At 65.8% G+C, this 226,230-nt stretch carries 214 protein-coding genes, 6 tRNA genes and 1 pseudogene (2 of these 221 cut by a window edge); 92 read left to right on the top strand and 129 right to left on the bottom strand.

The window, feature by feature from the left end:
- The 10 genes in view from BT115_RS01765 to BT115_RS01720 are tightly spaced (at most 26 nt apart) and all read left to right on the top strand, a layout consistent with a single transcriptional unit that may run on beyond the window.
- Positions 1-2,359 carry the end of a non-ribosomal peptide synthetase gene (locus tag BT115_RS01765; protein WP_072320834.1) on the top strand. It extends 3,992 nt beyond the left edge of the window, so the window shows 2,359 of its 6,351 coding nt (coding positions 3,993-6,351); the start codon falls outside the window, past its left edge; it ends in the stop codon at positions 2,357-2,359.
- Between the two features lie 26 nt (positions 2,360-2,385).
- On the top strand, positions 2,386-3,516 hold the full coding sequence (locus BT115_RS01760) for a glycosyltransferase family 2 protein (RefSeq protein WP_072320833.1): 1,131 nt from the start codon (positions 2,386-2,388) through the stop codon (positions 3,514-3,516).
- Positions 3,510-4,619: a polysaccharide deacetylase family protein gene (locus BT115_RS01755; protein WP_072320832.1), complete on the top strand. Its 1,110-nt coding sequence runs from the start codon at positions 3,510-3,512 to the stop codon at positions 4,617-4,619. The genes BT115_RS01760 and BT115_RS01755 overlap by 7 nt, the downstream gene beginning before the upstream one ends.
- Complete coding sequence (locus tag BT115_RS01750; RefSeq protein ID WP_072320831.1) at positions 4,607-5,869, top strand: O-antigen ligase family protein; 1,263 nt, start codon at positions 4,607-4,609, stop codon at positions 5,867-5,869. The genes BT115_RS01755 and BT115_RS01750 overlap by 13 nt, the downstream gene beginning before the upstream one ends.
- Positions 5,866-7,218 (top strand): phenylacetate--CoA ligase family protein, encoded by a 1,353-nt coding sequence (locus BT115_RS01745; RefSeq protein ID WP_072320830.1) that lies wholly within the window; start codon positions 5,866-5,868, stop codon positions 7,216-7,218. The genes BT115_RS01750 and BT115_RS01745 overlap by 4 nt, the downstream gene beginning before the upstream one ends.
- Positions 7,215-8,333, top strand: a complete 1,119-nt coding sequence (locus tag BT115_RS01740) for a glycosyltransferase (RefSeq protein WP_072320829.1) — start codon at positions 7,215-7,217, stop codon at positions 8,331-8,333. Before BT115_RS01745 ends, BT115_RS01740 begins: the two co-directional genes overlap by 4 nt.
- Positions 8,330-9,544 (top strand): glycosyltransferase, encoded by a 1,215-nt coding sequence (locus BT115_RS01735; RefSeq protein ID WP_072320828.1) that lies wholly within the window; start codon positions 8,330-8,332, stop codon positions 9,542-9,544. Before BT115_RS01740 ends, BT115_RS01735 begins: the two co-directional genes overlap by 4 nt.
- Positions 9,541-10,179, top strand: a complete 639-nt coding sequence (locus BT115_RS01730; protein ID WP_072320827.1) for a polysaccharide deacetylase family protein — start codon at positions 9,541-9,543, stop codon at positions 10,177-10,179. The genes BT115_RS01735 and BT115_RS01730 overlap by 4 nt, the downstream gene beginning before the upstream one ends.
- Positions 10,176-11,342, top strand: coding sequence for a glycosyltransferase family 4 protein (locus BT115_RS01725; protein WP_072320826.1), 1,167 nt, complete (start codon positions 10,176-10,178; stop codon positions 11,340-11,342). The genes BT115_RS01730 and BT115_RS01725 overlap by 4 nt, the downstream gene beginning before the upstream one ends.
- Positions 11,339-12,526 carry a hypothetical protein gene (locus tag BT115_RS01720; protein ID WP_072320825.1) on the top strand — a complete coding sequence of 396 codons (1,188 nt, stop codon included), beginning with the start codon at positions 11,339-11,341 and terminating at the stop codon, positions 12,524-12,526. Before BT115_RS01725 ends, BT115_RS01720 begins: the two co-directional genes overlap by 4 nt.
- Positions 12,527-12,751: 225 nt before the next feature.
- On the opposite strand, the gene BT115_RS01715 is transcribed toward BT115_RS01720, so the two are convergent.
- The 4 genes from BT115_RS01715 to orn all read right to left on the bottom strand — a co-directional run bounded on the left by BT115_RS01715 (position 12,752) and on the right by orn (position 16,692).
- Positions 12,752-13,687: an isopenicillin N synthase family dioxygenase gene (locus BT115_RS01715; protein WP_072320824.1), complete on the bottom strand. Its 936-nt coding sequence runs from the start codon at positions 13,685-13,687 to the stop codon at positions 12,752-12,754.
- A 69-nt stretch (positions 13,688-13,756) separates the two neighbouring features.
- The gene (gene glmM / locus BT115_RS01710; protein ID WP_072320823.1) at positions 13,757-15,151 is read right to left on the bottom strand and encodes a phosphoglucosamine mutase; all 1,395 of its coding nucleotides are present in this window, start codon (positions 15,149-15,151) and stop codon (positions 13,757-13,759) included.
- 64 nt (positions 15,152-15,215) lie between these two features.
- Positions 15,216-16,121 (bottom strand): dihydropteroate synthase, encoded by a 906-nt coding sequence (folP, locus tag BT115_RS01705; protein ID WP_072320822.1) that lies wholly within the window; start codon positions 16,119-16,121, stop codon positions 15,216-15,218.
- Positions 16,122-16,125: 4 nt separating this feature from the next.
- Complete coding sequence (orn, locus tag BT115_RS01700) at positions 16,126-16,692, bottom strand: oligoribonuclease (protein ID WP_072320821.1); 567 nt, start codon at positions 16,690-16,692, stop codon at positions 16,126-16,128.
- A gap of 104 nt (positions 16,693-16,796) precedes the next feature.
- On the opposite strand from orn, the gene sbcB reads away from it, so the two are divergent.
- Both sbcB and BT115_RS01690 read left to right on the top strand, forming a co-directional pair.
- The gene (gene sbcB / locus BT115_RS01695; RefSeq protein ID WP_072320820.1) at positions 16,797-18,221 is read left to right on the top strand and encodes an exodeoxyribonuclease I; all 1,425 of its coding nucleotides are present in this window, start codon (positions 16,797-16,799) and stop codon (positions 18,219-18,221) included.
- Positions 18,222-18,229: 8 nt separating this feature from the next.
- Positions 18,230-18,919, top strand: coding sequence for a DUF2461 domain-containing protein (locus BT115_RS01690; RefSeq protein ID WP_072320819.1), 690 nt, complete (start codon positions 18,230-18,232; stop codon positions 18,917-18,919).
- A gap of 261 nt (positions 18,920-19,180) precedes the next feature.
- Here the strand turns inward: BT115_RS01690 and BT115_RS01685 are convergent, their stop codons facing one another.
- The 3 genes from BT115_RS01685 to ligA are packed head-to-tail and all read right to left on the bottom strand — an operon-like array spanning position 19,181 to position 22,919.
- Complete coding sequence (locus BT115_RS01685; RefSeq protein ID WP_177257348.1) at positions 19,181-19,576, bottom strand: SMU1112c/YaeR family gloxylase I-like metalloprotein; 396 nt, start codon at positions 19,574-19,576, stop codon at positions 19,181-19,183.
- A gap of 5 nt (positions 19,577-19,581) precedes the next feature.
- A complete protein-coding gene (epmA, locus tag BT115_RS01680) occupies positions 19,582-20,532 on the bottom strand; it encodes an EF-P lysine aminoacylase EpmA (protein WP_072320818.1) in 951 nt (316 codons plus the stop codon).
- Complete coding sequence (gene ligA / locus BT115_RS01675) at positions 20,529-22,919, bottom strand: NAD-dependent DNA ligase LigA (protein ID WP_072320817.1); 2,391 nt, start codon at positions 22,917-22,919, stop codon at positions 20,529-20,531. Before ligA ends, epmA begins: the two co-directional genes overlap by 4 nt.
- Positions 22,920-23,018: 99 nt before the next feature.
- Here ligA and BT115_RS01670 point away from each other — a divergent pair, with 99 nt between their 5' ends.
- Complete coding sequence (locus BT115_RS01670; RefSeq protein ID WP_083527240.1) at positions 23,019-24,482, top strand: MFS transporter; 1,464 nt, start codon at positions 23,019-23,021, stop codon at positions 24,480-24,482.
- Positions 24,483-24,612: 130 nt separating this feature from the next.
- Here BT115_RS01670 and BT115_RS01665 read toward each other — a convergent pair whose 3' ends face one another.
- A complete protein-coding gene (locus BT115_RS01665) occupies positions 24,613-26,049 on the bottom strand; it encodes a cryptochrome/photolyase family protein (protein ID WP_072320816.1) in 1,437 nt (478 codons plus the stop codon).
- 113 nt (positions 26,050-26,162) lie between these two features.
- On the opposite strand from BT115_RS01665, the gene BT115_RS19020 reads away from it, so the two are divergent.
- Positions 26,163-26,612, top strand: coding sequence for a glycine zipper 2TM domain-containing protein (locus BT115_RS19020; protein WP_143144430.1), 450 nt, complete (start codon positions 26,163-26,165; stop codon positions 26,610-26,612).
- A gap of 54 nt (positions 26,613-26,666) precedes the next feature.
- Here the strand turns inward: BT115_RS19020 and lpxK are convergent, their stop codons facing one another.
- The 9 genes from lpxK to BT115_RS01615 all read right to left on the bottom strand — a co-directional run bounded on the left by lpxK (position 26,667) and on the right by BT115_RS01615 (position 38,885).
- Entirely contained in the window at positions 26,667-27,653 is a 987-nt protein-coding gene (gene lpxK / locus BT115_RS01655; protein WP_072320815.1) for a tetraacyldisaccharide 4'-kinase, read from the bottom strand.
- Between the two features lie 4 nt (positions 27,654-27,657).
- A complete protein-coding gene (msbA, locus tag BT115_RS01650) occupies positions 27,658-29,433 on the bottom strand; it encodes a lipid A export permease/ATP-binding protein MsbA (RefSeq protein ID WP_072320814.1) in 1,776 nt (591 codons plus the stop codon).
- Positions 29,430-29,858, bottom strand: a complete 429-nt coding sequence (locus BT115_RS01645; RefSeq protein ID WP_072320813.1) for an ExbD/TolR family protein — start codon at positions 29,856-29,858, stop codon at positions 29,430-29,432. The genes msbA and BT115_RS01645 overlap by 4 nt, the downstream gene beginning before the upstream one ends.
- Positions 29,859-29,862: 4 nt before the next feature.
- Entirely contained in the window at positions 29,863-30,504 is a 642-nt protein-coding gene (locus BT115_RS01640) for a MotA/TolQ/ExbB proton channel family protein (RefSeq protein WP_072322188.1), read from the bottom strand.
- 106 nt (positions 30,505-30,610) lie between these two features.
- The gene (locus BT115_RS01635) at positions 30,611-33,958 is read right to left on the bottom strand and encodes a GH92 family glycosyl hydrolase (protein WP_255369335.1); all 3,348 of its coding nucleotides are present in this window, start codon (positions 33,956-33,958) and stop codon (positions 30,611-30,613) included.
- A gap of 128 nt (positions 33,959-34,086) precedes the next feature.
- Positions 34,087-36,393 (bottom strand): DNA internalization-related competence protein ComEC/Rec2, encoded by a 2,307-nt coding sequence (locus BT115_RS01630; RefSeq protein ID WP_072320811.1) that lies wholly within the window; start codon positions 36,391-36,393, stop codon positions 34,087-34,089.
- Between the two features lie 153 nt (positions 36,394-36,546).
- Entirely contained in the window at positions 36,547-37,116 is a 570-nt protein-coding gene (locus tag BT115_RS01625) for a hypothetical protein (protein WP_072320810.1), read from the bottom strand.
- A gap of 108 nt (positions 37,117-37,224) precedes the next feature.
- Positions 37,225-38,112: a histone H1-like repetitive region-containing protein gene (locus tag BT115_RS01620; protein ID WP_072320809.1), complete on the bottom strand. Its 888-nt coding sequence runs from the start codon at positions 38,110-38,112 to the stop codon at positions 37,225-37,227.
- 167 nt (positions 38,113-38,279) lie between these two features.
- Positions 38,280-38,885, bottom strand: coding sequence for a rhomboid family intramembrane serine protease (locus BT115_RS01615; protein ID WP_072320808.1), 606 nt, complete (start codon positions 38,883-38,885; stop codon positions 38,280-38,282).
- A 143-nt stretch (positions 38,886-39,028) separates the two neighbouring features.
- Here BT115_RS01615 and BT115_RS01610 point away from each other — a divergent pair, with 143 nt between their 5' ends.
- Both BT115_RS01610 and BT115_RS01605 read left to right on the top strand, forming a co-directional pair.
- The gene (locus BT115_RS01610) at positions 39,029-39,916 is read left to right on the top strand and encodes a PhzF family phenazine biosynthesis protein (protein ID WP_072322187.1); all 888 of its coding nucleotides are present in this window, start codon (positions 39,029-39,031) and stop codon (positions 39,914-39,916) included.
- Positions 39,913-40,383, top strand: a complete 471-nt coding sequence (locus BT115_RS01605) for a YaiI/YqxD family protein (RefSeq protein ID WP_083527237.1) — start codon at positions 39,913-39,915, stop codon at positions 40,381-40,383. The genes BT115_RS01610 and BT115_RS01605 overlap by 4 nt, the downstream gene beginning before the upstream one ends.
- Before the next feature lie 15 nt (positions 40,384-40,398).
- Here BT115_RS01605 and BT115_RS01600 read toward each other — a convergent pair whose 3' ends face one another.
- The 3 genes from BT115_RS01600 to BT115_RS01590 form a co-directional block, all read right to left on the bottom strand.
- Positions 40,399-40,680, bottom strand: coding sequence for a hypothetical protein (locus BT115_RS01600; RefSeq protein WP_072320807.1), 282 nt, complete (start codon positions 40,678-40,680; stop codon positions 40,399-40,401).
- A gap of 96 nt (positions 40,681-40,776) precedes the next feature.
- The gene (locus BT115_RS01595; protein ID WP_072320806.1) at positions 40,777-41,667 is read right to left on the bottom strand and encodes an NAD(P)-dependent oxidoreductase; all 891 of its coding nucleotides are present in this window, start codon (positions 41,665-41,667) and stop codon (positions 40,777-40,779) included.
- Between the two features lie 14 nt (positions 41,668-41,681).
- Positions 41,682-42,857, bottom strand: coding sequence for an NAD(P)/FAD-dependent oxidoreductase (locus BT115_RS01590; protein WP_072320805.1), 1,176 nt, complete (start codon positions 42,855-42,857; stop codon positions 41,682-41,684).
- A gap of 83 nt (positions 42,858-42,940) precedes the next feature.
- Between BT115_RS01590 and BT115_RS01585 the strand changes: the two genes are divergently transcribed.
- Positions 42,941-43,423: a YajQ family cyclic di-GMP-binding protein gene (locus tag BT115_RS01585; RefSeq protein ID WP_072320804.1), complete on the top strand. Its 483-nt coding sequence runs from the start codon at positions 42,941-42,943 to the stop codon at positions 43,421-43,423.
- 430 nt (positions 43,424-43,853) lie between these two features.
- Here BT115_RS01585 and BT115_RS01580 read toward each other — a convergent pair whose 3' ends face one another.
- The 4 genes from BT115_RS01580 to BT115_RS01565 form a co-directional block, all read right to left on the bottom strand.
- Positions 43,854-46,949, bottom strand: a complete 3,096-nt coding sequence (locus BT115_RS01580; protein WP_083527236.1) for a ligand-binding sensor domain-containing protein — start codon at positions 46,947-46,949, stop codon at positions 43,854-43,856.
- Entirely contained in the window at positions 46,939-48,489 is a 1,551-nt protein-coding gene (locus BT115_RS19015) for a putative bifunctional diguanylate cyclase/phosphodiesterase (RefSeq protein WP_083527235.1), read from the bottom strand. Before BT115_RS19015 ends, BT115_RS01580 begins: the two co-directional genes overlap by 11 nt.
- Before the next feature lie 231 nt (positions 48,490-48,720).
- Positions 48,721-50,772, bottom strand: a complete 2,052-nt coding sequence (locus BT115_RS01570) for an alpha/beta hydrolase family protein (protein ID WP_072320801.1) — start codon at positions 50,770-50,772, stop codon at positions 48,721-48,723.
- A gap of 87 nt (positions 50,773-50,859) precedes the next feature.
- Positions 50,860-51,150 carry a GNAT family N-acetyltransferase gene (locus tag BT115_RS01565; RefSeq protein WP_072320800.1) on the bottom strand — a complete coding sequence of 97 codons (291 nt, stop codon included), beginning with the start codon at positions 51,148-51,150 and terminating at the stop codon, positions 50,860-50,862.
- Between the two features lie 184 nt (positions 51,151-51,334).
- Here BT115_RS01565 and BT115_RS01560 point away from each other — a divergent pair, with 184 nt between their 5' ends.
- Both BT115_RS01560 and BT115_RS01555 read left to right on the top strand, forming a co-directional pair.
- The gene (locus tag BT115_RS01560; RefSeq protein WP_177257346.1) at positions 51,335-52,294 is read left to right on the top strand and encodes a CorA family divalent cation transporter; all 960 of its coding nucleotides are present in this window, start codon (positions 51,335-51,337) and stop codon (positions 52,292-52,294) included.
- Between the two features lie 246 nt (positions 52,295-52,540).
- Positions 52,541-53,611, top strand: coding sequence for a GGDEF domain-containing protein (locus BT115_RS01555; protein ID WP_072320798.1), 1,071 nt, complete (start codon positions 52,541-52,543; stop codon positions 53,609-53,611).
- On the opposite strand, the gene BT115_RS01550 is transcribed toward BT115_RS01555, so the two are convergent.
- From BT115_RS01550 to BT115_RS01525, 6 genes are all read right to left on the bottom strand, one after another.
- On the bottom strand, positions 53,608-54,225 hold the full coding sequence (locus BT115_RS01550) for an alpha-ketoglutarate-dependent dioxygenase AlkB family protein (protein ID WP_072320797.1): 618 nt from the start codon (positions 54,223-54,225) through the stop codon (positions 53,608-53,610). The two genes, BT115_RS01555 and BT115_RS01550, sit on opposite strands and share 4 nt — an antisense overlap.
- Before the next feature lie 7 nt (positions 54,226-54,232).
- Entirely contained in the window at positions 54,233-54,760 is a 528-nt protein-coding gene (gene sodC, locus BT115_RS01545) for a superoxide dismutase family protein (protein WP_072320796.1), read from the bottom strand.
- Positions 54,761-54,848: 88 nt separating this feature from the next.
- Positions 54,849-55,565, bottom strand: a complete 717-nt coding sequence (locus BT115_RS01540) for a pseudouridine synthase (RefSeq protein ID WP_072320795.1) — start codon at positions 55,563-55,565, stop codon at positions 54,849-54,851.
- Positions 55,562-56,620 carry a class I SAM-dependent methyltransferase gene (locus BT115_RS01535; RefSeq protein WP_072320794.1) on the bottom strand — a complete coding sequence of 353 codons (1,059 nt, stop codon included), beginning with the start codon at positions 56,618-56,620 and terminating at the stop codon, positions 55,562-55,564. Before BT115_RS01535 ends, BT115_RS01540 begins: the two co-directional genes overlap by 4 nt.
- A gap of 54 nt (positions 56,621-56,674) precedes the next feature.
- Complete coding sequence (locus tag BT115_RS01530; protein WP_072320793.1) at positions 56,675-58,099, bottom strand: DHA2 family efflux MFS transporter permease subunit; 1,425 nt, start codon at positions 58,097-58,099, stop codon at positions 56,675-56,677.
- Between the two features lie 40 nt (positions 58,100-58,139).
- Entirely contained in the window at positions 58,140-59,003 is an 864-nt protein-coding gene (locus BT115_RS01525; protein WP_072320792.1) for a pseudouridine synthase, read from the bottom strand.
- Between the two features lie 97 nt (positions 59,004-59,100).
- Here BT115_RS01525 and BT115_RS01520 point away from each other — a divergent pair, with 97 nt between their 5' ends.
- A complete protein-coding gene (locus BT115_RS01520; RefSeq protein WP_177257345.1) occupies positions 59,101-60,141 on the top strand; it encodes an HDOD domain-containing protein in 1,041 nt (346 codons plus the stop codon).
- A 30-nt stretch (positions 60,142-60,171) separates the two neighbouring features.
- Here the strand turns inward: BT115_RS01520 and BT115_RS01515 are convergent, their stop codons facing one another.
- A complete protein-coding gene (locus BT115_RS01515; RefSeq protein ID WP_177257344.1) occupies positions 60,172-60,705 on the bottom strand; it encodes a hypothetical protein in 534 nt (177 codons plus the stop codon).
- A 122-nt stretch (positions 60,706-60,827) separates the two neighbouring features.
- On the opposite strand from BT115_RS01515, the gene BT115_RS01510 reads away from it, so the two are divergent.
- The 3 genes from BT115_RS01510 (at position 60,828) to BT115_RS01500 (ending at position 65,197) form a co-directional block, all read left to right on the top strand.
- Complete coding sequence (locus BT115_RS01510) at positions 60,828-61,718, top strand: restriction endonuclease (protein ID WP_083527231.1); 891 nt, start codon at positions 60,828-60,830, stop codon at positions 61,716-61,718.
- An 84-nt stretch (positions 61,719-61,802) separates the two neighbouring features.
- Positions 61,803-64,169 carry a phosphoketolase family protein gene (locus tag BT115_RS01505; RefSeq protein ID WP_072320789.1) on the top strand — a complete coding sequence of 789 codons (2,367 nt, stop codon included), beginning with the start codon at positions 61,803-61,805 and terminating at the stop codon, positions 64,167-64,169.
- Positions 64,170-64,174: 5 nt separating this feature from the next.
- Positions 64,175-65,197, top strand: coding sequence for an acetate/propionate family kinase (locus BT115_RS01500; protein WP_072322182.1), 1,023 nt, complete (start codon positions 64,175-64,177; stop codon positions 65,195-65,197).
- Positions 65,198-65,493: 296 nt separating this feature from the next.
- On the opposite strand, the gene BT115_RS01495 is transcribed toward BT115_RS01500, so the two are convergent.
- Positions 65,494-67,011 (bottom strand): fumarate hydratase, encoded by a 1,518-nt coding sequence (locus BT115_RS01495; protein WP_072320788.1) that lies wholly within the window; start codon positions 67,009-67,011, stop codon positions 65,494-65,496.
- A gap of 117 nt (positions 67,012-67,128) precedes the next feature.
- Here BT115_RS01495 and BT115_RS01490 point away from each other — a divergent pair, with 117 nt between their 5' ends.
- The 5 genes from BT115_RS01490 to BT115_RS01470 all read left to right on the top strand — a co-directional run bounded on the left by BT115_RS01490 (position 67,129) and on the right by BT115_RS01470 (position 72,902).
- Positions 67,129-68,103 carry a thioredoxin family protein gene (locus tag BT115_RS01490; RefSeq protein WP_072320787.1) on the top strand — a complete coding sequence of 325 codons (975 nt, stop codon included), beginning with the start codon at positions 67,129-67,131 and terminating at the stop codon, positions 68,101-68,103.
- 280 nt (positions 68,104-68,383) lie between these two features.
- Positions 68,384-68,989, top strand: a complete 606-nt coding sequence (locus BT115_RS01485) for a PadR family transcriptional regulator (RefSeq protein ID WP_177257343.1) — start codon at positions 68,384-68,386, stop codon at positions 68,987-68,989.
- Positions 68,986-69,735, top strand: coding sequence for a siderophore-interacting protein (locus BT115_RS01480; RefSeq protein ID WP_072320786.1), 750 nt, complete (start codon positions 68,986-68,988; stop codon positions 69,733-69,735). The genes BT115_RS01485 and BT115_RS01480 overlap by 4 nt, the downstream gene beginning before the upstream one ends.
- Positions 69,736-69,797: 62 nt before the next feature.
- Positions 69,798-71,930 (top strand): AsmA family protein, encoded by a 2,133-nt coding sequence (locus BT115_RS01475; RefSeq protein WP_072320785.1) that lies wholly within the window; start codon positions 69,798-69,800, stop codon positions 71,928-71,930.
- A gap of 69 nt (positions 71,931-71,999) precedes the next feature.
- Positions 72,000-72,902 (top strand): DMT family transporter, encoded by a 903-nt coding sequence (locus BT115_RS01470; RefSeq protein WP_072320784.1) that lies wholly within the window; start codon positions 72,000-72,002, stop codon positions 72,900-72,902.
- A gap of 4 nt (positions 72,903-72,906) precedes the next feature.
- On the opposite strand, the gene BT115_RS01465 is transcribed toward BT115_RS01470, so the two are convergent.
- From BT115_RS01465 to BT115_RS01415, 11 genes are all read right to left on the bottom strand, one after another.
- Entirely contained in the window at positions 72,907-73,743 is an 837-nt protein-coding gene (locus tag BT115_RS01465; RefSeq protein ID WP_072320783.1) for a TIGR04325 family methyltransferase, read from the bottom strand.
- Positions 73,744-73,841: 98 nt separating this feature from the next.
- Positions 73,842-74,981: a GNAT family N-acetyltransferase gene (locus tag BT115_RS01460; RefSeq protein ID WP_072320782.1), complete on the bottom strand. Its 1,140-nt coding sequence runs from the start codon at positions 74,979-74,981 to the stop codon at positions 73,842-73,844.
- Positions 74,978-76,525 (bottom strand): oligosaccharide flippase family protein, encoded by a 1,548-nt coding sequence (locus BT115_RS01455; protein ID WP_072320781.1) that lies wholly within the window; start codon positions 76,523-76,525, stop codon positions 74,978-74,980. The genes BT115_RS01460 and BT115_RS01455 overlap by 4 nt, the downstream gene beginning before the upstream one ends.
- The gene (locus BT115_RS01450) at positions 76,522-78,207 is read right to left on the bottom strand and encodes a hypothetical protein (RefSeq protein WP_143144428.1); all 1,686 of its coding nucleotides are present in this window, start codon (positions 78,205-78,207) and stop codon (positions 76,522-76,524) included. Before BT115_RS01450 ends, BT115_RS01455 begins: the two co-directional genes overlap by 4 nt.
- An 8-nt stretch (positions 78,208-78,215) precedes the next feature.
- Positions 78,216-79,220, bottom strand: a complete 1,005-nt coding sequence (galE, locus tag BT115_RS01445) for a UDP-glucose 4-epimerase GalE (protein WP_072320779.1) — start codon at positions 79,218-79,220, stop codon at positions 78,216-78,218.
- Complete coding sequence (locus BT115_RS01440; RefSeq protein WP_072320778.1) at positions 79,217-80,053, bottom strand: alpha/beta hydrolase; 837 nt, start codon at positions 80,051-80,053, stop codon at positions 79,217-79,219. The genes galE and BT115_RS01440 overlap by 4 nt, the downstream gene beginning before the upstream one ends.
- Positions 80,053-80,829: a serine aminopeptidase domain-containing protein gene (locus BT115_RS01435; protein WP_072320777.1), complete on the bottom strand. Its 777-nt coding sequence runs from the start codon at positions 80,827-80,829 to the stop codon at positions 80,053-80,055. The genes BT115_RS01440 and BT115_RS01435 overlap by 1 nt, the downstream gene beginning before the upstream one ends.
- 2 nt (positions 80,830-80,831) lie before the next feature.
- Complete coding sequence (locus BT115_RS18335; RefSeq protein WP_072320776.1) at positions 80,832-82,193, bottom strand: outer membrane beta-barrel protein; 1,362 nt, start codon at positions 82,191-82,193, stop codon at positions 80,832-80,834.
- A gap of 59 nt (positions 82,194-82,252) precedes the next feature.
- On the bottom strand, positions 82,253-83,017 hold the full coding sequence (locus BT115_RS01425; protein WP_083527228.1) for a polysaccharide biosynthesis protein: 765 nt from the start codon (positions 83,015-83,017) through the stop codon (positions 82,253-82,255).
- Positions 83,018-83,019: 2 nt separating this feature from the next.
- The gene (locus BT115_RS01420) at positions 83,020-84,552 is read right to left on the bottom strand and encodes an XrtA system polysaccharide chain length determinant (RefSeq protein WP_072320774.1); all 1,533 of its coding nucleotides are present in this window, start codon (positions 84,550-84,552) and stop codon (positions 83,020-83,022) included.
- A 36-nt stretch (positions 84,553-84,588) separates the two neighbouring features.
- Positions 84,589-85,212, bottom strand: a complete 624-nt coding sequence (locus BT115_RS01415; protein WP_072322180.1) for an XrtA/PEP-CTERM system exopolysaccharide export protein — start codon at positions 85,210-85,212, stop codon at positions 84,589-84,591.
- 129 nt (positions 85,213-85,341) lie between these two features.
- Between BT115_RS01415 and BT115_RS01410 the strand changes: the two genes are divergently transcribed.
- Positions 85,342-86,052: a YdcF family protein gene (locus tag BT115_RS01410; protein ID WP_143144427.1), complete on the top strand. Its 711-nt coding sequence runs from the start codon at positions 85,342-85,344 to the stop codon at positions 86,050-86,052.
- A 130-nt stretch (positions 86,053-86,182) separates the two neighbouring features.
- Here the strand turns inward: BT115_RS01410 and BT115_RS01405 are convergent, their stop codons facing one another.
- Entirely contained in the window at positions 86,183-86,497 is a 315-nt protein-coding gene (locus BT115_RS01405; RefSeq protein ID WP_072320772.1) for a hypothetical protein, read from the bottom strand.
- A 121-nt stretch (positions 86,498-86,618) separates the two neighbouring features.
- Between BT115_RS01405 and BT115_RS01400 the strand changes: the two genes are divergently transcribed.
- Complete coding sequence (locus tag BT115_RS01400; protein WP_072320771.1) at positions 86,619-88,154, top strand: cation:proton antiporter; 1,536 nt, start codon at positions 86,619-86,621, stop codon at positions 88,152-88,154.
- 22 nt (positions 88,155-88,176) lie between these two features.
- Here BT115_RS01400 and BT115_RS18330 read toward each other — a convergent pair whose 3' ends face one another.
- The 3 genes from BT115_RS18330 to ispG form a co-directional block, all read right to left on the bottom strand.
- Positions 88,177-88,515: a hypothetical protein gene (locus BT115_RS18330; RefSeq protein WP_143144426.1), complete on the bottom strand. Its 339-nt coding sequence runs from the start codon at positions 88,513-88,515 to the stop codon at positions 88,177-88,179.
- Between the two features lie 79 nt (positions 88,516-88,594).
- Positions 88,595-89,425, bottom strand: coding sequence for an aldo/keto reductase (locus tag BT115_RS01390; RefSeq protein WP_072320769.1), 831 nt, complete (start codon positions 89,423-89,425; stop codon positions 88,595-88,597).
- A 67-nt stretch (positions 89,426-89,492) separates the two neighbouring features.
- Positions 89,493-90,752, bottom strand: a complete 1,260-nt coding sequence (gene ispG / locus BT115_RS01385) for a flavodoxin-dependent (E)-4-hydroxy-3-methylbut-2-enyl-diphosphate synthase (protein ID WP_072320768.1) — start codon at positions 90,750-90,752, stop codon at positions 89,493-89,495.
- A 110-nt stretch (positions 90,753-90,862) separates the two neighbouring features.
- Here ispG and BT115_RS01380 point away from each other — a divergent pair, with 110 nt between their 5' ends.
- Positions 90,863-92,344 (top strand): phospholipase D-like domain-containing protein, encoded by a 1,482-nt coding sequence (locus BT115_RS01380; RefSeq protein ID WP_072320767.1) that lies wholly within the window; start codon positions 90,863-90,865, stop codon positions 92,342-92,344.
- Here BT115_RS01380 and BT115_RS01375 read toward each other — a convergent pair.
- From BT115_RS01375 to BT115_RS01365, 3 genes are read right to left on the bottom strand one after another with little or no spacing between them, the layout of a single operon-like run.
- Complete coding sequence (locus tag BT115_RS01375) at positions 92,341-92,637, bottom strand: DUF6587 family protein (protein WP_072320766.1); 297 nt, start codon at positions 92,635-92,637, stop codon at positions 92,341-92,343. The two genes, BT115_RS01380 and BT115_RS01375, sit on opposite strands and share 4 nt — an antisense overlap.
- Positions 92,634-94,481 (bottom strand): ferrous iron transport protein B, encoded by a 1,848-nt coding sequence (gene feoB / locus BT115_RS01370; protein ID WP_072320765.1) that lies wholly within the window; start codon positions 94,479-94,481, stop codon positions 92,634-92,636. The genes BT115_RS01375 and feoB overlap by 4 nt, the downstream gene beginning before the upstream one ends.
- Entirely contained in the window at positions 94,478-94,723 is a 246-nt protein-coding gene (locus tag BT115_RS01365) for a FeoA family protein (protein ID WP_072320764.1), read from the bottom strand. The genes feoB and BT115_RS01365 overlap by 4 nt, the downstream gene beginning before the upstream one ends.
- A gap of 371 nt (positions 94,724-95,094) precedes the next feature.
- Here BT115_RS01365 and BT115_RS01360 point away from each other — a divergent pair, with 371 nt between their 5' ends.
- Positions 95,095-95,880 (top strand): enoyl-CoA hydratase-related protein, encoded by a 786-nt coding sequence (locus BT115_RS01360; protein WP_072320763.1) that lies wholly within the window; start codon positions 95,095-95,097, stop codon positions 95,878-95,880.
- A 7-nt stretch (positions 95,881-95,887) separates the two neighbouring features.
- Here the strand turns inward: BT115_RS01360 and BT115_RS01355 are convergent, their stop codons facing one another.
- Positions 95,888-96,370: a glutathione peroxidase gene (locus tag BT115_RS01355; RefSeq protein WP_072320762.1), complete on the bottom strand. Its 483-nt coding sequence runs from the start codon at positions 96,368-96,370 to the stop codon at positions 95,888-95,890.
- Positions 96,371-96,487: 117 nt separating this feature from the next.
- Between BT115_RS01355 and BT115_RS01350 the strand changes: the two genes are divergently transcribed.
- The 3 genes from BT115_RS01350 (at position 96,488) to BT115_RS01340 (ending at position 99,052) form a co-directional block, all read left to right on the top strand.
- On the top strand, positions 96,488-97,492 hold the full coding sequence (locus tag BT115_RS01350; RefSeq protein ID WP_072320761.1) for a methionine ABC transporter ATP-binding protein: 1,005 nt from the start codon (positions 96,488-96,490) through the stop codon (positions 97,490-97,492).
- Positions 97,489-98,163 (top strand): methionine ABC transporter permease, encoded by a 675-nt coding sequence (locus tag BT115_RS01345; protein WP_072320760.1) that lies wholly within the window; start codon positions 97,489-97,491, stop codon positions 98,161-98,163. The genes BT115_RS01350 and BT115_RS01345 overlap by 4 nt, the downstream gene beginning before the upstream one ends.
- A 76-nt stretch (positions 98,164-98,239) precedes the next feature.
- Positions 98,240-99,052 (top strand): MetQ/NlpA family ABC transporter substrate-binding protein, encoded by an 813-nt coding sequence (locus tag BT115_RS01340; RefSeq protein ID WP_072322179.1) that lies wholly within the window; start codon positions 98,240-98,242, stop codon positions 99,050-99,052.
- Positions 99,053-99,068: 16 nt separating this feature from the next.
- Here BT115_RS01340 and pncB read toward each other — a convergent pair whose 3' ends face one another.
- Complete coding sequence (gene pncB, locus BT115_RS01335) at positions 99,069-100,250, bottom strand: nicotinate phosphoribosyltransferase (protein ID WP_072320759.1); 1,182 nt, start codon at positions 100,248-100,250, stop codon at positions 99,069-99,071.
- Complete coding sequence (locus BT115_RS01330; protein WP_072320758.1) at positions 100,247-100,630, bottom strand: thioredoxin family protein; 384 nt, start codon at positions 100,628-100,630, stop codon at positions 100,247-100,249. The genes pncB and BT115_RS01330 overlap by 4 nt, the downstream gene beginning before the upstream one ends.
- 113 nt (positions 100,631-100,743) lie before the next feature.
- On the opposite strand from BT115_RS01330, the gene BT115_RS01325 reads away from it, so the two are divergent.
- The gene (locus BT115_RS01325) at positions 100,744-101,583 is read left to right on the top strand and encodes a cytochrome c (protein ID WP_177257342.1); all 840 of its coding nucleotides are present in this window, start codon (positions 100,744-100,746) and stop codon (positions 101,581-101,583) included.
- Positions 101,584-101,637: 54 nt separating this feature from the next.
- Here BT115_RS01325 and BT115_RS01320 read toward each other — a convergent pair whose 3' ends face one another.
- From BT115_RS01320 to BT115_RS01310, 3 genes are read right to left on the bottom strand one after another with little or no spacing between them, the layout of a single operon-like run.
- A complete protein-coding gene (locus BT115_RS01320) occupies positions 101,638-102,693 on the bottom strand; it encodes an aminopeptidase (protein WP_083527227.1) in 1,056 nt (351 codons plus the stop codon).
- A gap of 28 nt (positions 102,694-102,721) precedes the next feature.
- The gene (locus BT115_RS01315) at positions 102,722-103,264 is read right to left on the bottom strand and encodes a cytochrome b (protein WP_072320756.1); all 543 of its coding nucleotides are present in this window, start codon (positions 103,262-103,264) and stop codon (positions 102,722-102,724) included.
- Positions 103,261-104,340 (bottom strand): catalase family peroxidase, encoded by a 1,080-nt coding sequence (locus BT115_RS01310; RefSeq protein ID WP_072320755.1) that lies wholly within the window; start codon positions 104,338-104,340, stop codon positions 103,261-103,263. Before BT115_RS01310 ends, BT115_RS01315 begins: the two co-directional genes overlap by 4 nt.
- 131 nt (positions 104,341-104,471) lie before the next feature.
- Here BT115_RS01310 and BT115_RS01305 point away from each other — a divergent pair, with 131 nt between their 5' ends.
- Positions 104,472-104,984, top strand: coding sequence for a sigma-70 family RNA polymerase sigma factor (locus tag BT115_RS01305; RefSeq protein ID WP_072320754.1), 513 nt, complete (start codon positions 104,472-104,474; stop codon positions 104,982-104,984).
- A complete protein-coding gene (locus tag BT115_RS01300) occupies positions 104,981-105,727 on the top strand; it encodes an anti-sigma factor family protein (protein WP_072320753.1) in 747 nt (248 codons plus the stop codon). Before BT115_RS01305 ends, BT115_RS01300 begins: the two co-directional genes overlap by 4 nt.
- 35 nt (positions 105,728-105,762) lie before the next feature.
- Here the strand turns inward: BT115_RS01300 and lolD are convergent, their stop codons facing one another.
- The 8 genes from lolD to sdhC all read right to left on the bottom strand — a co-directional run bounded on the left by lolD (position 105,763) and on the right by sdhC (position 112,020).
- Complete coding sequence (gene lolD, locus BT115_RS01295) at positions 105,763-106,455, bottom strand: lipoprotein-releasing ABC transporter ATP-binding protein LolD (RefSeq protein WP_072320752.1); 693 nt, start codon at positions 106,453-106,455, stop codon at positions 105,763-105,765.
- A complete protein-coding gene (locus tag BT115_RS01290; RefSeq protein WP_072320751.1) occupies positions 106,448-107,689 on the bottom strand; it encodes a lipoprotein-releasing ABC transporter permease subunit in 1,242 nt (413 codons plus the stop codon). Before BT115_RS01290 ends, lolD begins: the two co-directional genes overlap by 8 nt.
- 133 nt (positions 107,690-107,822) lie before the next feature.
- Positions 107,823-108,290: a hypothetical protein gene (locus BT115_RS01285; RefSeq protein WP_072320750.1), complete on the bottom strand. Its 468-nt coding sequence runs from the start codon at positions 108,288-108,290 to the stop codon at positions 107,823-107,825.
- Positions 108,262-108,510, bottom strand: coding sequence for an FAD assembly factor SdhE (locus BT115_RS01280; protein ID WP_072320749.1), 249 nt, complete (start codon positions 108,508-108,510; stop codon positions 108,262-108,264). The genes BT115_RS01285 and BT115_RS01280 overlap by 29 nt, the downstream gene beginning before the upstream one ends.
- A gap of 139 nt (positions 108,511-108,649) precedes the next feature.
- Positions 108,650-109,435, bottom strand: a complete 786-nt coding sequence (locus BT115_RS01275; RefSeq protein WP_072320748.1) for a succinate dehydrogenase iron-sulfur subunit — start codon at positions 109,433-109,435, stop codon at positions 108,650-108,652.
- Between the two features lie 21 nt (positions 109,436-109,456).
- Positions 109,457-111,241, bottom strand: coding sequence for a succinate dehydrogenase flavoprotein subunit (sdhA, locus tag BT115_RS01270; protein ID WP_072320747.1), 1,785 nt, complete (start codon positions 111,239-111,241; stop codon positions 109,457-109,459).
- A gap of 3 nt (positions 111,242-111,244) precedes the next feature.
- The gene (gene sdhD / locus BT115_RS01265) at positions 111,245-111,631 is read right to left on the bottom strand and encodes a succinate dehydrogenase, hydrophobic membrane anchor protein (protein WP_072320746.1); all 387 of its coding nucleotides are present in this window, start codon (positions 111,629-111,631) and stop codon (positions 111,245-111,247) included.
- Positions 111,628-112,020, bottom strand: coding sequence for a succinate dehydrogenase, cytochrome b556 subunit (gene sdhC / locus BT115_RS01260; RefSeq protein ID WP_072320745.1), 393 nt, complete (start codon positions 112,018-112,020; stop codon positions 111,628-111,630). Before sdhC ends, sdhD begins: the two co-directional genes overlap by 4 nt.
- A gap of 354 nt (positions 112,021-112,374) precedes the next feature.
- On the opposite strand from sdhC, the gene BT115_RS01250 reads away from it, so the two are divergent.
- Both BT115_RS01250 and BT115_RS01245 read left to right on the top strand, forming a co-directional pair.
- Positions 112,375-113,157, top strand: coding sequence for a CAF17-like 4Fe-4S cluster assembly/insertion protein YgfZ (locus BT115_RS01250; protein WP_072320743.1), 783 nt, complete (start codon positions 112,375-112,377; stop codon positions 113,155-113,157).
- Between the two features lie 495 nt (positions 113,158-113,652).
- Positions 113,653-114,087, top strand: a complete 435-nt coding sequence (locus tag BT115_RS01245; protein ID WP_072320742.1) for a cell wall hydrolase — start codon at positions 113,653-113,655, stop codon at positions 114,085-114,087.
- 176 nt (positions 114,088-114,263) lie between these two features.
- Here BT115_RS01245 and BT115_RS19010 read toward each other — a convergent pair whose 3' ends face one another.
- A complete protein-coding gene (locus tag BT115_RS19010; protein WP_072320741.1) occupies positions 114,264-114,731 on the bottom strand; it encodes a glycine zipper 2TM domain-containing protein in 468 nt (155 codons plus the stop codon).
- 27 nt (positions 114,732-114,758) lie between these two features.
- The gene (locus BT115_RS01235; protein ID WP_072320740.1) at positions 114,759-115,349 is read right to left on the bottom strand and encodes a glycine zipper 2TM domain-containing protein; all 591 of its coding nucleotides are present in this window, start codon (positions 115,347-115,349) and stop codon (positions 114,759-114,761) included.
- 141 nt (positions 115,350-115,490) lie between these two features.
- Between BT115_RS01235 and BT115_RS01230 the strand changes: the two genes are divergently transcribed.
- From BT115_RS01230 to BT115_RS01130, 21 genes are all read left to right on the top strand, one after another.
- Complete coding sequence (locus BT115_RS01230; RefSeq protein WP_072320739.1) at positions 115,491-116,270, top strand: TatD family hydrolase; 780 nt, start codon at positions 115,491-115,493, stop codon at positions 116,268-116,270.
- A gap of 72 nt (positions 116,271-116,342) precedes the next feature.
- Positions 116,343-116,870 carry a MarR family winged helix-turn-helix transcriptional regulator gene (locus BT115_RS01225; protein ID WP_072320738.1) on the top strand — a complete coding sequence of 176 codons (528 nt, stop codon included), beginning with the start codon at positions 116,343-116,345 and terminating at the stop codon, positions 116,868-116,870.
- A 38-nt stretch (positions 116,871-116,908) separates the two neighbouring features.
- Positions 116,909-118,327, top strand: coding sequence for an efflux transporter outer membrane subunit (locus BT115_RS01220; protein ID WP_072320737.1), 1,419 nt, complete (start codon positions 116,909-116,911; stop codon positions 118,325-118,327).
- Positions 118,324-119,523 (top strand): HlyD family secretion protein, encoded by a 1,200-nt coding sequence (locus BT115_RS01215; RefSeq protein ID WP_072320736.1) that lies wholly within the window; start codon positions 118,324-118,326, stop codon positions 119,521-119,523. The genes BT115_RS01220 and BT115_RS01215 overlap by 4 nt, the downstream gene beginning before the upstream one ends.
- A complete protein-coding gene (locus BT115_RS01210; RefSeq protein ID WP_072320735.1) occupies positions 119,520-121,088 on the top strand; it encodes a DHA2 family efflux MFS transporter permease subunit in 1,569 nt (522 codons plus the stop codon). Before BT115_RS01215 ends, BT115_RS01210 begins: the two co-directional genes overlap by 4 nt.
- Before the next feature lie 108 nt (positions 121,089-121,196).
- Positions 121,197-121,697: a polyhydroxyalkanoate synthesis repressor PhaR gene (phaR, locus tag BT115_RS01205; protein WP_072322177.1), complete on the top strand. Its 501-nt coding sequence runs from the start codon at positions 121,197-121,199 to the stop codon at positions 121,695-121,697.
- Positions 121,698-121,785: 88 nt separating this feature from the next.
- Positions 121,786-123,153 (top strand): FAD-dependent oxidoreductase, encoded by a 1,368-nt coding sequence (locus BT115_RS01200; protein WP_083527225.1) that lies wholly within the window; start codon positions 121,786-121,788, stop codon positions 123,151-123,153.
- Positions 123,154-123,346: 193 nt separating this feature from the next.
- Positions 123,347-123,982, top strand: a complete 636-nt coding sequence (gene ccmA / locus BT115_RS01195; protein ID WP_072322175.1) for a cytochrome c biogenesis heme-transporting ATPase CcmA — start codon at positions 123,347-123,349, stop codon at positions 123,980-123,982.
- Positions 123,979-124,665 carry a heme exporter protein CcmB gene (gene ccmB, locus BT115_RS01190; protein WP_072320733.1) on the top strand — a complete coding sequence of 229 codons (687 nt, stop codon included), beginning with the start codon at positions 123,979-123,981 and terminating at the stop codon, positions 124,663-124,665. The genes ccmA and ccmB overlap by 4 nt, the downstream gene beginning before the upstream one ends.
- Before the next feature lie 63 nt (positions 124,666-124,728).
- The gene (locus BT115_RS01185; RefSeq protein ID WP_072320732.1) at positions 124,729-125,493 is read left to right on the top strand and encodes a heme ABC transporter permease; all 765 of its coding nucleotides are present in this window, start codon (positions 124,729-124,731) and stop codon (positions 125,491-125,493) included.
- Positions 125,490-125,690, top strand: a complete 201-nt coding sequence (gene ccmD / locus BT115_RS01180; RefSeq protein ID WP_072320731.1) for a heme exporter protein CcmD — start codon at positions 125,490-125,492, stop codon at positions 125,688-125,690. Before BT115_RS01185 ends, ccmD begins: the two co-directional genes overlap by 4 nt.
- Positions 125,674-126,156: a cytochrome c maturation protein CcmE gene (ccmE, locus tag BT115_RS01175; RefSeq protein WP_072320730.1), complete on the top strand. Its 483-nt coding sequence runs from the start codon at positions 125,674-125,676 to the stop codon at positions 126,154-126,156. The genes ccmD and ccmE overlap by 17 nt, the downstream gene beginning before the upstream one ends.
- Positions 126,153-128,132, top strand: a complete 1,980-nt coding sequence (locus BT115_RS01170; protein WP_072320729.1) for a heme lyase CcmF/NrfE family subunit — start codon at positions 126,153-126,155, stop codon at positions 128,130-128,132. The genes ccmE and BT115_RS01170 overlap by 4 nt, the downstream gene beginning before the upstream one ends.
- Entirely contained in the window at positions 128,129-128,671 is a 543-nt protein-coding gene (locus BT115_RS01165; RefSeq protein WP_072320728.1) for a DsbE family thiol:disulfide interchange protein, read from the top strand. The genes BT115_RS01170 and BT115_RS01165 overlap by 4 nt, the downstream gene beginning before the upstream one ends.
- A complete protein-coding gene (locus tag BT115_RS01160) occupies positions 128,668-129,108 on the top strand; it encodes a cytochrome c-type biogenesis protein (RefSeq protein ID WP_083527224.1) in 441 nt (146 codons plus the stop codon). The genes BT115_RS01165 and BT115_RS01160 overlap by 4 nt, the downstream gene beginning before the upstream one ends.
- Complete coding sequence (locus tag BT115_RS01155; RefSeq protein ID WP_072320727.1) at positions 129,105-129,806, top strand: tetratricopeptide repeat protein; 702 nt, start codon at positions 129,105-129,107, stop codon at positions 129,804-129,806. The genes BT115_RS01160 and BT115_RS01155 overlap by 4 nt, the downstream gene beginning before the upstream one ends.
- A 10-nt stretch (positions 129,807-129,816) precedes the next feature.
- Positions 129,817-130,920, top strand: coding sequence for a homoserine O-acetyltransferase MetX (locus BT115_RS01150; protein ID WP_072320726.1), 1,104 nt, complete (start codon positions 129,817-129,819; stop codon positions 130,918-130,920).
- A gap of 90 nt (positions 130,921-131,010) precedes the next feature.
- Positions 131,011-131,589 (top strand): cysteine dioxygenase family protein, encoded by a 579-nt coding sequence (locus BT115_RS01145; RefSeq protein WP_072320725.1) that lies wholly within the window; start codon positions 131,011-131,013, stop codon positions 131,587-131,589.
- Positions 131,590-131,612: 23 nt separating this feature from the next.
- A tRNA-Leu gene (locus tag BT115_RS01140) sits at positions 131,613-131,699 on the top strand.
- Between the two features lie 392 nt (positions 131,700-132,091).
- Positions 132,092-132,487, top strand: coding sequence for a hypothetical protein (locus tag BT115_RS01135; RefSeq protein WP_218184703.1), 396 nt, complete (start codon positions 132,092-132,094; stop codon positions 132,485-132,487).
- A gap of 329 nt (positions 132,488-132,816) precedes the next feature.
- Positions 132,817-134,061 (top strand): hypothetical protein, encoded by a 1,245-nt coding sequence (locus BT115_RS01130; protein ID WP_072320724.1) that lies wholly within the window; start codon positions 132,817-132,819, stop codon positions 134,059-134,061.
- 127 nt (positions 134,062-134,188) lie between these two features.
- Here BT115_RS01130 and BT115_RS01125 read toward each other — a convergent pair whose 3' ends face one another.
- On the bottom strand, positions 134,189-134,656 hold the full coding sequence (locus BT115_RS01125; RefSeq protein WP_072320723.1) for a DUF1203 domain-containing protein: 468 nt from the start codon (positions 134,654-134,656) through the stop codon (positions 134,189-134,191).
- 92 nt (positions 134,657-134,748) lie between these two features.
- The gene (locus BT115_RS01120) at positions 134,749-136,704 is read right to left on the bottom strand and encodes a formylglycine-generating enzyme family protein (protein ID WP_072320722.1); all 1,956 of its coding nucleotides are present in this window, start codon (positions 136,702-136,704) and stop codon (positions 134,749-134,751) included.
- A gap of 109 nt (positions 136,705-136,813) precedes the next feature.
- Between BT115_RS01120 and BT115_RS01115 the strand changes: the two genes are divergently transcribed.
- Together BT115_RS01115 and BT115_RS01110 are read left to right on the top strand one after the other, a co-directional pair.
- Positions 136,814-137,932, top strand: a complete 1,119-nt coding sequence (locus BT115_RS01115; protein ID WP_072320721.1) for a ribonuclease D — start codon at positions 136,814-136,816, stop codon at positions 137,930-137,932.
- A gap of 72 nt (positions 137,933-138,004) precedes the next feature.
- Positions 138,005-138,080: transfer RNA gene (locus BT115_RS01110), tRNA-Ala, on the top strand.
- Positions 138,081-138,135: 55 nt separating this feature from the next.
- Here BT115_RS01110 and BT115_RS01105 read toward each other — a convergent pair.
- Positions 138,136-138,699 carry a hypothetical protein gene (locus BT115_RS01105; protein WP_177257341.1) on the bottom strand — a complete coding sequence of 188 codons (564 nt, stop codon included), beginning with the start codon at positions 138,697-138,699 and terminating at the stop codon, positions 138,136-138,138.
- Between BT115_RS01105 and BT115_RS18605 the strand changes: the two genes are divergently transcribed.
- Together BT115_RS18605 and BT115_RS01095 are read left to right on the top strand one after the other, a co-directional pair.
- Positions 138,698-139,312, top strand: a complete 615-nt coding sequence (locus tag BT115_RS18605; RefSeq protein WP_177257340.1) for a hypothetical protein — start codon at positions 138,698-138,700, stop codon at positions 139,310-139,312. The genes BT115_RS01105 and BT115_RS18605 overlap by 2 nt on opposite strands.
- A 152-nt stretch (positions 139,313-139,464) precedes the next feature.
- The gene (locus BT115_RS01095; protein WP_072320718.1) at positions 139,465-139,656 is read left to right on the top strand and encodes a hypothetical protein; all 192 of its coding nucleotides are present in this window, start codon (positions 139,465-139,467) and stop codon (positions 139,654-139,656) included.
- A gap of 12 nt (positions 139,657-139,668) precedes the next feature.
- Here the strand turns inward: BT115_RS01095 and egtB are convergent, their stop codons facing one another.
- Both egtB and BT115_RS01085 read right to left on the bottom strand, forming a co-directional pair.
- The gene (egtB, locus tag BT115_RS19070; protein ID WP_072322172.1) at positions 139,669-141,834 is read right to left on the bottom strand and encodes an ergothioneine biosynthesis protein EgtB; all 2,166 of its coding nucleotides are present in this window, start codon (positions 141,832-141,834) and stop codon (positions 139,669-139,671) included.
- 20 nt (positions 141,835-141,854) lie between these two features.
- Positions 141,855-142,232 carry a DUF427 domain-containing protein gene (locus BT115_RS01085; RefSeq protein WP_072320717.1) on the bottom strand — a complete coding sequence of 126 codons (378 nt, stop codon included), beginning with the start codon at positions 142,230-142,232 and terminating at the stop codon, positions 141,855-141,857.
- Positions 142,233-142,531: 299 nt separating this feature from the next.
- Here BT115_RS01085 and BT115_RS01080 point away from each other — a divergent pair, with 299 nt between their 5' ends.
- From BT115_RS01080 to pdeM, 10 genes are all read left to right on the top strand, one after another.
- The gene (locus BT115_RS01080) at positions 142,532-144,043 is read left to right on the top strand and encodes a GGDEF domain-containing protein (RefSeq protein WP_072320716.1); all 1,512 of its coding nucleotides are present in this window, start codon (positions 142,532-142,534) and stop codon (positions 144,041-144,043) included.
- 58 nt (positions 144,044-144,101) lie between these two features.
- Positions 144,102-145,853, top strand: a complete 1,752-nt coding sequence (locus tag BT115_RS01075; protein WP_072320715.1) for a vWA domain-containing protein — start codon at positions 144,102-144,104, stop codon at positions 145,851-145,853.
- Between the two features lie 51 nt (positions 145,854-145,904).
- Positions 145,905-146,459: an RNA polymerase sigma factor gene (locus BT115_RS01070; RefSeq protein ID WP_072322171.1), complete on the top strand. Its 555-nt coding sequence runs from the start codon at positions 145,905-145,907 to the stop codon at positions 146,457-146,459.
- 1 nt (position 146,460) lies between these two features.
- Positions 146,461-147,288: a hypothetical protein gene (locus tag BT115_RS18325; protein WP_072320714.1), complete on the top strand. Its 828-nt coding sequence runs from the start codon at positions 146,461-146,463 to the stop codon at positions 147,286-147,288.
- A gap of 3 nt (positions 147,289-147,291) precedes the next feature.
- Positions 147,292-147,885: an IMPACT family protein gene (locus tag BT115_RS01060; protein WP_072320713.1), complete on the top strand. Its 594-nt coding sequence runs from the start codon at positions 147,292-147,294 to the stop codon at positions 147,883-147,885.
- A gap of 78 nt (positions 147,886-147,963) precedes the next feature.
- The gene (locus BT115_RS01055) at positions 147,964-149,727 is read left to right on the top strand and encodes an ABC transporter transmembrane domain-containing protein (RefSeq protein ID WP_072320712.1); all 1,764 of its coding nucleotides are present in this window, start codon (positions 147,964-147,966) and stop codon (positions 149,725-149,727) included.
- Between the two features lie 769 nt (positions 149,728-150,496).
- Positions 150,497-151,519, top strand: a complete 1,023-nt coding sequence (locus BT115_RS01050; RefSeq protein WP_072320711.1) for a ligase-associated DNA damage response exonuclease — start codon at positions 150,497-150,499, stop codon at positions 151,517-151,519.
- Positions 151,519-153,114, top strand: coding sequence for an ATP-dependent DNA ligase (locus BT115_RS01045; RefSeq protein ID WP_072320710.1), 1,596 nt, complete (start codon positions 151,519-151,521; stop codon positions 153,112-153,114). The genes BT115_RS01050 and BT115_RS01045 overlap by 1 nt, the downstream gene beginning before the upstream one ends.
- A complete protein-coding gene (locus tag BT115_RS01040) occupies positions 153,071-155,509 on the top strand; it encodes a ligase-associated DNA damage response DEXH box helicase (RefSeq protein ID WP_072320709.1) in 2,439 nt (812 codons plus the stop codon). Before BT115_RS01045 ends, BT115_RS01040 begins: the two co-directional genes overlap by 44 nt.
- The gene (gene pdeM, locus BT115_RS01035) at positions 155,506-156,156 is read left to right on the top strand and encodes a ligase-associated DNA damage response endonuclease PdeM (RefSeq protein ID WP_072320708.1); all 651 of its coding nucleotides are present in this window, start codon (positions 155,506-155,508) and stop codon (positions 156,154-156,156) included. The genes BT115_RS01040 and pdeM overlap by 4 nt, the downstream gene beginning before the upstream one ends.
- 20 nt (positions 156,157-156,176) lie before the next feature.
- On the opposite strand, the gene BT115_RS01030 is transcribed toward pdeM, so the two are convergent.
- The 13 genes from BT115_RS01030 to BT115_RS00970 all read right to left on the bottom strand — a co-directional run bounded on the left by BT115_RS01030 (position 156,177) and on the right by BT115_RS00970 (position 166,978).
- Positions 156,177-156,896, bottom strand: coding sequence for a copper homeostasis protein CutC (locus tag BT115_RS01030; RefSeq protein ID WP_072320707.1), 720 nt, complete (start codon positions 156,894-156,896; stop codon positions 156,177-156,179).
- A 2-nt stretch (positions 156,897-156,898) separates the two neighbouring features.
- The gene (locus BT115_RS01025) at positions 156,899-157,921 is read right to left on the bottom strand and encodes a N(4)-(beta-N-acetylglucosaminyl)-L-asparaginase (RefSeq protein WP_072320706.1); all 1,023 of its coding nucleotides are present in this window, start codon (positions 157,919-157,921) and stop codon (positions 156,899-156,901) included.
- Positions 157,830-158,147 (bottom strand): hypothetical protein, encoded by a 318-nt coding sequence (locus tag BT115_RS01020; RefSeq protein WP_072320705.1) that lies wholly within the window; start codon positions 158,145-158,147, stop codon positions 157,830-157,832. The genes BT115_RS01025 and BT115_RS01020 overlap by 92 nt, the downstream gene beginning before the upstream one ends.
- Positions 158,137-158,715 (bottom strand): PilW family protein, encoded by a 579-nt coding sequence (locus BT115_RS18600; protein WP_072320704.1) that lies wholly within the window; start codon positions 158,713-158,715, stop codon positions 158,137-158,139. Before BT115_RS18600 ends, BT115_RS01020 begins: the two co-directional genes overlap by 11 nt.
- Positions 158,712-159,182, bottom strand: coding sequence for a prepilin-type N-terminal cleavage/methylation domain-containing protein (locus BT115_RS18595; protein WP_072320703.1), 471 nt, complete (start codon positions 159,180-159,182; stop codon positions 158,712-158,714). The genes BT115_RS18600 and BT115_RS18595 overlap by 4 nt, the downstream gene beginning before the upstream one ends.
- A gap of 568 nt (positions 159,183-159,750) precedes the next feature.
- Positions 159,751-159,957, bottom strand: coding sequence for a cold-shock protein (locus tag BT115_RS01005; protein WP_072320702.1), 207 nt, complete (start codon positions 159,955-159,957; stop codon positions 159,751-159,753).
- A 137-nt stretch (positions 159,958-160,094) separates the two neighbouring features.
- Positions 160,095-160,841 (bottom strand): S-methyl-5'-thioinosine phosphorylase, encoded by a 747-nt coding sequence (locus BT115_RS01000; protein WP_072320701.1) that lies wholly within the window; start codon positions 160,839-160,841, stop codon positions 160,095-160,097.
- A gap of 5 nt (positions 160,842-160,846) precedes the next feature.
- Positions 160,847-161,392 (bottom strand): hypoxanthine-guanine phosphoribosyltransferase, encoded by a 546-nt coding sequence (locus BT115_RS00995; protein WP_072320700.1) that lies wholly within the window; start codon positions 161,390-161,392, stop codon positions 160,847-160,849.
- Positions 161,393-161,399: 7 nt separating this feature from the next.
- Entirely contained in the window at positions 161,400-162,401 is a 1,002-nt protein-coding gene (gene nagZ, locus BT115_RS00990) for a beta-N-acetylhexosaminidase (RefSeq protein WP_072320699.1), read from the bottom strand.
- Entirely contained in the window at positions 162,395-162,916 is a 522-nt protein-coding gene (locus BT115_RS00985) for a CYTH domain-containing protein (RefSeq protein ID WP_072320698.1), read from the bottom strand. The genes nagZ and BT115_RS00985 overlap by 7 nt, the downstream gene beginning before the upstream one ends.
- A gap of 12 nt (positions 162,917-162,928) precedes the next feature.
- Positions 162,929-164,230: a 23S rRNA (uracil(1939)-C(5))-methyltransferase RlmD gene (gene rlmD / locus BT115_RS00980; RefSeq protein WP_072320697.1), complete on the bottom strand. Its 1,302-nt coding sequence runs from the start codon at positions 164,228-164,230 to the stop codon at positions 162,929-162,931.
- Positions 164,231-164,326: 96 nt separating this feature from the next.
- Positions 164,327-164,929, bottom strand: coding sequence for a YdbL family protein (locus tag BT115_RS00975; protein WP_072320696.1), 603 nt, complete (start codon positions 164,927-164,929; stop codon positions 164,327-164,329).
- Between the two features lie 24 nt (positions 164,930-164,953).
- Complete coding sequence (locus BT115_RS00970; protein ID WP_072320695.1) at positions 164,954-166,978, bottom strand: hypothetical protein; 2,025 nt, start codon at positions 166,976-166,978, stop codon at positions 164,954-164,956.
- A gap of 45 nt (positions 166,979-167,023) precedes the next feature.
- Between BT115_RS00970 and BT115_RS00965 the strand changes: the two genes are divergently transcribed.
- On the top strand, positions 167,024-167,758 hold the full coding sequence (locus BT115_RS00965) for a response regulator (protein WP_072322170.1): 735 nt from the start codon (positions 167,024-167,026) through the stop codon (positions 167,756-167,758).
- 6 nt (positions 167,759-167,764) lie between these two features.
- On the opposite strand, the gene recO is transcribed toward BT115_RS00965, so the two are convergent.
- The 11 genes from recO to BT115_RS00910 form a co-directional block, all read right to left on the bottom strand.
- Positions 167,765-168,457, bottom strand: coding sequence for a DNA repair protein RecO (gene recO / locus BT115_RS00960; RefSeq protein WP_072320694.1), 693 nt, complete (start codon positions 168,455-168,457; stop codon positions 167,765-167,767).
- 14 nt (positions 168,458-168,471) lie between these two features.
- On the bottom strand, positions 168,472-169,404 hold the full coding sequence (gene era / locus BT115_RS00955; protein WP_072320693.1) for a GTPase Era: 933 nt from the start codon (positions 169,402-169,404) through the stop codon (positions 168,472-168,474).
- A gap of 10 nt (positions 169,405-169,414) precedes the next feature.
- Entirely contained in the window at positions 169,415-170,065 is a 651-nt protein-coding gene (gene rnc, locus BT115_RS00950) for a ribonuclease III (RefSeq protein WP_072320692.1), read from the bottom strand.
- A 9-nt stretch (positions 170,066-170,074) separates the two neighbouring features.
- Complete coding sequence (locus tag BT115_RS00945; RefSeq protein WP_072320691.1) at positions 170,075-170,449, bottom strand: DUF4845 domain-containing protein; 375 nt, start codon at positions 170,447-170,449, stop codon at positions 170,075-170,077.
- A 139-nt stretch (positions 170,450-170,588) separates the two neighbouring features.
- The gene (gene lepB, locus BT115_RS00940; protein ID WP_072320690.1) at positions 170,589-171,491 is read right to left on the bottom strand and encodes a signal peptidase I; all 903 of its coding nucleotides are present in this window, start codon (positions 171,489-171,491) and stop codon (positions 170,589-170,591) included.
- A gap of 97 nt (positions 171,492-171,588) precedes the next feature.
- The gene (lepA, locus tag BT115_RS00935; RefSeq protein ID WP_072320689.1) at positions 171,589-173,379 is read right to left on the bottom strand and encodes a translation elongation factor 4; all 1,791 of its coding nucleotides are present in this window, start codon (positions 173,377-173,379) and stop codon (positions 171,589-171,591) included.
- A gap of 126 nt (positions 173,380-173,505) precedes the next feature.
- Positions 173,506-174,930 carry a DegQ family serine endoprotease gene (locus BT115_RS00930; RefSeq protein WP_177257339.1) on the bottom strand — a complete coding sequence of 475 codons (1,425 nt, stop codon included), beginning with the start codon at positions 174,928-174,930 and terminating at the stop codon, positions 173,506-173,508.
- Positions 174,931-175,041: 111 nt separating this feature from the next.
- A complete protein-coding gene (locus tag BT115_RS00925; protein ID WP_072320688.1) occupies positions 175,042-175,707 on the bottom strand; it encodes a sigma-E factor negative regulatory protein in 666 nt (221 codons plus the stop codon).
- Positions 175,704-176,300: an RNA polymerase sigma factor RpoE gene (rpoE, locus tag BT115_RS00920; protein WP_072320687.1), complete on the bottom strand. Its 597-nt coding sequence runs from the start codon at positions 176,298-176,300 to the stop codon at positions 175,704-175,706. Before rpoE ends, BT115_RS00925 begins: the two co-directional genes overlap by 4 nt.
- 159 nt (positions 176,301-176,459) lie before the next feature.
- On the bottom strand, positions 176,460-178,982 hold the full coding sequence (locus BT115_RS00915; RefSeq protein ID WP_072320686.1) for a putative bifunctional diguanylate cyclase/phosphodiesterase: 2,523 nt from the start codon (positions 178,980-178,982) through the stop codon (positions 176,460-176,462).
- 11 nt (positions 178,983-178,993) lie between these two features.
- Positions 178,994-179,470 carry a hypothetical protein gene (locus BT115_RS00910; RefSeq protein WP_072320685.1) on the bottom strand — a complete coding sequence of 159 codons (477 nt, stop codon included), beginning with the start codon at positions 179,468-179,470 and terminating at the stop codon, positions 178,994-178,996.
- Positions 179,471-179,631: 161 nt separating this feature from the next.
- On the opposite strand from BT115_RS00910, the gene BT115_RS00905 reads away from it, so the two are divergent.
- Entirely contained in the window at positions 179,632-181,689 is a 2,058-nt protein-coding gene (locus BT115_RS00905; RefSeq protein ID WP_072320684.1) for a 3-hydroxyacyl-CoA dehydrogenase NAD-binding domain-containing protein, read from the top strand.
- Between the two features lie 207 nt (positions 181,690-181,896).
- Here the strand turns inward: BT115_RS00905 and BT115_RS00900 are convergent, their stop codons facing one another.
- The 5 genes from BT115_RS00900 to BT115_RS00880 all read right to left on the bottom strand — a co-directional run bounded on the left by BT115_RS00900 (position 181,897) and on the right by BT115_RS00880 (position 187,092).
- Complete coding sequence (locus tag BT115_RS00900; RefSeq protein ID WP_072320683.1) at positions 181,897-182,544, bottom strand: DUF2058 family protein; 648 nt, start codon at positions 182,542-182,544, stop codon at positions 181,897-181,899.
- Between the two features lie 25 nt (positions 182,545-182,569).
- Positions 182,570-182,782: a SlyX family protein gene (locus BT115_RS00895; protein ID WP_072320682.1), complete on the bottom strand. Its 213-nt coding sequence runs from the start codon at positions 182,780-182,782 to the stop codon at positions 182,570-182,572.
- Entirely contained in the window at positions 182,775-184,124 is a 1,350-nt protein-coding gene (locus BT115_RS00890) for a UDP-glucose dehydrogenase family protein (protein ID WP_072320681.1), read from the bottom strand. Before BT115_RS00890 ends, BT115_RS00895 begins: the two co-directional genes overlap by 8 nt.
- 268 nt (positions 184,125-184,392) lie before the next feature.
- Positions 184,393-185,166 carry an FKBP-type peptidyl-prolyl cis-trans isomerase gene (locus tag BT115_RS00885; protein ID WP_072320680.1) on the bottom strand — a complete coding sequence of 258 codons (774 nt, stop codon included), beginning with the start codon at positions 185,164-185,166 and terminating at the stop codon, positions 184,393-184,395.
- Positions 185,167-185,331: 165 nt separating this feature from the next.
- Positions 185,332-187,092 carry a cation:proton antiporter gene (locus tag BT115_RS00880; RefSeq protein ID WP_072320679.1) on the bottom strand — a complete coding sequence of 587 codons (1,761 nt, stop codon included), beginning with the start codon at positions 187,090-187,092 and terminating at the stop codon, positions 185,332-185,334.
- 205 nt (positions 187,093-187,297) lie between these two features.
- Between BT115_RS00880 and BT115_RS00875 the strand changes: the two genes are divergently transcribed.
- From BT115_RS00875 to BT115_RS00865, 3 genes are all read left to right on the top strand, one after another.
- Positions 187,298-187,373: transfer RNA gene (locus tag BT115_RS00875), tRNA-Ala, on the top strand.
- A gap of 11 nt (positions 187,374-187,384) precedes the next feature.
- Positions 187,385-187,460 (top strand) — tRNA-Glu (locus BT115_RS00870).
- 71 nt (positions 187,461-187,531) lie between these two features.
- A tRNA-Asp gene (locus tag BT115_RS00865) sits at positions 187,532-187,608 on the top strand.
- Between the two features lie 215 nt (positions 187,609-187,823).
- Here the strand turns inward: BT115_RS00865 and BT115_RS00860 are convergent.
- Positions 187,824-188,288 carry a DUF1249 domain-containing protein gene (locus BT115_RS00860; protein ID WP_072320678.1) on the bottom strand — a complete coding sequence of 155 codons (465 nt, stop codon included), beginning with the start codon at positions 188,286-188,288 and terminating at the stop codon, positions 187,824-187,826.
- A 31-nt stretch (positions 188,289-188,319) separates the two neighbouring features.
- On the bottom strand, positions 188,320-189,135 hold the full coding sequence (locus BT115_RS00855) for a posphoenolpyruvate synthetase regulatory kinase/phosphorylase PpsR (protein ID WP_072320677.1): 816 nt from the start codon (positions 189,133-189,135) through the stop codon (positions 188,320-188,322).
- Between the two features lie 190 nt (positions 189,136-189,325).
- On the opposite strand from BT115_RS00855, the gene ppsA reads away from it, so the two are divergent.
- The gene (gene ppsA, locus BT115_RS00850) at positions 189,326-191,698 is read left to right on the top strand and encodes a phosphoenolpyruvate synthase (protein ID WP_072320676.1); all 2,373 of its coding nucleotides are present in this window, start codon (positions 189,326-189,328) and stop codon (positions 191,696-191,698) included.
- Positions 191,699-191,846: 148 nt separating this feature from the next.
- Here the strand turns inward: ppsA and BT115_RS00845 are convergent, their stop codons facing one another.
- The 3 genes from BT115_RS00845 to BT115_RS00835 are packed head-to-tail and all read right to left on the bottom strand — an operon-like array spanning position 191,847 to position 194,372.
- Entirely contained in the window at positions 191,847-192,617 is a 771-nt protein-coding gene (locus BT115_RS00845) for a DeoR/GlpR family DNA-binding transcription regulator (RefSeq protein ID WP_072320675.1), read from the bottom strand.
- Positions 192,614-193,234: an HAD family hydrolase gene (locus BT115_RS00840; RefSeq protein ID WP_072320674.1), complete on the bottom strand. Its 621-nt coding sequence runs from the start codon at positions 193,232-193,234 to the stop codon at positions 192,614-192,616. The genes BT115_RS00845 and BT115_RS00840 overlap by 4 nt, the downstream gene beginning before the upstream one ends.
- A gap of 19 nt (positions 193,235-193,253) precedes the next feature.
- Positions 193,254-194,372, bottom strand: a complete 1,119-nt coding sequence (locus BT115_RS00835; protein WP_083527219.1) for an MFS transporter — start codon at positions 194,370-194,372, stop codon at positions 193,254-193,256.
- 107 nt (positions 194,373-194,479) lie between these two features.
- Between BT115_RS00835 and lexA the strand changes: the two genes are divergently transcribed.
- The 5 genes from lexA to BT115_RS00810 all read left to right on the top strand — a co-directional run bounded on the left by lexA (position 194,480) and on the right by BT115_RS00810 (position 200,851).
- On the top strand, positions 194,480-195,103 hold the full coding sequence (lexA, locus tag BT115_RS00830; RefSeq protein WP_072322167.1) for a transcriptional repressor LexA: 624 nt from the start codon (positions 194,480-194,482) through the stop codon (positions 195,101-195,103).
- Between the two features lie 2 nt (positions 195,104-195,105).
- Positions 195,106-195,735, top strand: coding sequence for a translesion DNA synthesis-associated protein ImuA (imuA, locus tag BT115_RS00825; RefSeq protein WP_072320672.1), 630 nt, complete (start codon positions 195,106-195,108; stop codon positions 195,733-195,735).
- 73 nt (positions 195,736-195,808) lie between these two features.
- The gene (locus BT115_RS00820; RefSeq protein WP_072320671.1) at positions 195,809-197,218 is read left to right on the top strand and encodes a Y-family DNA polymerase; all 1,410 of its coding nucleotides are present in this window, start codon (positions 195,809-195,811) and stop codon (positions 197,216-197,218) included.
- Between the two features lie 13 nt (positions 197,219-197,231).
- Positions 197,232-200,378 (top strand): error-prone DNA polymerase, encoded by a 3,147-nt coding sequence (locus BT115_RS00815; RefSeq protein ID WP_343124035.1) that lies wholly within the window; start codon positions 197,232-197,234, stop codon positions 200,376-200,378.
- 203 nt (positions 200,379-200,581) lie between these two features.
- The gene (locus BT115_RS00810) at positions 200,582-200,851 is read left to right on the top strand and encodes a hypothetical protein (RefSeq protein WP_072320670.1); all 270 of its coding nucleotides are present in this window, start codon (positions 200,582-200,584) and stop codon (positions 200,849-200,851) included.
- A gap of 80 nt (positions 200,852-200,931) precedes the next feature.
- On the opposite strand, the gene BT115_RS00805 is transcribed toward BT115_RS00810, so the two are convergent.
- The 4 genes from BT115_RS00805 to BT115_RS00790 form a co-directional block, all read right to left on the bottom strand.
- Positions 200,932-201,156 (bottom strand): RNA-binding S4 domain-containing protein, encoded by a 225-nt coding sequence (locus tag BT115_RS00805; RefSeq protein ID WP_072320669.1) that lies wholly within the window; start codon positions 201,154-201,156, stop codon positions 200,932-200,934.
- Between the two features lie 29 nt (positions 201,157-201,185).
- Positions 201,186-202,172 (bottom strand): MBL fold metallo-hydrolase, encoded by a 987-nt coding sequence (locus BT115_RS00800; protein ID WP_072320668.1) that lies wholly within the window; start codon positions 202,170-202,172, stop codon positions 201,186-201,188.
- Between the two features lie 62 nt (positions 202,173-202,234).
- A complete protein-coding gene (locus tag BT115_RS00795; protein WP_072320667.1) occupies positions 202,235-202,651 on the bottom strand; it encodes a ketosteroid isomerase-related protein in 417 nt (138 codons plus the stop codon).
- Between the two features lie 8 nt (positions 202,652-202,659).
- A complete protein-coding gene (locus BT115_RS00790) occupies positions 202,660-203,772 on the bottom strand; it encodes an S-(hydroxymethyl)glutathione dehydrogenase/class III alcohol dehydrogenase (protein ID WP_072320666.1) in 1,113 nt (370 codons plus the stop codon).
- Positions 203,773-204,300: 528 nt separating this feature from the next.
- Between BT115_RS00790 and BT115_RS18590 the strand changes: the two genes are divergently transcribed.
- Complete coding sequence (locus tag BT115_RS18590) at positions 204,301-204,462, top strand: hypothetical protein (protein WP_177257338.1); 162 nt, start codon at positions 204,301-204,303, stop codon at positions 204,460-204,462.
- 251 nt (positions 204,463-204,713) lie between these two features.
- Here the strand turns inward: BT115_RS18590 and BT115_RS18795 are convergent.
- Positions 204,714-205,211: pseudogene (locus BT115_RS18795) on the bottom strand (DNA-binding protein); the annotation flags it as partial.
- 24 nt (positions 205,212-205,235) lie between these two features.
- A complete protein-coding gene (locus BT115_RS18790) occupies positions 205,236-205,439 on the bottom strand; it encodes a hypothetical protein (protein WP_143144423.1) in 204 nt (67 codons plus the stop codon).
- Positions 205,440-205,667: 228 nt separating this feature from the next.
- Between BT115_RS18790 and BT115_RS00780 the strand changes: the two genes are divergently transcribed.
- On the top strand, positions 205,668-205,853 hold the full coding sequence (locus BT115_RS00780; RefSeq protein ID WP_072320664.1) for a CsbD family protein: 186 nt from the start codon (positions 205,668-205,670) through the stop codon (positions 205,851-205,853).
- 55 nt (positions 205,854-205,908) lie between these two features.
- Here the strand turns inward: BT115_RS00780 and BT115_RS00775 are convergent, their stop codons facing one another.
- Both BT115_RS00775 and BT115_RS18785 read right to left on the bottom strand, forming a co-directional pair.
- Positions 205,909-207,045: an acyltransferase family protein gene (locus tag BT115_RS00775; RefSeq protein ID WP_072320663.1), complete on the bottom strand. Its 1,137-nt coding sequence runs from the start codon at positions 207,043-207,045 to the stop codon at positions 205,909-205,911.
- Between the two features lie 263 nt (positions 207,046-207,308).
- Complete coding sequence (locus BT115_RS18785; RefSeq protein ID WP_255369334.1) at positions 207,309-207,437, bottom strand: hypothetical protein; 129 nt, start codon at positions 207,435-207,437, stop codon at positions 207,309-207,311.
- A gap of 163 nt (positions 207,438-207,600) precedes the next feature.
- Between BT115_RS18785 and BT115_RS18580 the strand changes: the two genes are divergently transcribed.
- Positions 207,601-207,750, top strand: a complete 150-nt coding sequence (locus BT115_RS18580) for a hypothetical protein (protein WP_177257336.1) — start codon at positions 207,601-207,603, stop codon at positions 207,748-207,750.
- Here BT115_RS18580 and BT115_RS18575 read toward each other — a convergent pair.
- The 8 genes from BT115_RS18575 to BT115_RS00740 form a co-directional block, all read right to left on the bottom strand.
- Complete coding sequence (locus BT115_RS18575; RefSeq protein ID WP_177257335.1) at positions 207,747-207,917, bottom strand: hypothetical protein; 171 nt, start codon at positions 207,915-207,917, stop codon at positions 207,747-207,749. The two genes, BT115_RS18580 and BT115_RS18575, sit on opposite strands and share 4 nt — an antisense overlap.
- Before the next feature lie 147 nt (positions 207,918-208,064).
- Complete coding sequence (locus tag BT115_RS00770) at positions 208,065-210,878, bottom strand: TonB-dependent receptor plug domain-containing protein (RefSeq protein WP_072320662.1); 2,814 nt, start codon at positions 210,876-210,878, stop codon at positions 208,065-208,067.
- A gap of 229 nt (positions 210,879-211,107) precedes the next feature.
- A complete protein-coding gene (locus BT115_RS00765; RefSeq protein ID WP_072320661.1) occupies positions 211,108-211,344 on the bottom strand; it encodes a hypothetical protein in 237 nt (78 codons plus the stop codon).
- Positions 211,345-211,419: 75 nt separating this feature from the next.
- Positions 211,420-211,665, bottom strand: a complete 246-nt coding sequence (locus tag BT115_RS00760; RefSeq protein ID WP_072320660.1) for a DUF2188 domain-containing protein — start codon at positions 211,663-211,665, stop codon at positions 211,420-211,422.
- A 137-nt stretch (positions 211,666-211,802) separates the two neighbouring features.
- A complete protein-coding gene (locus BT115_RS00755) occupies positions 211,803-212,804 on the bottom strand; it encodes an Lnb N-terminal periplasmic domain-containing protein (protein ID WP_083527217.1) in 1,002 nt (333 codons plus the stop codon).
- Between the two features lie 248 nt (positions 212,805-213,052).
- Complete coding sequence (locus BT115_RS00750; RefSeq protein ID WP_177257334.1) at positions 213,053-213,397, bottom strand: response regulator; 345 nt, start codon at positions 213,395-213,397, stop codon at positions 213,053-213,055.
- A 189-nt stretch (positions 213,398-213,586) separates the two neighbouring features.
- A complete protein-coding gene (locus tag BT115_RS00745) occupies positions 213,587-215,302 on the bottom strand; it encodes a patatin-like phospholipase family protein (protein WP_072320657.1) in 1,716 nt (571 codons plus the stop codon).
- Positions 215,303-215,391: 89 nt separating this feature from the next.
- Positions 215,392-215,751, bottom strand: coding sequence for a DUF1304 domain-containing protein (locus tag BT115_RS00740; RefSeq protein WP_072320656.1), 360 nt, complete (start codon positions 215,749-215,751; stop codon positions 215,392-215,394).
- A gap of 138 nt (positions 215,752-215,889) precedes the next feature.
- Between BT115_RS00740 and BT115_RS00735 the strand changes: the two genes are divergently transcribed.
- Together BT115_RS00735 and BT115_RS00730 are read left to right on the top strand one after the other, a co-directional pair.
- Positions 215,890-216,177 (top strand): hypothetical protein, encoded by a 288-nt coding sequence (locus BT115_RS00735; protein WP_072320655.1) that lies wholly within the window; start codon positions 215,890-215,892, stop codon positions 216,175-216,177.
- 18 nt (positions 216,178-216,195) lie between these two features.
- A complete protein-coding gene (locus tag BT115_RS00730) occupies positions 216,196-216,564 on the top strand; it encodes a UBP-type zinc finger domain-containing protein (protein WP_072320654.1) in 369 nt (122 codons plus the stop codon).
- A 15-nt stretch (positions 216,565-216,579) separates the two neighbouring features.
- On the opposite strand, the gene BT115_RS00725 is transcribed toward BT115_RS00730, so the two are convergent.
- The 4 genes from BT115_RS00725 to tpiA all read right to left on the bottom strand — a co-directional run bounded on the left by BT115_RS00725 (position 216,580) and on the right by tpiA (position 218,786).
- Positions 216,580-217,026 carry a hypothetical protein gene (locus BT115_RS00725; RefSeq protein ID WP_072320653.1) on the bottom strand — a complete coding sequence of 149 codons (447 nt, stop codon included), beginning with the start codon at positions 217,024-217,026 and terminating at the stop codon, positions 216,580-216,582.
- A 418-nt stretch (positions 217,027-217,444) separates the two neighbouring features.
- Positions 217,445-217,529: transfer RNA gene (locus BT115_RS00720), tRNA-Leu, on the bottom strand.
- A 24-nt stretch (positions 217,530-217,553) separates the two neighbouring features.
- Entirely contained in the window at positions 217,554-218,006 is a 453-nt protein-coding gene (gene secG / locus BT115_RS00715) for a preprotein translocase subunit SecG (protein ID WP_072320652.1), read from the bottom strand.
- A 27-nt stretch (positions 218,007-218,033) separates the two neighbouring features.
- Positions 218,034-218,786: a triose-phosphate isomerase gene (gene tpiA, locus BT115_RS00710; protein WP_072320651.1), complete on the bottom strand. Its 753-nt coding sequence runs from the start codon at positions 218,784-218,786 to the stop codon at positions 218,034-218,036.
- A gap of 161 nt (positions 218,787-218,947) precedes the next feature.
- Between tpiA and BT115_RS00705 the strand changes: the two genes are divergently transcribed.
- A complete protein-coding gene (locus BT115_RS00705; protein ID WP_143144422.1) occupies positions 218,948-221,368 on the top strand; it encodes a DUF3772 domain-containing protein in 2,421 nt (806 codons plus the stop codon).
- A 46-nt stretch (positions 221,369-221,414) separates the two neighbouring features.
- Here BT115_RS00705 and BT115_RS00700 read toward each other — a convergent pair whose 3' ends face one another.
- The 4 genes from BT115_RS00700 to BT115_RS00685 all read right to left on the bottom strand — a co-directional run.
- Complete coding sequence (locus tag BT115_RS00700) at positions 221,415-223,043, bottom strand: serine hydrolase (RefSeq protein ID WP_072320649.1); 1,629 nt, start codon at positions 223,041-223,043, stop codon at positions 221,415-221,417.
- Positions 223,044-223,110: 67 nt separating this feature from the next.
- Entirely contained in the window at positions 223,111-224,010 is a 900-nt protein-coding gene (locus BT115_RS00695; RefSeq protein WP_072322165.1) for a DMT family transporter, read from the bottom strand.
- A gap of 243 nt (positions 224,011-224,253) precedes the next feature.
- Positions 224,254-226,083, bottom strand: a complete 1,830-nt coding sequence (locus BT115_RS00690; protein ID WP_143144499.1) for an ABC transporter ATP-binding protein — start codon at positions 226,081-226,083, stop codon at positions 224,254-224,256.
- Between the two features lie 48 nt (positions 226,084-226,131).
- Positions 226,132-226,230: the final stretch of a Pr6Pr family membrane protein gene (locus BT115_RS00685; protein WP_072320648.1), read on the bottom strand. 543 nt of this gene lie beyond the right edge of the window; only the last 99 of its 642 coding nucleotides appear in the window; its start codon lies beyond the right edge, outside the window; the stop codon is at positions 226,132-226,134.

Here is a 226,230-nt window from a genome sequence, read left to right as displayed (position 1 = left end):
CAATATGACATTGCTGGCGCTGTACTTCGCCATGCTGTCGAGCGCCGCCGGTCAGCGCGACCTCGTCGTCGGTACGCCGGTGCGCGGACGCAACCAGACCGAGGTCGAATCGGTCATGGGCTACTTCAATAACTTGCTGCCGCTGCATGTGAGCGTGGACCCCGGTCTGTCGTTCCTCGAATTCGTCCGCCACGTGAAGCGCGTGGCGATCGAGGCATTCGGTCATCCGGACGTGCCGCTCGAATACCTGCAGCGGGAGCTTCGCGTCGGTCACGGTGCGGGCGCCACGCTCTACCAGGCCTTGTTCTCGTTTCAGGATGCACGGCAGCGCGTGGTCGACTGGGGTGGCCTGGCGCACGAGCAGATCCTTCTGTTCCAGAGCGGCGCCACCGAAGACCTCGGGCTGTGGTTCCTCGAAGGTCACGCAGGCATGGTCGGTGGCGTCACCTACAACGCCGACCTGCTCCAGGCAGACACCGCGCGCGGCATGCGCGAACGCTACCTCGACATGATGCATCGCGTGGCGGCCGATCCCGCCATCGCCGTGGGTACGCTGACCGCCGCGACCCGTGCCGAGTGCGAGCGCATGCGCGGCTGGAACGATACCCTGCAACCCACGCAACTGCCGGCGGACCTGCAGGCGCTGCTGACCCGCGCCGTGCCCGACGCCATTGCCGTGGTGGACGGCACACGGCAAGTGACCCACGCCGAGCTGCGTCAGCGTGCCGCGCGGATGGCCGTGCTGCTGCACGACCGTGGAGCGATGCGTGGCAGCGTCGTCGGACTCTGCGTCGATCCGGGTGCGGACCGCCTCGCCGGCCTGCTCGCCATTGCGATGACCGGCGGCACCGCCTTGCTGCTCGACCGCGCGGATCCAGCGGCACGTCTGCGCGATCTCGTCGCGGACGCGCGCATGACCGTGCTGCTGGGCGACGCGGCGCTGGAAGACATTCTCGACTGGCCCTGCGCATGCGCGCTGTGGGTGGATCAGGATCGCGGCGATATCGATGGCGTCACCACCGAGCTTGGCGACTACGCCACGCCGGAGCCGGACGCGGCAGCCATCGCGTTTCACGTCGCCGGCACGGACGGCAAGCCGCGGGGTATCTCCCTGTCGCATCGGGCGCTCGCTGCCATCGTCGAAGGACTGGCAGGCGCGCTCGACGTGCGCGAGGGCGAAGGTGTCGCAGGCGACGCACTGCCTTCGGACCCCATGTCGGTGATCGAGCCCCTGGTCGCGCTGACACATGGCGCGCACTGGCACGTCGATGCAATGCATGGCACCCCGGCAGGTCAAAACCTTTGGTTCGCCACGCCGGATACCTGGCAGACGCTGCTCGATCGCGAATGGTCTGCCCATGATGGCTTGCGCGCAGTTGTAACCGGTGGCGTACCGAGCGCCGATCTCGCCGCACGCATCGCCTCGCGCACGCAAGGGCTGTGGACCGTGTTCGGCGATGCCGGCACGGCGCCGGTCGTGACCTGCGGACGCGTGGAACACGTGGCCGACGCGCTGCACGAGGGCCGCCCGATCGCACACGCGCAGGTATGGATGCTCGACGAGCAGGGCGAACCCTGCCCCATCGGCGCAACCGGCTATATCGCCGTCACCGGCACCGGGCTTACCGAGTCCTTCGGACAACGCGCAAACGCCGAGCGCCAACCCTGCGAGGAACGGGTGCGACGCACCGGTTACCGTGGCCGCTGGCTGCCAGGGGGCACGCTTCAGGTGCTCGACCGCGATGACCGACGCGTCCGCAAGCTGGGCATGGACGTGGAGCCTGTCGCCATCGAATCGCTGCTGCTCGCACAGCCGCGCGTGGTTCGCGCGCTCGCGCTCTCGCGTATCGGTGTCAACGGTCTCCCGCACATCGATGCCTATGTCGTCGGCGCACCCGGCACGCCGCTGGATACGGACGGCCTGTCCGCCGCACTGGCGGCGGAGTTGCCGGTGTGGTCGATGCCAGCGCACGTGATCGTCCTCGATGCCCTGCCGCTGCTGCCGACCGGCGAGCCGGATCTCGCGGCGTTGCCGATCCCGGCGGAGCCACGCGCGGGAACGGTGGACACCAACGAGCCGCACAGCGACAGCGAACAGCTGCTTGCGGGCGTGTGGAAGGAACTGCTCGGCATGCCGAAGGTACGCACCAGCGACAACTTCTTCGACGTCGGCGGCCACTCGCTGCTTGCCGTGGATATGGCCATGCGCGTGCAGGCGCTGACCGGCGTGCAGCTCAATCTGCTCGACATTGCCAACGGCACGCTCGGCACGCTGGCCGCGGAACTGGCTGCGGCGCCGCCCACCACGAACGCCGCGCCCAAACGCGGCCTGTTCCGTCGCCTGCTCGGGCGCGGTTGATCCAGGCGCCCGGGGGGAACGCCGCCATGACACCTATCGCCTGGTTCGTCTGCTGGAGCTCGGCCGCGCTGCTGCTCCACGTGTTCGTCGGATACCCCGTGCTGGTCTGGCTGCAGGCCCGCGTGCGTCCGAGGCCGGTGGCCCGGCGCGCGATCCTGCCCACGCTGAGCATCGTGATTGCCGTGCACGATGGCGAGCGCTTCGTCCGCGCGAAGCTCGCCAACCTGCGCCAGCTCGACTATCCGACGGAACTGATCGACATCGTGCTCGTCTGCGACGGTTGTCACGACGCCACCGTGACGATCGCACGGCGCTCCACCGACCCGCGCCTGACCGTGCTCGATCATCCCAATCGTCGCGGCAAGGCGGCGTGTCTCAACGACGCCGTGGCGCTCACGCGTGGCGAGGTGTTGCTCTTCACCGACGTGCGCCAGCGCCTCTCGCCCATGGCGGTGAAGGAGCTGGTCGCCAACCTCGGCGATCCCGAGGTCGGCGCAGTGACCGGTGAGCTGCACATGGAGAACGTGCGCAGCGGCTTTGCCCAGGGCGTGGATTTCTATTGGCGCTACGAAAAGGGTATCCGCCATGCCGAGAGTCTCTCGGGCTCCACCATCGGGGTTACCGGCGCGCTGTACGCGATGCGTCGCTCGTTGTTCCGACCTCTGCCGCCGGGCACCGTGCTCGACGACGTACTCGTACCCATGCGCGTCGCGGCGCTCGGCAAGCGCGTCGTCTTCGAGCCGAAGGCGATGGCCTGGGATCAACCGTCGCAGCAACCGGCGGAAGAGCGCCGCCGCAAAATCCGCACACTCGCGGGCAACTATCAGTTGATCCAGATGGCGCCATGGCTGCTGGTGCCCTGGTCGAATCCGCTGTGGTTCCGCTTCGTGAGCCACAAGCTCCTGCGCCTGCTGGCACCGTGGTTGATCGTGGCACTCACGATCAGCAGCGGGCTGCTGGTCACTCGTCATGCCATGTATGCCACGGCGTTCGGTGCCCTCGTGACCGGCATGCTGATGGTCGGGCTTGCCCTGCTGCCGTCGCGACTCGGACGGTTGCCGCCCCTGCGCATCGCCCTCGCGTTCTTCTACCTCAACCTCTTCGCGGCCCAGGCGCTGGTGGCCTTCGCGCGCAATCGCAGGCTCCACCTATGGTGAACTTCACGACCGTGCGCGGCGCGCCCGGCATCCGCGGCCGACTTGGCGAAATGTGCTACGCCAGCGGCCTGCTGCATCCGCTGCAGCGCGTGCGTGCCTGGTGGCAACGCGACCTGCGCATCCTCGCTTATCACCGCGTGATGCCGCTGCCGGACCCGGACACCTACGAGTTCGACCTGGAACTCATCAGCACGACGCCTGACGATTTTCGCGAACAGATGCTGCGGCTGAAGAGGCACTTCCGACCGATGCGCCTTACCGACATCGTTGCAGCACTCGACGCGGGCGAGGCGTTGCCACCCGACACGGTCGCGGTGACGTTCGACGACGGCTACGACGACAACTACCACATCGCTGCCCCGATCCTGGACGAGGTGGGCGTGCCCGCCACCTTCTTCGTGTCCACCGGCCACGTGGACACCGGCAGGCCGTACGCCTACGACTGGCTCGTCCATATGATCCTGCTGACGACAGCGACGCGGCTGGTGCTGCCCGAGCTCTCGATCGACGTGGCGTTGCCGGCCGAGCGCAGCCTGCGCCGGCGCATCGCCGCCACTGTGCTCCTGCGCATGAAGTGGCTCGACGCGCGCGACCAAAGTGCCATGACCGAACGGCTGGAGGCGGAGTGGAACATGCCGTCGTTCAACGCACGGCCGGTCGATTGCCATCCGATGACCTGGAACCAGGCGCGCGAGATGGAAGCAGCCGGTTTCGAGTTCGGCTCGCACGGCGTGCATCACCGCATGCTCGCCCGCCTGCCCCGTGACGAGATGGAGCGCGAGGTCCGTGAATCGAAGGCCACGCTGGACCGTGAACTGCGCCATCCAGCCATCCTCATGTCGTATCCCGTCGGCGGTGACCGCGCATACAACGACGATGTGATCGCGGCGACGCGCAACGCCGGGTTCCAACTCGCATGTAGCTACATCTGCGGCACGAATCCGGAGCCGAGCGAGAACCGTTACGCCCTCTACCGCTTGCCGGTGGAAAGCAACATGGGGCCGGGCTGGTTCGCCGCCATGCTCGCCCTGCCGCAGCTGATGAGCTATCCCACGGCCGCGCATGCGGCGACCGGCCCGTCGGAGCGACCATGTTCCCCCTGATCCTGCTCTATGTCGCGCTCACCATTCTCCGGCCGCAGGACTACCTGCCGGGCATGGAGAACGTACCCGTGCTTCCTGCCGTGCTCGCCCTGGCATTCGTCGCCTGGCTGATCTCGAACGCCAAGAACTTCGAGGCGCCGCAGTTCGTGATCCTGCCGGCCTTCCTGCTGGTCCTTATGGCTTCGCAGGTCGTCAATGGCTGGACCGGCGGTGCGATGGACGAACTGGCGCGCTTCGGCCCCGTCGTGGCGGCGTTCTTCGTGCTCGCCTCGGCCTGCCACACCCAGCGCCGGGTGACCGTCGCCATGGGCGTGTTTGTCGCCTGCGCGGCGATCCTGGCGCTGCACGGCGTGGAACAGGCGCGTACCGGCACAGGTTGGACCGGCATCCCCTTGAGCGAAGGCGGCCGCATCCAGTACGTGGGCATCTTCAACGATCCCAACGATCTCGGCCTGCTGTTTGCCGCGACGCTGCCCATGGCCGTGTTCCTCGGCCGGCGCGGCGCGGGGGCCATGCGCCCGGTATGGCTGGGCGCCGCGTTGCTGCTTCTCTATGGCACCTATCTCACCAACTCGCGCGGTGCATTGCTCGCCGTGTTGCTGGTGGCAGGTTGCTATCTCTGGTATCGCAAGGGCATCGCGATCGCGGGCGTTCTCGGCGTGGCGGGGCTGGCCGCGATGAAACTGCTGTCCTCGCGCATGAGCGAACTCGACGCGGGCGAGGAATCGGCCGCGGGGCGCGTCGATGCCTGGTACTCGGGCCTGGAGATGTTCCGCGATCATCCGGCACTGGGTGTCGGCGCCGGCAACTTCACCGAATACCACGAACTCACCGCGCATAACTCGTTCGTACTCGTGCTCGCGGAAACCGGTTTCATCGGCTTCGTGCTCTGGCTGGCCTTCGTCTGCTACGGCTTTCTGATGATGCTCGCCATCGTGCGCCATGAGCGCACGCCGAGCGGCGACGCAGCAACGGAAGCGGCATGGGCCACGGAGCGACAGATCGGCCTGACACTGCTGCTATCGCAATGCGGCCTGTTCGCCGCAGCCTTTTTCCTCAGCCGCAGTTACATGGTGGTGCTCTACCTCATCGCCGCGCTGGTCGCCGGCCATTACCTCGGCGCGCGTCGACGCTGGCCCGAGCTGCGGATGTTCCGCCTGTCCGACGGCGGTTGGCGCTGGGTGCCTGCCGGTGCCGGCGGTGTCTTCGTTCTCTTCGTCCTCGTTGCCGTGCTGCTGCGAACCACATGAAAGCCTACGAGACCTTGTTTCGACACGTGCTCTGGCCCGCCTACGAAGGCGGGCTGCGCCGTCGCGATACGCCTCGCTACATGCGCCGCTACGAGCGCGACCAGTGGCTGGCTCCCGAAGAAATCCAGGCGCTGCAGTTCCAGCGTCTGACCCGTCTGCTGGACTGGTGCTATCGCGAGGTGCCGTACTACCGCCGCCGCTGGGATGCGCTCGGCATCGTGCCGCGCGACATCCGCAGCATGGCGGACTTCGCCGCCCTCCCGGTGCTGACCAAGGCCGACATCCGCGACAACGCGGATGAACTGAAGGCCACCTCGCTGAAGGATTCGCTGCAGTACAAGGCCACGGGCGGTTCGACGGGGGAGCCGCTGCGCTTCGGCTTCACCCGCGAAAGCAACGACCGGCGCGTCGCGGTGATGTGGCGCGGCTACGGCTGGGCCGGCTCGCGCATGGGTCGGCGGACGCTGTTTCTGTGGGGCGGCGCAGTCGGTCATCCCAGCGCGGTGCATCGCATGAAGGACCGCATCTACAACGCCGTATTTGCGCGACGGATGCTCGATAGCTTCCACATGAGCGAGGGCAACATGGCGAGCTATGCCGACGCCATCGATGCTACGCGCCCTGAGGTGATCGTCGGTTACGTCGGACCGCTGGTCCGTCTGGCCGAATGGCTGATCGCGCGGGGGCGGGAGGTGGCGAGACCGGCCTCCGTCATCGGCGCGGCCGAAGCGCTGCACCCGTTCCAGCGCGATCTCATCGAGCGGGCGTTTCGCGCACCGGCCTACAACACCTATGGCTGCCGCGAATTCATGTTGATCGCATCGGAATGCGAACAACGCCATGGCCTGCACGTGAATGCCGATCACCTTGTGGTGGAGACGCTGCACGAGGGCGTGCCGACGCATACGGGCAGCGGTGAGGTCGCGGTCACGGACCTGTTCAACTACGGCATGCCGTTCATCCGCTACGTCAACGGTGACATGGCCACGCAGGCCACGTCGCGCTGCACGTGTGGACGCGGGCTGCCGATGCTCGCGTCCGTGGATGGCCGCAAGCTGGACGCCATCCGCACCCCTGCCGGTCATCTGCTGCCAGGCGAATTCTTCCCGCACATGCTGAAGGACGTGCCGGGCCTAGCCCGCTTCCAGCTCGTGCAGCGCCGCCTGGATCGTCTCGATCTGTCGATCGTGCGCGGCAGGGATTTCGAGGATGCCTCGCTCGACTACATCCGTGCCGAGGTGGCAAAGGTGCTCGGCGACAGCGCCGAACTGCACTGCCATTTCGTCGATGACATCCCTCTTACCCGCAGCGGCAAGCTGCGCGTCACCGTATCGGAGCTTGCGTCGTGAACATCACCCACGTCGTGGAAAATTTGAATCGCGGCGGTCTCGAGCGCATGGTGCTCGATCTGGTCAAGGAACAGCGGCGCCAGGGCCACCAGGTGCAGGTCCTCTGCCTATTCGAACGTGGTGCGCTCGCTGGTGAACTGGAGGTGCTCGGCATCCCCGTCGTCGCCTGCGGCAAGCGCAAGGGCTTCGACCTGCGCGCCCTCGGTCGCCTGCGCCGCGCACTGGCCGACCAGCACACCGACGTCATGCACACGCACAACGCCGTGGCGCACTACCAGGCTGTGCTCGCCAGTATGGGCATGGGTCTCCGCCAGGTGGTGAATACGCGGCACGGCATGGGCGCGCAGCAGAAGCCCGGCCGGCGCGAATGGTTGTTCCGCCGCGCACTCAAGGCGACCGATGCCGTCGTCGCCGTGTGCGAGGCCGCGCGGCGCGATGCCGTGCGCCGCGGCATCGTACCGGCCGCCAAGACCTGCGTGGTGCCCAACGGCATCGTGCTCGAAGGCTTCGACGTGGCTTCCGATGCGATGCACGAGCGGCTCGCTCGCCTCATCCGTGTGCCGCGGGGTACGCGGATCATCGGCAGCGTCGGCCGCCTCAACTGGACCAAGGACCAGGCCGGCCTGATCCGCGCCTTCCGCATCGTGCGCCATGCCATGCCCGATACGGCACTGGTGCTGGTAGGCGACGGCGAACTGCGCGAGACGCTGCGTGCCTGCGCATTCGATGAGGGCATTGCGGGGTGCGTCCACTTCCTGGGCGATCGCGACGACGTGCGCGATCTGCTGCAAGGCTTCGATCTGTTTGCGCTCTCGTCGGTGACGGAGGGCTATTCGATGGCCTTGCTGGAAGCCTGTGCGGCCGGCTTGCCGATCGTCGCTACGGACGTGGGCGGCAACGCCGAGATCGTGCGCGACGAGGCCACCGGTCGCCTGGTGCCGCCGTGCGATCCGCCGGCCATGGCCGCAGCGATACTCGACCTGCTACGCGCGTCGCAGCGCGCATCGCGGCTCGGCACGGCCGCACGGACCTGGGTCGAGACGCACGGCTCCCTGCAAGCCATGGCGGCGAGCTACGGGCGGCTCTACTTCGGCGACATGGATCAGGCCCGATGAAGGTTCTTGTCGTCACCAACCTGTTTCCCACGCCTTGGGATCCGCGCCGCGGCACCTTCAACCGGCAGCAGTTCCAGCGGCTCGCCGAGCGTCACGAGGTGGACGTGCTCACGGCCGTGGATTTCCGCGAACGCATGGGCGAGCGGCGCGGTAGCGTCGAGGTGCCGGGCGTGCGCGCCGACTACTTCACCTTCTATCACCCACCGGGTATCGGGCGGTTCCTCAATGCACTGTGTTTCTTTGCGTGCATTTTGTGGCAGCGCGGTGCCGAACTGCGCCGCGCGCGCTACGACGTGATTCTGGCGAGCTGGGCCTATCCGGACGCGGCCGGCGTCGCGTGGGTCGCGCGCCTGCTCGGCATTCCCTACGTGGTGAAAGTGCACGGCAGCGATCTCAACGTCCAAGCGGCATCGCGCCTGCGTCGCCCGCAGATCCGCGCTGCGCTGCGCGGGGCAGCGGCTGTGGTCGCCGTCAGCGAGGCCCTGGCACGCAAGGCCATGGAGCTCGGCGCGCGCGACGATACGGTGCACACGGTCTACAACGGCGTGGATGGGCATCTGTTCCAGCGTGGCGACAGGACCGAGGCACGCCGTCGGCTGGGGCTGCCGCCGGAGACGCCGGTAGTTCTGTACGTCGGCAACCTCAAGGTGAGCAAGGGCTGCCATGACCTCGTGCAGGCTTTCCCGACCCTGGTATCCCGGCACCACGACGCGCGCCTGATCTACGTCGGCGACGGTCCCGATCGCGCCAGCCTCGAAGATCGCGCGGCATCGCTCTGCTGTGCACCCGCGGTGCGCTTCGAAGGCGCCGTCGAGCATGCCGCGCTGGCGGACTGGTTCCGCGCCGCCGACGTGCTCTGCCTGCCGAGCCACAACGAGGGCGTGCCGAACGTGGTGCTGGAAGCCATGGCCTGCGGTACGCCCATTGTCGCCACCGCCGTTGGCGGCATTCCGGAGGTGGTACCCGAGTACGCAGGGATCCTCGTACCGCCGCGACAGCCGCATGAACTGGGCGTGGCACTCGTGGAAGCGTTCGAACGCCACTTCGATCCCGTGGCCATCGCCGAACATGCGGCGACGTTCCGCTGGGACGACAACATCGACCGGCTCGAACGCATCCTCGCCCGCGCCGCTGAGCGCCTGCCTGCGCACAGCGGCCGCCCTTCCCCTCGCTCTCTCGCCAGTCGCCCCGGGCATCGATACCACCCATGAACTGGAAACCCAAGAAACACGACCTGCTCGGCCTGCTGCCCGGCCACCTGGTGCTCACACGCACGCGCGAAGAGGCCGTTCGTTACCTCAGCTTCGACGACGGCCCTGAGCCCGCGCATACGCCGAAGCTGCTGGACACCCTGGCGAAGCATGGTGTGAAAGCCAGCTTCTTCCTTGTCGGCGAAAAGATCGAGCGCCACCCCGAGATCGTGCAGCGTCTGGTGGATGAAGGGCATATGATCGGCAACCACTCGTACAGCCACTGGTCGTTTCGCAACATGAACCTGGCGAAGCAGCTCGACGAGGTCTACCGCACCGATGCGCTCCTGAATCGCTTCGACGAGCGTCCGCATCACCGCATGCGTCCGCCGCATGGGTACGTGGGCGCGCAGCTCCTCGCCCATTTCGCGCGGCAGCGGCGCAGCCTCGTGTACTGGTCCTATGACAGCCTGGACTATCAGGATCGCCCCGTGGAAACGCTGATCTCCCGGCTACGCGACGACCCGCCCGCCGCGGGCGACATCGTGCTCATGCACGACGACAGCGACAAGGCCGCCGAGGCGCTCGACGTGTTGTTGCCCGAATGGCTGGCCCAGGGCATGCGCTTCGCCGCCTTGCCGGGCAACGCGTCATGAGGATTCTCTACCACCACCGCACGCGCGGCCGTCACGTGGAGGGCGTGCACATCCGCGGCATCGTCGGCGCCCTGCGCGAACTGGGGCACGACGTCAGCGTGATGTCCTTTCCCGGCGCCGATCCGGAACGCGATGCCGAAAGCCCCGCCGCGACCGGTAAGAGCCGTCTTGCCGCACTGGTAACACGCCTGCCCGGCGTCGTTTTCGAGTGGTTCGAGCTGCTGTACAACGCGGTCACGCTCGTACGCATGCAGCGCGCGTGGCGCACGTCGCCGCCACAGCTGATCTACGAGCGCTATTCGCTGTTCCTGTTCGCCACGATCTGGCTGGCCCGGCGCCGCGGCATTCCGCTGGTGCTGGAAATCAACGATTCCGCGCTCGTCGACCGCGTACGCCCGCTGGGCATGCGCGGATTGGCGCGTCGCATCGAAGGCTGGTGCTTTCGCGAAGCGACGGGGCTGGTTTTCATCTCTACCTATTTCCGCGATGTCGCCACACGCGCCTACGGCAGCATCGCCCCTTCCGTGGTCTCGCCAAATGCGGTGGATCTTCCCCGTTTCGATCCAGCGCGTTTCGACCGCGAACGCCTGCGTGCCGAACGAGGGCTCACGGGCCGCACGGTCTGCGGCCATATCGGCGCATTTGCCCACTGGCACGGCGTCGACGGCTTCGTCGAGGCCATCGCCCACCGGCTGGAAAGCGTGCCCGACCTCGCCCTCGTCTTCGTCGGCGACGGCAAGACCTTGCCTGCCGTACGCGAACTGATCGCCGCTCGCGGACTTGCCGATCGGGTCCTGTTGCCGGGCCGCGTGCCGCACGACGAAGTCGCAAGCTGGATCGCATGCATGGACTACGCCGTGCTGCCGAACTCCAACCACTACGGCTCACCGATGAAACTCTTCGAGTTCATGGGCATGGGCGTGGCGGTGGTCGCACCGGATTATGAGCCGGTGGCGGAGGTGATTGCCGACGGCCGTACCGGCTGGTTGTTTCCGCACGGTGATGCAGCCGCCTGCGTGGAACGCGTGCTCGAACTTGCCCAACGTGCGGACGAGCGTCGGCGTGTGGGCGAGGCCGCCCGCGACTACATTGCCAGCGAACGGCAATGGCGCAACAACGCCGAACAACTGCTGACGCTGGTCCCCACCGGAGCCGCCGCATGATCGCCGCCGTTCTCTTCGCCCTGGTGCTTGCCGCCGCGGCCGCCCTGACGTTCGCCATCCGCGCGCGCAACATGCAGTACTGGCTGCGGGGCTACCTCACCCGTCGTCGACCGCCGCGTCCCGAAGGGACGGTACATGTGCTGTTCTGCTTCGTGGATCACTTCGAGCCGAACTGGGGACGCGTGGACATGGACACGCAGCGCCATCGCGTGGATCGCTGGTGCAACGAGTACCGCGCCATGGCCTCGCGCCACCGCGATGCCGACGGCTGCATGCCGCAACACAGCTTCTTCTATCCCGAAGAAGAGTACGTCGAAGAGCACCTGGACAAGCTCGCGGCGCTCTGTGCGGACGGCTACGGCGAGATCGAGATCCATCTGCACCACGACAACGACACGCCCGAGAACTTCGTTGCCACGATGGACCGCTTCAACCGACTGTTGCACGAGAAGCACGGTGCACTGCCGCGCGATCCCGTCACCGGGCAGTTGCGCTTCGCCTTCATCCACGGCAACTGGTGCTTGGACAATTCGCGTGCCGACGGGCGCTGGTGCGGCATCGACAACGAACTGATCCTGCTGCGCGAACTCGGTTGCTATGCCGACTTCACCCTGCCCTCGGCTCCGAGCGACACACAGACCCGTCTGTCCAATGCGATCTACTACGCCACCGACGATCCGCATGCGCCCAAGTCGCACGACACGGGCGTGCCGATGCGCGTGGGCGGCACACCGAGCGGCGATCTGCTGATCATCCAGGGTCCGCTGGGCCTCAACTGGAAGGAACGCCGCTTCGGCATCGTGCCGCGTATCGAGAATTCGGACGTGCGCCGCGGTTGCCCCCCGAGCCACTCGCGCGTGGATCAATGGGTGCGCACCGGCATCCACGTCGAAGGTCGGCCGGAATGGGTGTTCGTGAAGGTACACACGCACGGCACCCAGGAACGCGACATGGACACCCTGCTCGGCAAGCCGGTGGACGACATGCACACGTATCTCGAATCGACCTACAACGACGGCCGCGATTACGCCCTGCACTACGTGACGGCGCGCGAGATGTACAACATCGCCAAAGCCGCCGAAGCGGGCATGACGGGCAATCCGGGGCTTTATCGTGACTACGAACTGCCCCGACCCGGCGTTACCCGCGTGCCCGAATCAGCGGAAGCGCGGGCTGTTTCCTAGGGCGACGACAAGCTCATAGCGCATTGCCAGGGATCAAGCGCGCCCACGAGCGCGCATGGTCCGCTGGCGGCGTGCCCGTTGGGCCGGCGAGCGGTTGCTGGTTTTCTTGCGGGATGGATAAGGCGTTCGCGCAGGCGCGGGGGTCGGTTTCACGGGATGCTCCGAGAGCGGTACCGGGAGGGCCGATGCTCCGGCCCGCCCGGTGAAGACCCCGCTAAGAGCGCGTCAGATCAGCTTGATCTCACGAAGGCGCTGCTGCAGGTATTCATGCGCCGTGATCGGCTCGGGATAGCGCTTGGGGTTGTCCGGCGTGACGCAGGACGGCAGCACGTCGAGGACCACGTCCGGATTCGGATGCAGGAAGAACGGCACCGAATAACGCGGCTTGCGCGCGTTCTCGTTCTGCGGGTTGGTCACCCGGTGCGTGGTGGACGGATACACGTGGTTGGTCAGGCGCTGCAGCATGTCGCCGATGTTGACCACGATGGCATCGCCCTCGGTCGTGATCGGCAGCCAGTTGCCCTCGCGCGTGAGGACTTCCAGCCCTTCCGCGCTGGCGCCCACCAGCAGCGTGATGAAATTGATGTCCTCGTGCGCACCGGCACGCACGTTCGGCACGTCGGCCTGCTCGATCGGCGGATAGTGGATCGGACGCAGGATGGAATTGCCCGAATCGATCTTGTCGTCGAAGAAGTGTTCCGGTAGATCGATGTGCAAGGCCAGCGCGCGCAGTACGCGGGCGCCGAGCTGGTCGAGCGCTTCGTAGATGCCGTAGCCCTTGTCCTTGAAGTCCGGCACTTCCGCCGGCCACACATTCGGCGGCATGACGTCGGCAAAACGGGAGTCGCGCGGGATCTCGCGGCCGATGTGCCAGAACTCCTTGAGGTCGGCGAACTTGCTGTCCTTGGCCGTTTCCACCTTGAACGGCGTATAGCCGCGCGCGCCGCCACCGCCGGGGATGTGGTACTTGCGCTTGGTCTCGTCCGGCAGCGCGAAGAAGCGCTTGAAGGCGTCGTACGCACCGTCGATGGCCTCCTTCGGGATGCCATGGCCGCTGATGCAGCAGAAACCGAATTCGCGGTACGCGGCGCCCAGCTCGGCCACGAAGGCCTCGCGGTCGGTGTCGTAGCGGCGGATATCGAGGGTGGGAACCTTCTTCATGAAGTGGCCTGCGTTTCGGTCGTGACGAACCCGGCGCACGTTGCGCCGTCCGCCAGCGGAGGGAATGGGTCAGGCCGTGGCCTGGGCCGCCGATTTTACGGCGTCGGCCAGTTGCCCCGCCAGCCGTTCCACTTCGGCGGCATCGGCGGCCTCGATGGTCACCCGGACCAGCGGTTCGGTGCCGGAGGCGCGCAGCACGACCCGGCCGCGGCCCTCCAGCGCGGCCTCTACCTCGGCCAGCGCCTGTTTCACCGAGTCCTTCGCCAGGGCCGCCTTGGCGCCCTCGACGCGCACGTTGACCATGGTCTGCGGCAACTTGACCAGGCCCGCGCGCGCTTCGGCGAAGGTCTCCCCGGCCTCGGCGAGGGTCTCCAGCAGGGCCAGCGCGGCGACGATGCCGTCGCCCGTGGTGAAACGATCGAGGCAAAGCACGTGGCCCGAGGTCTCGCCGCCCAGGATGCCACCGTGCTCCTTGAGCTGCTGCAGCACGTAGCGGTCGCCGACGTTGGCCCGGACGAAGGGGATGTCCATGGCCTTCAGCGCACGCTGCAGGCCATAGTTGCTCATGAGCGTGCCGACGACCGGCCCGGGCAGTGCCCCGCGACGTTTCCAGTGGCGGGCGATCACGTAGAGCATGTCGTCGCCGTCCGTGACCGTGCCGTCCGCATCCACCACGCGCACGCGGTCGCCGTCGCCGTCGAAGGCGATGCCGAGGTCCGCACCCCGCTCCATCACCTTCGCCGCCAGGGCGGCCGGGTCGGTCGAGCCCACGCCGCGATTGATATTGAGGCCGTCCGGCTCGGCACCGATGGTGAACACCTCCGCGCCGAGTTCGCGGAACACCTTGGGCGCCACCTGATAGGTCGCGCCGTGCGCGCAATCGAGCACGAGACTCATGCCACGCAACGAGAAGTCGTCCGACACCGTGGATTTGCAGAACTCGGCGTAGCGGGTGACCGCGTCGTCGATGCGGCTGGCCTTGCCCAATGCCTCGGAGGCCACGGTGACGAATTCGGCCTCGATTTCTGCCTCGATCTCGGCTTCCAGCGCGTCGTCCAGTTTTTCGCCGTGGCCGGAGAAGAACTTGATGCCGTTGTCCTGGTGCGGGTTGTGCGACGCGCTGATGACGATGCCCGCGTCAGCGCGCAGCGAACGGGTGAGAAAGGCCACGGCGGGCGTCGGCATCGGGCCGAGCAGGCGCACGTCGGCGCCAGAGGCCACGAGACCGGCTTCGAGCGCGGCTTCGAACATGTAGCCCGAAACGCGGGTGTCCTTGCCGATCACCACCGTGACGCGGCGGCCCTGATCGCGCCGGTCGGTGGTGGTTTGCTGGCTGGCCGCGCGGCGCCTGGCGAGCACTGCGCCAGCGGCACGGCCCAGGCGCAGGATGAAATCGGCACTGATCGGATAGGTACCGACCCGGCCACGGATGCCGTCGGTACCGAAATACTTGCGTTCGTTCATGGGTGTTCGTCCTTCCAGGATCGGCCGAGGATACTCCGGCAGCGCAGAGCTGCCGCGGCTCGGTTCAGTCGTCGTCCGGCCAGCGCGGCATGGCCGGCTTGTCCTGGCGTGGCGCGGTATCCCCCGCCTTGATGGCGGCCCACACGGCGAGGGCATCGACCATGGCGGCCACGTCGTGAGTGCGCACCATGATGGCGCCCCGTTGCACGGCCACCAGCGCCGCCGCCACGGAGCCATGCACGCGTGCCGCGGGTTCCCGGCGGTCGGTGAGCTGCCCGATCATGCCCTTGCGCGATACGCCGATATAGGCGCCCGCCCCCAGCTCCGCGAAGCGCGCGGTGGCGCGCAGCAGGGCGAGATTGTGTTCTAGCGTCTTGCCGAAGCCGAAACCCGGATCGACGAGAACGCGACGGCGCTCGATGCCGGCCAGCTCGCATGCGAACAGCCGGTCGGTCAGAAAACGGTGAACCTCGCCGACCACGTCGTCGTAGGCCGGCGCGTCCTGCATCGTCCGCGGCTCGCCCTGCATGTGCATCAGGCACACCGGCACGCGCAGGTCGGCCGCGGCGTCCAGCGCGCCCTCGCGGCGCAGCGCATAGACGTCGTTGATCATGCCCGCGCCCGCGCCGATGGCCGCGCGCATGACCTCGGGCTTGGAGGTGTCCACGGAAATCGGCAGCGTGGTCGCCGCCGCCAGCCGCTCGATCAGCGGCACGACGCGACGGATTTCTTCCTCGACCGTGACGTCGTCGGCGCCGGGGCGGGTGGACTCGCCGCCAACGTCGAGCATGTCGGCGCCCTCTTCCGCCAGGCGCATCGCATGGGCGTAGGCCTCGTCGAGCGAGGCATGCTGGCCGCCGTCGGAGAACGAGTCGGGTGTGACGTTGACGATGCCGACGACACGCGGCCGATCGAGCACCAGGGCGCGACCATTGCAATCGAGGACCGGAGCGAACGGATCGAAGCTCATGCCGTCAGCCCGGTTGCTGGCCGCCCAGCGGGCCCATGAAACGGCGGTAATAGCGCAACTCGTCGATCGAGTCGCGGATGTCGGACAGCGCGGTATGCGCGGACTCCTTGGCGAAGCCGCGGGAAATCTCCATCGACCAGCGCCGCGACAGCTCCTTCAAGGTGGAGACGTCGAGGTTGCGGTAATGGAAATAGCGCTCCAGCTTCGGCATTTCGCGGTGCAGGAAACGGCGATCCTGGCAGATCGAGTTGCCGCACATCGGCGATTTGCCCGCAGGCACCCACTGGCGCAGGAAGGCGATCGTCGCTTCTTCGGCCTGCTCGGGCGTGGTGTCGGATTCCACCGCGCGGCCCCAGAGGCCGGAGCGCATGTGCTGATTGCGGTTCCAGGCGTCCATCTTCTGCAGACGGACATCGGCGTGCGAGATCGCAAAGACCGGTCCTTCGGCAAGCACGTTCAGATCCTTGTCCGTCACGATGGTGGCAATTTCGAGGATGGAGTCGTTGTCCGTGTCCAGACCCGTCATCTCCAGGTCGATCCAGATGAGGTTGTCGTCGTGTACCGGTGTCATGAGGTCTCCTTCGGTGCCGCTGAGTCTAACCTGCCGAGGGCGCGCGTAGGTGCGCATGCGAGTTCCGGACCGACGATGTCGACGGAACGTGAGATCATCGCGGCATGGCCGAACCGACCTTCTACTGGCACGACTACGAGACCTTCGGCGCCGATCCGCGACGCGACCGCCCCAGCCAGTTCGCCGGCATCCGCACGGACGCCAACCTGGAGGTGGTGGGCGAGCCGCTGATGATCTACTGCAAGCCGCCGCGCGACATGCCGCCGCAGCCGGTCGCCTGTCTCATTACCGGGATCACGCCGCAGCACGCCGAGCGCGAGGGACTGAAGGAAGCCGACTTTGCCGCGGCGATCCACGAGCAGATTGCCCTGCCCGGCACCTGCACCGTCGGCTACAACTCGCTGCGCTTCGACGACGAGTTCACCCGGCATCTCCTGTACCGCAACTTCTACGATCCGTATGGGCGCGAATGGGAGAACGGCAACTCGCGCTGGGATCTCATCGATCTGGTACGCATGTGCCAGGCGCTGCGGCCGGAAGGCATCGTGTGGCCGACGCGGGATGACGGCACACCCAGCTTCAAGCTCGAGCACCTCGCGACCGCCAATGGGCTGAAACAGGATCGCGCGCATGACGCGCTGTCCGATGTGGAAGCGCTGATCGCCCTGGCCCGTCTGATCCGGCAGAAGCAACCGCGTCTGTGGGAATGGTACTTCGCCCTGCGCCGCAAGCAGCGCGTATTCGAGCTGCTGGACGTGGCGGCGATGACGCCGGTCGTGCACGTGTCGTCGCGCTATCCGGCCAGCCGCCAGTGCCTCGCCGTGATCGCACCGCTGGCCGCCCATCCCGCACGGCCGGGCGAGATCATCGTCTACGATCTCGCCGCCGATCCCACTGACCTGCTTCGGCTCGACGACGGCGACATCGCCGACCGCGTGTTCACTTCGCGCGCCGATCTGCCCGAAGGCGTGGAGCGGATCGCCCTGCGCACCGTGCGCGCGAACCATGCGCCGGCCCTGGCCCCGTTGTCGGTGCTCAAGGGCGCCGACCATGCACGGCTCGGCGTGGACATGGCGGCGATAGAGCGCCACCTGGACGCGCTGCGCACCGCCACCGGCCTGGCCGAGAAGCTGCGTCGCGTCTACGCGCATGCGGGCGACCTGCCGCTCGCCGCCGATCCCGAGCTGGGCCTCTACGGCGGGTTCCTGCCCGATGCCGACCGTCGTCTGCTGGCCGAGGTGCGCGCTACGCCGCCGGAGCGGCTGGGCGGCCATTCGTTCCCTTTCCGCGATCCGCGCTACCCCGAGTTGCTGTTCCGTTATCGCGCGCGCAACTGGCCGCATACCTTGAGCCTGGACGAACAGCAGCGCTGGGAGGCCTTCCGCCATGATCGCCTCACCCGTAACGGCCCGCTGACGACGCTCACGCTCGACGACTACACTCGCGAACTGGCCGCCCTGCGCGCCCTGCCCGACGCCCCGCTGCCCCTGCTCGACGCGCTCGATGCATGGGGTCGCGAACTGCTCTGACCGATACGATGCCGAAAAAAGCCTACTTCACGCCCGCCACCTTCCGCTTCTTCAACGCGCTGGCGCGCCACAACAACCGCGAATGGTTCCACGAACACAAGGACGACTACGAGCGCCACGTGCGCGAGCCGTTCATTGCGCTGATCGGCGATCTCGCGGCGCCGCTGCATGCGATCAGCCCGCACTTCCGCGCGGACCCGCGCAAGGTCGGCGGCAGCCTGTATCGCATCCACCGCGACACGCGCTTCGCCAATGACAAGCAGCCGTACAAGAACTGGCAGGGCTCGAGGTTCTTCCACGAGCGTCGCCACGAGATCCCCGCACCCGGCTTCTACCTGCACATCCAGCCCGGCGAATGTTTCGTCGGCGCCGGCATGTGGCATCCGGAGGCGCCGGTGCTGAAGAAGCTGCGCGAGTTTCTCGCGGACAATCCCGGTGCGTGGAAGCGCGCCACGCAGACCAAGGCGTTCCGCGAGCGTTTCAGCTTCTGGGGCGAGAGCCTGTCGCGGCCACCGCGAGGGTTCGATGCGAACCACGAGCTGATCGAGGACTTGAAGCGAAAGAACTTCGCCGCGGGCCGCGATTTCGACGAAGCGATGGCCTGCTCGCCCGACCTCCTGCCGTTCGTTGTGGACCACTTCAAGCGGCTCGCGCCGATGGTGGATTATCTCTGCGCGGCGCAGGAGCTGGAGTTCTAGGAAGAAACCCTGCGGGTGGGAGAAAACTTGCAGGTAGGTGACAACTTGCAGGTAGGTGACAACTTGCAGGTAGGTGACAACTTGCAGGTAGGTGACAACTTGCAGGTAGGTGACAACTTGCAGGTAGGTGGCAACTTGCAGGTACGTGGCAACTTGCAGGTGGGAGCCAGCCTGCTGGCGATGGGAGCTTGCCTCGCCGCTACACCACTCCGTTGGCTTATCGCCACCAGGGTGGCTCCCACCAGCACTTCGGATCGTCGGTCAGGCAGGCTCGATCGCTTCGTAAAGCTCGATCGGCAGGTCGTCGGGGTCGGCGAAGAAGGTGAAGCGACGGCCCGTGTATTCGTCCACGCGGATGGGCTCGCAGGTGACGCCGCGGTCGCGCAGCGTCGCTACAGCGCCGTCGATGTCGCGCACGCTGAAGGCGAGATGCCGCAAGCCCTGCGCTTCCGGACGTGACGGCCGCTTCGGCGGCGAAGGAAACGAGAACAGTTCCAACTGCACACCGGGGCTTACCTCGAGATCGAGCTTCCACGAATCGCGTGCCTCGCGGTACGCCTCGTGGAGGACCTTCAGGCCCAGGACTTCGGTGTAGAAGGCCTTCGAGCGCGCGTAATCGGAGCAGATAAGCGCCACGTGATGGATGGCTTCGAGCATCGGAGTCAGGCCTCGGCGAAGGGAAACGCCAGCACGTCGGCAATGGCATCGGTTCCCGCCAGTACCATCAGCAGACGTTCGACGCCCAGCGCAACGCCTGCGCAATCCGGCAAGCGATCGAGCACGCCGAGCAGGTTCTCGTCGAGCGGCACCTCGTCGAGCCCGCGCTCGCGGCGCCGCGCATTGTCGCGCTCGAAGCGGCGGCGTTGTTCGCCCGCGTCGTTCAGCTCGTGATAGCCATTGGCGACCTCGTACGGACCGACATACGCCTCGAAGCGCTTCGCCACGGGCGGATCGTCGTCGCGGATGCGTGCGAGTGCGCATTGGCTGGCGGGGTAGTCGGAAATGACGGTGATCCGGTCGCGCGGAAACGCTGGCTGGATGCGATGGGTCATCAACAGGTCCAGCCAGTCGTCGCGCTCCAGTCCAGCGGGATCGATGCCCGCGTCGGCGAGCGGCGCCTGCAACCGATCGATGGGATCGACCAGCGGATCGACGCCCAACACGTCGCGGTAGAGTGCGCGGTAAGTCGTTTCCACGACGTCGACCGTGCGACCGGCGTGCAGCAGAAGAACTTCCAACAGGTCGATGACTTCGCGAGCGAGCCGTGCCTCGTCCCAGCCGACACGGTACCACTCGAGCATCGTGAATTCAGGGTTGTGCCGACCACCGGCCTCGCCATCGCGAAACACGCGGCCGAGCTCGTAACAGTCGCCCACGCCTGCCGCGAGCAGGCGCTTCAACGGAAATTCCGGCGAGGTGCGCAGCCAGCGCACGCGGGCGCCGGCATCGACGTGTCCGTGGAAGCGCGTGCTGAAACTCTGGATGTTGGGATCGGTGTTGCCGGCGGCGGAGAGGATGGGCGTCTCCACTTCCAGCACGCCACGCGCCGCGAAGAAGGCACGGATGCGCCCATAAGTGTCGGCACGCAGCCGCAGGGAGCCCAGGTCGTTCAAGGGGCCACTCCGTGTTGCGTGAGCAAGGCGACGAGGTCGGCTTCCGTGTGAACCGGCACGCCGAGTTCTTTGGCCTTGTCGAGCTTCGAACCGGCCGCCTCGCCAGCGAACACGCCGGTCGTTTTCTTCGACACCGATCCCGCGACTTTCGCGCCAAGCGATTCGAGGCGTTCAGTGGCGTCGTCGCGCTTGAGCGTTTCCATGGTGCCGGTGATGACGTAGGTCATGCCTTCGAGCGGCAAGGCCGACGCGGCTTTTGCCGGCAACGCTGCCGCGAGCCGGCGCATCGCGGTATCCGCGTCGCGCAGCGCGGCGAGGTGCTCGGCGTCGGCCAGATAGGTGGCGAGGTTCGTCGCGGCGGCCTGCGGCACGCCTGCGACGATCCACTGGTGTTCGCCCGCTTTCACCAGGGCATCCAGGCTGTCGTAGTGCTTCGCGAGCGTCGCCGTACTCTTGGGGCCCAGCTTCGGCACCTTGGCGGCGTCGAGCAGCACGTCGAGGCCGAGTCGATCGCGCAGCTTCGGCGAAGGAGCGCCCTCGTCGGCGAAGACCACGCCAGCGGCCAGCAGCTTATCGACCACCGCCTGGTTGCCTTCCTGCTCGAAGAACGCGGCGATCGACGTGGCAACCTCGTCGCCGATATCAGGCAAGACGCGCAACACCGGCGCCGGTGTGTGGCGGACGTGTTCCAGCGAGCCCAACCACGTCGCCAACGTCTTTGCGGTGCTTTCGCCGATGTGCATGATGCCCAGCGCAAACAGGAAGCGCGGCAGCGTGGAGCGCTTGCTCGCCTCGATCGAGGCGACGAGGTTTTCCGCCCACTTGGTAGCGATGCGGCCCTGCTTCACCGTCTCCGGTATGGAGCCGTCGCGCTCGTCCGCCAGCGCCTTCATGCGCACGAAGCTTTCCACGGTGAGCGCGTAGAGATCGGCCGGCGTATGCACCATGTCGAATTCGACCAGCGCATCCACGAAGCGGTCGCCGAGCCCGTCGATGTCCATCGCGCGGCGCGAGGCGAAGTGAATCAGGGCTTCCTTGCGCTGCGCGGCGCAGATCAGACCGCCCGAACAGCGATACGCGGCAGCGCCTTCCTCGCGAAGCAGCTCCGAACCGCACACGGGACACGTGGACGGCATCTTCCACGGTACGGTGTTCGCTGGGCGGCGCTCCATCACCACGCGTGCCACTTCGGGAATCACATCGCCCGCGCGGCGCACGATGACGCTGTCGCCGATGCGCACATCGAGACGCGCTACCTGATCGGCGTTGTGCAGCGTAGCGTTGGTGACAGTAACGCCGCCGACCTGCACGGGAGTGAGCCGCGCCACGGGCGTGGCAGCGCCGGTTCGGCCGATCTGGATCTCGATGGCCTCGACCTTGGTCGTCTGTTCCTGCGCAGGGTACTTATGCGCAATCGCCCAGCGCGGCGCGCGGGAGACGAAGCCCATTTCCTGCTGTCCCGCGTAGTCGTCCAGCTTGTAGACCACGCCGTCGATGTCATACGGCAGGCTGTTGCGCTTTTCGCCAATGCGGCGGAAATAGGCGATGAGGCCGTCGAAACCGGTCGCCGTGTCGACCTCGGGCGACACCGGAAAACCCCAGTCGCGCAGCTTCGCCAGCGTGGCGGAATGGGTATCCGGCAGTTCGCCGCCTTCGACCCGCCCCACCGCATAGGCGAAGAACGCGAGCGGTCGCTTGGCCGTGACGGCGGGATCGAGCTGACGCAGCGAACCGGCGGCGCCGTTGCGGGGATTCGCAAGCGGCTTCTCGCCCGCCGCCCGGGCGCGCTCGTTGAACACCTCGAACGCGGCACGCGGCATGATGACTTCGCCGCGCACTTCGAGCACGCGCGGCCAGCCCGTGCCGCGCAGACGAAGCGGAATGGCCTTTACCGTGCGCAGGTTCGCCGTGACGTCTTCGCCCACGGCACCGTCGCCACGCGTCGCGCCCTGCACGAAGACGCCATCTTCGTAGCGCAGGCTGATCGCCAGACCGTCGAGCTTGGGCTCCACCGAGAACACCGGTGCCTTGCGGTCAAGCGTCTGTTCGATGCGCCGTTCAAAATCCGCTACCTCGCGATATTTTTCCCGATCGGTATCGCCGTCCTGCTCGAAAGCATTACCGAGCGACAGCATGGGGACGGCATGCACGACCTCCGCGAAACCGCCCGTCGCACGCGCACCCACGCGACGCGTGGGCGAGTCGTCGCTGGCGAGATCCGTGTACTGCGCTTCCAGCGCCTCCAGTTCCCGCATCAGGCGGTCGTAGTCGGCATCGGCGATGTCCGGCTCGTCCAGCACGTGGTAGCGATAATTCGCATCCTCGATGCGGCGGCGCAAGATTTCGGCGCGCTCGACGGCTTCGGGAGGGGCGATGGGTTGAGGCATGTGCAGGGTCCGTGATGGTGCGCTTGACCGACGCGACCCTGAACTGTCGGACGAAGGCGCGGCAAAAGCAAGGATGCCATCCGCTATAATTGTGGGGCCATGCCCCTTAATGACGTCATCGACAGACCCGCTCCGACCGACGTCCACCCCCTGCCAACCGACCGCCCCGCCCTCGCCCCGGCTGCCCCCACCAGCAAGGCGCGCTATCGCGGTCTGATCTGGCTGGTGTCCGCCGCCTTCTTCATGCAGGCGCTGGACTCGACGATCGTCAACACCGCCGTGCCCGCCATTTCGGGGGCGCTCGGCGTCACGCCGCTCAGCATGCGTACGGCGCTCACCAGCTATGTGCTAACGCTGGCGATCTTCATACCCATGAGCCCGTGGCTGTGCGACCGGTTCGGCACGCGGCGCGTGTTCGGCGGCGCCATTCTCGTGTTCTCTCTGGGCTCGCTACTCTGCGGGCTGGCACAGAGCCTGCCGCAACTGGTGCTCTCCCGGATCATCCAGGGCCTGGGCGGCGCAGCGCTGATGCCGGTGGGCCGCTACGTGATGGTGCGCAGCATCGACCGCCGCGAGTTCGTCAGCGCCATGACCACGGTCGCCACCTTCGGCCTGCTCGGCTCGGTGTTCGGGCCGTTGCTCGGCGGTGCGTTGGTGGAATTCACGAACTGGCGGTTGATCTTCCTCATCAACGTGCCCGTCGGCATCGCCGGTTTCCTGCTCAACCGCCGCGAGATGCCCGACTATCGCCTCGACCGCGCGCACCGCTTCGACATCGCTGGATTTCTGTTGTTTGCCGGCACCTCAGCGCTCTGTCTGATGGCCGCCGAAACCGCGGGCGGCGACGGTCATTGGTTCTCGGTGGCGATCTACGCTCTCGGCGCGCTGGCGCTGGGCGTGACCTATGTGTGGCATAGCCGGCGTACGGCCTATCCCGTCACCGATCTGTCGCTGCTGAAGGTGCGCAGCGTGTGGGTGTCGCTGGCCGGCAACCTGTTCACGCGGTTGGGCGTATCGGGCATGTACCTGCTGCTGGTGCTGTTCCTGCAGATCGGCTGCGGCTGGTCGCCACTGGCGGCGGGCCTGATGATGGTGCCGCAGGCCATTGGCTCGATCTCGGTGAAGCCGTTCATCGATCGCCTTCTCACGCACTTCGGCTACCGCCGTCTGTTGCTGGGCAACACCATTGCGGTGTCGGTGGTGCTGTGTTCCTTCGCCCTGCTGTCGCCCCAGGCGCCCCCGTGGCTTGTCGTGGTATTCGTGTACATCTACGGTGCCGTGATGTCGTTGCAGTACACGTCGATGAACACCTTGACCTATGTCGATCTCGACGTGAAATACGCCTCCATGGCATCGTCGATGGCATCGACCGCTCAATACCTTTCGATGAGCTTTGGCATCGCGTTCGCGTCGCTGCTGATGGCCGGCTTCCTCGAAACACGCGACGCCGAAGGCTACGTGCTTGCGTTCCACTGGTCCGTGGTCGTGCTCGGCCTGATCACGCTCGCGGCCAGTTGGATCTTCAGCCGCCTGCGCGATCCGCGTGCAGCGGCAGAAGCGTAAGTCCGTCCCGGCGAGGTGCCGCCATGGCGGCGGGGGAACTTGTCTGTGGGAGCCGCTATAGCGGCGAGAAGCCAACAGCGCGATGAAGCGATGAGGCTAGGTTTCCTCGCCGCCATGGCGGCTCCCACAGTTAGTTTCTCGCTGCGTCACGCTTTTCGCGCAGCGCCTGGTACGCGCCAAGCGCCGCTTCGCGTGAGGTTTTCAGGTCCACCATCGGCCGCGGGTAGCCGCTGCGCGCGAGGAAGGTCTCGTCTTCCCACGGCGCATGCACCAGTCGCCCCGGTGCATCGGCGAGTTCGGGTACCCAGCGACGGATATAGGCGCCTTCCGGGTCGAACTTCTCCGACTGGGTCACCGGATTGAAGATGCGGAAATACGGTGCCGCGTCCGCGCCGGAACCCGCGACCCACTGCCACCCCATGGCGTTGTTCGCGAGATCGGCGTCGACCAGGGTGTCCCAGAACCACTTCTCGCCGAGCACCCAGTGCTGGCGCAGATTTTTCGTAAGCAGGCTCGCCACCAGCATGCGTACGCGGTTGTGCATCCAGCCGGTGGCCCACAGTTCGCGCATGCCGGCGTCCACGATCGGGATGCCCGTGCGGCCCTGCTTCCAACGACGCAGGGCGTGCGCGTCCCGTTCGGCCCACTGAAAGCCGTTGAACGCCGGATTGAAACTTTCCGTCGGCGTCTTCGGAAAATGGTAGAGAAGGTGGTGGCCGAACTCCCGCCAACCCAACTGTCTGAGATAGGGCTCGATGTCTGCCGCATTCCGCTGCCGTGCGGCCTGCTCGCGCAGGTACGCGGCGACCTGTACCGGCGATATCTCACCCCAGTGCAGGTGCGGCGAGAGCCGCGAGGTGCCATGTCGCGCCGGAAGGTCCCTGCTCTCGGCGTAATGGGCCAGGGCATCGTCGGCGAACAGGCTCAGCATCTCCCATGCACCGGCTTCGCCGGGATGCCAGATGGAGAAACCGCGCGCCCAATCGCGCGTCGGCAGCAGGCTCAGATCATCGATCGCGTCGCTCGCGCCGCCGGCACCCACGTCCGCAAAGCTCAGACGGGAGGGCACGGGCAATGGCTCGGCGCCATCGATCCGTGTGCGCAGGTGCCGCCAGAAAGGGGTGAAGACCTTATACGGGCCGCCTTGTTTCGTTTCGACGTCCCAGGGCTCGCACCACAAGGCCGCGTTGAATGACGCCACGGCCACGCCGTCCTGCTCCAGTGCCCGGCGCACCACCTTGTCTCGGCGGACGATGCGAGGTTCGTAGAGGCGATTGAAATAGACGGCGGTGGCGCCGCTGGCGCCGATCAGATCACGCAGGGAGGCCAGGGTAGGACCAGCGACGACATGGAGATGTCCCCCATGCTTGACGAGCGATGCCTCCAGCGCCATGAGCGAGTGATGCAGCCACCAGCGACTCGCCGCGCCCGGCGTCCATGCGCCCTCTTCCTCCGGCGCGTGCACGTACGCGGCAATCACGCGATCGTGCGCGCGGACGGCGGCCTCCAAGGCGGGGTTATCGGCAAGACGGAGATCGCGGCGGAACCATACGATGGCAGTACTCATCGGCGTAGTATCCATCAACATGCCATGTAAGCATCGTGCTCGATCTTCATTCAGTCGGCATGCTTAGACTGTATCGCCGACGCCCCACTCCCGGTCGTCCACAAGGAGATACCATGAACATCAAGACCGTCCTCGGCCTTCCCCTGGCCGCCTTGCTCGCCACGGCCGCTGTCGCTCCCGCATCGGCCGCCGTGCTGACGCGCAGCGACGGCATCTACGTGCGCTGCGACCAGTGCGGCGTGGTGCAGAGCATCGAACACAACGTCACCGCCGGCCGTGAACACGGCACGGCTGGCGCCGTCATCGGCGCCATCGCCGGCGGCGTGCTCGGCAACCAGGTCGGCAAGGGTAAGGGCCGCACCCTCGCCACGGTAGGCGGCGCCGTCGGCGGCGGCTTTGCCGGCAATGCCATCGGCAAGGGCGGTGGCAGCGACAGCTACACGTTGCGTCTCAAGATGGGCACCGGTGGCTACACCAACGTGCAGGTCAAGGACGCTTCGGCCATTCGCGAAGGCGACATCGTCGTGGTGGACGAGCAAGGCAACGTGCAGCGCGTGCAGTAAGCGCGTCGCAGGCACGCCATCCATCGCCGCGTCCCAGCACGCGGCGGTGGTGATTCAGCGCGGTTTCGCTTCCGCGATGCGAGCCGCCACGGCGTCGTAGAACGACGGTGGAAGCACGGCGCGCACCGGCACGCGCCACCAGTTCGGCCGCGCAAAGCGGCGACATTTGACGGCGTCCTTGTCGGTCATGAGGACGGGACAGCCATCCGCAAAGGTGAAATCGTCCCGCGTGAAGGCATGGTGGTCTGCGAACGGATGCCCATCCACCGCGATGCCCTGCGCCGCAAGGCTTGCGAAGAACCGCGCCGGATTCCCGATACCCGCTACCGCATGCGCGGGGCGCCCTGCGAAATCCGCCAGCGGCGTGGTCTTCATCGGGTCGTGCATGTTCACGGCAACGCCGCCTTCCAGCGTCATCCGTATCTCGCCCTCACCGGGTACCCCGCCATTGACGACCACGAAGTCGACGTCAGCGAGCCGGCTCGCTGGTTCGCGCAGGGGGCCGGCAGGCAGGAGGTGTCCATTGCCGAGGCGGCGCTCGCCATCGATGACGCAGATCTCCACGTCGCGCCCCAGACGGTGATGCTGCAGGCCGTCGTCCGCGAGGATGAGGTCGCAGCCGGCCTCCACAAGCAGCTGTGCCGCCTCCGGCCGCTGGCGGCCGATGGCGACGGGAATGCCGCTCTGGCGGATCAGGCTCGGTTCGTCGCCGACCCTGGCCGGGTCGTCCTCGCCAGTCAGCAAATAGGGGCCGCGTTCGCTGCCGCCATAACCGCGGCTGACGACGCCGGGCTTGAATCCACGCTCTGCCATGGCCGCAGCGAGCGCGGCGATCAGCGGTGTCTTGCCGGTGCCGCCGAGCGTGATGTTGCCGACCACGATGACTGGTACGGGCAGGCGAACCACAGCGGCAGGATCGTTACGGTAACGATCCGCACGACGTCGTACGGCGAAGCGATACAGCGCTTCCAGCGGACGCGTCCACCACGGTGGCGGTGAATCGCCATACCAACGCCGTTGCAACGACGCGCCGAGGGCCACGCGCTCAGCCCGCCGATGCCTGCTCGTGGAACTGCATGCGATGCAGCGCCGCGTACTGGCCACCGCGTTCGATCAAGTCACGATGCGTACCCAGTTCGATGATCCTGCCCTGCTCCATCACCGCGATCTGGTCTGCGTGCTCGATGGTGGACAGACGATGTGCGATGACCAGCGTGGTGCGATCGCGCATCAGGCGGGTCAACGCGTCCTGGATCAGGCGTTCCGACTCGGTATCGAGGGCGCTGGTGGCCTCGTCGAGCACGAGGATGGGTGCGTTCTTCAGAATGGCGCGCGCAATGGCGATGCGCTGACGCTGACCGCCGGAGAGCGAATTGCCGCCCTGCCCGATCGGCGTCTGCAGACCCTGCGGCAGGCGCTCGATGAATTCCATCGCGTTCGCGGCCTGTGCGGCAGCGACGATGTCGGCTTCCGACGCGCCGGCCATCTCGCCGTAGGCGATGTTGGCGGCCACGGTGTCGTCGAACAGGATCACGCTCTGGCCGACCCAGGCGATCTGCCGACGCAACGACGCCAGCGTGTACTGAGCATAGTCGCGGCCGTCGATCAGGATGCGGCCTTCGGTCGGTTCGTAGAAACGCGGGAGCAGGCTTACGAGACTCGACTTGCCACTGCCCGACCGGCCCACCAGCGCCGTGACCGTACCCGGCGCACAGACGAGGTCGACGCCACGCAGGGCTGTGTGGTTGTTGCGCTCGTAGACCAGCTTGACGTTCTCGAAACGGATGTCGCCCTTCGTGCGGACGAGTTCTTCGGTACCGTTATCGACTTCGGGCGGTTCGTCGATGATGGCGAAGAGATCTTCCGCCGCGCTCACGCCCTTTTGCAGGTTGGACTGGATGCCGGCAAGACGCTTGAGCGACGGCAGCATGCCGCCCATGGCCGTGAGCACGGCGGTGAATACGCCAGGGGTGATCGTCTCGATGACGCCGGGGCGCGTGCCCAGGTAGACCAAGGTGGCGAGCGCCATCGCGCCGACCGTCTGGATCGTGGCGCTGGACGCGGCGCTGGTGGCAGACACCTTGAGGTTGAGCCGGCGCTGGCGGTCGGCGATCTGTCCGAAGCGGTCGCCTTCGCGGGTCTGTCCGCCGTAGATACGCACCTCGCGGTTGGCCGCGACGGCTTCTTCTACCGCGCTGGTCACGGTACCCATATTGCCCTGGATGCGCTTGCTGATCTTGCGGTAGCGGCGGCTGATGATGGTGACGATGACCACCACGCACGGCACGAGCACGAGCAACGCCATCGCGAGATAGGCGCTCTGGTAGAGCATGACCGCCAGCAGGCCGACGACGGTCAGCCCTTCGGTCACGGCTACTTTCAGAGAATCCGACGACGCCGCGGCGACCTGCTCGCTCGTATACGTGATGCGCGAGATCTGCTGCCCCGACGGCTCCTTGGCGAAGAACGTGGACGGCAGGCGCAGATAGGCCGCGAATACGTCGATGCGGATCGCCTGGACGACGTTGCGGCCGACGTAGGCAATGCCGTAGTCGGTGCAATACGAGGCGACGCCGCGCACCGCGAAGATGCCGATGATCCAGATCGGCATCCAGAAGATCGTGTACGGATCGCGCGCGATGAACAGGTTGTCGATCAGCGGCTGCAGCAGGTTGGTGAACAGCGACAGGCAGGCCGGGTCGATGATCATGCCGATGATGGCGATGATGCCGGCCGTGCGGAACCGCTTCGTATAGCTGAGCAGGCGCTTGTACGTCTGCCAGGTGCGGACGTCCCACACCGAGACTTTCTGCGTACTCACCGGCTGGCCGCCGCGTCGCTCGGCGTGGTGGCGATGGAGAGCCGCGTGAAGCCGAGTTGGCCCAGTGCGTCCATCGCCCGCACCACGTTCTGGTGCGCGGTATTGGCGTCGGCACGGATGACCACAAGACGCCCGCGATCGGGACCGGCCACGCGCTCGATCGTGGCCTTCAGCGCATCGATGCCTTCACCCTGCACCTCGTCGCTACCCACGGCGTAGTGGCCGTCGCGATCGACGACCAGGGTCAGCGCATTGTCGGTGGCCTCGCGTGCCTCGGCGCCCGCCTTGGGCAGATCGACCTTGAGCCGCGAGTGCTCGATGAAGGTGGTGCTGAGCACGAAGAACATCAGCAAGGTAAGCAGGACGTCGATCAGCGAGATCACATTGATCTCGAAGTCGTCCTCGCGACGGGAGCCGATACGCATGGGATCAATCGGCCTGCGCGGCAGTTTCCGGCGCGGCGGCGCGGCGGCGCGGCGCGGGCCGCGGGGCCGAGAGGTCGTCCAGCAGCGCGGTGGCTTCCTTTTCCATCTGGACGACGTAGCCGCCGACCTTGGAGCGGAAGTAGCGGTGCAGCACATACGCGGGAATGGATACCACGAGGCCGAACGCCGTGCAGATCAGCGCCTCGCCGATGCCGCCGGCCATCTTCGTGGGGTCGCCGATGCCGCCGGCCATCACGTTCAGGAACATGCGAATGAGGCCGATGACGGTGCCGAGCAGGCCGAGCAACGGGCCGATCAGCGCGATCGTGCCAAGCGTGTTGAGGTAGCGCTCCATGCGGTGGACGACATGGCGGCCGGTGTCCTCGATGCGCTCCTTGATGATCTCGCGCGGACGATCGCGCACAGCGAGCGCGCCGGCAAACAGTTCGCCCAGCGGCGAGCCCTTCTCCAGGGCGGCGAGATGGGCGGCGTCGAGCTTGGCCGACCGGGCCCATTCGCGGACCTCGGCACCCAGCCCCGGCGGCAGCACGGCCGCGCGGCGCAAGGCCCAAAAACGTTCCAGCACGATCGCCAGCGCCACGAGCGAACAGATGAGGATCGGCAGCAATGCCCAGCCGCCAGCCAGAAGGATCTCGAGCACGTGAACCCCGGATTACCGAATGCGAGCGCGCATGATAGCAGGGCCCGCGATTCGGACTGAGGACGCATTCACATTGGGCGCGGCGCCATCGTCAGCGTGCCAGGAGTTCCACCTCCGCCACTTTGGCCGTCGCGCTGCCCGCGAACGTGAGGCGGTACTGGCGGAACGCCTGCGGGTTCGCGACCGCAAAGGCCCGCGTCTGGCGGTTCCACGGGAACGTCTCGTTCTTGCGCTCGTCGAGCACCGCCCACTGTTTGCCGTCGGCCGAGCCTTCGAGCTTCCAGCCCGAGGGGGCCTCCGCCGCCTTGGCCGGCGAGGTGATCGTATACAGCGAGACGACGGCTGGCGACGACAGCCGATCGTGCAGGACCGTGCCGGCACGCAGCGCCAACTCCGTGCTGCTGTCGTTGTCGACGGCCGCCTTTGGCGAACCCTTACCCGCGCCCTCGATGCTGACGTCATCGCCGCGTAGCACGTCGTGCAACGGCGCGGGCTTCTGCCCTTCGGCGCTCAGCGACGGCGGAAGAGCCGCCGCCCCGGTGCCCCAGCGGGAGGGTTCAGGCCCCATGGCGAAGGTCAGCGTGGCGCCCTTGGCGAGCAGCGCATGCGGAAGACTCAGGTTGTCCCACGGCTGCCCGTTGACCTTGAGCGACTGAACATAGCGGTTGACGTCGCTGACGCCAGGCGCACGGATGTCGATGCGCGCGCCGTTCTCCAGCGTGATGGTCATGCGCGGGAAGTGCGGCGCGCCGATGACGTAGTCGGGGCTGCCCATGCGCAGCGGATAGAAGCCTGCCGCGGCGAACAGCCACCATGCCGACATCTCGCCGTTGTCCTCGTCGCCCGGATAGCCCTGGCCGATCTCGCTGCCGACGTACAGCCGGGAAACGGCGTCGCGCAGCTTGTCCTGCGCCTTCCACGGCTGGCCTGCCTGGTCGTACATCCAGATGATGTGGTGCGACGGCTGGTTGGAGTGACCGTACTGGCCCATGCGCACGTCGCGGGCTTCCAGCATTTCATGGATCACGTCGCCATAGTCGCCCACGTCGAACGTGCCGGGCGTGGCGAAGAACTGGTCGAGCTTCGCGCCGAGGGCTTCGCGACCGCCGTAGAGCGCAGCGAGGCCGGCACCATCCTGCGGCGCATGGAAGGCCATGTTCCACGCATCGGTCTCGGTGTAGTCGCCGCCCCAGCGCGTGGGCTTGAAGTCCTTGGCATCCCAGCGCCACTTGCCTACGGGATCGCGCGCGACGAAGAAGCCCACGGCCGGATCGAACAGATTCGCGTAGCCGAGAGCCCGCGAGCGATACCACAGGGCGTCGCCCGCATAACCGCGATAGGCGTCACCGCGCGGTGCGGCCTTCGCGAGTTCCGCCGCGAGATTGCCGATGGCGAAATCGTTGATGTAGCCATCCATCGACCACGACAAGCCTTCGCTCACGGTGTCGTCGGTGTAGCCATTGAACAGCGAGCGCTCGATGCCCTTGCGCCCGGCGCCCTTCACGTCGCTCACGGTAGACGCGTTGCGGATGGCGGACTGATAGAACGAGGCGACGTCGAAATTGCGCACGCCCTTCAGCCAGGCATCGGCGAAGGCCACGTCGGAACTGGTGCCGACCATGAGATCGGCGTAACCCGGCGACGACCAGCGCGCGATCCAGCCGCCGTCACGGTACTGCTGCACGAAGCCGTCGATCATGCGGCCTGCTTCGGTCGGCGTCAGCAGCACATAGGCCGGCCACGCCGTGCGGTACGTATCCCAGAAGCCGTTATTGACGTACGGCTTCCCGTCGACGATGCGGGCGCCGGTATGCGTCGGCGTGTTCTCGCCCGCCGGCGCGGAGAACGGAGTGGCGTAGCGGTACACGGGGTGCTCCTTGCTGCCCGTGTTCTCGTACGCCTGGTTCGGATAGAGGAACAGGCGATAGAGATTCGAGTACAGGATGGTGCGTTCATCGGGTGTCGCGCCTTCCACGCTGACGATGCCCAGGCGCTTGTCCCAGGCGTCGCGCGCACGTGCATGCACGCTGTCGAAATCGTCGTTCGGCGCGATTTCCTGCGCAAGGTTGGCCTTGGCCTGCTCCACGCCGATGAGCGAGGTAGCGATGCGCATGGTGACGGCGCCGCCGCCCTTCGCCGTATCGAAACCGACCCACGCGGAGGCGTCGTCACGACCCTCACCGGTGAGGCGACCGCTCTCGCTGATCGGCCGATCGAACTCCGCGTAGAAGAACAGACGCGTCGCCCCGGTGGAAAGTCGGCTCTTCACGTCCGACCAACCCTGGATGGCGCGGCGTTCCGGATCGAGTGTGACCTCCGCGCGCCCGTCGAGGTTGTCGAACACCAACTGCGAACGTTTCCCTGTGAAGGTGAAACGGAACATCGCTGCGTGGTCGGTAGGGGTGATCTCGGTGGTGATGCCGTTGTCGAAGCGCACCCGGTAATAGTCGGGATGCGCCACTTCCGCGTCGTGCGAGAAGGCGAGCGCACGCGTCTCGCGCTTCAACGGCGGTGCGCCCGTCTCGGCGGCGGCCGGCATCACCTGGAAGGTCTGCCGCTCGCCCATCCACGGGCTCGGTTCGTGCGAAAGACTGAACGCCTCGATGCGCGGACGGTTATCGGCACCGTTGCGCTCCTGATACTGATAGATCCAGTTCGACCCGGCGTTGGTCGTCGGCGTCCAGAAATTGAAGCCGTGCGGCATCGCCACCGCGGGAAAGTTGTTGCCGCGGGAGAAGTTCGCGTTGGCATTCGAGCCACGACGCGTATCGACATAGTCGGTGGGATGCGTGCTGTCGATCGGCTTGACCTTGCCGATGCGCACGTCGTCGAGATAGCCCTCGAAGGTCTTGCCCGCCGGCGCATCGACGGCCAGTTCGATGGCACGCACGCGGCGACCCTTCGCCACGGCGCCCAGATCGACGCTCACGTAGTTCCATTGGTCGGGATAGAGCACGCGGCCTTCGCCCTGCCCCTTCGCCGTGACCGGCACCCCGTGCTGATCGTGCGCGCCGGTAGCGGAAAGTCGCGAACCGTCGTCGAACACCAGGTCCACACTGGCGTAGTTCGCCGGGTTGGTCAGGTCGTCCTTGTTGGAACGCGGAAAGACGAGCCAAGAGAGCACGGTGTCGTCGGAGACGCGCAGATCGGTATCGAACAGCTTCACGACAACCTTGCCGCTGGCCGTGCCGGCATAGCGCAGCGAATGCAGACCGGTGAAACCCACGTCGGGCTTCGCCGTAAGCACGGCATCGGCGGGCGGTCCGCCGACGATGCGAACATCGAGGCCGCTGGCCTGCGCGACGGCGAGCGTGGGATCGCCCGGCTCGAACGACGAATCGAACTGCCGGTCCGCCGCAATGGCGCCCACCGGTACCACGGCTGCAGCCGTCGCCAGGGCGAGCACCGCTCGCCCCCAAGCCTGCTTCGATCCCGTCACGCGGCGTCCCCTTGTATGCGGAAGCCCGCATTTAAATCGTTCTAAATTCGAGATGTCAAACCGCGGTGCAGCACGAGGCACTGGGTGGAGCGCGTTCACGGTCGTGCGCGGAGGCGGCGGTTCACTCCTCAATCGCGCCAGTAACGCCTCCCGGGACGACGCCATTCGCGTGTTATCCGGGGCGCTGCGTCGGCGGGGAAATCGATGTGGATTGCGCCGCTGCGTGCGGTCACGTAGACCGGGCTGCCGACCGCGGCATGCCGGTCCACGACATGGGGATGCGGGTGACCGAAGCGGTTCCGCCAACCCGCCGATGCGATCGCCAGCGTCGGCCGAACGGCGGCAAGCCATGACGCGGTCGAAGCATGCCGACTGCCGTGGTGCGCGATCGTCGTCACCGTAGGCAAGCGCGACGCGAGGCTGTCGCGCGACATGCGTTGCTCCGCGGCACGACCGATATCGCCGGTGAGCAAGAGCCGACCCGCCGCGCCTTCGACGGCAAGCACGCAGGAGCGATCGTTACCCGGGGTCTTTCCGTGGCTTGAACGAGGCACCTCGACAAAACGAAACACCACACCATCCCAGGACCATGCATCGCCGGCCTGACATGCCGCTGCCTCGAACGAAAGACGCTTCGGCTCTCCGGACGATCGCCGCGCCTGGGGATAGCGCTGGATCACCGACGCGGCACCACCGGCATGGTCGGCATCGCCATGACTCGCGACCAGATGATCGACTGGGCCGATGCCGAGCGCGGTGATGGCCGGCAGCACGACGCCGATCCCCGCATCGCGGCCACCCGCGTAAGCCGGACCGGCGTCGTAGACCAGGGTATGGGCGCGTGTCCGCACGAGCACGGCAAGGCCCTGCCCCACGTCCAGCACCCACACTTGGAACGCGCCGGGCGCGGGCAGATCGCGAGACGGCAACGCCAACGGCAGGAACAACAGCGCGCCGTAACCGCGCAAGGGTACGCCGCGCGGCGCGAACAACCACGCAGCGCCGAACGTCGCCAGGACCGTGATCGCGAGCGAGCTTTCCGCCACCGTGAGCCGGGCGGCTGGCCAGTCGGCCATCGCTTCGAGGAGGCGCCATTGCCAATCCATCAACCATGCCGCAGGCGTCAGCAACACATCGGCGATGGGAGGTACGGCGAGCCCGACGCAACCCAGCAACGTCAGCGGGACGATGGCGAAGCTCACCAGCGGCGCGGCGAGCAGGTTCGCCAGGAAGCCCACGAGCGACGCACTTCCGAACCACCACAGCGACATCGGCAGCAAGGCGACGCTCATCGCTGCCTGGGCACGCAGAAGCTCGCCGAACCAGCCTCGCCAGCCGGCGGAACGCGGCGCCACGCAGAACATGAGAAATCCCACGCCCGCGAAGGAAAGCCAGAAGCCCGGCGAAAGCACGGCGAGGGGGTCGGCCGCCAGCACGACCAGCAGCGCCACCGCCAACAACGACGCGCCGCCGGCTTTTCGCCGACCGAGGCCCGCCAGCATGACGACGGCGATCATCAGCAAGGTACGCACGGTCGGCAGGCCCATGCCGGCGAGCATGCCGTAGGCCGTGGAGACGGCCAGACCAAGCGCGGCTTGGGCAAGCGGCCGCGGTAGCCGCAAGGCGAGCCATGGCAGGCAGGCGTAGAACAGTCGCGCGAGCAGCACGCCGCCGCCGGCAGCCACGCCGACGTGGAAGCCGGAAATCGCGATGAGATGAGACACGCCGGTGGCACGTGCGACGTCCCAATCGGTGGGCGTCAGACCGCGCGTGTCACCCACCGCCAATGCCTTCAGCACCCGGGCATTGTGTTCGCCCAGCCGCGCATCAAGCGATGTGGCAAGCGCGTTGCGCCAGCCATCGATGCACGTACCCGACGACAACCTCGCGTTCGCCTTCGCCTCGCGCACGTAGCCCGTCGCCACGATCGCGCGCTGCAGCGCGCCGCGCTCGGCATCGGCACCGCCAGGATTGACGGGGCCGCGCGGACGACGCAGACGCACGGTCAAGCGCCATCGATCGCACGGCTGAGGCGCCGACGCGGCTCGATACCACGTCAGACGCAGACGACCGCGCGGCAGCGTGCGATCGCCGCGCGCGCGATCGGGATCGAACAGGAAGGCGACATCGGCGCCCACGCGGCGCGGTAGTTCGACGATGCGACCCACAACGATCACGTCCTCGCCGTCGCGCGCTGCCGGCCAGCGCGCTTCCATCGCAAGTGCCGCACGCAGCGCAGCCCACGCGGCGAAGAGCGCTACCACCGCGAACAGGCGCAGCCATGTCTGAGGTATACGCCACAGCGCAACGATCGCGGCAAGGAGCACGCAGGCCGACGACGTCGCGTAAGGCAGGGATGCCCACCCTTGCACGAGGACGCAGCCAAGTGCGGCAGCCGCGGCGACGGTAACGAGGGAAAAGGGAACACGAGACACGGCACGGTACGGGAGGCAACGGCGACGTCCAGCCTAGGCCCGAAAACCATATGCATGGGCCACGCGCCGCTGTGGGTGAAGGCGGGCATGTTTGCGTGTTACCGCGACACCGCTTCGTGGGCTTCTCGCCGCTATAGCGGCTCCCACAAAAATTCAGTGGTTTCCCGCGCCGCCACGCCAGGGGCCCGGCGGACGATCGCCGCCCTGCCCGCCATGTGTCGGTCGGTCGCCACCTTGCGAGCCGCCACGCGTCGGGCGATCGCCGCGCGGTGCTCCGCCAGGCGGACCGCGATCCGGGCGACCGTCGCCTCGTCCGCCACGCCAATCACCCGGGCGATTCCCAGCCTGCCATCCGCCTGGACGACCGTGGTCGCCGTCGCGGTCGCGCCATCCACCTGGACCGTGGTCGCCATCGCGATCGTGCCACCCACCACGCGGGGGCGGATGACCGTGCCAATCGCGATCGCCGCGATCGTAGCGACGCCTGCCGTCGCCGTCGTACCAGACGGTGCCGACCGTGATGTTCGAATAGCAGCAACCCGGACCATAGCCGTAGTAGCCGTAGCCAGGTGCATAACCGGGCGACACCACGGTCGTCTCCTCGCCGTAATACGTGTCGGCGCCGGAACCGTTACGGACGTAGCCGTAATCCGGATCGTAATAGCAGCCCGCCAGTGGCAGGCAAGCCGCCAAGGCAAGAAACAGCGAGTGCGCTCGACGCATGGAGGTTCTCCGAGTGGCGATGCCGACGTTGCGCTCGCTGGATTGAATGGCCGCTAAAAAAAGAAAGGGCCGCGCAGGCGGCCCTTTCCTTTCATTCAGCTTTCACGCTCACTCGTCGTCATCGTGCGCCGATGGCGTGGAGGACACGTGCGATCCGCTGCCTGGAACGACATCGGGCGTGCCGGCGGCATGGTGCTCATCCGTCGGCCAGTTGGGCGGCTGCCGGTCGCGCTCGCGCTTCGCATCGAGCAAGGCCTGGATGTGCGCCACGGCTTCTTCCTGACTCAGCTGCTGCGTCGGCGCCTCGTTGGATGCCGGCTTCGCAGCGGCCGGCTTCGGGCGCGGAGCCTTCTTCGGCGTCGGCGGCGTAGCGACCGGGGACGTCACCTTGGTCACCGGCGCTGCGCGCTTGCTCGGCGCGGCCTTCGCGACCGGGGACTTGCGTGCCGGCGCCTTCCGAACCGCCGGCGCGGGGGCGGCCTTGCGAGCCGTGGTCGCGGGGGCCTTCGTGGCAGCGGTGCGCTTCGATACTGCCTTCTTGGCTACGGCCCTTTTGGCTACGGCCTTCTTAGCGACTGCCTTCTTGGCGACTGCCTTCTTGGCGACTGCCTTCTTCGCTACAGCCTTCTTGGCAACGACGCGCTTGGCAACCGCCTTCTTCGCCGCTGTCTTCTTCGCAGGTGCCTTGCGAGCCGCGGTCTTTGTCGTGGAGCGCTTGGTCGTTGCCGCCTTGCGTGCCGAAGCCTTCTTTGCCGCCGCGCCGCGCGCCGTGGTCTTTTTCGCGGTGGCTTTCTTGGCGACGCCCGTGCGCGCGGTGCTCTTCTTCGCAGCCGAGCGCGTCGACTTGGCGGCGGTCTTTCTTGCGGTCTTCTTGGCAGCGGTCTTCGCTGCGCCGCGCGTAGCCGCCTTCTTGGCGGCGATCTTGCGGGTGGTTTTCTTCGTAGCCGTCTTGCGTGCCGCGGACTTCTTCGCGGCGGACTTTCGGGTCGTTGCCATGCGCTCGTTCCTCCTGCGGTAGTAGCCGACGCGAACCGCCCCCCCGGGGGGAACTCGCGTGCATGCCGGACGACAACAATCGGTCGGTCTTCGTTCCGGTCGAACGCATGATGTAACAGGCGTCGGCCGAAGTCACATGCATTCGGCAGAAAAGTTCAGGTTCGTCGTCAGAAAAGCCGGGGCTGCGTCAGTGTACCGATGAAGTTAAGCAACGCTTCCGGCCGCAGTGCAATGGTGAAGAGCACGCCGTAAAGGGCTCCCCAGAGGTGCGCGCTGTGATTGACATTGTCGCCCCCGCGCCGATCCATGTAGATCGAATACACGACGAACAACACGCCGTAGAGAATCGCCGGCATCGGGATCACGATGACGTAGATGCGCGACCACGGTGCCAGCAGGATGAAGGCGAAGAGGATGGCCGACACCGCACCCGAAGCGCCGAGGCTCCGGTATCCCGCATTGCGTCGATTGGCGAGGTAGGACGGCAGGATCGAGAAGACCAGTGCCCCGATATAGAAGGTGAGGAACCCAAGCGGGCCCATCGCGGCACTGAAGAACGCCTCCATGATCCGCCCGGCGAAGTACAGCGAGATCATGTTGAAGAACAAATGCGCGCCATCCGCATGCACGAGGCCATAGGTCACGAGCCGGTAGTACTCGCGGCTGCGGCTGAGCGCAGGGGGCCACAGGATGAGGTCGTCCAGCAGGCGCTGGTTGCGGAAAGCGACGATCGAGACCACCGAGGTCACGAGAATGATGAGCAGCGTGATCATGCGTTGATGCAACGTCCTACGCGTCGAGCCAGCGCGCATCTTGGCGGTAACGAGAGCCGATGTCGAATGCGCGCAGCCGCCCCGGTGCCGTCCGCGCCCTTCGCGCGGCTATCATGTCGCCTTCCCCGATCCCGGCCCTATTGATGTCTCCCATTCGCTACAAGCAGCTCGACGTCTTCGCCGCCCGCCACGGCGGCGGCAATCCACTGGGCGTGGTCGTCGACGCACAGGGCTGGTCCGATTCGCGCATGCAACGCTTCGCGCACTGGACCAACTTGGTCGAGACCACCTTTCTCATGCCGCCGCGCGTCGACGGTGCGGATTATCGGGCCCGTATCTACACGCCGACCAAGGAAATTCCCTTCGCCGGCCATCCCACGATCGGCAGCGCGCATGCCGCGCTCGACGCCGGGCTCGTCACACCGGACGCCGCCGGCATCGTTTGGCAGGAGTGCGGCGCGGGCGTGCTGCCCATTCGTGTCGAAGGTGACGGTCCCACGCGCGAATTGTTCGTGCAGTCACCGAAGGCCCGGATCGTGGGCGATGCGTCCCGCGGCGGCGAAACGCTCTCGGCCGTGCTTTACGGGGTGAAGCTCGGTGCGCTCGCCCCGGCCTGTGTCGAAGGCGGCCGGCGGTGGTGGGTCGCGGAGTTCGCGGATGAATCGGTGTTGCGCGGCTGGCGTCCGGATCACGCGGCGATCCGCGCGCTCGCCCTCGCTACCGATACGCTGGGGCTTTGCGTCTTCGCGCGTTCGGCCGAAGGCCTTGCGGTGCGGGCGTTCCCAGCAGGCGTCGGCATCGTCGAAGATCCGGCGTCGGGTGCTGCCAACGGCCTGATTGCCGCGTATGTGGCCGAACGCGACACCTCCGGCGCGCTGGCGAACGGCTACGTGGTAAGCCAGGGGCGCGAAGTGGGCCACGATGCCCGGATCATCATCCGCATCGACGGTGACGCCGTGTGGGTCGGCGGGCGGACCAACACCATCATCGATGGGCACGTGGATTGGCAGGAGTGGGAGCCCGCCGCGTGACCGCGGCCATCTGGGTCGACGCGGATGCCTGCCCGAACGTCATCAAGGACATTCTGTTTCGCGCCGCCGAGCGTGAACAGGTGGAGGTGACGCTGGTCGCGAACCAGTGGATACGCACACCCGCCTCGCGATTCATCCGTTCGATCCAGGTGCCCGGCGGCTTCGACGTCGCCGACGACGAGATCGTGCGCCGTGTGGCGCCCGGCGATCTCGTCGTGACCCAGGACATCCCGCTGGCAGCGTTCGCGATCGAGAAAGGCGCGCTGGCGTTGCATCCGCGGGGCGAAATGTTCACCCGGGACACCATTGCCGCCCGGCTGTCGATGCGCAATTTCATGGAGGAACTGCGCGGTGCGGGCGTGGACACGGGCGGCCCTGCCGCCATGCATCCGCGCGACCGCCAGGCCTTTGCGAACGAACTGGACAAGTGGCTGGCGCGTCGCCGCACCGATCGGCCATCGGCCTAGGGAGCCCCAGGCCGGTCAGCTCAGCTTGGCGCAGATCGTTTCGACGCTGTCCGCCGAGAAATGCAGTTCCATCAGGGCTTCCTTCAACGAGTCGCGCGAATTGACCTCGCTCTCGACCTGCTCGCCGACGCTGCTCGGGGACACGTGCACGAAGGTCTTGCCGTCCTGGTACGCGATGCCTTCCTCGTAGAAGGTCTGCTTGGTCAGCACCTTGAAGGTGCCGTCGTTGGACTCACGCACCGTGACCGAGCGCCCTTCGTGTTGTCCCTCGTATACCGTTTTCCAGCTAGCCGACATGAGATCTACCCTCGTCCGCACAAAGCGTGCGGATCGATTGTCGCGGACCCGTCGGCCTAGCGATTGTGAAGACGTGCGTAAAAACGATCTAACGATTCAATCCCGCGAATCGTCCAGGTTGGCCCGGCGCGCGGCCACGCGTGCCATCGCCGACCAGTCCAGTTCGCCATCGCCAGCCGCGAGGGCTTCGAGCAACGCGTCGTGGATCACGCTGGCGAACGGCATGGGTACCCGCTCCGCTTCAGCCGCTGCACGAGCCAAGCCGATGTCCTTGAACCCCAGGCTCATCTTGAAGCCCGCCGGCGAATAAGCTTCCTCCGCAATCAAGCCGCCATACACCTGATAGATCGGCGAGGCAAACAGCGAACCGGACATCACGGCGAGGAAATCCTTCGCCGAGACGCCGTGCGCGCGGGTCAGCGTCGTCGCCTCGGCCATGCTCTCGATGGCGGCGCCGATGAGGAAATTGCCACCGATCTTCACGATCGTGGCACGCACGGGATCGTCGCCCATCGGCCACACCTTGCGCGCCAGCAGCTCGAGCAGGCCCTGCACCTTCGCCACGGCGTCCGGCTTGCCGGAGACCACGAGGTTCAGCTCGCCTGCCGCCGCCACCGTGGGACGCCCGAACACCGGCGCCGCGACGTAGCCGATGCCGCGGCGCTCATGCGCGTCGGCGAGCTCACGCGCCAGCGCCACCGACACCGTGGCGTGGTTCACGTGCACGGCTCCCTGCGGCAGCGTGTCCAGCACGCCGCCTTCCAGGATCACCTGACGCACGGCGGCGTCGTTGGCAAGCATGCTGTGCAGCGCGTCGGCACCTGCCGCGGCCTCCGCGGCGGTCGCGGCCACCTTGGCCCCCTGCTCCGCCAGCGGCTTCGCCGCATCCGCAGAGCGATTCCATACCGTCAGCGCGTGGCCACCCTTGATGAGGTTGCCGGCCATGCCGACGCCCATGCTACCCAGACCGATGAAACCGATGCGCATTGTTCTACTCCGTATCAGACGGCCAGGCCGGCGGCATGGCCGGAGGCCCAGGCCCATTGGAAGTTGTAGCCACCGAGGTGGCCGGTGACGTCGAGCACTTCGCCGACGAAGTAAAGATTCGGTTGGCGCCGGGACATCATCGTGGTGGACGAGACCTCGTCGGTATCCACGCCGCCCAGTGTGACTTCGGCCGTGCGGTAGCCTTCCGTGCCACTCGCCACCACCGGCCAGTCGGCCAACTGTGCGCCGATGGCGTTCAATTCGGCGTCACGATACTGGCGCATCGGCCGGTTGGGCAGCCAGACCTCGCAGAGGCGCTCCGCGAAGCGCCGCGGCAACAGGCTCGACAGCAGGGTCTTCAGTTCCACGCCAGGACGTTCGACACGACCCTCGCGCAGGGCCTGCGCCGCGTCCAGTCCGGGCAGAAGATCCAGACGCAAATCGGCGCCCGCTTCCCAGTACGACGACACCTGCAGGATCGCAGGACCGCTCAAGCCACGGTGAGTGAAAAGCATGGCGTCGTGAAAGCTCGCTCCCGGCACACGCGCTTCGACTGGCAAGGCTACCCCGGCAAGACCGTCGTAGCGTTCCTGGTGCTTGCCACTCAGCGTCAGCGGAACCAAGCCCGCGCGCAGCGGCAGAATGCTGTGACCGAACTGTTCCGCGAGTGCGTACCCGAATCCGGAGGCGCCGAGGCTGGGAATGGACAATCCGCCCGTCGCCACCACGAGCGATGCGGCTCGCACCTGCCCCAAAGGGGTTTCGCCGACGAAACCGTCCGTGGTGGCGCGTACGTTCGAGAGAGGACAGCTGGTTTCCACCCGGACGCCCGCCGCGGCGCATTCGTCAAGCAACATGCGCACGATCTGCTTGGAGGAGTCGTCGCAGAAGAGCTGGCCGGGCGACTTTTCATGCCACGCGATACGGTGCCGATCCACCATGGCGATGAAATCCCACGGCGTGTAGCGTGCCAACGCCGACTTGCAGAAATGCGGGTTGGCGGAGAGAAAATGCCCTGGCGTCGTGCCGGTGTTGGTGAAATTGCAGCGGCCACCGCCGGACATCAGGATCTTTTTCCCGGGCCGGTTGGCGTGATCCACGACGAGAACGCGGCGCCCGCGGCCCCCGGCCACGATGGCTGTCATGAGACCTGCGGCACCGGCCCCGACGACGAGGACGTCGTATTCCATACTGGGCTTTTCCATGTGCAAACGCACATGATACCGCCCTCGCGTAAACTCGTCCGCCGCTCCCCTCGACAAGGAACCTGCCCATGCCCTCCTTCGACATCGTCTCGGAAGTCGACACCCACGAACTGACCAACGCGGTCGATCAGGCCAATCGCGAGGTCTCCACCCGCTTCGACCTGCGCGGCACGTCCGCGAAGTTCGAGCTGGAGGAAAACGTCATCACGCAGAAGGCCGACAACGACTTCCAGTTGAAGCAGATGCTCGACATCCTGCGCGGCCGCCTCTCAGCTCGCGGCATCGACGTGCGCGCCACCGAAGAAGGCAAGGTCGAAACCAACCTCGCCGAGGCCAGGCAAAAGATCACCATCAAGCAGGGCATCGAGCAGCCTGTAGCGAAGAAGATCGTCGCCAAGATCAAGGAAGCCAAGCTGAAGGTAGAAGCGCAGATCAACGGCGAAAAGGTCCGCGTGACCGGCAAGAAGCGTGACGACCTCCAGGCCGCCATGGCGATGCTGCGCAAGGCCGACATCGACGTCCCGCTGCAGTTCGAGAACTTCCGCGACTAATCTGTGGGAGCTGCGATGGCGGCGAGAGGCCAAAGCAGAGGCCACTCTAGTGGCGAAAAGCCAAAGGCACGGTGGGAGCCAGCCTGCTGGCGAAAAGCCAACGAAGCGGTGTAGCGGCGAGGCAAGTCTCCATCGCCAGCAGGCTGGCTCCCACCCACAAGCTTCCATCGCCAGCGGGCTGGCTCCCACCGGCAAGTTCCGGAGCGATGTTGTGGGAGCCGCCATGGCGGCGAGAAGCCAACGGAGCGGCGAAGCCGGAAACTTTCGGATACGCGAAGATGGAACGGTGAGGCCGATTGCCCTCGCCGCCATGGCGGCTCCCACAGATCATGCTTCAACCGGCGGCTCCCACAGATCACGCCTCAGCCGGCGGCTCCCACAGATCGAGGCAGGCACTCCGCAACCGGCGGCGCCGCAAGGCGCGGCGACGTTATAGCCCCGCAATACGGCTGCGATTGCGGCCTTCGTTCTTCGCCTGGTACAGCGCTTCGTCGGCGCGGCCCAGCAGCGAGTTGAGCGACTCGGGGGCGCGCCACATCGCCACGCCCGCGCTGACGGTGATGCGGATGCGGTAGTCGCCATGGGCGATCACCATGTCACCCAGTGCATGGCGCACGCGTTCGGTGATGTCCAGGGCATGTTCTGCAAGCGCGCCGGGCAGGCAGAGGATGAACTCCTCGCCGCCGAAACGGCCCGCGAGGTCGTCCGCGCGACACATGGAGGAAATCACTCGCATCGTCTCGCGGATCACCGTGTCGCCGGCCAGATGCCCGAAGGTATCGTTGACCACCTTGAAGTCGTCGATGTCGATCAGCACCACACTGAACGGAATGCCGTCACTGGCGGCGCCCTGGCGCACGCGTTCGGCCTGTTCGAGGAAGCGGCGACGGTTGAGCGAGCCGGTGAGTTCGTCGGTGCCAGCGAGATGGTCGAGGCGCTCGTTGGCCGCTTTCAGGTCTCGCGTACGTGCATCGACCTGCGCCTGCAGCAACTCCGCACGCCGACGCAGATAGAGCGTACGCAGATAGACCAGGCCGAAGAAAGCGACCACGCCAAGCACGATGCCGCCGAGCAGCGTCCACGGGCTTTCGTACCAGCGCGGCGTGACCTCCACGCGCAACGATGTCTCGACAGTACGGCCATCCAGGCCGCGCGTGGTCGCGCGCAGGCGCAGCGTATACGTGCCACTCGGCAGGTTGGTGTAGATGGCACTGGGAGGAATGCCGCGCGCGACCTCGTTCCAGCCGCGGTCCAGTTCGTCGATGCGATAGGCGTAGTGGGTTTCCAGCGGGGCGCGAAAATCCAGCAGGGCGAAGTCCACGCGCAGGTTACGTCCGTCGCCCGCGATGGATACCGCCTCGCCTTCCGCGGGCATCTGGCGCAGCGGCAGAGGCTTCTCGTTCACCGATACCTGGGTCACGGCAAGACGCACGGGGGCGGTCACCGGTGCCACCCAGTAAGGCCGGATGACGGTCAGCCCGCCCAGACCGCCGAACATGAGTTCGCCGCCCGGCGCTTCGGCGGCGGCGCGGTGGATGTAGCTGGGAATGCGCAGGCCGTCGCGGATGCCGAGGTCCGCTACCCGGTGGCTGGCTGCATCGACCATCGCGACGCCATTGGCCATCGACGCCCAGATGCGGTCGTCGTGATCTACCAGCAACGCGTTGATCTTGGTGTTCGACAGCCCTTCGCGTGCGCCGATGACCCCGAAATGGAAGGGGCCGCGCGGCTTGAAGTCGTCGAGGTAGGCGATCCCGCCAAACGTGCCGAGCCAGAGCCGGTGGTGTGAATCGAACGCCATCGATCCGGTGTAGTCCTGCGGCAGGCTGGTCGGGTCGGCGGGGTCGTGACGCAGGTTCACGAAGCCGCGCTCGCCATCGTAGGAAATGCTGATGCCGCTGATGGTGGCGTACCACCACGCGTCGGGCATGCGCACGATATAGCGCACCTGGTCGCCGACCAGGCTTTTCGGGTCCGCGTCGTCGTGACGCATCTGGTTCAGCGTGCCGCGCCGGGTGTCGTAGCGGAACAGACCGTCGTAGCCACCGATCAGGATGTCGTCGCCGTCGCGCTGCATGGACAGGATCAAGCGGCCATCCAGGCTCGGGATCATCGAACTCTTCAGTTCGAAGGTATCCGGATCGATCCGCGAGATGCCTTGTGCGCCGGCCCAGATCGAGCCGTCCGGTGCCACCACGAAGGCCTGTACGTCGCGCTCGGCCTGCTCGCCGCCCAGCTGCAGGTGGTGCATGGTGCCCTTGGATAGATCGAGCACATCGACCCGGCCCATGCCCAGACCGAGCCAGACGCGTCCGCGCGGATCGACGAACACCGCATGCACGTTGGCATTCGACAGCGTGTGCGTCTCCAGCGGCGACGGCAGCACCGAGAACACCTTGCGCCCGTGCGGGTCGTAATGCGCCGCGCCCAGCTCCGTCGCGACCCAGATGTTGCCTGCCGTATCCTGGAAGATGTCGCGGGTGATGTCGCCCGGCAAGGAGGACGGCATGGCCGCGTCGTGCGCCAGCGGGCGCAGGCGGCCGGTGGAGAAGTCGTAGGTGACGACGCCCGCACCATCGGTGGCCGCCCAGAGCACGCCCTGCGGCGTTTCATGCAGCGCGCGCACCGTGCGTCGACGCGCCAGGCCGTTCTTGCCGGAGAACCCCGGAACCAGGTGTCCCTTGCCCTCCGCGTCCAGGTAGATCACGCCGGATTGTCCCGTGCCGATCCAGATCCGTCCGCGGCTGTCCTGCAACAGTGCCCAGACCTGGTCGTGGAGGATTTCGTCCACGGCCGGCTCAGCCGATCGCATGCGCTCGAAATGGCCGCCGGGACGGCGCACGAACAAGCCGTTGTCCGCGCCGGCCCAGAGGTTGCCCGCCTTGTCCTCCATGACCACGAAGGTGCGCAACAGCATGTCCGTCGCGTCGCCTGCGCGCGGCGCGGCATGGGTGATCCGGCCACTGGCCAGGTCGAGGCGATCGACGCCCCCTTCGGTGGCGATCCAGAATACGCCGGGTTCGCGCGCTCGTGCGATCGAGAAGATCTTGCCGCTCGACGAACCGCCCGGGCCGACCGGATACACATGGAAACGCATCGTGCCCGGATCGAACCGGACCAGGCCGCCGGCGTTGGTCCCGATCAGCAGGCCGCCATCGTCCAGCGGTGCGATCGCACGCACGTAGGAGTCGGGCAGCACGGCGCCGGCGTAGGAGTCCGGCTCCTGCCCGAATACCTGCATGCGGTAGCCGTCGTAGCGCACCAGGCCGCCGAAGGTGCCGATCCAGATCAGTCCGCGCTTGTCCTGCACGATGGCGGTGGTGGTCGAATGCGGCAGGCCGTCGGCGACGCTGACGGTATCGAACCATGCCGATTCGTACACCGCCCACGGATCGACGGCACCGCTGGGAGCCATCTGCGCGCTGGCAGGCAACGTGCTCAGGCAGAGGAACCATCCCGCGACAACCCACCACCATGCTCGGAAACGCGGGAAACGAGCGGGCCGCGACGGGCGGTCAGCCTGCATAGGCCATCGTCGGATCGACGTATTGACTGAATGCATCGGCACTCATGGGGCGCGCGAAGAAGAAGCCCTGCCCGATGTCGCAGCCCATATCGCGCAACCATTCCGCCTGGGCCTCGGTTTCCACGCCTTCGGCGATCGTGCGCATGTTGAGCTTCTTGGCGAGCCCGACGATCGCTTCAGTAATCTCGCGATCGGCAAGATTGGACGAGCTGCCACGCACGAACGACTGGTCGATCTTGATCGTGCCGACGGGCAGCTCACGCAGGTGGCTCAGGTTCCAGTAGCCGGCACCGAAGTCGTCGATCAGGAGATCGAACCCATGCGAGCGCAACTTCACGAGCTGGCGCAACGTTTCCTCCGGCTGGCGCATGGCGGAGGATTCGGTCAGCTCGAAGCGGATGCGCGTGGGATCCACGCCGAACGAACGCACGGCGCGATGCAGGGTGTCGACGAACGCCGGGCGGGTCAGCTCGTGCATCGACAGGTTGATGGCCACGTATTCCACGACCGTACCCGCAGCGTCCCAGGCGCGCACCTGCCCGAGTACCGAGCGCAATACGTACTCGCCTAGCGCATGGATCAAACCGGAGCGTTCCGCGATCGCCACGAAGACCGACGGCGGCACGTCGCCGCGGACCGGATGCGGCCAGCGAGCCAGCGCCTCCACACCAGCCAGGGTGCCGTCGCGCAGGTTCCGTTTGGGCTGATATTCCACGGTCAGCTCCCCGGCCTGGAGCGCCTCGCGCAACTCCACGGTGAGGGCAAGGCGCTCGCGCGCCTGCTCCAGCATGCCTTCCTCATAGAAGCGGAAGTCGGCCTTGCCGGTTTCCTTGACCGCATACATCGCGGCGTCCGCATTGCGCAGCAGCGCCGCGGCGACGTTGCCGTCCTGCGGCGCCACGGCCACGCCGATGCTGGGGCTGACCGCAACAAACTGGCCGCTCACGTTCACCGGCTTGGACACCAGGTCGAGCACCTTGCGGCAGACCCGCACGAGGTTCTCCATGCCGCCGTAGGCCTGGACCACCACCACGAACTCGTCGCCGCCGAATCGCGACACCGTGTCGCGCGCGCGGACGCTGCTGCGAAGCGACGTGGCAACAGCGCGCAGGAAGGTGTCGCCCGCCTCGTGGCCCAACGTGTCGTTGATGGACTTGAAGCCGTCCAGGTCGATGAACATGACCGCCAGCGGCTCGTCGCGGGACGAGGCAAGCGCTTCTTCCAGCTCGCGCATGAGGTACGCGCGGTTGGGCAAACCGGTCAGGGTGTCGTGATAGGCGTGGAAGGCCAGCGCGCGGCTGGCCTGTTCACGCGGGTCTTCGAGCTTTGCGTGCAGCCGCCGCCGCTGGCCGATCAGCCAGGCAATGACCACCGCCGCGAGCGAACACACCACCGCCAGGGCGACCATCCACCCGAGGCTGGCGCCGACGGTGCCGAAGCGCGCGCAGCCCGGCATGCCGCCCGGCCCAAAAACGGACCAGCGTGCGCAATTCGATACGGCCCAATGCATGCCGCTCTCGACGTCACGATGTGTCAGCACACCACGCTCCGGCCTGCGAATCTGGCGACATGCTCAAGGGTGGCGCCACCGGACCGGGGGAAGGCCGGGGCGCGATGCCACTTATCCCTTGCGTTATCGGCCACCACAGCCCCTGACTTTAATGTTTCCATCGGCTCCCAGGCACGCGCCCGGTCGCCGGTCCTCCTCGCATGATGCTGCCTCGGCGAAAAAACGCAATCTCCGCGACGGCCCGCGACCGGGCCGTCGCCGTCAGTGGCCCGGTGCGCCGAGGTAGCGGTCGAACCAGGCCAGTGCCCGCGCCAGGACATCACGCCGGCTGGCGTCGCGGGCAAATCCGTGCCCTTCCCCGGGGTAGACCACCAAGGAAGTCGGCACGCCCTGGGCCCGCAGCGCATGCCAGAATTCGAACGACTGCGGAGCCGGCGTCTCGGCGTCCCGCTCGCCGACCACGATCAGGGTGGGCGTCTTCACCTGTTTGATGAACGAGATCGCAGAGCTCTTGGCATAGACGCCGGGGTCGTCATAGACCGAGGCGCCGAAGTACGGCTTCATCCACTGGTCGATCAGGTTCTGGCCGTAGTAGCTCTGCCAGTTCGAGATACCCGCGCCGGCCACCGCTGCGCGGAATCGCGTGGTCTGGGTCACGCCGAACATCGTCATGAAGCCGCCGTAGCTCCAGCCGGTCAGGCCAAGTCGCTGATCGTCCACGGGATGGGTCTTCTCGATGGCGTCCACGCCCGCCAGCACGTCCCGGAGGTCGCCATAGCCGAAGTCCTTGCGGTTGGCCTGGACGAAGGCCTCGCCCTGCCCGTAGCTGCCGCGCGGGTTGGGCATGAAGACGAAATAGCCCAGCGCGGAAAGCGGCGCGCCGCCGTAGCCCACGCCGGGCCAGCGCGGCGTAACCGCCGCGGCAGGACCACCGTGGATCGAGACGATCATGCCGTAGCGCTTGGCCGGGTCGTAGTTCGCCGGGTAGAGCAGCCAGCCCTGGACGTCGTGGCCTTCGTTCTTCCAGGCAATGGATTCGGCCTTGCCCCAGGAGGGCTTCAGCACGGCATTGAAGGTGGTGACGGCGTTCGGCGAGGTCTTGCCGTCCAGGTCGGCTACCGTCACCTCCGCGGCCTTGTCGAACGAACTCGCCACGAAGGCCGCTTTGGCGGCGTCGCCGCTGAGGGAGAGCGACATCGACAGGCGACCGTCGCCGATCGTCATCGGCACCTCGAACAGGGTCTGCGCCGTGGCCGGACCGTTCGCGGGCAATGCATAGCTCGACACGCGACTCGCGCCCGCGGCGTGTTCGCCGACGATGAGACGATCCGATGCGGCCCAGTCAAGCCACGCCGGCGTGGTCGTGATGCCGGGCGTGACGTCCACGGGGGCGGCACCGCCCGCCGCGGGAACGGTCCAGATATCGCCGCCCGTCGATCCCTGGTCGCTCATGAGGCCGCCGATGAAGGCGATCCGCGAGCCGTCCGGCGAGAAACGCGGCACCGCGACCTGCAGATCCTTCAGCGGACCCGACAGCGTCGCGGTGTCGACGACGGTCGTGGGCTTGGCGCCCGGGGTGACGGCCTGCACGTAGAGCTTTGCCACCCACCAGTTGTTGTCGCCCGGCGGCTCGGCCGCCACATAGGCGATGCGCCCACCGTCGTTGGAGAAGCTGAATTCGTAGACGTGTAGCCCGGCCGGCGTCAGCGTTCGCACTTCGCCGCCTTCGAGCCCTACCGTGGCGACCTGCTGCACCTCGATGCCCTCGACGCCGATCTCGCCAAGCTGCGGCTTGGCCGCTGCCGTCGCGCTCGCTCGACGCGTGGCGTTGGGCACATAGAGAAACCCGAGTGCCTTGCCATCCGGCCGCCACGCCAGTCCGTCCACGTAGCCCTTGAGGTGCGTGATCCGTCGCGGCGCGGCCTTCGTGGTGATGTCCACCACGTTGACGTCGTCCTGCTTGCCCTCGTCCACGCCGGACGCCTTGCCCGCGCAGTCGGAAAGGAAAGCCAGGTGCCGGGAGTCGGGTGCCCACAGGGCCGACGTCTCGCTGCATCCCTTCGTCGCCGTGACCCGATGAGCATTGCGGCCGTCGGCATCGGCGACTTCGAGCACGGTCTTGCCGGCGGTCTTCACCGTCCAGGCAAGATGCCGCGCGTCGGGCGACAGCGACACGGATTCGATGGTGCGAACCTTGCCGAGCGCATCGAGGATCGCGGCGATGCGCGGATCGTCCGCCGACTTCGAGGTGTCGGCATGGGCAGCGCCCGCGCAAGCGAGCGCGATGGCGGCGGCGATCCACTTCGTACGCATGGTTGGCCTTGTGAGCGTGGGAAAGGCAAAACCTTACACGCACATGAACACTCTGTGTAGGCGCGCGCCGCGTGCGGGTCCGGGCGATCAGGCCAGCAGGTGACCGTATTCCGGGTTGCGCTCGAACCAGACCTTCGCATACGAACACGCCGGCACGATCTTCCAGCCCCGGGCCTCGGCAGCCTGCACGGCGAAGCGAGTGAGCAGGTTCGCAATGCCACGACCGCCGACGGGCGACGGCACACCGGTATGGGTAATCGTCATCACGTTGCCGCGAAGCTGGTAGGCCAGCTCGCAGGTGTGGCCGTCCACGACGACCTGGAAGACTTCGTTCTTGCTGTCGTGGACGATGTCCAGCGGCTTGGCGTTGTCGCTCATGCGTGTTCTCCGAAGGAAGTGAGTGGGGGCCTGACGGATACGTCGCTTGCAAGCATGCGCGAGTTCTTGCGCATGCACCACCAAGATGGCGCGACACCCTGCACGTGCCGGCGACAACGGAAGCGTACACTGCCCGCGCCGCCGGCCGTGGCGGTACTTTCCGCCGCCCAAGGACACTCCGCACGTGCTGATCATCCACGAACACGGTAAGCCCCATCCGACCCAATGGACACCGGGCATGGGCAAGCCGGATGCGCCCCTCTGGATAGACCTGCTGGATCCCACCGAAGACGAACGCCGCTGTGCTGGTGAGAGCACCGGCCTGCGCGTGCCCGAGCGCAGCGACCTGACGAGTCTGGCGCTGTCGAGCCGCATCCGCACCGACGACGATGCGATGTATCTCTCGATTCCCTACTTCGCCGACACGACCCGCGCCCACCAACCGACGCCGGTCGGCATCGTGGTGACGAACCACATACTGCTGACCTTGCGCTTTGCGGATTCGCCCGCCTTCCAACTCGCCAACGACAGTTGCGCCGAACATCGCTGGGAATCCAGCGCCGATGCGCTCGCCACGTTGATCGAAGCGGTCGTGAATGTCGCCGCGAAGCGCATGGAAGACGTCTCGGCCGACCTCAAGAAGCTGTCGGATCGCATCTTTACGCCCGAACGCCTCGGCACGCCGGCCCTGCGCAACTGCATGCTCGAAGTGGGGCGGCTCGAAGGCGAGCAGGCGCGCAATCGCTCGTCGATGCTCGGCGTGCAGCGGATCGTGTCCTTCCTTCGCGCCAAGCAGCCGGACTGGATGTCCGATGACGTCGCCGTGCGCCTGCGCGTGGTAGAGCACGATCTGCGCACGTTGGACGAGTTCGACGACCAGCTCACCAACAAGCTGCAGTTCCTGCTCGACGCGAGCCTTGGCTTCATCAGCACGGACCAGAACCATGTCATGAAGGTGCTGACGGTGACTTCGGTCGCGACGATCCCCCCGGTGATCCTCGCCGGCATCTGGGGCATGAATTTCAAGGACATGCCCGAACTGACCTGGCCGCACGGTTATGCCATCGCCCTCGCCGCCATCCTGATCAGCATTGTGTTGCCGGTGCTGTTCTTCAAATGGAGGGGCTGGCTCGATGGCGACTGACCGGCCTACCTCAGCCTTTCATTATTGTGAAGGCCAGAAAACGTGCGCTGATTCACCTTTTGATACATCCAAGGCCTTCATACGCTAAAGTTATCGGCCAACCTGCCGTCACTCACCCCAACGGGTCGGTCGGCCCGCGGTAATCAAGACTAAAGGGGCGCCCTGCGTGCCCCGCTCGGGGGAGGAGTCGTCGGTGCCAGCCATGCGTGCATATAGCGATCGATGGGTCGCTCGGAAATTGCGGCCATGAAAGCCGCCTGGCACGCTCTTGCCGGCGTCCTGCCCGAGTCGCGTCTGCTCGCGTCCGTGGCGGAATTCACCCACCACCGCGATATCGACGCGCTGGACCACAGCATGGTGCTGTCGCTGGCCGAGTTGGTGGCCGTCAACAGCGTCACCCTGTGCAAGTGCGGAGAAGACCCCTCGCATCCGGTGGACTCCATTGTCGTCTGCTCGCGCAAGCCCGGTCCCGAGGGCGGCTTCGTCGTGGAGGCCGTCGATCCCGACCGAGACGGCGATGCGATCGACACCATCGTCTGCGCACTGGAAACCTCCGAGGCGATCAGCGACGTCACGGAGCACGGCGTCAATCGCCTGGTGATTCCGATCCAGCGCGAGCACGCAGCCATCGGCGCCCTGATGCTCGAGGCCGAGGAACCGCTCGACGAAGTGCGCTCGATGGTCGAAGGTTTCGCGCGCATCTATGGCAACTACATCGCCCTGCTCAACGAAAGCGAGCGCGACAAGCTCACCGGCCTGTACAACCGCCGGAGTTTCGAACAGCGACTGCAGCGGCTGCTCAAGCTGCACCGCCAGCGCAGCCGGCCCGCCCCGGGACGCGCCGAACAGCGGCATGCCCCCGAGACCCAGGCGCAGCTGTTTCTCGCCATCCTCGACATCGACCATTTCAAGCGGATCAACGACACCTACGGCCACGTCTACGGTGACGAGGTGATCCTCATGCTCGCCCAGCAGATGCGCGCGAGCTTCCGCCAGGGCGATGTGCTGTTCCGCTTCGGCGGCGAGGAGTTCGTGATTCTGCTGGCGGCGCCGGACGAAAGTGCGGCGAGGGCCGTGCTCGATCGCTTCCGCCAGCTCGTTGCGGAACACGCGTTCCCGCAGGTGGACCACGTGACCGTCAGCATCGGCTACGCGAGGATCAGCGAGAACGACTATCCCGAGATCGTGCTCGATCGCGCGGACAAGGCGCTCTACTTCGCCAAGCAGAACGGCCGCAACAGCGTGCACGGGTACGAGGCGCTTTCTGCACGCGGCGAACTCGCCCCGGTCGCCCTGGGCAGCATCGACCTGTTCTAACGGGCTTGGGGCGCGTAACGCCGGCCGGGCGCCTTCCCTGCGGGGCGCACCCGGAACGCCAGGCTGATTCTCGCCCCGACCTCGGTGCGCACTTTCGGTATGCCGTGGTCGTAGTGATGCTGCGTGGCGTAGCTCATCGTGAGCACGCTGCCAGCCTCGAGGTCGATATCGAAGTTGCGCTTCCTGCCGCCGCGCTCGCGCAGCGTCATGCGCCGCGTCGCGCCAAGCGACAGCAGCGCGATCGGCGCGCCTTCGGTCAGCTCGTCCAGATGGTCGTTGTGCGGCGCGACGCTGTCCCGGCCGTCCCGATACAGATTGAGGCCGACGGTGGTGAACGCGATACCCGTGACGTCGACGACCACGCGCCCCGCCTCGCCGAGCACACGCGGCAGCGACGGATCGTCGAGCGCGTAGTGCTGGGTAAGCCGCGGCACGTCCACGTCGCGGCCGTACATGGCGCGACGCTGAGCCTCCCACGGGATCTCCGCGAGCAGACTGGCAAACCAGGCGTTCGCACGTTCGGTCGCCACAGCGCCCGGCATATAGACGAACCGCCCGTGTTCGTCATCGACGAGCACGAGCGGTTCGGAAGCGAACAAGCCGCCCTGAGACATCGGTTCCTTACTTGACTATGCCGCAGGCGATCCGCGCCCCGCCGCCGCCCAGCGGCTGAGGCTCGTCGGCGTAGTTGTCGCCGCCAGCGTGAATCATGAGCGCGTGGCCCTTGAGCGTGGCGAGCGACTTCAGGCGCGGTGCCGTGACGGCGGTCGTATCGGTGCCGTCGGCAGCGACCGTGATCTTCGGCAGATCGCCTTCGTGGCCGGACGCATCGGGCCCTTCGTGCTTGCCGGTGCGACCCGGGTCGTAATGACCGCCGGCAGCGAGCGCCGCACCCTTCTTGCCGTCCTTCTCACCCGGATCGCAACTGGGTTTCTCGTGCAGGTGGAAGCCGTGCTCGCCCGGCGGCAAGCCCTTCAGTTCGGGGGTGAAGACGAGGCCGCCCGCGGTTTCCGTCACGGTGACCTTGCCGACGGATGCACCCGTACCGTCAGCCGTTACGAGATGCATGGGTACCGTCACGCTCTTATCGGCGGCCTGCGCGGCCGCGCAGCCGAGAAGACCGGCCACGGCCAGGGCGAGATGTTTCATCGTGCGCACTCCTTGGGTCGAGGGAACCTTTCGATACTGCACCCGCCGTGCAGGAAGCGTCCAGAGCCCCATGCCCGAGGCGCCGGCTTCACTCGGCAGAAGCGACCGTGCCGAAGAGACGAGCGACGTCGGAGGCGTCCAGCAAGCGCCATTCGCCCGACGGCAGGCCTTCGAGCGTGAGTCCGCCAAGCGCGACGCGCTCCAGCGTCACCACGTGATTGCCCACGGCGGCGAACATGCGGCGCGCCTGGTGGTAGCGACCTTCAGTCAATGTCAGGCGCGCACGGCGCGGTGCCAGCACCTCCAACGTTGCCGGTTCGAGCGGGTCGGTCTCGCCTTCGAGCATCAACGTGCCCGAGGCGAATTGATCGCCCTCATCGCCGCGCAGATCCTCGGCCAGCGTGGCCTCGTAGACCTTCGCCAACGCTGCCTTGGGCGAGATGATCCGATGCAGCAACTGCCCGTCGTCGGTGAACAGGAGCAGCCCCGAGGTGTCGCGATCCAGCCGACCGACCGTGGAAAGCACCGGATTGCGCAACGCGAACCGCGGCGGCAGCAGGTCGTAGACAAGGCGACCGACGTCCTTGCGCGAGCAGGTGTAGCCGACCGGCTTATGCAACATCAGCAGCATGCCCTGCGGCGGATCGAGCGGCTCGCCCTCGAAACGTATCTCGGCATGATCGACCTTGTCGTCGGCGTAGAGCACCTCGCCGGAGGCATCCGTCACGAGGCCCTCGCGGAACATGGCCGCGACCTGCTTGCGGCTACCGTAGCCAAGATTCGCCAACAGGCGCACGAGTTTCATCGGCGGGGATTCCTTGCTTCGAAGACCTTGAAGCCGCCCTGCTCGACCACCGTGCGGACGCTCGCGAAACAGGCGTCCAACGTGGCCTCGTAGGCAAGGTGGCGATTGGCGACCATCCAGAACGAACCCTGCGTGGCAAGCCCGCGCGCGGCCGCGGCGATGAAAGCACGACCCAGCGTGGGATCGTCCGCCCGGCCCTGGTGGAACGGCGGGTTGCTGACGATGACGTCGTAGCCTTGGTCGATGCCGTGGGTCACGTCGTGCCAGCGCACGTGCGTAGCAACGGCGCGGCCGGCGCGCGTGACGGCATCCGCGAGATTGCGTCGTGCCGGTTCCAGAGCGCGCGCTTCGGCTTCGTAGAGGTCCACGGACGTGATGCCTGCGCAGCGCTCGATGGCCGTACAGGCAAGGTAGCCGAAGCCGGCGCCAAGGTCCGCGACGCGACCGCGGAGGTCGTTGGGCAACACGCCGACCAGCAACGCGGACGCCGTATCGATCCGGTCCCAGGCAAACAGGCCGCGGCGGCTGACGAAGCGTCCCTCGGCCACCGGCAAGGGTTCGTCGAGGGTGAGCCACGCCGCCTGCAGCAAGGCATCGGCGACGGCGCCCGGCCGGGTCCAGAACACGCGGCACTTGTGCTTGGAGAGTGTCGTGACGTGCCCGGCAAGCTGCGCGAGATCCGCTTCCGCGGTCTTCGCACCTTCGGTATTCGCGACGCTGGCGACCACGATGCCGCCCTCGCCCACGTGCGCCATGGCTTGTGCGAACAAGGCACGCGATTCCTCGCGTTGCCGCGTCGGCAGCACCAGCACCACGCGGAAGCGACGCTCGGGGATATCCGCTGTGACCTGAAAGCCCGACGCGGCGAGTGCATCTGCCGCCGGCTTGAACGATTGCTGCATCAGCCAGCCGGCACGCTTGCGCTCGCGCAAAGGGAAGCCGTCGCGCGCGCGCAGGAACAGCAGGCTCTCGTCGGCCGGGAGAGTCAGTTCGCCCGTGGAGAACGGCACGAACAGCGCATCGAGCGCGGCGTCGGAAGCGGTACCGGCAGACAATGCGGTGGACCTCGAACAGGCGACAGGGAACCGCGGATTCTAGCCCACCGACTCTCAGCGCGCCCGATGCCCGCTCATTTCCGCGCCGGCGTTGCGCGGCAGGCGGGCACATACGGGCGCCGCGATCAGCGAGATCAGGGTCACGACGAGAAAGGCCGCACTGAAATCCGGCAACTGCGCATGTTCGCGGCCGTGCCAGGACACCGAGGCATGCAGTGCGGCGGCAGCGACACAGATGCCCAGCGAGAGCATCAATTGCTGGAAGGTGGTGTAGAAGCTCGTGGCGCTGGAGAAGCGCTCGCTGGGTACGTCGGCATAGGCCACGGTGTTGTACGCACTGAATTGGAGCGACTGGAAAAAGCCGCTCAGCAACAGCACGGTGTAGATGGTCCACAACGGCCAGTCGGGGCGGAACGCCGCACACAACGCTACGCACAGCATCGACAGCACGCCGTTCCACACCAGCGTGGCGCGAAAGCCCCACAGGCGCAGCACCGGTGCCGCCGTGGCCTTCATCAGCATGGCGCCGAGTGCGGACACGAACGTGACGACGCCGCTGTGCGCTGCCGACAGGCCGAAGCCCAACTGCATCATCAGCGGCAGCAGAAACGGCATGGCCCCCGCCGTGATGCGGGTGAGCGAACCCGCAATCACCGATAGCCGGAACGTGGTGAAGCGCATCAGCGAGAGATCGAGAATCGGATGCTCCACGCGGCGTGCGTGCGCGACGTACAGCGCGCCAACCACCAGGCCGACGACGATCAGCACCGTGGAACCGGCAACCGAGCTCGCGCCATGGCTGACCATTTCCAGGCCGAACACGAGGCAGGACAGCGACACGCCGGAGAGCACGAAGCCGAGCGTGTCGAAGCGCACCTTGTCGGGCAGTCGCACATCGGGGATGTATTTCGAGGCCAGCCAGATGCCGGCCACGCCGATCGGTACGTTGATGTAGAAGATCCAGCGCCAGGACACCCAGGTGACGATGAAGCCTCCCAGCGGCGGCCCGACCACCGGGCCGATCAACGCCGGCACGAGCAGCCAGGACATCGCGGACACGAGTTCTGACTTGGGCACGGAACGCAGCAGTACGAGCCGACCCACCGGCACCATCATGGCGCCGCCGATGCCTTGCAGGAGACGCGAAAGCACCAGCAGCGGCAGGTTGCCGGAGACGCCGCAGAGGATCGAGCCCAGCGTGAACAAGGCGATGGCGGCGCGGAAGACGTTGCGAGACCCGTAGCGATCCGCGATCGCCCCGCTGGCGGGAATGAAGACCGCCAGGCTCAGCATGTAGGACGTGAGCGCCACGCTCATGTGCAGCGGCGACACCCCGAACGATTCGGCCATCGCCGGCAACGCGGTGGCGAGGATGGTGCCATCCAGTTGTTCCATGAACATCGCGCTCGCGATGATCAGGGCAACGGTGCGGAAACCAGGGGCGGGAGTCATCCGGGGATGGGCGGCGGCGAGGCGCATAGTTTGCGCTCCGCGCCTGTAAAGGTCGAGTTCGGGCCGCTCACCCCAGCTCGCGCTCGCTGCAAAAGTGGCGATCCTGCCCGGTCAGCGGATCGACAAAGCGCAGCGCACGGGCAAGCAGGCGCAGGGGATCGGCAAACCCGCCAGGGTCCGCACGCAGTGCGGGATAGACGGTATCGCCGAGGATAGGCGCACCGAGCGCTGCCATGTGCACGCGCAACTGGTGCTTGCGACCGGTGACGGGTTCCAGCCGATAGCGCCAGTAACGCTCGCCACGTTCGAGCACGTCGATCCGCGTGATCGCGTTCGCCGGCCCCGCGGCTTCGCTCATGCGGAAGAACGGCTCACCCTTGACGATGCGGCTCTCGCGCAGCAGCGGAAACGCGACGCCTGGCAGCGGCGGTGCCAGGGCCTCGTAGGTCTTGGCGATCTCTCGCTCGCGGAACAGGCGTGTATAGGCGTCTCGACTGGACGGTCGCGCCGAGAACATCACCAGCCCCGCCGTGCCCCGATCCAAGCGATGCAGCGCCACCAGATCGGGGTTGCCGAGCCGGCGCACCAGCCGCATCAGCAGCGTTTCCTCCACGTGACGCCCCGCCGGCATCACCGGGAGAAAGTGCGGTTTGTCCGCCACCACGAGGTCGTCGTCGAGGTGAACGATGCGCTCCTCGAAAGGTATCCGCGGCTCGTCCGCCACTTCGCGGCGATAGGTCACCACGGCACCCGGCCGATAGGGCGCCAGGCGCGACGCGGGCGCGCCGTCCACGCGGACGACACCGCGAGCCATACGATCGAGCCATGCATCGCGGCCGACGGCGGGAAACCGCTCGCAGAGGAAATCGAGCACACTGGCCCAGCCGCCAGGCGGCAGCACGACACGGCTCGAGAGTGGCTGCAGGTCCATGCGCGCATTGTAGGAGATGGCCGGACGGCTGATGTCCGGCGTCCCGCCGCGGCATATACTTTGCCCATCGTCTCCATCCCCGACGGGAGCGTCTCTCGTGATTGGCCGGTTCTTCAGGAAGTGGTTCGGTGCCACCGGCTCGAACACGCGCAACGAGCGCGAGCGCCCGCCGCTTTCCATGCCTGTGGCATCCATTGAGCCGACCGCCGCGCCTCCGGCCGGCGCACTCGATCCGGACGAGGTCGAGGACCGCTTCTACCGGCTCGTCTTCGGCTTCGGTCCGTCACGCGAGGGCGGTCTGTCACCGGCCGAGCAGGCCACGCTGCGCCGCGTGCGCGACGCCTTCGGTGGCGAACGTTTCGACGTCGGTTCCCTGCCCCGCTTGCCCGCCGTGGTGCCGCAGCTCATGCGCTCGCTGCGCAGCGACGATGTCGACAGCCGTACGCTCGCCGAACAGATCGCCCGCGACACCGTGCTGGTCGGCGAAGTCATCCGTGCCGCGAACAGCGCCTACCTCAGCGCCGCCCGCCCCGTCTCCGGCCTGCCGCAGGCGATCACCCTGCTTGGCCACGATGGCCTGCGTCGCGTGGTCATGCAGATGGTGATGCGCCCGATCCTGCGCGCCGACGAGAACGAACTCACGCGCCAAGCCGGCGAGCGGCTCTGGGAGCATGCCGAGCGCTGCGCCCATGCCTGCATCTTCCTCAGTCAGGGCGTGTGCGATTCGTTCGAGGCGTTTCTTGCGGGCCTCGCCAGCCAGACGGGCGCCCAGGCGATCCTGCGCGAGGTGCTGCGTACCGGCTTGCCCGACACCCCCGACTACAGCGCACCGTTCGTCGCGGCACTGGGGCAGCAGGTCGAACGCCTGTCCTTGCACGCGGCCCGCCATTGGAGCTTCCCGTCGCGCGTCGTCCAGGCGCTCGCGGAACGTGCCGATCCGGCCGATGCCGGGGCACGCACACCGCTCGGCCGCGCCCTGCTGGCCTCGAGCCGCCTGGCGATGCTGGACGTGATGGTGGAGCGCGGCACGGTCGATGCTGACGCCGTGCTGCTTGCGACGCCGCCCCAGGGGTTCAGTCAGGAGCGGCTGCTCGCTTGCCGCGATGACCTGCGCGCCCGCGCCACGGCCGACGCTTGAGCCCGCCGCGTCAGCGACGGGCCGTGTAGTTCAGCGCTTGACGCCCGTCGCGACCACGTCGGTCCACAACTGGTCGGCGAGCTGGTTCGAAGCGCCCCGGATCAAGGCAGGCAGCAAGGTATCGAAGTGCGGTGCCGCCGGATCGATGGGCGACGACTGGCGCACGCGATACCCCTTCGAAACGACGAGCCCGCGCGCGACGATGCGGCAGCTCACCGAGAGGTCGAGGTTGGCGTTGGTGGTCGCCGCGTCGTCGTCGGTCTTCGCGGCAACACCCACTTCCAGGCTACGGCAGTTGATGATCAGGTCGGTGAAATACTTCGGCTGCAACGCGCTGCGCACCTGCGCCTGAACCACGGCATCCAGATCGGGCGCCACCTGCACCTTCGTCTTCGTGTCGAGCCCGGTCAGCGTGACGACGGTCTGCCCCGCGCCCTGCACCGTAAGCCATGGCGAGGCCGGACTGGCCGCTACCATGCCGCTCATGTCGCTCACCATCATCGTCTTGCCACCGCATCCCGACAGCATCGCTACCGCCAGCGCGGCACCTACCTTCTTGATCACCTGCACGACCCTGTTCCCCCGAAGCAATCGCCCAATGTAGCGGCAGGCCGGCCACGCGGCAATCGTCATGAAGGTGAACGGGACACCGTGCCGGCTCGGCTCGACGGCGCGGAGCGGTTATCATGCGTTTTTACCTTGGCAGGTACCTAGGACTGATGTTTTCGGCGCGACAGACGCCATCAGCGGGCACGGATGCACTGGCCCGGCTGAGCTGGCACGACTTCGAGCACCTGCTCGCCGAACACTATCGTGAGCAGGGCTGGCGCGTGGAGTACCACACGCCCCCCACGTCGCTGAAGCAACTCGGCGGCGGGTTCGATCTGCGTCTGCATCGCGGCAGCGAGGTCGTCATCGTCCAGTGCAAGCACTGGGATGCCGCCGAAGTACAGTTGGTCGACGTCAACGAATTGCTCAGCACCATGCTCAACGAGGCCGCCACGCGCGGTGTGCTCGTGACGCGCGGGCGTTTCAGCGCAGAGGCCCGCGCCGTGGCGCGACGCCAACCGCGCATGCAATTGGTCGATGCAGACGTGTTGCGCGTGATGCTCCGGTTGCCCGATCACCTCGACACGTCCGTTCAAGGCGTGACGTTGCCTGCAAGTGCGGTGGCCAAGAGCAGGCGCGTGCGCCGTGCGTCCGACGGCGACATGTCGCGCCTCGTCCCGATCATGCTGGTCGTCGTCATCCTGGCATTGCTGGGCATCTTCGTCTGGCGCGCGATGAATGCGCGTCGCGTGCCCGTGGTTCCGCCGCCGTCCGCCGATGCCGCCCCGGCAGCGTCCGCACCTGTCACTGCCCCTGCCAACGTACCTGCCCCGCCCGCAGCGACGCTGCCACCGCCCACCGCGACGTCGACCGCAGCGCAGTCCAGCGACCGCGTCGCCCGTGAACTGGCCGAGCGAGCGCGCCTGCGCGAAGCGGCCCGAGCGGCCGCACAGGACGCACACAAGCAGTCGGAAGACGCGATGAAGGTCATGGAGCGCAACACGCGCGAAGTGGGCGAGGCCAAGTAAGGCCAAGCGGGTGCGTCATTCTTTCACGAGACAGGAATCTGGGAACGCCTAGACTGTCGGGAGCCCCGTCGCCTGGAAGTCCCCATGACCGAGACGCTCTCGCCCGACCTTCTGCGCCGCATGCACGCCTACTGGCGCGCCGCCAATTACCTTTCCGTCGGGCAGATCTACCTGCGCGACAATCCCCTGCTCAGCGAGCCGCTGCGCAAGGAACACATCAAGCATCGCCTGCTCGGTCACTGGGGCACGACCACCGGCCTCAACTTCATCTACACCCATTTGAACCGGGCCATCGTCGAACGCGACCTGGACATGATCTACGTCATCGGCCCCGGCCATGGCGGCCCCGGCCTCGTCGCGCATACCTATCTGGAAGGCTCGTACACCGAGGTCTACCCGCACATCGACCGCAGCGCGGCAGGCATGCGCGAGCTGTTCCGTCAGTTCTCCTGGCCGTATGGCATTCCGAGCCACGTCGCGCCGGAAACGCCCGGATCCATCCATGAAGGCGGCGAACTCGGGTATTCCCTGTCGCATGCCTTCGGCGCCGCTTTCGACAATCCCGAGCTGATCGTGGCCTGCGTCGTCGGCGACGGCGAAGCGGAAACGGGGGCGCTCGCCACGAGCTGGCACTCGAACAAGTTCCTCAATCCCGCGCGCGACGGCGCCGTGTTGCCGATTCTGCACTTGAACGGCTTCAAGATCGCCAATCCCACCGTGTTGGCACGCATCGAACCCGAAGAACTGCGCGATCTCATGCGCGGATACGGCTACGAGCCGCACTTCGTGGAAGGCCACGAGTTCGAGCCGATGCACCAGGCCTTCGCAACGGCACTCGACCGGTGCCTCGACGAGATCCGGCGCATCCAGACGGAAGCACGCAGCGGCAGCGCGGACGAGGCGACGCGACCACGCTGGCCGATGATCGTCCTGCGCAGCCCCAAGGGCTGGACCGGTCCCAAGGAAGTGGACGGCAAGCCGGTGGAAGGTACCTGGCGTGCGCATCAGGTGCCGATCGCGAAGTTCGAGAACGACGAACACGTCGCCATCCTGGAGCGCTGGATGAAAAGCTACGCGCCCGAGGAACTGTTCGACGAACGCGGTCGCTTCCGCGAAGAGTTCGCCTCGCTGGCGCCGACCGGGCGCCGTCGCATGGGCATGAACCCGCATGCGAACGGCGGCCTGTTGCTGAAGCCGCTGCACATGCCCGACTTCCGCGAATTCGCGGAAAAGGTGAATACGCCCGGCGATCACAAGGCCGAGGCGACCCGCGTACTGGGACGCTTCCTGCGCGAGGTGATGCGCCAGAACATGCAGACCTTCCGCGTGTTCGGCCCGGACGAGAACGCATCGAACCGCCTCGAAGCGATATACGAGGCCAGCGGCAAGACGTGGATGGCCAGCACCGAAGCAGTGGACGAAAACCTCTCGCCCGCAGGCCGGGTGATGGAAATGCTCAGCGAACACCAGTGCCAGGGGTGGCTCGAAGGTTATCTGCTCACTGGCCGACACGGCTTCTTCTCGTGCTACGAGGCATTCATCCACATCATCGACTCGATGTTCAACCAGCATGCGAAGTGGTTGAAGGTGACGCGCAAGATGTCGTGGCGTCCGCCGATCGCTTCGCTGAACTACCTGCTGAGTTCGCACGTGTGGCACCAGGACCACAACGGGTTCTCGCACCAGGATCCCGGCTTCATCGATCACGTGGCGAACAAGAAGTCCGAGATCGTGCGCATCTACCTGCCACCGGATGCGAACTGTCTGCTATCGGTGAGCGACCACTGCCTGCGCAGCCGGCATTACGTGAACGTCATCGTGGCCGGCAAGCAACCCGATTGGCAGTGGCTCGACATGGAGACCGCGGTGCGTCATTGCACGGCCGGCGCCGGAATCTGGGAGTGGGCAGGCCGCGGCGGCGACGATCCCGATGTCGTGATGGCCTGCGCGGGCGATGCCCCGACGGTAGAGACGCTCGCGGCGGTGATGCTGCTGCGCGAGTACGTGCCGGACCTCCGCATCCGCGTGGTCAACGTGGTGGACCTCATGTCGCTGGAGACACCCGACGAACACCCGCACGGCATGGACGACGATCAGTTCGATGCGCTGTTCACGAAGAACAAGCCGGTGATCTTCGCCTTCCATGGCTACCCCGGCCTCATCCACAAGCTCACCTATCGCCGCCATAACCACGGCAACATCCACGTACGCGGCTACAAGGAAGAAGGCACCACCACCACGGCGCTCGACATGATGGTGTTGAACAACATGGATCGCTTCCAGCTCGCCCTCGACGTCATCAACCGCGTGCCGCGTCTCGCGGGCGAGCGCGCAAAGGCCGAGCAGCGCTACTGGGCGGACATCGAGCGGCACAAGCTGTACGTGAGCGAGCACGGCCAGGATCTTCCGGACGTACGCGATTGGCAGTGGAAGCCGGAGACCACCGCGTGAGCGGCATGGGGCATGTGCTGGCCCTCAACATGGGCTCGTCGTCCCTCAAATACGGTCTTTATCGGGTCGAGGGCGACACGTGCAAGCCCCTGCTGTCGGATCAAACGGAGGCGCCGGGTGCCGGCGCCGATCCCATTGACGCGATCGTGGACGCTTTGACCTCCCGCGGGCTGCCGGCACCGGATGCGGTGGGCCACCGGCTGGTGCATGGCGGACCTCGGATTCGCGCGCATGCGCGCATCGACGATGCGCTGATGGCGCATCTCGAAGACGCCCGGGCCTTTGCGCCATTGCACGTGCCTGCGGCGGTCGACATGGTCAAGCGTGCGCGCTCTGCGTTTCCCGACGCGCCGCAGGTCGCCTGTTTCGACACGGCTTTCCACGCCACGATGCCTGCGGTGGCGCGTACCCTGCCGTTGCCGGCCGATCTTCGCGAGGGCGGCATCGAACGCTACGGATTTCATGGGCTGTCGTACGAGTCGATCGTGCGCCAGCTCGGCGCGGCGATACCTTCCCGCGTCGTGGTCGCCCATCTGGGCAACGGTGCCAGTCTGTGCGCGGTACGCGACGGAAAATCCGTGGATACCACCATGGGACTGACGCCGACCGGTGGCATCGTCATGGGCACGCGTCCGGGCGATCTCGACCCGGGCGTGCTGCTCTATCTCATGCGCGAACGCGGCTACGACGCGCGACGGCTCGAACTGCTCGTCGATCGCGAGTCCGGATTGAAGGGCCTCTCCGGAGGCACCAGCGACATGCGCCAGTTGCATGCGTCGGATGATCCAGCGGCCGTGCTGGCGCGCGACGTGTTCGTGCATGTGGCACGCAAGCACGTGGCGGCCATGGTGGCGTCGCTCGGTGGCATCGATCTTCTGGTGTTCACCGGCGGCATCGGCGAGAACGACGCCGTGACGCGCGAGGCGATCGTCGAAGGGCTCGGCTGGATGGAACCGTTCGAGGTGCGCGTGATGCAGACCGAAGAGGACGAACAGATCGCGAGACACACCTGGCGCCTCGCTTCGTAGGATCGCCAGCAGGCTGGCTCCCACCCCACCAGGCAGGCTCTCCCCCCAAGGGCGGGAACCAGCAAGCACGCTCACCTTTCCAAGCCAAGAACCAGCAAGCTGGCTCTCCTTCCCAAGGATGAAAGCCAGCAGGCTGGCTCTCCTTCCCAAGGATGGAAGCCCGCAGGCTGACTCACCTTCCCAAGGATGGAAGCCCGCAGGCTGACTCACCTTCCCAAGGATGGAAGCCCGCAGGCTGACTCACCTTCCCAATGGTGGGAGCCAGCCTGCTGGCGATCCGCGCAGAGCGCGGCCCGTTACACCACGACGACCGGAATCTTGCCGATCTTCGAGCGCCATTCCTTCGGACCGGTCTCGTGCACGGAGGTACCGGCGCTGTCCACCGCGACCGTGACCGGCATGTCCTTGACCTCGAACTCGTAGATCGCCTCCATGCCGAGGTCTTCGAAGGCCAGCACACGCGATGCCTTGATCGCCTTGGAAACCAGATAGGCGGCGCCACCCACGGCCATGAGATACACGGCCTTGTTGTCGCGAATCGCCTCAATGGCCGTCGGGCCGCGCTCGGACTTGCCGACCATGCCGAGCAGGCCGGTGGTCTCCAGCATCTGCCGGGTGAACTTGTCCATGCGCGTCGCCGTGGTCGGACCGGCCGGACCCACCACTTCGTCGCGCACCGGATCGACCGGGCCTACGTAGTAGATGAAGCGGTTGGTGAAGTCCACCGGCAGGGTTTCGCCGCGGTTGAGCATGTCGATCATGCGCTTGTGCGCGGCGTCGCGGCCGGTGAGCAGCTTGCCGTTGAGCAGGATCGTCTCGCCCGGCTTCCAGCTCTGCACGTCTTCGCGGGTGATCGTGTCGAGATCGACGCGGCGCCCCTTGGAGGCGTCGTAGGTCAGCTTCGGCCAGTCGTCGAGCGACGGCGGATCGAGCGCGACCGGCCCCGAGCCATCGAGTACGAAGTGCGCATGGCGAGTCGCCGCGCAGTTCGGAATCATTGCCACGGGCAGGTTCGCCGCGTGGGTCGGATAGTCCTTGACCTTGATGTCGAGCACGGTCGTGAGCCCGCCCAGGCCCTGCGCGCCGATGCCGAGCGCGTTGACCTTCTCGTACAGCTCCAGGCGCAGTTCCTCGGCGCGATTGGACGGGCCGCGCGCGATGAGGTCCACGATGTCGATCGGCTCCATCAGCGCTTCCTTCGCCAGCAGCATCGCCTTCTCGGCGGTGCCGCCAATGCCGATGCCGAGCATGCCAGGCGGGCACCAGCCCGCACCCATCGTGGGCACGGTCTTCAGCACCCAGTCGACGATCGAGTCGGACGGATTGAGCATCGCGAACTTCGACTTCGCTTCCGAGCCACCGCCCTTGGCGGCCACGATCACGTCGACCTTGTCGCCCGGGACCACCGAGACGTTGACCACGGCCGGGGTGTTGTCGCGCGTGTTCATGCGCTTGCCCGCGGGGTCTGCCAGCACCGAGGCGCGCAGTTTGTTGTCGGGATGGTTATAGGCGCGACGCACGCCCTCGTTGACCATGTCCTCGACGCCCATGGTGGCGTCGTCCCAGCGCACGTTCATGCCGATCTTCAGAAAGACGGTGACGATGCCGGTGTCCTGGCAGATCGGCCGGTGGCCTTCCGCGCACATGCGCGAGTTGATGAGGATCTGGGCGATGGCGTCCTTGGCCGCCGGGGATGCCTCGCGCTCGTACGCCGCGGACAGGTTCCGGATGTAATCGACCGGGTGGTAGTACGAGATGTACTGAAGCGCGTCGGCGACGCTGGTGATGAGGTCTTGCTGCTTGATCGAGGTCATGGCGCTGCGGCTGGCTCGCGAGGCTGGCAAACGCACATTTTAGCGCACCCGCCCGGTGTAAGGTGCCGGGCGTCGGGCCGGTCTCTGTATCGGCACAACGTCATCCCTGGAGATTCCATGCGCCACCCGTTCCGCAACGTCCTTCTCGCCTGCGTCCTCGCCGCCACGGCGTTGGGCCTGGCCCGCCCGGCCGCCGCCGCGCAGACGGCCCCCGAGTTTGCCGGCATCGCCGCCTGGCAGAATTCCAAGCCCCTGACCATGCGCCAGTTGCGCGGCAAGGTGGTGCTGATCGATTTCTGGGCCTACTCGTGCATCAACTGCCTGCGCACCCTGCCCCACGTCACCCGCTGGTACGACCAGTACAAGGACAAGGGGCTGGTGGTCGTCGGCGTGCACTCGCCCGAGTTTCCCTTTGAAAAGCAGGAAGCCAATGTCCGCGACGCGATCGCCCGCTACGGCATCCACTATCCCGTGGCGCAGGACAACGACCTCGCCACCTGGGACGCGTGGGACAACCAGTACTGGCCGGCGGAATACCTGGTGGACCAGCGCGGCAACGTGATCGCCCATCACTTCGGCGAGGGCAACTACCTCGAGATGGAAAACGCCATCCGCACGTTGCTCGGCCTGCCGCCGCTTACCGACGACAAGGCGCCTGCCACCGATACCGACGCGCCCGACTTCACCCGGATCGGCTCGCCTGAGATGTACTTCGGCAGCGACCGCAGCCAGAACAACGCGAGTCCCGAGGGCGCGCGCACCGGCACGCGGGATTTCACTGCACCGTCGCGCCTGGATCTCAACCAGTTCGCCCTCGTCGGCCGCTGGGAGATCGGGCGGCAGAACGCCAGCCTGATCAGCGCGACCGGCGAGATCCGCCTGCACTTCAAGGCGAAGAAGGTCCACATCGTCGCCAGCGCCAACGACCCGGTGACCGTCGAGGTGCTCGTCGACGGCAAGCCGCAAGCCCCGGTCGTCGTGCAGAAATCGATGCTCTACACGCTCTACAACGGCGACGACTACAAGGACCACGTCCTGACCATTCGCATCCCCAAGGCGAACTTCCACGCCTTCACGTTCACCTTCGGCTGATCGAGGCTGTTCTGGGAGCTGCCATGGCGGCGAGGGAATCTTGCCGGTGGGAGCCAGCCTGCTGGCGATGGGAGCTTGCCTCGCGGCCACACCGCTTTGTTGGCCTTTCAAGTTGCCGTTGTGGGAGCCGCCATGGCGGCGAGAAGCCGATGAAGCGGTGTAGCCGTGAGCCGGTTCCCTCGCCGCCATGGCGGCTCCCACAAAACAGAAAAGGAGTTGCAAAGAGTGTTTCTTAAGATATATCGTACGACCACTACGTACGATATATCGGAGAAGCACCATGCACTTTTTCCATCACGCCAGGCACCACTTCATGGACTCCATGCAGGCCATCGGCCGGGGCGGGCGCTTCGGCGGGGGCGGTCCGTTCGGCTTCGACGACCGCGACGGCATGCGGGGTGGGCGCGGCGGCGGTCGTTTCGGCGGTCGCATGTTCGGTACGGGCGACCTGCGCCTGCTGTTGCTCGCCCTTATCGAAGAGCAACCGCGCCACGGCTATGAACTGATCCGGACGATCGAAGAAATGTTCGAGGGCCAGTACAGCCCAAGCCCCGGCGCCATCTACCCCACGCTGACCATGCTCGAAGAACTCGGCTATGCGCGCGTCGAAGCCGAGACCGGCGGCAAGAAGCTCTATGCCATCACTGACGAGGGTCGCGCGTTCCTTGCCGAGAACCGCGACACCCTGGAAGCGTTGACCGAACGGTTGCAGGTCATGTCCCGGCACATGCGCCGGATGAGCGTGCCGAACCCTGTGCGCGAAGCGATGCACGCGCTGAAGCACCAGCTCATGAATCACCACAAGAGCTGGGACGACGACGAGGCTCGTCGGGTGGCGAAGCTGATCGAAGCGACCGCGAAGGCGGTGGGGGAACGCCAGGGATGAGCGACCGGCATGCCATCGTGCGGGTGCGTCACCCGCTGAAGATGCGCCCGTTGCAGGTCGTTCGCGTGGTTCGGCTCACGCCACACATGGTGCGTGTGACCCTCGCGGGTGATGACCTGCACGACTTCGTATCCGCCTCGCCGGACGATCACGTGAAGCTGTTCTTTCCCGTGGCGGACGGCGCGCTGAACCTGCCGACGCTGGGCCCGGAGGGCCCGGTCTACCCCGAAGGCGTCGAACCGTCGCCGTCACGCGACTACACACCGCGCCGGTACGACGCAGCACGCCAGGAACTGGAGATCGACTTCGTCCTGCACGGCGAGGGCCCTGCTTCCACCTGGGCAGAGCACGCCGCCGTGGGCGACCGCCTGGGCGTGGGCGGCCCGCGCGGCTCGATGATCGTGCCGCGCGACTACGATCACTACGTGCTCGTCGGCGATGCCACCGCCCTGCCCGCTATCGGTCGCTGGTTGGAAGAATGGCCCGAAACGATCCCCATGACCGTGCTCGTCGAAGTGCCGTCGAACGAGGAACGCCAGGTGCTGCAGCGCGATGTCCGCTGGTTCGTCGCAGGCGAATCGCCCGGCCTCGACGAAGCACTGGCGTCGCTGCCCTTGCCTCCGGGCGACACCTTCTGGTGGGTCGCCACGGAATCCGGACGGGCCCGTGCCATGCGCTCCCTGCTGGTGGAAAGGCGCGGAATCGACAAGGACTTCGTCAAGGCAACCGGCTACTGGCAGGCATGAACACATAACCTTGGCGGCGCTCGGGTTACCCCTAAGGGCGATAGTGCTATGGGAGTAGCTTGATGCGGCGCGGCAGGAAAATCGTGGCTTGGGTGGTCGGGATACTCGTTCTGCTCATCGTGGCAGTGGTGTTGTTCATCGCCTTTTTCGACTGGAACCGGCTCAAGCCTACGATCAACGAAAAGGTCTCCGAGGCGATCGGGCGGCCTTTCGCCATCCGCGGCGACCTCTCGGCACACTGGTCGCGGGAGCCAGGCGAGAGCGGCCTGGTCGGATGGATCCCCTGGCCGCACTTCACGGCGCGCGACATCAGCGTGTCCAACCCCAGTTGGGCCAAGAACCGCCAGTTCGCGACGCTCGATACCGTAGAGTTCCGGCTTTCGCCGTTTCCGCTGATCGCGCACCGGATCGTCATTCCAGAAGTCCGACTCGGCCAGCCGCATGTCGCGCTGGAGCGCACGAAGAATGGCGACAACACCTGGACGTTCAAGTTGCCGGAGAGTGCCGGTCCGTCGGAGTGGCAGCTCGAGTTGAACGCCATTGCCTTCGACAAGGGCCATATCGACCTCACCGATGCCATGAACCGGATCACGATGGGCATCGACGTGACGCCGCTCGGCAAGGGCATTCCCTTCGACGAGATCATGGCGCAGCAGGAAACCGATGCACGCGCGCAGGCCAAGCGCACCACCGGCGCCAGTGCGAAAACCATGGCGAAGACCGACGCCGACGAGAAGGACCGGCAGGACACCACCAAGAAGAAGCAGGTCTATTACTTCGCCTGGGACGCCAAGGGCACCTACAAGCAAGCCACGCTCTCTGCCAAGGCGCGCACGGGTGGTGTGCTTGCGTTGCGCGATGCCGATAAGCCGTTCCCGGTACAGGCCGATGCGCGTTTCGGCGATACGCATATCGCCTTCGTCGGTACCCTCACCGATCCACTGAACATGGGCGCCCTCGACGTGCGCCTGTGGTTCTCGGGCACGAGCATGTCGCACCTGTACGACCTCACCGGCGTCACCTTGCCGGACACCCCGCCATTTGCCACGGAGGGACACCTGCGCGCGAACCTCAAGAAGGGCGCCAGCGTCTATACCTATGAGAACTTCAGCGGCCGCGTCGGTGGCAGCGATCTCGGCGGGAGTCTCGTTTACGACACGCGTGGGACGCGGCCCAAGCTCAGCGGCAGCCTCAAGTCCAACCAGTTGCTGTTCAGCGACCTCGCGCCGCTCATCGGCGGCGGCTCCGATAAGGAAAAAGCGGAACGCGGCGACACGGTCGCCCAGCCGGCCGACAAGGTGCTGCCGGTCGAGCCGTTCAAGACCGACCGCTGGAACGCCATGGATGCCGACGTGACCTTTACCGGCGTCAAGATCGTTCACGGCGAACGCCTGCCGATCGACAACCTGTCCACCCATCTGATCATGCAGGACGCCGTGCTGACGCTCGATCCACTGAAGTTCGGCGTGGCGGGCGGTACGGTCGGCAGCAACATCAAGCTCGACGGCTCGCGGACGCCGATGAAGGGTGGTTTCAACCTGGGCGCGCGCCATCTCAAGCTGAAACAGCTGTTCCCCTCGTTCGCCCCGATGCAGACCAGCTTCGGCGAGTTGAACGGCGACGCATCCCTCACGGCCACGGGCAATTCGCCCGCTGCCTTGCTGGGTACGCTAAATGGCGAGGTCAAGCTGCTGATCGATGACGGCGCCATCAGCAGTTCGCTGCTGGAGCTGGCGGGCCTCAATGTCGGCAGCTACGCGGTGAACAAGCTGTTCGGCGACGAGGTGGTGAAGATCAACTGCATGGCCGCCGATCTCGTCTCCACCGACGGCGTCATGGATTCGAAGCTGTTCGCCTTCGACACCGAAAAGGCGCTGATCAACGTCACCGGCAACGTCAACTTCCGTGACGAGAAGCTCGACCTCGACATCGTGCCGCACACCAAGGGGTTCCGGATTTTCTCTTTGCGCTCCCCGCTGTACGTGCACGGCACCTTCAAGAACCCGTCCCCCGGCGTGCATGCCGGCCCGCTGATCCTGCGTGGCGGCGGCGCCGTGGCCCTGGCCGTTTTCGCCGCCCCTGTGGCCGCGGTAGCCGCCCTGGCCGTTCCCGAAAGCGGCCAGGCGGATGCAACGCATTGCAAGCCGTTGCTGGACGACCTGCGCAAGGCGCCGCCCAAGGCGAACGCAAAATAGCGCCCGCCCTGCCCGATCGCTACGGCGCGGTGCTGTCCAAGCCCGCGCCGTTCGGGCAAGCTTCGCGGCATGTCGCCGTCCCGCAAAGCTCACCTGCAAATCCACTTCTGCGTCCTGCTCTGGGGCTTCACCGCCATCCTCGGCAAGTTGATCGTCCTGCCCGCGCTGCCGCTGGTCTGGTGGCGCATGCTCTTGGTGTCCGGCACGCTGCTGCTGGTACCACGAGTGTGGCGCGGACTGCGCGCGATGCCGCCACGCTTGCTGCTCTCCTATGCCGGCATCGGCGTGATCGTCGCCCTGCACTGGCTCACCTTCTATGGCGCGATCAAGCTGGCGAACGCTTCGGTCGCTGCGACCTGCATCGCGCTGTGCCCTGTGTTTCTCGCGCTGGTCGAACCCTGGGTGACCGGGCGCCGCTTCGACCCGCGGGAGCTGCTGGTCGGCGCTGCCGTGGTCCCCGGCGTGGCACTGGTCGCGGGAGGCCTTCCCGGCGACATGCGGCTGGGGCTTGCGGTGGGCGTGTTGTCGGCCGTGTTCGTGGCGTTCTTCAGCGCCTGGAACAAGCGGCTCATCGAGCATGCCGATGCGCTGACCGTCACCTTCGTGGAACTAGGCACGGGTGCGCTGTTCCTCACCGCACTGGCGCCCTTCTTCGTGGCACCTGCGTTTGTCGTGCCCGACCTGCACGACGGCGTGCTGCTTCTCGTGCTTGCCTTTGGCTGCACGCTGCTGCCTTTCGTGCTCGCCCTCACCGCGTTGCGCCACCTTTCGGCATTCGCCACGCAGATGGTCACCAATCTGGAGCCGGTGTACGCGATCGTGCTCGCCATTCCGCTGCTCGGCGAGCAACGCGAACTCGGTTGGAGCTTCTACATAGGCGTCGCCATCATTCTGGGCGCCGTGTTCGCCCATCCCTTGTTGCATCGCAAAGACAAGGCGAAGGCGGAGACCGGCGACCTCGTCGCGCCGTGAACGCCTAAGGGTGCGTCGCGTCGGCCGCGCGGAAGGCGAAACCGAAATACCGGTCGAGCGAGAGATCGGGATGGAACGGCACGGTGCAACTGCGCTGCGGATTCTCCCAGCGGTCCTGCAGCTCGTAGCCTAGCGCCGCAAGGCCACCCAGGAATTCCCGCTCGGCCGTCACCCGGTAGGGGCAGCAGGCGGTACCGATGTTCTGCACGGTGAAGTACGACTCCCGCATGTGGATCGGCACGGAATTCAGCAGAAGAAACCGGGGCCGGTGCGGCATACCCGCCAGCGCCTCCGCCAGCGCATAGCGCAGGTATTGCAGCGACCCGGCGGCAAACAACACGTCGGCGCCGGAGGCCTGGGCGACGTCCGCGGCGAAATCCAGGCGGCGCTGCGGATCGTGCTCGCGCGCCCATCGCTCGCCGGCTGCGTTCACCGCAGGCACATCCATGACCGTCCAACGCAGACCCTGCGGATACGCCACGTATTTCTGGTACGCGTAGTAGGCAATGCCGATATGTCCGCCGATGTCGAACACGCGACGCGCGCCCTCCCCGAACCAGCGACCGAGCCAGTACATCATCGGGTAATCGTTGATGAAGACCCGGCGCGTGCGCTCGCGATAAAGCTCGGCGGACTCGCTGTTGTCGTAGCCGACGGCATTGGCCTCCGGAATGCTCGCTTGCGCCTCGTCGAAGCTGCGGAACACACCGCGGTACAGATGATGCGTCAACGCGCGGTGGGCAAAGAACCGGCGCTTGTAGCGCGCTTCGAGCCACGAGCGCACCAACGGTAAGGTGGCCTTCGCATCCTGATACACAGGGGTCGCGACCTGGGTGTTCATGGCAAAGCTTTCCACAGACGACATGCGAGCCAGCTTGCTCCCGCATTTCCGCTGCGCCTATAGGACCGGAGCCTAGACCGTTCGGCCGAGGGTGGCCGCTACGAGGTCACGGGCCGCCGGTCGCGCAACTCCCGGCGCGCGCGATGCAGTGTGCGATAGAGCCAGCGCATCGGCGCGTACGCGTGGAACCCTGCCGTGACAGGCGTGGAGCGGATCACATACAGCGAACCGCACGGTTCGGCACGTGTCGAGAGCAGCCGCTTGTACTGGTTATCGCCGTAGCCGAAGCTGATGCGTTCGCCCGGAAAGCGGTCGATCAACTGGCGCACGGCCTGGAACACCGCCACCGAACCGATGCCCACCTTCGCCACGACCTCGTCGTAACCGAGGTCGTCCACGAGGTAGGTACCGCCGATACGGTAGCCATGCACGTAGGCCAACGGCCGCCCGTCGCGCACCACCACGTGACCGATCAGGTGGCCCGCGTCCGCGAGACGTCGGAACAGCGCCACACGCTCAGGCAGCTCCCAGTCGATCGGCAGATCGTCGTGGTGCCAGGTGCGTGCATACACCTCGTTCATCAGACGGCAATAACGTGCCATGTCCTCGCCGCGGTCGAAGACATGCAGCGCGGCATCCCCACCGAGCTTGCGATAGGCGCGACCGACACGCTGCAACTGATCGGCGCGCTTCTTCTTGTCCATGCCCGCAAGCCAGGCCTCCGAAGACGCCTGCGGGTCGATCGACCAGTGCACCTGATCGAGCAGATGCGCCGCAACGATACGAAAGCCAGCCTGCGCCGATAACGCCATCGCGAAGCGGTTTGGCAGGTCCGCCTCCTGCACGCGGACGACGCGGATCTCGCGGTTGGCCGCCAGTTGCCGCGCCACCGTTCGCTCGACCGTGGCGCGCTCCTCGTCGTTCGCCACCACGCCGGTACCGAGCAGCCGCAGTGCTGCCCCACGGTAAAGGCGAACCCGGCGACCGGCGATGTCCAGCCGCGCCGTGTGGTCGATGGCAAGCAACGGCAGATACCCGGCAACATGCCCGCGACCGTCATGCACCACCACCACATGGGGCACGGTGCCATCGTCCCGGCTGGTCACCTCGAACGCGATCCAGTCGGGATGCTGCACGATCCCGTTTGCGGCGCCCGGACACTCGGCCACGCGTGCGAGCTCGTCGCGCCATGCGTGCAGCGCGTCCAGGCTCTCGACGATCGAACAGACGTAACTCATGAGCTGGCCTTCGCGACCGGTGGATGGATGGCGTGCAGCACGCGCACGAGCGCACGGCCAGGCGGCCCCAGGCGGCGGCCAAGTCCGGTCATCAACTGGACGTCGTCCGTCGTCCAGTAACGGACGAGAAGGCTTCCGGGCACGTACAAGGCCATGAACGTGACCGCGCCGACGATGAAGCCGAGCCGCGACGGCGTGGCAGCGGTCGCCGCCCAGGCGGCCAGCGTGGCAACGAGACCCACCGCGAACAGCCGTGACATCGCTGCGACCGGCAACGCACCGCTCGTGGCCTTGCGCAGGTAATGGATGGCGAGCGCCATTTCAACGATGCGCGTACCGGCGTAGGTGAGCACGGCGCCGGCCAGCCCCAGCGGGGGTACCAGCGCGACGCCGAGCACGAGGTTCGCGACGAGTGCGACGACCGCGATGCGGATGCGGTCATCCTGGCGATCGACTACGGTCTGGAACGCGGCGATGCCGTTACCGATCAGCAGCAGACCACCGAGCACGAGGGTGGCCTCGATGGCGGGAATGGCATCGACGTACCGCGTGCCGTACATCAGTCGCACGATCTCCGGCGTGGTGACGACGCCCAGTCCCGCGATGGCGACGCCGACTGCCCAGTAGAAACGTGTGGCCTCGGAAAGGAAGCGCGCGGCGCGCGCGGTGCCGCTCTCACCGAAGGTCTTCGCCATGTAGGGAAGCAACGTCGAGGTCAGCCCCACCGAGAACAGCTGCACCGCGCCGCGCGTGAGCGTGCCGGCGATCGCGAAATAGCCCACCGCGACCGAACCGGTGAACGTGGTAAGCAGAAAGACCTCGATCGTGCCCGCACGAAACGAGCCCATGAGCACGAGGCCCGCCGTCAGGCGCAAATGGCGGTTCACCCGCTTCGCCACGGTCGGCGGGATGGCACCCGCCGCATAGGGGCGACAGTAGTGGCGGTAGGCGAGGCGGTTGATGACGTTGAGCAGAAGGCAGGCCAGCGTGAACAGGGCCACGAACGACACCAGACCCGCATGAACCAACATGGCCGCAAGCACCAACAGCATGCCAACGATACCGCCGACGACGGTCGCGATGGCCTCGGGCTCGAAGCGTTCCTGTCCCTTGCCGATGGCGACGAGCATGGCGTAGTTCGCCTTGGCCACCACCGCCACGACCACCAGTGCCATCACCGGCAACAGCGAGCCTTCCCATTCGGATGGGCGAACGACGCAGGCCACGGCGACGAACAAGGCGATGACGATGGCAGAACTGACCGTCTGGATGCGCGAGAAACGCGCAGCAAGATGCGAGCCGAGATTGGGGTCACCCATACCATCGGCCTCGGCGATGAACTTCGTCGACGAGGTCGTAAGCGCATGGTTGGAACAGACGATCAACCAGCCGCAAAGCCATATCGTGAACGCATAGCGGCCAAAGTCCGCGGGACCGAGGGAACGCGCGATCCACACGCTCATCAACAGCCCCAGCGCGTACTCGATGTACGTGGACACCGTGACGATACCGACACTGCGCAATACGGCGAGACGACGATTCATCGCGATACCCCCGCGACCGGATGCGCGCCGACACCCGCCGGCTGCGCCATCATCCACTGCGCCACCCCTGCTCCACGGTTGTTCCAGTTGAAGCGCCGCGCGGTGTCGGAGATGGCGGCGCACTCCGTGCTGTAGGAGGCCGCCAGTGCGGTGAAGCGGCGTTTGAGCGCCGCCGCCTGCGCGGGATCTTTCTCGAAGTACCACGCAGCGGCGATCGGCAGTCCGAGTTCCACGTCGTGGCCGTCGCTGTACCAGCCCTCGCTTTCCTGGATGGCGGCCAGGCTTTCGGTGCTCGCGTGTGCGGAAGACCAGTACCAGGCGATCAGTCCACGAGGTCCGGAGCATCCGTTGCGCCAGTCGTGCGGCGGCACCAGGAGCTTCGGGTCGATCCAGCCGTACGTGTCGAGATAGCGGCCGAAGCCCGTGATCATCGTAGGAATGCGCGGATCGCCCGTCACCAGCCATGCATGCCACAGACCGTCGATGATGTTCTCGCTCATCCAGGGCGAACTGCCGCGCACGTCACCGCTGCCGTTCGGATCGTTCTCGTGAACGTTCCAACTGTTGCGCCAGGAGCCGTCGTTGCCCAGGCCATCGGGATTCGCACCCTGGTGCTCGTACAACCAGCCCACGCGTGCGTCGATGCGTTCGCGGTAGCGCGGATCGCCCGTGAGTTCAAAGGCGGCCACGGTCTCTAGCAGACCCAGACCCGCCAGCCGTTCGGTGAAATAGTCCTTGGGATGGCGATACGGCCCGGGCGGCCCGTTCCAACCGCCGCTTTGCCAAAGGTCCGCCATCTTCGCAACCGTCACGGCATCGTGCATCGAGTCGTCGCCGGTCAGTGCCATGGCGAGCAGGATCGGTTCGATATAGACGTACTTCACGTCGCAGGGCTTTCCGTCGGGAAGCCAGCCGCCCCCGCAGGAAGGGCTCACAGGGAGACCATCACGCTTGATCCCGGCCATGTACCAGCGGTAGCTCACCTCGGCCGCTTCGAGATAGTCCGCACGGCCACTGCGCACGTACGCCTTGAACAGGGTCGACGGACGATCGAACAGCCATGCCGTGGGGTCATCCTTGGGCAAGGCTCGGGCCCAGCGGAACTGGGCGTCCACGTAGCGCGCATAGGCTTCGTCGCGCGAAGCGACCGACTGCGGACCGGCGATCAGCGATGCCGTCAGCCACGCTGGCGTGAGCGTGGCCAGCGCAGCCGGGCGACCATCGATCAGACCGTCGCCATAGGGCCACGCGTGCGTCTGCATCGTGCGCGGCGCATCGAACGCGAACCGATAGACGCCGGGCGGTCCATGAAACTGCACGCGCACCGCACGAATACCGCCAGGGCCCACGTGCCAAGCGAGGCTGGGGGTCACGGACGCCGCTACCTCGTAACCGTTCGCATCAAGGATGCGAACCTGCGCAGCGTCCCGAAGAAGGCCCGGCGGAAATGGGATCCCCACCGTCACCGGGAGATCGTCGCCCTTGCCCGCCAGTCGGTGGACTTCGAAGGTCGTATTCGCGGTCGTCTTCGTGGGCGACGCGTCGCCAAGGAGAGGAAACGCCGCAAAGGCCAGGCCAAGCAGGCAAGCCAGCACGACAAGCACGTGACGCGACGCGGTTGACGGCGCGACGTCGCCCGTCGCCATGACGTGGTAACGGCGACGACGGCCTCGCAAGGTCACGCTCGCGTTCATGCCACCGACGCAGCGCGAACGTCGCTGCCGGCCAGATGGTGTTCCCACGCGAGCGCGGTTCCCACGATCACGTCGAGATCGTCGTAGCGCGGTGTCCATCCGAGCACCTCGCGCAGGCGATCGCTGCGCGCGATGAGGCTGGGAATGTCGCCAGGGCGACGCGGCAGTTCCACCACATTGAGGCGATGGCCGGCCACGCGCGCGACCGCGTCCAGCACTTCGCGAACGCTGTAGCCATGCCCGTAGCCACAATTCAGCGTGAGCGAATCGCCACCGCCGCGCAGATAATCCAGCGCGCGCAGGTGTGCCGCGGCGAGGTCTTCCACGTGGATGAAGTCACGTACCCCCGTGCCGTCCGGCGTGTCGTAGTCCGTGCCGTAGATGGAGATGCAGGGCCGCTTGCCGACGGCGTGCTCGCAGGCCACCTTGACCAGCAGCGTTGCCTGCGGCGTGGAATGACCGATCCGGCCCGACGGGTCGCAGCCGGCCACGTTGAAATAGCGGAGGATCACATGACGCATCGCGCCCGTGGCACACCAGTCGCGCAGCATCGTCTCGGACATGAGCTTCGACGTGCCGTACGGATTGATCGGTCGTGTCACGGTGTTCTCGTCGGCGACACCGGCTTCGGTCGTTCCGTAGACGGCGGCCGTGGACGAAAAGATGAACTTGTCCACGCCAGCGCGTGCGCAACAGGCCAGGAGGTTACGTGTGTTGCAGGTGTTGTTGCCGTAATACTTCAGCGGATCGCTGACCGACTCCGGCACCACGGTATGCGCCGCGAAATGCAGCACGGCATCCACGCGATGCGCTTCCAGCACACGGGAGACGAGGTCCATGTCGCCGACGTCGCCTTCGATCAGGACCGCGCCTTGGACGGCCTCGCGGAAGCCCGTGGAGAGGTTGTCGAGCACCACGACGCGATCGCCGCGCCCGACCAGTTGCTGCACCGTATGGCTGCCGATGTAGCCGGCACCGCCTGTGACGAGGACCGAGTTCATGCGTGACTCCGGGCGAGTGCCGGTGGGAAGTGGCGCGTGAGCCAGCCGCCGACGCCATCGAGAAGACGTGCCCGGTCGCCGGTGAGGATGTAGGTGTGATCGGCCTCGGCGATGTAGCGCGTCGTCACGGCGGGATGCTTCATCACCCGTCCAAAGCATTCGCGGAATTGCCGGGCATGATTGAAGTAGGCGCTGATGCCGCCGGAATAGACCAGATAGAGCTTCATGCCCCGCGAGACCATGCCGGCAAAGTCGGCGATGACTTCCTCGCGCGGCGCCGGCGCCACCGCAAAGACGGGTTCGCTGGCCGGCTTGGCCTCGCGTTCGCTGTTGGCTGCGCCAGGTCGCAGCATACGCGCCCAACGTTCCGGGTCGGTAAGACGCGGCAGGTAATGGCGCAAACGATGACCGAGCGTGCGATACGCGTATCCATCGAGAAACACCGCCCCTGAGATGCGCGGGTCGGTCGCGGCGACGATGTGCGCGTTCTGCGCGCCGGAGCACAGGCCGAACAACACGAAGCGAGTGCAGCCGGCGCGCTCGGCGAGCAGCTTCATCGCGTCATCCACGTCCGCACACACCTGCTGCGTGCGGGTCTGTCCACCGCCCGTCGCGCTGCTGTCGCCGAGCGTCGAGAGATCGAAGCGGAGCGTCGGATAGCCGGCCGCGTTGAGTCGACGGGTCAGTTCCACATGCAGGCGGAACGGTCCGATGCGATGGACCAGCCCCGCATTGAGCACGATGACGCCCGTCTCGCCCGGGTCGGCATCGGGCAAACCAGCGATCCCAACCAGGTGACGGCCTCGACCGAAGCGATGGGCTTCTTCTCGCATTACGCCGTCTCCTTCAAGCGGCCGCTGACGGCCTGGATCAGGGGTTGGGAGAGAATGGCGGTCTCCAGTCGACGCAGGTCGTCCCACGGCGTGGGCGGCGACAGCGCGGCCACGCGACCGCGCGAGGCCACCAACGCGTCCCAGCGCCGTTCTGCCGGGACAGGTAAGGAATCGAGCACCATCGTCGGGACGTCCGCGGAGGCCACGCGCAACGCAGACAGCTGCTCGCGAAACGCGGCGCCGACATCGAAGCCGAGCCACTGCTCGGCCACGTCGGCGTGGCTACGCGGTCGAGTGAAGCGATCGGCGTCCTCGCGCAACGCCGCCTGCATGGCATCAAGCGCCGCGACGTAGGCGTCGCCGTCCAGCACGGGATCCCATGCGATCACTTCGGCAAAGCGCGCACGCGAGGCGGCACAAAGAGCGATGCTGCCGCCCAGCCGGGCGCCGAAGGCCACCACGCGTTCCACACCGGCGCGCCGACGCAGCTCGTCGGCCGCGACGACCGTGTCGGCGACACAACGGTCCCAATCGACGTGCAAGCTGTCGCCAGCGGAGTCGCCTGTACCGTGATAGTCGAAGCGCAGCACCGCGAGCCCCTGTGCCATCAACGCCTGCGCCAACTGCCGGTAGACGCGATGGCAACGGATCAGGTCCTGACCCAGTGGCGGGCACATCAGCACGGCACGTCGTGCGGGCAGCGTCGGCGCGTGATACATGCCGAACAGACCACCGTCGGCACCGAAGAAGAACGGCAATTCCGCGTCAGGATGCATGCTCATCTCCGGTAGACCACGCCGATGAAGAACCGCGTCTCGCGATAATCCTGTCCCACGGCGTCGCTGTTGCGACGCTCGCGGGCCACCGTGGCGTGCCAGCTCCAGTGCCGGTTCCATTGCTGGCCGAGATCGAGGCCGAGTCGCGCGGTCGTGTCCTTGCGATCGATGCGGTCGTACGTCAGCCGGTCCAGTGTGGCGAAGCCGGTCAAGGTGAGCGTCGGCTGCAAGCGATAACCGAGCCCCACGCTGAGGCCGTGATCGGTCTGGTCGAACGTCCGGTCGCCGATGTAGCGAAGCTTGCTGAAGCCCGGGGCGACGGTCAGCGTCAGGCGTTCCGAGCGCCAGTTCCACGTAGCGTCGAGGCGACGCTCCTTGTAGACCTGCGATCCGATGACCGCGCTGCCGACGCCGATGCCCGTGCCGTTGCCGCGCCCGAGCCCCGCGGTACCGGCAAACGGGTCGATCGGCTGCACACCGTCCGACGTGGTACCGACGCCGTAGACACCCGGGGCCGTAATGACGTCTTGCGCCGCATCGGCGTATTGATACACGCCGCTGACCGTGAAGGCATTGCGTGGCGTGGGCTGCCAGCCGATGCGCAAGCGCGCCAACGGCGCTGAAAGATCGCGGCCGCTGTCGAACGACAACCGCGTACCACCGACCAGCACGTCCGCGTCGAATCGCGCCAGCGTGCTGGTGTAGCGCACGAAGGCTTCCTTGCGATCGTAGTTGGCGTCGCTCGGCTGATTGCTGAAATCGATGCGCTGGAACTCGACGTTGGCCGAGATCTGTTCCAACGGCGACAGGTCACGATAGACCCGGAACGCCGCCAGCCCGCGCGACGAGTCGAAGTCGTCGGTCTTCGACGCATAGCTGTTGATGTAGCGCAGTTCGACCTGACCGCGGGCCGCCTCGCCGAAACGCATGCGCAGCGTCGGCCCCACCACCAGCACGTTGGTCTGCTGCTGGTTGCCGGGCGAGTTGCTGGCAAGCTGGTCCACCGGCTGCACGCCGGCATAGTCCTCGATCGACAGATCGAGCCGGTCGGGAGCGATGGTCCAGTTACCCTGCCCGGCCAGTTCGGTCTGCGCCTGGGACGAGAAGTGATTGTTGAGGTACTTGCGGTATTCGAAGGTGCCCAGCACGTTGGCCTGGAACGTCGAGCCGGTCTGCAGGTACTGGAAGGTCGCACCCGGCGTCAGCACGTTCTCGCTGAGGGGCTGATCGGACGACAGCGCGATATTGTTGCTGTGCTCGAGGCCGGCGTAGAGCGTGTAATCGAGTGTCCCTCCGAACGCCGCGACGGGTGCCGATGCGAGCCCGAGCACGATGGCGCGGGTGAGCCTGGACGATGCGGGCATGATCCTTCCCCTGTCCCTTCCCCATCGCGACCTGCCTGCCGCGAGGCGAAGTGCCGCGCTCACGGCGACTGGTTGAACACCACCCCGGCGAGCTTCGCGGGGTCGAAATTGGCGACGGCCTGGTTGATCGCGGCGGGCGTATCCCGGCCGTAGCCCGCAACCAGGACCACGAAGTCGGCGAGGTCCGAAAGAATGCGGGCATCCGGCGAGCCCTTGACCGGCGGCCCGTCGAGAAACAGATAACGGTCCGAATAACGGCAACGCAGTGAATCGAGTACGGCGCGCATGCGGAACGAGGAGAAGTATTCGCCGCTGTTCTCGCGCGACTTGCCGGCCGGAATCAGCCGCAGGCGCGGCACACCCGTGTGGTACATGATCGAGGCGATGCCACGCGACGGATGCTCGAGAAAATCGATCAACCCACCTGTGCGCGGCTCGACACCAAAGGCTTTGTGCTGATTCGGATAGCGCAGGTTGCAATCCACCAGCAGGCTGGTCTTCGATTCGTCGAAGGCGAACGCGGTGGCGAGATTGCGCGCGACGAAGCTACCGCCGGACCGCGGGCTGACCGCCACCACCAGCGTCACGAAATTGTTCTCCCCCGCCATTTCGAGCAGGCGAGTGCGGATGCCGCGAAACGCGTCGGATTGCTGGCGTACCGATTCCTCGCGGTGAATGAGCCGCTTGCGCTCGCAGTCGATCGGCGCCAGCGCGCCGCCCTCCTCGCGCATCCGCGCAATGGAATGGTTCGCGGTGTGCGGGTCGGCGTGATGCGGGGCGACCACGTCGCCGATTTCGATGTTGTCGGCAGCCATCTTGTTCATCGTCAGCCCTTCATTCGCAGCCAGAAGACCAGCAGGTACACCGCGCCGACGCCGGCCACGATCAGCACGAGCATCGTGTTGTGCAGTTGTTCGCGGCGACGGTCGCGCGGCGTGGGATAGAACGGCACGGTGGCGAGCACGGGGAAGCCGGTCGCGCGTTCCAGTTGGGTCACCGAGCGCACGCGCGGATCGAAGCGCGCCAGGGCGAACAGCAAGCCGAACGGAATCGCGAGCGAGAGGGCAAGACCGGCCAGCCCGAAGTGCATGAAACGCAGGCCCGACGGCACCAGCGGCATGACCGCAGGGTTCTGCACGAGGAAGGTCAGACCGCGCTGCTCCGCATCGAGGTTCATCGACACGCGCGCATTCTCGCGGCGCTTCAGCAGGTCCTGATACACGTCACGATTGACGGTGTAGTCGCGCGTCAGCTCCGCCGTGACGTTCTCGGAATTGGCGATGCGCTTGCTGCGTTCCAGTTCGGCTTGCAGCATCGCTTCACTGGCACCGACCCGTGCCGCGCTCGCCGCGGCGTCGCTGCGCACGGCGGCCAGTTGCAAGCGCATCTGCTGGTAGACCGGGTTCATCGTCACTGCGTGGTCGAGCGGCAAGGCGCCGCCGACCGGACGCTGCGCAGCCGCCGAGCTGGCCTGCTTGCGCAGATCTTCGATCTGGTGACGCAGCCGCACCACGTCCGGATAGTCCTCGGTGTAATTGAGCCGCAGCGTGTCGAGCTGGGCTTGCAGGTCGGCCTGCTGGGTCTGGTAGATCCCGCCCACGGTCTGCACCGCATTGACCTCGGATTCGCCGCTCAACTGCGACGACAGCGCTGCCGCCTGCGACTGCTTCTGCATGTAGTCCATGCGGTTGCTTTCGATCTGCGTGCGCAACTGGCTGATCCGCGCATTGGTGTCGATCTCGCTGCCGGGCCGCGCGTCGGGGTTGGCGTCGCGATAGGCTTTCAGCTTGTCCTCCGCGTCGGTGAGCTTGGTGCGGTATGCCTCGACCTGGCTGTTGATGAATTCGTACGCTTCGCGGCTCTCGCGCTGCTTCGAGGCCAGGCTCTCGCTGATGAAGAGCTGGCCGAACGCGCGGGTGACCTCGAAGGCACGCTTGGGGTCGGAGTCGAAATAGCTGATGGTGATGAGGTTGTCGCGGTTGTTGACGATGCGCGTCCGCGACTTGATGCCGTCGACGATCTTGTCCCTCTCCACCGGCGACGGATTGCCGGCGAGCCATCCGCCGGTCTGCAGGATCTCGTCGAGCACCTTGCGGCTGAAGATCACGTCACGCGCGATGCCGGCGCGGTTCTTGTTGCCCGTGGCTGCCGCGGCACCTTCCATCAACGGCGTGATGATGCTGGCTTCCTGGGCGAGGATCGTCGTCGATGCCTCGTACTTCTTGGGCCACACGCTGCCCACCGCGAGCGCCACCAAGGCGATTCCCGCAAACATCACACCCATCGCGACGCGCCGTCTGCGCGCCTCGCCGATCAGTGCGGGCAGCATGCCCGCGAAAGGAACGAGTTCCCCGCTCATCGAAATACCCCTTGCTCCCGCGGTACGCGGGATCGGTCAGAAAGCGCGTTGCGGCACCGTGATCACGTCGCCCGGCTGCACCGGGTAGTTGTTCGCGAGGTCGCCCTGCTGGAGGATCTTTTCCAGACGCACCGCATAGGACTGCGTCGATCCGCCGTTATTGCGGCGATACAGCTCGGTGCGGTCGGCCGCGGCGAATTCGGTGGTGCCGCCAGCGGCGAGCACCGCGTCGAGCACCGTCATGCCCTGTCGATAGGGAATGGAAATGGGACTGCGCACGGCGCCGGTCACGCGAACGCGCGACAGGTATTCGTGGCTGCGCAACGCAGTGAGGATCACGGCGACCTGCGGATCGCGAATGTACTGCGCAAGTTTTTGCTGGATCTCCGCCGCCACTTGCTCGGTGGTGCGACCACCCGCGGGCACGTCACCGACCAGCGGCACGGTGACCTTGCCGTCAGGCCGCACGGGCACGCTGACGCTCAGGTCCGGGTTGTGCCAGACGGTGACCTGCAACTGGTCGTCGACGCCGATGAGGTAGGCGTCCACGGCCTGACTGCCAGCATCCGGCTTGGGTGGGGGCAGCGTGCTTCCACCCGTGGCGCACGCGCCCAGGAGCACGGCGGCGGCCAACATGGCGATACGATTCCAACGGTTCATGATGACCATCCACCCCTGTGACTTCGTCGAGCGGTATCGTCATTTCTATGCACCGCGGCGTCCATTCGACAGCCCGCCTATGCCATTCGACCGACGGTACGAACACGCGCTTTGGCCCATGCTCCGCGCGTGGCCATCTTCGTGGACATCGTCTCCCGTCTTTTGCATCCCGCCGTGCAAGCCCTGCTACTGGGCGGGGTGTCGATGGCGTTCGTGCTGAGACGCAGGCCGCTCGCCGCGCTCGCGTTGGCCTGCGTAGCGCTCGGCTGGCTGTGGCTGGCATCTACGCCCGCCTTCGCGCTCTCGCTGAGGCGTCCGTTGGCGACGCCTGCTGCCTCGATCCGACCGGGCGCCGACGCGATCGTGGTGCTCGGCGGCGGCAAGCTTCCCGCGATCGACTGGTCGGCGTCGACGACGCGCGCGGGGACGGGGCTGGCCCTGTGGCGCGCCGGATTTGCGCCGCGCCTGCTCGTGTCAGGCAGCGATCAGGCGAGACAGCTGGCGGAGGGGTATACGTCGTCGGGCGTTCCCGAACGCGCCTTGCGCGTGGAAGCCGCCAGCACGAACACGCATGAAAACGCGACCTATTCGGCGGCCCTGCTTCGCGAGACGGGGGATACGAACGTACTGCTGGTGACCTCGTCCATCCATATGCGCCGCGCCGCGGGGGCTTTTCGCCATGAAGGTCTTCGGGTGTCGCCGGTGCCCGTCACGGAGATGGACGTAAGCCTGTTCGGCGCGCCGCGCTGGGTGCCGACCCGCGGCGCACTGACCCTCACGGCGCGGTGCCTGCGCGAGTACGTGGCGCTCTGGACGTACGGACAGCGGGGCTGGCTCTGACGGCGAGTGGCGAAAAGCCAAAAAAGCGCGCGTGTGGGAGCCGCCATGGCGGCGAGAAGCCGACGAAGCGGTATAGCCATGAGGCAGGTTCCCTCGCCGCCATGGCGGCTCCCACAAGAAAGGCGGCCGCCTAGGGATCGTCGGATTCGATCTGCAACGAGGTCTTGCCATCCCGACGGATCAGACCGGGGCCGAACTGGACCACTTTGCCGTCCTTCAGCACGACGGTGTAGTCCTTATGGGAGAAGGAGAAACGGCCCGGGCGGCGATCGAACCAGTTGAGCACCTCGTAACCGACGATGCTGCGATCGGAATCGGGCCGGCCCAAGCGGTCGATCACCTCGTCGCGCCCCGTACCGACGTCGAGCCGGGCGATCTTGGCCCCCATGCCCTGACACCCGGCAACCCCGGCCGCGAGGGCAACCACCACGATCGCTCGCTTCATCCTCATCCCCAGCGGTACGACATTCGCAGGATGGTAGCGCACCGTCGCAAAAGCGCGCGACCTTGCCGGCAAACTGACGCCGCCTGCGGTATGACATCGCTTTTGGACCAGGGAGACTATCGTGGCGTTGTTCGAGAGCATGCTCGTGCTGTCCCTGCTCGCGATCGTGCTGCTGCCGCTGTCGCGCAAGCTGTCGCTACCCTACCCGACGGTACTGGCGGCGGCAGGCCTGGCGGTCGCGGCGCTGCCATGGGCACCGAAGATCGAGATGGATCCCCAGCTCGCCCTGGCGCTGTTCATCGCGCCGGCTCTGCTGGATGCGGCCTACGACATGCCGCTGCGCACCCTGCGGCGTTTCTGGGTACCGACCGTGGCATTGGCCGCCGTGGCGGTGATCCTCACCGCGCTGGCCGTCGCCTGGCTCGGTGTCGCCTGGGCGGGCATGCCCTGGGCGGTGGCGCTGGCCCTGGGGGCGATCGTCGCGCCGCCCGACGCGGCCGCCGCTGCCGCGATGCTGTCGCGCCTCACCCTGCCACGTCGGACCGTGCAGGTGCTCACCGCGGAAAGCCTGCTCAACGACGCAGTGGCGCTGCTGATCTTCGGCGCGGCCGTCGCCACGGTCACCTCGGGCGACGGCTTCGCACGTACGTTGCCGTCACTGGCGCTGGCGGCACCCGGCGGTGTCGTGCTCGGCATCGTGATCGGACGGCTGTACGTCGTCGTGGCGCCACGCCTGCACGGAACGCTCGGCGCCACGCTGCTCGAATTCGTGGCGACCTTCGGCGTATGGGTGCTTGCTGAAGAACTGGATCTATCGCCGATCCTCTGCGTGGTGTCCTATGCCATGGTCATCGCGCACTTCTTGCCAGCCCGGCAACCGCCACGCGACCGCGTCCACTCGTACTCGGTGTGGGCCGCCATGGTCTTCTTCTCCAACGTCATCGCGTTTCTGCTGGTGGGTCTGCAGGCCCGCACCATCTTGAGCGGCATGCACGGCGCGGCCCTGACCGACGCACTCGCCTTCGCGGGTACTGCACTGGCGGTGACGATCGCGGTGCGCGTGGTATGGGTGATGCTCTACAACCGCTCGCTCCACTGGCTGTGGCCGCGTCGCGAGGCCAACCCCACGCTAAAGCAGGGCGTGGTCGCGTCATGGTGCGGCATGCGTGGGCTGGTCACACTGGCGACGGCGCTTGCATTGCCGGCGGACTTCCCCTCGCGCGACCTCATCGTGCTCACGGCATTCGCGGTAGTGCTCGGCACCCTCGTGTTCCAGGGCACTACCCTTGCGTTCCTTGTGCGGTGGCTGCGTTTCCCGCCCGATCGTTCCCTGGACGAAGAACTGAGCCGCGTGCGCCTCACCCTGCTCGATGCCGCCGAAGCGACGCTGAAAGATGAGAACGACGACGCGGCGGAGCACATGCGGCATGTCTATGACGACGCCCGACGCGCCGCCGAAGTCGGCGAACCGCTGCCAGGCGCCAAGCGCATCGTGACCTTGAAGCGGCGCGGCATCGATGCACGACGCGAAAAGCTTCACGCCATGCGGCATGCAGGCGAAGTGGAAGACGACGTCTTCCACGTGATCGAAAGCGAACTGGACTGGGCGCAGCTCGCGGCGTCGTCACCCGAGGAACTCGAAATCGAAGAAGGGTGAGGGCCCCGCGACTGGTCAGGGCCTAGCGCGTGGAGGCCGGTGCGGGCATCTGACCCACCGGCTGGCCGCGCGAGTCGAGCAGATGCCCTTGCGCGTCACGATCGTGGGCGTTCGCATCCTGCACCTCAGTGGTGACACCGGGTTTGCCCGGCATGACCGGCGGCAGACCACGCTCGGTGGCACCGGCATCCGAGGCGGGAGATAGCGGCGCCGCAGCCGGATGCTGCATGGACGAAGGTCTAGCCGGCGAAGGTGCGTTTTTCACCGGCGCATTGGCCGGTGGCGTGGCGGGGGCCACCTGTGCGACGACGGGCGTCGACAGTAACAGGGACAGCAGGATCACAGGTTTGCACGGACGCATGGCGGCTCCGAATGCGCCGCGAAGGCGACGCTTGCAGCACAAGGCTAGCGTCGCCTTCGTGAAGCCGGTGCGTCCGCGCTCAGTTGAACTGGTCGGGGTCGGGGCCCATGCGCTTGCCCGCATCCAGCTCGTCGATCGCCTTCATGTCGTCGGCCGTGAGTTCGAAGTCGAACACGTCGATGTTGGCGGCGATACGTTCCGGGGTCGCCGATTTGGGAATCACCATGTGTCCCCACTGCATATGCCAACGCAACACCACCTGGGCCGTGCTCTTGCCCAGACGCTTGGCGATGCGCTCCAGCACGGCATCCTTCAACAGGTCACCGCCCTGACCGAGCGGACTCCATGCCTCGGTGACGATGCCCCAGCGGGCGTGTGCTTTCACCAGTTCGCGCTGGGCGAAATACGGGTGCAGTTCGATCTGATTCACCACCGGCACCACGCCGCTTTCGTCGATCAGACGTTGCAGGTGATCCGGCTGGAAATTCGACACGCCGATCGAGCGAATACGGCCTTCCTTCTGCAACCGGACAAAGGCCTTCCACGTATCCATGTAGCGGTCGCGCTTGGGCGTCGGCCAATGGATGAGGTACATGTCGAGATAGTCGGTGCCGAGCCGCTGCATGCTTTCATCGAAGGCGCGCAGCGTCTCGTCGAAGCCTTGATGTGCATTCCACAGCTTGGTCGTAAGGAAGATGTCGCCACGCGCCACGCCGGAGCGCTGCATGCCGTCGCGCACGCCGCGTTCGTTGCCGTAGATCGATGCCGTATCGATGGAGCGATAGCCCGCGGCCAGCGCGGCCGCGACCGCATCGGCGGTCTCGCCATCGGGAATCTGGAAGACGCCGAAGCCGAGCTGCGGCGCCTTGTTGCCATCGTTGAGCGTGAGAAGCGGAACGTTCTCTGTCATGCATGATCTCCATTGCTAGGACCACCGATCATGATGACCGATCGTCCCGCATGCATGGCGTGATGGTTCAGTCGCCGCGCGCCGCATAGTGGGTTTCTACGTACTCGTCGAGGATCGCCACGAACTCCTCGGCGATGCGGTCGCCGCGCAGGGTCATCGCCTTCTCGCCGTCGATGAACACGGGTGCGGACGGAGCTTCGCCATTGCCGGGCAGCGAAATGCCGATGTTGGCGTGGCGCGACTCGCCCGGGCCATTCACGACGCAACCCATGACGGCGAGCGTGAGATTCTCTACGCCGTCGTACTTCACGCGCCACACGGGCATCTGTTCGCGCACATGGCCCTGGACGGTCTTCGCGAGCTCCTGGAAGAACTCGCTGGTAGTGCGCCCGCACCCGGGGCATGCCGTGACCAACGGCGTGAAGGCACGCAGGCCCATGGTCTGCAGGAGTTCCTGCGCGACGATGACCTCCGCGGTGCGCGACTGGCCAGGCTCCGGCGTGAGCGAGATGCGGATGGTGTCGCCGATGCCTTCCTGCAGCAGCACGGCCAGCGCAGCCGCCGATGCGGTGATCCCCTTGGAGCCCATACCCGCTTCGGTCAGGCCGAGGTGCAAAGCGTAGTCACCACGACGCGCCAGATCCCGGTAGACCGCGATGAGTTCCTGAACGCCCGAGACCTTGCAGGACAGGATGATCCGCTCGCGCGGCAGGCCGAGATCCTCCGCCCGTGCCGCGGAGTCGAGCGCGGAACGGATCAGCGCCTCACGGGCCACGTGGCCGGCATCCCACGGCACCGCACGACCGGCGTTCTCATCCATCAGCACGGCGACCATGGACTGGTCGAGCGAGCCCCAATTGGCGCCGATGCGAACCGGCTTGTCGTAGCGGATCGCCATCTCGATGATCGAGGCGAACTGGGCATCCTTCTTCTTGCCGAAGCCCACGTTGCCGGGGTTGATCCGGTACTTGGCCAGCGCCTCGGCGCAGGCCGGCTCGCCTTCCAGCAGCTGATGGCCGTTGTAGTGGAAATCGCCGATCAGCGGCACCGAGACGCCCATCATCTCCAGGCGTTCGCGAATGCGCGGCACCGCGGCAGCGGCGGCCGGCGTATTCACGGTAATCCGGACCATTTCCGAACCGGCACGGGCCAATTCGGCCACCTGCTTCGCGGTGGAGACGGGGTCTTCCGTATCGGTGTTGGTCATCGACTGGACGACGATGGGCGCACCACCACCGACCTGAACGCGGTCGATCGTGACACCCACGCTGGGGCGGCGTGCGCCGGCTTCCGCGGGACGCGGGCGGCTGGAGAGGTCTTCGGTCATAGGCCGCGATTTTAGCGCATCGGCATGACGGACCGCCGCACGCGAGTGACGGCCGCCCGGACCACCCGCCTGCACAAGGCGGCGACCCCGTATCCCGATACACTTCCGGCATGAACGTCTTCCAGCAAAGTACCGGGTTCTCCAGCCGCCTGTTCGCCGAACAGGCGCTGAGCCGCAGCGCGGGCGCGCCGCTGATCGGCGGCAATGCCGTGGAGTTGCTGATCGACGCACGCGCGCACTTCGACGCCTGGCTCGCCGCCATCGCAGGCGCGCGTCGCCACGTGTTTCTCGAGAACTACATCATTCGCGACGACGCGGTGGGTGGCGCGTTCCGCGACGCGTTGGTCGAACGGGCGCACGCGGGCGTGTTCGTGGCGGTCATCGCGGATTGGGGCGGTTGCCTCGGGCAGTCGCGCGCGTCGTTCTGGAACCCGCTGCGCGAGGCAGGTGGACAGGTCCGCATCTACAACCCACCACGGCTGGGCAGCTCGTTCGGCTGGGTGAGCCGCGACCACCGCAAGGTGTTGGTGGTAGACGGCACGGTGGGTTTTCTTTCGGGTGTATGCATCAGCGAGAAATGGTTGGGCGATCCCGACCGCAACGTGCCGCCCTGGCGCGATACGGGCGTGGCACTGCGTGGGCCGGCCGTGGCGGAGATCGAACACGCCTTCGCGGATAGCTGGGCGCAGGCGGGCGAGCCGCTGCCCAACGACGAACGGCTGGCAGCGCTTCCGGACATGCCGATGCCCGGCGACGTCTCACTGCGCGTGATCGCGACGCAGCCGAGTACCGCAGGCATGTACCGGCTCGACCAGATGGTGGCCGCGATGGCCCGGCAGACGCTGTGGCTGACCGATGCGTATTTCGTCGGTGTGGCGCCGTACGTGCAGGCCCTGTCCGCGGCCGCGCGGGATGGCGTGGACGTGCGCCTGCTGGTGCCCGGCAGCAGCGACATCCCGATGGTGGCAAGCATGTCGCGATCCGGTTACCGGCCGCTATTACAGGCGGGCATTCGCGTGTTCGAGTGGAACGGATCGATGCTCCATGCAAAGACCGCCGTGGCGGACGGCCGTTGGGCACGCGTGGGTTCGTCCAATCTCAACATCGCCAGTTGGCTCGGCAACCGCGAGATCGACGTGGCGATCGAGGATGCCGGTTTCGCGGGGCAGTTGGCCGCTCAGTACGAAAAGGATCTGGAAAACGCGACGGAAATTCTTCTCGGTGGCCGGCGTCGGCGCTCGCGCAATGAGCGCATGCGCTACCGGTCGCCGAGACCGCCCCGCCCGCACCGCGCGGGCGGCAGTTCCAGCCGCGCAGCCGCCGCCTCGTTGCGCATCGCCAACACCGTGGGTGCCGCGATCACGCAGCACCGTGTGCTTGGCGATACCGAGACCGGGCCGTTGCTCGCTGGCGCGGTAACGGCGGTGGTGCTCACCGTGATCGGCGTGCTCTGGCCGGCAGCGATTGCCTGGCCACTGGCGTTGATCGGCGCCTGGTTCGCCGTGAACCTGTCGGTGAGTTGGTGGACCCTCCGCCGGCGGCGTCGGCAGCGTGCTGCCGAGGCGGCAACGACGCAGGATGCGCCGCGCTAGGACGGCCGGCGTGGCTTGAACTGCAGCGGCTGAGCTTCCGTCGGCGCGACGGCAGGGCCACAGCTGTTGCACGAACCGCAGCCATCGCCGCAGCTTCCCGTCGCCGCAGCCGGTTGCAGACGTCGACCGAGGGAACGCAGCGACGGCGCGCGTCCATCGCGATTGAGGCTGGCGGACACATGCGCCAGCACGCGCGTCGAGGTCTTCGGCAGCAGCTTGCGGAACGCCATCCAGGCGCTCGCCGCAACGATCGTGCCGATGACCACGCCCTGGACCCACTCGAACGTGGTCATGTCAGCGCCCTCGCGATCTGGTAGGTGGCCAGCGAGGCCAGGTACGCCAGGCCGAAGAGATACCCGGCAGCGACGGCCACGTTACGCCAGGAGTTCGTTTCGCGGCGGATCACCGCCAGCGTGGACATGCACTGCGGCGCGAACACGTACCAGGCGAGCAACGACAGCGCCGTAGCCAGCGACCACTGGTGCGAGATCACCGGGCCCAGCTGCGATGCCAATGCATCGTCGCTGCCGGACATGGCATACACCGTTCCGAGCGCCGCCACGGCGACTTCGCGCGCGGCCAGACCCGGCACGAGCGCGATGCAGATCTGCCAGTTGAAGCCGATCGGCGCGAATACGTATTCCAGCAGCCGACCGAGGCGTCCGGCGATGCTGTAGTCGATGGCAGGCTGCGTCGCGCCTTCCGGCGGCCCAGGAAAACTGGAAAGGAACCACAGCAGCACGGTGAGCGCGAGGATGATGCCGCCCACGCGCTTGAGGAAGATCACGGCGCGTTCCCACAGCCCGAGCGCGATGTCGCGCACGTTGGGCAGCCGATACGACGGCAGTTCCATGATGAGCGCGTGCTCGCTCTTGTCCTTGCGCAGCCGCTTGATGACGAACGCCACTCCCAGCGCACTGAAAATGCCCGCGAAGTACAGCGTGAACAGCACGATGCCCTGCAGGTTGAACACGCCAGCCACGGTGCGATCGGGAATGAACGCGGCGATCAGCAAGGTATAGACCGGCAGGCGCGCCGAACAGGTCATCAGCGGCGCCACCAGGATCGTGGTAAGACGGTCGCGCGGGTCCTGGATGCTGCGTGTGGCCATGATGCCGGGGATGGCGCAGGCAAAACTCGACAGCAGCGGAATGAATGCCCTGCCCGTCAGGCCCACGCGGAACATCATGCGATCGAGCAGGAAGGCAGCACGAGGCAGATAACCCGACTCCTCGAGCACGAGGATGAAGAGGAACAGGATGAGAATCTGCGGCAGGAACACGAGCACCGCACCCAGGCCCGCGAACAGGCCGTCGTTGAGCAGGCTGTGCAAGGCGCTGCCTTCCGGAAGGAACCCGGTGACCGTGGTACCCAGTGCGGCAATGCCTGCCTGGATGGCGTCCATCACGGGCTGGGCCCAGGAGAACACCGCCTGGAAGACGAGGAACATCAGCGTGGCGAGAATCGCCAGGCCAAAGACGGGATGCAGCACCCAGCGATCGATGGCGTCGTCGAGCGCAACCGTGTCGCGCGGCAGCGTCACCGTGTCGGCCAGGATCGAACGCACCTCGGCATGCAGTTGTTCGACGGTGGCCTCGTCGATCGGCGCGGGCGTCACCTTGGGCACGCTGGCGTCGATGCGTTCGATCAGCGCCTGCGCGCCGCCGCGCTTGACCGCGATCGTCTCGACCACCGGCACGCCGAGACGGCGCGACAAAGCGTCGACGTCGATGACGATGCCACGACGGCGCGCGGCATCCATCATGTTGAGCGCAAGCACCACCGGGCGACCCAGGCGGCGCACTTCGAGCACGAAACGCAGGTGCAGACGGAGATTCGTCGCATCCGCCACGCAGACGATGAGGTCCGGTGCGGCTTCGCCTGGGTAACGGCCATAGCAGACATCGCGGGTGATCGCTTCGTCGGGACTCGTCGCTTCGAAGCTGTACGCGCCCGGCAGATCGAGCACATGCAGCGTGCGTCCGGAGGGGGCCACGAAGCGGCCTTCCTTGCGCTCGACCGTGACACCCGCGTAATTGGCGACCTTCTGCCGCCCGCCGGTGAGCTGGTTGAACAGCGCCGTCTTGCCGCAGTTCGGGTTGCCCACCAGGGCGATGCGCATGGCTGTGGCGCTCATGCGGCGTCTCCTACGGATACGTCGACGCGCGCCGCCTCCGCCTTGCGCAGGGCGAAACGTGTGGAACCGATCTGGATCAGCAACGGATCGCCCCCGAGCGGGCCGCGAGCCACCAGGCGCACCGGCTCACCCGCAACGAAACCCAGATCGCGCAGTCGCTGGGCGATCGGATCGGAAGGATGGGCATCGGTAACGGACTGGACCACGGCGTTGGCACCTTTCGGCGCGTCTGAGAGGCGCACAGCGGATACTCAAATAAGAACTGTTCGCATTATATGCCTTTACAGGGAGGGCTGCATCCAATCCAGCGGGGCAACCGGACGAAGCGACTGTGGGAGCCGCCATGGCGGCGAGAAGCCAACGAGCGATGAAGCCGTGACGCAACTCCCTCGCCGCTGTAGCGGCTCCCACAACGCCCCAAAACCGGTTGTGCTTTGGTGGGAGCCAGCCTGCTGGCGATGGGTGCTTGCGGCGAGCACCCATCGCCAGCAGGCTGGCTCCCACCGTGGGTACCGTCCCTAAGGCTGGGTCCACCGCAGGTACCGTCCCAAGGCTGGCTCCCACCGCCGGTACCGGCCCCTTATGATGGCGGGCTGAAAACAGGAGTGCCGCCATGTCTGCTGTCGAAACGATCCGCCGGGATGCCGTCGTCCATCTGGTCATGAACCGTCCAGAGATTCACAACGCCTTCGACGACGGCTTGATCGCCGACCTCACCGCGGCACTCGTGGCGGTGGACGCCGATGAAAGCGTACGGGCCGTGGTGCTTACCGGCGCGGGGGCGAGCTTTTCCGCGGGCGCCGACATGCGCTGGATGCGCGGCATGGCACAGGCCAGCGAAGCCGAGAACATCGAGGACTCGCTGCGCCTCGCGGCGCTGATGCGTACCCTGCAGTTTCTGTCGAAGCCCACCATCGCCCGCGTCAACGGCGCCGCGTTCGGCGGCGGCGTAGGCCTCGTGGCCTGCTGCGACATCGCCATCGCGTCCGAAGGAGCGAAGTTCGCCCTCTCGGAAGTGAAACTGGGCCTGGTGCCGGCAGTGATTTCGCCCTACGTCGTGGCGGCGGTGGGCCTGCGCCAGGCGCGCCGCCTGTTCCTCACTGGCGAGGTCTTCGACGCCGCTGCCGCGCTCGGCATGGGCCTCGTGCACGAGACCGTGGCGACCGATGCCCTCGACGCCGCCGTGGACCGCGTACTGGATCTGCTCGCCAAGGGCGGCCCGGTGGCTCAGCGCGAAGCGAAGCGCCTCGCACTCTCCATGGGCGGCATGGTGCCGGAGACCATGGAGCACACCGACGCGACCAACGCCGCGCTCATCGCCCGCCTGCGCGTCTCGCCGGAGGGCCAGGACGGCCTCTCCGCCTTCCTAGCGAAGTCGCGGCCATCCTGGTTGCCTTGAACCTGCGTCAGCCCAGGACCGCCGGGAGATCCTTGCCGATCTTTTCCGGCGTGTCGGTCGGCGCGTAGCGATCCACGACCTGACCTTCGCGATCGACAAGGAACTTGGTGAAGTTCCACTTGATCGCCTCGGTGCCGAGCAAGCCTTTCTTCTCTGCCTTGAGCCAGCGATACAGCGGATGCGCGTGCTCGCCGTTGACTTCGACCTTGGCGAACATCGGGAAGCTCACCTCGTAGGTCAACGAGCAGAACCGGCGAATCTCGTCTTCGTCGCCAGGCTCCTGGTGACCGAACTGGTCGCAGGGAAAGCCCAGCACCTCGAAGCCGCGGTCGTGCCACGTGCGGTAGAGCTCTTCCAGCCCCTTGTACTGCGGCGTGAATCCGCACTTGGAGGCCACGTTCACCACCAGCAACGTCTTGCCACGAAACTCGGCGAGCGAGCGCTCCTTGCCGTCGATATCGCGCGCTGAAAAATCGTAGATACTGGACATGAGCGGATTCCTGCTGAAGGGTGTCGCACAGTCTACGCCGCGACGCCGGGAAGCGAGGCGCCGGGCATCGCCGGGTTCGGCTACCATGGCCGTCTTTCCGGCCAAGAGCCTCTGCCCGTGATTCGTTTCGCCGCCGCCTCCAAGTCCTATCGCGTGAACGGGTCCACCGCTCCCGCGCTGCATCCGGTCGATCTCACGATCGAGGCGGGCGAGGTGTTCGGCATCATCGGTCATTCCGGTGCCGGCAAATCCACGCTGCTGCGGCTCATCAATCTCCTCGAACGCCCGACAGCGGGCCGCGTGTTCGTCGACGGCCGTGACGTGACCGACGCGCAAGGCGCCGAGCTGCGCCGTCTGCGCGCCGGCATCGGCATGATCTTCCAGCACTTCAACCTGCTTTCGTCGCGCAGCGTGGCCGACAACGTGGCGTTCCCGCTGCGTCTGCAAGGCGGCATGACCGAGGCCGCCGTGGCCGAGCGCGTCGCCGAGTTGCTGGGCCTGGTCGGCTTGTCCGCGCACGCGGATAAATACCCCGCACAGCTTTCGGGCGGCCAGAAGCAACGCGTCGGCATCGCGCGTGCGCTCGCCACGCGGCCGTCCATCCTGCTCTGCGACGAAGCCACCAGCGCGCTCGATCCGCAGACCACGGCTTCGGTGCTGGAACTGCTGGCCGACATCAACCGTCGCCTCGGCCTCACCATCGTGCTCATCACGCACGAGATGGACGTGATCCGCCGTGTCTGCGATCGCGTAGCCGTGCTCGATGCCGGACATGTCGTGGAGATGGGCTCGGTCGCCGACGTCTTCCTGCATCCGCACCATCCGACGACGCGTCGCTTCGTGGCCGAAGCCGACCATCGCGAAGGCCGCGGCCCGGAATTCCCCGGCGTCTCAGGGCGGTTGTTCCGCCTGTCGTTCCGCGGTGACGCCACGTATTCGCCGCTGCTGTCGCGCGTGGTCCGCGACACGGGCGTCGAATACAACCTGCTGTCGGGCCGCGTGGATCGCATCAAGGACGAGCCCTACGGACAGCTGACCCTCGCCATGCACGGCGAACGCCTGGACGACGCATTGGCGCAGATCCGCGCCGCCGGCGTCGACATCGAGGAAGTGAACCGATGAGCCCCATGCAGAATTTGTTTCCCAACATCGACTGGGCGGAAATCGCGCAGGCATGCGTCGACACGCTGCTGATGCTCGGCGGTTCGCTGCTCTTTACCCTCGTGCTCGGCCTTCCGCTCGGCGTGTGGCTGTTCCTTACCGCGCGCGGTCAACTGCATGCGCGACCGAAGCTCTACGCGGCCTTGTCGCTCGTGGTGAACGTGCTCCGCTCGATTCCGTTCATCATTCTCATGATTCTGCTGATTCCGCTGACGCAGGCGATCACAGGCGTCAGCATCGGCATCCGTGGCGCCATCGTGCCGCTGGTGATCGGCGCCGCCCCGTTCTTTGCCCGTCTCGTCGAGACGGCGTTGCGCGAGGTCGATCGCGGTGTCATCGAGGCAAGCCAGGCCATGGGCGCCACCACCGCGCAGATCGTCACGCGCGTGCTGCTCCCCGAGGCGCGCGCCGGCCTTATTGCGAGCACCACCGTCACGGCAGTGGCCCTTGTCGGCTACACGGCCATGGGCGGCATCGTGGGCGCAGGCGGTCTCGGCGCCCTCGCCTATCAATATGGTTACAACGGATACAAACCCGATTACATGCTGGTGACCGTCGCCCTGCTGGTCGTGCTCGTGCAGGTGTTGCAGTCCATTGGCGACCGTCTGGTGACGCGCTACAGCCGTCGCTGATTCCGCGCGCCCGTCTTTGCATCGGGCGGTATGGACGTCTATGCTGTCGCACCGCAACACAGCGATGGACGCCACCATGAAGAAGTACCTGCTTCCCTTCGCCGCCGCCCTCGCCATGCTCGTGGCGGGCTGTTCGAACGGTGGTGGCGACAAGGACGGCGGTGCTGCCAGCGCCAAGCTGACCGTCGCCGCTACGCCGGTGCCTCATGCGGAAATCCTCAAGGAGATCAAGCCATTGCTGGCGAAGCAAGGCGTCGATCTCGAGATCCGCGTGTTCACGGACTATGTGCAGCCGAACATGCAGGTCGCGCAGAAGCAACTGGACGTCAATTTCTTCCAGACCGAACCTTATCTCGACGCCTTCAACCGCGAGCGCGGCACCAATCTGGTGAAGGTCGTCGGCGTGCACATCGAACCGTTCGGTGCCTACTCGCGCAAGTACACGTCCATCGACCAGCTTCCCGATGGCGCCGACGTGGTGATCCCGAACGATCCGAGCAACAACAGTCGCGCCCTGCTGCTTCTGGCCCGGCATGGACTCATCACGCTCAAGCATCCCGACGATCGCCTCGCCACGTTGAAAGACGTCGTCGCGAATCCGAAGAAGCTCAAGTTCCGCGAACTCGAAGCCGCCATGTTGCCGCGCGTGCTCGGTGAGGTCGATCTCGCCCTCATCAACACCAACTACGCGCTGGCCGCCAAGCTCAATCCGGTGAAGGATGCCCTGCTGATCGAGGACAAGGATTCACCGTACGTGAACTTCCTCGTCGCGCGCCCCGACAACAAGGACGACCCGCGCGTGCAGAAGCTCGCGGCAGCGCTGACCTCGCCGGAGGTGAAGGCGTTCATCGAGAAGACCTACGGCGGCGCGGTACTGCCCGCGTTCTGATCCTCTCGCGAGCGCATCACGGCGGCGGCAGTTCGAACACCCGCCGCAGGTAGGCCATGTAGTCGGGGTCTTCGACGCCCATGCTCTTGCCTGGCGAGTCGGACAGCTTCGCCACGGGCTGGCCGTTGCAGCGGGTCATCTTGATGACGATGTTCAACGCTTGCGGCCCCACGTCGTTGGTGAGGTTGGTTCCCACGCCGAACGAAAGCAGGCAGCGTCCTGCGAAGTGTCGGTAGAGCTCCATCACGCGCGGGATGTCGAGGCTGTCGCTGAACACCAGCGTCTTCGTGCGCGGATCGACGCGGTTGTTCTCGTAGTGCGCGAGCACCCGGTCGCCCCAGCGGATCGGGTCGCCGGAGTCGTGGCGCGCACCGTCGAACAGCTTGCAGAAATACATGTCGAAATCGCGCAGGAACGCATCCAGGCCGTAGACATCCGACAAGGCGATGCCGAGATCGCCACGGTATTCGCGCGCCCACGCTTCCAAGGCAGCGGTCTGCGAATCGCGCAAGCGCGGCCCCAACGACTGGAAGGCCTGCAGGTATTCATGCGCCATGCTGCCGATGGGCACGAGACCGTTGCACATGGCAAACCACACATTGCTGGTGCCAGCCAATTGAGGCCCCAGCTCGTCTTTCAACACCGACAGCACTTCGCCATGCCATGCCTGGGAGAAGCGGCGACGCGTGCCGTAGTCGGCGATGCGTACCTGTTCGTACCCGGGCGTGTCGCGAAGCATCGCGATCTTCGCGCGCAGCCGCGCCCTGCCCTCGTCGAGCGACGTGCCGGGATGGTTGGCGCGGAAATACAGCTCGTTGACGATCGCGAGCAGTGGCACCTCGAACATGATCGTGTGCAGCCATGGCCCGGAGATCACGATCTCGATCTCGCCGGGCGCCGTCGCCGAGGGCTCGATGCTCACGTATTTCGCGTTGAGCTGGAACAGGCCGAGAAAATCCACGAAATCGCTGTGGATGAAACGCAGGCTACCCAGATACGCCAGTTCCTCCTCGGTGAAACGGAGGCTGCACAACGCGGCCAGCTCGTCGCGGATCGAACCGATCAGCGGCACGAGGTCGATGCCAGGCGTGCGGCAGCGGAAGCGGTATTCCACCTGTGCGGCGGGATACTGATGCAGCACGACCTGCATCATCGTGAACTTGTAGAGGTCGGTATCGAGCAGCGAGCGAATGATCATGCGCTGGCGCCGGTGGCGGCGATCTGGCGAGCCACAGCGTCGACGAAGGGTTCGGTACCCGGCCATGAGGTGATGCGACCAAGCTTCCTGCCGCGGTGGAACAGAAAAAACGCAGGAATGCCATGCAGGCCGAAACGCGTCGCCATGGTGGGGTCGTCGTAGACGTTGTCGTGCAGCCAGCGCACTTCCGGCCAGGCGAAGCGTTCCGGCGTGAGCAGCATCTGCCGCTTCGCGATGTCGCAATTCGGGCAATCGCGCCCCCACAGGAACAGGATGACGATGCGGTTGTCGTCCATCGCGAGATCGGCATCGAGGGCCTTGTCCACGATGCGTTGCATCGGGAAGCGCTGGAAGAACTCGGGCACGCTGGTATCGGCCATGGGAGCGAATCCGTGATCGGGTCGAAGGCACGAGGTGGGGGCGTTGCCGCCATAATTCGAGGGTAGCGCGACATTCCGCCACCGCGCCAAGCCTCGAAGCCCAAGGACATCCTGTGCGCCCCCCTCCCCCTCTCCTCGGCATCGTTCTCTTCGCCCTTGCCGGCATCGCTTCGGCTGCCACGCTCACCCTCGACACGGGCAGCGGGCAGCGGACCCTGACCACGGAGACGCTGCTCCGCCGGGCCGACGCGCAAGACATCCTCGTACCGGACGACGTGGCCTACCATCGGGCCATGCGCTACCGCGCCGTGCCGTTGAAGGCCCTGCTGGCGGGCGTGGCGCCGGACGCGCACCTGCAGTTCGTGGCACAGGATGGATTCTCTGCCGAGATACCGGCCTCGCTGGTCTTCGAGGGCCACGGCGCGGAAGCCTGGCTGGCCATCGAGCCGCCAGGCAAGCCCTGGCCGCCGCTGGCCGAAGGCAAACCGACCGCCGGGCCGTTCTATGTCGTATGGCAGCGTCCTGCCGACGGCCATGTCGGCCCGGAACAATGGCCCTACCAAGTGGCGTCCATCCAGGTGCGGGCCGACCCCGCCGCGCGTTTTCCTGCCATGCGGCCTGCGCCCGACCTGCCGGCCAATGCGCCGGCACGGCGCGGCTTCGCGGTATTCCAGCGCAACTGCATCACCTGCCATACCCTCAATGGTCAGGGTGACGCGAAGCTGGGGCCGGATCTCAACATCCCGCACAACCCGACCGAATATCTGCGCACGGACATGCTACGCACGCTCATCCGCAATCCCCAGGATCTGCGCCATTGGCCGCAGGCGAAAATGCCCGGCTTCGACCGCGCTACGCTGTCGGATGCGGATCTCGACGACCTCATCGCGTACCTGACGCACATGGCGGGACGGAAGGCGGCACCAGCCCCTGCAACTCCACCCAAGCCCTGAATATCCTCGCGGCGCAGACATGCGCCGCGACGCGCCAAGGCCTGGTGGCCGTCGCTATGGCGCCGTGGTGGTCGAGGTGGCAGGTTGTTCGAGGCGCGTCAGCTCGCGCGTCCGCTCCGCTGGCGAAAGCCGGGAAAGGGTCTTCACACGCGCGAAGAACGCAGGCCATGAGCGACCGGACTCGTCGAAGATCGCTGCGAACGACGGCACCCACGTGTCGTACAGACCGAACGGCAGCAGGGTCGCATTGTTCAGCGGCCGCGCCATCCAGCGGTCGTAACGATGGTCACCGGCGGCATCGCTGTCGCGCCAGGCCAGATAACGTCCACGGAAATCCTCGAACGCTTCTGCCTTGGCGACGCGCTTGGCGTCGTCCGGCTCACTCGTCGCATAGATGGCTGCCAGCCGCTCGCGCAGAGCCAGCACCTGTTGGGTGAAGGATCGCTCCAGCGCGTCGCCCCGCTCGTCGGGCGGCGGTTGCTTGCGCGACTGCCGCCACTCGCGCAAGCCCTCACGCTCCACGAAGCTCGCGTACGATTCGTTGAACGCCGTATCGTCCTTCACGTAGATCTTCTGGTGCGCCAGTTCGTGGAAGATCGTGCCGGCCAGATCGTCGTCGTCCCAGCGCAGCATGCTGCTCAGGATGGGATCGGCGAACCAGCCTAGCGTCGAATACGCCGGCACCTCGCCGATGGCGACGTCATGACCGAGTGTGGCTTCGCGTGCCGCCTCCCTGTCGGCGAGATCCTTGCGGAAATACCCGCGATAGGCGACGCAGCCCGCGATGGGAAAACAGTGGGTGATCGGCGATACCGACAGCTCGGGCGTGGCGAACACGTTCCACGCCACCCAGGGCCTATCCAGCGCTACGTAGTACGTGTAGCTGCGGTTGTCCGGCAGGTCGAGCGCCCGCGAAGCGAAACGACGCGCTTCGCGGGCCTGTTCGAGCCGTTGCCGGGTCCGATCCGGTGTGGCCGGATCGGCCAGCACCGTGTCGATGGGTCGCCGCGCATGCAGCAGCGCGACCTGCCCATGGGTGACATGGGCGTAGTAGCCGATCGAACGGCAACCGGCGACGAGTACGAGACAGACGGCGAAGGCGAGGCGCATTCGCCGATTGTGTCGCAAGCGGCCGGTGTCAATCGAGCTGCCTGCCCCCGGTCATGGAACGCAGCACGCCATCCCTGCGGATCAGGCCGTGCATCAGCGCGGCGCCCATGTGCGCGAGGAAGGTGAGAAAGAACAGCCACGCCAGGTAGCGATGCGCTTCGCGAAGCCACGCGAACAACGCGGGATTCGCCGGCAGAATCTGCGGCAGGCGAATGCCTGCGCCCAACGTCACCGGGTAGTCGCCTGCGGACAACATGCCCCAGCCGATCAGCGGCATGGCGATCATCAGCGCGTACAACATCACGTGCGACCCATGCGCGGCCAGTTTCTGCCATACGGGAAGGTCGGCAGGCAGCGGCGGCGCCGGATGGGTCAGGCGGAAACCGAGGCGGATCAGCGCGAGCACGAAGATGGTGATGCCCAGCGGCTTGTGGATCGCGAGCAACCAGGTGTGTTTCGTCGACAGGGTGCTGACCATGCCCGCGCCGATGAAAAGCATGGCGAGAATGGCAATCGCCATCAGCCAATGCAGCACGCGGGCGAACGGGTGGAACATGTCTTCGCGGCTCATCGCTGCGGCTCCTTCGCACGCTGGGTGCCTGGCAAGTGGCCTTCCTCGCTGGTGCGGCGCAGGTAGGAGATGGCATAGGCCGCGGAACGCGCGGCCAGCAGCGGATCGTTCGAGACCTCCATGCCGCGCGGCAGGATGGTGGGGTCGTAGTTCACGTCACGGCAGGGGCCTTCGGCTTGCGCCTCCATGCGATCGATCACAATCGTGCCGGCGTCGACGGTCCGGCGATCCGACGGCCATGCCTTCGTGGCATCGTCCACGGGATCGTCAGGCGCGGCGAAGATCATCTGCAGGTGCCAGCGCAACGGACCTTCGCCGAGACGCTTTGCGAGATCGGCGGCGAGCAGGTCGGGATCGCCTGCGGCCGTGCCGCCGTCACCTGCCGGCGGCTGCTCCGGCACGACCTGCCAGCGCACCGCATGCCGCTGACCCGCCGCGTCGCGCAGGTAGAACGCATTGATGCTTCGATACGTCTCGGTAACGTAGCTGGCCGACGGCTTCGCCGACTTGAACCAGGCAAGAAACGCCGCCGTTTCCGGGTGGCCGGCGAAGAACGCCTTGACCTTGGCAGGATCGGGCTTGCCGGTGGCGGGATCGGGATGCGTCGCGAGCTGCTGCTCGAAGAACGCCAGCGGCGTCGACACGGGAAAGACCGGCATCGCGTTCATGCCGGTACGCCATTGCTCGCCGTCGGCGAGATCGAAACGCAGAGCGAAGCTGCGAATCGGAATGGAGTTGTCGGGAGCGTAGGGATTGCCACCGGGAATCGCCAGCCGGCCGACCACCGGCGTGCTGCGACCGGTCGCGAACAGGTCGGCGGTGGTCGCGTCGGCGAGGGCCCCGCTCGATTCGAAGCGGCCCGTGACACAGATGCCCTTGGCGTGGTTGCGCCGGAATCCGGGGTAAACCCCAGCGTTGGCCTGCATGGCGTCGATGACCCGCGCCGGGGTCACCCGCTTCGGGGCGAGCCAGCCTCCCACGTAGGCAAAGGCAGCGGCAACCGCGGCGACGATCAGGCCTATCAAGGCCCAGCGCCAGACGGTGCGGGTGGGGGGATGTGCGGAAGGTCCGGTCATCGGTGTCTACGTCCTCGTTCGGGTGGCGTTCCAGGGTGGGACGTGCGTCAGGGACTTTTATTCCCTCGAGGGGAATAATTCGTCGATCCGGGCGTCATATGTCCGAAGAACGCCCTGGCACGAGGCCCGGCATGCCCGACCCGCGAATCGACGAAGCCCTGCGCACGATGCTGCCCCGCCTGCGGCGCTTCGCGCTTTGGCTCGCCCGTGATGTCCACGCGGCCGACGACCTGGTCCAGTCCGCCGTCGAGCGCGCCCTGTCGCGGTGGCATACCCGCCGCGACGAGGAAAGCTTGCGCAGTTGGCTCTTCGCGATCTTGTACCGCTTGTTCCTCGACGGCAAACGACGCGCGACACGTTACACCGTCTTGCTCGGTTCGCTTCACGACGAGGAGGCGACCTGGCCTTCCGCCGAGCGCGTGACCGAGGCGAATGCCACCTTATCCGCGTTCGCCGCGCTGCCGGTGGAACAACGCAGCCTGCTGCTCTGGGTCTCCGTCGAGGGACTCAGTTACCAGGAGGTGGCGGACATCCTCCAGGTACCCATCGGGACGGTCATGTCCCGCCTGTCCCGCGCACGCCGCGCCCTGCGCCAGTTGGGCGAAGGCGAAACGCGCGCTCCTTCCCTGCGATTGCTGAAATGACCACCACGCCCCCGAGCGAACACGACATCCACGCCTACGTCGACGGTCACCTCGACGGGCCGCACCGCAGCGAGGTGGAGCGATACCTCGCACGGCATCCCGAACAAGCCGAGGAGGTCCAGGGCTGGCGCCAGGACGCGCAGCAGTTGCGCGCCTTGCTCGCGGGCGACCTTGCCCCTGCCCCGGCGCTCGACCCGGACCTGGTGCGCGCCAGGGCGCGGCAGCGCCGCAGGACGCGCTGGGCCATGGCAGCAAGCCTGTTTCTTTGCCTGACCCTGGGTGGCATCGGCGGTTGGGCCGCGCGCGGCATGGGCAGCGGCCGCGCGCCCATGGCCGACGCCATGCAGGCCTATCGCCTGCTCGCGCTGGACCATGGCGTCGGCATGGACATCACCACCGGTAACGAGAACGACCTGCGCGCCTGGCTCGCCGGCCGGGTGGGTTCCGATGTTCGCCTCCCCGACCTCGCCGATGCCGGCTTCCGCCCCATGGGCGGACGGCTGTTCGCCACGGATCAGGGGCCAGCGGCCATGGTGCTTTACGACGACGGCGACGGGCACACGGTGAGTTTCTACGTGCGACCGCCCGGCCCGGCGCGCCACCTGCTCTCGCCCGGCGAACGGGAAGAAGGCGGTCTGCTCGCCAATTACTGGTCGTCGGGCGGACACAATTACGCCGTGGTCGCGATGGCCGATCGCGCCGGCCGCAGTGCGGCCGAGCGCGTAGTCGGCAAGGCCATCTGACACGCGGCTGGCAGCCGCGAGGCGGCTGCGGCGGCTCAGCGCTCGCGCAACTCGCCTGCGTGCAGTTCCAACGTGCGATCCATGCGTCCTGCGAGCCGCGAGTCATGCGTCACGAGCACGAAGCTGGTGCCGATCTCGCGATTCAACTCGAGCATCAACTCGTAGACATGCGCCGCGTTGGCTTCGTCGAGGTTGCCCGTGGGCTCGTCACCGAGCACGCACGCGGGGCGCGTGACCAGTGCGCGTGCCACGGCACACCGCTGGCGTTCGCCGCCGGACATCTCCGCAGGCCGATGCCGCAGGCGAGCGCCGAGGCCGACGCGTTCGAGCAACGCCTTCGCGTCCTTCTGCGCCTGCGCGATGGACACGCCGCGAATGAGCAGCGGCATGCAGACGTTCTCCAGCGCGGTGAACTCGGGCAGCAAGTGGTGGAACTGGTAGATGAAACCGAGCGAACGGTTGCGCTCGCGGCCACGCTCGGCATCCGAAAGCTCGGACAGCACGCGGCCGTTCACTTCGACCTTGCCACCGCTGAGCGTGTCGAGGCCGCCGATGATGTGCAGCAGCGTGGACTTGCCGGAGCCGGAGGCGCCGACGATGGCGAGTGTCTCGCCACGACGCAGCGCAAAGTTCACGTTGGAGAGAACCCCGGTACGCAGGTCGCCCTCTTCGTAGACCTTGGCGACGCCAGTGGCGCGCAGGACGATGTCGTCGTTGGGCTTATTCATAGCGGAGCGCCTGAGCAGGCTGCGTGCGCGAGGCGCGCCAGGCCGGATAGAGCGTGGCCAGCAGGGAGAAGGCAAAGGTCACCAGCACCACCCAGCCCACGTCGGACCAGAGCAACTGGCTCGGCAATTCGCTGATGTAGTAGACGTCCGGCGACAGGAACGTCTGGCCGGTGACGTGCTCGATCCACTTCACGATCGCCGGCAGGTTGAGCGACAGCAGCGCGCCGAGAAGCACGCCGAAACCGATACCGACGATACCCACGAGCACGCCCTGCACCATGAACATGCCCATGATGCTGCGCGGCGTGGAGCCCAGGGTGCGCAAGATCGCGATGTCGGCCTGCTTGTCGGTCACCAGCATCATCAGCATGGAAATAAGGTTGATGACTGCCACGAGGATGATCAGCGAAAGGATGATGAACATCACCTTCTTCTCCATGTCGATCGCACGGAAGAAGTTGGCGTGGGTATCCATCCAGGTTTCGATGCGATAGGTCTGACCGAGCTTGTTCGCCAGATCCTGCGCAACCGGCCACGCTTCACGCATGTCGTCCAGCTTCAGGCGAATGCCGGTAGGCCCGTCGAAGCCGTTCAGGCGTTCGGCGTCCTGCATGGAAATGAGCGCGAGGTTGGCGTCGTATTCCTGCATGCCAAGCTCGAAGATGCCGCTGACGGTGAAGCTGCGCAGCTTGGGCACGGCGCCCATCGGCGTGGCGGTGAACTGCGGCACGACCACGGTCACCTTGTCGCCGACCTGCACGCCCAGCGTCACGGCAAGCTCGCGACCGAGCACGATCTTCCAGCTACGGTCGGTCAGATCGCTCATCTTGCCCTCGACCATGTGCTGATCGATGTCCGACACGTTCGGCTCCATCGAAGGCACGATGCCGCGGATCAGTGCACCGCTGGGTCGCCGGGCCTGGAGAAACGCCTGGATCTCCACGTACGGCGCGGCGCCGCGCACGTGCTTGGTAGCCTCCGCCGTCTTCACCGCCGCCTGCCAGTTCTGCACGGTTTCGTCGATGCCGGACACCGTGACGTGCGACACCGCCCCGAGGATGCGATTGCGCAGCTCGCTGTCGAAGCCGTTCATCACCGACATCACCGTGATGAGTGCGGTGACGCTGATCCCGATGCAGATGATCGAGACGGTGGAAATGAAGGAAATGAACTGATTGCGGCGCTTCGCGCGCGTGTAGCGCAGTCCGATGAAGAGCTCTAGGGGTCTGAACATACCTGTCGACAACAGCCTTTGATGAGGGGGCCCGCCACGAAAGGCATGCGCCGCGCGGCAGAGTGCCCGATGCGGACAGCGGGGGCAAGCCGATCGGGCCGCCGCCAGTCACGAGGCTCAGCCACCGGACAGACTACGCGCCTTCGCGCCTCGCCCGCGAGTCGGCCACTTTCGTGGCCGGCGTGCCTACGCTGCGGGCCGTATGCAGGCGCGCCCGGAGGCGCCTAAGCTCGTCTGCGGGCGCGTTGTCCGCCAATAGCGCCACGTGAACTGCACCGCCCGACCAACGTAGGTGAAGGAACACGGCACCCGCAACGATCCGCGAATCGCGCAACTCCGCCGTCGTGCCGGAGCCATCGGCGAGCGTCACATGCCATACGTCGGCGGCGGACCAGCCCAACGCCGCCACGGCCGGACGATGAAACGCCCGAAGCCGCCACGCACCGACGCCCGCTATGACGAGCGCGAGGCTGAGCCGACAGGACCAGGGTAAGCCGGCAAACAGAGGTGCGGCCGTCGCGAGGACCACCACGACCACCGCCAGCAGGATCAGTGTTGGCGAGGGACGAACGTCAAAGCTGATGGCGTGCGCGGATGTCATCGATGATGGCCTGCCAGTCGTCGCGCGGGGCGCGGGCATGGCCCATTACCCAATCCCAAAGATCGGGATCCTGCACGTCGAGCAGTTCATCGAAAGCCAGTCGCGTCGCTTCATCGGCGTCGGCGAAGCGCTCATCCAGCCAGCCGCCGAACAGGCGATCGAGCTCACGCGTTCCCCGGCGGGTACGCCAGCGCAGGCGCTTGAGGCGGGCTTCATCCATCGTGCGAAGGCTCAAATGTCATTGTAGGAGCCGCCATGGCGGCGAGGGATTCGTGCGAAACCGTCGCAAGAATGCTCTCGCCGCCATAGCGGCTCCTACAGCGTTGCGGTGGACCGTCAGGTCCAGGTGTCTTGGACCGTCAGGCCGAACGGCGCTGCACGATCAGCTTCTTGATCTCCGCGATCGCCTTCGCCGGGTTGAGACCCTTCGGGCAGGTGCGCGCGCAGTTCATGATCGTGTGGCAGCGATACAGCTTGAACGGGTCTTCGAGGTCGTCGAGGCGATTGCCCGTGTCCTCGTCGCGGCTGTCCACGATCCAGCGATAGGCCTGCAGGAGGATGGCCGGACCGAGGTAGCGGTCGCCGTTCCACCAGTAGCTCGGGCAGGACGTGGAACAGCACGCGCAGAGGATGCACTCGTAGAGACCGTCGAGCTTCTTGCGGTCTTCCGGCGACTGCAGGCGCTCCTTGTCGGCCGGCGCCGGGCTCTGCGTGCGCATCCACGGCTTGATCGACGCGAACTGCGCGTAGAAGTGCGTGAGGTCGGGCACGAGATCCTTGACCACCGGCATGTGCGGCAACGGATAGATGTTGACCGTGCCACTGCCGCAGTCCTCGATGGCCTTCGTGCATGCCAGCGTGTTCGTGCCGTCGATGTTCATCGCGCACGAACCGCAGATGCCTTCGCGACAGGAACGACGCAGCGAAAGCGTCGAGTCGATTTCGTTCTTGATCTTCAGCAGGGCGTCGAGAACCATCGGCCCGCACGTATCGAGGTCGACCTCGTAGGTGTCGGTACGCGGGTTCTGGCCGTCGTCCGGCGTCCAGCGGTAGACCTTGAAGGTGCGCACATTCTTCGCGCCCTTCGCCGGGAAATGCTTGCCGGCCTGGATCTTGGAATTCTTGGGTAGCGTGAACTCTGCCACGATTGCCTCTCCGGTCCGGTATCAGTAAACGCGCTTCTTCGGCGGCACCACTTCGACGTCGTTCGTCAAGGTGTACATGTGCACCGGGCGGAAGTCGAAACGGGATTGTCCTGCCTCGTCGACCCAGACCAGCGTGTGCTTCTGCCAGTCGTGGTCGTCGCGGTCCGGGAAGTCCTCGCGAGCGTGGGCACCGCGGCTCTCCGGGCGCTGCTCGGCCGAATGCATGGTCGCCACGGCCTGCGCGAGCAGGTTCGACAGCTCAAGGGTCTCGATGAGGTCGGAGTTCCAGACCAGCGAGCGATCGCTCACCTTCACGTCCTGGAACTTGGTGAAGACCTCGGAGATCTTCTGCGAGCCTTCCTTCAGCGTCTCGCCCGTGCGGAACACGGCGGCGTCCGACTGCATGGTCTTCTGCATGTCGGCGCGGATCTGCGCGGTCGGCGTGCCGCCATCCGCGTAACGCAGCGCGTCGAACCGGCCGAGGGCCTTGTCCAGCGCATTGGCGGGCAGATCGCGGTGCGGCGTGCCCGGCTTGATCAGCTCGGCACAGCGGTGCGCGACGGCACGGCCGAACACCACCAGGTCGAGCAGCGAGTTGGAGCCGAGGCGGTTCGCGCCGTGGACCGACACGCAGGCTGCCTCACCGATGGCGAACAGGCCCGGGACGACCGAGTCCGGGTTGTCGTCGCGCTTGGTGACGACTTCGCCGTGGTAGTTGGTCGGGATGCCGCCCATGTTGTAGTGGACCGTCGGCAGGACCGGGATCGGCTCCTTGGTGACGTCGACACCCGCGAAGATGCGCGCGGACTCGGCGATACCCGGCAGGCGCTCGTGGATGACCTCGGGACCGAGGTGCATCAGGTTCAGGTGGATGTGATCCTTGTTGGGACCCACGCCACGACCTTCGCGGATCTCGATGGTCATGGCGCGGCTGACCACGTCACGCGACGCGAGATCCTTCGCATTCGGCGCGTAGCGCTCCATGAAGCGCTCGCCCTCGGAGTTGGTGAGGTAACCACCCTCGCCGCGGACGCCCTCGGTGATGAGGCAGCCGGCGCCGTAGATGCCGGTCGGATGGAACTGCACGAATTCCATATCCTGCAGCGGCAGGCCGGCGCGCAGGACCATGCCGCCGCCGTCGCCCGTGCAGGTGTGCGCGGAAGTGGCGCTGAAGTAGGCGCGGCCGTAGCCGCCGGTCGCCATCACCACGGCGTGGCCGCGGAACAGATGCAAGGTGCCTTCGTTCATGTCCAGCGCGAGCACGCCCACGCAGACGCCGTCCTCGAACACGAGGTCGATGGCAAAGTATTCGATGAAGAAGGTGGCGTCGTGCGCGAGCGCCTGCTGGTAGAGCGTGTGCAGGATCGCGTGGCCCGTACGGTCGGCCGCAGCGCAGGTACGCTGCGCGGTGCCCTGGCCGTAGTGCGTGGTCATGCCACCGAACGGACGCTGATAGATCTTGCCTTCCTCGGTACGCGAGAACGGCACGCCGTAGTGTTCCAGCTCGATGATCGCGGGAATGGCCTCGCGGCACATGTACTCGATCGCGTCCTGGTCACCGAGCCAGTCGGAGCCCTTGATCGTGTCGTAGAAGTGGAAACGCCAATCGTCTTCGCCCATGTTGCCGAGCGCGGCGGAAATGCCGCCCTGCGCCGCCACCGTGTGCGAGCGGGTCGGGAAGACCTTGGTGATGCACGCCGCCTTGAGGCCCTTCTCGGCAAGGCCGAAGGTGGCGCGAAGACCCGCACCGCCTGCACCGACCACGATCACGTCGTACTTGTGTTGTTGAACCTTGTAGGCTTCCATCGATCAGCTTCCGAGCGCGATGCGCAGCACGGCCAGTACGCCCGCAAGCGCGGCGAGTACGGCGATGAACTTGATGAGCACCAGCGAGGCCACTTCGAGCCAGCGGGTGTGGACGTAGTCTTCGATCACCACCTGCATGCCGAGCACGGCATGGCGGAACATAGTGGCGATGAGCGCGATGAGCAGCACGGCGTTCCAGGGCTGCGCGAGCGTGGCGCGCGCCGTGGCGTAGTCCGTATGGGTCAGCCGCAGCATCGTGGCGACAAACCAGACGGTGAGGAACACGAGGGCGAGCGCCGTGATGCGCTGAAGCATCCAGTGGCTGACGCCTTCCTTCGCCGAACCCAGGCCGCGTGCGCGGGCCAGCGGATTGCGCAGATCCTTGCTCATGCATGACCTCCAGCGAGCACGTAGGCCCAGACGGCGACGGTGAGCACGATCGCGACGATGATCGATGCCCAGCTCGAACGCACGAAGGATTGGATCGCGTAGCCCTTGCCCGTGTCCTGCACCAGGTGGCGAATGCCGTTGGCGAGGTGATAGAAGAAGGCGAGGGTCCAGCCCACCAGGACGATCATGCCCAAGGGACTGCCGGCACAATCGGTGAAGGTCGCGAAGGCCTCCGGACCGGCGGCGAGGGCGGCGAGACCCCAGACGAGGAGAAGGCTACCGACGGCGAGAATGATGCCGGTGGCACGGTGCAGGATGGAGGTCACCATCTGCACTTGCCACTTGTAGACCTGGATATGCGGAGAGAGCGGTCGTCCCGTTTGTGCCATGGCGGCTATCCTGGATTGGAATCGCTGGTGCCCGACAGTCTCCCCTCGCCTTCCGGTGTTCAGAAGTCGATGCAGCGTCCGTTCTTTTCCCAATCGCCGTAACGCGTGGGGTCCAATGGCGCTTTCTCGACCCCTGGTTCGCCATTCGTGGGGACGATTGGCGGGACGAGCGGTTTCGCCGGAGCGGAATCGTTCGTGTCCTGGGGTTCGGAGGGATTGTCGGACATGGTTATAAAGCCCTAAAAGCGTAATACCTGTGCCACGGCAGCACAACCTTGACGAAAGCCGCCAGCCTTGGTTTGGCCTTGGCCCGGCCGCATATCTTACGCTTCCGCCACGCCCTGCGCTCCCCACATGTCGAGCAAAACCACTCGCACGATCACCCTTTCCGGCGCCGACGCCATCGCCTTTACCCACGCCCAGCTCAGCAGCGACGTGCTCGCCCTCGCGACCGGGCACTGGCAGTGGAGCGCCTGGCTCGATCCCAAGGGTCGGGTACGCGTGTTCCTGCAGATCGCCCGCCTGGCTGATGACAGGCTCGTGCTCGTGCCACGCGGCGGCGATGCCGACGCGATCGCCGCCGACCTCAAGCGCTTCGTGTTCCGCTCGAAAGTCGAAGTGAGCGTGTCCGACACGCTTCATGTTGCCGACGGCGATGGTGTCACCGATGGCGAAGCCAGCGAAGCGAACGGTGTGCTGACGTTGGGCGAAGGTGATGCGTCGCTTCGCATCGGCGCGCATGCGGACGACGATGCATGGATCGCGCGACACATCGCGAAAGGCTTTCCGTGGTTGCCCGACGCTGCGCTGAATGTGTTGCTTCCGCCCGCACTGTCGATGGAACGACTCGGCGCTGTTGCCTTTGCGAAAGGATGTTTCCCCGGACAAGAGATTGCCGCGCGCTTGCATTTTCTCGGTGGACACAAGCGTCACCTTCGTATCGCGCGCAGTGACGACGCGTGGAGAGAAGGTGAAACCCTACGCATCGACGGCAGAGATATCGGCATCGTATTGATGCACGAGCCATCGCCTGATACGCCTACAACGCTTGTCGTACTCGACGATGCTTTCGTTCAGGCGGAGACTCTTGATTCACACGGAAAGCGGCTTCATGTTCTTTCGACATTCGCCGAGTGATTGTGCGTTCGCAGCGAAACGATTGTGCATTTGCCGCAAGAAAATGTTCTCGCATGTGTGTGAGTCAAAGCTGAACCAAGAGGCCCGCGCACTTGCGAATTTCGTGACGCGCCACTAGGCTCCGCCGATCGAATTTGGTGGCCGTGCTGTATCTGCATGGTTACACCCGCGACGATCCGTCGACGATGACGGTTCTGGCGCGACCCGGCCCCCGCCGGAGATCAACGTAACGCGCATCCCCGAATCTGCGCGTCGCAAACCGATGGAGCCGCAACGATGCCGCTCCCCTTCGGTGTACCCGATACCGAGCGACTCCGGACAGTCGCTCAGTAAGTCACAGTGTGTGACGCCCGCTTCATCCGTGTCCTTTTGTTTATCGGATGTCGTCGGTTGGTCCAGGTAGTAACGGCCTGCCCGCCCGTCTACCGCTCATACGTCCCCCATGGCTCTTCCAAGGCCGCAAGTGACGGAAAAGCTCGTTGGAGGCAGATACACATGAAACTTTCCGCTTTGCTCTGGATGGCGTCCGTCCTCCCGAGCCACCTCGCCGACCAGACGTGCCTGGCGACGACGGTTTATCTCGAAGCACGTAGCGAACCCACCATAGGCCAGTACGCCGTGGCGGAAGTCGCCCTCCGACGCCGCGATCGCGGCATGGGCGGCAACAACGTCTGCGAAGTCGTCAAGGCGCCGCGACAGTTTGCGATCACCACTACCCCGAAGGATTTTGAGGTCAACGATCTGGTGGCATGGACGAAGGCGTGGAAGATCGCCGGCGACTCCATCAACAACTGGAGCCTACCGAAGAGCGAACGCCTGGTTTACGTGCCGCAGGCAGATCATTTCGCCACTGTTGCCGTCGCGCCGAGCTGGTCCAGCAGCCGCGTCGTTCGCAAGATTGGCGACCACGCGTTCTACGCCGTCAACTGACGCGCGCTACAACTTGCGGGGAAAAGAGATCCGAGCGGGCAGCTTGGGATCTCCGGGAAAAAGGGGCCCTCAGACGAGGGTCTTTTTTTTGCCCGAAATTCCTGCATGAACCGGGCACCAAAAACAAAACCCGCCTCACGGCGGGTTTTGTTTTGGACGTCCATACGTCTAAACGATCAACGACGGTAGACGTGATCTCCGCGCACCTCGACATAGTCGCCGCGACGAAGCTGCGGGTCTTCGCGCTGGGTAACGGTCGCCCAGCGCCCGTCATCGAGACGGATGCGGACGCGGAACGCTACGTCTTCGGAACCGTTGCGCTTGCCCACCTGGTTGCCGACGAGACCACCCACCACGGCACCGCCAACGGTGGCGGCCGAGCGACCGTCGCCCTTGCCGATCGTATTGCCGAGCACGCCGCCGGCGACCGCGCCGATCACGGCGCCGAGGGGCGAGGAATCCCTTTCCGTGTAGATCTGCTCGACGTCGTCGACGACGCCGCACTGCTCACACCCACGTGGTGCGCCGGAATAGACGACGCGATCCTCGCGATAGACGCGGCGCGGCTGTTCGTAGCACGCGGTCAACGACAGCGTAGCGACGGCGGCGGCGACGAGCCCCGATTTACGGACGATGCTATGCATGGCTTGCGCCCTCTCCAATGGTGGGGATCAACGAGCGTCGGATACGACCGACACGCCTTCCTGCACCTCGACGCGGTCACCCGGGTCGTGGTCCATGCGGATCGAACGGGTCACGCCCTTGTATTCGTAGCGCACGTCGTAGGCGACGATCTTGTCGCCACCGCCGCCTTGCACGGTGGTGCACTTGCGCACGGTGCTGCTCACGGTGTTCGTTTCCTGGCGCCGCTCCTGGATCTCGTGGCCGGCGTAACCGCCACCGACCGCACCCGCCACCGTGGCGAGCGTACGACCCTTGCCACCGCCGATCTGGTTACCGAGCAGACCGCCGGCCACCGCGCCGATGGCGGTACCCGCGATCTGGTGCTCGTCCTTGACCGGCGCCCGGCGCGTGACGACTTCGTCATGGCATTCCTGGCGCGGCGCGCTGGCGGCCTCACGGACCGGCTCCACGCTCACGACGCGCGCATAGATCGGACCCGCGGGTTCCGAGGCCTGGGCGGACGCCCCGGGGCCATTGGCGCTCGCGTCGGCGTTCGCGTCACGGTTGCAGGCGGAAAGGCCCAGCACCAGCGCCATGCCCAAACCAGCGTTCAGGACAGTGATCTTCAACCTGCTCATACCCTAATCTCCAGATGTAATTCAGCGACTCGATGGCGCCAGGGCCCCATCACCCGGTAGTCGCCGCGAGCACATTTGACAGTCGTTAAACTGAACCACGCCTTAGACTGTCGCTTACATTCATCCGGGCATCACACCGACATGTTGGACCTTGTAGACAGCCACGCGCACTTGGACGATCGCGCCTTCGACGGCGACCGGGAGGCGATGTTTTCCCGCGCGACCGAGGCGGGGATCAGGCGCTGGATCGTGCCGGCCATCGCGCGGGACAACTGGTCCAAGGTCGAACGCCTGAGCAAGACCCGTGCTGGGGTCCATCCCGCGTACGGCCTGCATCCGCTCTTCCTGGCACAGCATGCGGATACGCATCTCGACGAGCTACCGGACTGGCTACAGGATCATGGTGCGGTCGCCGTGGGTGAGATCGGTCTGGACTTCTACGTTCCCGATCTCGACCCCGAGCGCCAGCGAGAACTCTTCGTGCGCCAGTTGCACATCGCTCGCGATCACCAGCTCCCCGTGATCGTGCACGCGCGGCGCGCCTTTGAGGAAACCATCCATACGCTGCGCCGCGTCGGTGGCCTGCGCGGCGTAGTCCACAGTTTCTCCGGCAGCGAGGAACAGGCACGGCAATTGTTCGACCTGGGCTTTCATATCGGTATTGGCGGCCCGGTGACCTACGACCGCGCACATCGTATCCATCGCCTGGTATCGACCATGCCATTGGAGTGGCTGCTGCTGGAAACGGACGCCCCGGACCAACCCTGCGCACAGCACCGGGGCCAACGCAACGAACCCGCGTTCATGCGCGACGTGCTCGACACTGTGGCCTCGCTGCGCGACATGTCCATCGGCGACGTGGCGGCCGCAACGACAGCGAATGCCGTCGCCCTCTTCGGTCTCGGCCACCCCACCGCCTAGGTAACCCGGGTTGCACGCGTCAGGGAACCCTTGCTAGCCTAATAGTTCACCAGCGAACTATTAGCCAGCGAAATGTCCTCTCTCAAACCGTGCGTCGATGCCCTCTACGAAGGCGTCGGGCGGGTAACCAAGCGCATCCCTGCCATGCCGAAGTCGGAAGTGTGCCTCGTGCGCCTGCTGATGCTGACGGCCGGGGCGCTGCTGCGTGCCTTCGAGAGCAAGCTCAAGCCGCATGGCCTGAACGACAGCGACTTCCGCACGTTGATGATGCTCTACAGCAGCGAGGACGGCAGCGCCACGCCGGGCGAACTGTGCGTGCTTGCGGAGCAGAAGCCCACGAACATGACGCGCATCGCGAACGTGCTCGCCAAACGCGGCCTCATTTCCCGCTCGCACGCCACGCACGATCGCCGCCAGGTGCTGATGACGATTACGCCGGAGGGCCGCCGCTTCGTCACCAAGCTGCTGCCCCCCATGTTTCCACCGCTGGTGGATTCCTTTGCCTGCTTCAGCCCCGCCGAGCGAAAGACCTTCGAGCGCCTGCTGAAGAAGCTCGCCCTGCACATCGACCCCGCGGTCGACACGGACGCCTCTCCATGATCCCTACCCCGCTCCGCCCAGCGCTTCTGGCATGTGCGATGGCCATCAGCCTCGCAGGCTGCCATGTGCCTGCGAAGATCGACCGCCCGGCGCTGCGCGACGACGCGCCCCTCGCCGGTATCGATGCCGGCTCCCGCGCCGGCTGGCCCGCCGCGGAATGGTGGCGCGCCTACGGCGACCCGCAGCTCGACGCCCTCATGGCGCTGGCACTGCGCGGTGCGCCTGATCTCGCCCAGGCGCGTACGCGGGTGGAGTCCGCCGAGCAGAACATCCGCGTCGCCGCCGCACAGGCCGGCCTGCGGGTGGACGGCAGCGCGCAGGTCGAGCGTCAGCGCATGAGCGAACACGGGCTCATCCCGTCGCAGTTCCTCGGCTTCACCTGGTACAACCAGGCCGATCTCGGCATCCAGGTGCGCTACGACTTCGACTGGTGGGGCAAGAAGCGCTACACCATCGAGTCGGCCATCGACAGCGCCCGCGCTGCGGAGGCGGAGCGTTCGGCCGCCTCGCTCAACATCCAGGCCATGGTCGCCGACACCTATTTCGGCTGGCTTGCCGATCAAGCGCGTGCGCAACTTGCCGATCGTCTCATCGCAGCGCGTGAGCGCGCCCTGCGCATCGCCGAGTTGCGCGTAAAGCAGGGCGTGGATCTGCCGGATACCGTGCAGCAAGCGCGTGCCGATCTCGCGGGCGCGCGTCAGCAGCAGGTCGCGTTGCGCGGTTCCGCCGAGATCCGCCGTGCGTCGCTTGCCACGCTGGTGGGCGTGTCGCCCGCCGAGCTGCCGACGCTCACGCCGCGGCCGTTGCCCGATGTCACGCCAGGACTGCCCACCGACGCGGGTACCGACCTGATGGCACGCCGACCCGACATCGCCGCCAGCCGCTGGCAGGTCGAAGCGGCCTTACGGCAGACCGATGCAGCGCGCGCGCAGTTCTTCCCCGACGTGAGCCTCAGCGCCATGGCCGGTCTTTCCAGCATCGACATGGACAAGGTGTTCTCCACCGACAGCCGCGTGTTCTCACTGGCACCCGCGATCCATCTGCCGATCTTCGAAGGTGGCGCGCTGGAAGCGAACCATGGCGTGAGCCGCGCACAGCTTTCCGCCGCGGTCGCCCAGTACAACGCCACGGTGGCATCCGCTGCGCGCGATGTCGCCACGCAGGCGCTCGGGGCCAAACAGCTCGCCGATCGTCGCGCGCAGCAGACCGTGCAAGTCGACTCTGTGCAGACCATGCTCGCCGCGGCCCGCGCCCGTGCCGCGCGCGGCGTCCGCGACGATCGCGAGTCACTGGCCACCGAAGCCGCGCTCATCCAGCAACAGGACATGGACGCCGAGCTGCATGGCCAGGCCCTGTCCACCGACGTTTCCCTCATCAAGGCGCTCGGCGGCGGTTACCGCGCCGAGCCCGTCGCATCCTCATCCACGCCTCGCACGAACGGAGCCACGAGCCCATGAGCGCCACCCCCAACGATACGCCGCGCGCCCAGGACGACAGCGGCAATGCGCCCAAGGATCCACGCAAGCGCAAGCGCGCCCTGCTGATTGCGCTGCTGGTCTTCGTGGTCGCCGCGGCCGCGTGGTTCCTGCTCTGGCTGTTCGTTTTCTCCACACGGGAAACCACGGACGACGCGTATGTCGGTGGCAATCAGGTCGGCATTTCCGCGCAAGTGCCCGGCATCGTTGTCGGCGTCTATGCAGACGATACGCAGCGTGTGACCGCCGGCCAGGTGCTCGTGCGGCTCGATCCCACCGATGCCGACGTCGCCCTGCGCAAGGCAAGCAGCGCGCTTGCCCAGGCAGTGCGCCAGGTCCGCCAGCAGACCCAGTCTGCCGCCAGTGCGGATGCTGGGCTCATTGCGCGTCGCCAGGATCTCAAGCGCGCCCAGGACGACCTGAAGCGCCGCCTGCCATTGCTCGCCGAGAAGGCCGTGGCGCCCGAGGAAGTGCAGCATGCGCGCGATGCGGTCACCAGCGCGCAGTCCGCGTTGGATGCAGCGCAACGCCAGGCCGACGCGGCCCGTGCGCTCGTCGATGGCAGCGATGTCGAAACGAATCCGGCCGTGGAGCAGGCGCGCGCGAACTTCCGTCAGGCATGGGTCGCCTCGCAGCGCAATGCGATCGTCGCGCCCATCGACGGCTACGTTGCACAGCGCGGCGTGCAGGTCGGCAACAGCGTGCAACCCGGCCAACAACTCATGACCGTGGTGCCACTGCATGACCTCTGGGTCGATGCCAACTTCAAGGAAAGCCAGCTTCGCCACGTGCGCATCGGGCAGCCCGCGAAGATCGAGGCAGACATCTACGGTGGCGGCGTCGAATACCACGGCAAGGTGGCGGGTCTCGGCGCAGGCACCGGCAGCGCGTTTTCGCTGCTGCCTGCGCAGAACGCGACCGGCAACTGGATCAAGGTGGTCCAGCGCGTGCCGGTGCGCATCGCGCTCGATCCCAACGACCTCGACAAGCATCCCCTGCGCATCGGCCTGTCGACCGCCGTGACCGTCGACATCACCGACGACAAGGGCGACGTGCTGGCCCGCCAGCCGTCCACCGTGCCGGTGGCGCAGACCCGCGTCTATGACGACGTGGCCGCCAAGGCCGACGCGGCAGCCGACGTCATCGTGCGCGCCAACCTCGGAGCCGGCGTGCCTTGAGCGACGACGACGCCCTTTCCGACGCTCCTGCCGAGAGCGGCCCCAAACCGCTGAGCGGCGGGCCCCTGGTCCTGCTGACGATCGCTGTCGCGTTCTCCACCTTCATGGAGATCCTCGACATGACCATCGTCAACGTCGCGGTACCGCACATCGCCGGCAGTTTGGGCGTGAGCTCGAGCGAGGGCACCTGGGCGATCAGCTCTTACGCGCTGGCGAGCGCGATCATGCAGCCGCTCACGGGGTGGCTGGCGAAGCGTTTCGGCGAGGTCCGCACCTTCTGCGTGTCGGTCGGCCTGTTCGTCGCGTTCTCGATGCTGTGCGGACTCGCCACCAACATGCCCATGCTGGTGATCTTCCGCCTGATGCAAGGCGCCGGTTCCGGTCCGATGGTGGCGTTGTCGCTCTCGCTGCTGCTGGCGAGCTATCCCAAGACCAAGCAAGGCATTGCATTGGCGATGTGGGCGATGACGGTCGTGGTCGCGCCGATCTTCGGTCCCATCCTAGGCGGCTATCTCACGGACAATTTCTCGTGGCCGTGGATCTTCTACATCAACGTGCCAGTGGGTGCCGCCGCCGGCATCGTGACCTGGGCCATCCTGCGTCGCCGCGAGACGAAGATCTCCCGTGCGCCGATCGACAGCGTGGGTCTCGTGTTGCTGGTGCTCGGCGTCGGCAGCCTGCAGTTCATGCTCGACAACGGTAACGACCACGACTGGTTCGCCTCGCCGATGATTCTCACCCTCGGCCTCATCGCCCTGGTCGCGCTCGTGTTCCTGGTGATCTGGGAACTCACCGCGAAATATCCGGTGGTGGATCTGTCACTGTTCGGACGGCGCAATTTCGCCGTCGGCGTTACCGCGTTGTCGCTGGGTATGCTGGCCTTCTTCGGCATCAACGTGGTCTTCCCACTGTGGCTGCAGACCACGCTGGGCTATACGGCGACGTGGGCGGGGCTCGCTACCGCGCCGGTCGGCATCCTCGCCTTCCTCGTGTCGCCCTTCATCGGTGCGAATATCCAACGGCTCGAATTGCGCGCGGTGGTGACATTCGCTTTCATCGTCTTCGCGTTCACGTCGTTCTGGTTCGCCGGATTCAACAGCGGTGCGTCGTATGCAGCGCTGGTGCTGCCACGTTTCATCATGGGCATCGCCATCGCCTGCTTCTTCATCCCGCTCAACCAGATCTTCCTGTCGGGGCTCAATCCCGACCAGATCGCCGGTGCCTCGGGCCTCGCCAACTTCTGCCGCACCCTGGCGTCGAGCGTTTCCACGGCCATTACCGTCACCCTGTGGCAGCACCGCACCGATTCGCACCACGCCTCGCTGACGGAATACGTGACGCAGGCATCGCCATCGACCACGGCCTTCACACAGAAACTCACCTCGATGGGCATCCCCGGCAAGCCAGGCCTTGCCGTGGTGGATCAGTTGGTCACGCGCGAAGCGGCGACTCTGGCGGTGAACGACGTCTTCTGGGGCTGCGCGCTGCTGTTCCTGGCGCTGATTCCGATCCTTTGGCTGGCGAAGCCTCCCTTCGGCAACGCGGGCGGTGCGGCGGCGCATTAAATCCGGGGCTGACCTAAATCGATCCAAAGCCGATATGTGAAATGGAAAACGATTACAGCCATGGACGGCAACTGGTGCGGCGCAATACCTCGTGGTAGCTTTCGCCGCATGGCACAAACCCTACGCATCATTAAGAAGTATCCGAACCGTCGTCTGTATGACACGGAGATTTCGAGCTACATCACGCTGGAGGAAGTCCGCCAGCTGGTCCTCGACGGGGAAACTTTCGAGGTCCGCGACGCCAAGTCCGGCGAGGACCTGACCCGTTCCGTGCTGCTGCAGATCATCGCGGAGCACGAGGAACACGGCCAGCCGATGCTCTCGCCCCAGCTGCTGTCCCACATCATTCGCTTCTACGGCGATTCGTTGCAGGGCTTCATGGGCCCGTATCTGGAACGCAGCCTGCAGGTCTTCCTCGACCAGCAGCAGCAATTCCGCAACCAGTTGAACAGCCTGATGGGTCAGACCCCCTGGTCCATGCTCAATGAGATGACCGAGCGCAACCTCGACGTGTGGAAGTCGATGCAGCGCGGTTTTCTCGATGCCGCCACGGCCAAGCCGGCCGAACCGGTCCGGCCTGCCCCGCGCACGGGCAAGAAGGCCGGCTGAGGTATCGCTGCCCGGGGCTTGCCCCCGGCGGCGCTGCGGCGCACGATGCGCTGCCCCGCAATATCCTGCCTTCCGGATGAGTGATCCGATGCCTCGCAATGACATCGCCGTGGTCGGCGCCGGACTGGTCGGCGCCCTGATTGCCACCTTGCTCATCCAGCGCGGTTTCCGCGTCACCGTCTATGAAAAGCGCCCCGATCCGCGACGAGCGGGATTCCACGGCGGCCGCTCGATCAACCTCGCCCTCGCCGAACGCGGCCTGCACGCCTTGCGCGCCACGGGTCTCGCCGACCGCGTGCTCGAACAGGCGGTGATGATGCGCGGGCGGATGGTGCACGATCCGGCCGGCCACAGCGGTCTGCAGCGCTACGGCGTGGACGACTCCGAGGTGATCTGGTCGGTGTCGCGCGGCGGCCTCAATACGTTGATGCTCGACGCCGCCGAAGCAGCGGGCGCCACGGTCCATTTCGATCACAGCCTCATTGGCGCGGACTTCGACAAGCGCACGCTGACGCTGCGCGATGCCCATGGCGAGGAGCGCCGCGTGGAGGCGCCCGTGGTCATCGGCGCCGACGGCGCAGGTTCCGCCTTGCGCGCGGCGATGCATCTGTACTCGCCACTGGGCGAACGCGTGGAGGAACTTGGCCACGGCTACAAGGAACTCGAGATCCCACCGGGGTCCGATCCGTCCGCGCCGTTCGCCATCGAACGCCATGCGCTGCACATCTGGCCGCGCGGTCACTACATGTGCATCGCACTACCCAATCGCGAAGGCAGCTTCACCGTCACGCTGTTCCTGCCGAACGACGGCGAGCATCCGAGCTTCCGCAGTATTGCCGGGGCCGGCGCAGCCGAAGCGTTCTTCCGGACCGAATTCCCGGACGCCCTGGCGCTGATGCCGGATTTCGCCGCCGATTGGGCGGCCCATCCGGTCGGAATGCTCGGTACGCTCTATCTCGATCGCTGGCACATTGATGGTCGCGCGCTGCTGATCGGCGACGCCGCGCATGCGATGGTGCCTTTCCACGGCCAGGGCATGAACTGCGGGTTCGAAGATGCCGCGGAGCTCGCCGAACTGTTCGCGGCGCAGCCCGACGACAGCACCGCGGTGTTCGCCGAGTTCGAGGCACGACGCAAGCCCAACGCCGATGCCATCGCACAGATGGCGCTGGAAAACTACGTGGAAATGCGCGACTCGGTGGCCGATCCGCATTACCTGCGCAAGCGCGAACTGGGCGCGCTGCTGGCGGAGCGTTCGCCCACGCATTACCTGCCCCGCTACCGCATGGTCACCTTCACCCACCTCCCCTACGCATACGCGCTGGAACGCGGCAGAGCGCAGGACATGCTGGTGGAACAGTTGTTGAAGGGGCACACCTCGGTCGCCAGCGTGGATCTCGACGCCGCCGTACGCACGCTCGAAGCGACATTGCCGCCCTTGCCGAAGCCGCTGTAGCGGCGAGGCTGTGGGAGCCGCTAGATTGTGGGTGCCGCTATAGCGGCGAGAAGCCAACGGAGCGATGAAGCAAAAGCCCCATCGCCCAGCTCCTGCACCAGCAGACCTCAAGGCAAGCTTCCCTCGCCGCCATGGCGGCTCCTACAAGGCGGCATGCGTGGACAACCGGCGCCAGCCCCGCAACAATCGCCGGATGCCTTCCGCCGACCCGTCCGCCATCATCCTCGAAGCTCGCGCCCTGTGCTTCCTGCGCGAGGACGAGCCGGTGTTCGGCCCACTCGACTTTGCCTTGCGCGCGGGTGAGATCGCCCTCGTCGAAGGCGACAACGGCAGCGGCAAGACCACCCTCATGCGCGTACTCACCGGCATGCTTCGCCCGGGCGAAGGCGAGGTGCGGCTGGACGGCGCTACCTTTTCACTGGACACGATGGCCGGTGCCGTCGTTTTTCTCGGCCATCAGTTGGGCCTGAAACTCGACCTCTCCCCACGCGAGAACCTGCGGGTCAGCAGCGGCCTCTATAGCCAGCGCGAAGGCGCGGATGCCGACCTCGCGCTGGCCGAGGTCGGCCTTTCCGGCTTCGAGGACGAACCGGTCCGGCGGCTTTCGGCAGGGCAGAAGAAGCGCGCCGCACTGGCGCGGCTGCTCATCGTGCCCGCGCGCGTATGGCTGCTCGACGAGCCGTATGCCAACCTCGACCGCGAAGGCATCGCACTGGTGAACCGCCTGCTGGAAGGGCATGCCCAACGGGGCGGCGCCGCCCTGGTCACCAGCCACGGCGCGGTGCGCTTTGCCGGTGGCGAGCCGCGACGGATACGGCTGCACGCATGACGCCCGGAAGCACGCCCGCCGCTTGCGCCGCACTGCTGCGACGCGACCTCGTCCTCGCCTGGCGCCGCCGCGGCGACATCGCCATGCCGGTGCTCTACGCGCTCATCGTCGCCACTTTGTTCCCTTTCGCGCTCGGACCGGAACCGGCACTGCTCGCGCGCATTGCCGGCGGCGTGGTGTTCGTGACCGTGCTGCTCGCCGTGCTGCTGTCACTGGATCACCTGTTCCGTGGGGACATCGAGGACGGCTCGATGGAGCAGTTGATGCTCGCACCGCAGCCGCTGGCGCTGCTGGTAGGCATGAAGGTGCTCGCGCACTGGATCACCTCCGCGCTGCCGCTGATCGTGGTGGCTCCGCTGCTCGCAGGCATGCTGAAACTGCCCGGCACGGCGATGCCCGTGCTGATCCTGGCCCTGCTCATCGCCACGCCCCTGCTCAGCCTGCTCGGCGCGGTACTGGTCGCGCTGACGGCGGGATCGAGGCGCTCTGGTATGCTTCTCGCGCTCATGTTGCTGCCGTTGTGCGTACCGGTCGTGATCTTCGCCGCCGGGGCCGTGGCCGCTGCGCAGGAAGGGCTGCCATGGGCCGCGCCGATCGCCTGGCTCGGAGCCGGGCTCGTCATGGCTCTGGTTCTCGCGCCGCTGGCTTGCGCGGCTGCGCTACGCATCGCCATGGACTCATGAACACGCAACCGCGCGCCCCAAGCAGGGGACTCACGGTGCTTGAACGAATCGCGACGAGGATCGATGGCTAACTGGGTTCCGCTCTGGCTTCACCGCCTCGGCTCGCCGCCGGTGTTCTACCGTTTCGCCGGGGCCGTGCAGCCCTGGGCGCTTGGTTTTGCCCTCGTTCTTGGTTTGGTCGCGCTGTACGGCGGCCTGTTCGTCGCCCCCGCGGATTATCAGCAGGGCGATGCGTACCGGATCATCTTCATCCACGTGCCCAGCGCATGGATGAGCCTGTTCGTGTATGCGGCGATGAGCGTCGCGGCTTTCGTGGCGCTGGTCTGGCGCATCAAGATCGCCGAAGTCGTCGCCATGGAATCGGCACCGATCGGTGCCGCATTCACCTTCATCACCCTTGTTACCGGTTCGCTGTGGGGCAAGCCGATGTGGGGCACCTGGTGGACCTGGGACGCGCGGCTCACCTCCGAACTGGTGCTGCTGTTCATCTATCTTGGCGTGATCGGGCTGCATCACTCGTTCGAAGACCGCCGCCAAGGCGCGCGCGCAGCGTCGTTCCTTGTGCTGGTCGGCGCGGTGAACGTGCCGATCGTGCATTTCTCGGTCAACTGGTGGAACACCCTGCACCAAGGTTCCACCGTGCGCCTGCTCGGCCCTTCGCACATCGAGGCGAGCATGCTCTGGCCATTGCTGACCATGATGGCCGCCACCAAGCTGTATTACATCGCCAGCCTGTTCGCGCGCGTGCGCGCCGAGCTGGTCGCCGCCGAAGGCGGCAAGGCCTGGGTGCGCGAACTGCTCGGCCTTCCGGGGCGCGGCACGCCATGAGCCAGTCACTCTCGATGGGTGCGTACGGGTTCTATGTCTGGTCCGCCGTCGCCGTTTTCTTCATCGTCCTCTTGATCGACACGCTGGCCCCGTTGGCCCGGCGCCGCCGTAATCTGCGCGCCTTGCGCGCACGCATCGCGCGCCAGGAAAACCGTCGCCGGCCGGGAACCCCGCCCCAAAATGAATCCGACGCGTAAACGCCGCCTCGCCATCGTGATCTCCGTGCTCGTCGCCGCTGTCGTGGCGGTGGGCCTCGTCGTGTTCGCGCTGCAGAGGAACATGAATTACCTCTTCACCCCGAGCCAGGTGCAGGCAGGCCAGGCCACGCAGTATCCGACGTTCCGGCTCGGCGGCATGGTCAAGGCAGGCTCGATCCAGCGTGCCGGCGACTCGCTCAAGGTGAGCTTCATCGTCGTGGACGATGCGGGCGCCATGCCCGTGGAATACACCGGCATCCTTCCGGACCTGTTCCGCGACAACCAGTCTGTGATCGCCACCGGCCGCATGGACAGCGGGCGCTTCATCGCCAGCGAGGTGCTCGCCAAGCACGACGAGAACTACATGCCGAAGGAACTCAAGGACGCCATGGCCAAGGCACACGAGAACCGCAAGATCGACGACAAGGCCATGGACGACAAGGCCATGAAGGACCGCACGCCATGATCCCCGAGCTGGGCCAGTTCGCGCTCGTCCTCGCGCTGTTGCTTGCCCTGGCGCAGGGCGTGCTGCCGATCGTCGGCGCATGGCGGAGCAACAGCGCGCTGATGGCGGTGGCGCGGCCGGCTGCTGCAGGTCAGGGCGTGTTCGTGTTCGCCGCGATGGCGGTGCTCATCTATGCCTTCCTGAGCTACGACTTCTCGGTCGCGTATGTGGCCGACAACTCGAACCTGGCACTGCCCTGGTACTACCGCGTCACCGCGGTATGGGGCGCGCACGAGGGCTCGATGCTGCTGTGGGTATTCATTCTCAACGTCTGGTCGCTGGCGCTGGCCGCCTTCAGCCGTCACCTGCCCGATGCCTTCGTGGCGCGCGTGCTCGGCGTGCTGGGCCTCATCGGTGTCGGCTTCCTCGCCTTCATCCTGTTCACGTCCAATCCTTTCGTGCGCGAGCTGCCGATGCCGGCCGACGGCGGCGATCTGAATCCGGTGCTGCAGGATCCGGGCATGACCTTCCACCCGCCCGTGCTGTACATGGGCTACGTGGGCTTCTCGGTCGCCTTTGCGTTCTCGATCGCCGCGTTACTCGGCGGTGGCATGGAGCAGGCCTGGGTGCGCTGGGCACGTCCGTGGACGAACGTGGCGTGGGCGTTCCTCACCCTCGGCATCGTTGCCGGTAGCTGGTGGGCCTATGCGGAACTCGGCTGGGGCGGCTGGTGGTTCTGGGATCCGGTGGAAAACGCGTCGTTCATGCCGTGGCTGGTGGGCGTGGCGTTGATCCACGCGCAAGCGGTCACCGAGAAACGCGGATCGCTTCCGGCGTGGACCGTGCTGCTGTCGTTGTTCGCCTTCTCGCTTTCCCTGCTCGGCACCTTCCTCGTGCGCTCGGGCGTGCTGACCTCGGTGCATGCGTTTGCCTCCGATCCACGTCGCGGCCTGTACATCCTCGGCTTCCTGGTTGTGGTCATCGGCGGCTCGTTGCTGCTCTACGCCATCCGCGCACCCAAGGTCGCCACGGGCAAGCCGTTCGCCGCGTTGTCGCGCGAGACCGGCATCATGATCGCCAATCTGCTGTTCACCACGGCCGCCGCGATGGTGCTGCTGGGTACGCTGTTCCCGCTGATCGGCGATGCGTTGAACCTGGGTCGCGTATCTGTCGGCCCGCCCTACTTCGGTTTTCTCTTCGTGCTGCTGATGGCGCCGGCCGTGCTGTTGCTGCCGTTCGGTCCGTACCTGCGCTGGGGACGTGCCGAAGGTCGCCAGCTCACCGCAATGGCGCTGCGCGCAAGCGTGGCCGCCGTCGTCTGCGCCATGGCCGCCGCGTTCTTCGCCCAGGGGCATCTGCGCGCGATTGCCGGCGTAGCCGGTGCGGTCTGGGTCGGCGCGGGCACGCTCGCCTACGTGGTGAAGCGCTGGCGCGAGATGCCCCGCGGGCGTCGTTATCCCGCGGAAATGGCCGGCATGCTGCTCGCACATGCAGGCGTGGCGATCTTCCTCATCGGCGTGATGCTGTCCGAATCGTTGAGCGTCGAACGCGACGTCCGCATGGCCCCGGGACAGACTGAAACCATCGGCGGCTACGCGTTCCGCTTCGATGGCGTCGAAGAAACCGAAGGCCCGAACTGGCGTGCAGACGAAGGCATCGTCACCATCCTGCGCGACGGCAACACCATCGGCACCATGCATCCGCAGAAGCGCACCTATTCGCGCGGGCAGGTGCAGACGGAATCCGCCATCGATGCCGGCCTGTTCCGCGATATCTACGTGGCGCTCGGCGAGCCGATGGACGCGAACGATGTGCGCGGCGCCTGGGCGCTGCGGCTGTATCACAAGCCGTTCGTGCGCTGGATCTGGCTCGGCGGCCTGTTCATGATGGCCGGCGGTTTCCTCGCCGCTTGCGAGCGCCGGTTCCGCGCAAAGAAGACCGCTGCGGAGGCACGCCCGGCCGTTGTCGAGGCAACGCCGAAGGAGTCGCTGGCATGAGCCGCCTCCTGCCCCTCGTCGCGTTTCTCGCACTGGTCGGCCTGTTCGGCTTCGGCATCTGGTGGAACACGCAGCACGATCAACACGAGATCGTCTCGCCATTGATCGACAAGCCGGCGCCTGCGTTCTCCTTGCCCGTCCTGGGCGAACCATCGCGCACGGTCGACAAGGCATCGCTACTGGGTAAGCCGTATCTCCTCAACGTGTTCGCCAGCTGGTGCATCGAGTGCGTGCATGAGCACCCGATCCTGATGACCGAGGTGAAGCAGCTCGGCCTTCCGCTCGTGGGCTTCAATTACAAGGACGAGCCGCAGGCAGCGACCGCATGGCTGGCCGAGCACGGCAATCCGTTCGACGTGATCGTGGCCGATCGCGACGGCCGTGCCGGCATCGACTTCGGTGTGTACGCCGCGCCGGAAACGTTCCTGATCGACGCGAAGGGTGTCATTCGCTACAAGCGCATCGGCCCCATCACGCCTGACGTGGTGCAGAACGAGATCCGCCCTGCCCTCGCCGCGCTGGCGAAGGAAACGCCATGACGCGCCGCGTTCTGCTCTGGCTGGCGCTGTGCCTATTGCCAGCGCTTGCGGCGGCCCAGGCCATCCAGCCGTTGCCGTTCCGTGATCGTGCCGAGGAAGTGCGCTTCCAGAGGCTCAGCGCCGAGTTGCGCTGCCCGATGTGCCAGAACGAAACCTTGGCCGACTCGAACGCACCGATCGCGCACGACCTGCGCCGGCAGGTGTTCGAGATGATCCAGGCGGGCAAGAGCGACGACGAGATCAAAGCGTATCTCGTGGATCGCTATTCGCAGTTCGTGCTCTACAAGCCGCCGGTGGAACCGTCGACCTGGCTGCTATGGTTCGGCCCCGCCGTACTGCTCGCCGCGGGCGCGCTGGTCGTGGCCGTGCAAGTGCGCCGCCGCGCTCGCCAGGCTCCCGCCGCTCCGCCGGCCAACGACACCGAGGACGACTGGTGACTGTCGCGTTCTATCTCGTCGCGGGGGCGATGCTCGTCCTCGCGCTCGCCCTGCTGCTCGTTCCCCTCGTGCGCCAAGGGCGCCGCGCCGGACGTCCTCGGGGCGTCTTCGTGCTTGTGGTCTGCATCGCCGTGCTTGTCCCGCTGAGTAGCGCGGGGCTCTACGTACTGGTGGGCACGCCGTCCACGCTCGGCGGCGTCGAGCCGGCCAAGGACATGACCGTCGGCGAAGCCATCGACACGCTGCGCGCGCGGTTGAAGGAACACCCGGACGATGCCCAAGGCTGGGTGCTGCTCGGCCAGACCTACGCGATGCTCAAGCAATCCGCCGATGCACGGGCAGCCTACGACAGCGCGCTCAAGGCCGATCCGAAGAACGTAGCCGCCATGGTCGGCTGGGCCGAGGCGGACTCCCTGGTGCGCGAGGATCACCGCATCCAAGGTCGCGCCTTCGATCTGCTCAACCAGGCGATCGCCATCGAACCGCAGAGCCAGCGTGCGCTATGGCTGCTCGGCATCGCGCAGTTCCAGCAGGAACGTTATGCCGACGCTGCGGCGACCTGGCGCACGCTGCAACCGCTGCTCGATCCGGATTCCAACGTGGCACGCGCCGTGGCGCAGCAGATCGTCCTCGCCGAAAAGCGCGCGAACGGCGGCACGGACGAGCCGGCCCGTGGCACCATCGACGGCGGTCGCTGAGGAGCACGACATGGGCGATGCACGCCAATACCACCTGCTGTCCTCGCCGTTTCGCATGAAACGCGGCGGCGAACTGCATGGCGCACGCGTGGCCTACGAGACCTGGGGCACGCTGTCGCCGAACCGGGACAACGCCATCCTGATCCTCACCGGCCTCTCGCCGAGCGCGCATGCTGCCGCGAACGAGCAAGACCCGACGCCCGGCTGGTGGAACGAGATGATCGGCCCCGGCAAGGCGTTCGACACCGATCGCTTCCACGTCATCTGCGTGAACTCGCTCGGCAGCGACAAGGGCTCCACCTGCGCGGCATCGATCGATCCGGCCACCGGCGAGCCGTACCGCCTCACTTTCCCCGCACTCTCGCTGGAAGATGTCGCCAACGCGGCGCACGAAGCCGTGCGAGGCATGGGCATCGAACAACTGGCGTGCCTCGTCGGCTGCTCCATGGGCGGCATGAGCGCGCTGGCGTACATGCTGCTGCACCCGGGTGCGGCACGCACCCACATCAGTGTGGACACGGCACCGCAGGCCCAACCATTCGCCATCGCGATCCGCTCCCTGCAACGCGAAGCGATCCGCCTGGATCCGCACTGGAACGAGGGCCGCTACAGCGACGACCAGTGGCCCGAACACGGCATGAGCATCGCGCGCAAGCTCGGCGTCATTACCTATCGCTCGGCGATGGAATGGAACGGCCGCTTCGCACGCATCCGCCTGGACCCCGAACAACGCGACGACAACGCACCCTTCGGCTTCGAATTCCAGGTGGAGTCGTACCTCGAAGGGCATGCCCGGCGCTTCAATCGCCAGTTCGATCCCAACAGCTACCTGTACCTCTCCCGCGCCAGCGACTGGTTCGACGTGGCCGAGTACGGCGAGGGCGACGTGATGCGCGGTCTTGCCAGCATCCACATCGAACGAGCCCTGGTCATCGGCGTGAGTACCGACATCCTCTTTCCCCTGGAACAGCAGGAAACGATCGCCAAGGGACTGGAGGCCGCAGGCGCCCAGGTGGACTTCGTGGCGCTGGATTCGCCCCAGGGCCACGACGCCTTCCTGGTCGATATAGAGAACTATAGCCGGGCGATCGGCGGCTTCCTTGCGACGATCTGACCCGGTGGCGGGCCCAAGGCCCCCGGCCCCGGTTTGGTATGATCGGGCCTTCCGGCGTTCCCCGCGCCAGCGCATCCAGAGGTTCCACCCATGATCACGGTCGACTTCCCGGGCAGCCGCAAGCTCATCGAGGCCATCGACGCCTCGGTCTCCCAGCCGAGCACGCCGGCCATTACCGACACGCTGCGCAACGCGCTGTGCCGGCTCATCCGGTCCCAGGAAGTGAAGCTGCCGGAGTGCGTGTTCGAAGCCGCCGCCGACCACTACGCCCGCCGCGAGCTGTATCGCAGCGAGGAACACGGGTACAGCGTCGTCGCCATGACCTGGGGCCCGGGCCAGGGCACCCTGATCCATGATCACAGCGGCATGTGGTGCGTCGAAGGGGTCTGGAACGGCGCGCTCGAAATCGTCCAGTACGAGCTGCTCGGCCACGAGGCCCAGCGCTACCACTTCCGCCCCGTCGGCTCCATCCAGGCCGGCCCCGGCTCCGCCGGCAGCCTGATCCCGCCGCACGAGTACCACACCATCCGCAACCCCAGCGACGACGCGGTCGCGGTGAGTCTGCACATCTATTCCGGCCGCATGACCCAGTGCGCCGTGTTCAAGCCGGAAGGCGACGACTGGTACCAGCGCACCGAACGCCAACTAGGCCTCGACCGGGTCCACTGAATCCCGCATAATGGCGACCCCATGCCGAAATGGCGGAACCGGTAGACGCGGCAGACTCAAAATCTGTTTGTAGAAATACAGTGTGGGTTCGAGTCCCACTTTCGGCACCAAGGACGAAATCGGGAAGGCTCATAGCCTTTACCGAGTTTGAGAAACCCGCCCAAAGTGGCGGGTTTTTCTTGCCTGAAGGTTCTGCCATGGCTCACGGGCATCCCGCTGCCCGCCACATCTCACTGCGTGTGAGTAACTTGGTGCGCGGCGTGAGCTGTGCTCACCTCGCGCACCAGAGTCACTAAAGTGCTCATGGGAACCAAACTCCTAGCACTTAAGCGAAAGGTATGAGATCGCCGCGACCATCGCCTCTCTATTCTGAGCGACATCAGCAACGACCTGGGCTGACCCAGTGATGATCGTGGACGGGATGACAGAACCAGGTTCAAGTCATCCGCAAAGAAGCCAAGTGCTATCGTCCACGTCGATCAATACGCACAAAGGAGGAATCATGGCCAATCGCGCAACATGCGTCTTCAGCGTCTTGGCAATCGGAGCATTGTCGCTATCTGCCAGCAGTACGGCGTCCGGCATTACGTGGCCGGAACTACCTAAGGATTGCTTCGTCAGGTCGCGTCCCGCCACGCAAGCCGACGCAAAGCGGGGTTGCGCGGTCTTCGTTATTGAGAAAGGGGGTGTTATTGGCGGAATGCCCATGGATATTCAAATTCCGCAGTACGCTTGGCACATAGATCAGCCATCCGCCAAGCGCACCGCCGTCATTTTGATACAGGCGGAGGAGAGCTCGGGAATCAAGGCCGTTGGATACAGGGAGGTGAGCTCCCATTCCCTGGGTGCCGCTTTGCTCAGCGAAATGATCTTGCTCGGAACAGACAAGCCCGACTGACAACGTCTCCGCCGGAGCGAGCCTCGCAACGTGCGTAGGTGGTGTCTCTCCAGATCGCTAGTCATCCCGACCACGACTGGGTTCGTAGGCGCAGCGGTGAGATTTAAGCGCACGGCATCCGGCGCCCACGCCGCCGTCCATGTCGGCGAATTTCATGCGGCGGCGCTAGCGGGGTGGAGTGAGTTGGATTTCCCGACGGGCCGCTCGACTTAAGGAATCCGTCACGCAAGCCGATATGCATATGTTAGGTGTCTGTCGCAGCGCGGGCCTGTGGATCGACCCGACCAAGATTCACTCACGTCCTTGGCCCTCTCAATCATTGTGCCTTTATGACTCAGCCGCCTGTCGTTGACATCTTGTTTCGCGCCATCCTCACCGGCGATCGAGCCGCACTCGGAGATCTCGATACGCATCGAGCCGCAGAATGCACCGACCTGCGCGCGCTGATCAGCACTGATCAGGCTGGTGCAGTGACGCTAGATCTCGGACTCGGAGCGGATTCGAGCATCTATGTGACGCCGCTGTTCGAGGGGCCGCGGGCGTTTTTCATATCTCGCCATATATGCATGCAAGCACGACTTACGGGCGGGCAAACAACGATACCCATTGACTACTCGTTGAGCTTCGATTCCAACTTCGCGGAGAAAATGCGCGCCACGCTAAATGGGGAAAATATTCAGCAAGCCGACCATGATCGTGTGATCGAAGTTTTAATGCTGAAGGCCAAGAACCCCAGGGTGCAATTCGATGTCGTACCGTTTCTCTACGAGAACGTTCGCTTGGTCCGGGAAAATGAAAACAACCTGAGACCCTTGAACACCTTAATCGCGTTTCGCATGCTTGACCACCTCAACTGGGAAGCCTTCAAAAGCAACCCAAGCCGGTTTGATTTCGGCACTCCCGCAGAAACTCTGAAAGCATCGCTTCGACCCGGTGCGGAAGCCTTTCTCTCAGAGTTATATGCTAACGAGTCGGTTTTACACCATGAAGCCAAGAGTCTCGGCGTTCAAGCGTTACTGCTTCGATTTGCTACGCTGTGGCGGAATCAAAGCAAGCGCGATATTGATCAGATCCTGCACGAATTACTCCGATTCTGCATATCGGAGCTGGGTTTCGTTCCCGCAACCGAATTAAGCTTGATCTGGAGTGGCATTCGGGGCAAAGAAGTCGCACCCTTCTTTGGCCCGGTTATCAATCCTTCGGCCAAGCTGTTCAAGGCAACTCGCGGCATGGCTTGGGATATGACACATCTGCGCATCATGGAACAAACCGCTCGCCTAACACGATTTGGTTCATTCTTCATTCCGTACTTCGTCTCTATCGACGAACGCTGGCGAACGTTGATGCGTTTGAACCCCGTGCGCTTCATGGTAGTGGACGATTCGAAGAACAGCATGCTAATGGCTCGGACTCACGAATTGGCATTTCAAGAAGCGCTTCATACATGCGCCGGGGAAAGCTTGCTTGGCGAGGTTACCGCCGAAAAAGTTGAATCCCGCCGTGTGGCAGCGCAAAGCATTGATGTGGCCATCATGAAGCAAAAGGTCGCGAAAGAGGAACATGCATGGCGCTAGATGCACAGTTACACCGGGTGGCAATTGGGCATCGGCAGCGGCCAACACCGGCCTAGGCATCCGATACAGATAAGGTCGAAACTTTCAGGTTTCAGATCTACGCTATTGGATCGGCAATCATTCGGCGTCACGCACGCTCAATACGAGCGGCATAGCAACCACGCACAGCATAATGAGCGTGCAGGTACGCCGCCTCCGCATCATTCAACAGGCTTTCAATGGCCTCTTTCAGGTTTCGGCCCTCAACCAGGGTCGCGTCTACTATTTCGTGAGAGCGATTGAAGCTGCGTAGCGAAATCGTCCGACGTTCCATGGCTTTTGGTATGACGTCGACCACATCGAGTGGCTCTTTCGCGAATTCGCGGACAAAGATCGCGTGGCTGCTACGGTACGGCGTATCCGCCGGTTGATGCGTGTAGTTGAGCAGGAGCACCGACTCGCCCACCGGCACATCGGCTACTTCGATTCTGTCGGGGAAGCCAGGCCATGAGTCGACCAATACGCGCTTCACGCCGCGACTTGCCAGTTCGCTTTCCGTCAGTCCGAAAAGCGGCGTAAAAATCGCTGGGTCAAGACCAAGAATACGGAACGTCATAAGGATGTCACCGAGGGTGTGTGCCTTATGATCTGCGCTGACCGACAGCCACGATATCCGGATCTTGTGCTTCCGTGCGGCAGACTCCGCCGTTACAACTCCCGCACCACACGAAACCCAACACGCGCATTACGCAGATCGGCGGTCGCACCCTGGCGATAAGCCGAGCGAACCATGTCGGGTGCGCTACCCCACGATCCGCCGCGAATCACACGACGACCACAACCGGGGTTGACCCAGGCTTCGCCGGTGCGCGGCGCGCGGATGTAGTTGTCGTGCCAGCAGTCCGCCACCCATTCCGACACATTGCCGCCCATGTCGTACAGGCCGAACGGGTTGGGCGTGAAGCTCATAACCGGCGCGGGGCCCCAATAACCATCGCGATAGCCGTTGAACGCGTTGCTCCAGCGACGCCCGGAACCGGAGCGGTCGTTGCCGCCGGTGAGGTTTTCCACGCGGGATGACGGCGTGCCGTCGCCCCACCAGAAGCGCGACGTGCTGCCGGCACGCAATGCGTATTCGAACTCGGCCTCGCTGGGCAGGCGGTACTTCTTGCCGGTGCGCTGCGACAGCCACTCGGCATAGGCGCGTGCGTCGTTCCAGGACACGTTGATGACCGGCAGTCGATCCTGGCCGGGCTTGCCGGCGTAGTCGTCCTGCCAGGTCACCGACGGATCGTCGCGCAGGCCGCCGCTTTGTTCGTCATAGACGCTGCCGCCGCCGAGCGACTGGGACTGCGGCACGTACCCGGACGCGCGCACGAAGTCGCGGAACTGACCGATGGTGACGGTGCTGCGCGCCATGGCGAAGCCCTTGGCGATCTGCACCTCGTGCGCAGGCGATTCGTTGGCATCGTGCCCGGCTTCACCATCCGGCGAACCCATGGTGAACTTGCCTGTCGGCACGACGACCATCGCGGGTGCCTGCCCGTTGGTGTCGAGGAAGCGATCCGCGAACACCTGGCCCGGCTTGTAGCTTGCGTACAACCGCGCGTTGGTGAGCCGCTCGTTGAAGTCGTCGATGCCTGCGAGATCGGGGCTGACCTGCTGCGCCTTCGTCGCCAGTTGCTGGGCGAGCGTGAGGTCGCCGGCATCGAGCGCCGACCGTGCTTGGGCGAGCATCGCTGTCGCGCTCTGCCTGCGCATGCCTTCGATGCGACCGCGAGTGTCCTGCAAAGCCTGCGACTCGGGGGCGATGGTCGCCGCCTCGGCCAGGGCCGCGTCCGCTCCCGGGAAATCGTTCTGCGCGACGGCCGCCAGCGCCTTGTCGAGCACGTTGCGCTGCACGGTGATGATGCCTTGCTCGGCCACGGCATTTTCCGGATCGAGCGTGAGCACCTCGCGGTAGGTATCCAGGGCACTGTCGCCGCGGGGCTGGCTCGCTTTTCCATCCTGCAACTGCGCGGCGGCCTTGCCCAGCAGCGGGCGCACCTTGTCGAGCACCGCCAGCTTTTGCTGGAGCGGCGCAGCCATGGCGCTCGACGACGGCAGGCTCTTCAGCGCACTGAGCCCTTCCCTCGCGGCTTCTGCATCGCCCAGTGCGATGTCCTGCTCGATGCCCGCAGCCAACCGCCCGCGGACCTCGTCCATGCCGGCCAGGGCGCGCTGGCTATCGGCCTTCTGCTTTAGCGCCGCGGCATAGAGCGCGGACGCGCTGTCCTGACCGCCGACCAGGCGATCGGCTGCCAGGGCCTTGTCTCCGCGGTCCAGCAGAGCGGCCAGCTCAGGCGAATCGGGGGTCTTCTGCGCCGGCAGGACGATGTCCGCGCTCTTCTCGCGGTGACGCGCCGCGATCACGGAGGCCGGCGCGAGCATGATCGGCGGCCCGGCGTCGATCTCCGATGCAACGGCCTGGGGCGCCGCCTGTGGCCGCTGATCGAAGCCCATCACCGCCGGTTGGCCGCGCAGCGGCGTGCGCGCGGTGTTCTGCGTCGGCTGGACGTGAAGTGCCTGCGGAAAGAAGTGATAGAACAGCGCGAAAGCGAGCACGGCAACGCCCAACGCGCCGCCAATGGCGCGCTGTCGGCGGACGGTCTCGGTATTCGGCATGGTGTGCGGTTCCGTACAGGCCTGCTATCGTGCGCTGCCACCTTAGGGAATCGCGCGCGACAGGGCAACACGGGATGTCGGCGCGTCCCTGACTCACAAGGACGCCTGCATGACCACGAGCGAACTCGCTCCCACCGCTCCCTGGATCGACCGCCGCGAGGCGCTGGGCGCATGGCTCGCGCCGATCGGCGCAGAGGCCGTCGTCGGGCTCGACACCGAGTTCATGCGCCGCAACACCTTTTACCCGCAACTCGCCCTGCTCCAACTCGCCCACGACGAGCGCTACGCGCTGATCGACCCGCTGGCGGTGCCGCTGGGCGAAGCGCTGCAACCGGTATTCGCCGCACAACCCGTGGTCACGGTGATGCACAGCGCGGGCGAGGATCTCGAAGCGATGTCGCCGTTCCTGCCCGATGGCCCGCACACCTTGTTCGATACGCAGGTCGCCGCCGCCTTCGTGGGGATGGGCTTGGGCATCAGCTATCGCGCGTTGGTCGCCGAGCTGGTGGGCGCGGAACTCGACAAGGGCGAGACGCGCAGCGACTGGTTGCAGCGCCCCCTCACGGAATCGCAGAAGCTCTATGCCACGCTGGACGTCGTCCATCTGCACCCTGTCCATCGCATCCTCTCCGAACGGCTCGCCGAGCGCGGGCGCAGCGCGTGGCACGCCGAGGATTGCGCGCGCATGAAACGCCGCGCCAGCCATCGCGAAGGCGACCCGCAACCGCAGCGCGGCTTCAAGGCGGCGAGTGAATGGTCGCCGGAGAAACAAGCTCTGCTCCGTCGCGTGCTGCGTTGGCGCGAGGCCACGGCCCGCGCATTGGACAAGCCCCGCTCCTGGCTGCTCGAAGACGTGCAGGCCCTGGACCTCGTCGGCAACCTGCCCGCAATGGCCGCGAACCTCGACGAACGCACCCGTGGTACGCGGGCCCTGCGCTCGCCGCAGCGCCAGGAGCTGTTCGACCTGCTGCACCGTCCGTTGGACGCCGAGGACATCGAAGGCACCGCGCCTATCGTCGGCCACCCCGTCGGCGAGGCGAAGCGCGCGATCAACGAAATGCGCAGTGCGGTAGATACCCTCGCCACCCAGCTCGATCTTCCCCCGGGCCTGCTCTGCGCGCGCCGCTCGATGGAAGAGTTCGTGATGACCGGCCACTGGCCGGAGGCGCTGGAAGGTTGGCGCCGTGAGGTACTGTTCGAACGGCTGGCGGCGCTGCTGCCGGGCTGAACCGACCGCGGGACGCGCCAAGTGCGCACCCGTTGGCAGCGCCCATTTCGGCTGATATAGTTCGCGCTTCGTGGGGCGGTAGCTCAGCTGGGAGAGCGTCGCGTTCGCAATGCGAAGGTCGGGAGTTCGATCCTCCTCCGCTCCACCACTTATGCCAGACCGAGAACCCCGAAGGGCATGCTCTTCGGGGTTCTTGCGTTTACCTACGGCAGCAGCCTGATGAGCGTCGTGATGGAGCCCCTTTCGCCGCTCGCGACGATGCGTCCATCGGTCTGGATACCCGTATCCTTTAGGCGGAACAGGGCAAACGGCACGCGGACTTCTCCATTTCCCTCTGCGCCGAAGCTTGTATCCCTCATACCATTGGGATGCAGCCGTACAAGCACATTGCCCTGCTGCAAGTCGACCAGACCCACGACGATCCTGCCCGCAGAATCCTGTGCCAGCCCCTCGGCGAGCTGACCAGGCAAGCTCACGGGCTGACCCCGATTGAAACCCAGGTCCGTCGATCCATCGTCGTTCAACCGCACGATGGCGCACTCGACCTGGCCTGACGTGCCCACACCGAGCAAGACGACAAGCAGCTTCCGCTCGCGGGTGACACTCAACCGGCGGCAGTCCGAATACCTGAAGCCCTGGAATCTCAGCGTGAGGAAACCCGCGTCGCCAAATGTCGCGTCCGGCAGCCCGTCGCGATCGCAGCGCCCGACGAACCCATCGTCGCCATAGCCACCGCCGATGTAGAAACCCGAATCGGCTAGCGTCATGGAAGAGATCATCACGAACGCGTCAGGGAGGAACGTGAGCCTCCCCCCCTTCACCGAAGTCCTCATCCTGGGAACCGTCAGCGCGCCTTCGATAAAGCCAGCCGCCTCGCTGACCCGAGCTTGCGAGCAGGATGCTTCCACCTCGCAGCACCGCCACACGCGGCAACGACACCTGCTGCTCGTCGATGAAACTCGTGTCTGCGAGGTATCGTCCATCCGTATCGAAAGCCAGCACAGGCAAGAGATCACCTGCCGGACCGGTGACCACGAACCCTTCGCGATGCAAGGCGAGGCCGCTCATCGTGCTGGCGGGGATCGCGGCAGGCGCCGCAAGAAAGCCGTCACCGCTATCCCCGAAATCCTCGTCGATGGTGCCGTCCGACAGCAGCCTTGCAGCGCCCATCTGATCGACCGCCGATTCGACCCGTTGATAGCTACCGTAGACGATCAGGCGGGAGGCTTCGTCAAAGGCAACCGACGTCAGGTTGTTGGGGAAATTTCCAGGGACCGTACTTCGACGACGCCGTCCGTTCCGAAGCTCGGATCGAGCTCGCCGCTCCTCGCGTTCCTTCCGCGCCCGAGAAATTTCATGATGCCGACCTCCTGTCGATGAGGCGCTCACGCTAGCAAGCGATAAACCCCAGCGTCAAAGGCGAGAATCAAAGAAAAATCAGATAGATGATGCTCATATCGCCACCCATGCAAACTTGCACGAACCCGTGACACTGGCGCGCGCATCGTGCGAGGAACGCCACGGAGAACGTCATGACGCCCCTGGACAAACCCCTTAAACGCGAACTCGTCGTCGACGGCCAGGCGTATACGCTGACCATCGATCCCGATGGCATGAAGCTCGTGGCGAAGGGCAAGCGCAACGGTATTGCGCTCGCATGGAAAGACATCCTCAGCGGCGACGCGGGCTTGGCCGCTGCGTTGCAGGCGTCGATATCCGGTTGAGCTGCTGCGGGCTCAGATGGCCCGCAGCATGAACACGCCAAAGGCGGGCGCCGGGGAAATCCATTCCCGCTCGATCCGCCAGCCACCCGCTTCCGCAAGACGCGCAAACGATTCGGGCGTGAACTTGTGCGAGTTCTCCGTGTGGATGCTTTCGCCAGCGGCGAACGCGAAACGTTGTCCGGCGAGCGTCACCTCCTGCGCTTCCCTGCTCACCAGATGCATCTCGATGCGCTCACGTTCTGCGTTCCAGATGGCGCGGTGCTCGAAGGCTTCGGACACGAAGTCCGCGCCCAGCTCACGATTGATGCGCACAAGCACGTTGCGGTTGAACGCTGCCGTGACGCCGCCCGCGTCGTCGTAGGCTGCCAGAAGTACGTTCACGTCCTTCACCTGGTCCGCGCCCACGATGAAGTGCGCCGACGGGCCGAGTCGTTCGCGAACGAAGCGCAGCAGTGCCGCCGCTTCGTCGTGGGTGAAGTTGCCGATGGTGGAGCCGGGGAAGAACGCCACGACCGGCCGGCCGGCCAGCGCCTTGGGCACGTCGATGGCCTGGGTGAAGTCTGCGACCACCGGATGCACGGCAAGCGCGGGATACGCCTCACGCAGACGGCGCACGGCACCGTCCAGCGCATCGGCGCTGATGTCCACGGGCACGTAGGCGGAAATCCACGGTGCGGCGTCGAGCAGCATGCGCGTCTTTTCGCTGGCACCGCTGCCCAGTTCGAGCAGCACGGCCCCATCGGGGATGCTTGCCGCGAGCGTCGGTGCGATATCGTCGAGCAACGCGGCTTCGGTACGCGTCGGGTAATACTCGGGTGTGACACAGATCGCCTCGAACAGCGCGGAGCCTGCACCATCGTAGAAATACTTCGGCAGGAAAGCTTTCGGCGATGCCGAGAGGCCAGCCAACGTGTCGCGCAGGAAGGCCAGACGTTCGCCGCTCGAACCCGATCCCGCGGAACGCGCCAGACGCACGCCGCTGAACATCCAGCGCTGGCCGGGGCGGTAGAAGTTGCGATACGTGGGCCGCGAGTGTCCGGGCGGCGTCACGCTGGCACCGCCACGCAGCACCATCTGGCCGATCATGAACTTGCCGTTGTATTCGCCGACGGCATCGTCCGCCGCCTGAAACCCCGGATAGGGCGAATAGGCGCTGGCGGTCCACTGCCAGGCGACGTCGTCCACTTGCTGAAGATCGGGCCGCGTACGCACCGCGTGTTCCCACTCGGCCTCGGTGGGAAGCCGCGCACCGGCCCAGCGCGCGAACGCGTCTGCCTCGTAGTAGCTGATGTGCGTGACCGGCGCATCCGGATCGACGGGACGCCAGCCACCCGGCGTCATGTGCGACCAGGCTTCGCCGTCATGTCGCCAGTACAGCGGCGCGTCCCATCCGTCCTCCTGGCACTGCACCCAGCCATCGGACAGCCACAGATCGGCGCGGCGGTAGCCTCCCAGCGCCATGAAGGCCAGCCACTGCCCGTTGGTGACGAGGCGATCGGCGATCTCGAACGGCTCCAGCCAGACGCGATGCGCCGGCCCCTCGTTATCGAACGCGAAAGGCTCGTCTTCCGCGCCGATGCGTACAAGGCCGCCGCTCACGGCCCGGAACCGCCCGGTGGCTCCGGGCGCCGGCGCGGGCCAGTGCGGATCGAACGCTGGCTTCAACGGCGACTGCGCGAATAGATGCTGTACATCCATCACCAGCAATTCCTGATGCTGTTCCTCGTGCGCGAAACCCAGCAACACGAGCGCTTCCAGGTCGGCGGACACGTCACCCGCCAGCCAGGCGTGCATGTGCCGGTCCACATGGTGACGGTAGGCCATCACCTGGTGGATGGAAGGACGGGTCAGCAGGCCGCGCATCGGTCGCGGATGCCGCGGGCCGATCGCCTCGTAATACGAATTGAACAGGTAACCGAACTCGGAATCGAATACCTCGTACCCCGGGACATTCGGCCCGAGCAGAAAGGTCTCGAAGAACCACGTCGTGTGCGCCAGATGCCATTTCGCAGGGCTGGCATCTGGCATGGACTGCACGACCATGTCCTCCGGATCCAGCGCCGCGACCCGTCGCTCCGTGCGCGCACGCACCGCCGCGTAGCGGTCGGCCAGGGAAAGCGCCGTGGTCTGGCGCGCCGAGGTGGCGGCGTCCGTCGGGCTGTCGATGAGGTCGTGCATGAGCGGCTCCTTGCGCTGCATCAGTCGGGGGTGTGCTCGATGCGCACGCGGTCGGGATAGAAGGCGAGATGCCCCCGGATGGCGTCCACGGCCTCGTAGGGCTCTTCGTAAGTCCAGATCGCCGTGATCGCCCGCTCCTCGTTGCCGGGCAGGCTGTAATACGACGCTTCGCCCTTGTACGGGCAATAGGTGTGGTGGTCGCTGCGGCGCAGCGAGGCCATGTCGGCATCCTCGCGCGGCACGTAGAACACGGGCGGGTAGCTCGCTTCCGTGAGCACCAGCGCACGCCGGGTATCGACGACCACACGATCGCCGTCGCGCACCACGACCCTGCCCTTGGCAGGCTCCACCGTGATCGGATGATCGGGGCCGGGAATCTTATGGGGACGTGAAGACATGAGGCACTCCTTCGGAGGGGGAGATCGAACATCCTGCGAGCCGGCACGGACGAATCCAAGCCGACGCGCTGGAACAGGTGAAGTTACCGATTCGCAAAGATCGGTTCTTGGACTTTCCCCACGAGTCGAGCCGGACCACGCCGCCGGGGCGTCGTCACGCCGAAAAACCCGTCTGCCCACACGGCTTTACATGCGAGCGGTCTGGCGCTTTACCATGACCCCATGGGGATCCGGCAACTAAACTTCTCGCCTTTCATGCCGATATGACCAACGTATTGCAGGTGGCGGGAGGGTCACCCATGAAAGTGCTTCTCGCCGCAGCGGCGGTCGTCGCGGCCCACGCGCTCGCCCTGACGATCATGCCGTCCTACGGCATGGCGGCGTCGTACGTGTTTTTCTTTTCCTCGGCTGCGTTGGCGATGGCGAGCGTCGTATTCGCCTGGCAGCGCTCGGGAACGCCGCGGGATCGCCGGTGGTGGCTGCTCTTCGCCAGCCTGGCGCTCTGGACCGTGGGGATGTCCCTGTCCGCTCGCCAGAACTACGTGCTGGAGAATTCCAATCCGGCGCCTGGCGACAGCATGTTCTTCTACATCCTGTACGTGCTGCCGGTGCTGGTCACGGTGTCGTCGGCGCCGGTAGCAGCGCGGAAGCACTGGGCGACAGTGATCGACCTGGTGCTCGCGTCGCTGCTCGGGGTGCTGTTCTACGTGCGCACCTTCTCCATCGTGTCGCTCGAAGGCGCCATGGGCACGAAACAGGCGCTCGAAGTCGCCTACATGCTCGACTTCGAAAACGTGTGCCTCGCGATCGCTGCCTTGTTGCGCTATATCGCCACCGACCGCGCCGACGATCATTTCTTCTTCCGCGGCGTAACGGCGTTCTTCGTCACTTATGCGTTCTCCGGCTTCTTCTACAACCATTTCGTGGCACTCAACGGGCATCCGGAATTCGGTACATCGAGCTGGGATGCGCTGCTCGACCTGCCGTTCCTGGCGCTCTTCGCGTCCGCGGTCACACGGCAGCCGCGGCGGTATTGGCATCCTCCGGTGTACGTCATTCGTTTCGTGCAGAGTGCGAGCCCCACGTTTCTCGCCATGAGCGTGCTCGGCTTCGGGTTGATGGTGATTCCGGGCTATCCCACACTGGGCATCGTTGCCGCCGTGGCCGCCGTGGTCGGTATCGGACTGCGCGGGTCGCTCGTGCAGGTCAGCCTCGTGGAAGAGGAATATCGCCTGGAGCGCAGACGCGACGAACTGCAGGGCCTGGTCTTCGTGGATAGCCTGACCGGCCTGGCTAACCGTCGCGCGCTCGACGAGCGTCTGCTCCGCGAATGGCATCGCCCGGGACAGCGCGATCCCATCGCGCTGCTGATGATCGACGTCGATCTGTTCAAGGGCTACAACGACCGCTACGGCCATCTCGCAGGCGACGACTGCCTGCGTTCCATCGCCACCGGTCTGCTCGGCAGTGGACTGCGCGCCAGCGATTTTCTTGCACGCTTCGGTGGCGAGGAATTCGCGGTGATCGCGCCGGGCACGCACCTCGGCGATGCAAAGGCCCTGGCCGAAGACCTGCGCAGCCACATCGAACGCATGGCGATCGTGCATCCTTCGAGCCCGTTCGGCGTGGTCACGATCAGCATCGGTGTCGCTATCGCCCGGCCGAGCGCCGACGGTGGCCCGCTCGATCTCCTCAACGCAGCCGACCGGGCGCTGTATCGCGCCAAGCAGGCCGGACGCAACCGCGTCGGCGCACCCGAAGGACCGCCGCTGGATGCGGCCCGTGCGGAAGGATCGCGCCAGTTGGTTTAACCCCGTTTGGCATCCTGCAGCGTTTCACCGTCATGTCCCCCCAACAAGGCCATGCACGATGAACACGCTACGCGTCACCCTGCCCCTTCTCTTTGCCGGCCTCGTGCTGGCCGCGGGGGCGACGGCCTCCGGTGGCATGCCCGCGCAAACGACGCATGCCCGTACCGAAGCAGGCACCGATTGCCTGCCAGGCCCCGTTCCGTACGGCGCTATGCAAAGCGCGCCCATGCCCGCGCCGGCTGCCGCCCCGGCACCGCCTGCACCTCCGGCAGTCATCGAGCTGGCGCCCTCGCCCGCTCCCGCTGCGCCGCCCGCCAAGATGATGGCCCGCGCGGGGCTCGTCGCATCGGCTGCACCGGTCGGCCAGATGGTCGCCGCGTTCGACGCCAACACGGAGAACTATGCGCATCGCGAGGCGAATCCGGTCCATCTCGCCGCGACAGATCCCGTGTCCACCTTCAGCATCGACGTCGACACCGGCTCCTACACGAACGTGCGGCATATGTTGAACGCCGGCCGCTTGCCTCCCGCAGACGCGGTGCGCACGGAAGAATTCATCAACTACTTTAACTACGGCTATGAACCGCCGCGCACGCGCGACGTGCCGTTCAGCGTGTCGACCGAACTGGCGGCGTCGCCGTGGAATCCCGACCGGCAGTTGTTGTTGGTAGGCATTCGCGGGTACAGCGTGCCGTCGAGTGAGATTCCTGCTGCCAACCTCGTCTTTCTCGTCGACGTCTCCGGTTCCATGGACGAGCCCGACAAGCTGCCGCTGCTGAAGGCCTCGCTCAAGCAGATCGTGCCCCGTCTGCGCGCGCAGGATCGCATTTCGCTGGTGACCTACGCGGGTGCGACCTGCGTCGCACTGCCGTCCACACCGGGTGACCAGCATGCCACGATCGTGGCCGCCATCGACGCCCTGGGTGCCGGCGGTTCCACCAACGGCGCGGCCGGTATCGACCTTGCCTACGCACAGGCGGCGAAGGGCTTCATCAAGGGCGGCGTAAATCGCGTGATCCTCGCCACCGACGGCGATTTCAACGTGGGCACGGTAGGCGTGCAGGCGTTGAAGGATCGCATCGCGGACAAGCGCAAGAGCGGCATCGCGCTCACCACCCTTGGCTTCGGCGAAGGCAACTACAACGATGAGATGGCCGTAACGCTGGCCGACGCGGGCAATGGCAGCCATCACTACATCGACAGCCTCGACGAAGGGCGGCGCGTGCTGGTCGACGAGATGTCGGCGACGCTGCTGACGATCGCCAAGGACGTGAAAATCCAGGTCGAGTTCAACCCCTCGGTGGTAACCGAGTACCGCCTGATCGGCTACGAAAAGCGTCTACTCGCACGCGAGGATTTCAACAACGACGCCGTCGATGCCGGCGAGGTTGGTGCGGGTGCCAACGTCACCGCGCTCTACGAAGTCACGCTGAAGGGAAGCAAGGCACCGCGCATCGATGCCCTGCGTTACGGCGACGCGCCGTCGACCGGTCGCTCGGGCGAACTCGCCTTCCTTCGCCTGCGCTACAAGTTGCCTGCCGGTGGTCCGAGCAAGTTGATCGAGCGGCCGCTCGGCGCCGAGCCGGCGACGCAGGCGAGCGAGCGGTTGCGCTTCGCCGCGGCGGTGGCGGCCTTCGCGGAAAACCTCCGCGGTGGCAAGTACGTCGACGGGTTTGGTTACGACAAGGCCGCGTCGCTGGCCCGTGGCGCCCTCGGCAAGGACGACGGCGGCTATCGCGCCGGCTTCGTCCGGTTGGTGGACATGGCCGGCGCGCTCTCCACGACACCGGTCGCGAACACCGAACGCTAAAAGGTGACCCACTCTCCCATGCGTGGCGCCGATGCCGTAACCTCCCCGGCCATGGATGCACCCGTGGCCGACGATGGCGGATTGATGCTCGCATGGGCGGGTGGGGACACGGCTGCCTTCGATCAGCTCTATGCCCGGCACAAGGGGCCGCTGTATCGATTCCTGCTGAAGACGGTGAAGGACCGCGCGATCGCCGACGAACTGTTCCAGGAAACCTGGAGTCGCGTCATCGGTGCTCGCGCGCGCTACCGGCCCGAGGCAACGTTCCGCACCTGGCTGCTCCAGATTGCGCACAATCTGGCCGTGGACAGCTTTCGACGACGTCGACCGCAGGCCGGCGTCGAGGAAACCGAGGCGGTGTTCGCCGCACAGGCCGCGCCGGAGCGCGAGCAGCCGGATCACGCGCTCTCCGATTTCGAGCTGCGTCGCCGCATGCAGCGCGCGATCGACCGCCTTCCCGACGAACAGCGCACCGTGTTCGTGCTGCGCATGGAAAACGAACTTTCCCTGGAGGACATCGCCACCGTGACCGGCGTGGGCAAGGAAACGGCGAAGTCGCGTCTGCGCTACGCCATGGCCCGCGTCAAAGAACTCGTTGCCGAATGACATGAATCCGAACACGCCCCCGCCAAGCGACGACGATCTGCCCGAGGAGCGCGAGCTCGCAGCGTTGTACGGGCGCCTGCCCAAGGCAGAGCCCGATGCGGCACTGGATGCCGCCGTGCGCGCCCAGGCTATCGGCGCGACACCACGCGTGCCGGCACGCCGTCGCGCTCCGTGGCTCGTGTCGCTGGCGTCGGCCGCCGCGCTGGTCCTGGCCGTCGGCATCGGTTGGCGACTGCGCGACGTGCCCCCTCCGCCCGCCGTGCTGCCTGCCACTCCTGCGGCCAACGACGCGGCTTCCGAGCCCGCGCAAGCGCCCGCGTCGGCGGACGTGACGGCCGCAGCACCCCCACCCTTGGCGCCGGCACCCGCTATCGCGCCAGCCCCGGGCTTCGAGGCACCGGCAAAACCGTCGCCGATACCGCGGCATCAAGCCAGTCGCATGGCGGGTCGTGCCGCCAGGGTGAACACCTCGAACGAGGTGTCGACGCAGGCTCTGGCGCCCGCACCGGCACCGATGTCTGCGCCGGTCGTTTCCGCGGCCCCTGCACCAGCTCCCGCGCCGCCGGCTCCACCAGCGCCTCCCGCCCCTCCTGCAGTCATGGCGGCACCGGCACCGGAAGCGCCGTCGGGCGCGATCGCTGAGACGGCCCCCGCGCCTGTCGAAAAATCAGCGGAGGTGCAGCTCGGCCCCGACGATCGGGTGGGCCAGATCCGCCAACTGCTGGGTAATGGACAGCGCGAAGAAGCTCTGCAGCGCCTCCGCGATCTACGTCGACGCTACCCGCACTACGAGCTGCCGCAGGACCTGCGCGACCTCGGGAACCCTTGAGTCTTGACCGCGCGCCTGGACACCCTCGCTGCGCCGTGGCGGCACGAGGAGGAGATCAAGAAGAGTCGCTTCCTCGCCCAAGCGGCGCCGATCGGCTCGCCGGACGAAGCGCTGGCCTGGTTCGGCGCCGTCAGTGATGTGTCCGCCACGCACAACTGCTGGGCCTACCGGATCGGCGATGCGTACCGGTTCAACGACGACGGTGAACCCGGCGGCACGGCGGGCCGTCCCATCCTGCAGGCCATCGATGGCCAGGGCTACGACCGGGTCGCGGTGGTCGTCACGCGCTGGTATGGCGGCATCAAGCTCGGCGCAGGCGGTCTGGTGCGCGCCTATGGCGGTGCCGCGGCAGAATGCCTGCGCCTGGCGCCCCGGTTGCCCATCGTCGCCACCGGGCACCTCGTCATGCACTGCGAGTTCGCCGACCTGGCCCTCGTGAGCGCACGGCTGCGCGACATGGGGGCCACCGTGGAACGGGAGACCTTCACGGCCGACGGTGCGGAACTCGACGTGAGCGCCCCGCTGGACGACCTGGACACCATCGCGGCGCGGGTGATCGATCTGTCTCGTGGAAAAATACGACCACGGCGGCCCTAGAAGCCCGTTGGCCCATGTTGAATACCGAACTCGCCGGCCCCATTCGTTGGCGAATTGCCTGAAGAAACCGACGAACGCATGAGCGAAGAACGCAGGGAGAAGTCGCGCCGCATCGGCGCGCTGCGCAACCTCTGGCCTTTCCTGAAGCCGCACAAGCGCCTGGCTATCGGTTGGCTGGTGTTCCTCGGCATCTCGTCCAGCGCGTCGCTGCTCTTGCCCGTGGCGGTGCGGCACATCATCGACAACGGTTTCCTGGCCTCCAACGTCGCCACGATCAACGGCACGTTCCTTGGGCTGTTCGGCGTCGCGGTGGTACTCGCCCTCGCCACGGCGGCTCGCTACTACTGCATCGCCCTGCTCGGCGAACGGTCCCTGGCATCGCTGCGCACGTCGCTCTACGAGCACGTGATCCAATTGGACGTCGGCTTCTACGAAAGCACGCGCGTCGGTGAACTGACCTCGCGCCTCGGCACCGATACCGAGGTAGTCCAGACGCTCGTCGGATCGGGTATCTCCGTGGCCTTGCGCAGCGCTGTGATGCTGCTGGGCGCCGCCGCCGCGATGGCGTGGACCAGCCCTCGCCTCGCCGGCCTCACCGCGCTCGTGATTCCCGCCGTGATGCTGCCGATCCTCATCTTCGGTCGGCGCGTGCAGAAGCTCTCGCGACACAGCCAGGACCGCATCGCCGATGCCGCCGCCGTCGCGAATGAAACGTTGAATGCTGCGCAGGCCGTGAAGGCGTATGCGCGCGAGCCGATCGAAAGCCGCCGCTATGCGAGCGCGATCGCCCTTGCCCTTGCGACGGCGCGCCGTCGCATCGGCATGCGTTCGTTGCTGACGGCTGCCGTCATCGTGCTGATCTTCGGTGCGATCACGCTCGTGCTCTGGGCAGGTGCGCGCGACGTCATCGCGGGCGACCTCGCCCCCGGCGTACTCAGCCAGTTCGTGCTCTACGCCATCTTCGCGGCCGGTTCGGTCGCCGGCCTCTCGGAAGTCTGGGGCGACGTGCTGCGCGCCGCGGGCGCCATGGAACGCATCGGCGAACTCTTCGCGGAGCGCGCCATCATCCGCACGCCGGACGCCCCCGAGGTGCTGCCACGCCCGGTGACGGGCTCGCTGCGCTTCGAGCACGTGGAGTTCCGCTACCCGTCCCGTCCGGACGTCGCCGCGCTGTCCGACTTCGACCTCGACATTGCCGCGGGCGAAACCGTGGCGCTGGTCGGTCCGTCGGGCGCGGGCAAGAGCACCGTCTTCAGCCTGCTGCTGCGTTTCCATGATCCGCTGTCGGGCGCCATCCGCTTCGATGGCGTGGACCTGCGCGCGCTCGCCCTGCCCGAGCTGCGCGGCGCCATCGCCCTCGTGCCGCAGGAAACGGTGATCTTCGGCGGCAGCGCCGCCGACAACATTCGCTTCGGCCGCGCCGATGCCAGCGACGAGGAGGTCCGCGAGGCGTCACGCCTGGCGGAAGCGGATGGGTTTATTTCCGCGCTGCCCGAAGGCTACGGCGCTGCGCTCGGCGAGCGCGGTGTCCGTCTGTCGGGCGGACAGAAGCAACGTATCGCCATCGCACGCGCGATCCTGCGCGACGCTCCGCTGCTGCTGCTCGACGAGGCGACGTCGGCGCTCGACGCGCAATCCGAAGCGGCCATCCAGCAAGCACTCGAGCGCCTGGAGAAAGGTCGCACCACCCTGGTCATCGCGCATCGCCTCGCAACGGTGCAGCGCGCCGACCGCATCGTGGTAATGGATGGCGGACGCATCGTGGCCCAGGGCACCCACGAGAGCCTGCTCGCGGAAGGTGGACTCTACGCGGAGCTGGCCCGCCTTCAGTTCGTGGCGTAATGCCACGTGCAGATGTCGAGCGTGTTCAAGATCGACTTGTTAGCCGCGTGGCTGCATGTGTCCAGCGGCTGGAGCTACCGTTAGCTCGTGCGACGAGGCCAGAGCCTTCGGTGTCCCCCTCGCTGCTCAGACAGGTCCTCCGCGTTCGGAAAGGATGGCCGCTGGCGCGGCCCATGTATCTAGTGGCCTTCGGCCGCTCTCTTGTGCGGAAACTCGCATCGAGGGGGACACCGAAGACTCCCACGATGACTGAGGTCGCGTGTCGGGAGAGCCGCAGACCACAGCGCTGCGCCACCTCACCGTCGTGATCCGAAGGCAGAGGCATCCGGCGACTACACGCGAACGATCACCGAAGCAGTCCACAGCGCAAGCTCTAAAAACATCACGCCACCTCACCGTCCGACGCCAGCCCCCGTCCCCCTCGCCGCGATGTCTGGCGTCGAGGGCGTCCGGGTGGACAAGGCCCGCAGGGGGCCGGCCAGGACGGCCGGCCGTCTTCGCCGAGGCAGGGATGCCAAGTCGAAGACCCCCGCCCGGACGCCCGGGTCCGCCGCGGCGTAAGCCATAAGACATGGAGCCGCGAAGCGGCTCTCCTTTCGCAAGGAACGACATAAGCCTTCGCGGCGAGGGGGATGGGGGCTGGCTTCCTGAAGCGCTGCAGCTTCAGGCGCTCCTTGCAGCGGTATGGCCATGAAAACCGGCGCACGCCGTGACAACGCGGCCTACCGCGTTCTCGCACCCTTGACGGCTCGCCACCTAGTTTCGCGGCATGGATAGCGACCTGCTGCTGCCGCGCCCCGAAGGCCTGTACTGCCCCGCTGGCGACTTCTTCATCGATCCCATGCAGCCTGTGGCTCGCGCGGTGGTGACGCACGCGCATGGCGACCATGCGCGGTCGGGTAGCGGGCTCTATCACGTGGCGGCTGCTGGGGAAGGCTTGATGCGCGAACGGTTGGGCGCGGCATCCGTCGTGCACGCCCATGACTGGCGCGAGGCGTTCGACTTGGGCGATACCCGCGTGTCGTTCCATCCGTCGGGGCATATTCTCGGCGCGGCGCAGATCCGCATCGAGGGCTGCGGCAAGGTGGCCGTCGTGTCCGGCGACTACAAGCGCGATCCGGACCCGACCTGCGCGCCGTTCGAACCCGTGCCGTGCGACGTCTTCGTCACCGAGTCCACCTTCGGCCTGCCCATCTACCGCTGGCCGTCGATGCGCCAGGTGGTCGACGAGATTCTTGGCTGGGTCGACGAATGCGCCGCGCGTGGCGTGGCGGCCGTGCTGTTCTGCTACGCGCTGGGCAAGGCACAGCGTCTGCTCGCCGAACTTGCGACCCGTAGCGAGCGCGCGGTCCATCTGCATGGCGCGATGCTGCGGCTCGTCGCGCTGTATCGCGAGGCCGGCGTGCACATGCTGCCGACCGTACCGGTCAGCGAGTCCGCGCGCGGCAAGGACTTTGCCGGCGAGTTGGTGATGGCGCCACCGTCGGCGGCCGGCTCGCCGTGGATGCGCCGCTTCGGCAAGGCTTCCACGGGTTTCGCGTCCGGTTGGATGCAGGTGCGCGGCGCCCGACGTCGGCGTGGCTACGATCGTGGCTTCGTCGTGTCCGATCACGCCGACTGGCCGGGTCTTCTGCGCAGCGTGGCGGACTGCGGCGCCAAGCGCATCTACGTCACCCATGGCGACGGCGAGGTACTGATCCGCCATCTGCGCGAGCACGGTCGCGAGGCGTTCCCCCTGCGCTCGCTGGGCGGGCAGATGCCTGATCTTCGTAGCAGTGAGGAAGGTGATTGATGCGCCGCTTCGCCACGTTGTTCGAAGCGCTCGATCGCACCGCCTCCACTGCCGCCAAGCGCGACGCGATGGCGGCCTATTTCGCGGAGGCGCGCCCCGAAGACGCCGCCTGGGCGGTCTACGTGCTTGGCGGTGGCAAGCTCAAGCGCACGGCGACGTCCACCGAGCTGCGCCTCGCGCTTGCCGCGGAAACCGGCTACGCGGACTGGTTGATCGACGAGAGCTACCAGCACGTCGGCGACCTTGCGGAAACCGTTGCCTTGATGCTGCCCGAGTCGGAGGCGGCCGAAGGCGACACGCCGCTGCATGTCTGGATGGAGGCGCGCCTGCCATCGTTGTCGCGTTTGGAGTCGGCGGAACGCGTGGAGATATTGCGCGAATGGTGGCGACCGCTGCCGCGCGAACAAGTCTTCCTGGTCAACAAGCTGCTGACCGGGTCGCTGCGGGTCGGCGTCTCGCATCGGCTCGTCGTGCAGGCCCTGGCGCAGTGGGCGGCGTTGCCCTCCGATCTCATGGCGCATCGCCTCAGCGGCACCTGGAAGCCGTCAGCGGCGGCGTTTCTCGCGTTGGCCGAACCGGAGCGTGCCGACGAGCACGCGGGCGAACGCCCCTACCCTTTCTTTCTCGCGTCACCGCTCGAACAGGAGGTGACGGCGCTGGGTGCGGTCGATGAATGGCTGGCCGAATGGAAATGGGACGGGATCCGCGCACAGTTGATGCGTCGTGCTGGCGGGGCCGTGCTGTGGTCACGCGGTGAGGAAAGGCTCGACGGACGCTTTCCGGAAATCGAGCTGGCAGCCATCGATCTGCCCGAGGGTTGCGTGGTGGATGGCGAAATCCTTGCCTGGATGCTCGATGAAGATCATCCGCTGCCTTTCGCCGCTTTGCAGAAACGCATCGGCAAACTCAAACCCGGCGCCAAGTTGCTGGCCGACACGCCTGTGCGATTGATGACCTATGACCTGCTCGAATGGGAAGGCCAGGATCTGCGCGAGCGTCCGCTCGTCGAGCGTCGCGCACAACTGGCTGCGCTCATCGAAGGTCGGGGACCGACCTTGATGCTCTCGCCCTCGGTCGCAACCCCCACCTGGGACGCACTTGCTGCGGTGCGCGGCGAATCGCGCGAGCGACGCACCGAAGGCTTGATGCTGAAAAAGCTGGATTCTCCCTACCGTGTGGGACGCAAGCGCGGCGACTGGTGGAAGTGGAAAGTCGATCCGTACACGGTCGATGCCGTATTGCTCTATGCGCAGCCGGGCCACGGTCGCCGCTCGGGACTCTTCACCGACTACACCTTCGGTGTGTGGGACGGCGAAAAACTGGTGCCGGTCGCGAAGGCCTACTCGGGCCTCGACGACAGCGAGATTGGTCGACTCGACCGATGGATTCGCGCGCACACGATCGAACGCTTCGGGCCAGTGCGATCGGTAGAACCCACGCATGTATTCGAACTCGCCTTCGAGGCCATCCAGGCTTCCGGGCGCCACAAGGCTGGCGTCGCGGTGCGCTTTCCGCGCATCCTCCGTTGGCGTACCGATCTGTCGATCCACGATGCCGACAAACTCGACGACCTCCGCCGCCTGGCGTCGGGCTGAAGCACGCCTGCTGGCGTGGTTCGCCGCGCAGGGACGCCGCCCTGCGGCGTTCCAGCGCGCGGCGTGGCGTGCATGGCACGAAGGTCGGAACGGCCTCGTCCACGCGCCCACGGGAACAGGCAAGACGCTTGCGGCCGCGGGCGGCCCGCTCATCGACGCCGTGCTGCATCCACGCAGCGGCTTGCAGTTGCTCTGGATTACCCCGTTGCGTTCGCTGGCGACCGACACCGCGCAGCATCTCAACGCTGCGGTGCAGGCGATGGACCTGCCCTGGCGCGTGCTGCGCCGGACCGGGGACAGCGGCAGTGCAGAGCGTGCGCGCTTGCGCCGTGGTGCGTGCGAACTGCTGGTCACCACGCCAGAAAGCCTGGCCCTGTTGCTCAGCTACCCGGACGCGAAGACGCGTTTCGCCGGGCTGCGCGGCATCGTCGTCGACGAATGGCACGAACTGGTCGGCAACAAGCGTGGTACCTTGCTCCAGCTTGGCCTTACCCGTCTACGCCACTGGCTTCCCGAGCTACGCACCTGGGGCCTTTCGGCCACGCTGGGCAACCTCGACGAGGCGTTGCACGCACTGGCCGGCGACGGTGTGTTGATCGGCTCGCGCACGAAGAAGCGGACGATCATCGAGACGGCCGTACCCGCCAGCGGCGAACGGTTTCCCTGGGCGGGACATCTCGGTCTGTCGCAACTGCCACGCGTGCTCGACGCGGTGCTAAGCGTACGCAGCAGCCTCGTCTTTGCGAACACGCGCTCGCAGGCCGAGCTGTGGCGCGAAGCGCTGTCGTCGGTATGGCCGGAAGCGCCCGAGACGCTCGCACTGCATCACGGCTCGATCGATCCCAAGCTGCGCTTCGCCACCGAGGAAGGCCTGCGCCTCGGGACGCTGCGCTGCGTCGTTGCGACATCGAGTCTCGATCTCGGCGTCGATTTTGCCAGCGTGGAACGCGTCATCCAGATCGGTAGCCCCAAGAGCGTGGCGCGCCTGCTGCAACGCGCAGGACGCAGCGGCCATCAGCCCGGCATGCCATCGCGCATTCTCTGCGTCCCGACACACTTGCTCGAACTGGCAGAGGTCTCGGCGGCACGGCGCGCCCTGGCCGAAGGGCATCTGGAACCTCGCCACCCCATGCGCGGCTGCCTCGACGTGCTCGCTCAGCACCTGCTCACGATGGCCCTCGGCGGCGGCTTTACCGCCGACGAAGCGTACGCCGAGATCACGTCGTCACTCGCGTACGCGCAGCTGCCGCGCGACCGTTTCGACGCCGTGCTGGCTTACCTGCGCACCGGCGGATCGGCGCTGGCGAGCTATCCGGAGTACCAGAAGCTGGTGGAGACCGAGGGTCGTTATCAAGTTGAAAGCGGACGCATCGCACGCATGCACCGGTTGTCGATCGGGACCATCACTTCCGACGGCAGTCTGCAAGTGCGCTATATGAAGGGCGCGCGGCTCGGCTCGGTCGAGGAAAGTTTTCTCTCTCGCTTGCGCCCTGGCGATCGCTTCCTGTTTGCCGGTCGCCATCTGGAACTGGTCCGCGTGCGCGACATGACAGCGTATGTGCGCGCTGCGCCCAACCGGCGTGGCGGCGTGCCGCGCTGGATGGGCGGCCGTCTGCCGCTGTCCGGCGAGCTATCCGACGAGTTGCGCCGCACCTTGGCCGGTGAGGATGACTCCGTGGAAATGCGTGCACTTGCCGGGCTGCTCGACGTACAACGAAGGCAATCGTCCATTCCGGGCCTCGATCAGACACTCTGCGAGCGCACGCGGACGCGCGAGGGCGATTACCTTTTCGTGTTTCCGTTCGCGGGGCGACTGGCCCATGAAGGTCTCGCCGCCGTGCTCGCCTATCGCCTGGCCCGCATCCAGCCGGGCGACTACGGCTACGCGGTGAACGACTATGGACTGACGTTGACGGCCGCACGCATGCCGCCGTTGGATGCCGACGTCATGCGTCAACTGCTGCATCCCTGGGGTCTGCGCCGGGATATCCGGGCCAGCGTCAATCTATCCGAATTGGCGCGGCGGCAGTTTCGCGAGATCGCCCGCGTGGCGGGTCTCGTCTTCAATGGCTATCCCGCTCACGGCAAGACGCTTCGCCAGTTGCAGGCGTCCAGCGGCCTGCTGTTCGACGTACTGCGCCGGCACGATCCCGCGCACCCGCTACTGTGGCAGGCCGAACGCGAAGTGCTCGACCAGCAACTGGATTATTCGCGACTGCGTGCCTGCCTGCTGCGCGTCTCGCGCTCTCAGTTGCTCTGGCGCGAAACGAAGCGACTGAGTCCGCTGGCGTTTCCGCTCTGGGTCGAACGGCTGCGCGGCGGGATCGCCAACGACGACTGGAAAACCCGCGTGGAGCGCATGCTGGCCACGCTGGAAGCGGGGGCCGACGCATGATGACGCGCGAGATCGAGGTGGCCGGCGAGCGCCTGACCCTGCACGCACAACGGGCGATCCACTGGGCCGCAACGCGGACGCTGCTGGTATCCGATCTTCACCTCGGCAAGGGTGCCGTTTTCCGTCGCGCCGGCATCGCCGTGCCCAGCGGCGACACCGAAGACGATCTCGCGCGACTCGACGCATTGATCGCCGAGTTCGCACCTGAGCGCCTTACGGTGTTGGGTGACCTCGTGCATGGCGCGGCGACGGAACGCAGCGCGTGGGTCGAGCGCGTGCGCGCATGGCGGCAACGCCACGATCACATCGCTATCGAGCTGATCGCGGGCAATCACGACCGGCACTTCGACGTCGCTTCGCTGGGCATAGAGGTGCGGCCAGGGCAGCTTTCCGCACCGCCTTTCGTCTTCTCGCATCACCCCGAGAAGCACGCGGAGGGATATACGCTGTCGGGCCACGTGCATCCGGGCGTGACGGTGCGCGATGGGTGGCGTCGTCATCGGCTTCCCGCCTTCGTCTTCGATCGCGACGTCGGCATGTTGCCGGCCTTCGGCACGCTGACCGGGCTGCACGACGTGGAACGCGCCAACGGCCGTCGCATCGTGGCGGTCACCCCAGCCGGATTACTGCCCGTGTCGGAGCGATAGCGCGAGGTGCGAGACGCGGCTCACCCCAACGCAGCGACCAACGCGCGTACCGTGTCGACGTCGGTGCGCATTTCGCCTGCACCCATGCCGAGCACATCGCCGGGGGTACGCCGCATGGCAGACGGCAGACGCCGCTTTGCCGACGCATGGAATTCGCGCGCACGCGTCGCCTGACGCAACGACGCGACGTTGCCCGGCTCGATGCCGGCCCCGGGCATCACGACGATGCGGCCGCCGGCCTGGGCGACCAGTCGTGCAAGCGTGGACGCACCGGCGACAGCGCTCGGCATGCCGCCGGAGGTGAGCACCCGCTCGAAGCCGAGTTCGATCAGCGTTTCCAATGCGGCCTGCCGGTCCGGCACGAGATCGAACGCACGATGGAACGTCACGCCCATGTCGCCTGCGGCGCGAAGAAACAGCGCACAGGCTTCCACGTCCACCTCGCCCTCGGCGGTGAGCGCGCCGATCACGACACCGTCGCAGCCGATTTCACGACAGTGCGCGATGTCGTCGAGCATGACCTCGATCTCGGCGTTCTCGTAGAGAAAGTCGCCCGCCCGCGGTCGCACGAGTACGTACAGCGGTATGCGCAAGCCTTCTCGCGCGAGCGCGATCGTGCCGTGCGACGGCGTGATACCGCCTTCTTCGAGACTGGCGCAAAGCTCCACCCGCGCTGCCCCGCCTTCCTGCGCGGCAAACGCCGAGGCAACCGAATTCGCCGCGATTTCCAACAGCGCCATGCTCAGTAGCTGCTCTTGCCGGGGATCAGGGTGTCCTGCTTCTTCGCGTCACAGACCGCGTACGAGAAGCCCTTCTGGATGGCCCACGCACCGACGTTGCCCTTCTTGTCCATGGCGAGAAAGCCCACCTGCAGATCCTTGGCGTTGGGCTTGCGACGAAGGATGCGTTCCACGGCTTCGCGGCAGGCGTCCTCCGGCGAACGACCCTGGCGCATCAGCTCCACCACGAGGAAACTGCCCACGTTGCGGATCACTTCCTCGCCCACGCCGGTGGAAGTCGCGCCGCCGACCTCGTTGTCGACGTACAGGCCCGCACCGATGATGGGGCTATCGCCCACCCGACCGTGCAGCTTCCAGGCCATGCCGCTCGTGGTGCAGGCGCCGGAGAGATTGCCCTGCGCATCGATGGCAAGCATGCCGATCGTGTCGTGGTTGCTGGCATCGCCAGGCGTGCGGCCCGGGCCGGCGTTATACGTACCGACCTCGCTGTTGGCGACCGGCTTGTACTTCGCCGTCTTCAACCATTCGTGCCAGGCCTTTTCGGATTCCGGCGTCAGCAGCTCTTCGCGCGGGAAACCCTGTTCCATCGCGAATTGCAGCGCGCCGTCTCCAACGAGAAGCACGTGTGGCGTACGTTCCATCACGCGACGTGCGACAGAAATGGGGTGTGCGATATGTTCCAACGCTGCGACGGCACCGCAGTTGCCGTGCTCGTCCATGATGCTGGCATCCAACGTCACCTTGCCGTCGCGATCGGGATAACCCGCGCGCCCGACGCTGTGATTGCGCAGGTCGGCTTCCGGCACGCGGGCGCCCTGTTCCACGGCATCCAGCGCGCGACCGCCCGAGGACAACACCTTCCATGCCGCCTGGTTGGCCGCGACGCCGAAGTCCCAGGTCGAGCACACGCGAGGCACCACGCCCGACGACGCGCTAGCGGCGGGCGCGGTCTTCGCGATGCCCTTGGCGGCCAGTGCCATACCCGAGGCGACAGTCGCCCCCTGGAGGAATCGTCTGCGGTCCATGGGTTCCCTCGTTCGACGACGCGCCTTTCGCGCCGTCGTCGATGGTCGCACGCTGACCCGCGCGCTCGCCACCGTCGGCGAGCGCGCGGCAGGCTTCCAGATGCTCGAACTCCCGCGCCTCCAGCACTCGCAAGCGTGCGGAGTGCGCAAACGCGCCGGCAAGGATCGCCATCATCCCGAGCACCGCCAGGACAAGCACGAGGATGGCGCCGCGCTCACGGCGCATGGACGCAGCGCTCCCGCAGACGTTGCATCGCCGCAGCCGGCCGCGCCACGGTGCGCGTGTAGCGGCGGCCATCGCGCATCCAAAGGACGACCTCGATCGCAAGGGGGTCGCCCCGCATACGATCGGTCAGCGTCTTGCGGTGCATGGTGCACTCGTTGTCGAGCACGTCGGCGTAGAACCATGCCGTGGCGACACCCGGCAGATACTTATCGCACTGCTCTTTCTCGCAGCGCCAGAGGTCGCCATCGGCCATCCATTCGACGCGCCATGCGTTCTCCCCGTGAACGAGCCCCTCTCTACTCACCACCAGCGCAGATGCCGCTGGGTGCGCGGGGCGCGCCGCGCAATCGCTGCTTCCCTGGCAGCCCGCCCATACCTCGGCAGCTCGCAGGTCACGTGCGATGGCCGCCAACGCAAGCCATGCGGCATCGTCACGCCGCCGCGCCAGACTGTGGCGCGCGGCGGCCATGCCCGCGATCGATAGCGCCGTCGCAGCCCCCGCCGCAATAAGGCTGGCTACCGCCAGCCCGACCAGCAGTTCGATCAGACTCATGCCGCGCGAGGTCATGGATGGACTGTCCACGCAAGGACGGGCCGGTCCGCCCAGGTCACCGTGATCGTGCAGCGCGCCGCATCGCAGGCCACTCGACCGGCAGCGGCGGAGCCGACGCGTCGCGCCAGCTCGGCATGGAAATTGAGAACGTCGTCCCTCGCCAGCCGTCGCGCGAGACACGACGCATCGCACGCTTCGTTCGTTGCGTGGCGATGGGCATCGCTTCGTGATCCAGCGCTCGGTGCGCGAGGCATGCCCGTGTCGTCGGCGCGCTCGTCGTCGTAGTCGGCCGTTCCCTCGGGATTGGCACGGATATGCGCAACGAGGCTGGCTGCAATCGTCGTCGCCGCGTTCAACCGCGACGCACGCGCATGCGCCGCCATCGACTGCATGGTCCAGGTCGCGTTGCACGCCGCGCCGATGGCAAAGACGGCCATGGCAACCAGGCATTCGATGAGGGATGAGCCGCTGGCGGATCGCATCCGGCCATGCTCGACCCGGGCGTGACGTGGCTGCCATCGGGACGGCCCACGAACGAACGTGCGCAGCGCGGAACAGCCGAGGTGGTCCGCGCCGACCGGGCAGTGTCGCGGAAGACCGCGAATACGACGATCCATGCCGAAAAAGCGGATGCCGTCGCCGGCTCGCCATCGGCCTTCTGGACGGCTTTCGATCGCTCAAAAAAAGGTTCATCGCGCATTACCGGGGGCTGCGGCTCTCCCGACACGCGACCTCAGTCATCGCGGGAGTCTTCGGTGCCCCCCCTCGAGGCGAGTTCCGCACAAGAGAGCGGCCGAAGGCCCATAGGTACACGGGCCGCGCCAGCGGCTTCCTTTTCGAACGCGGAGGACCTGTCTGAAGCAGCGAGGGGGGGGACACCGAAGGCTCTGGCCTCACCGTCCGAACTACCGGCCGCGCCAACCGCCGGACATATGCAGTCACGCCTCGGCGAATGAATCGACGTATCCAGCCTGCACCCGGGAATTCCGCAATGAACCAAAAAAAACCCCGCGCCGGGGCGCGGGGTTTCCTGTTACGAAGCGGAAGCGATCAGGCGGCGATTTCGACACCCGACGCCTGGGCACCCTTCGGGCCCTGGGTCACTTCGAACTTCACTCGCTGGCCTTCCTGGAGACTACGAAACCCCTTCGAATTGATCGCAGAAAAGTGGACGAACACGTCCTCCCCACCGTCCTCGGGCGCGATGAAACCGAAACCCTTGGCATCGTTGAACCACTTGACCGTACCGAAACGCATTGCGGAAACCTCTGGACATGGACTGGAAGCGCCTGAGTTGGCGAGGCGTTCCCCATGGATCCCCTTTGCCCGCCCCCACGCGCAGCGGAAGTATCGTCATGTTTCAGACCAAAGCGCAACTGGGATTCTTTCCGATATCAGAGGGCGTCCAGCAGACGTCCCAGGATCGGCGGCACGTTCGCCGTGGCGGCGGCCAGGTGCTCGAAGATCTCTTCGATACTGATTTCCACGGCGTCTCCCGCACCCGCAGCAAAGTTCGCCACCAGGGCAAGGCAGGCGAAATCCAGGCCGAGTTCGCGGGCCAGCGCCGCCTCGGGCATACCGGTCATGCCCACCAGGTCGCAGCCGTCGCGCTTCATCCGGGCGATCTCCGCGCGCGTTTCCAGACGCGGCCCCTGGGTCACCCCGTGGACGCCGCCATCGATGATCGCAAGCCCTTCGGCCCGGGCCGCAGCCACGATCGCCTGACGAAGGCTTTCCGTGTACGGCTCGCTGAAATCGATGTGGCGAACCTCTGCCCCTTCGACGTCATTGAAGCTGGTGTAGCGCCCGTGGGTGTAATCGATGATCTGGTCCGGCACCACGAGGGCGCGCGGGCCCATGTCGTCGCGAATGCCGCCCACGGCGTTGACCGCCACCACCCGCTGCGCGCCGAGGGCGTGCAGCGCCCAAAGGTTCGCCCGGTAGTTCACGCGGTGCGGCGGTACGGTGTGGCTTTCGCCATGGCGTGCGAGGAATGCAAGCCGCTTGCCGCGGAAGCTGCCCGTCACGACATCACCGGACGGTGCGCCGAAGGGCGTGTCTACCTGCTGCCGCTCCGTGTGCTCCAGGCCCTCGAAGGCGTAGAGGCCGCTACCGCCGATGACGGCGAGATCGATGGTCATCGCACTCAGTCCTTCAACGCGTAGATGGCAGGCAGGTTGCGGGCTTGCTCGTGGTAGTCCATGCCGTAGCCGAACACATAACGGTCCGGCAGGTCGACGCCATTGAAGTCGGCCTCGATACCGTGCGCACGGCGGCCATGCAACTTGGTGCAGAGCACGACGAGAAGAACGCGCGCCGCACCCATCTCGAGACATGCATCGCGCACGGCCTTCAACGTATGGCCCTCGTCGAGGATGTCATCTACCAGCAGCACGGTGCGCCCCTGCAACGGCACTTCCGGTCGGCGCAGCCAATGCAGGTCGCTGCCACTGGTCTCGCCGCGATAACGCGTGGCGTGGACGTAGTCGAATTCGAGATCGGTTCGGATCGCGAGCGCGATGTGTCCGGCGAAGACCAGTGCACCGTGCATCACGGTGAGGAAGACGGGACGCTCACCGGCGAGCGCGTCGTCGATTTCGCGCCCCATGCGAGCGATCTCGATATCGAGCTGGTCGCGGGTGAACAGGATGTCGGAGCGCATCAGCGCGTCAGCGAGCGAGGCGGCAGTCATGGTTCGGTCAAGGCTCCAGGGCGGTCACGCGTGCGATGAATCGCTCGCGCTGGGGATTGTCGACAAGGCCTTCCCAGGTCGAGCCGATCGCACCGCGCAACGGCGCGATGCGTTCGACCGGCGACGGACGGCGGCCTCGAACCGCCGCAATCGCCTCGGGAACGGCCTCGGGAAAACACGCAAGCACGATGTCGCAGCCGGCGTCGAGGTTGGCCGCGGCACGCGCGGCAATATCGCCTGCGCTTCCCGCGGCGGCCATGCTGATGTCGTCACCGAACACGCAGCCGCGGAAACCGAGTTCGCCACGCAGGATGTCTTCGATCCAGGTACGCGAATAACCCGCAGGGCGGTCGTCGATCGCAGGATAGATCACGTGTGCCGCCATCACGGCTTCCGCGTGCGCGTCCATGCCTGCAAGGAATGGCAGAAGGTCGTTGGCAAAGATCTCTTCCTTGCTCCGAGGGTCGATGGCGACCGACTCATGGGTGTCTTCGGCCACGGAACCGTGCCCCGGGAAATGCTTGAGCACCGCAGCCATGCCACCCAGGTGCATGCCGCGCACATAGGCCTGCACCAGCTCCGCCGCAACGGCAGGATCGGCATGGAACGCGCGGGTGCCAATGGCCCGGCTGCCGCGATCCAGATCGGCCACGGGCGCAAAACTGAAATCGACGCCGATGGCACGCATCTCACTCGCCATGATCCAGGCATGTTCTTCCGCGCGGTTCACGGCGTCGACCGGGTCGCTTTCGTAGAAACGGCCGATGGCCGCCAACGGCGGCAAGCGCGTGAAACCCTCGCGGAAACGCTGCACGCGTCCGCCTTCCTGATCGACACAGACGAGAAAATCCTCGCCCGCCACCTCGCGGATCGATGCGATGAGCGCGGTGACCTGTTCGCGCGACTGGAAATTGCGCGAGAAAAGAATCGTGCCCACGACGCCGTGGGCCGTCAGCCATTCGTGTTCGTGCGCTGCCAGCTCGGTGCCGGCAAGACCGACCATCAGCATGCGGTGTCCTCCCTGCCTGCCTTTTCTTCGGCCGTCCAACGAGCGAACGGTCGATCGATAAGGTTGACGTTGTAGTAGCGCGGCGCACTCACTTCCACGCCGAGCCAGTCGGGCCGTGGATACGCAGCGTCCGCAGCGTCCAGTTCGAGCTCGGCCACGATCAGGCCGGCGTTGTCGCCGCCGAATTCGTCGATCTCGAAATGCGCGCCCTGGTAATGCACGTGGTGGCGCACCTTTTCCAGCACACCGTCGGACAGCGCATGAAGCAGATGCTCCGCGTCGGCCAGCGGAATGGGATATTCGAATTCGTCACGCTGGATGCCCAGCACGGCGGACTTGATGTTGAGCGAGGCCTGCTCGCCCGAGATCCGCACGCGAACGGACGATTTCGCATGACCGGCAGCGATCGCCGCCGCGCCGATGAGATAGCCCTGCGCGATGCGATCGCTGCGTTCCACGAGCGCGCGCCAGCCATCGCCGGCAAGAAGGAATTTCCGTTCGATTTCGACGCCCATGTGTTTCGCCCCTCAGCCGCGCTCGAACAGCGCGATGGATTCCACGTGCGCGGTATGCGGGAACATATCCATCACACCGGCCGAAACCAGCCGGAAGCCGTGCCGCTCCACGAGGATACCGGCGTCGCGGGCAAGCGAGCCCGGATGGCACGAGACATACACGACCCGCTGGGTGCCCTTGCGCGGCAGATACTCGAGCACCTTGTCGGCACCGGCGCGCGGCGGGTCGAGCAGGATCTTGTCCCACGGCTGCTGCGCCCAGGGCTCGTTGCGCTGATCGTCGAAGAGGTTGGCGACGCGGAACGACGCGTTGGACAGGCCGTTGCGTGCCGCATTGGCCGCCGCGCGCTCCACGAGGCCATGCTCGCCTTCCACACCGACGACCTCTGCCGCATGGCGTGCCATCGGCAGCGTGAAGTTGCCCAGGCCACAGAACAGGTCGAGCACCTTGTCGCCGGGTCGCAGGTCGAGCAGTTCCAGCGTGCGCGCCAGCATGCGCTGGTTCATGCCCGCATTTACCTGGACGAAGTCCAGGGGAAGAAATTCCAATTCCACGTTGTCCGCAGGTATGGCGAAGGCCAGGCGAGGTGCTTCCGGCCAGAGCGGATGGACGCTGCTCTGGTTGCCTGGTTGCAGATAGATCGCGATGTCGTGCGCTTGGCCGAAGGCGACCAGCGCAGCGCGATCGCGCTCCGACAACGGCACAAGGTGACGGAACACGAGCGCGACCGTGTCGTCGCCCGCAGCGAATTCGATCTGCGGAATGTCGCGCGCAGCGTCTATCCCGCCGACCAGCGCGGCAAGCAAACCGACCTTGTCGCCAAGCTTGGGGTGGATGACGAGGCAGCTGTCGATGTCCGCGACGAAGCGCGGATTGGATTCCTCGCGGAAACCCACCAGCACGCGCTCCTTCTTCGCCACGTAACGGACCGAGAAACGGCCCTTGCGCCGATAGCCCCAGGGCTCGTCCACGAGGGGAGCCAGCCAGCGCTCGGGGCTGACCTTGCCAATGCGTTCGAAGTTTTCCGCCAGCACGCGCTGCTTGGCCGCGATCTGTGCGACGGGCGCCATGTGCTGGAGCGCGCAACCGCTGCACTGGCCGAAGTGCGGGCAAGGCGGCACGACGCGATCGGGCGACGGCTCCAGCACGCTGACGACTTCGGCGTCGTCGTAGTTCCGATGCCGCTTGCGATATTTCAGCAAGACGCGCTCGCCCGGCAGCGCGCCGGAAACGAACGTGGCCTTATTGTCGATGCGGGCGACGCCCCGGCCGTCATGGCTGAGGTCGGTGATGGTGGCTTCGAATTCGGTCATGCGCTCTAAAACGTAAAGCCCGGACCGCCGACGGCCCGGGCTGGCTGGGAGGACGCGCCGCGTGGAGTCTGAGCGGCGTGCGTTCCTGGCGAGTGCCTACTTGCGCTTCCAGGCGCCGGAGGCGTCCTGATAATACCAGCCCGGCAGCGCACGCTGGACCCAGCCCTGCGCAAACGTCTCGCGGATACGCGGCTCCCACTCCGGATGGCCATTGGCGACCGCGATGGCGCGATAGAGGGCGTCACGGTCGTTGTTCTCCTCGCGCACGAGCGCGTCGGCCTGCGCGCGCTGGCCCGCGGCCAGACTGCCGGCGTCACGCAAGGCTACGAGGCCGTCAGTGGTGAAGCCGGCCGAGCCCGCATCGAACAACGCCTTCAACTGTCCGCCGAAACGGGTCTTCATGCGCGCCCGGATGGCATCGGTTTCCGGCGTACGGATCTGCAGGTCGGGGGCGTCGGCCGCATGCGCGGCAGGAATGACGAGGTCCAACAGCGACGCCGATGGCTGGTGACCCGGTGCGGGTTGCGGCTTCGCTTCCTTGCCCGAGGCCGGTGCGGCGCCACTGTCGTCGAGGACGTTGCCGATGAACTGGTCGGCTGCCTTCTGTGCGGCGGCTTCCGGAAAATAGACGTTGATGGTGACGCAGCCGACGAGCGCCGTCAGCGTCGCGATCGCTATGCAGGTCAATAGTTTACGCATGATATTTCACTCCATGTTGAGCAGTCATCGTACGACGGGTCCATCGCCCTCGGTGGCCGCCTTGAGACGGCGAACCAATGTCGGCCAATCGACCTCGCGCTGGTGCCCGACCACGGTCAGGCGGGGCAGGCCGCTGCCTTCGACGATGGTGTAGCCATCTTTTGTCGGCCCCAGGCCGCCCATGGAGCAGACGTCGCCCTTGAGCGCGCACGACAGACCGATCCGCCGGTAGCCGAAAGTCTTGAACAACTTGAGCACCGTGCCCTGCAGGCCACCGGCAATGCCACCTCCGCCGACCGACGTCAGGTTGTTCACGGCCTTCTGGCTGATACGTCCGCCCTCCCCGGCCACCAGGTTGGCCTTGAACGCGGCGGGTGCCCAGCCGACGAGGCGCAGGTCGTCGATGCTGCCGTCCATACGCCCGGTGATGTTGCCGAAGTCGAAGACCGAGGTCAGCAACCCTAGATCGAGTTTGCGCAGGGCGATGTTGCCGGTCAGAACGGGGGCGTCGCCGAATGGCTGCGCCAGGCTCAGCCCGGTGATATCGATAAAGCCGTCGAAGGCGTTGATCGAGAGGCCGCCCGCGAGTTCGACGCGATCGTCGACATAGCGCAGCGACGGCACGGCACCGCCGAGCTTGCCGTGGAACTCGGGCCAGCCGAGCGCCCGGCAGAACGCCGCCATGTCGATCTGGGTCAGCGCCAGCGACGTCTGCAAACGCTCGCCACTGGCGGCGCCCGGGCGCAGCGACAGCCCGAGCACGCGAAACTGGCCGTCTAGCACGGGGATCGCAAGCGGCTTCTCCAGCGACAGTGTGCCGCCGGTGCTGCGCCAGGCGCCTTCGGCGGCACCGTTGGGGATGCGGTAGACCTGCAACGCGCGCCAGCCAAGCCGCGTGGATGGGCGGTTTTCGGTGGCACTCCAATCCAGCGCGCCGTGCAGGCCGTCCACACCGAGGCTGCCGTCGCCCAGTGCCAGGTCGAGGCCACCGGTCTGGAAGGAAAAGGCCTTCAGGGCACCCGTTTCCCAGGCGATCTGGCCGGCGATCTCCCCGCGCGCGCGCAACTGGCCCGCACCTCCGCTCACCAGACCGGTGCCGTAGCGCTCGTAGGCGGCCGGGAAACGGGCATTGAAACGATCGAGTCGCAGATGGGAAAGGCTTCCGCCGGGAGCGAAGCCCAGTTCCCCTTCCAACTGCAGCGCATCCGGATCGGTCAGGCGCAGGCGACGCACCGTCATGCCGGCCTTGGTCGAACGCGCACTCAGAGAGAGCTGTACGGGATGCGCGGGCAATCGCGCGCGAAGCGCTGCGAGCGTAAGGTCACCGCCGCGCAACGTGGCATCGAGATCGATGACGCTGGTCTCGCCCTGATTGTCGAAACCGATGCGGCCCCCGCCTGACACGCCCTGCCCCGCCAGCGTGTTTCCGGGGCTGTCGAAACCGACGCCGTCGAGCGCGAACTGGCCGGCTGCCTGCACGCCACCGTCCAGCACGTCCAAGGCGAGGTCGGCGTCTACCTTGCCGGCGGTGGTGCGGCCCGACCACACGGTGGACAGCAGCCCTTGCAACCAACCTGCGGGCAAGCCCTTCAAGGTGATCTGCGCGTGCGTCGTCTGGTCCATCGGCAACGCGACCTGCGCCACCGCTTTGTCCTGCTTGAGCGATACCTCAAGGGTATTGGCCGCGGCGTCGGCCACGATGTGCACGTCGGCACGACCGAGTGCGCCGCCCGGCGCGCCGCGCAGGCGCACGACACCGTCGAAGACCCAGCGCCCCAGTTCGTCGCGCCCCAGCGCACCGTCGAGGCCCAGGCCTACCTTGCGCCAACCCAGCGCCGGGACGTCGGCGCGTTCCGCGGAGAGCTTGACGCTGAGCCCTTTAGCGTCGGCGGCCGTATCGATGTCGGCCTGCATGCCACCCATTTCCAGCCCGGGCACCGACAGTGTGTCCGCTTCCACCGAAAGCCCCGCGCAGGCAGCACCGGCCCAGGCCATGGCGATCCAGCCGGCGAGCATGAGGACGAGCGTGCGGGTTGATACAGGAAGCATGCTCGGCCATTCTGCCAAAACCAGATGAACGACACGGAACGTTACATGTCGCAAGACGCTCTTCACCCTCTTTCCGGTGCAGCGGTGCGCCGCCTTCTCGTCGCCGACGACGACCCTTCGACACGACAGTTTCTCGCCAGCGCATTGCGCGCTCATGGCTATGAGGTCGTGCCGGCATGCGACGGCGCCGAAGCGCTGGCGCTGGGGTGCGCCGAGCGCTTCGACGCGTTGCTGCTGGATTGCCGCATGCCGCGGGGCGGCGCGATCGAGGTGCTGTCCTCCCTGCGCCGCGACCACAACGCCGCCTCGCGAGACGCCACGGCGCTGGCGACCAGTGCCGAAGTACCGGCAAGTCTGCGCGCCACGCTGCTCGACGAAGGCTTCGCGGGCGTGATCGAGAAGCCGTGCCGGATCGCCTCGCTGACCGACACGCTGGCCGCAACCCTGGGTCTCAGCGAGGGGGTACGCGTGCTGGACGATGACGCGGGGCTACGCGCCGCGGGCGACGCCGGCACCATGCACGCGCTGCGCGGCCTGCTGCGCATGGAACTCATCGAACTGCTCGGATCGCTGGGCCGCCTCGCGGACGATCCGGCAGCTTTGGTGGAACGGCTGCATCGCCTACGATCCGCCTGTGGCTTCTGCGGTGCGACGCGGCTCGGCACCCAAGCCAAGGTGCTGCAGGCGCACGTGCGCGAGACGCGAGCGGTGGTGCCAGATGCCCTCGCCCGTTTCCGGGCGGAGCTGGAGGCGGCACTGGCCGCCTTGCCGACCGTCTAAGGCGGGCTACTTCAGCACGCGCCAGGCACGCAGCTCGCCGCCGCCCAGGTGAAACGCGATCACCTGGCGCATCATGCGCCGCAATGACGCGAGCCCGGCGCTATCGGGCGAGCGATCCTCGGCCAGCGCCAGCAAATCGCGGCCACGCACGGACCGCGCGTCGCCCGCGCGTCCGGGCAGGGCCCCCGCCTCGGGGTCGTAGAAATACGCCGCATCGGGGTCGAGCGGCTCGCCATCGGAAGCATCCACAGCCAACTGCAACGCATAGCCCAGCGAGTCGAGCATGTCGCGCTCGAACCGGCGTAACGTCCACGCCAGCGGCTCTCTCGCGGCCATCCGCCGCAGCGTGAGTTCGTAGCGTTCGAAGAGGTCGGCGTTGGGGTCCTGGCGGCCCGTGAGGCGTACCACGAGTTCGTTGAGATAGAGCCCCGCCAGGCCGGCGTCACCCACCAGCCGCATCGCCGCGCCGGAAGGCTCCGCACTCCGCAGCGTCGCCAGTTCACCCTTGAGCAGAAGATCGAGCTCCAGGCGCTGGAAGGGCTCGAGCTGCGCGCGCTGCAGTCGTGCGCGCTCCTTGCGCACCCCGCGCGCGACCACGCCGATGCGGCCGTGGTCGCGGGTGAGGCATTCCATCAGCAGCGAGGTTTCCCGATAGGGTCTCGCGTGCAGGACGAACGCAGGCTGCTGCTCGACGCGCACGGCGTGGGCCCGGGTTATTCGTAACCGAAGCGCTTGAGCAGGTTCTCGTCGTCAGCCCAACCCTCGCGGACCTTCACCCAGAGCTTGAGGAACACCTTGCGCTCGAACAGGTTTTCCATCTGCTTGCGTGCGGAGGTACCGATGGCCTTCAACTGCGCGCCGGCATTGCCGATGACGATGGCCTTCTGCCCGTCGCGCTCGACCCAGATCACCGCATGCACTTCCGCCACGCCGTCCGGACGATCCTCGAACCGCTCGATCTCGACGGTGGTGGCGTACGGCAGCTCCTGGTCCAGGCGCAGCATCAACTGCTCCCGAACCATTTCGGCGGCCAGAAAACGCTCGCTGCGGTCGGTGATTTCGTCCTCGGCGTAGATCGCCGGCTGCTCGGGCAAGCGCTTGAGAATGCCCTTCTCGATACCGGCCAGGCCTTTCGCTTTCAGCGCGCTCACGTAGTAGACGTCGTCGAACGGATGCTTCTGCATGAGATCGGCGACGAAGGGCAGCATGGCCGTCTTGTCCTTTTGCAGGTCGACCTTGTTGATCGCCAGCAATTTCGGCATGTCCTTCTGCTCCGCCAGCGCGGCGTACATGGCCATGTCTTCGTCCGTCCAGCGCCCCGCCTCGATCACCTGCACAGCGAGGTCGACCTCGGTGATCGCCGCACGCGCGGCGCGATTCAGGCTGCGGTTCATCGCACGCTTGCCGCCACGGTGCAGACCCGGCGTGTCGACGTAGAGGATCTGCCCCTGCGGCTTGGTCGAGATGCCGAGGATGCGGTGGCGCGTGGTCTGCGGACGGTGGCTGACAATGCTCAGGCGCACGCCGATAAGGGCGTTGAGCAAGGTGGACTTGCCCACGTTGGGGCGGCCGACCAGGGCCACGTAGCCGCAGCGGAAGTCGTCGTCGACGACGGTGTCGTTCTCGGGGGTGTCAGAATCGTTCATAAGTGTCTTTTTACTGTACGCCGGTAAGGCGGCGAAGCACGGCTTCGGCAGCATCCTGTTCGGCGGCGCGCCGGCTGCCGCCGCGCCCCTCGACGCGGATCGGCTCAGGCTCGTCGATGGAACAGCTTACGTCGAAGGTCTTGGCATGGTCTTCGCCGTAGCTGTCGATAAGTTCGTAGGTGGGCAACGGCAGGCCCCTGCCCTGCAACCATTCCTGCAGGCGGGTCTTGGCATCCTTGCTGGAACGCTTGATCTCGGCCACCCGCGGGGCGAACAGCCGGCGCACGAGCTGGCGGCAGGCATCGTAGCCGTCGTCCAGGTAGACCGCGGCGACCAGCGCCTCGAAGGCGTCGGCCAGGATGGAGTCACGGCGGAAACCGCCGCTCTTCAGTTCACCCGGCCCCAGGCGCAGTTTGTCGCCCAGCTCCAGTTCGCGAGCGATGACGGCCAGCGCCTGCCCGTTGACGAGCTGCGCGCGCAGACGCGAAAGCTCGCCCTCGCTGGCGTTGGGATGGGCCTCGAACAGCAGTTCCGCCACGGTGGCACCCAGAAGGGCGTCGCCGAGGAATTCCAGGCGTTCGTTGTTCGGCTTGCCGACGCTGCGGTGGGTCAGCGCCAGGGTGGCCAGATCGGGATTACGGAAGGAATGAGGGAACTGCACGATCGCTCGTTACATGGGCGCATTCCTCAACTGCACCGAATTGTCGAAATGCAGGAGGAAGTCGATGTTGTAGAGGAAATGGATCTGCTTTTCGTAGCTGACGTTGAGCCTTGCACCATTGTTGGCGCGATCCAACGTGATGTCCTTGGGCTGGATCGTGGCGTCGTCCACGTACTGGAAGCCCATCTTGAACATCAGGTCGCGGCGGATGCCGTCGAGGTCCTGGTTGCTGCCGCTCGTCGCGATCTGGCTCATGGCCTTTTTCACGCCGAAGAACTCGATGTACGCGGGCACCAGCTTCATGCCCATGAAGGCGAAGAAGCCGAGCACCAGCAGCACGATGAGAAAGCCGATGAGGGTAATGCCCGATTGCCTGGATTTCATGCTCGTGTCCCGCCGCCGTGGCGGCTCCCCTGTTCAAGACGTGGAATGCGCGCGGGGCGCGATATGCGCCCCGCAGCGGAGATTACCTTGTCCGGCGGTATCCGCAACGCCCCGCGGCGTGACGGACGCCTCCGTTCACTCAATGGATGACCTTGCCCATCTTGGAGAAATCGAGCCAGCCATTGCTGGGGCCGCGCCAGGCCAGCCAGACGAAGAAGGCCTTGCCGACGAGATTCTGCTCGGGCATGCAGCCCCACCAGCGGCTGTCGGTGCTGTTCATGCGGTTGTCGCCCATGACGATGTAGCAGCCCTTGGGAACCTCGGACGGCACCACCGCGTTGGGGATATCCATCGGCATGTTGTACGCGGGGGTAAGCGCGATCGTGTGGTTGATGCTGCCCAGGTGCTCGGTATAGAGCTTGGAGCCGTAGGTCATCAGCAGGCGATCTTCCGGGCGGGTCATGCTGCCCTTGAACGGCCCGATTTCATCGGCGCCGACGCGCTCGCCGTTGATGAAGAGTTCGCTGCCGCGCGTTTCGATGCGATCGCCGGGCAAGCCGATCACGCGCTTGATCCAGTTCTCGCTGGGCACAGCGGCGTGCGGATCCTGGCAGGTGATATCGCCGCTGCGGACGGTCTGGCCGTTTTCATCGCGGCAGAGGAACCCCGGAAAACGAAAGACCACCACGTCGCCACGCCGCGGCTCGCCATTGGCGACCAGCTTGTTGTTGAAGGCCGGCATGCGCAGGCCATAGGCAAACTTGTTGACCAGGATGAAGTCGCCGACGTCCAGCGTGGGCATCATCGAACCGGAGGGAATACGGAACGGCTCGGCGACGAACGAGCGCAGGATCAGCACCACCAGAATCACAGGGAACAGCGACCGCGACCAGTCGACCGGCCAGGATTCGGGCTGCTCCTCGCCAGTGGCCTCCGCACGCGCCCGGCGTGCCTTCGCGAGAAAGAGGCGATCGAACAGCCAGATCACTCCGAAGAGGACCGTCAGGCCAAGAAGAATCGCCGAAAAATCGAATGCCGCCATGCCAACTCCGTCAGTCGTGTCGAGGGGCCGCGAGGCCCATTCCGGCGCATCCCGCGCCGGTTATCCATAGGTGAAACGTCATGCTGCCCGAAAGGGCTTATTTGTCGACCTTCAGCACTGCAAGGAAAGCTTCCTGCGGGATTTCCACGCTACCCACCTGCTTCATGCGCTTCTTGCCCTCCTTCTGTTTCTCCAGAAGCTTCTTCTTGCGCGACACGTCACCGCCGTAGCACTTGGCCAGAACGTTCTTGCGCAGCGCTTTCACGGTGGAGCGCGCGATGACCGCGGCGCCGATCGCCGCCTGGATCGCCACATCGAACTGCTGGCGCGGGATCAGGTCCTTCATACGCTCCACCAGCTCGCGTCCGCGGCGATCGGCGTGCGAACGATGCACGATCAGGCTCAGTGCGTCGACGCGATCGCCGTTGATGAGAATGTCCACGCGCACGAACGGACCCGCGTCGAAACGGTCGAGGTGGTAATCCATCGACGCGTAGCCGCGCGACACCGATTTCAGCCGGTCGAAGAAGTCGAGCACGACCTCGGCCAGCGGCAGTTCGTAGGTGACCTGCACCTGCGTGGCGAGGTACTGGATGGAACGCTGCACGCCACGCTTCTCTTCGCACAGCTTGATCACGTTACCGACGTAGTCGCCGGGCGTGAGGATGTTGGCGACGATGATCGGCTCGCGGATCTCGGCGATCTGCTGCGGTGGGGGCAGCTTCGCCGGGTTGTCCATCTGCAGCACGCTGCCGTCGGTCTTCGCCACCTCGTAGACGACCGTCGGCGCCGTGGTGATGAGGTCGAGATCGTATTCGCGCTCGAGACGCTCCTGGACGATTTCCATGTGCAGCATGCCGAGGAAGCCGCAGCGGAAGCCGAAGCCCATGGCCTCGGAACTCTCCGGCTCGAAGAACATGGCGGCATCGTTGAGACGCAACTTGTCCAGGGCCTCGCGCAGCGCCGGGTAATCGTCGGCGGACACGGGAAAGAGACCCGCGAAGACGCGCGGCTGCATCGTCTGGAAGCCGGGCAACGGCTCTTCTGCGGGCTTGCCGGCATGGGTGAGCGTGTCGCCGACCGGCGCGCCGTGCACATCCTTGATCGAGGCGTTGATCCAGCCGACCTCGCCCGCGGCGAGACGATCGAGCTTCTTGCGCTTGGGCGTGAACACGCCCACGTCGTCCACCAGATGCGTACGGCCGGTGGACATCACCAGGATCTTGTCGCCCGGGCGAATCTCACCCTGCATGACGCGCACCAGCGAAACCACGCCGAGGTAGTTGTCGAACCAGGAATCGATGATGAGCGCCTGAAGCTTATCGGTGTCACGCGGCTTCGGCGGCGGGATGCGATGGATGATCGCCTCCAGCACCTCGATCACGTTCTGACCGGTCTTCGCGCTGACGGGAATGGCGTCGCTGGCGTCGAGGCCAATCACAGCCTCGATTTCGGCCTTGGCCTTTTCGATGTCCGCCGTCGGCAGATCGATCTTGTTGAGGACGGGAATAACCTCGAGCCCCTGCTCGATCGCGGTGTAGCAGTTGGCGACCGACTGCGCTTCCACACCCTGCGCCGCATCCACGACCAGCAGCGCACCCTCGCACGCCGATAGCGAACGGCTGACCTCGTAGGAGAAGTCGACGTGGCCGGGCGTATCGATGAAATTCAACTGGTAGGTCTTGCCGTCGCGCGCCTTGTACGGCAGCGACACGGACTGAGCCTTGATGGTGATGCCGCGCTCGCGCTCGATCGGGTTGTTGTCGAGGACCTGCGCTTCCATTTCGCGCTCGGTCAGGCCGCCACACAATTGGATGATGCGATCGGCCAGGGTCGACTTACCGTGGTCGATGTGGGCAATGATGGAGAAGTTGCGGATGAGTTCCATGGAGCGCCGTGGTCACGTTCACCATCGCTCGCGGCGCGAACGACGCGCGCCGACCTGGGGGCCGGCGCGAATCCCGTAGTATCGCATGGAAGGCCGGCCGCCGCCGAACGACGGCCGGTTTTGCGCTCAGCGCTCACTGGGTACGGTGACCCCGACGAAGCGGGTGGAATCGTCGCGGCGGACCAGCAGCATCGCGGTATCGCCGGGCTTGATCCCCTTCACGGCATCGCGGAAGGCAGCGGCGTTGCCGATCCGCTTCTGGTTGACCATGAGGATCACGTCGCCCGATTGCAGGCCGGCGCTGGCGGCAGCGCGGCCGGTGATCCGGCTGACGACCACGCCTTCGCCCGGCTTGAGGCCAAGCTCAGTACGCGCGGACGCGTCGATGTCCTGCACCGACATGCCGAGGGCGGCAGCGGATCCACCGCCAGTGCTATCGCTGTCTCCGCTGGCCGCGGCCAGGGCGTCCTTGTCGCGCGGCAGTTCGCCGACCTTGACGTCGACGACCTGCTTCTTGTGATCGCGGAGGATCTCGACCTTGGCCATGGAACCCGGCTTGGTCAGACCGACCAGGGGCGGCAGGTCGGGCGACTGCGTGATCGGTGTGCCGTTGAACGACAGGATGACGTCGCCTTGCTTGATGCCGGCCTTGTCGGCGCCGCTGCCCGGGGTGACCTGGGCGACGAGGGCGCCGTTGGCGTCGGGCAGATCGAGGTTCTTGACGAACTGATCCACCGGCTGGACGGTCACGCCGAGCATGCCGCGGGAAACGTAACCCTTTTCCTTGATCTGCTGCACGACGTTCATCGCGACGTCGATCGGAATCGAGAACGACAGGCCCTGGTAGCCACCCGAGGTGGAGTAGATCTGCGAGTTCACGCCGATCACCTGCCCTTGCAGGTTGAACAGCGGACCGCCGGAGTTGCCGCGATTGATCGGCACGTCGGTCTGGATGAACGAGGTATAGGGCTGGTCGCCACTACCGAGGTTGCGACCGACGGCGCTGATGATGCCGTGCGTGACCGTGGCATCCAGGCCGAACGGCGAACCGATGGCCAGCGCCCATTGGCCGCGCTTGACCGAGCGCGAATCGCCGATGGACACCGTGGGCAGCGAGGAGCCGTCGACCTTGAGCAAGGCGATGTCGTACTGGGGATCCTTGCCGACGACCTTCGCAGTGAACGTTCGACGGTCCTGCAGGCGGACCTTTACCTCGTCGGCGTCGTCGACCACGTGATCGTTGGTCAGGATGTAGCCATCACTGGAAATGATGAAGCCCGAACCGAGCGAGGTCTGCTCGCGCGGTTGCATCGGCATGCCCGGCATACCGAAGAAACGGCGCAGCAGCTCTTCCTGCTGGTCGTCGGGCATGCCGCCCGGACCGCCCCGCGCCTTGCGCGCGACACCCGTCGTCTTCGCCTCGACGTGAACGACGGCGGGCGCGTTCTTTTCTACGACGCCCGTGAAATCAGGCAGCGATTGCGCCTGGGCGCCAGCACCTGCCAGAACCAGCGCTCCGCCGAGGAGCGCGCGTGCATGCCACAAAGCCATCGATTTCCTCCTTTAACCTGACCATGGCTGCCCGCGCGGTGTGACCGCGCGGGTTGTTACGAATGGGAAAGGGGCGCGCCGGGAATCTCGGCGCGCGGCATACGCTGCGGCTCAGCGAGCCTGCGGCGCAGCGACCGGCTGTACATAACGGCTTCCGTCAGGACGGATCAGCAGCATGTAGCCATTGCCTTCCGAAGCCGAAGCGGCCCGGGCATGGTGAAGCTGGTACGGCGTAGAGCGCGGCAGATAAGCGGCGGCAGCGCCTTCATCACTCGAGCTGTCGAACGCTGCCTTCTGGGTGAACTGCGACGCCATGTTGCCGCTGAGCCACTGCGGTACCGCAGGAGCGGCAACCGGCGCAGGCGAGACGTCGGCGACCTCCGCGTCCCCGGTCAACGGTGCGCTGCGAGCGACATCCGGCGCCGAGACACGGTTCCCCGCGGGCTGCGTCAACATGAGCGCGGCCACCGCGACGCTGGCGGCGATAGCGCCGCCGGCAGACCACTGCAACCAGCGACGACGGGGCTGCGCGCCTCCCGCGGGCTGAGCGAACTCGGCCGAATCAGCGTCAATGGCGGCCATCACACGGCTGGCAAAGTCACCCGAGGCCAAGGGCGTAGCCTGCCGGCGCAAACCGTCGCGCCCCACGTGAAAACGCGCCCACGTGTCGGCAAGAACCGGATCGGCCTCAAGCCGTCGCAGCAGGAAGCGGACCTCCTCCCGTGACAGCTCACCGTCCATGCCGGCGGAGAGAATTTCGCGATTGGCTTCACTCATGAGGTGTGGTCCTCGCGGTCGGACAACAGCGGCCGCAGTTTCTGATCGATGGCTTCGCGAGCCCTGAAGATACGTGAACGGACAGTGCCAATAGGACAGTCCATGATGGAAGCGATGTCCTCGTAGCTTTTGCCCTCCACCTCGCGCAGGGTAATGGCTACCCGAAGTTCCTCGGGCAGGGCTTGGACAGTGGAAAAGACCGTTTGTTCCACCTGTTCGCGCATCATTTCGCGCTCCGGGGTGGCGCTTTCGTGCATGCGCGTGGCGCCGGGGACGTACACGGCATCTTCGATATCGATGTCGCCGGTGGGCGGGCGACGCCCCATGGCAACCAGATGATTCTTGGCGGTATTGACCGCAATCTTGTACAGCCAGGTATAGAAAGCGCTCTCGCCGCGGAACGAGCCCAGCGCGCGCCAGGCGCGAACGAAGGCTTCCTGAGCGATGTCCTCGCACTCGGTCCAGTCGTGTACGTAGCGCGAGATAAGGGCAATGACCTTGTGCTGGTACTTGCGGACAAGCAGGTCGAACGCGCGTCGGTCTCCTTGCTGCACACGTTCAACAAGTGCTTGATCCAGTTCGTTTTCGCCCATCCGGGCCGTCTCCTTAAAGCGTTCGGGGCCAGTCGCGGGCGCAGATGAGACAAGCCGACGTGGCGCAAGTTCATTGGCGCCATGCCGATTTCACCTCGGTGAAAATATGCGGGGCGGGCCGGCGAACTCAAGCAGGCCCCGCCGGGGAGTGCCGACGGATCAGGCCGGCACGGCCCTGCCCTCGTTGACCAGGCGCTCGCGCTCGGCGAGCAGCTTGTCGAAGGCGGGGGTCGGCAATGGGCGGCAGAACAGGTAGCCCTGCAGCTCGTCGCAGCCGTTCATGCGAAGGAACTGGAGGTGCTGCTCGATTTCCACGCCCTCAGCCACCACCCCGCGCTTCAGGTGATGGGCCATCTCGATGGTGGCGCGCACGATGGCCTCGTCATCGGGGTCCACACCGATGTTGCGCACGAAGCTCTGGTCGATCTTGATTCGGTCGGCCGGCAGGCGACGCAGGTAATCCAGCGACGCCGCGCCCGTACCGAAATCGTCGATCGCAATCCGGCAGCCCATGGCATGCAGGGCATCGAGGGTCTCTACCAGGTGCGGCACCGTCTTCACGCTGATGCTTTCGGTCACCTCCAGCTCCAGCTGGTGCGGATCGAGACCCGTGTCCCGCAGGACGGTGGCAACCACCGAGGCGAGATTGGACTGCATCAACTGGACGGCGGAAAGATTGACACCCAGCCGCAGCCCCAGGCCGTAGCGTGATTCCCACGCCTTGGCCTGAGCGCAGGCCGTCCGCAGCACCCACTCGCCGATGGGCACGATCAAGCCGCTCGCCTCGGCCAATGGAATGAAGAAGGCCGGGCTGATCATGCCGAGCTCGGGATGCTCCCAGCGGACCAGCGCCTCCATGCCGACGATGTCCTCGCTGGATGCTTCGACCTGCGGTTGGTAGAAGACACGCAGTTCGTCGTTGCGCACCGCGTGACGCAGGCGTGCCTTCAGTTCGGTCTGCTGTTGCTGGGTGGCGTCCACGTTATTCGCGTAGACCTGATAGTTGTTGCGACCGAGACTCTTGGCTCCGTACATCGCTTCGTCGGCGTGGCGCAGAAGCAGCTCGCCTTCCACGGCATCGTCGGGGAAGTACGAGATGCCTACGGAGACCGTGGCCTGCAGCTCGGAGCCGTCGTCCAGCGAGAGCGGCACCTCCATCGCCTGCACGACCTTTTCGGCGATGCGCAGCACGTCGTCGCGCTGGATGATGTGGCGCAGGATCATGGTGAATTCGTCGCCCGCGTAGCGCGCGATGGTGTCGGAGGCGCGCACGCTGGCACGCAACCGCTTCGCCACCGAGACCAGCACCTTGTCGCCTACCGCGTGGCCGAGGGTCTCGTTGATGCTCTTGAATCGGTCGAGATCCACCAGCAGCGTGGCGAAGCATTCGCCGGTGCGCTCGGCCTCGCGGATCGTCGTCTCGAGCCGGTCGTTGAAGAGCAGCCGATTGGGCAAGCCCGTCAGCGTGTCGATCAGGCCGCGCACCCGCCCTTGCTCGCGCGCACGACGCAGTTCCAGTGCGCTGGCGAAACGCGCAGTGGCGGCTCGCAGCGCGAGGCCGAGCACACGCGCGTCGCTGCCATGCCGCCTGCGACCGGCCAGCAGCGCGCCGAGCACGTTGCGGCGTTCGTCCAGCAGAGGCAGCAGTACGTACGAGCGCAGTCCGAGCGCCTCGATCAACGGGTCGCCCATGGGCAGGTCGGACGTGGCATCGAGGGACAACAGCGATTCGCCGCCGAGGCATATCTTCAACAGCGGCAGGTCGCTGGCATCCGGCCATTCGACCTGACCGGGTGCATTCCAGATGCGTGCCACCACCTCGGGGCCCAGTTCGCTCTCCGGCAGCGCGGACCAGACGGCAACCACGTCGAGATCCAGCACGTCGGCGATCATGGCCGCCGCTTCACCGATGCCTTCGTCGTCGCTCTGGCAGCCCTCCAGCGAGGCGAGCAACGCGAGGGCCCGCTGTGCCGAGTCTGCCGAGCGCAAGTCGCGGAAAGCGACCGCGATGCGGTGCTGGCCGCGGTCGACGACGTGGCGCACGTCGGCCTCGCCGACGATCTCCCCTCCGTCGCGGCGGCGCAGCGTACAGGCCAGGCCGTCACCGTCGGGCACCGGCCAGGTCGCCCCGTCGGCAAGCACGATCAGCTCCTGAAGCAGCCGGCCCTGCACCGGACCTTCAGCGGCACACAGCCGCTCCATCGCCGCACCGCTTTCGACGATGCAGCCGTCGGGCGTGGATGCCACGACCCAGGCCGCACCCGCATCGAACGCGAAGCGCCAGTCCGGCTGTACCGGGCCGCCGACCGATGTCGGCGGCGGCGCGTCGAGCGCCGCACGCACGCGCTGGGCCAGTTCGGTCGGGATCGCGCTCTCTCGGAGCCAATCGATGGCGCCCTCGGGCGCCACGCCCGGCGTGTCGTCCACGACGTGGACCAGGGGCAATGAAGCGTAGGCGGGAAAGCTGCGCAGAATCCGCAATCCGCGGGTCACCTCGGGATTCCCGTCGGCACCGACCACGACCACGTGCAACGGCGGCGCATCCGCCAGCAGCGTTTCGAGCTGTGCTGAGTCGCGGGCGCTCAACAACACGAAGCCGCCATCGAGGTCGAGGGCATCGAACACGGCACGACGCACGTCGCGGCGCGGCGTGAAGATCAGTACACCCAGGGGTTCGGTCATGCGGTACGTACTCACACGACCCAGCGACCGTCGCGCAGGCGCGGCGCGGCGGAGCGCGCCTGCCAGTCGGCGTCGACGAGGACCACGTCATTTTCGAACGTGGCGAGGAGGCTGGGGCTGGCTCCGATGAGCACGACACGCCGGACGTGACCGGTCTGTGCGCGCGAAAGTTGCCGTAAAAGTGCACCGTCCGTCGCACTGGGCGCACCGGGCGGCATGTCCAGGAGGTACACGCCGAAGTGCAGGCTCTGCAGGATGTAACGCAGGGCGTCGCCAAGTCGGAGGCATCCGGGTACCCGCATCTGCGCATCGCGCAGGCTCACCAGCCCTTCCGCATGGCGCCACAGGTACACCGCCTGGCCGGTGCGCCGGGCTACCAGACGAAACTGTTCGAGCAGCAGCGTCGTGTCGCCAGCCTTCAGCGCAACCAGCGGCCCCGAGGCCGAAAGGATGCGGTCGAAGACATCGGTTCCTGCGTTGGCATCCATGAGGGGTCGTACGGCTTGAGTGGCGCGAAGTATCCGCCGAAGACGGGTGCCGCGCCAGCCGTGTACGGGGGAGCGTGGCAACACGCCATACGGTCGGGTATCTCGCATTCGGCCAAGGGGAAAGGTATGGTGGTGCGCTCATTCGCCACCGTACGACCGCCATGTTCGAAGGACTCCGATTCAAGCACTGGAAGACCAGCGAGGGCGACGACGGCATCGTCGTCCTCACCCTCGACCGCGAGGGGGCGAGCGCCAACGCGCTGTCGCGCGAGGTGCTCGACGAACTGGACACGCTCGTGGAGCGTCTCGCCATCGAGAATCCCCGCGGCGTCGTCATCCATTCGGGCAAGCCGATGGGCTTTGCCGTGGGCGCGGATATCCGCGAGTTCGTGGAATACGCGCAGACCGGCAGCGTGCTCGAGAACATCGAGAACGGCCAACGCGTGTTCGAGAACCTCGCCCGCCTGCCCTGCCCGACCGTCGCTGCGATCCACGGTGCCTGCCTGGGCGGCGGCGCCGAACTCGCGCTGGCCTGCCGTCTGCGCATTGCGGCGGACGACGACACGACGAAGATCGGCTTGCCGGAAGTCATGCTCGGCATTCATCCCGGCTGGGGCGGCAGTGCCCGGTTGCCGCGCCTGATCGGCGCGCCGGATGCGCTGTCTGCCATGTTGACCGGCAAGCCGTTCAACGCACGCCGCGCCAAGGCCGTCGGTTTGATCGACCGCCTCGCCCGACCCGACGAGCTGCTGGCCGAGGCACGCGAGCTGGCTCGCCGTCCGACCGCCCGCCCCTTCGCGCAGCGCGCCAAGGGCTGGGCCACGAACACCCTGCTTGCTCGCGCGATTCTCGCGCCGATGGTGCGCAAGCAGACGGCGGCCAAGGTACGCAAGGAACACTACCCCGCGCCATTCGCCCTGATCGACACCTGGTCGCGCGGTGGCGGCAGCATCCAGCAGCGACTCAAGGTCGAGGCGAAGTCGGTAGCGAAGCTCGCCACGACGCCGACCGCCCGCAACCTCATTCGGATCTTCTTCCTGCAGGAACGCCTGAAGGGTCTCGGCGGCGGTACGGATCACGGCATCTCGCACGTGCACGTGGTTGGCGCCGGCACGATGGGCGGCGACATCGCCGCATGGTCCGCGCTCAAGGGCTTCCAGGTCACGCTGCAGGATCGTGAGGCCCGTTTCGTGGAGCCGGCGATCAAGCGCGCGCGCACGCTGTTCGAGAAGAAATTGAAGGCACCCGCCAAGGTCGAGGCCGCTGTGGCACGGCTGCGTGCGGATGTCGAAGGCAAGGGCGTCGCGGATGCCGATCTCGCTATTGAGGCCATCTTCGAGAACCCCGAAGCCAAGCACGCGCTCTACGCCGCTATCGAGCCACAGTTCCAGGCCGACGAAATCCTCGCCAGCAATACGTCTTCCATTCCACTGGACGAATTGCGCCAGGGCCTCAAGGCGCCGCAGCGCTTCCTCGGTCTGCACTTCTTCAATCCCGTGGCGCAGATGCCGCTCGTGGAAGTGGTCCGTCACGATGCTCTCGATCCTGCGATCGAGAAGCGCGCCCTCGCCTTCTGCAAGGCCATCGGTAAACTGCCGGTGCCGGTGAAGGGCACGCCCGGCTTCCTGGTCAACCGCATTCTCATGCCTTACCTCATGGAAGCGATGCGCCTCTACAACGAAGGCGTGCCGGGACCGGTACTCGATCGCGAAGCGAAGAAGTTCGGCATGCCCATGGGCCCGATCGAACTGGCGGACACCGTCGGTCTCGACGTCTGCGCCTCGGTAGGCAAGGAACTGGCACCGTTCCTTGGGCTCGAAGTTCCGCAAGGTCTCGAAGAAAAGCTCGCCGCGAACAAGCGCGGCAAGAAGGACGGCGAAGGCCTGTACGTGTGGAAGGACGGCAAGCCGGACAAGCCGGAAGTCGATCCCGACTACGTGCCGCCGGCCGACATCCAGGACCGCATGATCCTGCCGATGGTCAACGAAGCGGTCGCCTGCCTTGCCGAGCATGTGGTGGACGACGCCGACCTGCTCGATGCAGGCGTGATCTTCGGCACGGGCTTCGCTCCGTTCCGCGGTGGTCCGATCCAGTACGTGCGCAGCGAGGGCGTGGCTGCGGTCCGCGAGCGCCTGGCTAAGCTCGAGCAGGCGCACGGTGCGCGCTTCGCGAAGAAGGAAGGCTGGGACAATCCGGAACTTGCAGCGCCGGCTGCCTGACCCTACTCGCCGCTATGGCGGCTTCTGCAGGGGCGGGTGCGGCTTGGCGACAACCCTGTGGGAACCGCCATGGCGGCGAGAAGCCAACGAAGCGGTGTGGCCGTGAGGCGCATTCCCTCGTCGCCATGGCGGCTCCTACAATCGCAGCGGCTCCTATAAGAGCCGCGCTCCGTTGTAGGAGCCGCTATAGCGGCGAGCGGTAACGCCTCACCACATCAGGTCGTCGGGAACGCCATCGTCGGATTCATTCACGGCGTTCGGATCGACCATCAGTGCGATGAATTCGGGCGCCAAGTCACGCAGTTCATCGATGACCGCCTTCGCCACGACCAGATAGCGACCGCCCTGCTGCACGACGCCGAGTTCACCGGCGTTCAATGCCACAAGCTGCTTCGCGTCGACGTACACCCGGCGAATCTTCTCCCCGTACGGGAAATGCCGTACCTGATCGGCGTCCGGAAGATTCAGCGCCTTGCCTTTCAGCAGTTCCTCGACCTTGCGCTTCTTTTCCTTGCGCAGGCGCGCCTGCTCCGCGGCAGCCGCCTCGGCTTCGCGCCGCTCGTTGGCTTCCTTTTGGGCACGAATCGCATAGGCCTTGGCGAGATCGATCTCGCCATCCTTGCGCGGCGGGCGCGGCGTACCGTTCGATGGCTTACCACCCTGGGGCGGCCTCTGGCCCGACCTGCCGCCTTGCTGAGGGCGGCCGCCCTGCTTGGGGCGGTTGCCGGCATAGGGCTGCCCACTCGTCGAGGCGTTGCCGCCCTGGCGCTGGGGTGGCGTGGACTTCCGTTTCTCCTCGTGAATTTCCTTCACGAGGCCACTCTTCAACAACTGGTCGCGCAGGGACTCTGCCATGATCGGTAAGGCTCGTTCGTTTACTTCAATAGTGCGGCGGTGGCGGCTCGTTCGCGGCATCGCTGCCGAGACCCGCACGCATGTTCACGAGGTCCGAGCGCAAGTCGCGCACGGCTCGCTCAAGCAGATCCAACCGGCGTGCGATTTCCACGTCGGCGGACGAGAGCCCGTTGACCGTATCGTCGATGAAGGCGAGACGCACCTCCAGCTCCGTGATGCGATCGTCTACGTCAGCCATGCTCGCGCCCCACGAGGCTGCGACCGCGGCCGATGCCGTAGTACGCGAGCCCTGCTTCCTCCACGATGGCGGGATCGTAGAGGTTGCGTCCGTCCACGATGACCGGCGTGCGAAGCAAGGACTTCACGCGCTGGAAATCCGGGCTGCGGAACGCCTTCCACTCCGTGACGATGGCCAGCGCGTCCGCACCTTCGAGAGCATCATAGGGATGCGCGACGAGGACGAGATCGTCGCGCTCGCCGTAGATGCGTCGTGCCTCATCGGAGGCCTCGGGATCGAATGCACGGACCTGGGCACCGGCATCCCACAACTGTTCCATGAGGCGGCGGCTCGAGGCTTCGCGCATGTCGTCGGTATTGGGCTTGAACGCCAACCCCCAGACGGCCACGGTGCGACCCTTCAGGTTGCCGCCGAAGTGCTTGGAAAGCAGCGCGAACAGGCGCGACTTCTGCCCATCGTTGACCGCTTCCACCGCGCCGAGCAGGCGTGCGTCGTAGCCCACCGAATGTGCCGTGCGCGCCAGCGCCTGCACGTCCTTCGGGAAACACGAGCCACCATAGCCCGCGCCGGGATAAATGAAGTGATAGCCGATGCGCGGATCGGCACCGATGCCCCGGCGCACGAGTTCCACGTCGGCACCGACGTGCTCGGCGATGTTCGCGATCTCGTTCATGAAGCTGATCTTGGTCGCGAGCATGGCGTTGGCTGCGTACTTGGTCAGCTCCGCCGAACGCTCGTCCATCACGACCATGCGGTCGTGGTTGCGATTGAACGGTGCATAGAGCTTGCGCAGGCGCTCGATGGCGCGCTCGCTGGACGAGCCGACCACGATGCGGTCCGGGCGCATGCAGTCCTCGACCGCATCGCCCTCCTTCAGGAACTCGGGATTCGATACGACGTCGAACGGCACGTCCACGCCACGCTGCTTCAGGCGCTCCGCCACGGCGGCGCGCACGCGATCAGCGGTACCCACGGGTACTGTCGATTTGTTTACGACGATCGTGTAGCGGTCGATGTGATCGCCGATGGTGTTCGCCACGGCCAGCACGTATTGCAGGTCGGCACTTCCGTCTTCGTCGGGAGGCGTACCCACCGCGATGAACACGACATCGCCATGGGCGATCGCGGGCGCGGCGTCCGTGGTGAAATCGAGACGCCCTTCCGCGTGGTTGCGGATGACCATCGGTTCGAGCCCCGGTTCGTAGATGGGTACGTCGCCCTTCTTCAACCGCTCGACCTTGCTCGCATCCACGTCGACGCAAACCACGTGGTTGCCCATCTCGGCCAGGCAGGTACCCGTAACGAGCCCCACGTAGCCGGTTCCAAAGATCGTGACTTTCATGCAGCTCCCGAAGCGCTCGGCGGATGCGCGTAACACGCGATTGTAGTCCGCCGGGCCTGGGGAGCAAACACGCCGCGTCGATTCGGCAGATGGCCGTCATGGCCCGGCGCCGCGCCAGCGGTGGGAGCCAGCCTGATGGCGATGGGTACTCGCGCCAGACATGGCCGTTGCCGCGGGATCGCGCCAGGGCGGCTCCCACAAAGCCGAAAGGAAAACAAAAAGGGCGCGGATCGCTCCGCGCCCTTTCGGTATTGCTTGCGAGGGTGGCTTACTTGCCGCCGCCCTGCGGTGCGCCCGGGCCCTGGCCCGCCGGCGTCGGACCGGTCTTCAGCAGTTCGACGTCGAAGATGATCGTCGCGTTCGGCGGGAAGCCGTTTTCCGGCTTGGCGCCGTAAGCGATGTTCGACGGGATGAACAGCTTGTACTTGCCGCCCGTCTGCATCAGCTGCAGGCCCTCACGGAAACCCGGGATCACCGCAGCGAGCGGGATCTGGGCCGGACCGGCCGGCTGGTGATCGGCCGAGGAATCGAACTTCTCGCCGTTCACGAAGGTGCCGGTGTAGTTGATGGTGACCGTGTCGTTCGGACCCGGACGCTGGCCGGTACCGGCCTGGACGACCTGGTACTGCAGGCCCGACGAGGTGACCTTCACGCCCGGAGCGGACTTGTTCTTGGCCAGGAACGCATCGCCTTCCTGTTTGTTCTGCGCGGCGACCTTGTTGTACTCAGCCTCGGCCTTGACCTTGAGCTGGGCAACGAACGCTTCGCGAACCGACTTGGCTTCGGCTTCCGTCATGGTCGGCTTCTGGCCCGAGAGCGCAGCCTGCAGCGCCTTGGCGACCGTAGCGGCATCCACTTCCTTCGCGACGAGCGGCGGAAGCGAGCTTGCGAGATCCCAACCCACGACATAGCTGGCCTTCTGCTTATCGACCGGTGCCGCGGAGGCAGCCGGCTTGGCGGCCTGGGCGGATGCGCCCGCGGCCGTACCCAGCGCAACCGCCAGGGCGACGGCCGTCATCGTGGGACGCAAAAAGTGCTTCATTCGATACTCCCTCTATAGGAAAGATTCGGCGACGCCGCCGGTACACCTCCTTGTGGAGGCGGAAACGCCATTGTGCGGTGGTTCGCGTCCTGCTTGCAATGACGGGGCGAGAGACAGGGTTTCACACGAAAAGTTCAGAAACCTTTCCGAGAAATGATGAATCGGTCACTCCCCGGCATCGTGCCCCGGCTTTTCGAGGGTATCGCGAATGGCGGCCTGGAGCCGGGCGTGGACCTGGACCAGCACCCGCCAGAGTAGCCAGACCAGCCCGATGCCGATCAGCACGAGCACCAGGGCCACCTCCCGGGGCGGCAGGATGGTCGAGGCGAGCGCCGCCACGAGCAGGCCGAGGATGAGCATGGCCGCCAACGGAATCAGCCGCCCCAGGATCGAGCGGATACGGAAGGTACGAGCGCCGAACCGGTCCGGAATCGACAGTTCGGCCAGCAGCATCCCCAGTGCCCCGGCCTTGCGATAGGCCGCCACGACCATGGGCAGCGACAGCAAGGCCGCGAGCGACCAGGCGAGGCTGCGACGCACGGTCGGCTGGTCGGTGAAAAGATCCAGATGCAGAAATCCGCGCCGGTAGGCGAAGGCCACGATGATGAAGACCGCGACCACCAGCGCCATGTTGATGACTACGTGCCAGACGAGCCGGCGGATCATCTTCATGACGATGGCGCCCTGCCCTTGCAGTCCGAGGTTGCCCATCCATTCCGTATAGGCGCCGAACACGCTGATGAAGCGGTTGGGCAAGACGCGGCCGAGCAATCGGGCCAGCGGATCGGAGGAACGAATCAGATACGGCGTGAGGAACGTAGTGATCGCCGATACCGCCACCGCGACTGGATAGAGGAATCCACTGGTCACTTTGAGCGTGAGTCCGAGCGACGCAATGACGAACGAGAATTCGCCGATCTGCGCCAGGCCCATACCCACGCGCAACGACGTCCGTCCGTCGTTGCCGGCGACGAAACTGCCGAAACTGCAGGTAATGACCTTACCGACCACCACCGCGATCGTGACCACGGTGATCGGCCACGCGTATTCGAGCAACAGCTGCGGATCGATGAGCATGCCAATGGCGACGAAGAACACGGCGCTGAACATGTCGCGCACCGGCATGATGATGCGCTCGATGCGCGCCACGCTTTCGGCCTCCGCGACGATCGCGCCGATCATGAAGGCACCCAGCGCCACGCTGTACCCCATCTCGGTCACGAGCAGGCAGAAACCGAAGCAGATGCCGAGTACCGCCACCAGCAACACGTCGTTGCGGCTGACCCGGGCGATGTAATCGACGACGCGCGGCACCAGCAGCAGACCCACGACCAGCGATACCGCCATGAACAGACCGAGACGCCCGATCGTCGCAAGAGCCTGGCTCGCTTCCACACCGCCCGTACCCGCGATACCGGTCAGCAGCGCCATCAACACGATCGCCAGCAGATCCTCCACGACGAGGATGCCGAACATGAGCTGCGCGAAGCGCTCGCGCTTGAGGCCAAGATCCTCGAGCGCCTTCATGATGATCGTGGTGGACGAAATGGAAAGCATCGCGCCCAGGAACAGCGAGTCCATGGCGGACCAGCCAAAGAAGCGGCCGATCTCGTAGCCGATCCACACCATCAGCACGATTTCCGCGAATGCGGCCACCAGCGCAGCGCCGCCGACTGCGCGCAGCTTCTTCAGACTGAATTCGAGACCCAGCGCAAACAGCAGAAGGATCATGCCCAGCTCGGAGAGCGTGCGAATCGTCTCCTCGTCGTGGATGAAGATCACCGGGAGCGTGTGCGGGCCGATCAACACGCCGGCAATGATGTAGCCGAGCACGACCGGCTGCCTGAGGCGCTGGAAAAGCACCGTGGTGAGTCCGGCCACCAGCATCACGGTGGCCAGGTCCTGGATGAAAACGATGCCGTGCATGCCTGCCCCTGTGGATATGGACGGACAGGTTAACCCGTGCGTCGCCGTGCGCACGCGTTCGACATGCAAACCACGACGCGTGCCGACTCGTACAAGTGCGTGCCACGCCTCGGCATTCTCGAAATGTCGAAAAAAAATTTACAAAAAGTGTAATGAACGCTTGACGGAATCACGGTGCGGACGTAATCTTTGCGGCTTCCAGCAGGGGGCCATAGCTCAGCTGGGAGAGCGCCTGCATGGCATGCAGGAGGTCGCCGGTTCGATCCCGGCTGGCTCCACCAACTTCTAGTACGTCCCCATCGTCTAGAGGCCTAGGACATCACCCTTTCACGGTGGCGACCGGGGTTCGAATCCCCGTGGGGACGCCACTTTCCGGTCCGCCGGAGAGTGTAAAGGACTAAGGAAGTTGGTAGTTGTTGGAAGTTGGAAAACGTAGTGTGGAGCGGTAGTTCAGTCGGTTAGAATGCTGGCCTGTCACGCCGGAGGTCGCGGGTTCGAGTCCCGTCCGCTCCGCCATTACTTCCAAAGAAAGAATCCGCCATTGGGCGGATTTTTTTTTGCCCGAAATTCCGGAAACCACGCTCCGTGGAAGCAGCCGTTGGGAGCCAGCCTGCTGGCGATAAGCCAACGAAGCGGTGTGGCAGTGAGGTAAATTCCGATCGCCAGCAGGCTGGCTCCCACCGGCTGCTTTCCATCGGCACCAGGGTGGCTCCTACCTGTGCTCTTGGCATTTACCCATCTACCCGCTCCAGCGTCCCGATCGAATGCCCCTGCTCCGCCAGGTATTCGAGCCAGCGGCTGAGAAACCCGTTCATGCGCAGACGATGCTGCAGCACCGTGTCCGCGGGCGGGAACGGGCCCAGCACCTGCCAGAGCTTGCGGCCGGGATGGCAATGCATGGCCTCGGCGACGTGTGCATCCGTATACATGCGTAGCTGCGCCGAGGGTGACGGTTGCCCGGTGGCCTCGTCGAGGAAGTCGTAGGTGAGTTCGAGTTCGAGCGTGTACGGGTGTTTTTCCTGCACGTCGAGCATCACCTTGAGGCCATCGTCGACATCCGAGACATAGCGGCCTGGCGCCAGACGCTGTGGCGCGAACAGCCGTGCCAGCCGGTGGTAGTTTTCCGCGTACAGACCCATCAGGAACTCGAAACGTCCCGGGATCAGCGCAGTTGGGCGGTCGATGACGGCGGTCATGAGTAAGGCGTTGCTCCGTGGCGGCTCTCGTCTAATACATGTGGCGCTCGATACCGAGGTACTCGAAGATCTTGCTGGAGATTTCCTCGATCGAGGTGTGCGTGGTGTTGAGGACGGGGATGTTCTCCCGGCGCATCAGGCGATCGGCCTGTTCCAGTTCCCAGCGGCATTGCTTCAACGTGGCGTAGCGGCTGCCGGGGCGGCGCTGCTCGCGGATCTGTGCCAGGCGGACCGGATCGATGGTCAGTCCGAACAGCCGGCTGCGGTAAGGGCGGAGGCGGGTCGGCAGTTCCAGCTTGTCGAGGTCGTCGTCCGTGAGCGGATAGTTGGCGGCACATACCCCGTAATGCAAGGCCATGTAGAGGCAGGTGGGGGTCTTGCCCGAACGGGACACCCCGACCAGCACCACGTCGGCCTGGTTGTAATCCACGTCCAGGCCGTCGTCGTGAGCCAGGGCATAGTTCGTGGCCTCGATGCGGGCCTCGTAACGCTCGAAATCCACCAGGCCGTGGGACCGGTTCACAGCGCCGGATTGCTTCGCACCCAGTTCGGCCTCCAGAGGCTCGATGAAGGGGGCGAACACGTCGAGCATCAGCGCACCGCTGCCGGCCACGATGTCGCAGAGGCTTCGCGACGTCATCGTATTGACCACAATGGGCCGTTGGCCGTCCTGGGCGTACTTGGTCTTGATGCGCAGCGACGCCGCCTCGGCCTTCGCCGGGTTGTCGATAAAGGGCAACCGGTGGGTGTCGAACTGGACCCCCTCGAACTGAGCGAGCATGCTGTTGCCGATGGTCTCGGCCGTGATGCCGGTCGAATCGGAGATGAAGAACACGGTGCGGCGCATCGGGCGTTTTCCCTGCGTTTGGCTCATGGGAACCACCTTAGCTCAAGACGCCGGGATGACAATCCACCCCGCATGATCCCTGAACGTTTGTGCATCGCGCCTTGTATCGGCCGCGACCGGCACTCGACAATGCGCGGATTTTCTAGCGCGGCCCGCCGCAAAACCGACGAACCGATGTGAGGACTTTCCTTTGAGCGACCTGGTACTTTGGCTCGACGCGCTACGCATGACCGACCTGGGCAAGGTGGGCGGCAAGAACGCCTCCCTTGGCGAGATGATCGGCAACCTGGCGAAACTGGGTGTTTCGGTGCCGGGCGGATTCGCCACCACGGCCGATGCCTTCCAGACCTACCTTGAGAAGAGCGGGCTGGCCAAGCGCATCGCCGAACGCCTCGCCACCCTTGACGTGGACGACGTGGACGAACTCGTCCGCGGTGGCAAGGAGATCCGCGGCTGGATCGTCGACACCGCCCTGCCCGCCGATCTCGAACAGGCCATTCGCGACGCCTACGTCAAGCTCTGCAAGGACGCCGGCGCCACCGACATCGCGGTGGCCGTGCGTTCCTCCGCCACCGCCGAGGACCTGCCGGACGCCTCGTTCGCCGGCCAGCAGGAAACCTTCCTCAACGTCGTCGGCATCGACGACGTGCTGCACAAGGTGAAGGAAGTCTTCGCCTCGCTCTACAATGACCGCGCCATTGCCTACCGCGTGCACCAGGGCTTCAAGCACGAGGACGTGTTCCTCTCCGCGGGCGTGCAGCTCATGGTCCGCTCCGACGTCGGCGCGTCGGGCGTGCTGTTTACCCTCGACACCGAGTCCGGCTTCCGCGACGTCGTCTTCGTCACCGGTTCGTACGGCCTTGGCGAAATGGTCGTGCAGGGTGCCGTGAACCCGGACGAGTTCTACGTCTTCAAGCCGACCCTGCGCGAAGGTAAGCCGGCCGTGCTGCGCCGCAGCCTCGGCGCGAAGCAGCAGCGCATGGTCTATTCCGATCAGCCGGGCGAGCGCGTGCGCATCGAAGAAACCCCGGTCGCCGACCGCCACCGTTTCTGCGTCACCGACGCGGACGTCGAGGAACTGTCGCGTCAGGCGCTCATCATAGAGAAGCACTACGGCCGCCCAATGGACATCGAGTGGGCGAAGGACGGCAACACCGGCAAGCTTTACATCGTGCAGGCTCGTCCGGAAACGGTGAAGTCGCGCTCCCATGCCACCACGCTGGAACGTTTCCAACTGGGTGAAAAGGGCAAGGTGCTGACCGAAGGCCGTGCCATCGGCCAGAAGATCGGCGCCGGCAAGGCGCGCGTGATCCGTTCGCTCGCCGACATGAACAAGGTGCAGCCCGGCGACGTGCTGGTCGCCGACATGACCGATCCCGATTGGGAGCCGGTGATGAAGCGTGCCGCCGCCATCGTCACCAATCGCGGCGGTCGCACCTGCCACGCGGCGATCATCGCCCGTGAGCTGGGCGTGCCGGCGGTGGTGGGCTGCGGCAATGCGCTGGATACGATTCCCGATGGCGCCGACGTCACCGTGTCCTGCGCCGAAGGCGACACCGGCACGATCTACGAGGGCGTGCTGAAATTCGAGCGCATCACGGCCGACCTGGGCGCCATGCCCGAAGCGCCGCTGAAGATCATGATGAACGTGGCCAACCCCGAGCGCGCGTTCGACTTCGGCATGCTGCCGAACGCCGGCATCGGCCTGGCCCGGCTCGAAATGATCATTGCCAGCCACATCGGCGTGCATCCGAAGGCACTGCTGGAATACGCGAAGCAGGATGCGGAAACGAAGGCACGCATCGATGCACGGATCGCCGGCTACAAAGATCCCGTGTCGTTCTACGTGGATCGTCTTGCCGAAGGCATCGCCACCATCGCCGCCTCGGTGTATCCGAAGCCGGTAATCGTGCGCCTGTCCGACTTCAAGTCGAACGAATACGCCGGCCTGCTCGGTGGCTCGCGTTACGAGCCGCACGAGGAAAACCCGATGATCGGCTACCGCGGCGCCAGCCGCTATGTCGATCAGGGCTTCGCCGAGTCGTTCGGTCTCGAATGCAAGGCGGTGAAGTATGTGCGCGAGACGATGGGTCTCACCAACGTCTGGGTGATGATCCCGTTCGTGCGTACGCTCGACGAAGGCCGCAAGGTGATCGAAGTGCTGCGCGGCAACGGCCTGGTGCAGGGCGAGCACGATCTCAAGGTCATCATGATGTGCGAGGTGCCGTCCAACGCCCTGCTGGCGGATGAGTTCCTCGACATCTTCGACGGCTTCTCCATCGGCTCGAACGATCTCACCCAGCTCACCCTCGGCCTCGATCGCGATTCCAGCATCGTCGCCCACCTGTTCGACGAGCGCGATCCGTCGGTCAAGAAGCTGCTTGCGATGGCCATCCGCACCGCACGCGAAAAGGGCAAATACGTAGGCATCTGCGGCCAGGGTCCGTCGGACCATCCGGATCTTGCCGAATGGTTGATGGAACAGGGCATCGAATCGATGTCGCTGAATCCCGATACCGTGGTCGATACCTGGCTGCGGCTGGCGAAGAAGAAAGCAGGCTGATAGCTGCCTTGCTATGGGAGCCGGGCTGACAGCCTTACTGTGGGAGCCGCCATGGCGGCGAGGGGAGCATGCCTCGCCGCCTCATCGCTCCGTGGGCTTCTCGCCGCCATGGCGGCTCCCACAACTCTCGCAGCTTCCACAGCTTGTCCTATAGGTGTACCGCCACGCCGGCCGCGCGATAGCGAGCTACCATCGCGGGATCGGTATCGGGCGCCACCACCAGATGCGCGATACCGGTAATCGGCACTGTGTGATGCGTGGCCGAAGCCACCAATTTGTCGGGCGTGGCAATCGCCACGGTTTCGCCGCTGGCCTCGATGATCGCCTGCTTGAACACCGTTTCTTCTTCGTCGATCGTCCATAGTCCGCGCTGCGGATCGATGGCGCAGACGCCGGGAAAACACAGGTCGGCGCGGATGTCCTGTGCCTGGCGCACTGTGCGCGAGCCGATGGCGCCGCCGATATGCGGATCCAGTCGCCCACCGAGAAGAATCACTTCGAAACCCGGTCGCCCCAGCACCGCCGTCGCGACGTCGGGCGCATTGGTCACCACCGTGAGATCGCGATGATCCGGCAGCGCCTTGGCGAGCGCGGTATTGGTCGATCCCGCATCGATGAAGAGGATATGCCCCTCCCCGACCAGCTCAGCGGCCACTTGGGCCAAGGCGCGTTTCAGTTCCACCCGTTCGTGATGGCGCTCGCCCAGTGGCGCCACGTGCTGAACAAGCAGCGCGCCGCCATAGACGCGGCGACACAGCCCCTGAGACGCGAGATCGCGCAGGTCACGGCGAATGGAATCTTCCGAAACCCGAAATTCCTGAGCCAGATCGGCCGCGACGACGCGCCCCTCGCGGTTGAGCCGATCGAGAATCCGCTGCTGCCGCTCGCGCGGCAATGTCGTGTCGAGCGGAACGTTCACTGCGGCAGGAAACCGAGTTCCACCAGGTCAGCGCGCAACTGCTCCGGCGTATGGAAGTGGATGCCATGGATGCCCAGAGCGTCGGCGGCCTCTACGTTCGTCTTGTTGTCATCGATGAATACGGCACGCGTGGGATCGATGTCGTAGCGATCGAGCAGGGTTCGATAGAGTTTCGGATCGGGTTTGATCATGCCCTCCTCACCCGACACGACGATGCCGTCGAACAAGGTGAGGAAATCGAACCGCTCGCGGGCAAACGGGAACGTCTCGTGCGACCAGTTGGTGAGTCCGTACAGAGGGTGCCCAGCCTCTTTCAGTTCGCGCAGGATGCGCAGGCTGTCGTCGATGGAACCGCCGAGCGTCTCCTCCCAGCGATGCTGGTACGCAGCGATGAGTTCCGCCTTGGTCGGGTGTTGCTCGGTGAGCAGGCGGACCGCTTCGTCCCACGAACGCCCGGCATCCTGCTGCAGGTTCCACTCCGGCGTGGTCACCTCCGCGAGAAAGGTTTCCATTGCTTCCTCGTCGTCGCCGAACAACTTTCGATAGAGATAACGCGGATTCCAATCGATCAGCACGCCGCCGAAATCGAAGATGACCACATCGCGCTTGCTGGGCATGGCTGTTCCTTGAAAGAGGTCAACGCCGCGCGATGGACGCGCAGCACGAGACGACGATGAGCAGCACCGCCACGCCACACAGGGCGATGGACAGGCTGCTGAGATGAGCGACGAAACCAATGGCCGCCGGGCCGGCGAGCATGCCCGCGTAGCCGAGTGAGGTCACCGCGGCGATGGCGATGCCAGGCGACGTGTTGGGCTGTCGCCCCGCGGCACTGAACAGAACCGGCACGATGTTGGATGCGCCCAGGCCAACCAGTACGAAGCCCAGCAGCGCCGTCGGCCCCCACGGCAGGAGGGTGGCGAGGAAGAAGCCCAGTGCAGCGACGAAGGCACCGAAGCGGACGATCGACACGGGCCCGAGCGAAGCGGTGATGCGATCGCCAAGCAGGCGACCGCTGGCCATCGCCACGGAGAAGGCGGCGTAGCCGAGGCCCGCCAGCGAAGGATCGAAGCCGCGCGAGAAGCGCAGGAACACGGCGCTCCAGTCGAGCATCGCGCCTTCCGCAAGAAACACCACGAGACAGAGGAAGCCCAGCAGGAACACCGACGCCGACGGCAACCGGAAGATCGAATGCGTCTGGCCGTCGTCGTCGAGGCGCACGAGAAAATGCCGCCACTGGGTCAGCACGATGACCAGCAGGGCGGCGGATACTGCCAGCGCGCTACCGGTGAGCGGCGCGCCAACCTTCAGCAAGGCCGCCATGCCCGCGGAACCGACCAGCCCACCCACGCTGAAAAGACCGTGGAAGCCGGACATCATGGGTCTGCCCGCATGCTTCTCCACGTCCACCGCATGCGCGTTCATGGCCACGTCCACCACGCCCAACGAGGCGCCGAAGAACAGCAGCGCGGCACCCAGCGCATAGACATTGGGCACGACGGTCAGCAGCGGCAAGGCCACGCAGACCAGCAACGCGCTGATGCAGATGACGTCGCGATTGCCGTAGCGGTTGCTGAGAAAACCCGCCAGCGGCATGGCCGCCACGGCACCGCAACCCATGCACAACAACACGAGGCCCAGCATGGCGTCGTCCAGGCCGAGCCGGGCTTTCGCATACGGCACCATCGGCGCCCAACTGGCCATGCCGATGCCGGAAAGAAGAAAGATGAGCCGGGTCGCTCTGGCGGGATGCATGGATGGCCTCGTCATTAGAACAGGCATGAATGTATGCAATCGTGCATAAACGTGCAATAGAAAAAGATCGCTTGCATGCCCTCGCCGGCCACTGTACAAATGTACGCATGTCGACCCCTACCCTCACCGAGCGTCAGCAAAACACCCTCGCGTTCCTGCGTGAATACCTGCAGGCCCAGGGCATGCCGCCTACGCTGCGGGAAATTGCCGACGCCCTGGGCTTCTCCAGCCACAGCTCGGCGCAGGCATGCGTCGAGTCGCTGGTCCGCAAGGGCGTGCTCGAACGTTCTCCCCAGCACCGTGGCCTGCGCCTGCCGGCGGGCAGCGATCTCCGTCGCGCCATCGCCGCCAACGACCTGCCGCTGGTCGGCCGGGTCGCGGCGGGCTCGCCGATCCTCGCCGAGGAAAACATCGAGTCGCAGCTCGAGGTCGACCCTGCCCTGTTCCGTCCGCGTGCCGACTATCTTCTTCGCGTGGTGGGCATGAGCATGCGCGATGCCGGCATCCTCGACGGCGATCTGCTCGCCGTCCACAAGACGGCCACCGCGAACGACGGCCAGATCGTCGTCGCCCGCCTCGATGACGAAGTCACCGTAAAGCGGTTGAAGCACGAGCGCGACCGTCTGCTGTTGCTTCCCGAGAATCCCGACTTCGCACCGATCGAAGTCGATCCACGTCGCCATGCGTTCGCCATCGAAGGGCGCTACGTCGGCATCATCCGCAGGACCTGACCATGAACGCCATCGTCTCCCCGAATCTTGCCCAGGTGCTCGACCATCCCGGTATCTGGCGTCGGTCCGCCGACCGTCAGCCGCGCGTTCGCGCGCTGTCCACGGGCTGGACCTCGCTGGACGCGAAGCTCCCCGGCGGCGGTTGGCCGCAGGGCGCGCTGAGCGAGATCCTGTTCGAGCACGATGGCCTGGGCGAACTGGACCTGGTGATGCCCGCCCTGGCGGCGCTCACACAGGAACATCGACGGGTGATCTTCGTCGCGCCGCCTTACGTGCCCTACGCACCCGCGCTCGCAGCCGCAGGGGTGGACCTGCGCTTCCTGCACGAGATCAAGGCCGGTAGCACCGAGGCCGCCTGGAGCATGGAGCAATGCCTGCGCTCCGGTTGCTGCGGCGCCGTGGTCGGCTGGTTCCAGGACATCGACTACCGCAGCCTGCGTCGCCTGCAGTTGGCCGCCGAAACCGGCGATGCCTGCGCGATGATCTTCCGCTCGGCTACCCATGCCGCGCAGAACAGTCCCGCGGCGCTCCGCCTGAAGGTCAGCAACAGCGACGAGGCCACCTATGTGGACGTGCTCAAGTCGCGTGGCCTGCTGACCACCACCGCTCCACTGCTGCGCATGCGGGCCTGATGGAAGTCCTCATGACGTTGCGTCGTCCACGCCGTCATGACGGACGCTCCGTCGTCGCCACTCCTACGCAGCCATGCTTTGGGCCTGTCTCCGTTTTCCCGGCCTGGCGTTCTCCGCCGCCTTCGCCGCGACACCGGAGGCAGGCCCTTCTGCCCTGCTCGACCACAAGGCTCGCCAACGCCTGATCGCCATGGCGAATGACGAGGCCGTGGGCTTCGGCATTCGTCGTGGGCAAAGCCTCGCCGCCGCCCGTGCCCTGTGTCCCGCGCTTGAGGTCAAACCGCGCGACACGGACGCGGAAGCGCGCCTGCTTGGTGAACTGGCGGCCTGGTGCTACCAGTTCAGCGGCCACGTGAGCTTGGTGCCGCCGCACGCGATCCTGATGGAAGTCGGTGCAAGCCTCCGCTTGTTCGACGGGTGGCCCGTGCTGGCCGAGCGCCTGCGCCAGGGTCTGCTCGAACAAGGCCATGCCCACACGCTGGCGGTGACGCCGTTCGCCGCGGCCTCGTGGGTGTTCGCTGCCAGTGCCGACGGCATGGTGCTGCCCGAACGCGAAGGCGTGCGTCGCATGCTGGAAGCCCTGCCGCTGAAACAGAGTGGCCTGCCCACGGCCACGGTGAGTTCACTGCAGGCGATGGGTTTTCGTCGGCTGGAAGACGTCTTCCGTCTGCCGCGCCCCGAACTCACCCGGCGCATTGGCCGCGAGGGCGTGAACTGGCTCGACCGCATCCGCGGACAAGCCGCAGATGCCCTGCCCGCCTGGCATCCTCCGGCAAACTTCCAGCAGAAGATCGAATTCGATGGCGAACTGGATGGCAGCCAGCCGTTGTTGTTTCCCCTGCGTCGTCTTACCCGCTCGCTGGCCAACCTGCTCGCCGCGCGCGATGGCGGCGTGCAACGTTTCACGCTGACGCTCGAACACGCGCGCGACGAAGCGACACGCGTGGTGGTCGCCATGGCGACCCCGCAACGCGATGCCGAGCGCCTGTTCGAGTTGGCGCGCACGCGATTGGAACGGACTTCCTTGCCGGCGCCCGCTCGCGCGATCGAGCTGGATGCCGAGGAACTGCCGATGTTCCGGCCTCCCGTGCGCGACCTGTTCGAGCCCGTTCGCGGCGATGGCCTGGATTGGCCCACGCTCGACGAGCGTCTACGCGCGCGCCTGGGCGATGCCGCCCTGCGCCAGATCGCGCTGGTAGCCGATCACCGCCCCGAACGTGCATGGCGTCACGGCACGCCCACGGGAACGATATCGCCACCGCGTGCGCGGCGACCGCTCTGGCTGCTTCCGCGACCGTTGCCGTTACGCCCGAACCCGACTGCCGTGCTTGCCGGCCCTGAGCGCATCGAGAGCGGCTGGTGGGACGGCGGGGACACCCGCCGCGACTACTACATCGTGCGCACCGTCGAAGGCCAGCAAGCGTGGGCCTATCTTCCCGTGGGCACGCTCGACGGCTGGATGCTGCACGGCTGGTTTGCCTGACGATCGACGCGCCATGATGTCGATCGACACGACCCACCTGCTGCCGGCCAATGACGAAGCGGCCGAAGCTCCCGCGTACGCGGAATTGCATGCGCTCAGCGATTTCAGCTTCCAGCGCGGCGCGTCCAGTGCGAGGGAGTTGTTCGAACGGGCCAAGTCCATCGGTTACACGGCACTGGCCATTACCGACGAGTGTTCGCTTTCCGGCATCGTGCGGGGGGTCGAGGCATCGCTGGATACGGGCGTGCCCCTGATCGTGGGCAGCGAGCTACGGCTTTCCGACGGTACCGTCGTGGTGCTTCTGGTCGAGAACCAGGCGGGCTATGCGGAACTGTGTCGATTGATCACGCTCGGCCGCCGACGCGCCACCAAGGGCAACTACGAGCTTCATCGCACCGATCTCGAAGCGCTCGGGCAAGGCCTCTGCCTGCTCTGGTGCCCTGGACCGTACGCCGTCACCGACCCGGCGACCCATGAAGCGCGCGCCGCGTGGATCGCCACGCACTTTGGCGGGCGCGCCTGGCTCGCCGTGGAACTGCATCGCGGCCAGCACGACGAGGTAGCACTGACGACATGGCGCGAACTCGGCGCCCGCCACGGCCTGGCTTGCGTCGCCGCTGGCGACGTCCACATGCATGTGCGCAGCCGTCGCGCCCTGCAGGACGTGATGACAGCCATCCGCCTCAACACGCCGTTGGCCGACGCAGGACATGCCTTGTTCCCCAATGGCGAACGTCACCTGCGTCAACGCGAGACGATCGCTCGCATCTACCCGCGCGACATCGTTGAAGAAACCCTCGTCATTGCTGCGCGATGCACGGGCTTCGACATTCGCGACATCCATTACGTCTATCCGCGTGAGCTGGTACCTGAAGGCATGGATCAGGCCGCCCACCTGCGTCGGCTGACCTTCGCGGGTGCCGCCACTCGCTGGCCGGAAGGCGTGAGTCCGGACATCGTCGAACGCATCGAGAAAGAACTCGATCTCATCGCTCAAAAGCAATACGAAGCGTTTTTTCTTACCGTCGCGGACATCGTCCATTTCGCGCGCTCGAAAAGCATCCTCTGCCAGGGCCGTGGGTCAGCCGCCAATTCCGCGGTGTGCTTCTGCCTCGGTATCACCGAGGTGAACCCGGCACAGATCTCCACCTTGTTCGAGCGCTTCATCTCCCTCGAACGCGACGAGCCACCGGACATCGACGTCGACTTCGAGCACGAGCGCCGCGAGGAAGTGCTCCAGTACGTGTTCAACAAATACGGCCGCGAGCGTGCCGCGCTCGCGGCCACCGTCATCAGTTATCGGTCCAAGAGCGCGGCACGCGACGTGGGCCGCGCGCTGGGTCTTTCCGAAGATCAGCTCGACCAGCTCAGCCGCGCCTACTCGCATGCGCATGGCGACGTACCCATCCCGGAGCGCCTGCGCGAGCGCGGATTCGATACCAGCAGCCGGGTCATCCGCCATCTCATCTACCTGGTGGACGAACTGGTCGGCATGCCGCGGCATCTGTCGCAACACGTGGGCGGCTTCGTCATTTCCGATACGCCGCTGCATCATCTGGTGCCCGTGGAAAACGCGGCCATGGACGAGCGCACGGTCATTCAATGGGACAAGGACGATCTCGAAACCATGAAGCTGCTCAAGGTCGACTGCCTCGCCCTGGGCATGCTCACCTGCATGCGCAAGGCGATCGACCTGCTGCGCGCGCAAGGGGGGCCCGACTATCGACGACTTGCCGACATTCCCGAAAACGACGATGCCACCTACGCGATGATCCAGAAGGCGGATACGGTCGGCGTGTTCCAGATCGAATCGCGCGCACAGATGTCCATGCTGCCGCGCCTAAAACCGAAGGCGTACTACGACCTGGTGATTCAGGTGGCGATCGTCCGGCCCGGTCCCATCCAGGGCGGCATGGTCCATCCCTATCTGCAGCGACGAAAGATGCAGGAACCCGTCGTCTACGAGAAAGGCGTGAAACCGGTGCTCGAACGCACTCTTGGTGTCCCCATCTTTCAGGAGCAGGTGATGAAGCTCCTGCAGGTGGTGGCGGAGTTCAGCGCGGACGAATCCGATGATCTGCGGCGTTCCATGGCCGCATGGAAACGCCGCGGCGGATTGGAAAAGTTCGAACCGAAGATCCGGGAGAACATGGCGAAAAATGGTTACTCGCCCGAGTTCACCCAACAGATCATCGACCAGATCAAGGGATTCGGCAGTTACGGTTTTCCCGAGTCGCATGCGGCGGGCTTCGCTCTTATCGCCTATGCCTCGTCGTACCTGAAATGCCACCATCCCGAGGTCTTTACCTGCGCCCTGCTCAACAGTCAGCCCATGGGTTTCTACGCGCCGGCGCAACTGGTGGCCGACGTACGCAAGCATGGCGTGGAGGTGCGGCCGCCCGACGTCACCGCCAGCCATTGGGACTGCACGCTGGAACCTGTCGCGAGCAATCCGCACACGCATGCCCTGCGTCTTGGCCTGCGCATGATCGCCGGGTTATCCGTCGGTCTCGGCGAACGCATTGCCACCGCTCGGGCACAGTCGCCTTTCCGCGACCTGGCCGATCTCTGCCAACGCGCGAGTCTCAACCGATTCGAGCGTGAACGCCTGGCCGATGCAGGTGCATTGCGAGTGCTCAGCGGGCATCGCCATCGCGCGCGCTGGGAAAGCTCGGGTATCGAGCGCGGCCTGCCATTGATCCATGCCGTGGCCGAGGAACGCCCGGCCCTACGCCCACCCTCGCTTGCGGAAAACGTATTCGCCGATTACGCCACCCACGGCCTGTCGCTTGCTGCCCACCCTCTGCAGCTCATCCGAAAGGCCTTGCTGGCAAGGCGCGCCCGGCGGGCCAGCGATCTCGGACACCAACGTCACGGCACCTGGGTGCGCCATGCCGGCCTGGTCACCGTGCGCCAGCGACCACAGACAGCCAGCGGCATCACCTTCGTCACCCTGGAAGACGAAACTGGACAGGTCAACGTGGTCGTGCGTCCGCGGGTCGCCGAAGCATGTCGCCGCGCCCTGCTCGACGCGGTACTGCTGGCCGTGGACGGCCAATGGCAGGCGATCGACGGCGTGCATCACCTTGTGGCAGTTCGGCTGCACGATTACAGCGACCTGCTGCCGACGCTGGATTCAGTGTCACGCGACTTTCACTGATCGCAGAAACTTGCGATGGCTTAACGACAGGATATTTTTTCCTGAACGGTGCCTCGCCGATTGCTGCGATGCAAGACCCATACGCCGCAAAAAAGGGATAGCGTCTGCACACGCTTTCCACATCCGGTGTTACCGGTAAGCGATGCCATTGCGCCGGGCGTCGCTCGTTCCCCAAGGCGCAATAAATTCCAGGAGATTTCGACATGCGCAACACGAAACTGCTCGTCGCCATGCTCGCCGGCTGTATGACCCTGAGCGGTGCCGCTCTCGCCCAGGACGCGGCGAATTCCGCCGCGCCGACGCCGGCCTCCACCGCTGCCACGCCGACCCAGAGCGCTCACGAGTCGATGAACAAGAGCGGCTCCAGCCATGACTCGATGAAGTCAGGCGACTCGATGAAGTCCACCCACAAGAAGCACAAGAAGAGCAGCACCACCGAGCCGGCCAAGTCGTCCACCGCTGGCGGCATGTAACCGCACACGCGTCACAACGAAAACCCGGCGCCTCACGGCGCCGGGTTTTTCTTTGGTTCTTCCCGCATGATCGGGACGCGTCAGTCGACTTCCGGCAGCACACTGATTTCTTCGTCGTCGATCGTCACGACCTGCCCTGCGCGCACCTTGTAGGTCTTGCGCAGTTCGGTCACGCCATCCACTGCGACGCGACCGTCCGCCACCATGTGCTTACCCTCGCCGCCGCTGGACGCGATACCGACCAACTTCAGCAGGAGATTGAGTTCGACATAGTCGCCCTGCAGGCGGAATTCATGGAACGACATGGCAATGACCTAGGGCGACGGGGTCGCCATTAGAGCGCAATTCGGCCGCCGATGTTGAGCAGCAGGAACGCGTCGTCCGACAACCCGGCATTCGCCAGCGCTTCCGTGAGCAAGCGCGGCGGTTCGTCGAGCTGGTCGTCGGCGAGCTCGAAGACGCCCCAATGGATCGCTATCGACTGGCGGCAAGCGACCTCCTGATGCAGGCGCACCGCCTCGGCAGGGTCTACGTGCTGCCCGCGCATGAACCAGCGCGGCGCATAGGCTCCGATGGGAATAGCCGCCAGGTCGATCGGTCCGGCACGGCGCCCGATCTCTGCCAGAGCGTCGGAATAACCGGTGTCGCCCGCGAACCAGAAACGAAATCCCTCGCGCGCCATGACCCAGCCGCCCCAAAGCGAACGGTTGCGATCCCACAGCGACCGCGCGCTCCAGTGTCGTGCCGGCACGAAGGTGAATTCGGCCCCGCGCACCTCGGTCGTCGCCCACCAATCCAGTTCATGGACATTGGCGATCTTCCGCCGCTCGAACCACCGTTTGAGCCCCAGCGGCACGAGAAACACCACCTGCGGAAAGCGCCGCGCAATGGCGCGCACCGTGCGTTCGTCCAGATGGTCGTAGTGGTTGTGCGAAAGCAGCACCACATCGATCGGTGGCAGCCCGTCCACGTCCACGGGCACGCGTGTGCGGCGCGCCGGCCCGACAAACGACAACGGCGAGGCTCGGTGCCCCATCACGGGATCGGTCAATACGGTAAGCCCACCGTGTCGGACCAGCACGCTGGCATGGCCGAGCCACCACGCGGCATCGTCTTCACCGTCAAAGGTCGCCGCCTGCCACCAGCGCTGTGCGAAGGCGTCGTAACCCTCGGTGGGCGGACGAGGCAGGCCCTGTTCCTTGCGCTCCTTGCGCCAGCGCTGCAAACCACCGGGTTCGCGGGTGTCGGGTTCGAGGTTGCGGAAGCCTTCCGGCGTGTGGTGCGCCTTCGCGGCGTCGTAATGCGGATTCTTCCAGACCATGCGTAACCTTGGGTGACGGGACGCAGGAAGACCTGCGGCCCGCCAGCCAGCGGTTCAAGGCATCAGTCGACGTCGACCCGTCGGACCTGCGCCAGCCAGTCCTCGAGGTTGTAGTAACGGGTGATCCGCGTGATGCGTCCGTCGGATACCTCGAAGAACGCACCGCCGGGCAACACGTAGGTCTGCCCCTGGGCCAGTGGGCGACCTTCGTCGGTGGCCTTGTACACGCCATGCACCATGTACTCGGCGGCGGCGCGAGTGCCCGCCTCGTTGGCCATCACCACCACGTTCCGGAGCTCTTCGGCATAGCTGGCGGACGTGCGGTCGAGGTAAGCGGCAAAGCGGTCGCGACCGACCTGCCGCCCCTCCTGGTTGATGTCATGCACGACCTTCTCGTCGAGAAGCGCCAGCATGCCGTTCCAGTCGCCGCGGTTGAAGGCGTCGCAGTAGCGGCGGATCAGGTCGATCGTGTCGTTCATCGGGTCGCTCAGTAGATGATGACGGAACGGATGGCCTTGCCCTCGTGCATGAGGTCGAAGGCACGGTTGATGTCTTCGAGGCCCATCGTATACGTGATCATCGGGTCGATCTTGATCTCGCCACCCATGTAGCGATCCACGTAGCCCGGCAACTGGCTGCGTCCCTTCACGCCGCCAAAGGCCGAGCCGCGCCAGACGCGACCGGTCACGAGTTGGAACGGCCGCGTGCGGATCTCCTGCCCTGCACCCGCCACGCCAATGATGACCGACTCGCCCCAGCCCTTGTGGCAGCACTCGAGCGCCGCGCGCATCACATCCACGTTGCCGATGCATTCGAACGAGTAATCCACACCGCCGTCGGTGAGGTCCACGATGACCTGCTGGATCGGTGTGTCGGGGTAGTCGCGAGGGTTCACGCAATCGGTGGCGCCCAGCATCCGCGCCATCTCGAACTTGGACGGGTTGGTGTCCACGACCACGATGCGCCCGGCCTTCGCCATCACGGCGCCCTGCACCACGGACAGGCCGATGCCGCCCATGCCGAACACGGCCACGGTCGCGCCTGGCTCCACCTTCGCCGTGTTGAGCACCGCACCGATGCCGGTGGTGATGCCGCAGCCGAGCAGGCAAACCTTCTCGAGCGGAGCGTCCTTGTTGATCTTCGCCAGGGAGATCTCCGGCAGCACCGTGTATTCGCTGAAGGTGCTGGTGCCCATGTAATGCAGGATGGGCTTGCCGCCCAGCGAGAAGCGCGAGGTGCCGTCCGGCATCAGGCCCTGGCCCTGGGTGACGCGAATCTTCTGGCAAAGGTTGGTCTTCCCCGAGCGGCAGAACTTGCACTCGCCGCATTCGGGCGTATAGAGCGGGATCACGTGGTCGCCGGGCTTGAGCGAGGTGACACCTTCGCCCACTTCCTCGACGATGCCGCCGCCCTCGTGACCGAGAATCACGGGGAACGCGCCTTCCGGGTCATCGCCGGACAAGGTGTAGGCGTCGGTATGGCACACGCCCGTGGCCACGATGCGAACGAGCACTTCTCCCGCCTTCGGACCCTGGACGTCGATCTCTTCGATGGACAACGGCTTGCCTGCTTCCCAGGCGACGGCGGCGCGAGACTTCATGATTCGAGGGTTCCTCTTGGCGTGGCTTCCGGCGACGGATGCGCCGGGCGGACCCTGGATTCTAGCCCGCCTGATGGCCGTGGACGCCCCTCGCCGGTCCGTTCAGGACCATACGCTGGCGGATGCAGCCTGTTTGAGTTAAACTAGGGTTAACGGATACGTGCCGTACGGCGAACGAAAGGCGACAGTAAGGGTCCGATAGAGGCTGCCGATGGCAGCGATTGCGAATTCCTTTGAACCTTTTGCTTACAAACGCTGTCGAACCTTTTGTTGCTTGGAAGCCCTTGTAATGCTGCGGGCAGCCCATAAGAAAGGGGCGTAGGAAACTCGTTAGTTCAGAAATTAGGCCCTTGGGGGGCGTGACGAAAGACTAACGAACCCATTGTTCACCAAACGAAACGGACCAATCGCCCGGCGCGACTTCTTCGGAAGGTATCGGGAGCGTAAGGTCCTCGCCACGCCAGAGACCGGCGGCGTCGGCGCCAGAGATTGATACATCCGGTCGATACGGACTGGGAGACATAACAAATGAACGAACTTCGTAACGAATACGGCATCTCGACCTTCGAATACTCCGCTGGCTACCGCCTCGCGGAAGCCAATGGCGGGTTCGACCTGTTTGGCGGCGAGATGGATGGTTACGACTGGCTGGGCGAAGTGGCCAGCCGACTGAGCGGCGACGCGGTCTAAGCCCTGCTCCACATGAAAGGCCCGCCTTCACGGCGGGCCTTCGTTCGTCAGGACGCCTTGCGTGTCCTCGTCCTTGCCGCCTTCTTCGCAGCGGCCTTTCTTCCTGACGCACCTTTTGTGCGAGCAGCCTTCTTGGCGGCGCTCGATCGGCTCGACGCCGTGCGTTTCGACGCGGCCTTTCGGCCTTGAGCTGACAAAGCCCGCGTGGACGCTGCCGAGCGCCCTTCACGCTTCAGCGCCTTTGTGGTCGCCCTGGATCGGGCCGAAGACTTCGCTGCAGATGTCTTTCTCGCGCTAGCCTTTTTCGGCGTGGCTCGCTTGGAAGTTGCACGCTTGGCAGTCGTGCGCTTCGTACTCGACTTCCGCGCAGCCGTCCGCTTCACGGTGGCCTTCTTCGCCGTCGTTTTTTTTGCCGACGATTTCCGGGCCGTCGCCCCGCCCGCTCGCTTGCGCGTGGCGGATTTCTTCGCCGCCGTGCCGGACGAACGCTTCTTCGACGCCGCGCGGCTGTCCTGCGCCGCCTTCTTCTTCGTTGCCTTGCTCGCTGTCTTCGAGGGCTTGGCCTTCACGCCCGCGCGTCGTGCCTTCGATAACCCGATGGCGATGGCCTGCTTGGCGGAACGCGCGCCGTGCTTGCCCTCGCGTACGTGTTCGATCTCTTCATGCACGAATTCACCGGCCTGGGTCGAGGCCGACTTTCCTTCGCGCTTGTCTTTCTTCGCTCTAGCGACGGTTTTCTTCTCAGGCATGAGCGGGCTCCTCTGCGCAGTGGATCAGGGGACACGAATCGCCAAGGCTTCCGGCGTCTCCCTTGGCGGCTCGCCCTCGCCGTCTGGCTGATCGGGATGCTGCGGCGGGGCCTGCGGCTGCTCCTTCGACGGCTCCGTGTCGGGCATCTCGGGCGTCGGACGTGCGGGTTGCTCTTCGGGGATGACCGGCGAATGGCCGGGCGACTCGGGTACGTTGGGACTCTGCATGGTCAGCGAGAAACCTGATGTCGGTGGTCGATGAGACTGCGCGGCCATCTGTGATACGCGCGTCTTCCCCGCGTCATCGGCCACGGACGAGCATGTGCCGTACGCACTGCAATTCAGCTTGAGTGAGATGTCGTGAAACACCGCGGACGTCCGCTTCACGCATGCATGAGCCCTGCAAGGCGTAAACAGGTGCCACTGCGATGACGCAGCAACAGCGAGGAAACCATCATGGACAAGAACCGCACCGAAGGTATGAAGCACGAGGTCAAGGGCGCCGTGAAGGAAGCCGTGGGCAAGGTAACGGGCAACCACACGAAGGAAGCCGCCGGCAAGATCGAGAAGAACGCCGGTAAGATCCAGAACGAAGTAGGTAAGGCCGCTGATCACGCCCGCGACGAGAATCGCAAGCACTGAGTGTTTACGAGCCTCCGATCCTCAGGATCGGAGGCTCGTCACTTTCTGGCTGCCGTCAGGGGGGCGCCGTTGCCAGCGACTCTCGCCGGGCGAGAAACCAGGCGCGCAATCGACGATTCATCGGTTCCGAAAAACCACGGGCAACCCACGTCCCCACGATCCACGACAACAGCACCGTAGGCGGATACCAGATCCATGCCTGAGTGCCGTCCGTGCCGGTAGCACGCGCGATGCCCACCCATGTGAACACCACGAACATGTGCGTCAGATAGATTTCGTAACTGGCCTTGCCCATGCGTTGCAGCCAGCCGAAACCACGCCACGTGCTTCCCCGCTCCGCCGAAGCAAGCACGAGGCACACTGCGGCACCCACGAGCACGAGCATGTAGCCGTCGTGCAGCATCCGCCATAACCAACCGCCCGAGAACATCACCGCCGCGAGTGCGACGGTGCCGATCACGGCCAATAAGACGCGTTTTGCCAATGAGCCCTCGCCCCATCGTGCACGCGCCATCGCCGCGAGCACCCCGGCGGCGATCGCGCTCATGCCAGGCAGGTACGCCTTCTCCTGCCAGATCTCGTTGTCGACGATGGCAGCACGTGTGAACGGCAAGGACAGCACCAGCAAGACCAGAAGCGGCGTGAACCAGCGTGTGCGCCCGAGCGTGAGGCACAGCAGCGGAAACGCGAGATAGAACACCTCTTCCACCGACAACGACCAGAGCACGTCCCACCCGCCTGGAAGCCAACCGGTGCGACCTTCGTAAACGTTGAGCGTAAAGGTAAGCGCGGAGGCCGTTGCACCCATCGGCGATTGCCGCGTGCTGTCGATAACGTAGTTCGGTACCGCCAACACGTGGCACGTCAGCAGCAGCGCCAGAAGCGCCAGCAGGCAAGGCAGGATGCGCGCCGCACGACGCGCATAGAACCCGCGCCAATCGATGGCGCGTAGCGCGCCATCGCGTTCGAGGGTGTGGCGTGTAATCAGAAATCCCGAGATCACGAAGAAAACGAAGACCGCTTCGTAGCCGTTGTAGATCAGCCCCTTCAACAAGGGTATCGGCAAGATGTGCGCCGCGTCGGTCTTGTGCAGCGGCAAGCGCAGGCCGAGATGGTGGACAACGACAAGCAGAATGCTCAGCCCGCGCAGCAGATCGATGCCGGAGCTACGCGGAAGAGTCGGATCGGGCATGACGGGGCGTCCTTCGAGTCCCCGCAAGGATATCGGGATTTTCTCGGTTCTAACGATCTTGGCCCGCCCGTTATTACCTCGCGGCTACGCCGCTTTGTGGGTTTCTCGCCGCTATAGCGGCTCCCACAATGTCCCGGCGACTTGATGTGGCGTTGCGGTTATCCCCGATCGCCAGCAGGCTGGCTCCCACCAATCTGGGTCCCGCACCGAAGCAGCGGCCCGCTTTGGTGGGAGCCAGCCTGCTGGCGATCGGGGCGCGACGCTCAGGTGCAGCCGCGCACCAGGGCGATCAGGATCAGGACGGGAATGGGCACGCCAAGGATCCAGAGCAGCACGTAGCCGATACCGCCTCGCTGCTTATTGCCCGGTTGCGGTGTATTTTCTTCGTTCATGCGAAATCCCTCCTCGGTGGATGCATGAGCGAGGGTGGGATCTGTTCCGTGGACCGTACGTGACAGCAACGCCACGATCGGATTCGCACGCCGGCATAACGGCTCGCACGCATTCCCTTGACCGACCCACGCGAAAACTCCAGGCATGCATAGGGAATCGCCCATGAACCGTTCGCGCTATTACGCTCTGGTTGCCCTTATCGTCGCGTTGGTGGCGATCTTCGTCGTCGGCGCCATTCATCGCGGCGGCCCCGCAGGCGACGTACCCGACGATGGCGAGCGCGCGCCTTCGGCGCAGCCGGCCTCGCGCTAGGCTGGCTCGCTCTCCGGTACCGGATGCGCGGCGTCATGGACCGCCGCGGCGCGCTGCATGGCGACGAGGAAATCCGTGCCGTAACGCATCACGAAGGGCGCCACCGTGCCCGGCATGAGGCCACCGGGCCACGGGGCTACTATCGGTTCCTTCATCGGGTCGGTCATGCAATGCCCCCACCGAAACGGGCGGAGCGAACGAAGAACATGCGAAGACGAAGCGTGAATCGACGTGCCATGGCCGTGACGGCCCCCTGTGGTGTTCCCCCAAGAAGCCGTAACTAAAGCAAAAAGCCGGCCACGTCAATGCCTCCGCTAGAGCTTCACCCTCACACCGACCGTGAAGAACCGTCCGACCACACCGTTCTGCGCATAGGTCGGGTTGTAGTTGAGTGCGGCGTAGTTCAGCGGATCGAACGGCGCCTTCTTGTCGAACACGTTCATGATCGAGCCCGTGATCGCCACCTTGTCATTGAGGTCGTAGCGCCCCGTCAGATCGAAGTCGGTAAACGAGCCCATGCGGCAACTGGCCGGCACGTTCGCCCCCGTGTCCGTATTGGTCGAGAAACATCCCGTGGTGACATCGGGCGCCGTGAGCTTGAGTCCGCTGGTGTAGTACAGCGTGCCGGTAATCGTCGTCTTGCCGAACTGGATGCTGTTTGCCCACGAACCGCGATAGCGCGGTGTGCCCGCCCCCGACGACAACCCATATGGGCCGTGCGTCCCCACAAACTGCAGCCGCGTGCCGTCCTCCAGCGTCAACCGCCAGCCGATGATCTTCGTGAGATTGAGTTCGCTCGTGAATCGCACGCTCTCGCTGACATCGTGGCCGGCTTTCAGGTTGAGGTCCACACCCTTGGTCTCCAGCGCGTTCTGGTTGACGTAGGGGGCTGCCACTACCAGCGGTCGCGGCAGCGCGTCCGGCGCCGCCGGATCGGGAACGTCCTGCACGATCGCCGATCCTGCCGGCAGCGGCTGGCCGGCGTAATAGGCGTCCAGCACGGCGCTGGCACTCTGCTGCGCGATCACACCGGTCTTCTTGATCCGGTAATAGTCGAGCGACGCGCTCAGATCGGGCGTCGGCTGATAAAGCACGCCGAAGGTCCAACTCTTGGAACGCTCAGGTTTGATGTTCGGATTCGCCCGGGTGAGGAAACCCAACCCATAGGGCTGCACGTAACCGCTGTTGCCATGCGCCGCCTGGAAATCCGCAGGCGGCGTATACGTCGCAAAGCCCTCGGCCTCGCTCGATCCGTTCTCCGCGAAACTCGGCGCACGAAAACCCTTTGAGAACGTACCGCGGAAGGCCAGCGTGTCGATGGGCTTCCATTTGATGCCGAGCTTCGGCGAGAAGTTGTTGCCGAAGTCGGAGTAATGATCGAAGCGACCGGACACGTCCACTTCCAGCGACTCCAGGAACGGCGCGTCCAGTTCCGCGTAGACGCCTGACACCGTGCGATCGCCTTTCACGTGGGCAATGCCAAGGCCCTGCGCCGCGAGGTTCGGGTTGAGGTCGGGGTCGTCCTGCTCCTCGTGGCGCACGTCGATGCCGGCGGCCAGGCCAAGCGAGCCGCCCGCCAGGTCGAGCAGCGGCCGCGTCACGCGAAAGTCGAACGATTGCAGATCGCTGGTGGAGGTCTTCTTCAAGGGCGGCGAGAGCGCCGCAAGCAGGGCGCGAGAGTTCGCTCGCGGGTCGAGGAAGTTGTACGTGCCGTTCGTCACCGCGTCGATGAGACGGTCGTAGTTGAGAAAGCCCGACAGACGCGTGTCGAGCGACGAGTGATTGAACACCAGGGCCGTGTCGTAACCCCACTCGCCCCAATACCCGGTCATCCCACCGACGATGCGCAGGTTGTGGTTGTCGTTCTCGCCGTTGGCAAGCGCACCGGGAAACGCGTAGTTGATGAGCGCCGCCTTGCCCTCGGCGGCAAACGGGTTGTTGGGATTGAGAGAGCCATCAGGCAGCATTGCCGGCAAAGCGATCGAGTTGGTATTGCGCGGCGTGCCCGCCTGGATCTGCGCCGGAGGTCCTGGGAAGGTCGTCTTCACCTCGTAGTAGCTCGCCGCGAGATAAGCCTTGCTGCGATCGGAGAGCTGGAGAGTGAAGCGCCCGTACAGTCCGCGCCGATCGGTAGTCGGCTGGATCGCTGTATAGCGCGCGAAGTTCTGCGCGCAATAACTGCCGGGGTTCGCGGGATCGTCGCTCACCAACGTACCCTGGGCGCCGCAGGGCACCAGCGGCTGAGATAGCGCACCGGGATCGGCGACGCCCGAGGTGACGTCACCCGGCCGCGACAACGTACCCGGCGTCACCGTGCCGTAGATCGACCCCGAGTTCTGCGACGGCTGCCCGCCGATGAGGTTGTTGCCTCCGCTACGTCGCGTGTCCGCCGTGTTGTACGGATAGCCGCGCTGGCGGTTGAGAATGTCGTCGTCACGCTGGTATTCGGCGCTGAAGTAAGCGTTCCAACCATCCTTCTTGAGGTCGCCGCCACCGAACAGCACGGTCGCGCGCCGGGTCGTGCCACCGCCATGCTGCGAGGTACCGACATCCGCCGTGAACTCGGTGCCGCGAAAACCGGGACGCAGGATGATGTTGACCACGCCTGCAATGGCGTCGGCACCGTACAGCGACGACGCGCCGTCCTTCAGCACCTCGATGCGCTCGATGGCGTTCGACGGAATCGTGTTGAGATCGACGAAGGAGCGTTGACCGTCGTCAGCCAGCGGATAGTTGGCCGCGCGCCGTCCATCGATCAGCACCAGGGTCGAGTTCACGGTCAGGCCGCGCAGGGCTACGCCGGACGAGCCCGTGGCGAAGCCGGCGGTGAACGACGAAGGGATCGAACCACTGTTGTCTGCCGATACCGCACGCACCACGTCGGAGACGGTGGTGAGGCCGCTCTTCTGGATCTGTTCGGCCGATATCGTCGTGACGGGTGATGGCGTCTCCACATCGATGCGTGGAAGTGCCGAGCCCGTCACCGTGATGGTCTGCAGGTCGGTGGTCTTTTCCTGGGGCGCTGGGGCAACGGGCGCATCCTGCGCAGCCACGCCGCTGGTCAGGGCGGCGGCAATGGACAAAGCGAGGCCGTGGCGCCGAAGCGCCATGAGGGGTGTCGTCTTCATTGTGAGTCTCCGAAGCCTTAGGGGAGTGGGGCTGGGACTTCGCGGTCGTCCGCAAACGAAAACGTTTCGTTCACAGGGCCGCAATGAAAACGTACGCCGGCTTAAGCAGGCGCACCATCGGCCATTCGGAATATCTTACGGAGCGGAAAAATGCACGATAGGTGGCACGAGCTATGCTTCATACCGTGACGCGCGCCGAACCTTGCGCGGCGCGCTCGGTGAGTTCGCCCTACACTTCCCCGGGGTCGAAGCCCTCACGCTCCTTCATCAGCCGGCGCGCGGCTTCGATGCCAAGCTGCATGCCTTCGGCGCAGGCGTCCTCTTCGTTCTCGTGCAACGTGGTGCAGAGCTTTTCCTGCACTTCTTCGCCGTCTTCGCTGATCACGTATTTACCGCGCCAGCGTCCTGGCTTGGCGACGTAGCAAGAACCTTCTACGTCGAAGTAACCGATCTTTCGATGCGTCATAGGTGGGATGGTCCTCCGTGTTCCTCCCCATGGTATGCATCGCGCATCAAGACCATGTGCAGCGCCAGGGATGTTCTACAGCAACCCGCTGACCGGCCGCTTGGCGTTGGATTCGAATTCGCGCCAGATGCCGTCGGCGCCCTCGACCGACACCAGTACTTGCACGCCTTGCTGCGCGCCTATCAGTTTCGATTGCTGCACTGCATAAGCGATGGCAGCGATGCGCGTCTCGAAATTTTCTGTGGGAACGCCGTTCACCTGCACGTGCCAAAGGCCGGCTACATCCGGATGAAAGGAGATGTCATAGATCACCATGGCCATGGAAGAAGGTGGATAACCTCGCAGGCATAGGGGCCGCCGACCCGGTAGGGGGCCGCCACATCTTGGGACGGAGAGATTATCTGCTCGGCGCTGCGCTGCCAATGCGAAGCGGTACAGGCATTGTCTTCACAAAGACATCACGCCATGCCGCGGCGTATCGCCATGGAAAAGTCGTCCGCCGGCCCGGTCGCCTTCGCTCGATCAGTGATCCGCCCCACACGGCGCCACTCGTCCACGCTGTGGCGCGGGTCCAGCGCGCCGTTGTCAGCTAGATACTCCGGCAGGTACCCCGTCAGCAGCAGGCGAAGATCGAAAGGCAGGCCACCATCGATACGCTTGGCCATCCGGTAGACGATGGTGGTGCAGTTCGACGTGACCGTGTTGTAGAACCGCGGCGAGCGAGCGAGGCCGTTCGCGGCATCGACATAGGACAGAAACAACGAACGCGTCGCCTCTGGAGTGATCCGCAACGGGAAGATGTAAGCATCCTCGCCACGCACGTTGGTCCGCACGCGGACGATGTCGCGCTCGTCCGCCGCCACCAGCACCAGTTCGAACTGGCGGAAGAAGCCGCCGATTTCCGAGAAGGCCTCCCCGCGCTTGCGACGGATCTCCACCGAGAACACGAGATGTTCTCCATCGTCGAAACCGAACGAAAGCATGGCATGGGCGATGGCCTCGCCCGACCAATAGGAAAGAATCGCGTCTGCACCGACGAGTCGATCGAGATCGTACTCGCGGGTTTCCCAATGCGCGTCGTAATCGTCGTCGGTGCGCCACTGGAAGTGGCGCACGTCGTGCATCAGCACGCGGGAGCCGGTCACCTCGGCCGAGGGCAAGCGCGCTACGTCATCGGCCCAGGCACGGTCGTTGCGCGGTCGAAGCGACGCCCACCAACCAAGTAGAACGACGTGGGCGGCGACGAATGCGAGCGGCGCCCAGGCGGACCGCCAGCCCAGCCACGCGATCCATGCGACGAGGCACCCCGACGACCACGCCCCTGCGACCACGAAACGGACCGGCCGAGGGCCGGGAAAGCGGAACGCCAACGCGAGGGCGCCCCAGGCGCCCGAGACGAAAAGCAGAATCGCGGCGAGCAGTCCGGCAGCACCGCGCACCCACATGCGACGCCGCTTCATGCGTGAGAACCCGGGGGTAAAGGAAAGGGATAGGAAGGCATGCCGCGAAGCGTCGCCTGTGGACGGCCGGAACGCAAACGTTTCGACATCCTTTTGACGTTTGGACAACAGCGATTGCATGCCCGCAAGTCAACACTGATCGCCCATCCCCAGCCCGGCTGCGTACGCCATGCGCATCGACGACACGCGTTACCCGGGCGACGAGTTCGGCGGCACCTATGGCCGCCGTGGCTCCTACGAAAGCGCGTTCAAGCGCTGTGCGTGGACTGCCGCGCTTCGCGAATCGCCGTTTCCAGTTGTGTGGCGCTATACGGTTTCAGGACCAGCGGCGCGCGATAGTGCGGGGGAATATCGACGAGCATGGAACCCGTCGCCAGTACATAGGGAATGCCCCGGCGCTTAAGCTCGTCGAGCGCTGGATACGCCATGACGCCTTGCAACTCGAGATCGACGACCGCCACGTCGCAGGGCTCCGCATGCGCGGCACGAATCGCGTCCTCCACGGAGTCGACGCATGCGGTAACGCGGTAACCGAGTCGTTCGACCAGCAAATCGGCGAGGGCCGACGCAAGACCCGAATGGTCCTCGAACACGATTGCTCTGGGTGAGGCTGTCATACCCATGAAGAAGCCCCGCGATCAACGTGACAGAGTGGACAACCTACTACCCTTTGCATGCCGCGGCCATAGTGAAGTCGATAACTCCACGTTATATAGGGCGGATATTTCCGTCATAAAGCATCTCGCCGCCATCACAACCCTGCCAGGTTCGCTCCGGCGAATTCACCACAGATCGTGCTTGCGCAAGGTCTCCAAGAGCCGGCGCGACGCAAAGGTCAGAAGCTTCCGGCGCGCATAGGTATGCCAGGCCAGCCAGGTAAGCAGCTTGTCGTTCCACTTGTCCGTCGCCACGCGATAAAGCGCATCCAGCCGCCTCTTGATCGGCGGCAGAAGGCTGGCTGGATCGAAAGCACCCTTTGGCCACGGCGGCAGCGTGTCCTCGCGTTGCTCGGGGTGGCACTCCGCCACCAGCGGAATGACGGGCGCATGCAGCACTCCGTCGCGCACGCGAAGGTAATGGGCCATGGCCGGATCGGCAGCCCACTCCGCGACGATGGGATTGTTGGCAGGCACCAGAAAATGTTCGGCAAGAAAGCGCTGCGCGTTGCGCCGACCGAGGAGAAAATCGTGGCGTCGGTAGGCTTCCGCGAAGAACCCGGAAAACCCACCCAACGCACCCGCCGCCAGGGCGCGCCCGCCGAGCCAGCGTTCGCTGCCATCGACGCAAGGCCGCGTCGGTGCAATGAGGAAGCGACTGTAGACCGCATCGTCCATCGCCAGCGCAATTTCCCGTGGCTTGAAACGGGCCTGCTGCTTCCATGACGCAAACAAGGCCGATAGCGCTTCCACGACGTTGATCGATGCGGCGAACTCCGGCCCCAGATCGTCCGGTTCCGGGAACGGATCGACCATGAGCACGATGCGATTCACCTGGTCGCCGCGACGCGGGTTGCGACCCAAGGTGCCTGCCAGCTCCGTGCGGGCGAGTTCGAACGGCTCGTTATCCATCGCGCCCCCGTCGACGCCGACGAAGCGATACGTGGCGCCGTGGCCGTCCGATGCATCACGCTGCGGCGCGATCGGTACGACGCGCGACACGCCGAGTTCGTCCGGCACGACCACGCTGCGCTGCATGTAATCGCTCCAGCGCCGCTCCACCTCGCGATAGCGCAGGCCGCCAGGAAACGCCGAAGACGCCAGCGCGGCATTCATGATGGCAGTCCATCCACCGTCGGGGAGCCGCTTGGGATGCGCTACGTAGAGATCGTCGGGATATTGCCAGACGCGATCGTAAGCACCCTGCCCCATGTCCACCGCAAAGCGCAGGTAATCCTCGTGCGCGATCATGCTGTGACCCGCTTCCACCTCGTCGCCCGCAAACGGCACCGCGTATGGCACGCCACGCAGATTCGTGACGGTGAACACGAGCTTGAGCGGATTGGCGATATAAGGACGGGCGCGAGGCGCCGTTTCGTAATGCAGCACGCGATCGCCAATCTCGTCGAGGCGGCGCGTATTGAGCAGCGACGCGATCGGCAGGTTCTTGTCCGCCAGATCGTCCGTATCGAGAAACCCCTCGATGTCGACGCGCTTGACCCACACGTCGTAGAACGGATTGGCTGCTGCGTCCTCCTCCGTCTGCGCGGCATGCACATGCGGAAAGGCATAAGGCAGCACCACGGCGGATATCACGCCATTGATGCTGCCAGCCGATGCGCCGGAGATGTCGCGCAGAAGCACGTCGTGTGTCGGCACCGGCAGCCCGCGCTCTTTCGCCGCGTACCAATGTTCCAGGGCTTCGTAGAAAAAATCGAGCACCCCTGCCGCATAGGCACCGCCGCTGACGGCACCCGCCAGCGCAAGGCCCAGCTCGAACGTGTACGCGCGCGGCGGCGGCGTAATTTCAGGATGCGCCAGCGGCAGGTCGGTATCAGGCATGCCCGCTCCCATCGACAGATGAGCGCATTATGGCCGCGCAGACGTCCCCGAGACTTGAAGCCCGTCCACGTTTTCGCGAACGGGACCGATCAGCGTGCGAGCCACTGCGCAGCCAGGGCCAGCGCCGCCGGCAAGGCCTGCACGTAGAGGATGCGCCGGCTCGCGGTGAAGCCGCCCCACAACCCCGCTACCACGACGCAACCCAATCCGTAGAAGATGAAAGCCGAGGCAAACGGCTCCGACAATAGGAGCCCGAGCACCAGGGCCGCGACCAGGAAGCCATTGTAAAGGCCCTGATTCGACGCAAGCGTGGTCGTGTCGCGCGCGAACTCGGGCGTGATACCGAACACCTTGGGACCACGCGAACGCCACAGCACCATTTCCAGCAGCACGATATACAGGTGGATCAGGATCACTACGAGGGTGAGCACGGTGGCGACGATGGTCATACGAACTCCCGGGGCAAGGCTGGGGCGCAGGATAGCCGCTAATCGTTCCAGCCGTGACACATCGGCGGCACGTGCTATTCCTAGGGATAGCACGGATGGACGATTGAGACTCCGCGCGTCATCGGACCTAATTCATGGATGCGCGAAGTCCTTGCCGCCCATGACATCTCCGTGGAAGCCCTGGGGCTTCTGCAAGCGCTGCTGCACCATGATTACGGCGAGGCGCAGTTCCGGGCGAACCACGTGGCCCGCCATGCGCTCCAGCACGAGCACCTCCACGTGGCCGACGCCGCCGAAAAGATCGAGTCCCTGCTCGCTGGCGGCCCACCGAATTCCATGGAACTTCGTATTGCCTTACGCTCGCTGGCAACGTCGGTCGACCGGATGCGCGCCGCGGCGCTGCGCCGCGCCGGTCGCCTGGCCTGACACCCACCAGGAGCGCCCATGAGCAAGCTAAGCAACGGCATCGATCCCAGCGTGCCGCCCAGCGGGACCGGCTGCGTCGAGTGCGAACAGACCGGCAGTTGGTGGTTCCACCTGCGTCGCTGCGCGCAGTGCGGCCACATCGGATGCTGCGACGACTCGCTCAACCAGCATGCGTCGAAACATGCCGAGGAGACCGGCCACCCGATCATCCAGAGCTTCGAGCCCGGCGAGGACTGGTTCTACGACTACCGCACCGAGGCCATGCTGGACGGCCCCGAACTGGCACCGCCCCATAGTCATCCCACCAGCCAACCCACCCCGGGGCCGGAAGGCCGCGTACCGCCGAACTGGCAGCGCGTGCTGATCAAGGCCGGCAGGGGCGGCTGACCACCGCGATACCGCTTAGGACCGCGCCGAGACGAAGAACTCGGGATCCACTTCCACCGCGATGGGGTCGTGCAAACGGATCGACGGCTCCTCGCCTGGTAGCACCTCGTACGGCACGTAGACCATACGGGCAAACCCCGGGGCTTCGACGTGAACACGGATGCCGTTATCCGACACAGCCTCGAGCTCGGCGGGAATGGTCACGTTCGCAACCAAGGCCACCGCAGCCACGTCGTTACCGGACGCCGTCGAGGCAAGCCCGGCGGTCAACAACCGATACACCTCCTGCGCACTCGGATGCTCCGAACCGTCCTCCGTCGCCCCGGACGCCCCGGCAATTTCGCCGCTCGCCGAGATCGAACCCCCAAACGGATAGAACTCGCCACTCTTCGCCAACATCGCCTGTGCGAACTCAGTCACGAAGGCAAACAAGCGATTCACCGGATCCTGCGTCTGTTCCATGCGTTTATCCCCAATGCCATGGCGAGACCACCTGCGTGGAAGCTGGGTGGTCGATGGTGCATCGTAAGCTAAGGGGGCGCGACAAGGCGACAGGTGGGTCGATCCTCAGCGGTTGGACCACCGTGGAAAACGCTTTGAGGATGATTCGCGCACGCCACACTCGGTGTCATTGGCGAGCAAGGCAATAGATGCGCGACCTTGTGCAATAGCGACAGAGGATGTCATACGTTGCAATGGGAAAACGGTCGATACGCGCAGATGCAGAAAACCAAACCAAATCAGCGAACGCTCCCGATCAGCGGTTGACCTGCAAATACAGACGGAGCGTTTGGGTACGAGCGTCTGAATACGAGAGACACAAAAAAACCCGCTTTCGCGGGCTTCTTTGCAATCCGGTTGAGGACTCCGGATCTTCGTTTGGTGCCCAAGGGGGGACTCGAACCCCCACGACCTAAGCCGCTACCACCTCAAGGTAGTGCGTCTACCAATTCCGCCACCTGGGCATAACTTTTACTGCGTATTGCGTATTACTTCTTGGCCGGTTCGGCGGGAGCCTTGGTGGCTTCCTGCTTCGCGGCGGGAACATCGCTGTTCGCTGCCGGAGCCGTTGCGGCCGGGGTGTCACCGTTGGCGGCGGGTGCGCGGGGCACATCCGACGCGGCCGGGGTCACCGGAGCGTTGTTGGCGGGAGCGGCCGGCGTGGTAGCGCCAGACATCACACCAAGATCCGCGGCCGGCTGGGGATTGCCCGAACGACCGAGGTAAATGCCCATGCCGAGGCTGAGCAAGAAAAACAGAGCGGCGAGTACTGCCGTGGCGCGGGTCATGAAGCTCGAAGAGCCACGCGCGCCGAACACCGTAGCGGAAGCACCGCCACCGAATCCGGAACCTGCCTCCGCACCGGCGCCGCGCTGCATCAGAATCAGCACGATCATCGCCGCGGCGATCAGGATATAGAAAACGCTGAAGAGAATGAACATGTCTTCTTGTTTTTGCCGTGTCGCGAGTTATCGACGCGCCGCGGCGCATATATCCAGGAAATCGGAAGCCACCAGAGCGGCGCCGCCGATCAGTCCCCCGTCCACATCAGGCTGGGCGAACAATTCGGCCGCATTGGCCGGCTTGACGCTTCCGCCGTAAAGCACCCGGGTCAGGAGCGAGATATTAGCATCCTTTTTTGCCAGTTGGCTACGGATGAACGCATGAATTTTCTGCGCCTTCGCCGGGGTCGCCGTAAGGCCCGTACCGATGGCCCAGACCGGCTCGTAAGCCACCACAGCGTCGCGGAAACAGGCGATGCCATTGCGATCGATCACGGCGGCCAACTGCCGGCCGACCACTTCTTCGGCCTTGCCGGCCTCGTGTTCTTCCAAGGTCTCACCCACGCAGAGGATGGGCGTCAGGCCCGCCCGGCAGGCCGACTCGAACTTCTTTGCCAGCAACTCGTCGCCCTCGTGCTGGTACTGGCGACGTTCCGAATGGCCGACCAGCACCCACGTGGCCCCCACGTCGCGCAGCATGTCGCCGGAGACCTCGCCGGTATAAGCACCGGGCACATGGTGCTCGGAAAGGTCCTGCGCGCCGAAGCGCAGGCCGCGGTCGCGGTACTTGTGCACCAGCTCGCCGATATAGACGTCGGGGGGAAAGACCAGCACGTCCACGCCATCGGGCATGCCTTCGACCACCTCGCGGACGAGCGCGTCGGCCATGGCGCGGGAGCCATGCATCTTCCAGTTACCGGCGACGATCATCTTGCGCATGGGAGCTTCCAGGCGTGGAGAAAGGGGCGGCAGAATAGCCGCGTCGTGGTGGGCGGCAAAGCTGCAATGCGGCAATGGGACGCCTGCGCACGCGCCGTTCACCGAGGTTAACGCATATGGCGCGTTTGACCTTGGTAGTCCCTGCCTTCGATGATCCACCCATGCGTATCCTGAGAATATTCTTCGTCGCCCTCCTCCTCGCCGGTTCCGGGGCCACTTTCGCGCAGGCGGACGACGCCAGCCCCAGCCCCGCCCAGCAGATCGACGACTTGCGCGGCCAGCTCGACCAGATCGAGAAGGCCATGAAGGACGACAAGATCACCGATGCCGCGCTGGACGACCTGCGCAGCAAGTCCTCCGACGTCGCCTCCCAGGCGCAGAAAGTCTCCACGACGCTGCAACCGACGCGCGACGCCGCGAAGGCGCGGCTCGATCAACTGGGCCCGCCGCCCGCCGCGGGCACGAAGGAAGCGCCTGAACTGGCGGCGACGCGCAAGGACGCCAAGAAGGCCTTCGATGCGGTCGATGCGCAGATCAAACAGGTGGATGGCCTGGCGCTAGAGGCGCAACAGACCGCCAACCAACTGGCCGACCTGCGCCGCATTCGTTTCCAGGAAACCATTTCCCGGCGTACCAACTCGCCGCTGTCGCGGCCGTTCTGGTCCGAACCTGCCGCGGCGTTCCCGCGCGACTCGGCCAACCTGCGCGAATTCGCCCAGACGGTTCAGTCCGACGTCGCCAACAGCTGGACCAACGGCAACCGCACCGCACTCATTGCCTGTGTGGTGATGGGCCTGCTCCTGATGACCGGCGTGCGCTTCTACATCGAGCACCGCGTCCGTCATCTCACCGCCAATCGCATGCCGCCGGGCCGCCTGCGCCGTTCCGCGTTGATTCTCGGTATCGCGCTCACGTCGACGCTCACCACCGGCCTCGGCACGCAGTTGTTCTACCTCGGTCTCAACTGGAACGACACCTTCAGCCAGGAGACCGACGGCGTCGCGCTGGCGATCGTGCATCTCGTCTTCTTTGGCGCGTTCGTCGCGGGCCTGGGTCGCGCACTCATCTCGGCCAAGCGGCCTTCGTGGCGCCTGCCCGCCATTCCCGACGAAACCGCCATGGCGCTGCGTCGGTTCCCGATGCTGATCTCGCTCGCAGTGGTGCTCTTTTATTTCCTGAAGATCCTCAACCACACGATCGGCACCAGCCTTGCCGCTACCGTCCTTACCAGCAGTCTGCAAGCGATCGTGCTCACCGTACTCACGGCGCTCGCACTGCAGCGACTCGGCCGTACGCATCACCACGACGAGGATGGCACCCCTCCCCCGCCGCGTCCGATCTGGGCGAGCCTGTTCATCGCCGCAGCGTGGATCGCCATCGTGGCGTCATGGATCGGACTGCTGACGGGCTTCATTGCCTTCGCTTCGTTCGTCGCGGGGCAGGTGGTGTGGACCACCATCGTCGTCGCGGCCACGTACCTGGCGATGCGCCTGGTCGACGACCTCTTCGAGACATTGCTTTCGGAAAAGGGCCCCATGAGCGCCCGTGCGCAGGCGATCTTCGGCACCCACCCGAAGCTGCTCGATCAGGCCGGCGTGCTGCTCTCGGGCGTGGTTCGCCTCGGCCTGTTCCTGTTTGGCCTCACCGCCGTGCTTTCGGGTTTCGGTGCGGGAGCCGCCGACATCCTGGTGATCGGCAGCAAGCTGCAATCGTTCAAGATCTACGACGTCGAGCTGAAGCCGAGCCAGATCCTCAGTTCGATTGCCCTGTTCTTCCTGGGCCTGGTGGCTGTGCGCGTCATCAAGTCCTGGATGGCCGAGCAGTACCTGCCGCGCACCAGTCTCGATCCCGGCATGCGCAGCTCGCTCACCACCCTGCTGGGCTACGTGGGTGTGGTGGTGGTCGTGGCGATCGCCTTGCTGGCGATGGGCCTCTCGGTGCAGAACGTGGCCTGGGTCGCGTCGGCGCTTTCCGTGGGTATCGGCTTCGGCCTGCAGGCGATCGTGCAGAATTTCGTGTCGGGCCTGATCCTGCTCGCCGAGCGCCCGGTGAAGGTGGGCGACTGGGTGGTGCTCGACGATGCCGAGGGTGACGTGCGTCGCATCAATGTGCGCGCCACGGAGATCCAGGTCGCCGACCGCTCCACCATCATCGTGCCGAACTCGTCGTTCATCACGAAGCCAGTGCGCAACATGACCATGGCGAACCCGCAGGGGCGCGTGCTGTTCAAGCTGCCGATGCCGCTGGACAGCGATCCCGTGGACGTTCGCGAACACATGCTGGAAGCGATGCGGGCGCATGCGTCGGTGCAGGAAAATCCCGCGCCGCTGGTGATGCTCGACAACGTCGATCGCACCGCCATGACCTTCATGGCCATCTGCTACGTCGGAAGCCCGCGCGACGCAGGCGGTGTGAAGAGCGACCTGCTCTTCGACATCCTGGCGCGTCTGCGTGGTGCGGAAATTCCCCTACTGCGGCCACAGGACCTGGTACTGCGCACGGGCGGCGGCGCGCCCGAACTTACGGGACCCACCGCCGCCGGTGCGCCGAAGTCGGCCACCGATCCCGATACGTCGAACTGATCGGTAGCCGTGACGAGCGCGGGTCGCCGAAAGGGCGACCCCGCCTTCAATCGTTGACCGGCGTCAGCCGCAGATCCTGGAAGTCGAAGCTGAAGTCGGTCAGCGGCGACACCGGCTCCATGCGTACCTCGCGCACCTTGCCGTCCGGATCGAGCGCGAAGTTGACGAAGGCGTCTCCGTTGAGCGAGCGATCGTTCCAGTGTGCGATGAAGGTGTCGTGCTGCCACGGTTCCAGCGTGCCGGTGAGCTGCGCAGTCTTCGTGAAGCGCATCACCAGCTTGCCGCCCTCCTTCGCGACCTTGACGTCGCCGTACCACGGATCGCGATACGTACCGGCGTAACCATCGAGCGGCAACGACGGCTTCGCACCCTTCATGCGCGCCGCCTCGTGCTGCTTCATGCTGTCGTCAGCACCCGACTCCGCCTTCTTGACGCTGGCGGCGTAGGCGGCGATCCAGTCGGTCTTCGGTGCCTCCATGAAGGCGTCCAGGGCGCGCATCGTCACCGCCTGGAATGCGGCACCCGACTCCTGATTGGTCAGCACCACCACGCCCAGCTTGAGTTCCGGTACCAGCGTGACGCGCGAGACCATGCCCGGCCAGCCGCCGGTATGCCAGACCAGCTTGTGGCCGCGGTAATCGGACACGAACCAGCCTTCGCCATAGCCAGAGAAGTTCGGCTTGGCGGCCCTCAATTCCGGCACGCTGGGTTCGTTGATGTGAATCGGCGTGATGAGCGACCACATCTCCGCCTGACGCTTCTCACTGAACAACTGTTGCTGCTTACCGGAGCTATCGGTATAGCGCCCGCCATCGAGCTGCATCGTCATCCACTTCGACAGGTCGTGCACGCTCGAATAGATGCCGCCCGCCGCCTGGTTGTTGTTCCACGACATCGGCGCCACCGGCTTCAAATCCTTGAAGTCGAACTTGGCGTGACCGGTGGCGATGTCGTCATTCGCACCGATGCTGGTCGGCGCATGGGTCTGCGATTCCGTCATGCCCAGCGGCGCGAAGATGCGCTCGCGCACGAAGTCGGCCCACGGCTTGCCGGAGACCTGCTCGATCACGAGCCCGGCCACGGCAAACAGGATGTTGTCGTACGCGTACTCGGCGCGGAAGCTGTTGGTCAGCGGCACATAGCGCAAGCGCTGCACCACTTCCTGGGTGGAGTACGTCGTGGCCGGCCAGTACAGCAGATCGCCCGCACCGAGGCTGAGGCCGCTGCGATGCGCAAGCAGGTCGCGCACGCGCATCTCGCGGGTCACATACGGGTCGGACATCTGGAACCACGGCAAGCGATCGATCACGCGGTCGTTCATGTCGAGCTTCTTCTCGTCGGCGAGGATCGCCAGCGAGGCAGCGGTGAAGGCCTTGGTGTTCGAGGCGATGGCGAACTGCGTATGCGCGTCCACCTTCGCCGGCTCGCCGAGCTTGCGCACGCCCGAGCCGAATTCCATCACGATCCGACCGTCCTTCACGATCGCCACGGCGATGCCGGGCACGTCGAACTGCTTGCGCACGGCATCGACGTAGGCATCGAAGTCAGCCAGCGCGGCCGGCTTTGCATCGACGGATGCAGCCGGCGACGCGGCAGGCGCGTCCTGGGCCTGCGCGGCAAGTGCAAAGGCGAAGCTGGCGACGCCAAAGGCGAGAAGATGGCGAAGACGCGACATGGAAGACCCCGACGGCAAAGAAGAGCCGTGACTATTCCACGCCACGCCCCCGCGGGAAAGGGACCGATCAGCCCTTGCTTTTCTGACTGAAGATCACGCTGCCCAGAATGATCGCGCCCGCCACGGCCATGGTCGGGGTCAACGCCTCGCCGAGGAACATCCACGCCCAGCCCACGCCGAACAACGGCACGAGGTAGGTGGAGGTCGCTGCGCGCGGCGCGCCGATGCGCTGGATCAGACGGAAATAGAAGGCATAGGCCAAGCCCGTGCAGACCACGCCCAGGGCCAGCACTGCGAGCCACGACTTCCCGGGGATCGGCGCCGTCGGCCAGGTAAGCCAGCCCAGCGGCGCCATCAGCAGCGTGGCACCGAGCAGGCAGCCCGCCGCGACGGCGGTCGGTGCGATATCCGCGAGGTATCGCTTGATGAGGTTGGCGGCCAGCCCGTAACAGAACGAAGCCGCGGCACCCGCGAGCGCGGCAGGCGCCACGTTGTCGCCCGCGGTACGACCGCTGGCGAGCACCACCACGCCGACGAAGCCCGCGACCAGCGCGATGGCCTTGCGCGTGCCGATCTTCTCGCCGAACCCGATGAAGGCCACCAGCGCGGCAAAAAGTACCGTCATGCTGTTGGCAATGGCACCGATGCCTGCCGGCGCACGCTCCGCGCCCCAGGCAAACAGCGTGAACGGTATCGCCGCGCTCAAGGCGCCCAGCGCTAGCATCTTCCACAGATGCGAGAGGCGGATGCTCGCGCGGGCCCGCCACAGCAGCGGCAACAGGATCACCGAGCCGAACAGCAGCCGCGTCGCGACCATCGGGAACGGGCCGAAATCCTTCGCCGCCACACGCATGAAGAGGAACGATCCGCCCCAGATCGCGCCCAGCGACACCAATTCGACCGGCGTACGCCAGTCGCGCTCCACCGGGGGAGCGATCATTTGCACAGGGGTATCGGCGGCGGACATGCGAACCTCACTCAGCGGAATGCCCATTGTCGCCGCCCCGGCGCCAGGCACAAGCGCATCTTCTGCAATGCAGCCTTTCGCGGGATTCACAACTGGCGCCTGTTTGCCGCGGCCCACCTGTGGGAGCCGCCATGGCGGCGAGAAAACCTGGCCTCACCGCTAGCCTTGCCTCGCCGCCGTGGCGGCTCCTACAAGGAGCGTCTGCTCTGACCGAGCATCGACTTCAACGGGCGAACAGCTGGATCACTCCACGCCGACAAACCCACCGGTCTGATGCGCCCACAACCGCGCGTACAGGCCACCATGGGCGATCAGTTCGGAATGCGTGCCGGTTTCCACGATGGCGCCGTGCTCCATCACCACCAGGCGATCCATCTTTGCGATGGTGGACAGGCGGTGGGCAATGGCGATCACTGTCTTGCCCTGCATGAGCGTCTCCAGGCTTTCCTGGATGGCCGCCTCGGCTTCGGAATCGAGGGCTGAGGTCGCCTCGTCGAGTACGAGGATCGGCGCGTCTTTCAACAGGACGCGCGCGATGGCGATGCGTTGGCGCTGGCCGCCGGACAGCTTTACGCCGCGCTCGCCTGCATGGGCGTCGAAGCCGGTGCGCCCTTCCCCGTCGGAAAGGCCCGGAATGAATTCATCGGCGCGCGCCTGGCGCACGGCTGCCAGCAACTGTTCTTCGCTCGCGTCGGGACGGCCGTAGAGAAGGTTGTCGCGAATCGACCGATGCAGCAGCGACGTGTCCTGGGTGACCACACCGATGTTCGAGCGCAACGATTCCTGCGTGACCCGCGCGATGTCCTGGCCATCGATGAAGATGTGGCCTTCTTCCAGGTCGTACAGCCGCAGCAGGACGTTGACCAGTGTGGACTTGCCGGCGCCTGACGGACCGACGAGCCCGATCTTTTCGCCGGGCCGTACGATGAGATCCAGCCCTGCGATGACGCCGCCGGCCTTGCCGTAGTGGAAATGGATGTCGTCGAAGCGAATCTCGCCGCGGGTCACGCGTAGCGGCACCGCGTCGTCGCGATCGACCACCGTGCGCTCCTGCGCCAGCGTGGTGATGCCGTCCTGCACCGTGCCCACGTCTTCGAAGATGCCGTTCACCACCCACATGATCCAACCGGACATGTTGTTGATGCGGATCACCAGACCTACCGCGAGTGCCACTTGCCCGGTGGAGACGTTGCCGCGCGTCCATAGCCACAGGGCGAGCGCACTCGTGCCAGCGATCAGCAGGCCGTTGAGCGTGGTGATCGACACATCCATGCCGGTGACCATGCGGCTCGACGAACGGAGTTTGTCGGTCTGCTCGCGCATGGCTTCCTGCGCATAAGCTTCCTCGCGATGCGTATGCGCGAAGAGCTTCAGGGTCATCACATTGCTGTAGCCATCGACGATGCGCCCCATGAGCTTGGAGCGCGCTTCGGACGCCTTCCACGAACGCTCTTTCACTCTCGGTACGAAATACACCAGCATGCCGATGTAACCGGCGATCCACAGCAGCAGCGGCACGGCCAGACGAAAATCGGCCTTGGCGAACAGGTAGACCGACGTGCCGGCATACACGGTCACGTACCACAGGGCATCCACCACCTGCACGGCGGATTGGCGCAGCGAAGGCGCCGTCTGCATGATGCGATTGGCGATGCGGCCGGCAAAATCGTTCTGGAAGAACGACAGGCTCTGCTTCAGCACGTAGCGATGGTGCTGCCAGCGCACCATGTTGGTCATGCCGGGGTTGAGCGTCTGGTTCACCAACAGGTCGTGCAAGCCGATGAACAACGGCCGCAGCACCACGACGACGACGGCCATCCAGATCAGCGTCTTCCAGTGGGTCTGGAAGAAGACGGCGGCGGGCGTCTTCTGCGCCATGTCCACCACGCGCCCGAGGAAGTCGAACAACGCGACTTCGACCAGCGCCACCGCCAGGCCCACCAGCAGGGCCGCGGCGAAAATCTTCCACACCTGGCCGAGGTAGTACGCGTAGAAGCGCACGACGCCCTTCGGCGGCGCACGGTCAGGCGCCTCGCGGAAGATGTCGATGAGGGATTCGAACCAGCGGAAGATCATGGCGGCATTGTAGGCCAACCGTCGTGACCCCGCTGCGACGATGTCCTAGCGAACGGTCGCCAGACGCCGGCCCAGCACCCGGTCCAACGCCACGAAGCCCAACCCGAGGACCAGGAACAGCAGTCCCACCAGTGCCGCATTGAG

The sequence above is a fragment of the Luteibacter sp. UNCMF366Tsu5.1 genome (genome assembly GCF_900119235.1).
GTDB classification, from domain to species: domain Bacteria; phylum Pseudomonadota; class Gammaproteobacteria; order Xanthomonadales; family Rhodanobacteraceae; genus Luteibacter; species Luteibacter flocculans.
This window is presented reverse-complemented; position numbering and strand designations above follow the sequence as displayed.

What these genes read in the sequence shown, in the direction of transcription:
- BT115_RS01760 (WP_072320833.1), top strand. Translation starts at nt 2,386, where the DNA reads ATGACACCTATCGCCTGGTTCGTCTGCTGGAGCTCGGCCGCGCTGCTG.
- BT115_RS01755 (WP_072320832.1), top strand. Translation starts at nt 3,510, where the DNA reads ATGGTGAACTTCACGACCGTGCGCGGCGCGCCCGGCATCCGCGGCCGA.
- BT115_RS01750 (WP_072320831.1), top strand. Translation starts at nt 4,607, where the DNA reads ATGTTCCCCCTGATCCTGCTCTATGTCGCGCTCACCATTCTCCGGCCG.
- BT115_RS01745 (WP_072320830.1), top strand. Translation starts at nt 5,866, where the DNA reads ATGAAAGCCTACGAGACCTTGTTTCGACACGTGCTCTGGCCCGCCTAC.
- BT115_RS01735 (WP_072320828.1), top strand. Translation starts at nt 8,330, where the DNA reads ATGAAGGTTCTTGTCGTCACCAACCTGTTTCCCACGCCTTGGGATCCG.
- BT115_RS01730 (WP_072320827.1), top strand. Translation starts at nt 9,541, where the DNA reads ATGAACTGGAAACCCAAGAAACACGACCTGCTCGGCCTGCTGCCCGGC.
- BT115_RS01725 (WP_072320826.1), top strand. Translation starts at nt 10,176, where the DNA reads ATGAGGATTCTCTACCACCACCGCACGCGCGGCCGTCACGTGGAGGGC.
- BT115_RS01720 (WP_072320825.1), top strand. Translation starts at nt 11,339, where the DNA reads ATGATCGCCGCCGTTCTCTTCGCCCTGGTGCTTGCCGCCGCGGCCGCC.
- BT115_RS01715 (WP_072320824.1), bottom strand. Translation starts at nt 13,687, where the DNA reads ATGAAGAAGGTTCCCACCCTCGATATCCGCCGCTACGACACCGACCGC.
- glmM (WP_072320823.1), bottom strand. Translation starts at nt 15,151, where the DNA reads ATGAACGAACGCAAGTATTTCGGTACCGACGGCATCCGTGGCCGGGTC.
- folP (WP_072320822.1), bottom strand. Translation starts at nt 16,121, where the DNA reads ATGAGCTTCGATCCGTTCGCTCCGGTCCTCGATTGCAATGGTCGCGCC.
- orn (WP_072320821.1), bottom strand. Translation starts at nt 16,692, where the DNA reads ATGACACCGGTACACGACGACAACCTCATCTGGATCGACCTGGAGATG.
- sbcB (WP_072320820.1), top strand. Translation starts at nt 16,797, where the DNA reads ATGGCCGAACCGACCTTCTACTGGCACGACTACGAGACCTTCGGCGCC.
- BT115_RS01690 (WP_072320819.1), top strand. Translation starts at nt 18,230, where the DNA reads ATGCCGAAAAAAGCCTACTTCACGCCCGCCACCTTCCGCTTCTTCAAC.
- BT115_RS01685 (WP_177257348.1), bottom strand. Translation starts at nt 19,576, where the DNA reads ATGCTCGAAGCCATCCATCACGTGGCGCTTATCTGCTCCGATTACGCG.
- ligA (WP_072320817.1), bottom strand. Translation starts at nt 22,919, where the DNA reads ATGCCTCAACCCATCGCCCCTCCCGAAGCCGTCGAGCGCGCCGAAATC.
- BT115_RS01670 (WP_083527240.1), top strand. Translation starts at nt 23,019, where the DNA reads ATGCCCCTTAATGACGTCATCGACAGACCCGCTCCGACCGACGTCCAC.
- BT115_RS01665 (WP_072320816.1), bottom strand. Translation starts at nt 26,049, where the DNA reads ATGAGTACTGCCATCGTATGGTTCCGCCGCGATCTCCGTCTTGCCGAT.
- BT115_RS19020 (WP_143144430.1), top strand. Translation starts at nt 26,163, where the DNA reads ATGAACATCAAGACCGTCCTCGGCCTTCCCCTGGCCGCCTTGCTCGCC.
- BT115_RS01645 (WP_072320813.1), bottom strand. Translation starts at nt 29,858, where the DNA reads ATGCGTATCGGCTCCCGTCGCGAGGACGACTTCGAGATCAATGTGATC.
- BT115_RS01625 (WP_072320810.1), bottom strand. Translation starts at nt 37,116, where the DNA reads ATGCGTCGAGCGCACTCGCTGTTTCTTGCCTTGGCGGCTTGCCTGCCA.
- BT115_RS01620 (WP_072320809.1), bottom strand. Translation starts at nt 38,112, where the DNA reads ATGGCAACGACCCGAAAGTCCGCCGCGAAGAAGTCCGCGGCACGCAAG.
- BT115_RS01615 (WP_072320808.1), bottom strand. Translation starts at nt 38,885, where the DNA reads ATGATCACGCTGCTCATCATTCTCGTGACCTCGGTGGTCTCGATCGTC.
- BT115_RS01610 (WP_072322187.1), top strand. Translation starts at nt 39,029, where the DNA reads ATGTCTCCCATTCGCTACAAGCAGCTCGACGTCTTCGCCGCCCGCCAC.
- BT115_RS01600 (WP_072320807.1), bottom strand. Translation starts at nt 40,680, where the DNA reads ATGTCGGCTAGCTGGAAAACGGTATACGAGGGACAACACGAAGGGCGC.
- BT115_RS01595 (WP_072320806.1), bottom strand. Translation starts at nt 41,667, where the DNA reads ATGCGCATCGGTTTCATCGGTCTGGGTAGCATGGGCGTCGGCATGGCC.
- BT115_RS01590 (WP_072320805.1), bottom strand. Translation starts at nt 42,857, where the DNA reads ATGGAATACGACGTCCTCGTCGTCGGGGCCGGTGCCGCAGGTCTCATG.
- BT115_RS01585 (WP_072320804.1), top strand. Translation starts at nt 42,941, where the DNA reads ATGCCCTCCTTCGACATCGTCTCGGAAGTCGACACCCACGAACTGACC.
- BT115_RS01580 (WP_083527236.1), bottom strand. Translation starts at nt 46,949, where the DNA reads ATGCAGGCTGACCGCCCGTCGCGGCCCGCTCGTTTCCCGCGTTTCCGA.
- BT115_RS01570 (WP_072320801.1), bottom strand. Translation starts at nt 50,772, where the DNA reads ATGCGTACGAAGTGGATCGCCGCCGCCATCGCGCTCGCTTGCGCGGGC.
- BT115_RS01565 (WP_072320800.1), bottom strand. Translation starts at nt 51,150, where the DNA reads ATGAGCGACAACGCCAAGCCGCTGGACATCGTCCACGACAGCAAGAAC.
- BT115_RS01555 (WP_072320798.1), top strand. Translation starts at nt 52,541, where the DNA reads ATGAAAGCCGCCTGGCACGCTCTTGCCGGCGTCCTGCCCGAGTCGCGT.
- BT115_RS01550 (WP_072320797.1), bottom strand. Translation starts at nt 54,225, where the DNA reads ATGTCTCAGGGCGGCTTGTTCGCTTCCGAACCGCTCGTGCTCGTCGAT.
- sodC (WP_072320796.1), bottom strand. Translation starts at nt 54,760, where the DNA reads ATGAAACATCTCGCCCTGGCCGTGGCCGGTCTTCTCGGCTGCGCGGCC.
- BT115_RS01540 (WP_072320795.1), bottom strand. Translation starts at nt 55,565, where the DNA reads ATGAAACTCGTGCGCCTGTTGGCGAATCTTGGCTACGGTAGCCGCAAG.
- BT115_RS01530 (WP_072320793.1), bottom strand. Translation starts at nt 58,099, where the DNA reads ATGCGCCTCGCCGCCGCCCATCCCCGGATGACTCCCGCCCCTGGTTTC.
- BT115_RS01525 (WP_072320792.1), bottom strand. Translation starts at nt 59,003, where the DNA reads ATGGACCTGCAGCCACTCTCGAGCCGTGTCGTGCTGCCGCCTGGCGGC.
- BT115_RS01510 (WP_083527231.1), top strand. Translation starts at nt 60,828, where the DNA reads ATGCGTTTTTACCTTGGCAGGTACCTAGGACTGATGTTTTCGGCGCGA.
- BT115_RS01505 (WP_072320789.1), top strand. Translation starts at nt 61,803, where the DNA reads ATGACCGAGACGCTCTCGCCCGACCTTCTGCGCCGCATGCACGCCTAC.
- BT115_RS01500 (WP_072322182.1), top strand. Translation starts at nt 64,175, where the DNA reads ATGGGGCATGTGCTGGCCCTCAACATGGGCTCGTCGTCCCTCAAATAC.
- BT115_RS01495 (WP_072320788.1), bottom strand. Translation starts at nt 67,011, where the DNA reads ATGACCTCGATCAAGCAGCAAGACCTCATCACCAGCGTCGCCGACGCG.
- BT115_RS01490 (WP_072320787.1), top strand. Translation starts at nt 67,129, where the DNA reads ATGCGCCACCCGTTCCGCAACGTCCTTCTCGCCTGCGTCCTCGCCGCC.
- BT115_RS01485 (WP_177257343.1), top strand. Translation starts at nt 68,384, where the DNA reads ATGCACTTTTTCCATCACGCCAGGCACCACTTCATGGACTCCATGCAG.
- BT115_RS01480 (WP_072320786.1), top strand. Translation starts at nt 68,986, where the DNA reads ATGAGCGACCGGCATGCCATCGTGCGGGTGCGTCACCCGCTGAAGATG.
- BT115_RS01475 (WP_072320785.1), top strand. Translation starts at nt 69,798, where the DNA reads ATGCGGCGCGGCAGGAAAATCGTGGCTTGGGTGGTCGGGATACTCGTT.
- BT115_RS01470 (WP_072320784.1), top strand. Translation starts at nt 72,000, where the DNA reads ATGTCGCCGTCCCGCAAAGCTCACCTGCAAATCCACTTCTGCGTCCTG.
- BT115_RS01465 (WP_072320783.1), bottom strand. Translation starts at nt 73,743, where the DNA reads ATGAACACCCAGGTCGCGACCCCTGTGTATCAGGATGCGAAGGCCACC.
- BT115_RS01460 (WP_072320782.1), bottom strand. Translation starts at nt 74,981, where the DNA reads ATGAGTTACGTCTGTTCGATCGTCGAGAGCCTGGACGCGCTGCACGCA.
- BT115_RS01455 (WP_072320781.1), bottom strand. Translation starts at nt 76,525, where the DNA reads ATGAATCGTCGTCTCGCCGTATTGCGCAGTGTCGGTATCGTCACGGTG.
- galE (WP_072320779.1), bottom strand. Translation starts at nt 79,220, where the DNA reads ATGAACTCGGTCCTCGTCACAGGCGGTGCCGGCTACATCGGCAGCCAT.
- BT115_RS01440 (WP_072320778.1), bottom strand. Translation starts at nt 80,053, where the DNA reads ATGCGAGAAGAAGCCCATCGCTTCGGTCGAGGCCGTCACCTGGTTGGG.
- BT115_RS01435 (WP_072320777.1), bottom strand. Translation starts at nt 80,829, where the DNA reads ATGCATCCTGACGCGGAATTGCCGTTCTTCTTCGGTGCCGACGGTGGT.
- BT115_RS18335 (WP_072320776.1), bottom strand. Translation starts at nt 82,193, where the DNA reads ATGCCCGCATCGTCCAGGCTCACCCGCGCCATCGTGCTCGGGCTCGCA.
- BT115_RS01425 (WP_083527228.1), bottom strand. Translation starts at nt 83,017, where the DNA reads ATGAACAAGATGGCTGCCGACAACATCGAAATCGGCGACGTGGTCGCC.
- BT115_RS01420 (WP_072320774.1), bottom strand. Translation starts at nt 84,552, where the DNA reads ATGAGCGGGGAACTCGTTCCTTTCGCGGGCATGCTGCCCGCACTGATC.
- BT115_RS01415 (WP_072322180.1), bottom strand. Translation starts at nt 85,212, where the DNA reads ATGAACCGTTGGAATCGTATCGCCATGTTGGCCGCCGCCGTGCTCCTG.
- BT115_RS01405 (WP_072320772.1), bottom strand. Translation starts at nt 86,497, where the DNA reads ATGAAGCGAGCGATCGTGGTGGTTGCCCTCGCGGCCGGGGTTGCCGGG.
- BT115_RS18330 (WP_143144426.1), bottom strand. Translation starts at nt 88,515, where the DNA reads ATGCGTCCGTGCAAACCTGTGATCCTGCTGTCCCTGTTACTGTCGACG.
- BT115_RS01390 (WP_072320769.1), bottom strand. Translation starts at nt 89,425, where the DNA reads ATGACAGAGAACGTTCCGCTTCTCACGCTCAACGATGGCAACAAGGCG.
- ispG (WP_072320768.1), bottom strand. Translation starts at nt 90,752, where the DNA reads ATGACCGAAGACCTCTCCAGCCGCCCGCGTCCCGCGGAAGCCGGCGCA.
- BT115_RS01380 (WP_072320767.1), top strand. Translation starts at nt 90,863, where the DNA reads ATGAACGTCTTCCAGCAAAGTACCGGGTTCTCCAGCCGCCTGTTCGCC.
- BT115_RS01375 (WP_072320766.1), bottom strand. Translation starts at nt 92,637, where the DNA reads ATGACCACGTTCGAGTGGGTCCAGGGCGTGGTCATCGGCACGATCGTT.
- feoB (WP_072320765.1), bottom strand. Translation starts at nt 94,481, where the DNA reads ATGAGCGCCACAGCCATGCGCATCGCCCTGGTGGGCAACCCGAACTGC.
- BT115_RS01360 (WP_072320763.1), top strand. Translation starts at nt 95,095, where the DNA reads ATGTCTGCTGTCGAAACGATCCGCCGGGATGCCGTCGTCCATCTGGTC.
- BT115_RS01355 (WP_072320762.1), bottom strand. Translation starts at nt 96,370, where the DNA reads ATGTCCAGTATCTACGATTTTTCAGCGCGCGATATCGACGGCAAGGAG.
- BT115_RS01345 (WP_072320760.1), top strand. Translation starts at nt 97,489, where the DNA reads ATGAGCCCCATGCAGAATTTGTTTCCCAACATCGACTGGGCGGAAATC.
- BT115_RS01340 (WP_072322179.1), top strand. Translation starts at nt 98,240, where the DNA reads ATGAAGAAGTACCTGCTTCCCTTCGCCGCCGCCCTCGCCATGCTCGTG.
- pncB (WP_072320759.1), bottom strand. Translation starts at nt 100,250, where the DNA reads ATGATCATTCGCTCGCTGCTCGATACCGACCTCTACAAGTTCACGATG.
- BT115_RS01330 (WP_072320758.1), bottom strand. Translation starts at nt 100,630, where the DNA reads ATGGCCGATACCAGCGTGCCCGAGTTCTTCCAGCGCTTCCCGATGCAA.
- BT115_RS01320 (WP_083527227.1), bottom strand. Translation starts at nt 102,693, where the DNA reads ATGCGCCTCGCCTTCGCCGTCTGTCTCGTACTCGTCGCCGGTTGCCGT.
- BT115_RS01315 (WP_072320756.1), bottom strand. Translation starts at nt 103,264, where the DNA reads ATGAGCCGCGAAGACATGTTCCACCCGTTCGCCCGCGTGCTGCATTGG.
- BT115_RS01310 (WP_072320755.1), bottom strand. Translation starts at nt 104,340, where the DNA reads ATGACCGGACCTTCCGCACATCCCCCCACCCGCACCGTCTGGCGCTGG.
- BT115_RS01305 (WP_072320754.1), top strand. Translation starts at nt 104,472, where the DNA reads ATGCCCGACCCGCGAATCGACGAAGCCCTGCGCACGATGCTGCCCCGC.
- BT115_RS01300 (WP_072320753.1), top strand. Translation starts at nt 104,981, where the DNA reads ATGACCACCACGCCCCCGAGCGAACACGACATCCACGCCTACGTCGAC.
- lolD (WP_072320752.1), bottom strand. Translation starts at nt 106,455, where the DNA reads ATGAATAAGCCCAACGACGACATCGTCCTGCGCGCCACTGGCGTCGCC.
- BT115_RS01290 (WP_072320751.1), bottom strand. Translation starts at nt 107,689, where the DNA reads ATGTTCAGACCCCTAGAGCTCTTCATCGGACTGCGCTACACGCGCGCG.
- BT115_RS01285 (WP_072320750.1), bottom strand. Translation starts at nt 108,290, where the DNA reads ATGACATCCGCGCACGCCATCAGCTTTGACGTTCGTCCCTCGCCAACA.
- BT115_RS01280 (WP_072320749.1), bottom strand. Translation starts at nt 108,510, where the DNA reads ATGGATGAAGCCCGCCTCAAGCGCCTGCGCTGGCGTACCCGCCGGGGA.
- sdhA (WP_072320747.1), bottom strand. Translation starts at nt 111,241, where the DNA reads ATGGAAGCCTACAAGGTTCAACAACACAAGTACGACGTGATCGTGGTC.
- sdhD (WP_072320746.1), bottom strand. Translation starts at nt 111,631, where the DNA reads ATGAGCAAGGATCTGCGCAATCCGCTGGCCCGCGCACGCGGCCTGGGT.
- sdhC (WP_072320745.1), bottom strand. Translation starts at nt 112,020, where the DNA reads ATGGCACAAACGGGACGACCGCTCTCTCCGCATATCCAGGTCTACAAG.
- BT115_RS01250 (WP_072320743.1), top strand. Translation starts at nt 112,375, where the DNA reads ATGTCGAGCAAAACCACTCGCACGATCACCCTTTCCGGCGCCGACGCC.
- BT115_RS01245 (WP_072320742.1), top strand. Translation starts at nt 113,653, where the DNA reads ATGAAACTTTCCGCTTTGCTCTGGATGGCGTCCGTCCTCCCGAGCCAC.
- BT115_RS19010 (WP_072320741.1), bottom strand. Translation starts at nt 114,731, where the DNA reads ATGCATAGCATCGTCCGTAAATCGGGGCTCGTCGCCGCCGCCGTCGCT.
- BT115_RS01235 (WP_072320740.1), bottom strand. Translation starts at nt 115,349, where the DNA reads ATGAGCAGGTTGAAGATCACTGTCCTGAACGCTGGTTTGGGCATGGCG.
- BT115_RS01230 (WP_072320739.1), top strand. Translation starts at nt 115,491, where the DNA reads ATGTTGGACCTTGTAGACAGCCACGCGCACTTGGACGATCGCGCCTTC.
- BT115_RS01225 (WP_072320738.1), top strand. Translation starts at nt 116,343, where the DNA reads ATGTCCTCTCTCAAACCGTGCGTCGATGCCCTCTACGAAGGCGTCGGG.
- BT115_RS01220 (WP_072320737.1), top strand. Translation starts at nt 116,909, where the DNA reads ATGGCCATCAGCCTCGCAGGCTGCCATGTGCCTGCGAAGATCGACCGC.
- BT115_RS01215 (WP_072320736.1), top strand. Translation starts at nt 118,324, where the DNA reads ATGAGCGCCACCCCCAACGATACGCCGCGCGCCCAGGACGACAGCGGC.
- phaR (WP_072322177.1), top strand. Translation starts at nt 121,197, where the DNA reads ATGGCACAAACCCTACGCATCATTAAGAAGTATCCGAACCGTCGTCTG.
- BT115_RS01200 (WP_083527225.1), top strand. Translation starts at nt 121,786, where the DNA reads ATGCCTCGCAATGACATCGCCGTGGTCGGCGCCGGACTGGTCGGCGCC.
- ccmA (WP_072322175.1), top strand. Translation starts at nt 123,347, where the DNA reads ATGCCTTCCGCCGACCCGTCCGCCATCATCCTCGAAGCTCGCGCCCTG.
- ccmB (WP_072320733.1), top strand. Translation starts at nt 123,979, where the DNA reads ATGACGCCCGGAAGCACGCCCGCCGCTTGCGCCGCACTGCTGCGACGC.
- BT115_RS01185 (WP_072320732.1), top strand. Translation starts at nt 124,729, where the DNA reads ATGGCTAACTGGGTTCCGCTCTGGCTTCACCGCCTCGGCTCGCCGCCG.
- ccmD (WP_072320731.1), top strand. Translation starts at nt 125,490, where the DNA reads ATGAGCCAGTCACTCTCGATGGGTGCGTACGGGTTCTATGTCTGGTCC.
- ccmE (WP_072320730.1), top strand. Translation starts at nt 125,674, where the DNA reads ATGAATCCGACGCGTAAACGCCGCCTCGCCATCGTGATCTCCGTGCTC.
- BT115_RS01170 (WP_072320729.1), top strand. Translation starts at nt 126,153, where the DNA reads ATGATCCCCGAGCTGGGCCAGTTCGCGCTCGTCCTCGCGCTGTTGCTT.
- BT115_RS01165 (WP_072320728.1), top strand. Translation starts at nt 128,129, where the DNA reads ATGAGCCGCCTCCTGCCCCTCGTCGCGTTTCTCGCACTGGTCGGCCTG.
- BT115_RS01160 (WP_083527224.1), top strand. Translation starts at nt 128,668, where the DNA reads ATGACGCGCCGCGTTCTGCTCTGGCTGGCGCTGTGCCTATTGCCAGCG.
- BT115_RS01150 (WP_072320726.1), top strand. Translation starts at nt 129,817, where the DNA reads ATGGGCGATGCACGCCAATACCACCTGCTGTCCTCGCCGTTTCGCATG.
- BT115_RS01145 (WP_072320725.1), top strand. Translation starts at nt 131,011, where the DNA reads ATGATCACGGTCGACTTCCCGGGCAGCCGCAAGCTCATCGAGGCCATC.
- BT115_RS01135 (WP_218184703.1), top strand. Translation starts at nt 132,092, where the DNA reads ATGGCCAATCGCGCAACATGCGTCTTCAGCGTCTTGGCAATCGGAGCA.
- BT115_RS01130 (WP_072320724.1), top strand. Translation starts at nt 132,817, where the DNA reads ATGACTCAGCCGCCTGTCGTTGACATCTTGTTTCGCGCCATCCTCACC.
- BT115_RS01125 (WP_072320723.1), bottom strand. Translation starts at nt 134,656, where the DNA reads ATGACGTTCCGTATTCTTGGTCTTGACCCAGCGATTTTTACGCCGCTT.
- BT115_RS01120 (WP_072320722.1), bottom strand. Translation starts at nt 136,704, where the DNA reads ATGCCGAATACCGAGACCGTCCGCCGACAGCGCGCCATTGGCGGCGCG.
- BT115_RS01115 (WP_072320721.1), top strand. Translation starts at nt 136,814, where the DNA reads ATGACCACGAGCGAACTCGCTCCCACCGCTCCCTGGATCGACCGCCGC.
- BT115_RS18605 (WP_177257340.1), top strand. Translation starts at nt 138,698, where the DNA reads ATGGAAGAGATCATCACGAACGCGTCAGGGAGGAACGTGAGCCTCCCC.
- BT115_RS01105 (WP_177257341.1), bottom strand. Translation starts at nt 138,699, where the DNA reads ATGACGCTAGCCGATTCGGGTTTCTACATCGGCGGTGGCTATGGCGAC.
- BT115_RS01095 (WP_072320718.1), top strand. Translation starts at nt 139,465, where the DNA reads ATGACGCCCCTGGACAAACCCCTTAAACGCGAACTCGTCGTCGACGGC.
- egtB (WP_072322172.1), bottom strand. Translation starts at nt 141,834, where the DNA reads ATGCACGACCTCATCGACAGCCCGACGGACGCCGCCACCTCGGCGCGC.
- BT115_RS01085 (WP_072320717.1), bottom strand. Translation starts at nt 142,232, where the DNA reads ATGTCTTCACGTCCCCATAAGATTCCCGGCCCCGATCATCCGATCACG.
- BT115_RS01080 (WP_072320716.1), top strand. Translation starts at nt 142,532, where the DNA reads ATGAAAGTGCTTCTCGCCGCAGCGGCGGTCGTCGCGGCCCACGCGCTC.
- BT115_RS01075 (WP_072320715.1), top strand. Translation starts at nt 144,102, where the DNA reads ATGAACACGCTACGCGTCACCCTGCCCCTTCTCTTTGCCGGCCTCGTG.
- BT115_RS01070 (WP_072322171.1), top strand. Translation starts at nt 145,905, where the DNA reads ATGGATGCACCCGTGGCCGACGATGGCGGATTGATGCTCGCATGGGCG.
- BT115_RS18325 (WP_072320714.1), top strand. Translation starts at nt 146,461, where the DNA reads ATGAATCCGAACACGCCCCCGCCAAGCGACGACGATCTGCCCGAGGAG.
- BT115_RS01055 (WP_072320712.1), top strand. Translation starts at nt 147,964, where the DNA reads ATGAGCGAAGAACGCAGGGAGAAGTCGCGCCGCATCGGCGCGCTGCGC.
- BT115_RS01050 (WP_072320711.1), top strand. Translation starts at nt 150,497, where the DNA reads ATGGATAGCGACCTGCTGCTGCCGCGCCCCGAAGGCCTGTACTGCCCC.
- BT115_RS01045 (WP_072320710.1), top strand. Translation starts at nt 151,519, where the DNA reads ATGCGCCGCTTCGCCACGTTGTTCGAAGCGCTCGATCGCACCGCCTCC.
- BT115_RS01040 (WP_072320709.1), top strand. Translation starts at nt 153,071, where the DNA reads ATGCCGACAAACTCGACGACCTCCGCCGCCTGGCGTCGGGCTGAAGCA.
- pdeM (WP_072320708.1), top strand. Translation starts at nt 155,506, where the DNA reads ATGATGACGCGCGAGATCGAGGTGGCCGGCGAGCGCCTGACCCTGCAC.
- BT115_RS01030 (WP_072320707.1), bottom strand. Translation starts at nt 156,896, where the DNA reads ATGGCGCTGTTGGAAATCGCGGCGAATTCGGTTGCCTCGGCGTTTGCC.
- BT115_RS01025 (WP_072320706.1), bottom strand. Translation starts at nt 157,921, where the DNA reads ATGGACCGCAGACGATTCCTCCAGGGGGCGACTGTCGCCTCGGGTATG.
- BT115_RS01020 (WP_072320705.1), bottom strand. Translation starts at nt 158,147, where the DNA reads ATGCGCCGTGAGCGCGGCGCCATCCTCGTGCTTGTCCTGGCGGTGCTC.
- BT115_RS18600 (WP_072320704.1), bottom strand. Translation starts at nt 158,715, where the DNA reads ATGACCTCGCGCGGCATGAGTCTGATCGAACTGCTGGTCGGGCTGGCG.
- BT115_RS18595 (WP_072320703.1), bottom strand. Translation starts at nt 159,182, where the DNA reads ATGCGATCCGCCAGCGGCTCATCCCTCATCGAATGCCTGGTTGCCATG.
- BT115_RS01005 (WP_072320702.1), bottom strand. Translation starts at nt 159,957, where the DNA reads ATGCGTTTCGGTACGGTCAAGTGGTTCAACGATGCCAAGGGTTTCGGT.
- BT115_RS01000 (WP_072320701.1), bottom strand. Translation starts at nt 160,841, where the DNA reads ATGACCATCGATCTCGCCGTCATCGGCGGTAGCGGCCTCTACGCCTTC.
- BT115_RS00995 (WP_072320700.1), bottom strand. Translation starts at nt 161,392, where the DNA reads ATGACTGCCGCCTCGCTCGCTGACGCGCTGATGCGCTCCGACATCCTG.
- nagZ (WP_072320699.1), bottom strand. Translation starts at nt 162,401, where the DNA reads ATGCTGATGGTCGGTCTTGCCGGCACCGAGCTGGCAGCGCACGAACAC.
- BT115_RS00985 (WP_072320698.1), bottom strand. Translation starts at nt 162,916, where the DNA reads ATGGGCGTCGAAATCGAACGGAAATTCCTTCTTGCCGGCGATGGCTGG.
- rlmD (WP_072320697.1), bottom strand. Translation starts at nt 164,230, where the DNA reads ATGACCGAATTCGAAGCCACCATCACCGACCTCAGCCATGACGGCCGG.
- BT115_RS00975 (WP_072320696.1), bottom strand. Translation starts at nt 164,929, where the DNA reads ATGCGTAAACTATTGACCTGCATAGCGATCGCGACGCTGACGGCGCTC.
- BT115_RS00970 (WP_072320695.1), bottom strand. Translation starts at nt 166,978, where the DNA reads ATGCTTCCTGTATCAACCCGCACGCTCGTCCTCATGCTCGCCGGCTGG.
- BT115_RS00965 (WP_072322170.1), top strand. Translation starts at nt 167,024, where the DNA reads ATGTCGCAAGACGCTCTTCACCCTCTTTCCGGTGCAGCGGTGCGCCGC.
- era (WP_072320693.1), bottom strand. Translation starts at nt 169,404, where the DNA reads ATGAACGATTCTGACACCCCCGAGAACGACACCGTCGTCGACGACGAC.
- BT115_RS00945 (WP_072320691.1), bottom strand. Translation starts at nt 170,449, where the DNA reads ATGAAATCCAGGCAATCGGGCATTACCCTCATCGGCTTTCTCATCGTG.
- lepB (WP_072320690.1), bottom strand. Translation starts at nt 171,491, where the DNA reads ATGGCGGCATTCGATTTTTCGGCGATTCTTCTTGGCCTGACGGTCCTC.
- lepA (WP_072320689.1), bottom strand. Translation starts at nt 173,379, where the DNA reads ATGGAACTCATCCGCAACTTCTCCATCATTGCCCACATCGACCACGGT.
- BT115_RS00930 (WP_177257339.1), bottom strand. Translation starts at nt 174,930, where the DNA reads ATGGCTTTGTGGCATGCACGCGCGCTCCTCGGCGGAGCGCTGGTTCTG.
- BT115_RS00925 (WP_072320688.1), bottom strand. Translation starts at nt 175,707, where the DNA reads ATGAGTGAAGCCAATCGCGAAATTCTCTCCGCCGGCATGGACGGTGAG.
- rpoE (WP_072320687.1), bottom strand. Translation starts at nt 176,300, where the DNA reads ATGGGCGAAAACGAACTGGATCAAGCACTTGTTGAACGTGTGCAGCAA.
- BT115_RS00915 (WP_072320686.1), bottom strand. Translation starts at nt 178,982, where the DNA reads ATGACCGAACCCCTGGGTGTACTGATCTTCACGCCGCGCCGCGACGTG.
- BT115_RS00910 (WP_072320685.1), bottom strand. Translation starts at nt 179,470, where the DNA reads ATGGATGCCAACGCAGGAACCGATGTCTTCGACCGCATCCTTTCGGCC.
- BT115_RS00905 (WP_072320684.1), top strand. Translation starts at nt 179,632, where the DNA reads ATGTTCGAAGGACTCCGATTCAAGCACTGGAAGACCAGCGAGGGCGAC.
- BT115_RS00900 (WP_072320683.1), bottom strand. Translation starts at nt 182,544, where the DNA reads ATGGCAGAGTCCCTGCGCGACCAGTTGTTGAAGAGTGGCCTCGTGAAG.
- BT115_RS00895 (WP_072320682.1), bottom strand. Translation starts at nt 182,782, where the DNA reads ATGGCTGACGTAGACGATCGCATCACGGAGCTGGAGGTGCGTCTCGCC.
- BT115_RS00890 (WP_072320681.1), bottom strand. Translation starts at nt 184,124, where the DNA reads ATGAAAGTCACGATCTTTGGAACCGGCTACGTGGGGCTCGTTACGGGT.
- BT115_RS00885 (WP_072320680.1), bottom strand. Translation starts at nt 185,166, where the DNA reads ATGAAGCACTTTTTGCGTCCCACGATGACGGCCGTCGCCCTGGCGGTT.
- BT115_RS00880 (WP_072320679.1), bottom strand. Translation starts at nt 187,092, where the DNA reads ATGCACGGCATCGTTTTCATCCAGGACCTGGCCACCGTGATGCTGGTG.
- BT115_RS00860 (WP_072320678.1), bottom strand. Translation starts at nt 188,288, where the DNA reads ATGACCGCCGTCATCGACCGCCCAACTGCGCTGATCCCGGGACGTTTC.
- BT115_RS00855 (WP_072320677.1), bottom strand. Translation starts at nt 189,135, where the DNA reads ATGCGCCGCACCGTGTTCTTCATCTCCGATTCGACCGGCATCACGGCC.
- BT115_RS00840 (WP_072320674.1), bottom strand. Translation starts at nt 193,234, where the DNA reads ATGCCCAGCAAGCGCGATGTGGTCATCTTCGATTTCGGCGGCGTGCTG.
- BT115_RS00835 (WP_083527219.1), bottom strand. Translation starts at nt 194,372, where the DNA reads ATGCATCCCGCCAGAGCGACCCGGCTCATCTTTCTTCTTTCCGGCATC.
- lexA (WP_072322167.1), top strand. Translation starts at nt 194,480, where the DNA reads ATGTCGACCCCTACCCTCACCGAGCGTCAGCAAAACACCCTCGCGTTC.
- imuA (WP_072320672.1), top strand. Translation starts at nt 195,106, where the DNA reads ATGAACGCCATCGTCTCCCCGAATCTTGCCCAGGTGCTCGACCATCCC.
- BT115_RS00820 (WP_072320671.1), top strand. Translation starts at nt 195,809, where the DNA reads ATGCTTTGGGCCTGTCTCCGTTTTCCCGGCCTGGCGTTCTCCGCCGCC.
- BT115_RS00815 (WP_343124035.1), top strand. Translation starts at nt 197,232, where the DNA reads ATGATGTCGATCGACACGACCCACCTGCTGCCGGCCAATGACGAAGCG.
- BT115_RS00810 (WP_072320670.1), top strand. Translation starts at nt 200,582, where the DNA reads ATGCGCAACACGAAACTGCTCGTCGCCATGCTCGCCGGCTGTATGACC.
- BT115_RS00805 (WP_072320669.1), bottom strand. Translation starts at nt 201,156, where the DNA reads ATGTCGTTCCATGAATTCCGCCTGCAGGGCGACTATGTCGAACTCAAT.
- BT115_RS00800 (WP_072320668.1), bottom strand. Translation starts at nt 202,172, where the DNA reads ATGGTCTGGAAGAATCCGCATTACGACGCCGCGAAGGCGCACCACACG.
- BT115_RS00795 (WP_072320667.1), bottom strand. Translation starts at nt 202,651, where the DNA reads ATGAACGACACGATCGACCTGATCCGCCGCTACTGCGACGCCTTCAAC.
- BT115_RS00790 (WP_072320666.1), bottom strand. Translation starts at nt 203,772, where the DNA reads ATGAAGTCTCGCGCCGCCGTCGCCTGGGAAGCAGGCAAGCCGTTGTCC.
- BT115_RS18590 (WP_177257338.1), top strand. Translation starts at nt 204,301, where the DNA reads ATGAACGAACTTCGTAACGAATACGGCATCTCGACCTTCGAATACTCC.
- BT115_RS18790 (WP_143144423.1), bottom strand. Translation starts at nt 205,439, where the DNA reads ATGCAGAGTCCCAACGTACCCGAGTCGCCCGGCCATTCGCCGGTCATC.
- BT115_RS00780 (WP_072320664.1), top strand. Translation starts at nt 205,668, where the DNA reads ATGGACAAGAACCGCACCGAAGGTATGAAGCACGAGGTCAAGGGCGCC.
- BT115_RS00775 (WP_072320663.1), bottom strand. Translation starts at nt 207,045, where the DNA reads ATGCCCGATCCGACTCTTCCGCGTAGCTCCGGCATCGATCTGCTGCGC.
- BT115_RS18785 (WP_255369334.1), bottom strand. Translation starts at nt 207,437, where the DNA reads ATGAACGAAGAAAATACACCGCAACCGGGCAATAAGCAGCGAGGCGGT.
- BT115_RS18580 (WP_177257336.1), top strand. Translation starts at nt 207,601, where the DNA reads ATGAACCGTTCGCGCTATTACGCTCTGGTTGCCCTTATCGTCGCGTTG.
- BT115_RS18575 (WP_177257335.1), bottom strand. Translation starts at nt 207,917, where the DNA reads ATGACCGACCCGATGAAGGAACCGATAGTAGCCCCGTGGCCCGGTGGC.
- BT115_RS00770 (WP_072320662.1), bottom strand. Translation starts at nt 210,878, where the DNA reads ATGAAGACGACACCCCTCATGGCGCTTCGGCGCCACGGCCTCGCTTTG.
- BT115_RS00765 (WP_072320661.1), bottom strand. Translation starts at nt 211,344, where the DNA reads ATGACGCATCGAAAGATCGGTTACTTCGACGTAGAAGGTTCTTGCTAC.
- BT115_RS00760 (WP_072320660.1), bottom strand. Translation starts at nt 211,665, where the DNA reads ATGGCCATGGTGATCTATGACATCTCCTTTCATCCGGATGTAGCCGGC.
- BT115_RS00755 (WP_083527217.1), bottom strand. Translation starts at nt 212,804, where the DNA reads ATGAAGCGGCGTCGCATGTGGGTGCGCGGTGCTGCCGGACTGCTCGCC.
- BT115_RS00745 (WP_072320657.1), bottom strand. Translation starts at nt 215,302, where the DNA reads ATGCCTGATACCGACCTGCCGCTGGCGCATCCTGAAATTACGCCGCCG.
- BT115_RS00740 (WP_072320656.1), bottom strand. Translation starts at nt 215,751, where the DNA reads ATGACCATCGTCGCCACCGTGCTCACCCTCGTAGTGATCCTGATCCAC.
- BT115_RS00735 (WP_072320655.1), top strand. Translation starts at nt 215,890, where the DNA reads ATGCGCGAAGTCCTTGCCGCCCATGACATCTCCGTGGAAGCCCTGGGG.
- BT115_RS00730 (WP_072320654.1), top strand. Translation starts at nt 216,196, where the DNA reads ATGAGCAAGCTAAGCAACGGCATCGATCCCAGCGTGCCGCCCAGCGGG.
- BT115_RS00725 (WP_072320653.1), bottom strand. Translation starts at nt 217,026, where the DNA reads ATGGAACAGACGCAGGATCCGGTGAATCGCTTGTTTGCCTTCGTGACT.
- secG (WP_072320652.1), bottom strand. Translation starts at nt 218,006, where the DNA reads ATGTTCATTCTCTTCAGCGTTTTCTATATCCTGATCGCCGCGGCGATG.
- tpiA (WP_072320651.1), bottom strand. Translation starts at nt 218,786, where the DNA reads ATGCGCAAGATGATCGTCGCCGGTAACTGGAAGATGCATGGCTCCCGC.
- BT115_RS00705 (WP_143144422.1), top strand. Translation starts at nt 218,948, where the DNA reads ATGCGTATCCTGAGAATATTCTTCGTCGCCCTCCTCCTCGCCGGTTCC.
- BT115_RS00700 (WP_072320649.1), bottom strand. Translation starts at nt 223,043, where the DNA reads ATGTCGCGTCTTCGCCATCTTCTCGCCTTTGGCGTCGCCAGCTTCGCC.
- BT115_RS00695 (WP_072322165.1), bottom strand. Translation starts at nt 224,010, where the DNA reads ATGTCCGCCGCCGATACCCCTGTGCAAATGATCGCTCCCCCGGTGGAG.